This window comes from Actinokineospora sp. UTMC 2448, from assembly GCF_024760565.1.
Lineage (GTDB): Bacteria > Actinomycetota > Actinomycetes > Mycobacteriales > Pseudonocardiaceae > Actinokineospora > Actinokineospora fastidiosa.
In genome coordinates, this window is record NZ_CP031087.1 from 506,365 (window position 1) to 733,179 (window position 226,815).

Here is a 226,815-nt window from a genome sequence, read left to right on the forward strand (position 1 = left end):
ACCGTCACGTCCACGCCGACCGAGCCGAGCGCGGCCAGCACGCCGGACTCCCCGGCGCTGCCCGCCCGCCACGCCTCGGCGGTGACCCCGAGGGCGTCCCCGCCCAGCGTCCAGACCGTCTTGACGGCCGCCCACGGCACGACGCCGCACACCAGGACGCCGACCAGCAGCCGCGTCCGCGCTGAGGCGACGGACGGCGGCGGGTAGACCAAGGGGCCGGTGTGCTCGGCCGGATGCGTTGCGCCGCATCGGGGACACCGGCCGCGCAACCGCCGCCGGTACCGCGTCGCGACACCGACGAGCAGGCACACGCCCACGGTGCTCGACAGCACCTGGGTTAGTCCGGCGCCGCTCTCGACGCCGGAGAAGGACAGCAGCGTCACGACATGCGCGGGCAGGCTGAGCATCCCGGTCGCGAAGACCGCCGCAGCGGCCGCCGCCACCGCCAGCACGGCCTTGCTGCGCACGCGGGTGGTGGCCACGGCGGCGGCCCCGGCCGCGACGGCCACCGCCGCCAGCGCCAGGTGGACCGCCGGGTGGTATGCGACGTGCGGCGACCACGGCACGACCGCCCCGGTCGTGGCCCACGTGATCTGCATGACCGCGTGGCAGGCCGCCCACGCGCCCGTCGCGGCGGGCAGCCACGCCCGCGCCCCGCCTTCCCCCATGGCCGCAGGCTATTCCGGCGGCCCTGAGAGGACCTTCAAGCTCCGGGAGGGCCTAATCCAGCTTCTGCGCGCCCCTGCGGCCCGACTTGGCGGCGCGGCGCTGCCAGGCCATGATGGCCGCGCCTACGATGCCCAGGGCCGCACCGGCCAGCGCCGTCCACCGCCACACCGGGTCGAGACCCAGCGGGAAGACGGTCATGACCAGGGCGGCCACCAGCCAGATGCCGGTGCCGACGTACACGATGGGTCCCAGCTCCAGCAGCCGAGGCGGCAGCGGGGGCGGCGGGCGCAGCGATCGGTCCGGTCGCGGTTCAGGCACAGCGGGAGGCTACGGCACATGGCCAGCGGGACGGACGAGCGGCGGTCCGGCGTCGACCGGTTCTTCAAGATCACCGAGCGCGGGTCGACGGTGGGGCGCGAGGTGCGCGGCGGCGTCGTCACGTTCGTCACGATGGCCTACATCGTGGTGCTCAACCCGCTGATCATCGGCAGCTTCGCCGCCGACGACACCGCGGCGCACCGCGACCTCTTCGGCAACATCCTGCCCGTCGACCAGGTGGCCGCGGCGACAGCGCTGGTCGCGGGCGTGATCACGATCCTGTTCGGCCTGATCGCCAACTTCCCCTTCGCGCTGGCCACCGGCCTGGGCATCAACACCCTCGTCGCCGTCACGATCGCCCCGCAGATGACCTGGCCGGAGGCGATGGGCCTGGTGGTCGTCAACGGCGTCGTCGTGCTGCTGCTGGTCGTCACCGGCGTGCGCACGGCGGTCTTCAACGCCGTCCCGGCCGCGCTCAAGTCCGCGATCGCGGTCGGGATCGGACTGTTCATCGCGCTCATCGGGCTGGTGGACGCCGGGTTCGTGCGCAGGCTCCCGGACGCGGCCAACACCACCGTGCCCGTCGGGCTGGGGATCAACGGATCGATCGCCTCCTGGCCGACGCTGGTCTTCGTCGTCGGGCTGGTGGTGACCTCGATCCTGATCGCCAAGCGGGTCAAGGGCGCGATCCTCATCGGGGTGGCGGTCGGCACCGTGCTGGCCATCGTGCTGGAGGCGATCGTCAAGGCCGGGCCGTCGGCTGGCGTGAACCCCAAGGGCTGGAACCTGGGCTACCCGGCGCTGCCCGAGCAGGTCTTCGGCATCCCCGACCTCGCCCTGCTCGGCGAGGTCTCCTTCGGCGCGTGGTGGCGGGTCCCCGCGCTGACCGCGGCGCTGCTGGTGTTCACGCTCGTGCTGACGGACTTCTTCGACACCATCGGCACGATGACCGGCCTCGGCAAGGAGGCGGGCCTGGTCGACAAGGACGGCAAGCTGCCCAACACCGGCAAGGCGCTGTTCGTCGACAGCCTCGGCGCTGTCGCTGGCGGCGCGGCGTCCACCAGCTCCAACACCGTCTACATCGAATCCGCGGCGGGCATCGCCGAGGGCGCGCGCACCGGCCTGGCCAACGTCGTCACCGGCCTGCTGTTCATCGCCGCGATGTTCCTGACCCCGCTCTACCAGGTCGTGCCGATCGAGGCGGCCGCGCCCGCGCTGGTGATCGTCGGCGCGCTGATGATGGCCCAGATCCGCGACATCGACTTCAGCGACTTCACCGTGGCGCTGCCCGCGTTCCTCACCATCGTCGTGATGCCGTTCACGTACTCGATCGCCAACGGCATCGGCGCGGGCTTCGTCAGCTACGTGGTGCTGCACGTGGTGACCGGGCGTGCGCGCCGCGTGCACCCGTTGATGTGGATCGTGTCGGCGGCGTTCATCGTCTACTTCGCCATGGGGCCGATCCAGGCCCTGTGACCCACCCGACCGTGGCGGGAAGGCTGTTAGTGAGGTATGCTAACGATCGTGTCCCCGGAGCAGTCGACCCTGACCAGCAGGCTGCGGCTCGCCGTCGTGCGGCTCAACCGCCGACTCCGGGCGCAGCGCACCACGGCCACGGTCACCCTCACCCAGATCTCGGCGCTGTCCTGCCTGCACAAGTGCGGACCGCTGACCCCGGGCGAGCTGGCGGCCAAGGAGGGCGTGCAGCCCCCGTCGATGACCAGGGTGATCGCCGCGCTGGAGGACATGGGCTACGTCTCGCGCCGTCCGCACCCCAGCGACGGCAGGCAGGCGATCGTCGCCCTCACCGAGACCGGACTGGTCTACATCAAGGGCGAGATCACCGCGCGCGAGGCGTGGCTGGACGAACGGCTGAACGAACTCGACGACGAGGAACGGGCGATCCTCGCCCGCGCCGCCGAGATCATCGACAGGATGGCAGGTAAAGCGGACTAGTGCGGACACCAGCGGGCACACAGGACAGGCTCACCCCCATCCCTACCCCCGCACCGTCTCCGCCCAGCCCGTCGCGTCCGTCTACCCGGGACGGGATGTTCTCGTCCCTGCGCGTGCGCAACTACCGCCTCTTCGCGGGCGGCGCGCTGCTGTCGAACACCGGCACGTGGATGCAGCGCATCGCGCAGGACTGGCTCGTGCTCGTCCTCACCGACAACAACCCGGTCGCCCTCGGCATCGCCGCGGCGCTGCAGTTCCTGCCCACGCTGATGCTGTCGCTGTGGGCGGGCGTGCTCGCCGACCGGATGGACAAGCGCAAGCTCCTCATCGGCCTGCAGACGGGCATGGCGCTGAGCGCGGTGGTGCTGGGCGTGCTGGACGTCACCGGCGTCGTGCAGGTCTGGCACGTCTACGTTCTCTGCTTCGTGCTGGGCGCGTTCAGCGCGGTCGAGGTGCCCGTGCGGCAGTCGTTCGTGGTGGAGATCGTCGGCCGGGGGCAGCTGACCAACGCGGTCGCGCTCAACTCCACGAACTTCAACCTCGCCCGGATCGTCGGCCCGGCCATCGCGGGCGTGCTGATCACGCTCATCGGCACCGGCTGGCTGTTCCTGGCCAACGCGGTGCTGACCGGAGCCGTGGTCGCGGGCCTGCTGCTGATGCGCGTCGGCGACCTGCACCCGTCGCCCCGGGTGGCCGCCCGGCGCGGTCAGCTGATGGAGGGCCTGCGCTACGTGCGCGGACGCGCCGACATCCTGACCGTGATGGTGCTGGTGTTCTTCGTCAGCACGTTCGGCATGACCTTCTTCGTCTCGCTGGCGATCGCCGCGGCAAACGTTTTCCACCAGGACGCCAGCGGTTACGGCCTGCTCTCGACGACCCTGGCCGTCGGCACCCTCGCAGGCGCCCTGCTGGCCGCGCGCCGCAGCTCGCGCGGCAGGCCGAGGACCCGCCTGCTGCTCGGCTCGGCCCTGCTGTTCGGCGTCCTGCAGGTCGTGCTCGGCCTGCTGCCGACCTACGGCATGTTCGCCATCGGCCTGATCCCGGTCGGCCTGGCGCTGATGACGTTCATGACCGCGGCGAACTCGACCGTGCAGCTGGCCGCCGCCCCGGAGATGCGCGGCCGGGTCATGGGCCTCTACATGCTGGTCTTCGTCGGCGGCAACCCGCTCGGCGCCCCGATGACCGGCTGGCTGGCCGACCAGTTCGGCGGCCGCTCCCCGTTCATCGTCGGCGGCGCGGTGGCCGCGCTCGCCGCGATCGCCTGCGGCCTGCTCCTGCTGCGCCGCGGCGGCGTCCGGGTGTCCCCGGCCAACTGGTCCCGGCTGCGCGTGCTGCGCCGCGAGCGCCGCGCCCGGGTGCGCTGACCCGCTTTCCAACACCTCTCCAGTGGGCCAGGTCACTGCCGCACGGGGGTTGTCAGGAGAACTGAAGTAAGGCTAACCTAAGTCTTGTCCGCTTCGTGGTGGGAGCGGCAGTCAGTTCGGGAACCGAATGGCCCCCGCTTCCCAGCGTCCGGAAGCGGGGGCCATTCATTTCACGGCGGGGCCTGTCGGAGCATCCGCCGGGTCCTCTAGGCCGCGGGGGCGGGTGGGCGCAGGCCGTTGACGCCCGCGCGGGCGGCCTCGAAGCGCGCGGTGACGTCGGCCCAGTCCACGATGTTCCAGAGCTTCTCGATGTAGTCGGTCTTCACGTTGCGGTACTGCAGGTAGTACGCGTGCTCCCAGGTGTCGAACACCAGCAGCGGCGTGGTGGCGATCGACAGGTTGGAGTGGTGGTCCTTGAGCTGCTGGGTCACCAGCCGCTCGCCCACCGGGTCCCAGGCCAGCACGCCCCAGCCCGAGCCCTGGATGGTTGCGGACACGGCGTTCAGCTGGGCGCGCAGGCCGTCGAAGGAGCCGAAGTGCTCGTCGATGGCGGCGGCGAGCTCGCCGGTCGGCTTGTCGCCGCCGTCCGGGCTGAGGTTCTTCCACCACTGCGCGTGCAGGGTGTGGCCCGCGAGGTTGAACGCCAGCGTGGTCTCCAGGCCGACGATCGCGCCGAAGTCGCCCCGGTCGCGGGCCTCGGCGATCTTCTCCAGCGTGTCGTTGGTGCCCTTGACGTACGCGGCGTGGTGCTTGCCGTGGTGCAGCTCGTTGATGTCCCCGATGATCACCGGCGCCAGCGCGCCGTAGTCGTAGTCGAGGTCGGGCAGGACGTAGGGAGCCATCTCCAGATGCCAATCAGTCGTAATTGCAACCCACTGGCAACACTAGCCGAGCACGGGCCAGGTGTGCACGGGCTCGCCCGCCTCGCTCAGCTCGACGTACCGTCGCAGCATCCCGGCCAGGGCGGCCTCCCGGTCCATCCCGCGCGCCTCCAGCACGGTGACGGTGTCGCGCTGCCACGACGACCCGGTCCGCCGGGCCGTGCAGCGGGCCTCGATGATCCCGAGGTAGCGCTCGCGCGCGCTGTCGGAGACGCCGCAGTCGGCCAGGCCCTCGTGCGCCATCGGCAGCAGCTTGCGCAGCACCAGCTCGTCCGGCGGGACCCAGCCAGCGCCGGGCCAGTACAGCTGGCTGCCGAACGCGTGCCGCGCGCCCGCGTGCAGGTTCTCCTCGGCGGCCTGGAACGACATCTGGGTCCACAACGGATAGTCCTGTGTGGCCAGAGCGCGCTGGGCGCCGTAGAAGAACGCGGCGTTGGCCATCATGTCGGCGACCGTCGGGCCCGCGGGCAGCACGCGGTTCTCCACCCGCAGGTGCGGCAGGTCGTCGCTGACGTCGTACACCGGCCGGTTCCACCGCCAGATCGTGCCGTTGTGCAGGCGCAGCTCGCTCAGCCTCGGCGGACGGCCCCGGTCCAGCGCGTCCAGCGGGTCCTCGTCGTCCACTTCGGGCAGTAAACCGGGGAAATACCGGACGTTCTCCTCGAACAGGTCGAAGATCGAGGTGATCCACCGCTCGCCGAACCACACCCTCGGCCGCACGCCCTGGTTCTTCAACTCCTCCGGACGGGTGTCAGTCGCTTGGAGGAACAACGGGATCCGTGTCTCATGCCACAGCGCCTTGCGCAGCATGAACGGTGAATTGGCGCCGATGGCGACCTGCACGCCAGCGAGGCACTGCGCGGCGTTCCAGTTGGCGGCGAACTCCTCCGGCGGCACCTGCAGGTGCAGCTGCAGCGACGTGCACGCGGCCTCGGCGAGGATCGAGTCCTGCATCCGGCGCAGCTTCTCCGCCCGCCGCCCCGGCAGCGGCGTGCCTTCCATGTGCAGCACCAGTTCCTCGCCCCGGGCGGCGAAGATCTGCTCGTTCAGCCTGCGGTAGCGCGTCTTCTGCGTCAGCCAGCGCACCTCAAGGTGCTCCGGCCGCAGTGTCGGCAGCGTGCCGATGAGCACCAGCCGCGCGCCCGCGTCCAGCGCCTTGAGCGAGGCCCCGGCCAGCGACGCGGTCAGCTCGGACTCCAGCTCGATGGACTGGCTGCCGCCCAGCGGCCGGGGCCGCACGTTGAACTCCAGGTTGTGCTGGCCCAGTTCGAGCGTGTAGCAGGGATCGTCGATCTTCTCCAGGACCGTGGTGTTGAGCATCGCGGGCCCGAGCGTGTCGTCGACGAGGTTGAGCTCGATCTCCATGCCCATCTGCGGCGGCGCGGCGTTGAAGCCGCCCTCGGCCAGCATCCGCCCCAGCGCGTCCAGACACCGGCGCATTTTCGCCCGATAGCGCTGCCGGTCGAGTCCGCCTGGCTCGGTGGCTACGTTCTGGCCCATGACGCCCCTCCCGTCTGTCCGGCTCGTCAGCCGGAACGTGCGCGGGAGGCCAACGTTGGCATAGCCCTCACTTCCTTTCTAGCGCCCAAACTGGTGCCGTCCGTTATGCCGAGGTAACGCAGCGCAAGCGGCGGGGACGCCTGGGCGCGCCCGCCCCGCCGTGCGACACTGCGCGGGTGGCGCAGGTGATCGAGGTGGCGGACCCAGCGGACCCCAGGCTGGACGACTTCCGCGACCTCACGACCGCCGACCGCAGGCCGGACCGGCCCGGCGGGCGCGGCCTGGTGATCGCCGAGGGCGTGGTCGTCGTGCAGCGCCTGCTCGCCTCCCGCTACCCCGTGCGCGCCCTGCTCGGCGTCCCGCGCCGCATCGAGGCGCTGGCTCCGGACCTGGCCGACCGCGACATCCCGGCGTATGCCACGAGCGCGGAGGTGATGGCCGAGACCGTCGGCTTCCACCTGAACCGCGGCGTCCTCGCCGCCGCCGACCGGGCCGCGCCGGTCCCGCTGCCCGACCTGCTGGCCACCGCGCGCACCATCGCCGTCCTGGAGGGCGTGGGCGACCACGAGAACCTGGGCGCGCTGTTCCGCAACGCCGCCGCCCTCGGCGTCGACGCCGTCCTGCTGGGCCCGGGCTGCAGCGACCCGCTGTACCGGCGCAGCGTCCGCGTCTCCATGGGACACGTGCTCGCCGTCCCGTTCGCGCCGCTCGATGACTGGCCAGCGGGGCTGGACCGGCTGCGGGCGGCCGGTTTCCGCGTCCTGGCCCTGACCCCGCGCGCCGACGCGGTCCCGCTGTCCGAAGTCGCCGTCGGCGGCGAGCGGGTGGCGCTGCTGCTGGGCTCGGAGGGCCCCGGCCTGACCGAGGCGGCCATCGCCGCCGCCGACGCCGCCGTGCGCATCCCGATGTCGCGCGCCGTCGACTCGCTCAACGTGGCGACCGCGGGCGCGGTCGCGTTCTACGCACTCACCGAAGGAGCCCGGGGTGGAACTGCGCGCCAGGGATGAGCGGGCCGTGCTCGTCGGCGATGACCGGGAGATCGACCCGGACACCCTGCCGCTGGGCGCGGACCTCACCGCCGATCTGCGGGACTGGGCCAGGGTGGCGGGCGCGGTCGGGCGCACGGAGGCGGAGTCGGCGGCCGCCGTGGTCTCCCGGCGCGGCCGCCAGCTCGCCGCCCGCGTCGCCGAGGCGATGAACACCCAGGTCAGCTACGTCGACCCGCTCTCCGGCGAGGTCGCGGTGCTCGCCCCGCCGGTGACCCAGGAGAAGCAGCCGCCGCCGCCGGAGCCCACGCCGTGGGCCACCGGCCTGCTGGTCGCCGCCTTCGCCTTCACCCTGGTCGTGTTCGCCGTCGGGACGCTGTCGGCCACGCTCGACGAGACGTCCCCGCTGCTCGCGGTGGGCGCCAACGTCGTGGTGACCGCGGGCCTGCTCCCGTCGGTGTGGCTGACCAGGGGCGTGCCGATCTGGCGCTGGGTCGCCCTCGGCGTCGCGGGCGGCATCGGCGCGGGCTGGGTGGCCCTGCCGTTCATCGTCTTCGGCTAGACCAGCGAGTCCCGCCAGCGGGTGTGCAGGGCGGCGAAGCGGCCGGACCCGGCGATGAGGTCGGCGGGGGAGCCGTCCTCGACCACCCGGCCGTCGTCGATCACCAGGACCCGGTCGGCGATCAGCACCGTCGACAGCCGGTGGGCGATGATCAGCGCCGTCCGGTCGGCCAGCACCGACTCCAGCGCGCCCTGCACCGCCCGTTCGGTCGGGATGTCCAGGCTGGACGTGGCCTCGTCCAGCACCAGGACCGTGGGGTCGGCCAGGAACGCGCGGGCGAAGGCCACCATCTGCCGCTGGCCTGCCGAGAGCCTGCCGCCGCGCTTGCGGACGTCGGTGTCGTAGCCGTCGGGCAGGCGCGAGATGAACTCGTGCGCGCCCACCGCCCCGGCCGCCGACTCGACCTCCGCGCGGGTCGCGTCCGGCTTGCCCAGGGCGATGTTGTCGGCGACCGAGCCCGCGAACAGGAAGTTCTCCTGCGTCACCATGACGACCGCCTGGCGCAGGTCGGCGTCGGCGATGTCGGTGAGCGCCACGCCGTCGAGGCGGACCGCGCCCGCCGTGGGGTCGTAGAACCGGGCGACCAGCTTGGCCAGCGTCGACTTGCCCGCCCCGGTCGGGCCGACCAGCGCCACCGTCTGGCCGGACGGGATGGCCAGGTCGAACTCCGGCAGCACCACCGGCCCGGTCGGCGTGTAGCGGAACTCGACGCTGTCGAAGGTGATCGCGCGGCCGAGCGCCGACGGCGGCAGGGCCACCGGCGCGGCGGGCTCGCGCACGTCCGGCTCCTCCTCCAGCACGCCGGAGATCTTCTCCAGCGCCGCCGTGGCCGCCGAGTACGCGTTGGCGAACATCGCCATGTCGTCGAGCGGGTCGTAGAAGCGGCGCAGGTACAGCAGGAACGCGGTGAGCACGCCCAGCTCCAGCCCGCCGCCGACGACCCGCCACGCGCCGATCAGCAGCACCACGGCCAGGCTGATGTTGCCGACCAGCCGCACGGTCATGGTGAAGACCGCGACGACGTCGAGCGCGCGGTGGTTGGCCCTGCGGAAGCTGTCGTTGAGCCCCGCCATGATCGACTCGTTGCGGGCCTCGCGGCGGAACGCCTGCACCGCGCGCATGCCGTTCATCGTCTCCACGAACTGCACGATGATCTTGGCGATCGCGCCCCGGGTGTTGCGGTAGGCGGCGTTGGAGTTGCGGAAGAACCAGCGCGCGGCCAGCAGCAGCGGGATGAACCCGGCCAGCACGAACAGCGCCAGCGGCGCGTCCAGCACCAGCAGCAGCACCGCGATGCCGGTGACCGACAGCGCCGCGGACAGCAGCCCGTCGACGCCGTTCTCCAGCAGGTCGTCCAGGGAGTCGACGTCGCTGGTAAGCCGGGAGATGACCTTCCCGGAGGTGTAGGACTCGTGGAACGACAGGGACAGCCGCTGCGCATGCCGGAAGATCCGCTGCCGCAGGTCGAGCAGCAGGTCCTGGCCGATGCGCCCGGACAGCCGCAGGAACGCGTAGCGCAGCCCGGCCGAGCCCGTCGCCGCCGCCAGGTAGCCGCCCACGCACCAGGCCAGCGTCGTGGCGTCCCCGCCCATGGCCGACGGGATGCCGTTGTCGATGGCCGCGGCGATGAGCAGCGGACCGGCCAGCGAGGCGAGGTTCTCGGCGACGACGAGCACCAGCGCCAGCACGGTCGCGCCCAGGTGCGGGCGGATCAGCTGGCCCAGCAGGGCGCGCGAGCGCTTCTGCAGCCGCAGCGTCGCGCGCTGGGTCAGGTTCTCGGTGTCCTCGGCGGCGACGCCGCGCCACTCCTCTTCCGGCGTGCTCATACGCTCGTCCGTTCGTTGTCCAGAGTGGACAGCAGGGCCCGGTAGGCCGGGTTGGCCGCCAGCAGTTCGGTGTGCGTGCCGACCGCGGTGATGCGGCCGCCCTCCAGCAGCGCGACCCGGTCGGCCAGTTGGACCGTGCTGGGCCGGTGCGCGACGACCAGCGCCGTCACGCCCGAGAGCACGCTGCGCAGCGCGTGCTCGACCTCGGCCTCGGTCTGCACGTCCAGCGCGGACAGCGGGTCGTCGAGCACCAGCACCTTCGGCCTGCCGACGACCGCGCGGGCCAGCGCCAGCCGCTGCCGCTGGCCGCCGGACAGCGACAGGCCCTGCTCGCCGATGCGGGTGTCCAGGCCCCAGGGCAGGCCGTCGACGAACTTCTCCGCCTGCGCGATCCGCAGCGCGGTGCGCACGTCGTCGTCGGAGGCCTCGGGCGCGCCCAGCCGGACGTTCTCGGCGACGCTGGCGGAGAACAGCACCGCCTCCTCGAACGCCGTGGCCACCGCGGTGCGCAGCTCGGCCAGCGGCAGGTCGCGCACGTCCACCCCGTCGACGGTGACGCGTCCCCCGGTCACGTCGGCCAGGCGGGCGACCAGCGCGGTCAGCGTCGTCTTGCCGGAACCGGTGGGGCCGACCAGCGCGACCGTCTCGCCCGGGCGCACCTCCAGGTCCACCCCGGCCAGCACCTCGGCGCCGGAGGGGTAGGCGAAGCGCACGTCCTCGAACCGCAGCAGGCCAGCGCCGTCGGCGGGCAGGTGCTTGGGGGAGTCCGGGTCGGTGATGGTGACCTCGGCGTCGCGGACCTCCCAGTACCGCTCCGCCGCCGTCGCCGTCTGGTTGGTCTCGGCCAGCAGCCAGCCGATCGAGTCCACCGGCCAGCGCAGGAACACCGCGACGGTGATGCCCGCGACCAGCGTGCCGACCGTCATGGTCCCGTTGGCGATGCCGAGCGAGCCGACCAGCAGCTGGGCGGCGATGCCCAGCTCGGGCAGCATGATGATGGCGCCCCACAGCAGCGCGAGCACCCGGACCTTGGCCAGCTCGGTGCCGCGCAGCTCGCGGGCCTGCGCGGCGAAGCGGCGGGCCAGCTCCGGCCCCCGGCCGAACGCCTTGAGCACCCGGATGCCCAGCGCCGACTCCTCGACCGTGGTGGCCAGGTCGCCCTCCTGGTCCTGGGCGCGGCGGGAGAGCACGGAGTACTTCGACTCGAAGCGCGTGCAGATGACGATGAGCGGCAGCGCGCAGGCCAGCGTGATCGCGCCCAGCACCGGGTCGAGGAAGAACAGCACGCCAAGGCCGATGACCATGGTCAGGGTGTTGACCACCAGGAAGATGCCCGCGAACGCGATGAACCGGCGGATCGTCGACAGGTCCGACACCGCGCGCGACAGCAGCTGCCCGGACTGCCACTGGTCGTGGAAGGCGATGGGCAGCCGGTGCAGGTGGGCGTACAGGTCGGCGCGCAGGTTCGCCTCGACCCGGGTGCTCGGCCCGGCGATGAGCCTGCGGCGGGTGAAGAACAGCGCGGCCTCGGTGGCGCCGAGCGCGGCGACCGCGGCCACCAGCCAGACCAGGCCGCCGGTGTCGCCGGTGGCCACCGGCCCGTCCAGGATGCGCTGGATGACCAGCGGGATCGTCAGCCCGCAGATCATCGAGCAGAGCACGGCGACCGCCGAGCCGATGACCCGGCCGCGGACCGGGCGCAGGTAGGGGCCCAGCCGCGCGATCGAGGCCAGGCCGCCGCGTTTCGGTTCGCTCTCCATGTGGCTCCCCCCAGGCAGTCGGCCTTCGACGTTACGCCTGGTCGCGTGCGTCGTCATCCGAGTTTCCGACCTGCACCGCGCTGGAGGTCAAGTGCTCCACTGTGGACAGGGGTTACCCTTGGGGCATGACGCGACCGGAGCCGGTGCGGTTCCTGCGCACCGAACCGACCATGGCCTTCCCGCAGGGGCGCCTGCTGGCACTGCGGGCCGCCCGTCTGCACGTGCTGGCCCCCGACGGCTGGGACAGGCTCGGCAGGGGCAGGCCCGCGGGCGCCGAGTGGGTGACCCGCGAGGAGGCCGAGGACTGGCTGGAGCACGAGGGCTGGGACATCGCCCTGCTCGACGCCGTGCCGCCCGCCGAGAGCTGATCACATCGCGTTCCCAAGACGCCGGGCCCGTGCCATCGTGGATTGGTCTGGACCTTGGGAGGGATGATGCGCGGAACCACGGTGCCGCAGGGAACGCCCTGTCAGGCGCGACGCGAGGGCGTGCTGCCCATGCACCGGCTGGAGGTGTCCGGCGACCTGCCGTTCGCCATCGGCACGTTCGACTCCATCGGCCCGATGTCGCGCGCGGACTTCCCGCACCGGCACACCTTCCACGAGATCGTGCTCGTCACCAGCGGGCGGGGCGCGCACGTGGTCGACCTGGCCCGCTGGGAGCTGCGGCCGCCGCACCTGTGCGTCATCGCCCCCGGCCAGGTGCACCACTGGGACGCGCGCGGCCTCGACGGCCACGTCGTGCTGTTCACCGACGACTTCCTGCTCGACCACCCCGCCGACCGGGGCGTGCTGCGCGCCCTCAGCGGCAGGCCGTGGCTGGACGCCCCCGACGACGCCGTCCGGCTCATCGCCGAGATGCACGCCGAGTACCAGGCGGGGGCCGAGGGCTCGGACACGGTGCTGCGCTCCCTGCTGCACGTGCTGGTGGTGCGCGCCGCCCGGGCCGCCAGGGTGGCCCCGCCCGCCCGCACCGGCTCGGTCGCCGAGGAGTTCGCCCGGCTGCGCGCGGGCTCGCAGCTGTGGTCCGTGCGCGCCTACGCCGAGCGCATCGGCGTGACGCCGGGGCACCTGACGCAGGCGGTGAAGGCCGCGACCGGGCGACCGGCGTCGGAACTGGTCCGCGAGACCCGGGTCCACGAGGCGAAGCGGCTGCTCGCCCGCACCGACCTCACCGTGCGGCAGGTCGCCGCCCGGGTCGGGTTCGGCGACCCGGCGTACTTCTGCCGGTTCTTCCGCCGCGAGACCGGATGCAGCCCCGGTGACTTCCGACGTGGGAACGGCACCCACGGTTTTCACCACGACCAGCCGGGTTAGTCCATCGTCGCGCCCTGGCCGGGTTCGTAGTTTCGGGAGCAAGTCCCGAACAAGGAGTCGGAATGGAAGACCGCAATCTCAGCCGCAAGACGGTGCTGCGCGCCGCCCTGGCCGCGGGCGTCGCCGTGCCAGCGGCGTTCGTCGCGGCCCCCGCGCTGGCCCGTACCCTGCCGGACGGCGCGACCCCCGAACCCACCCCGATGTGCGACGACGGCGACGACCCGACGCCGCCGCAGATGGAGGGCCCCTACTTCAAGCCGAACTCGCCCAGGCGCAACTCGATGGTCAGCGACGGCGCGGGCACCCGGCTCACCGTCAGCGGCTACGTCTTCGGCCTGGCCTGCCAGCCGATCGCCAACGTCCTCCTGGACTTCTGGCAGGCCGACAACGCGGGCGCGTACGACAACGTCACCTACCGCTTCCGCGGCCACCAGTTCACCGACGCCAACGGCGCCTTCCACCTGACCACGATCGTGCCGGGCCTCTACCCGGGGCGCACGCGGCACATCCACGTGAAGGCGCAGGCGCCGGGCAGGCCGATCCTGACCACGCAGCTGTACTTCCCGGGCGAGCCGCGCAACAACACGGACTCGCTGTTCGACCCCCGGCTGCTGATGAACGTCCGCAACGCGGGCGGCGGGCGGGAGGCGACGTTCGACTTCGTCCTGAACGTCCAGCAGACGCCGACCACGGGCCCGACGACCAGGCCCACGACCACGACGTCGAACCCGCCCGGCGGCGGCACGTGGGCGGTGGGTACGGCGTACTCCGCAGGCGCCCGGGTCACCTACGGCGGCAGCGGCTACGTGTGCCTCCAGGCCCACACCGCCCAGCCCGGCTGGGAGCCCCCGAACGTCCCCGCCCTCTGGCGCGTGGGCTGACCTTCAGATGATCAGACCATATGACGTCATCATCCCGATGATGACGTCATATGGTCACAACATCCGGAGGATGCGAGCATCGGATGACGCGAACGGCGCGGTTGGGATGATGTCGTCATCCCAACCGCGCCGGTGTCGTCGGTGCGGTGTCGTCAGCCGCGGTTGGACCGGGTGCCGAGCAGGACGTCCTCCCACGAGGGGACGATCGGGCGGTTCTTCTTGCCCTTGGCCCGGCGCGGGGGCTCGGCCTTGCGCGCGGGCTCGTCGATCAACGCGGTCTGGTCGGCCGCCGCGGGGTCGACCGGGGCCGTCAGCTCGAAGTCCTCGACGAAGTCCTGGTGCTCGCGGGCCGCCGGGTCGATCCCGTCCGGCTCGGCCGCTGCGGGCTCGACCACGGAGGCCGCGGACTCCTGCGCTGCGGGCTCGGCCGCCTCGGGCTCGCCTGCCAGCGGCTCGGCCGGGTACGCCTCACGCGCGGCAGGGGCGCGCACCGGCGCCTCGGGCCGGACCACGGGGGCGACCGGCGGCTCGGGCCGCATCACCGGGGCGACCGGCGCCTCCGGCCGGGTCACCGGGGCGACCGGCGGCTCCGGCCGGGTCACCGGGGCCACCGGCAGGTCGCTGACCTCGATCGAGGCGGCCTCGATGGACGCCGCCTCGATCGCCGCGGGCTCCGGGCGTGGCGGCAGCAGCGCAGGGTCGATGTTCAGCGCCGCCTGGGCCAGTTCCGTCACCGGCCGCACCGTGCGCAGCGGACGGGCGGGCTGGGGGTCCAGCAGGTCGTGGGCGTGCTCGTCCAGCGGCTGGACCGTGCCGCCGTGGGCGCCGGGGTGGAACGCCCAGTGGGCGCGGTTGACCGACCGGCCCGCCTGCCAGCACAGCTGCACGATCCACTTGCCGTCCTCGCCGCGCCAGGAGTCCCACACCGCCGCCGTGTAGTCCTGGCCGCGGAGGGTGAAGGCGTGCAGGCAGATCTCACCCAGGGTCTGCAGGTCGGGCCCGTCCTCGCGGACCGGGTGGGCGCGCTGGGCCAGCTCAGCGGTGCGCGAGCGCTCCAGCAGCACGGGGTAGGCGAACCGCTCGACCTTGGCGGTGGGGATGCCCGCTGCCTCGGCGACCTGTTCGACGGACTCGCCCGCGCGGATGCGGGCCTGGATCTCGCGAGGACGCATCTGGCTCTCCAGCTCGATCTCGATCTGGCCGAGTCGGGTGACGTCCCCGCGGGCCGCCGCTCGCAGCCGCTCGTCGGCCGGGAGCGTGAAGCGCTCACCGCGCGCCGGGTCCTCGCAGATGACGGTCTTGCCGCCATCGGCGAGTCCGACGACCCGCAGCGCGCGCATCGCGACCCTCCCGTACGACGTGAGCAGACATCACTCGTCAGCGTCCCACGGTAAATCGGCGAAGTGCCCTGACGCGCTAGGCGCGCCGCGATCCCCGTGACATCCTCTTGTGATCTTGCCGTATCCGCCGCCCCGCCCGCACCCCCTAATGGGGGCACGGGCAGGGGGAATATCAAGCGACGCGCTCGACGATCCAGTCGATCGCCCGGGTGAGGGTGGTCACATCGGCGGGCTCGATGGCCGGGAACATGGCCACCCGCAGCTGGTTGCGGCCGAGCTTGCGGTAGGGCTCGACATCGACGACGCCGTTCGCCCGCAGCACCTTGGCCACGGTCGCGGCGTCCACCGAGTCGGCGAAGTCGATGGTGCCCACGACCTGCGAGCGGTGCGCGGGGTCGGCCACGTACGGCGAGGTGTACTCGGTCTTCTCGGCCCAGCCGTACAGCCGGTCGGACGAGTCCTTGGTCCGGGCGACGGTCCACTCCAGGCCGCCTTGCGCCAGCATCCAGTCGATCTGCTCGGCCAGCAGGAACAGCGTCGACACCGCGGGGGTGTTGTACGTCTGATCCTTGAGGGAGTTGTCCAGCGCGACGGGCAGCGACAGGAACTCCGGCACCCACCGGTCCGACGCGCCGATCTCGGCGACGCGCTCCAGCGCGGCCGGGCTCATCAGCGCCAGCCAAAGCCCGCCGTCGGAGGCGAAGCACTTCTGCGGGGCGAAGTAGTAGACGTCGAAGTCCTCGGCCTTCACCGGCAGCCCGCCCGCGCCCGAGGTGGCGTCGACGGCCACGAGCGCGCCGTCGGAGCCTGCGGGCCGCGACACCGGGACGGCCACGCCGGTCGAGGTCTCGTTGTGCGCCCAGCCGACCAGGTCGGCGCCCTCGGTGTGGGTGATCGCCGGGGCGCTCCCCGGGTCGGCGGAGACCACGATCGGGTCGGCCAGGAACGGCGCGCCCTTGGCGACCTTGGCGAACTTCGCGGAGAACTCGCCGTAGGTGAAGTGCTGGGACCGCTCGCGCACCAGGCCGAACGCCGCGGCGTCCCAGAACGCGGTGGTGCCGCCGTTGCCGAGGACGACCTCGTAGCCCTCCGGCAGCGAGAACAGCTCGCGCAGGCCCGCGCGCACCCGGCCGACCAGGGACTTCACCGGCTTCTGCCGGTGCGAGGTGCCCAGCAGCCGCGCGCCCTCCGAGGCCAACGCCGCCACCTGCTCGGGGCGGACCTTGGACGGTCCGCAGCCGAAGCGGCCGTCGGACGGGCGCAGCTCGGCGGGCAGCTCCAGGGTGCTCGGGTCGGCGGTCTGGGTCATCGTGGCGCCTTTCGCATGCGATGTACTGGTCACCCCGGCGACGTTGGCGGCGGCGGTGACCAGTCTCGCACCTCTAGCTGATGCCCGACCGCCAGCCCTTCTCGTCCACCCCGCCGGGGATGGCGTCCGGCGTCCCATACGGCTCCCGGGTGAAGATGAAGGTCGCCAGGTCGAAGTGCGACGGAGCGCCCTCGGCGTCGCGGTGCAGTTCCAGCGTCTCGCCCGCGTAGTAGCCGTCCAGGCCCGTCCACCTGTCGGGACCGGCCGGGCGGAACCGCGACTGGCGGCCCCGGCCGGTCACCGGCGCGAGGTTGAGCCAGCGGTCGGGGAGCAGCTTGAGCACGTACGGCGTCGGGCCCCAGTGCCAGAGGCCGGTCAGCGCCAGCAGCGCGGGGTCGTGGTCGGCCATCGGCGACCACTCGGCGGGCAGCGCGGGCTCGTGCTGCTCGATGATGTTGATCAGGTCGAGGGCCACCGTGCTGACCGCGACGCCCGAGGTGGAGTTGGCGGTGACGAACGCGCCGGTCCCGGTGCGCTCGTCGGCCAGGACCATCGCCAGGAAGCCGGGCATCGACCCGCCGTGCCCGGCCAGCCGCCGCCCGCCGACGCGCAGGACCTGCAGGCCGAGGCCGTAGCCGGCGGTCCACTCGTCGGCGTCGTCGATGTGCGCGGGCTCGCGCATCTCGGCCACGGTGTCCGGGTGCAGCACGCCGCCGCTGTCGCCCGCGATCAGGCGGGTCCACCTGGCCAGGTCGTTCGGCGTGGACCAGAGCTGGCCCGCTGGCGCCATCGCCACCGCGTCCGGGGTCGGCTCGGGCAGCAGCACGTCGGCGAACGGGTGCACGGCCCAGCCCGGCGCGGCGGGGGCCTGCGGCATCGGGGTCGTGCGGGTCATCTCCAGCGGCCGCAGGATCTCCGCCTCCAGCGCTTCCAACCAGGAGCACCCGCGCACCCGGGCCACGAGCTCGCCGAGCACGCCGTATCCCACGTTCGTGTAGTGGAACCGCGCGCCGGAGCGGTGCCGCAGCGCGTTCTCGGCCAGGCTCTGCTCCAGCGACCGCCAGTCGGCCCCCGGCGCCCGCTCCCACCACGCCCCCGGCGACTCCGAGGTCAGGCCCGCCGTGTGCGCGAGCAGCTGGGCGATGGTGACCTCGCCGAACGACGTGCCGGGCACGTGCTTGTCGAGCGGGTCGTTGAGGTCGAGCCTGCCCTCGTCGCGCAGCCGCATGACCAGCACCGCCACGAAGGTCTTGGTGATCGACCCGATCCGGTACTGCGTGTCGGCCGACGGGGCCAGCCCGTCGACCTTCCCGCGCGCGCCGAACCAGGCAAGCCCGCCGTCGCGCACGACACCGGCGGTGACGGAGGGCGCGCGGCTCTCGGCCTGCTCGACCGCGACGCGGCGCAGCAGGGCGTGTTCAGTGGTCTGCAGCATGGGAGGAATTGTCGGTCATAAAGCAATCCGATAAGACCGACGGCCTTTCTATGAAAGCGGGGTGACGGCGGCCCAGCCGTCGACCTGGTCCGGGGTGCGCGGGCCGGGGCCGACGTAGGACGCGGCCGGGCGGACGAGCCTGCCCGTGCGCTTCTGCTCCATGATGTGCGCGCACCAGCCCGCCGTGCGGGCGCAGGTGAACATCGCGGGCATCATGTGCGGCGGAACCTCGGCGAAGTCCAGGATCACCGCGGCCCAGAACTCCACATTGGTCTCGATGGCCCGGTCGGGGCGGCGCTCGCGCAGTTCGGCGAGGGCGGCCTGCTCCAGCGCGGCGGCCACCTCGTAGCGGCGCGCGCCGAGTTCCTGGCAGGTGCGGCGCAGCACGCGGGCACGCGGGTCCTCGGCCCGGTACACCCGGTGCCCGAAGCCCATCAGCCGCTCGCCGCGGTCGAGGATGCCGCGCACGACCGCGCGGGCGTCGCCGGTGCGCTCGACGGCGTCGATCATCGGCAGCACGCGCGCGGGCGCGCCGCCGTGCAGCGGGCCGGACATCGCGCCGATCGCGCCGGACAGCGACGCGGCGACGTCCGCTCCGGTCGAGGCGATCACGCGGGCGGTGAAGGTGGAGGCGTTGAGGCCGTGCTCGGCGGCGGACACCCAGTAGGCGTCGACGGCCTTCACGTGGGCGGGGTCGGGCTCGCCGCGCCATCGGGTCATGAAGCGCTCGGTGATGGTGCGGCACTGGTCGACCCGCCGCTGCGGCACCGCGGGCTGGTGGATGCCGCGCGCGGACTGCGCCACATAGGACAGGGCCATGACCGACGCGCGGGCGAGCTGGTCGCGGGCCTCGTCGTCGGTGATGTCCAGCAGCGGCTGGTAGCCCCAGATCGGGGCCAGCATGGCCAGGCCAGCCTGGACGTCCACCCGGACGTCGCCGGAGTGGACCGGGATGGGGAACGGCTCGGCGGGCGGGAGGCCGGAGCCGAAGCGGCCGTCGACCAGCAGCGCCCACACGTCACCGAACGTGACGCGGCCCGCGAGGTCCTCGATGTCCACTCCGCGGTAGCGCAGCGCGCCGCCGTCGCGGTCGGGTTCGGCGATCTCCGTGCGGAAGGCGATCACGCCCTCCAGCCCCGGACGGAAGCCGTCGTCCGCTTTGGGTTCGGTGTGCACCGCACTGTGCATGGGTCCGCCTTTCGCGCCAAGCCCCGACTGTGCTCGCGCGGTTCCCGCCCATACCAGGGTCGCCGAAGGCGGCTCCGCACGGCTGCCGAACACCTTGCTCCCCGCGCGTGAGGTTAGCAATCGTTCACGCAGGTGTCTTCGGTCACGATCCAGTGGAACGATCCAGCTCCCCCCGGTCGGGGGAGGTGGGCGGTGTCACCGTCTGGGCGGTTTCCGTTCACCTGGAATACCCGTACCGTCGGCCGCACGTGTGGTGACCCCCCACCTGGATGGAGAAGCCGATGGCGGACGGCCCTGACGTAGCGGACATCACGCTGGAACTGCCGAGCATGCGCGTCTCGTACGAGACCGGAGCGCTGAGCGAGGCCGAGCTCGCCGACACCTGGCACGAGCAGTTGCAGCTCTGGCTGGACGAGGCCAAGCGGGCCGGGCTGGCCGAGCCGAACGCGATGGTGCTCGCCACCGCGGGGGCCGATGGGATGCCGTCGTCACGGACCGTGCTCGCCAAGGGCCTCGACGCCCGGGGTCTTGTCTTCTTCACCAACTACACCTCCGCCAAGAGCCACGACCTGATGGCGGCGCGCTACGCATCGGCGACGTTCCCCTGGTACGGCCTGCACCGCCAGGCGACCGTGCGCGGGACCGTCGAGAAGGTCAGCGCCGCGGAGACCGCCGCCTACTGGGCCAAGCGCCCGCGCGGCTCGCAGCTGGGCGCTTGGGCGTCTCCGCAGTCGATCGTGGTCAGCGGCCGCCCCGCGCTGGAGGCCGCGCTGGCCAATGTGGAGCGCCGCTTCGCCGACGCCGAGACCGTGCCGGTGCCGCCGCACTGGGGCGGCTGGCGCATCCAGCCCGAGGTCGTCGAGTTCTGGCAGGGCCGCCGCGACCGCATGCACGACCGGCTGCGCTTCAAGCTGACCCGCGACGGCTGGAAGGTCGAGCGGCTCGGGCCCTAAATCACAGGCGGACAGGTCGTTAGCTGACCTAAGCTAACGACCTGTGACCCTGAAAGAGCGCCCGCGCGGTTTCCTCGGCAGGGCGCTGATTGATACGCGCCCGCTGCGCATCCGGGACTACCGCAGGCTGTGGATGTCCACCGCGATCACCGCGGTGGGCAGCCAGCTCACCGCCGTCGCGGTGCCCAAGCAGATCTACGACCTCACCGGGTCCTCGGCGTGGGTCGGGCTCACCGGCGCGGTCGGGCTCGTGCCGCTGCTGGTGTTCGGCCTCTGGGGCGGGGCCATCGCCGACGCGTTCGACCGGCGGCGGGTGCTCATCATCAGCAACACCGGCGTCGCCGTGACCTCGGGCCTGTTCTGGTTGCAGGCGTTCGTGGGCATGGACTCGGTGTGGGTCGTGCTCGCGCTGCTGGGACTGCAACAGGCGTTCGTCGCGGTCAACATGCCCACGCGCAGCGCCGCCGTGGCGCGGCTGGTCCCGCCGGAGCTGCTGCCGCCCGCGAACGCGCTGAGCTTCACCACGTTCACCTTCGGCATGGTGTTCGGCCCGCTGGCCGCTGGCGCGCTGATCCCGCTGCTCGGACTGTCCACTTTGTACTTGATCGACAGTGTCGCGCTCGTGCTGGCGCTGGTGATGGTGTGCCTGCTGCCGCCGATCGAGCCGGGCGAGGGCGCGTCGCGGCGGGCGGGGCTGCGCGACATCGCCGACGGCTTCCGCTACCTCAGCGCGCGCAAGCTGCTGCTGGTCAGCTTCCTGGTCGACGTCATCGCGATGGTCGCTGGCATGCCCCGCGCGCTGTTCCCGGAGATGGCCGAGCGGGTCTTCGGCGACCCGCCCGGCGGCGGGCTGGCGCTGGGCTGGCTGTTCGCCGCGATCCCGCTGGGCTCGGCGCTGTTCGGCCTGTTCTCCGGCTGGTTCTCCCGGCTGACCCGGCAGGGCGCGGTGATCACGGTCGCGATCATCGCGTGGGGACTGTCGGTCGCCGCGTTCGGACTGACGTCCTCGCTGTGGCTCGCCGCGGTGTTCCTGGCCCTGGGCGGCGGCGCGGACCTGATCAGCGCCGTGCACCGCAGCTCGATGCTGCAGACCGAGGCCACCGACGAGATGCGCGGGCGCATGCAGGGCGTGTTCACCGTGGTCGTCGCGGGCGGCCCGCGCATCGCCGACCTGCTGCACGGCTGGGGCGGCGCGGCCGTCGGCCCGGCGCTCGCGGCGACCGCGGGCGGCGTGCTCACCGTGGTGCTGACCGTGGTGGCGGTGGCGGCCGTGCCCTCGTTCTGGCGGTACCGGTTCGACCCGGAGAAGGTCGCCTAGTCGTCGTCGGGCAGGCCGGAGGTCTCGTGGTCGGCCCGGAACAGGGCCTCGTCGAGCAGCCTGCGCAGGTGCGAGCCGCGGGCGCGGTAGAACACCCTGCGCCCCTCCTTGCGGGTCGCGACGAGCCCGGCGAGCCGCAGCTTGGTCAGGTGCTGGCTGGCGCTGGTCGGCCCGACCCCGGCCAGGTCGGCCAGCGTCGTGACGTCCCGCTCGCCGCCGTCGCGCAGCGCCCACAGGATGCGCAGCCGGGTCGCGTCCGACAGCATCGCGAACACGCCCACCGCCGTGTCCACCTGGTCGTCGGTGGGCTCGCCGGTCCGCGCGTGGTGGTCCCTCGATGCCGAGTGCACAACACCTTCACAATCGACTAGGTATGCAGGTATCGTCCCTGCCCATGGGACATGGCCACGGGCACGGACACGGGCATGGGCACGATCGCACCGATCCGGCCCTGGAGACCAGTCGGCGCGGCATGCGGGCGCTGAAGGTCTCCTTCGCCGTGCTGCTGGCCACGGCGCTGGCGCAGGCGGCGCTGGTGGTCGTCACCGACTCGGTCGCCCTGCTCGGCGACACCCTCCACAACCTCGCCGACGCGCTGACGGCGCTGCCGCTCGCGGTCGCGTTCCTGCTGGGCAGGCGGGCCGCGACCAAGCGCTTCACCTACGGCCTCGGCCGCGCGGAGGACCTCGCCGGGCTGGTCGTGGTCGGCCTGATCGCCGCGTCCGCCGTCGCCGCGGGCTACCAGGCGGTGGCGCGCGTCCTGGACCCGCGCCCGGTCGAGCACCTGCCGCTGCTGGCCGTGGCCGGGGTCGTCGGCTTCCTCGGCAACGAGTGGGTCGCCCGCTACCGCATCCGGGTCGGGCGGGAGATCGGCTCGGCCGCGCTGGTCGCCGACGGCCTGCACGCCCGCACGGACGGGTTCACCAGCCTTGCCGTGGTCGGCGCGGCGCTCGGCGCGTGGCTGGGCATCCCGTACGCGGACCCGGTCATCGGCATGGGCATGGCCGTGCTCATCGCGATGGTGCTGCGCGAGGCCGCCCGCGAGGTGTTCGCCCGCCTCCTCGACGGCGTCGACCCGGCCATGGTGGAGCGCGCCGAGGTCGCCCTGGCCACCGCGCCGGGCGTGCGCGGCGTGGACTCCGTCCGGCTGCGGTGGGTCGGGCACCGCCAGTTCGCCGAGGCCGTGATCGTCACCGACGACGACGCCACCCTGGTGGCCGCGCACGCGATCGCCGTCACCGCCGAGCACCGCCTCCGCGACGCGCTCCCGCGCCTGGACGGGGTGACCCTGCACGTCGACCCGCTCTCCTGCGCCGGGCCGCACCGTTAACCCGAAAAGGTTGCGCTGCCTGGGAAAACCGGACGTGATCACCGTAATGTGTCGGCACATGGACGCACCCATGGGCGAGCAGCTTGTGATCACCCGCGACGACGCGCGGGCCGTCGTCACCACCCGAGGCGCGACGCTGCGGGAGTTCTCCGTCGCGGGGGTCGGCTACACCGAGACGTTCCCCGAGGACGCGACGCCGCCGCTGGGGTCGGGGTCGGTGCTGGTGCCCTGGCCCAACCGGGTCGCGGGCGCGCGGTGGCGCGGCGGTGAGCTGGAGGTCACCGAGCCCGCCCGGGGCAACGCGATCCACGGCCTGGTGCGGCACGAGGAGTGGACCGTCGTCGGGCACACGGCGTCGTCTGTGCGCCTGGAGGTGGCGGTGGGGGAGCGGCCCGGCTGGCCGTACCCGTTCCGCACGGCGATCATGTACGCGTTGGACGAGCACGGGTTGCGCGTCACGCACGACGTGGTCAACACCGGGACCGAGACCATGCCGTTCGGGGTCGGCACGCACCCGTACCCCCGGCCGGGCAAGTCCGACGCCGACACGTGCGTGCTCAAGCTCGCCGCCACCACCCACCTGCCGCTGGACCCCGAGCGCATGGTGCCGGTGACCGGCGAGGAGCCGATCGACCCCGCCCTGGCCGAGGGCGCCGAGCTGCGGACGCTGCGGCTCGACGACGCGTTCGGCGGCTGCGTGCCCGACGCGGACGGCGTCGTCCGCCACTGGCTGCGCGGCGACGACGGCGGCGTGCTGGTCTGGGCCGAGCCGGTGTTCGGCTGGGTGCAGGTGTTCACCCCGCCGGAGTTCCCCGGCGCGGACGGCCGCGCGGTGGCCGTCGAGCCGATGACCTGCCCGCCGGACGCGCTCAACTCCGGCGTGGACCTGATCGAGATCGGGCCGGGGGACACCTGGACCGGGACCTGGGGTATTTCGCCTTGCTAAGGTTCTGGGTGTGACGATCGCAGTAACTGGTGGATATGTGGTCCCCGTGGTCGGCGAGCCGATCGACGGGGGAACGGTGCTGATCGACGACGGCAAAATCGTCGCGGTCGGCGCGGACGTCGAGATCCCCGAGGGCGCGACCATCGTCGACGCGGCGGGGAAGTGGGTGCTGCCCGGCTTCGTCGAAGCGCACGGCCACCTCGGCGTGCACGAGGAGGCCGAGGGCTGGGCGGGGCAGGACACCAACGAGATGACCGACCCGGTCACCGCCAAGGTGCGCGCCCTCGACGCGGTCAACCCGGCCGACGAGGGCTTCCGGGACGCGCTCGCGGGCGGGGTGACGACCTGTGTCGTCAAGCCCGGCTCGGGCAACGTCATCGGCGGGCACACCGTGGCGCTCAAGACCTGGGGCCGCACCGTGGACGACATGCTGATCCGCGACGCGGTCAGCATGAAGAGCGCCCTCGGCGAGAACCCCAAGCGCGTCTACGGCGAGAAGAAGACCATGCCGTCGACCCGCCTCGGCGTGGCCGCGGTCATCCGCGAGCAGCTGACCAAGGCGCAGGACTACATCGCCCGGCGCGCGCACGCCGCCGAGGAGGGCAAGCCCTTCGAGCGCGACCTGACGATGGAGGCGCTGGCCGCCGTGCTGGAGGGCACCACGCCCTGGTGCCAGCACGCCCACCGCGCCGACGACATCGCCACCGCGATGCGCCTGGCCGACGAGTTCGGCTACAAGCTCGTCCTCAACCACGGCACCGAGGGCCACCTGCTGGCGGACACCATCGCCGAGCGGGGCATCCCGGTGATCATCGGCCCGCTGTTCACCACCCGGTCGAAGGTCGAGCTGCGCAACCGCCACCTGCGCAACCCCGGCATCCTCGCCCGCGCTGGCGTGAAGATCGCGATCACCACCGACGCGCCGGTCATCCCCATCGACTTCCTGGTCCACCAGGTGACGCTTGCGGTCAAGGAGGGCCTGGACCCGGCCGAGGGCCTGCGTTCCATCACGGTGAACCCGGCGGAGATCCTGGGCCTGGACGACCGGGTCGGCGCGCTGGCCCCCGGCCTGGACGCCGACGTGGTCGTGTGGTCGGGCGACCCGCTCGACGTCATGAGCCGCGCCCTGCGCGTCTTCGTCGGCGGCCGCGAGGTCTACACCTACGACGAGGCCGCCGGCCGCGGCGTCACGGTGGACCCGTACTACCGGGAGGGCTGAGCCGAGACCGCCCGCCCGGTGGCCGCACCGGGCGGGCGTCGTCGTTCCGGGCCCATCCGGCCCCCTCGCTTGTCACAATGCCGCCCATGGCCGACGAGACCGCCCCCCAGATCCCGCTGCACTCCGCGTACACGGGGGGCACGCCGCCGGAGACCGTGCGCCACTGGGAGGCGCGGATCCGCTCGGCGGAGTCCATCGAGGCCGCCCAGCTGCAGGTGGGCTACCTGCAGCTGGTGCAGCTGCGGATGATCAAGCTGATCCTGGTCTGGGCGCTCGTCGTCGTCCCGATCATCGTGGCCGCGGTGTTCCTCATCAACCACAGCCTGTCGGGGTCGTAGCTCAGGCGGACTTCAGCTCCCGGGCGATGACGACGCGCTGGATCTGGTTGGTGCCCTCGAAGATCTGCGGCACCTTCGCCTCGCGCATGTAGCGCTCCACCGGGAAGTCGCGGGTGAAGCCCGCGCCGCCGAGGACCTGGACGGCGTCGGTGGTCACCTTCATCGCCGCGTCCGTCGCCACCAGCTTGGCGATCGAGGCCTGGCGGACGAACGGCAGTCCTCGGTCGCGCCGCCGCGCGGCCTCCAGGTACGTCGCCCGCGCCGACTCCACGGCCGCGGCCATGTCGGCGAGCAGGAACTCCATGCCCTGGAAGTCGATGATCGCCCTGCCGAACTGCCTGCGCCCCTTGGCGTAGGCCACGGCCTCGTCCAGCGCGGCCTGCGCGAGGCCGACCGCGCACGCGGCGATGCCGAGCCGTCCGGAGTTGAGCGAGGTCAGGGCGATCCTGAGGCCCTCGCCCTCGGCGCCGAGCAGCCGGTCGGCAGCCACCCGGGCGCCCTCGAAGCGCATCTGGGCCGTCGTCGAGCCGGTCAGGCCCATCTTGCGCTCGGGCGGGGCCGCCGAGAGGCCGGGGGTGCCTGCGGGGACCAGCAGGCAGCTGATGCCCTTCGCGCCGGTGTCGGCCGTGCGGACCATCGTGGTGTAGAAGTCCGCCGCGCCGCCGTGGGTGATCCACGCCTTGGTGCCGTTCACGACGTAGTCGTCGCCGTCGCGGGTCGCGCGGGTGGACAGGGCCGCCGCGTCGGAGCCGGCGTGCGACTCCGACAGGGCGTAGGCGCCCAGGAGGTCGCCGCCGAGCATGTCCGGCAGGAAGCGGTCGCGCTGCTCGTCGGTGCCGTGCCCGGCCAGGGCGTAGCAGGACATCGTGTGCACCGACAGGCCCACGCCGACCGACATCCACGCGGTGGCGATCTCCTCCAGGACCTGCAGGTACACCTCGTAGGGCAGCGCCGCTCCGCCCCAGCGCTCCGGGTACGGCAGGCCCAGCAGGCCGCTGCGGCCGAGCAGGCGGAACTGCTCGCGCGGGAAGCGACCGGCCTCCTCGTGCTCCGCGGCGATCGGCGCCAGTTCGTCCCGCGCGATCTCGCGGGTCAGCTTGAGCAGGTCCTCGGCCTCGGTGGAGGGGAGCAGACGCTCGGCGGGCACGGCGGTCCTCCGATCGGGAGATACGGAAAGCAGTACGCTAGGACGCTCCAGAGTACCGTGAGACGCTGATCAGATGACCCGAGCCCGGCCCGCGCTGACCGCCCGCCAGTCCGCAGTGCTGGCGGAGCTGCTGGCGCTGTTCCTGCGGGAGGGCTTCGCCGGGTTCACCCTCGACGACCTCGCCGCCCGGCTGCACTGCTCCAAGTCGACCCTCTACGCCCTGGCCCCCAGCAAGGAACAGCTGGCCAGGCGGGTCGTCAGCCGGTTCTTCCGCGACGCGACCGAGCGGGTGGAGAAGCGCGTCGCCGAGGCCGCCGACGCCCGCGGCCGGATCTCCACCTACCTGCACGCCGCCGCCGACGAGCTCAAACCCGCCTCCGACCGGTTCGTCGCCGACGTCGCCGCGTTCGCCTCCACCCAGGCCGTCTACGAGCGCAACGCCAAGGCCGCCGCGGCCCGCATCCGCGCCTTCATCCAGGAGGGCGTCGCCGAGGGCCTGTTCCGCGACGTGCACGCCCGCCTGGTCGGCGAGATGGCCGGATGGCTCATCGAGGGCATCCAGACCGGAGTGCTCGGACGGCGCGCGGAAGTCTCCGACGCCGAGGCGTTCGCCGCGCTGTCCGACCTGCTGTTGGGCGGTCTGGAGCTCACCACTCGCCCGGACGCGCCGTGAACCCCTGTGATGCGTGTCCCAACGCTGCCGGTAGGCCGGGTTCACGGGTGTCCGGATTGGGCGCGGCGCACTAGCGTAGGGGGCTCAGGACCCCAACGGGGCGGTGCTGCGCCGCGGCGACGACCCTGCCGCGGAACGCACCGGACCAGGCCCGCACCGGCTCGGCCGCGACACCGCCCTGTCCGAGTGTGAGAGGTACTTGCATGCCCGACGGGACCGCTGTGCCCACCGGCACCGAGCCGACCGCCACCCTGCGCTACCCCGGTGGAGAGCACGAGATGAAGGTGGTCCCGGCCACCGAGGGAACCTCAGGCATCGATCTCGGCAAGCTGCTCGCCAAGACCGACCTGGTCACCCTGGACCCCGGGTTCGTCAACACCGCCAGCTGCTCATCCGCCATCTGCTACATCGACGGCGACCAGGGGATCCTCCGCTACCGCGGCTACCCGATCGAGCAGCTCGCGGAGCACTCGACGTTCCTGGAGGTCAGCTACCTGCTGATCTACGGCGAGCTGCCCACCCGCACGGAGCTGGAGGAGTTCACCCACAAGATCAGCAGGCACACCCTGCTGCACGAGGACCTGAAACGCTTCTTCGACGGCTTCCCGCGCGACGCGCACCCCATGCCGGTGCTCTCGTCCGCGGTGTCGGCGCTGTCGACCTTCTACCAGGACAGCCTCAAGCCGTTCGACTCCAACCATGTGGAGATCTCCACGATCCGGCTGCTGGCCAAGCTGCCGACCATCGCGGCGTACGCCTACAAGAAGTCCGTGGGCCAGCCGTTCCTCTACCCGGACAACTCCCTCGGCCTGGTGGAGAACTTCCTGCGGATGACCTTCGGCTTCCCGGCCGAGACCTACGAGCTCGACCCGGCCCTGGTCAAGGCGCTGGACCTGCTCTTCATCCTGCACGCCGACCACGAGCAGAACTGCTCGACCTCCACCGTCCGGCTGGTCGGCTCCTCCGAGGCCAACCTGTTCGCCTCGATCTCGGCGGGCATCAACGCCCTGTTCGGCCCGCTGCACGGCGGCGCCAACAGCGCGGTGCTGGAGATGCTGGAGGGCATCCGCAACTCCGGCGGCGACGTCGAGCGGTTCGTGGCCAAGGTCAAGAACAAGGAGGACGGCGTCAAGCTGATGGGCTTCGGCCACCGGGTCTACAAGAACTACGACCCGCGCGCCGCGATCATCAAGCGCACCGCCGACGACATCCTCGGCAAGCTCGGCGGCGACGACTCGCTGCTCGACATCGCCAAGCAGCTGGAGGAGCACGCGCTCTCCGACGACTACTTCATCGAGCGCAAGCTCTACCCGAACGTGGACTTCTACACCGGCCTGATCTACCGGGCGATGGGCTTCCCGACGAAGTTCTTCACGGTCCTGTTCGCCCTGGGCCGCCTGCCCGGCTGGATCGCCCACTGGCGGGAGATGATGAACGACCCCGCCACCAAGATCGGACGCCCGCGCCAGGTCTACACCGGGCACACCGTCCGCGACTACAAGTCCCTCTCGGAGCGCTGAGCGCCCGAGCCTTTCCGGGGCCGTCCCGCGTTGGGGCGGCCCCGCGCCGCGTCCGGCGGTAGCGTTGTCCGCCGTGCCACCGTCGATCGTCTGGTTCCGCCGCGACCTGCGGCTGAGGGACCACCCCGCGCTGCTGGCCGCCGCCGACCGCGGCCATGACGCCTTGGCCCTGTTCGTCGTCGACCCGGCACTGACCGCTCCGGCGGGGGCGGCCCGGCTGGCGTTCCTGCACGGCTGCCTGCGCGCGTTGGACGAGCAGCTCGGCGGCCGTCTCATGGTGGTCGACGGCGACCCGGCGGTGGTGGTGCCCCGGGTCGCCCGGTCGGTCGGCGCCACGTCCGTCCACGTCTCGGCGGACGCGGGACCGTACGGCCGGACGCGGGACCTCGCCGTCGAGCATGCACTGTCCGATGTGGAATTCGTGCGCACCGGATCGCCGTACGCGGTGACGCCGGGGCGGATCACCAAGGCGGACGGGACGCCCTATCGGGTGTTCACCCCGTTCAGCCGCGCGTGGGCCGAGCACGGCTGGCGGACGCCCGCGAAGACCTCGGCGTCCACTTTGCACTGGATAGAACCGGTCGACGGCGGTCTGCCCGACCCGCCCGCCTGTTCGGCGCGACTCCCCGAACCCGGCGAGCACGCCGCCATGGCCGCCTGGGAGGCGTTCCGCGACGAGCGCCTGCCCGACTACGCCGCCCGCCGCGACCGCCCCGACCTCGACGCGACCAGCCGCATGTCGCCGTACCTGCGCTGGGGCTGCGTCCACCCGCGCACCCTGCTCGCCGACCTCGGCCGCCGCGACACCGCCTACCGCACCGAACTGGCCTGGCGCGAGTTCTACGCCGACTTCCTGTGGCACCGCCCGGAGACCGCGCGCGCCAACGTGAATCCCCGCTTCGACGCCCTGCGCCACGACACCGACCGGACCCGCTTCGCCGCGTGGCGCCGCGGCGAGACCGGCTACCCCATCGTCGACGCCGGGATGCGCCAACTGCTGGCCGAGGGCTGGATGCACAACCGCGTCCGCATGATCACCGCCAGCTTCCTCACCAAGGACCTGCACCTGCCCTGGTGGTGGGGCGCCCGCCACTTCATGACCCACCTGGTCGACGCCGACCTCGCGTCCAACCAACACGGCTGGCAGTGGACCGCGGGCTCCGGCACCGACGCCGCCCCGTTCTACCGCGTCTTCAACCCCATCACCCAAGGCCGCAAGTTCGACCCCGACGGCGCCTACATCCGCCGCCACATCCCCGAACTCCGCCACCACGACGGCGACGTCCACGAGCCGAGGAACGCCCCCGGCTACCCGCCCCCGATCGTCGACCACGCCGAGGAGCGCAAGGTCGCCCTCGACCGCTACGGGGAGATCTCCGGGTAAGGCCGCGTTCAGCGTTTCCCCCGGCCGTTCGCCTCGTCGAGCGCGTGGAAGACCCGTTCGGCGGCGACGCTCGGCTCCTCGTGCTCCCAGCACCGCACCACGGTCCACCCCTGCTCTTCGAGCACCCGGGTGGTCTCCCGGTCCCGACGCACGTTGGTGGCGATCTTGTCGCGCCAGAAGGCGGAGTTCGTCGCCGACTCCTGGTAGTGGTCGGGGCATCCGTGCCAATAGCAGCCGTCGACGAACACCGCGACCCGGGCGCCCGGGAACACGATGTCCGCCGTGCGCCGGAAGTCCGGCAGCGGGCGAAACGAGACCCGGTATCGCAGACCCCGTCGGTGCAGCAGCGCCCGCAGCCTGCGTTCCGGCAAGGTGTCGCGCCCCCGGTTGGCCCGCATCGTGGCGCGCGCCGCTGGCGATGACGCCCAGGACCCGGGCGGCCGCACCTCGTCACCGACGAGACCGGCCGCCCGCGCGCGTTCCCAGCCTTCCGCCAGGTTCGCCATCCTGGTCTCGCCGTCCACCGGGCCGAGTGCCCGCACCACCGATCGGCCGTTGGAGCGCCAGCGCAGGTAGGCGCGGACAACGCCGCCCGATGCCTTGAGCAGCACGTGGCCGCGCGCGGTCTCGCCCGTCTCGACGCGCACCGCCCGCCGGTGCGCGCCGCCCGCCGCCTTGTCCTGCTCCGCCTCGACCAGGGCCCGGGTGCGCCCCGGTCGGGGCCGCCAGGCTCGCGCGGGCGGTCCGGTCACGAGCGCTCCCCGCCGCGCGACTCCCCATGCCTCACCGCTGCACCCGCACGGCGTCACGCAGGCGCATCCGGGGGCCGGTGCTCAGGGCGGCGCGGGTGTAGACGCGGGCGCCCAGCCAGGCCAGGCCCGCGACGGCGGCCAGGGTCATGGTCATCGCCAACCCGATCTGCCACAGCGGTGCGACGCCCAGCGCGATGCGGCCCGGCATCATGACCGGGGAGAGCGGGGGGACCAGGGACAGCACGGTCGTCGCCGTCCCGGACGGGGAGCGCGAGAGCAGGCCGAAGCCCAGGACGAACGCCACCACCAGCACCATCGTGATCGGCAGCAGCACCGCGGAGGTCTCCTCCTGCCGCGACACCAGCGAGCCCGCTGCGGCGAACACTGTGGCGTAGAACAGGAATCCCAGCAGGTACCAGACCAGGCCCCAGACGAGCGTGCCGATCGCGGCGGACGGGATGGCCAGCACGCCCGTCGTCAGCGCCAGCAGCAGGCCCGCGCCGCCGATCGCGGCGAACTGGGCAAGGCCGACCAGGCCGAGGCCGATGACCTTGCCCATCAGGAGCTGCCACGGCCGCACGGTCGCCAGCAGCACCTCGACGACGCGGCTGGCCTTCTCCTCCACCACGCCCTGGGCGACCATCGTCCCGTAGAACAGCAGCGCCATGTAGAGCAGGGCGATGACGATCAGCGCCACCGCCATGCGCTGGTCGCGCGCGGGGTCCGGCGTCGTCATGGTGTGCACGTCGATCGTCGCGTCGGCCACCGTCGTCAGGACGCGGTCGGGGTCGAGGTCCTCGACGGCGGCGAGTTCGGCGCGCAGGACCTGTTCGCGCACCAGGCTGGTGAGCACCTGGCGGATGTCGTTGTCCAGCGCCTCCCGCACGACCACGCGCAGGGCCGCGGGGGCGCCGCTGACCAGCACGTCCAGCTCGCCCGCGTCGACCATGGCCTCGCCGGTGGGCACGTCGGGGACGGTCGTGGTGTCGACGTCGATGCCGCGCGCCCCGGCCTGCGCTACCAGCGGGGTGGCGATCGCGGCGGCCTGGCCCGCGAGGCCGACCCGGCTGCGCTCGACGGAGGAGAACAGGGTGCTCTGCATGAGCACGAGACCGACGAGCGCCACGATGGCGGCGACCGTGCTGACCACGAACGACCTGGTGCGGAGCCGGGCGTCGATCTCGCGGCGGGCGATCAGCCACACCGTGCTCGCCGGGCCCACAGCTCCCCCCTCGCGTCGCCGTACGCGGAGCATTATCGCGCTCCTGGCCTGCCGAGGGGGGCTCGGGTGCGCCTGCAAACGAGTTGGCCGAATCACTCCCGCCGGGGAACCGCGCGGGACATGCTCCGTCCAACACGATGATCCGGGTTGGACCATGGGAGGGCCGGGGATGAAGCCGGAGCAGTGGCTGGCGCAATACGACGAGAAACTCCAGGCCGCGGCCAAGAGCGCGCAGAAGACCGAGAAGGCGCTGCTCGAGGTGGGCGGCGCCGCGAGCTCGCCCGACGGGGAGATCACGGTGCGGGTCAGCGCCAACGGCGCGACCACGGGCCTGGTGCTCCGGCCGGGCGTGCGCGACCTCGAGCCCGAGCACCTGGCCAGGGTGATCATGGAGACCACCCGGCAGGCGCAGCGCGACGCCGCGGCGAAGGTCGTCGACACCATGCGCGAGCTGGTCGGGGAGGGGCCCGCGCTGGAGGTCGTCAAGTCGCACCTGCCCGAGGGCTTCCGCGGCGACGGCGCCGACGCTCCGCTGGACCTGGAGAAGCACCGCGACACCCGGTCGGACGAGGAGTACTTCGAGAACCCGCCGGAAGTCGTCAACTAGGACAGGGGAGCGGCTCGCATGGGCACTGGATTCAGCATCAACGTGGCCGAGGTCCGCGGCCACTCCCGCACGGTGGCGGCCTGCTCGTCGCAGGTCCACAGCGCGGGCAGCATGGCGCGGATGGTCTCCGACAACGCCTACGGGCTGATCGGCGGCTTCTTCGCCTCGGCGATCCTCTCCGCGTGCGGCGACGTGCTGGAGGGCATCAACCGGGTCGCGGCCGCCGTCGACGAGGTCCGCCAGGGCCTGGAGGCCGTCGCCGACGACTACGAGGCCATCGACCGGGGCAACGCCGACACCTTCAGCGGGAGGACGAGACAGTGACCGTCAGCTTCACGCCGCAGGGCAGTGGCGAACAGGCCGCGGCGACCATCTCGAACAACGTCCGCGCCGCCCGCGCCGCCATCGACAGCGGCGACTGGCTGGACGCGGGCATGGCGGTCACCAACGTCGCCATGGACGTCATCAACATCGCGGGCGACCCGCTCGGCGCGGCGGCGAGCGCCGGGTTCGGCTGGATCATCCAGCACATCTCGTTCCTCCGCGAGCCCTTCGACGCCCTGCTCGGCGACGCGAACTCGATCATCGGCAGCGCCGAGGGCTGGAACCGCACCGGCGACCAGCTCGCCGCGACCGCCGAGCGCTACCGCCAGGCAGCGCGCGAGGAGACCTGCAACTGGCACGGCTCCGCTGGCAACGCCTACCGCTCGGCCAGCACGACGCAGGCCGAGGGCCTGGAGGCGCTGTCGCAGGTCAGCAAGGCCGTCGGCCAGGCGATCACGCAGGCGGGCCAGCTGCTCGCCGAGGTCCGCAACACCGTGCTTGAGATGATCAACCGCTGTGTGCAGCGGGTCATCCAGATCATCATCGAGGCGCTGTCGGCGTCCTGGCTGAGCTTCGGCGCCTCGATCGCCATGGGCATCGCCCAGTCGGTGGCGACGGCGGTGCAGACCGCGCAGAAGATCATCTCCAAGGTCCAGAAGTTCATCTCGTCGCTGCAGAAGATCCTGCAGACGATCCAGCGGATCGTGAACCTGGCCAAGGCCGTCAAGCAGCTGCTGGAGACCATCGGCGGCCGCGCCAACACCGCGCCGCGCGCCCGCGTCCACAACGCAACCCCGGTCGACACGCGGAGCCTCGACGAGGCGGCGGACCGCCGCTACACGACCCCGAGCAACTGGTCCGGCCCCACGCGGGCCCAGGACGCGCCGCCCGCGTACAACTACGACCCGTACCGGCCGCCGGGAACGCCGACGGGGCAGCAGGGCGGCTACGCGCCACCGCCGCCCGGGTACTCCGGCTACCAGCCGGTGCCGGGCGGATACCGCCCGCCGGGCTCCACCCAGCCCCCGCCGGGCCGCCCGTCCCCGTACGGTCCCAGCGGCCCGCCGCCGGACCCGGGCGTCCCCGCCTCCCGGGTGGACCGCGCCAGGTGGATCGGCTCCGCGGTCGAGATCCTCATCAACCACGGCGTCCCCCCGGAGCGCATCGACGCTGGCCAGATCGCCCAGATCGTCGACCGCCTCTCCGGCGGCAACCCCCACGCCATGGACATGCGCCACCCGTCCGCGGCCGAGGGCACGCCGCCGAAGGGGCTCATGCAGATCACGGACCCGCAGTTCCAGCAGCACCAGGTGGCGGGGTACCCGAACATCTGGCAGCCGGTCGACAACCTGCTGGCGGGCGTGATGTACATGCTGGCGCAGTGGGGATCGCTGATGGCGGTGCTGGAGGCGCCTGCGCAGTAGGGGTGTTGCGCTGAGGGCTGTCTCCTGGGGTGGGGGCAGCCCTCAGTGGTCGGCGGGCTCTTTCGGCTGGCCGCTTAGCGCCAACCCGTCCGGCACCTGCTTCGGGCGTGCTCTCGCTGCGTCTGCTCATCGCGATGGCGCTGCCCGGCTCTGCGTCTCGTTCCTGGGGTGGCCCGCTTTCGCTTTGGGTCTCCTGGTCTCTTGGGCCGCCTTGCTTCTGCGCTGACTATCAACCGTTGCTGGGCGCCTTGGCGGCTATCTCGTGCTACCGCGGGTCGTCGCCGGCCACCTCGGTTCGGCTGCGGCGGCTCGGTCTCTATCGGGTTCGCCTGCGGCTGCCTCGGTCCCATCCGGTTCGCCTGTGGCTGCCTCGGTCGCGGGCCCTGGTCGCCTGCGTGTGGCTTTCATTGCCTTCGCCTGCTTAGGCTGGCGCTGGCGTCCCTTCCTCTCGATCAGCCCTTTCCCGCATGCGACCGCTTTCGCATCCGCCCCTTCCGTCTAGCTCGTTTCCTTTTCTGCCGCCCTTCCCCCCTTGGCGTTGTGGGTCGGGCGGGTGGTGGGGCTGCGGTGGGTGGGTGGTTCGCGATTTGCTTTGGGGGTGTCCGATGGGGTGAACCCGCATTCGCGGGGCCCCTAAGCGAGACGGCGCGGCGCGGATTAGGGGCGGAGCGGCGAAGCCGTCCGCGCCGAGCGAGGGTAGCACCGTCTCGCTCCCCACGAATGCGAGTTCACCCCATCGGACAGTTGTCTGGGGCGTGTTGCGTTTTGTGGGTGGGGGTCTTGTCCTAATGCAAGCCCTCTAGGGCTCGTTTTACCAGGTCTGCTACTGCTGGTTCGGCTTCTGCTCTGTCTGTGGGGACTAGGCCGATTCTGGTTCGGCGGTCCAGGACGTCGTCTGGGGTCAGGGCGCCTTCTGTGCGTACTGACCAGACGACTTCTGCTGCGGTGATGGGGCTGGTGGGGGTTACTGGCTTTGCCAGGTCTGGGTCTAGTTGGGCCATCGCGTGGATTGTCGTCGCTTCTGTGCCATAGCGGGAGATCAGCCACTGAGGGGCTTCCAGTGTGGACAGATAGCGGCGGGGGGCCGCGCCAACCAGGGGGATATCTCGGGTCTGGGTTCGGCTGGGGGTCATCCCTGCTTTGCGGATCGCCATGTCGATCGCGTCTGCGGCCATCTTGCGGTACGTCGTCAGTTTGCCGCCCACCACCGTGATCACGCCGTTCTTCGCCACCAGTACCGCGTGGTGGCGGGAGAGGTCTGAGGTGTGTTCGCCGGGGTTCGACAGCAGGGGGCGTAGGCCCGCGAACGAGCCGATGACGTCCAAGCGGCTCAGGGGGCGGGACAACACGGTCCCGGCCACCTCCAGCAGGAAGTCCACATCGGACTCCGGGACCGTCGGGACGTCGGGGATGTCGTCCACGGGGACATCCGTCAGGCCCAGGTACACACGTCCGTCCGGCTGGGGCAGGAGGAGGACGAAGCTGCCGAAGCGGTCCGGGACGGGGATGGTGAGGGCCGTGCCGCCGATGCCCAGGTCCGCGCCGTCCAGCACCAGGTGGGAGCCGCGGGAGGGGCGGAGGCGGACCTCGTCCACCAGGTCGCCCGCCCACACGCCCGTCGCGTTGATGACGGCTCGGGCCCGGAGGTGGATCTCGTGGCCGGTCACCTCGTCCAGGACCTGGGCGCCGTGGCCGTCGAGCATGAGGGCGCGGACCCTGGTCAGGATGCGCGCGCCCCGGCCCGCCGCGGTGCGGGCGAGGGCGACGACCAGGCGGGCGTCGTCGATCACCTGGCCGTCGAAGGACAGCAGGCCGCCGCGGAGGCCTTGGTGGCGCAGGCCGGGGGCGAGGGCGCTGGCCTCCGGCGCCGACACCCGCCGGGGGCGGGGCAGGACGTCCGACGGGGTGCCCGCGAACCGGCGGAGGCCGTCGCCCGCGGTCAGGCCCGCGTACGTCAGCGCCGCCGCCTGCGGGGACACGCCGGGGGTCAGCGGCACCAGCTGCGGCAGCGCCCTGGTGAGGTGCGGGGCGGTCCGGGTGAGCAGGACGTGCCGCTCGGCGGCGCTCTCCCTGGCCAGGCCGACGTCGCCCCTGGCGAGGTAGCGCAGGCCGCCGTGGATCAGCTTGCTCGACCACCGTGACGTGCCGAACGCCAGGTCGCGGGCCTCGATCAGGGCCACGCTGAGCCCGCGCGCCGCCGCGTCGAGGGCCGCGCCCGCGCCGGTGATCCCGCCCCCGACGACGAGCACGTCGACGGTCTCGCCCGCGAGCGCGGCCAGGTCGTCGGCGCGCCTGCTGGCGTTCAGGGCCGTGCTCCTCATGGCGACTCCGGACGCAGGACGGCGTCGAGCAGGTGGGTCAGTTCGGTCAGCAGGTCGTCGGCGGGGACGTCCGCGGTGGCCGGGCCGAACGACAGCACGAACGACTGGACGGTCAGCAGCAGGGCGCGGGCCTGGACCGCGGTGTCGGCCCGCCGGATGGACCCGTCGGCGTGGCCCGCGGTGAGCTGGCTGACCAGGTACGCCTCGGCGATCTTCTGCGTGCTGCCCAACCGCTCGACGATGTAGGGCAGCACTAGGGCGCCGTCGCGGTCGAGGACCGTGCGCATCAGCGGGTCGGCGGTGATCGCGCGGACGCCCGCCACCGCGCCCCGCACGAGGCGGTCGCGCGCGGTCGGACCCTCGATGACCGAGGCGGCCGCGCGGGTGAGCAGGTCGCCGAACTCGCGGGTCATCAGGGCCGCGAGGAGGGAACGCACGTCGGGGTAGCGGCGATACAGGGTCATGCGGCTGACCCGGGCGCGCCGGGCGACGTCGGTCAGCGTCGTGCGGCGGACGCCTTGGGCGAGGACGCAGTCCTTCGCGGCGTCGAGCAGCACGCGGTCGTCCACCCTGGTCGCAGGCGGGGTGTGACGTTTCGCGTTCATGTGTCACACTCTAGCGCGTGACCCCCGTTGCGGACCACCTCGACCCCTACGCCCGCGCCACCTGGACGCCCGCGGGCGCCGCGGACGCGCGGCTTCCGGCGCACGCCGCGGGCTGGCTGCGCGAGCGCATCGGGCTGCGCGACGTCCGCACGCCCGTGGTCCATCCTGACGTGCCGGAGTCCGCGCTGCCCGGCGACGCGCGCGCGGCGCTGGCCGCGATCGTGGGCGACGAGCACGTCCGCACCGACGCGCGGACCCGGCTCGGCCGTTCGGGTGGACTGTCCTATCTGGACCTCGTCGCGCACAGGGGCGGACAGATCGATGTGCCGGACGCCGTCGTCGCGCCCGCCGACCCCGACGCGGTCCAGCGCGTCATCGAGTCCTGTGTGGAGCACGACATCGCCGTGGTCCCCTTCGGCGGCGGCACATCCGTCGTCGGCGGGGTCAAGGCGCTGCGCGGGGACAAGGCCGCGGTGATCGCGCTCGACCTGGCCCGCCTCGACCGGCTGGTCTCGGTCGACCCGGTCTCCCGCATCGCCGTGCTGCAGGCGGGCGTGGTCGCCCCTGACGCCGAGCGGATGCTGGCCGCGCACGGCTACACCCTCGGCCACTTCCCGCAGTCCTTCGAGCGCGCCACCGTCGGCGGGTTCGCCGCGACCCGCTCGTCCGGCCAGGCCAGCGCCGGGTACGGTCGCTTCGAGGCCATGGTCGAGGGCGTGCGCGTGGCCACCCCGCGCGGCGAGTGGCGGCTCGGCGTCGCGCCCGCGTCCGCGGCCGGGCCGGACCTCAAGCAGCTCGTGGTCGGCAGCGAGGGCGCATTCGGCGTGATCACCGAGGTCGCCCTGCGTGTGCGGCCGATCCCGGAGGTCCAGCGCTACGAGGGCCTGGTGTTCGACGGCTGGGCCGCGGGCGTCGCGGCCGTCCGCGCGCTGGCGCAGGACGGCGGCCGGTGCTCGGTGGTGCGCCTGTCCGACCCGCAGGAGACCGAGGTCGGCTTCACCCTCAAGGGCGGATGGAAGATCACCGCGCTGCGCCGCTACCTCAGGGCGCGCGGCGTCGTCGAGCCCTGCCTGCTCGTCCTCGGCTGGGAGGGCCGCGACAAAGCCGACCTCGCCGCCCGCCGCCGGGCCACCCTGCGCCTGCTCAGCGGCTATGTCTCCCTCGGGACGGCTGCTGGCGAGGCGTGGCGGCACGGCCGCTTCGCCGGGCCCCGCCAGCGCGACGCCCTGATGGACGCGGGCGTGTGCGTCGAGACCCTGGAGACCGCGACCCACTGGTCGCGCCTCGACGCCCTGCGCGCAGCGGTCCGCACCGCCCTGCTCGACTCCCTCACCACGGCCGGGCGCAGGCCGATCGTGGCCTGCCACATCTCCCACAGCTACGAGACCGGCGCGTCGCTGTACTTCACCGTCCTGGTCCCGCGCTCCGACGACCCGGTCGCCCAGTGGACCGACGCCAAGCGCGCGGCCTGCGAGGCCATCACCGGCCTGGGCACCATCAGCCACCACCACGCCGTCGGCGTCGACCACGCCCCTTACCTGGCCGAGGAGATCGGCGGGCTCGGCGTGGACGTGCTGGCCTCGGTCAAGCGGGAGCTGGACCCGACGGGGGTGCTGAACCCGGGGAAGCTGGTCGTCGGACGACGCCCAGCCCGATGATCCCCAGCAGCCCGCCGAGGAACAGCAGCGACGCCTTGGTGCCGCGCCCGTCGACGGCCTGCTCGCAGATGGCGATGTACTCGATGGTCACCACCCGCACGTCGTGGCCGAGGTCCTCGACGATCCACGCCGTCTCCACCCCGCCGACGGCGTTCCCGCAGTTCACCGATCCGGGCCTGCCGGGGTCGGGCCCGGCCACCCACACCGGGACGATGGCCAGCACCAGACCGAGCAGCAGGGCCAGGGACGCCAGGACCGCGGCGAACCGGCGGGGCGAGAGCGTGATCTGGTCCAGCGGGTCGGAGGTCATGACGCAGAGAGTGGACCATTCACCCGGTCCTTGTCATCCGATCAGCTGAGCACACGCTCGGCCCCGAGGGTCACCGCGACCGCGTGGACCACGGCCGCGATGCGCAGCGCCTCGTGCGCGGCCTCGGCGGGCACGCCCGCGGCGCGCAGCCGCTTCTCGTGCGTCTCCAGGCACGCCCCGCAGCCGCCGATCGCCGAGACCGCCAGCGCCCACAGCTCGAAGTCGAGCTTGTCGACGCCGGGGCGCGCGGTCACCCGCATGGCCAGCCGCGCGGGCATCGCCGCGTAGGCGTCGTCGCCGATGAGGTGCTTGGCGCGGTAGTAGACGTTGCTCATCGCCATGATCGACGCGGCGGCCTTGGCTGCGGTCACGGCCTCGGCCGACAGCCGCCGGGACGCCTCGTCGGCGATCTCGGCGAGCACCCGCGGGTCGCGCGCTGCCACCGCGCACGCCAGGGCGGCGCCCCACGCCTGCTGCTCGGTCAGCGGGGAGTCGCCCAGCACCGAGCGCAGGTTGCGGCGGGTGTCCTCCGCGTACTCCGGGAGCGCGGCTGCGAGCGCGTCGAGCGACATGGCGTCATCCTTCGCATGCTGGGCTTTTCCGCATCCCCGGGTGGGTGAAGCGTCCCACGTTCAGGTGATCGCGGTTGCCCACGGCGTCCGGTGGGGCGATTTTGGTCACATGAAGCCGCAGGACCTCATCGGACACGACGTCTACGACCCGGAAGGCGAACGCATCGGCCGCGTGGGCACGGTGTACGTCGATGGGGTGACCCGGGAACCCGAATGGGTCACCGTGCGGACGGGCCTGTTCGGCCACAAGGAGACCTTCGTCCCGCTGCGCGGCGCGCAGAACGACACCGAGGGCCTGCGGGTGGGCGTGCGGCTGTCGGTGGTGAAGGACGCGCCGCAGGCGCCGCTCTCCGACGCCGTCGAGCTGTTCCGCTACTACGGCTTCCCCGAGGCGCCCGCGCCGGTGCCGATCCCGCGCGGTCCCAAGCCGTCGGACATGCCGAGGAAGCGGGTCCGCTGACCTCACCGCCACGGCCCGCCGAGCAGGCGCATCCCGGAGACGGGGCGCAGCCACACGTACGTCCACGCCACCGAGCCGTCGGTCAACACGACCCGTACGCGCGCGTACTGCGGACCCTCGTACTCGTCCAGCGCGGCGAGCGCGGCGCCGGAGCGCAGCGGCACCGACCAGCCCGACACGACCGAGCCCGCGCCGCGCAGCAGCGCCGGGTAGCCGAAACCGGTGTCGTACAAGGCGCCGGAGAGCGACGCGGGCCGCGCGGGCCCGTCGGCGTGCGGGGCCATCAGGTGCCACGCGGCCGCGCCGGGCTGCAGCGTGCCGTAGACGAACAGCGAACCGGGGAAGTCGCGCGGGTCCGGCGGCCCGGACACCGGGGTCGCGGCCAGCCCGTCGTCCTCGGCGGGCGTGCCGACCAGGTGGACGGCGTCCTCCTGCGACACCGCCGAGCACGGCACCGCCGCGCCGCGCACCAGCAGCGGCCGCCGGATCTCCCGCGCGCCCGCGTAGGCCAGCACCCGGTCCCACGCTCCACCGTCCTCAGTGGACACAGTGCCGGTGGCGACGGTCGCGAGGTGGTAGCGGTCGCCCCGGCCCTCGCACTTGTCGAACGCGGCCAGCTGCTCCTCGGCGACCATGAGCAGCGCGTGATCCTCGACCGCGTCGGGCGCGGCCGCCAGCACCGCGGGGCGCTGGTCGTCCACCACGCGCAGCCCCGCGGCCCACACCGCGGACAGCCCGGACGTACGCGCGCGCAGCACGACGACCGGCCCGCCCAGCCCGTGCGCGGCGCGCAGCCAGGTCAGCTTCGACGGGCAGGCGTTGGACCCGTAGGACAGCAGCGGCACGCGGTCGGCCAGCGGCGGGCACGACCGCGCGGCCAGCCAGGCGTCCAGGTCATCGGCGCCGACCCGCCATCCGGACAGCGCCGCGGGGTCCGGCGCGAGCGGGAACCCGCGGCCGTCGGTGTGGACGAAGGAGGTCGGGGGACGGGTCCCCGGATAGGGCGCTGCGGGGTAGTCGGCGTCGGTGAACACGTCAGGATTCGGCGTCCAGTTCGGCGATGAACTCCGCCCAGAAGGCCTCGACCGTGCGCTCGAAGCGGATGCCCAGCTCCAGCGTCTTGACCTGCCAGCGGTCGGCGTGGTCGACGATCTGCTCGTGCTGGGCGAGGTAGTTGTCCGCCCGCGCCTTGTGCGACTCGTACCGGTCCTGGGCGAGCCTGCGCAGGTCCTCGGGCGTGCCGATGGTGGAGAAGAACAGCTTGAGCAGGCCGATGTCGCGGACCTCGGTCTGCTCGCGGCTCTCGGTGGCCAGCCACGCGGCCAGCGCGTCGCGGCCCGCCGGAGTGATCGAGTAGGTGCGCTTGCGCCGCCCGCCCTGCTCGACGGTCGCGGTGACCAGCCCGTCCTCGGCCAGCCGGGCGGGCTCGTCGTAGAGCTGGGAGTGGGCGAACGCCCAGAAGTTGCCGATGGTCATGCCCACCCGCTGCTTGAGCTCGTAGCTCGTGGCGGGCGCGTACGACAGCATCCCCAGCACCACATAGGACGTGGCGTTCAGCTTGCGGGCGCGTTTGCCCGATTCGGTCGGCAGCCCCGGTCACCTCCTCGCTCGCCCGGGTCAGCGCAGACCCTACCCATCGCGCCGCGGGGCCGGGGGCGGCTTCGGCGCGGCCCGCGGTCGCGGGCCGCGCCTGCGGGCCGTCAGTCCAGGTGCGTGACGTCCAGTCTGCCCTCGGCGTGCTGGGCGCGCAGGACCTTCTTGTCGAACTTGCCGACGCTGGTCTTGGGCACCTCCGGGATGAACGCCCAGTTCTCCGGGACCTGCCACTTGGCGACCTTGTCGGCCAGGAACCCGCGCAGCTCCTCGGGGGTGGCGCTGGCTCCCTCCCGCAGCACGACGGTGACCAGCGGGCGCTCGTCCCACTTCGCGTCCGGCACGCCGATCACCGCGGCCTCGGCGACCGACGGGTGCGCCATCACGTGGTTCTCCAGCTCCACCGACGAGATCCACTCGCCGCCGGACTTGATGATGTCCTTGGAGCGGTCGGTCAGCGTGAGGAAGCCGTCAGGCGTCAGCGTGCCGACGTCGCCGGTGCGCAGCCAGCCGTCGTGGAACTTCTCCGACCCGTCGCCGTCCTCGTCGAGGCGGTAGTACGACCCGGTGATCCACGGGCCCCTGACCTCCAGCTCGCCCACGCTGACGCCGTCCCACGGCACCTCGGCGCCGTCGTCGCCGACCAGCCGGGCGCGCACGCCCGCGGGCAGGCGGCCCTGGGTGTAGCGGTAGCGCCAGGTCTCCTCCTCGGAGCGGCCCACGGGCGGGCGGCACACCGAGCCCAGCGGCGAGGTCTCGGTCATGCCCCAGGCGTGGACGATGTGCACGCCGTACTTCTCCGCGAAGGTGTGCATCATCGACGGCGGGCACGCCGCGCCGCCGACCACGACCTCGCGCAGGCTGGAGATGTCGCGCGGGTTCTGCTCCAGCGCGGCCAGCACGCCCTGCCAGATGGTCGGCACGGCGGCCGAGTGCGTGGGCTTGAGCGCCTCGATCATGGCCAGCAGCGGCTCGGGCTGCAGGAACCGGTCCGGCATGACCAGCGACGCCCCGCACATGAACGCCGCGTACGGCATGCCCCAGGACATGGCGTGGAACTGCGGGACGATCACCAGCGAGGTGTCGGCGGGGGACAGTCCCAGGCCGTCGCTCATGCAGACCTGCATGGAGTGCAGCCAGATCGACCGGTGCGAGTAGACGACGCCCTTGGGGTTGCCCGTGGTGCCGGAGGTGTAGCACATCGCCGCGGCGGCGCGCTCGTCCACGTCCGGCCAGTCGAAGTCGGCGGACTGGCCCGCCAGCAGCTCGGTCCACGAGTGCACCTGGATGCCGTCGGGGGCCTGCAGCGCGTCCTTCGGGCCGTTGGCGACGATCACGTGCTCGACGGTCTGGAACGTGGGGAGGACCTTCGCCAGCAGCGGGGCCACGGTAGCGTCGACGATGACGACCTTGTCCTCGGCGTGGTTGGCGATGTAGGTCAGCTGGTCGGGGAACAGGCGCAGGTTGAGGGTGTGCAGGACCGCGCCCATCGCGGGGACGGCGAGGTAGGCGGTCTGGTGCTCGGCGTTGTTCCACATGAACGTCGCCACCCGCTGGTCCCCGGTGACGCCGAGGCCGCGCAGCGCGTTGGCCAGCCGGGCGGCGTCCGCGCCGATCTCGGCGAAGGTCGTGGTGCGCGCGCCGTCACCGGTCCACGTGCTGACCGTGCTGCCCGCGTGGACCCTCGATCCGTGCCGCAGCAGCGTTCCGATGGACAGGTTGCCGTCCTGCATGGTGCTCAACATCGTCGCTCAAGCTCCCTGGCGTTCGGTCCCCGACTTACTGGCGAGTAAGACGTGACTCTAGTGCGCGCCTGTGGCCCAGGACACCACCCGACGGCTAGTTGATCATGCTGTCACGCTCCGTCGTCACCCGTTGACGGGACGCTCCACAGGAGATTTCCGCGTGTCGGGGGTATGTTGCGACCCGAGGTGTCGTTTACTGGCCAAAGGCACCCGGGCAGGCCGGGTGGCACCGCCGACCACGGGTGGGGACGACAGCCTCCAGCGGTGACCGTGGGTAGTCGCGGTGCCGCACACCAGATGTGACCCCGCCGCCGCAACGGCGGGGTGGGAATGAAAGGACAATTACGTTGGCTCTGCCCACGTTGACCCCCGAGCAGCGCGCCGAGGCGCTCGCCAAGGCAGCCGAGGCCCGCAAGGCGCGCTCGGAACTGCTCGCGTCGATCAAAGCGGGGGAGAAGACCATCGCCGACGTGCTCGGCAAGGCCAAGGACGACAAGACCATCGGCAAGACCAAGGTCGCCGCGCTCCTCAAGGCCGTCCCCGGACTCGGTCAGGTGAAGGTCGCCGCCCTGCTTGAGCAGGCGGGCATCGACCCCGACCGCCGCGCAGCCGGCCTCGGCGAACGCCAGCGCGCCGCACTGATCGAGGCGCTCGGCTAGATCGGGACCTAGGTCCTTTTCGCAGGTGGGCACCCCCACGGGTGCCCACCTGCCGCTTTGCGTGGGCAAGGACACGCACTGCCCGTTCCGTCCCCCGACTCCCCGGTAGGCATGATGGGACCGTGGACGACGCGCTCGAACGGCCCACCCCGGCCGCCCCCGAACAGACCCTCGCGCCCGTCCACGCCTCCCCGAATCCCGGCACATGGACCCCGAGCCTGGCCGCCTCCTGGCAGGCCCTCACCCACGACCACGTTGCCCCGAACGCTCGCGGACGGACCACCAGTCCGACTGCCCCCTGGCTGGCCCTCGCACGTGATCACGTCGCCGCGAATCACGGCGGATGGACTACCAGCGCGACTGCTCGCAGGCAGGTCCTCGCGCGTGGTCACGTTCTCCCGAATCCCGGCGCTCGCACCACCAGCCCTGCCGCGCGCAGGCAGGCTCTCGCGCGCGACCATGCGCTCCCGAATCTCGGCGGACGGACCAGCGCCGCTGCCCCCAGGCAATCCCACCCGCGTCCCCACGTTCCCTCGAACGCCTGTGGACGGACCACCAGCCGAACCGCCCCGTGGCAGGCCCTCGCTCACGTTCTCGTAGATCTCGGCGGACGGACCACGAGCCCGGCGGTCCCCACGCAGGCCCTCACCCGCGCCCACATTCCCGCAAACCCCGGGGAACGCACCCCGCCCCAACCGGGGGCAAACCGCCCTCTTTTTCCAAACTACCGATCTTCCGAACTTGTCAACAGGGGCACGGTGGCTGCCTGTGGATAACTCGGGTGCGGCTTCGCTCGTGGCCGGTTACCGCCCCGGCGACTTCCTGCTCGCGGGGCCGGAGACCACGGTGCACGCGCGGGGCGGTCAGGCCGTGGTCGCCGAGACCGATGCCGATGAACTCGCCGGGCGGGTGGCCAAGTTGCTGCTCGACACCGGTGCCCCGCTCGCCGTCGGGGCGTTGCCCTTTCTGCCCGGGGCGGCTTCGCATGTGGTGATTCCCGAGTCCGCGACGCGGGCCGGGCCTGCGGTCGCGCCCGCGGGCGCCCCGCCGCGGTGGGTGCCGGTGGAGCGGCGGTCGGTGCCGTCGGGGTCGGCGTACGAGGCCGCTGTCTCGGCCGCCGTGCGTACCCTGCGTAACGGGTCGGAGCTGCGCAAAGTGGTGCTCGCCCGGACCCTGGAGCTGGACTTCGCCGCGCCGGTCGACCTCCCCGGGCTGCTCCCGGGGCTGGTGCGGGCCAATCCGCGCGGCTACACCTTCGCCGCGGAGCTGCCCGACACCACGCTGGTCGGCGCCACCCCCGAGCTGCTGCTGTCCCGCCGAGGCATGACCGTCACGGCAAACCCGCTGGCCGGGACGCTCCCGCGCGGCGCGGACCCCGCCGCGGACCGGGCCAACGCCGCCGCGCTGCTGGCCTCGGCCAAGAACCTCGACGAGCACCGCGTCGTGGTCGACGCCGTGGTCGAGACCATGCGCCCGTTCTGCACGGCCATCTCCGTGCCGGAGCGCCCCGAGCTGATCAGGACGCCGACCGTGTGGCACCTGTCGACCCGGGTGACCGGGACGCTGGCCGACCCGGACGTCTCGTCGCTGCGGCTGGCCGCCGCCCTGCACCCAACCCCGGCCATCTGCGGCACGCCCACCGCGCTGGCCCGCGACACCATCGCCGAGCTGGAGCCGTTCGACCGCGGCTTCTACAGCGGCGTCGTCGGCTGGTGCGACGCCTCCGGCGACGGCGAGTGGGTCGTGGCGATCCGCTGCGCCGAGGTCGCCGGGTCGCGCATGCGGCTGTTCGCGGGCGCGGGGATCATGCCCGCCTCCGACCCGGCCGCCGAACTGGCCGAGACGTCGGCGAAGTTCGGCACGCTGCTCGGCGCGTTCGGGATCGATCCCGTGTGACAACAATTCCGCTACCGGCCGGTACGGAATGGGCAAAAGCCGGGTTACAGTCGTGCGATGGGCGCTCCGACGGTCATGTCGCCGCTGCCTCCCGAGCTCGCCGAGGTGGCGAAAGCGCAGCTCGGACGGCTGCCGGTGCTCGCGGCCGAGCTCGCCGCGCTCCTGCGCGACAAGGAGGAGTCCTACCGGCGGGTCGACGAGACCGCTCCCGATGAGCTGCGCAAGGTGTGCGAGGTCAATCTCCGCAACGCCTTCGACGCGTTCCTCGAATGCCGCGACGTCCACATCGAGTGCGCCCGCAAGACCGCCCGCGCGCAGGCCCGCATGGGCATCCCGCTGCCCGCCGTCCTGCGGGCGTTCCGCATCGCGGGGACGTTCTCCTACCAGGCGATCGTGGAGCGGGCGATCCCGCCGGGGACGATCACCCCGGAGCAGCTGCTGCCGGTCAGCACCGCGATCTGGCGCATCGTCGACGCCTACTCCGAGACCATCGCGACGGCGTACACCGAGGTGGCCGCGGACGAGGCCCGCTGCGCCGAGAAGGCCCGCGCCGCCTGGCTCGACGGCCTCCTCGACGGCCGCGTCACCCGGCCCGCCGAGGTCGCCGACGCCGCCCGCGGCCTCGGCCTGCCCGTCGCGGGCCCCTTCGTCGTGCTGTACGCCGACGCCGCCGACCCCGCGCCGTCCACCGTGGTCGACCCGGCCCGCTGGCGCGCGGTCTGGCGGCGCACGGCCGACGCCGAGGTGGGCGTCGTGGTCGTGCCCGGCGACCTGCGCGGCCTGCGGCAGAGCCTGGACCGCCTCGCCGGGGCGGTCGGGATGAGCCCGCCCGTCACCGGCATGCACCTGCTGCCCGCCGCCCTGCGCCGCGCGCGGATCGCCCGCCGCTGCCTCGCGCCCGGCGAGCACGGCGCGGCCGCGTTCACCGACCGTCCACTCACGACACTTGTGGCGGGCGCTGGCGCGCTCGCCGGGGAACTCGCCCGCGACATCCTGGCGAACCTGCTCGCCCTCCCGGCGGCGGAGCGGGACGTCCTGCTGACGACGCTGCGCGTGTGGTTCGCCGAGCACGGCTCGGCCAAGGACGCCGCCGAGCGCCTCTTCGTCCACCCCAACACCGTGCGGTACCGCATCCGCCGGGTCCAGGAACTCACCGGGCGCGACCTCGCCGACCCGCGGGGCACGGCGGAGCTGTACCTGGCGATCGAGACGCAGCGCCTCGGCGCGGCCTGACCGTCAGCGCGGACCCTCCCGGCCGGTCAGCTCGGCGAAATCGCTGTCGCGGTACTCCTCAGCCAGCCGGACGCCCGCCGCCGCCTGCTCGCGGCCCCGCAGCTCGACCCTGCGGATCTTGCCCGAGATCGTCTTCGGCAGGTCGAAGAACTCCAGCCGCCGCACTCGCAGGTAGGGCGCCAGGTGCTCGCGCGCGTGCCGCAGGATCTCCAGCGCTGTCGCCGGGCCCGCCTCCCAGCCCGGGGCCAGCGACACGTACGCCTTGGGCACCGCCAGGCGCACCTCGTCCGGCGCGGGCACGACGGCAGCCTCCAGCACCGCGGGGTGCTCGACCAGCACGCTCTCCAGCTCGAACGGCGAGACCTTGTAGTCCGACGCCTTGAACACGTCGTCGGTGCGGCCGATGTAGGTCAGGTACCCGTCGGAATCCAGGGAGGCCACGTCGCCGGTGTGGTAGTAGCCGCCCGCCCTGACCTCGGCGTCCCTGGCCGGGTCGTCGCGGTAGCCGGTCATCAGGTTGAGCGCGGACAGCTCCAGGCACAGCTCGCCCTCCGATGACGACGGCTCGCCGGTCAGCGGGTCGACCAGGACCACGGGGACGCCGGGCAGCGGGCGGCCCATCGACCCGGGCTTCAGCGGCGCGCCCGGCGGGTTGCCGACCTGCGCGGTCGTCTCGGTCTGGCCGAAGCCGTCGCGCAGCGTCAGACCCCAAGCGGCCTCGATCTGGTCGATGACCTCGGGGTTGAGCGGCTCGCCCGCCGACACGACCTCGCGCAGCGCGCCCGGGCCGCCGGAGAGGTCGGCCTTGATCAGCATCCGCCAGACCGTCGGCGGGGCGCACATCGTCGTCACGCCCGCGCGGCGGACCTGGGCCAGCAGGGCGGCGGCGTCGAAGCGCGAGTAGTTGTAGACGAAGATCGTCGCCTCGGCGATCCACGGCACGAAGAACGAGCTCCACGCGTGCTTGGCCCAGCCCGGCGAGCTGATGTTCAGGTGCACGTCGCCGGGGCGCAGCCCGATCCAGTACAGAGTGGACAGATGGCCCACCGGGTACGACACCTGCGTGTGCTCCACCAGCTTCGGCCGGTTCGTCGTCCCGGACGTGAAGTAGAACAGCAGCGGGTCGTCCGCCGACGTCACCGAGGAGAACGTGCGCACGTCGGCCACGGAGTCGGCGGCGGAGTAGGAGTGCCACCCCGGCGCCGGATCGCCCACCACCACGCCGGTGACCCCGGTGAACTTCCCGGTGTCGGCGGCGTTGGCGATCACGAACCGCGCGCCCGCGCGCTCGATGCGGTCGGCGAGGTCGGCGGGCCCGAGCGCGGTCGTCGTGGGGATGATGACCGCGCCCAGCTTCATCAGCGCCAGCATCGACTCCCACAGCTCCACCTGGTTGCCCAGCATGAGCAGGACAGGGTCGCCGACCCCCACGCCGATGCCGCTCAGCCAGGTCGCCACCCGGTCGGACCGGCGCGCCATCTCGTCGAAGGTGTAGCGCGCCTCGGCGCCGTCCTCCTCCACGATCCACAGCGCGGTCCGGTCGTTGCCCCTGGCGATGGCGTCGAACCAGTCGACCGCCCAGTTGAACCGGCCATCGATGCGCGGCCAGCGGAATCCCGCCATCGCCGCGTCGTACTCGGTCCGGGAGCGGATCAGCAGGTCGCGGGCCTCGCGGTAGTCCTGCGTCGGCGTCATCGTGCGGCTCCTTCCCACGTCGGCGGTCAGGGTGGCCCGCGCGGGCCGCGGCGCTCTACCCCCGGAAGTGGGTAGGACGGTCGACTCCCCGTCCCCGGCGTCGTACCGTGGGCGGATCGACGCCAAGGAGCGGGCCGATGACGGACACCCGGTTGCTGCGCCCCGACGACCGCGCGGTCCTGCGCGCCGAACTGCGCGCGCTGCGCCAGTCGGGGGTGCCGGTCGCGTTCGCCGGTGAGGTCGCGGCCAACCGGCTGCGCCTGGTCGAGTTCGTCGGCACCCGCACCACCGGCCTGCACAACCTGGAGGTCCACGCGGGCACCGGGCTGGGCGGGCGGGTGTTCGTGCAGGGCCGCCCGGCCGGGGTGACCGACTACGGCGCCGCCCGCACCATCACCCACGACTACGACCGGCCCGTCCTCGCCGAGGGCCTGTCCTCCATCCTCGCCGTGCCCGTGCAGGCGAGCGGGCGCTGCCGGGCCGTCCTCTACGGCGCGCTGCGCCAGCCGCTGGCCTTCGGCGACCGGATGTGGGACCAGTTCATCGCCGCAGGCCGCCGCCTCGCCCACGAGTTCGCCGTCCGCGACGAGGTGGACTGCAGGCTGGCCATGGCCCAGTCGCTGGCCGCGGTCCGCCACCTCGAACCCGCGCAGGCAGCGACCCTGGAGGAACTGCGTTCGGTGCACTCGGAGCTGCGGGCCATCGCGGGCAGCATCGCCGACCCCGGCCTGCAGCGGCGCGTCTACGCCGCCGCCCAGCGCCTCGCCGACCTCGGCGACGGCGAGCCGACGCCGGAGCCAGCCGTCCGACTGTCCACTCGGGAGACCGACGTGCTCTCCCAGGTCGCGCTCGGCTGCACCAACGCCGAGGTCGCCGACCGGCTGGCGCTGTCGAGGGAGACGGTCAAGGCGTACCTGCAGTCCGCGATGCGCAAGCTGGACGCGCGCACGCGCCACGAGGCCGTCGTCCGGGCCCGCAAGGCGATGCTGCTCCCCTGACGGCTACCCCTTTCCGGGGGTATTCCGGCCAGCGTGGCTTCCCTCACACTCCCTGCCACGCAAGAGAGGGAGAGCCAGATGAGCACACCGATGCGCCGCGTCGCGCTCGCCAGCTGCGCGGGCACCACCATCGAGTTCTACGACTTCTTCATCTACGGGACGGCGGCAGCCCTCGTCTTCCCCAAGGTCTTCTTCCCCGCGCTCGGCGAGGCGGCGGGCACGGTGGCCTCGTTCGCCACCTTCGCCGTCGCCTTCGGCGCGCGGCCGCTCGGCGCTGTCCTGTTCGGACACTTCGGCGACCGGCTCGGCCGGAAGCGGACCCTGATCAGCACGCTGCTGCTCATGGGGATCGCCACCGTGCTCATCGGCTGCCTGCCCAGCGCGGCCAGCATCGGCGTGGCCGCGCCGATCCTGCTCGTCGCCCTGCGGATCGCGCAGGGGCTGGCGGTGGGCGGGGAGTGGGCGGGCGCGACGCTGCTGGCCGCCGAGTACGCGCCCGCGCGCAAACGCGGGCTCTACGGCGTCTTCCCGCAGCTCGGCCCCGCGCTGGCCTTCGCGCTCTCCAGCGTCACGTTCCTGATCGTCAACCTCTTCGTCGGGGAGGCCTCGCCCGCGTTCGTCGAGTGGGGCTGGCGGGTGCCGTTCCTGCTCAGCGCGCTGCTGCTCGCCGTCGGCCTCTACGTGCGGCTGGCGATCGACGAGACCCCGATGTTCCGCAAGGCGGTCGCCGACCCGGCAGCGCCGAGGGCGCGCGCCCCGATCGTCGGCGCGTTCCGGCACCAGTGGCGGGAGATCCTGCTCGCCGCGGGCGCGCTGGCGATGCTGTTCGCGTTCTTCTACATCGGCACGGCGTTCCTCACCTCGTACGGCACGGCCAAGGTGGGGCTGTCCCGCTCGGCTGTGCTCGCCATCGGCGCGGCGTCGACGATCGTCTTCGGCGCGGCGATCGCGCTGTCCGGCGTCTACTCCGACCGCGTGGGCCGCAAGCGCGTCGTGCTCGGCGCCTGCGTGGTGTCGGTGCCGTGGAGCCTGGTGATGTTCCCGCTGCTGGACACCGGGTCGGCCGTCGCGTTCGCCGTCGTCCTGATGGTCACCATGGCGGTCTTCGGCGTGGCGTACGGGCCCGCGGGCGCGCTGCTGCCGGAGATGTTCCGCACCCGCTACCGCTACAGCGGCGCGGGCATCGCCTACAACCTCGCGGGCGTGGTGGGCGGCGGCACCGCGCCCATCCTCGCCGCCGACCTCAGCGCCGCCCACGGCGGCGGCGCCGTGGGCGTGATGCTGGCGGGCTTCGGCCTGCTCTCGGTGGTCTGCACCCTCGCGCTCCCCGAGACCAGCGCTCGCGAGATGGAGGACCGTCCGGACGGCGTGCTCAGCGCCGCCTGAGACGGGACCGGGGTCGGGCCCTCGGCCCGACCCCGGTGCGCCCGCTAGCTGAACAGGCTGTCGACCTCGGCCTGGAAGTCCTTCATGATGACCCGGCGCTTGAGCTTCAGCGACGGCGTCAGGTGCCCGGTCTCCGGGGTGAACTCCGTGGCCAGGACGCGGAACCGGCGCACGGACTCCGCAGTGGACACCGCCGAGTTGCCCTCGTCGACGGCCTTCTGCACCTCGGCGAGCAGGTCCGGGTCGTCCACAAGGGACGCGATGGTCGCCTCGGCAGGCTTGCCCGCGGTGGTCTTCCAGTAGGCGAAGTACTCCGGGTCGAGCGTGATCAGCGCGGCGATGTACTTCTGGCCGTCGCCGACGACCATCGCCTGGGCCACGAGCGGGTGCGAGGCGATCCGGTCCTCGATGACCGCGGGGGCGACGTTCTTGCCGCCGGAGGTCACCAGGATCTCCTTCTTCCGCCCGGTGATCTTCAGGAACCCGTCGGCGTCGAGCTCGCCGAGGTCGCCGGTGGCGAACCAGCCGTCGGCGTCGATGGCCGCCTTGGTGGCCTCCGCGTTGTTCCAGTACCCCTGGAACACGACCTCGCCCTTGATCTGGATCTCGCCGTCCTCGGCGATGCGCACCGCGGTGCCCGGGATGGGGCGGCCGACGGTGCCGGGCTTGAATGCGTCGAGGGAGTTCACCGTGGACGCCGCCGTGGTCTCGGTGAGGCCGTAGCCCTCCAGCACGGTCAGGCCGACGCCGCGGAAGAAGTGGGTCAGCCGCAGGCCGAGCGCCGCGCCGCCGGAGATGGCGTACTTGGTCCTGCCGCCCATCGCCGCGCGCAGCTTGGCGTACACCAGCTTGTCGAACAGGGCGTGCTTGAGGCGCAGGCCGAGTCCGGGCTTGCCGTCGGCCTCGCTGTAGGCGATCGCGGTCGCCGCGGCGGCGTCGAAGATCTTGCCCTTGCCCGCCGCGTGCGCCTTCTGCCGGGCGCCGTTGTAGACCTTCTCCAGCACGTACGGCACCGACAGGATGAAGGTCGGGCGGAAGGTGGCCAGGTCGTCCATGACCTTCTTGACGTCCGGGCCGTGGCCCATGGTCGCGCGGCTGTAGACGCAGCCGATCTGCACCATGCGGCCGAACACGTGCGCCACCGGCAGGAACAGCAGCGTGCTGGGCTCCTCGGTGCCGCCGAGGCCGCGGAACAGCGGGGCCAGCGTCGTGGTGCCGTAGCCGCACTCGGCGAAGAAGTTGTCGTGCGTGAGCACGCAGCCCTTGGGCTGGCCGGTGGTGCCCGAGGTGTAGATGATCGTGGCGACGTCGCCGCCCTTGACCGCCGTGCGCCGCGCCTCGATCTCGGCGGTGTCGACCTCAGCGCCGCCCTCGACGATCTTGTCGACGTCATCGATGCGCCAGACGCTCTTGAGCGCGGGCAGGGCCGGGCGCACCTGCTCGATCCTGGCCAGGTGCTCGTCGGTCTCGGCGATGATGGCCACCGCGCCGGAGTCGGACATGATCCACTGGATCTGCTCGGCCGATGAGGTCACGTAGATCGGCACGGTGACCGCGCCAGCCGCCCAGATCGCGAAGTCCAGCAGCGTCCACTCGTACCGGGTCGCGGCCAGGATGGCCACCCGGTCGCCCGCGCCGACCCCGGCGGCGACCAGGCCCTTCGCCGCGGCGACGACCTCGTCGCGGAACTGCTCGGCGGTGACGTCGACCCAGCTCGCCCCCGAGCGCCGTCGGAACGAGACGTGGGTGGGGGCCTCGACGGCGTTGGTGAAGACCAGGTCCGCCAGACCGCCCGCCTCGGTGCGCTTCTCCACGGGGGGAACGGCGAATTCGCGCATGATCTGCTCCTCGGCGACACGACGCAGGCAGCGGCGCAAGGCGGCTACCTATCGGTAACTTTCCCGGGTATCTTGCCTGCCGATGTCGGGTTCGGCCAGAGGGTGTGCGCAAAAGATATGCGCACGGTCGTGCGGATATGCCAAAAAAGCGGCCCCGACCAGGTGGAACTCACCTGATCGGGGCCGAAGGGGCACAGCGGGTCAGAACACGAGCTTCCAGGCGTCGATGTAGCCGGTGTCGGCCCGGTAGACGTCCCGGACCTGCAGCTTCCAGGTGCCGTTGGCCGCCTCGGACGACGCGTTCACCGTGTAGGTGGCGATCACGTTGTCGGCGGAGTCGGAGCCGCTGGAGTTCTTCAGCCGGTAGGCGGTGCCGTCGGGGGCGATCAGGTCGATCACCAGGTCACCGCGGTAGGTGTGCTTGATGTCCACGCTGACCTGCAGGTCCGACGGCGCGTTGCCGGACAGGCCGGACACCGCGATGTCGCTGGTGATGGCCGAGCCCGCGTCCGGGATGGTGACGTTGTTGGTGTTCTCGAAGGTGTCACCCGGCGGGTCCGGGTCCGGGTCGGGGTTGCCGCCGAGGTCGGCAGCGGCCGCCCTGATCGCCGTGGCCAGCGCGCTGACCTCGGCGTACACGCCCGGGTAGCCCGGGCGGGCGCAGCCGCGGCCGTAGGAGACGATGCCGACCTGGATCCACCGGCCCGCGCTGTCCCTGCGGAACATCGGTCCGCCGGAGTCGCCCTGGCAGGTGTCCACGCCGCCCTGGTCGTAGCCCGCGCAGATCTCGACCGCGGTCTTCATCGACGGGTAGGACTGGCGGCACTCGGCGTCGGAGACGAACGGCACCTCGGCCTTGAGCAGGTAGCGCTGCTGCGCCCCGCCCTCGGTGGCCGCGCCCCATCCGGCGATGGTGAACGTGCCGCTGTTGTACTCGCTGGTGGTGGCGATCGGCAGCAGGGCAGCGCCGGTGATCGGCTGCGACAGCCGGATCAGCGCCCAGTCACCGCCCGCGGACGTGCTGTAGCCGGGGTTGCGGTAGACGTAGTTCGACGTGCGCCGGACCGCGCTGCTGCTCTGCAGGTCGACGACGCCGTAGGTCGCGGTGATGCTGGTGTTCGGCCCGGTGCTGTTGACGCAGTGCGCCGCGGTGAGCACCAGCGACTCGGTGTACATCGCGCCGCCGCAGCCCATGGACAGCCGCACCATCCACGGGAACTCGCCCTGGGCGGCGCGGGTGCCGCCGACGACCTGGACGCCCACGTCGCCGGGGTCCGACGACGGCGGCGCCGCGGCCGCCGTGCCGACGGCGGCGGCCATCGTGACCACCGCGCCCGCCGCGGCCAGCGCGGTTCTGATGAACCACTTGCCCTCTGTCATGGTTCGTTTCCTTTCACCGGCCACATCGCAGGGTGATGGCCGGAAAACAGGGGGGAGATGCCCCGGGCGCGCCGGTGTCGGCCGCGGCCCGGGGCATCGAGGTTTCGCTGTTGCGGGTAGGGCCGCTAGAACACGAGCTTCCAGGAGTTGATGTATCCGGTGTCAGCTCGGTAGACGTCCCGGACCTGCAGCTTCCAGGTGCCGTTGGCGACCTCGGACGACGCGTTCACCGTGTAGGTGGCGATCACGTTGTCCGCCGAGTCGCTGGAGCTGGAGTTCTTGAGCCGGTACGCGGTGCCGTCCGGGGCGATCAGGTCGACGACCAGGTCACCGCGGTAGGTGTGCCGGATGTCCACGCTGACCTGCAGGTCCGACGGCGCGTTGCCGGACAGACCGGACACCGCGATGTTGCTGGTGACCGCCGAGCCCGCGTCCGGGATCTGGACGTCGTTGGTGTTCTCGAACTCGTCGCCGCCCGGGGGCTCCTGGTTGTCGTCGCAGGTCAGGCCGATCGACCGCTTCGGGCAGTCGGCGTAGGCGATCAGGTCGAGCACGGCCTCCTTGTTGCGCGAGGTCTCCCGCGCGATGACCGAGTCGTCCGGGTAGAAGCCGCTCAGGCCGCCGCCGGAGGCCGGGTACATCTCGAAGGTGTAGCCGTAGATGCGCTGGCTGCCCCACAGCCAGTCGTCGATCGACCCGTCGGTGATGTACAGGTCGGAGGACTGCTGGGGCGTGTAGCCGTTGGACTGCGCCATCTCCCGGCCGATGGTCGAGAAGACCCGCTGGTCCTCGGTGGTCAGACCGGGGGCCGTGTCGTTGTAGGTGTAGCCGTAGGGCCAGAGCACCAGCTCGCTGTAGGTGTGGAAGTCGATCCCCACGGTGATCTGCTGCTTGCCGCCGATGTTGCGGCTGCGGACGAAGTCGGCCATCGCCTTGACCTCGGGGGTCGACTCGCCGCGGGTGCCGCGGTAGGTCTCCGAGCTCGGGGTCGACGACGAGCCGCCGCAGCAGCCCCACTGGTAGTCCCAGTTGCGGTTCATGTCCGTGCCGACGGTCCCGTTGCTGTTGGGCTGCCGGTTCTTGCGCCAGCCCTGGAAGCTGCCCGTCGAGATGTCGAACTCGCCGCCGTCGGGGTTGACGTTCGGCAGGATCCAGATCTCGCGGGTGTCCACCAGGTTCCTGATCCGCGAGTCGGTCGCGTAGTTGTCGGTGAACTGGTTCATCAGGTAGAGGGCCATCTCCACCGTCAGGATCTCGCGCGCGTGCTGGTGGTGCGTGAACAGGACCTCGGGCTCGTTCTCGTCGGTGCCCGGGTTGTCCGAGATCTTGAGCGCGAACAGGTCGCGGTTCTGGTACGACTTGCCGATCACCCGCTTGGTGATCAGGTTCGGGTGGTCGGCGACCGCCCGGTCGATGGCCGCGGTCATCTCGGCGTAGTTGTGGTAGTCCGAGTGCGACGACGGGAAGTCCATCGGGTTGACCTCGCCCTGCGCGGTCACCGCGGGCGCCTCGGCCTCGACGGTGAACCCGAGGGCCCGGATCCTGGCGACCTCGGCGTCGGTGGCCGTGATCAGGGTCCGGCTGTCCTCGACCCCGTTGATCGCCGCGCCGGTCTTGCTGATGGCGGTGCGCTGCTGGGCGTTCTTCACGCCGAGGACGTGGTACTCGGCCGAGGCCCGAGGGGCGGCCGCGGCGGTGTCGCCACCTGCCGCAGTCTGGTTGGTGGTCGCGATCAGGGCGACGGCCGCCGCCGCGCCGACCAATACGGACAGGCGTTTGCGTTTCACGCTGCCTCCTGCAGGGTGCGCCCGGACGGCGCTGGAGGTTCGGTTGTGCCGGACCCGCTGTCGAACCCGCAGGGGCGCCCTCACGACAGCGTGCACCGGCTCTGGCAGGTCGAATAGTGACGTGCGCATCCGATGCCCACAAGGCTGCGGTCGTAGGGCTTTGTTCCCGTTCGTTCCCATCTCCCGGCGGCGTCGCGCGCCTTCCGCGCAGGTCTGATCGATCAAGTCATGGGCGCGCCAATAAATAGGTAGCCCTACCTAGTGGTTCCGCGATTGTTCTTCCCCCACGCGCCGGGGGATCGTCGTCCCTGCGAAGCAAACCGCCTGAGAACCACACCCTGCCTGGCGGTTTCGTCGGATGGTTCGGAGGAGAGGCGACCGAAACGCCCTGGCCTCTCCTCCGCCCGACGGCTTGGCGAGGAACACCACATCACCCATACGGACCACCACGCGCGGGCCCTCCCTCACCGGCCCGCCCCATCGGATCGCGGAAACCCCGCGACGCGGCCGATTCGGCACCGGCCGCGTCGTCCGAGCCGAGCCGCTTGCGACGCAGGGGGCGGCTCGGCTGGTGCGATCCCTGTCGACGGGGGTGTGCCCGGCCAGCGGCGGCCCGGGCACACCCCCGTCGTGCTGACACGACCTCGGGGGCGCTGGTCTGCCAGCGCCCCCGAGTCCGGTCAGGTCAGGTCAGGTCAGGCGATCAGTCGTCGCACGGGTCGTCGTCATCGTCGTCGCAGTAGTCGTGGTCGTGGTCGTCATCGTCGTCGTGGTGATCGTGGTCGTCGTCATCGTCGTCGTCGCACGGGTCATCGCTGTGGCAGTTGCTCTGCTCGTCGTGGCTGTCGACGGACGACAGGACGGTGTTCGACCACGCCCCGTCCGGGCCCGCGGCGTTGGAGGTGCTGAAGTAGACGGCTTCGCCGCCGCCGTCCCAGCCCTCGTGGTCGTCGCGGCCGTAGTCGTCGTCGTCATCGCCAGCGGCCGCGATCGTGGTCGAGGAGTACGCGCCGTCGTGCCCTGTCGACGCGTAGTACTCGAAGAAGTGCGTATTGCCGTCATCGTCCACGCCAGCGTGCACGAGGTAGTGCTCAGTCCCCTCAGGACCGGCGTACGCGACATGCTCGGTGAAGTCGTCGGCCATGGCCGCGCCCGCCAGTCCCACGGTCAACGGCACGGCCAGCAGGCCGCCGAGGACCATTCGGGTAATGCTGCGCATATTCGATCTCCTGGTCTGAATCGGCGAATTTGCGCCGCCTCCGGTGAAGGCGGCGACTCCAGACTTGCCTGCCGGCATGCGCAGCGAAACCCCTGTCCCCCGAAGGGGCACTTTGGTGTCCGGCGTGTTTACCCGAGCATCGAGCGGACAGCCCCCAGAATGGTGGGCTCTGTGTTGGAGCTCGTGGAGTCCATGTCCACGCCCTGCAATCCCGCGATCAGGTGGTCCTTCGCGTAGTGCGAGCTGTCGGGGCGGGCCCCGCTGGACACAGAGGACACCTGCAACCCGTCGTCGGTGGTCAGCGACAGGTCGGTGTCGCGGAACTCCTCGGCGGATGCGGTGCCCGCTGCCAGCGGGACGGCGGCAAGCGCGAGGGCCCAGGCGATCGCTCTCATAACCACTCCTCGGCGTCAATGATGTGACCCGAGTATTCGACCACACCCGATTTCGGTCCTCCATCGGGTGATTGTTTATGACGGTCCGCGATCACGCGGGCGGTATTCCTCGCTCCATCGGGTTATGCGAGGTCCTCCACCTGCAATTGCGTGCGTGATCCGACGCCGAGCTTGCGCAGCACCCGCGCGGCGTGCTGTTCGACCGTCCTCGGGGACAGGAACAGCACCTCGGCGATCTCCCGGTTGGTGTGCCCGCCCGCCAGCAGCCGGGCCACCTCCAGCTCCCGGGGCGAGAGCTCGTTGCCGTAGCCGCGCCTGCCCCGCCGCGACGGCTTCCCGCCGCCGACCCCGCGCAGGTGGTGGCGGCAGCGGGCGGCGTCGCGGGTCGCGCCGAGCGCGTCGTAGGCGTCCACTTGGGCCGACAGCAGCGCGGTCGCGGCGTCGGCGTCCGTCGACAGCAGACAGAGCGCCTCGCGCTCGGCCATGCCCGCGGCCAGGTACGGGGCGGGCAGCGCGGCGTACCGGGTGCCCGCGTCGCGGTAGTGGCGCACCGCGTCGGCAGACTCGCCCGCGTGCTCGGCCAGCCTGCCCCGGCACGCGGCCAGCGCGGCCTCGGCCAGCGGCGCGTCCCGGCCGACCAGGCCGTCGGCCAGCTCGGCGACGAGCGCCTCGGCGTCGGCGACCCGGCCGACGGCCAGGTACGCGCCGACCGCGATGGGCGCGATCTCCCCGCCCCACGCCCACACGCCCTTGGTGCGCAGGATCGCCATCCCCCGGTCGGCGTCGGCGCACGCCCGCTCGGCGTCGTCCTGGGACAGGTGGTTCCACGCCAGCCCGGCGCAGCCCGCGATCGCGACCTGCGAGATCGCCTCCTCGGGGGCGAACGCGCCGGTCTCGGTGAACCAGCTGGTCGCCTCGGCCCACTCGCCCCTGGCCACCGCGAGCGAGCCCAGCACCAGGGCCAGCTCGCTGGCGACCGGGAACAGGTCGCGGTACTCCTCCAGCAGCCGGTGCGTCCGCTCGGCCAGCCCGGTCCACTTGCCGGTGAACCAGTCCAACCTGGACTGCGTGGCCCGCGCGGTGCTGACCACCCAGGTGGCGCCGCAGTCGGCGGCCAGGCGCAGCCCGGAGCGCAGCAGCTCGCTGGCCAGCCGCAGGTGGCCGGTGGCGTTGGCGCCGTCGGCGAGGTTGCACCACGCCCTGGCCAGCTGGCGCTGCTCGCCGACGGTCTCGACCACCTCGGGGAGCTGGCGCAGCCGGGAGAGCACCGTCGGGTCGCCCACGTGCAGCTTCGAGCCCAGCTCGTTGGCCAGCAGGGACAGCCGCAGCTCGCTGTCGGCGCACTCGTCGCGGTAGCGGTCGGCCCTGGCCAGCCACGGCTCCAGCTCGGCGAGCGGGGCCAGGCCGACGTAGGGCATCGCCAGCACCGCCACGCCCTTGGCGGCGAGGTCGGGGCGCTCGGTCAGGTCGCCGATGGCCCGCTCGATCTCGCTGCGCGCCTCGCCGAGCCTGCCCGCGCCGCGCAGCAGCAGCAGCCCCCGGTACAGCCGCACCTCGCCCCGGACCGAAGTGGACAGCCGGGAGTCGCCGAGCAGCCGCTCCAGCAGCTCGGTCGGGTCGCGCTGGTCGAGTCCGGTGTGCGCGATCTGGCCGAGCTTGATCGCCAGCCGGTCGACGTGCTCGGCGGGCAGCGTCGGCTCGCGCAGCAGCCGCTGGAGCATGGAGGTCGCGGTGGCGGCGTCGCCGACCTCGGCGGCCCGGTCGGCGGCGGCCTCGCCGTAGTGCAGCCACGCGGCGATCCGCCCGGCCCGCGCGCTGTGCTCGGCGAGCTGCACCAGCGGGCGCGGCTCGACCTGGTCCAGCGCGTCGATCGCGCGGTTGTGCAGGTGGGTGCGGTCCGGGCCGCCGAGGGTGTCGTAGACGGCCTGGCGGGCCAGCGAGTGCCGGAAGCCGTAGCGGCCGCCGTCCACCTCGTACAGCACGTGGCCCGCCAGCGCGTGGTTCAGCGCGGCGCGCAGCCGGGGCTCGGGCACCCCGGACACCTCGCCGAGCAGCTCGGCGGGCGCGGCGGCGCCCAGCACGGCGGCGGCCTGGGCCAGCCGGGTCGCCGCCGTCGGCAGCGCGGCCAGCCGCTCGGCCATCGCGTCGCGCAGCAGGACCGGCACCTCGACGGAGTCCAGCAGCCTGCGCGCGGTCGCGCCGTCGGCGTGGACCGCGCCTGCCGGGTTGCGCAGCGCGCGCAGGGTCTCCTCGATCACGAACGGGATGCCCGCGGTCCGCTCGTGCAGCTTGGCGGCGAACTCCGCGGACACCGAGTCCTCGCCGAGGATCGCCTCGGCCAGCCTGCGCACGTCCTCGACCTTGAGCGGCACGACCTCGAGCAGCACGCTGACCACGCCCGTCGGCGGGCGGTACGCGGTGCCCAGCGGCAGCCCGCCCGGCACGTCCTCGCGCCGGTAGGTGACGATCGCGGCCAGGGTGGACGGCGGCTCGCTCATCAGGAACCGCAGCAGCTGGCGGGTGCCGTCGTCGGCCCACTGCAGGTCTTCGACGACCAGCAGCACCGGGCCCAGGGCGCCCAGCACCTCGCGCACGCCGCGGAAGAGGCGGTGCCGCTCGGCCCTGGGGTCGCCGATCGGCGGGGGCGGCGGCGGGAGGAACTCGGCGATCTCCGGCAGCAGCGGGGCGAGCGCGCCCGCGACCGGCGACAGCGGCGGCCGGGCGGCCAGCCTGCCCCGCGCGCCGCGCAGCGCCTCCAGCACCGCACCGTAGGGGAAGGGCTCGCCGACCTGCGCGCACGCGCCGACCAGCGGCACCGCGGGGCCGAGGTCGCCCGCGAGCAGCTCGGCGATGAGCCTGCTCTTGCCGACGCCCGCCTCGCCCTCGATCAGCACGACCGCCGGGTGCAGCGCGGCCACCGACCGCAGCGAGGCGAACTGCTCGTCGCGGCCGACGAGCACCGGCGAGCTGGTGCGGATCAGAGGATCGATCGCTTTGCGCGTCATCCGTCACCCCCGGGGAGTCGTGCCGGTCTCGCAGCCTAGGCCGCTCGGGCCTCGGCGGAAACTCCGCGAAGCGGACAGGCCGGAAAGTTGATCTTAGGTGAAAGAGCCGTAGCCCTACGTACCGATACCCGGATTGTTCACGCCTTCGCCCCGCCCGATCGTGATTCCCGAGTGGCTGTCAGTGACCCAACCCTGCCCGACAGCCGCCCCTCCGGGTGGTGTTCCCCGCCCGGTGGAGTGGAATGGAGAAGCCCAATATGCGACATGATCGCAAGACCCGCCGGGTCGTGGTGGCGAGTGTGGCGGCGGGCGCCTGCGCCCTGGCCGCCGTGGTCGCCGCGAGCCCCGCGACGGCCCAGGAGGCGACCGGCGCGATCCGCGCGGCCGAGAACCCGGTCGAGGGTAGCTACATCGTCGTGTTCAAGGACCGCAACGCGAACGCGCCCACGGTGAACAACAAGGCGTTCGACCTGGCCAAGCAGTACGGCGGCCAGGTCAAGAGCACCTACACCGCGTCCATCCGCGGCTTCGCTGTGCGGATGGACGAGGCCGCGGCCAAGCGACTGGCGGCCAACCCTGCGGTCGCGTATGTCGAGCAAGACGGCTACATGAGCATCAGCGACACCCAGCAGAACCCGACCTGGGGCATCGACCGCGTCGACCAGCGCGACCTGCCGCTGAGCAACAGCTACACCTACGGGAACGACGCGTCGTCGGTCAACGCCTACATCATCGACACCGGCGTGGACGAGAGCCACCCCGACTTCGAGGGCCGCGTCACGCACGGCCGCGACTTCATCGACAACGACAGCGACTCCTCTGACTGCCAGGGCCACGGCACGCACGTGGCGGGCACCGTCGGGTCCAAGACGTACGGTGTGGCCAAGAAGGTCAAGCTCGTCGCGGTCCGGGTGCTCGGCTGCGACGGCCGGGGCCAGTGGTCGCAGATCATCGGCGGCATCGACTGGGTGGCCAACAACCACCGCAAGCCCGCCGTGGCGAACATGAGCATCGGCGGCAGCGCGGCGTCCTCGGTCAACGACGCGGTCAACCGCCTGATCAGCGCGGGCGTCACCTCGGTCGTGGCCGCGGGCAACGACAACGCCGACGCCTGCAACTACAGCCCGGCCAGCACGCCGAACGCGATCACCGTGGCGGCCACCACCCGCACCGACAGCCGCGCCCGGCCGTCGGACTGGAACAACGTCAACGGCAGCAACTACGGCCGCTGCGTGGACATCTTCGCCCCCGGCACGGCGGTCGTCTCCACCACGATGAACGGCTCCACCGGCTCCAGCAGCGGCACCTCGATGGCCAGCCCGCACGTGGCGGGCGCGGCGGCGCTGTACCTGCACGCCAACCCGAACGCGACCAACCAGCAGGTCCGCGACGCCCTGGTGAACAACGCCACCCCGAACAAGGTCACCAACCTCGGGACGGGCTCGCCGAACCTGCTGCTCTACACCGGCTTCATCGGCGACGGCGGCGACGGCGAGTGCTCCGGCGGCACCAACGGCACCGACGTGGCCATCCCGGACAGCAACACCGCGGTGGGCTCGACGATCACCGTCTCCGGCTGCACCGGCAACGGCTCGACCAACGCGCAGGTCAAGGTCACCATCCGCCACAGCTACATCGGCGACCTGGTCATCGACCTGGTCGGCCCGTCGGGCACGTCCTACAACCTGAAGAAGGCGGGCGGCGGCAAGGGCACCGGCGTCTACGACCAGACCTTCACCGTCGACCTGTCCGGCGAGGCGGCGAACGGCGCGTGGAAGCTGCAGGTCACCGACGTGTGGCGCTACGACTCCGGCACGCTCGACACCTGGTCGATCACGCCGTGACGAACCCCGGTCCGCCCGCGCGGTGCGATCGCGCGGGCGGACCGGACCCCCGCTAGTCGAAACCCTGTCGGCCGTTCCCCGGGGCGGCTGTCGACCTTCGCGGAAGGACAAGTCATGCAAGGAAAGTCCCGCTCGTTCGGGCGGGTGGCACTGGCCGCCCTTGGCGCGGCGTCGGTGACGGCCGCGTTGATCGCCACCGCAGGCACCGCGTCCGCGGAGGCGGCCTTCGTGCCCGCATCCAAGCCCTGGCCAGGCGGCGGCTTCATCGTCTCGCTCAAGGCGGGTGAGGCGACCGCGTCGGCTGCCTCCGTCAAGTCCACGTCGGCGTCCCTGGCCGCCGAGTACGGCGGCAGGCTGGACACGGTGTTCACCGCGTCCATGAGCGGCTTCCTCACCTGGGACATGACCGCGACCGAGGCCCGTCGGCTGGCCGCGGACCCGACGGTGAAGAAGGTCTACCAGGTCGGCACCGCCCGCGCGTACGACGTGCAGGAGAACGCGGTGTGGGGCATCGACCGCATCGACCAGGTCGACCTGCCGCTGGACCGCAAGTACCACTACAACGGCACCGCGTCGAACGTGACGGTCTACGTGACCGACACCGGCATCAAGACCGGGCTCGCCGACTTCGAGGGCCGGGCCAGCGTCGGCGCCGACTTCGTGACCGAGGACGGCCAGGACTGCAACGGCCACGGCACGCACGTCGCGGGCACCATCGGCTCCAAGACCTACGGCGTGGCCAAGAAGGCCAAGCTGGTCTCGGTCAAGATGCTGGGTGTCAACTGCGGCGCGACCGCGCCGGACTCGGCGGGCGTCGAGGCCATCGAGTGGGTCACCGCGAACGCGGTCAAGCCCGCCGTGGTCAACGCGTCCTGGGGCTTCGACACCGCCGACATCGGCGACGACGCGCTCGCGGGCCTCAACCGCGCGGGCATCCCGTTCGTCGCGGCCGCGGGCAACAACAACAGCGGGTCTTGCAGCTTCGGCCCGGGCAACGAGCCGTCGACGATCAACGTGGGCGGCACCAACAGCAGCGACGGCAAGTACTCGCTGTCCAACTACGGCAGCTGCGTCGACATCCTGGCCCCGGCCGACGGTGTCATCTCGCTGAGCCTGGGCGGCGGGTCCACCGGGATGTCCGGCACCTCGATGGCCTCCCCGCACGTTGCCGGTGTCGCGGCGCTCTACCTGTCGACGAACACCTCGGCGACCCCGCAGCAGGTCAACGACACGCTGCGCGCGAACGCGATCAAGGACACCATCAACAGCCCCGGAGCCGGGTCGCCGAACCTGCTGGTCAACACCATGTTCCTGGGCGACGGCAACCCGCCGCCGCCGTGCGAGGGCGGCACCAAGGGCGACGACGTCGCGATCCCGGACACCAACACCGCGGTCACCTCCGACCTGGTGTTCAGCAACTGCACGGGCAACGCGTCGGCGTCCACCTCGGTGAAGGTCGACATCAACCACACCTACACCGCCGACCTCAAGGTCGAGCTGGTCGGCCCGTCCGGCCGCGCGTTCCTGCTGCACGCCCCGGCGGGCATCGGCTCGGCGGCGGGCATCCACCAGACCTTCACGGTCGACGCCTCCGGCGAGGCCAAGAACGGCACGTGGAGGCTGCGGGTGACCGACATCTACCGGCACGACACCGGGGTGATCGACACCTGGACGCTCACCTTCTGACCTGAGCGTGGATTCGGCGCGGCCCCGGGGAACCCCCGGGGCCGCGCTCGCGTCCGAGTGTCCGCTGCGGCGAGGTCGCCCGTTCGGCGTACGCTCGCCTGCGGCGTATGACACCCTGTGCACGCCGCAGGTGCTATCGACTAGGGGGAGCCGGTGAAGACGCCCGAGGAGTGGATGCGCGAGTTCGAGGGCCGCATCGCCGACGCCAAGGCCAAGGCCGCCGCGATCCAGCAGGGGCTGGCCAACGCGGGCGGCAGCGCGTCGTCCCCGGACGGCGCGGTCACCGTGAGCGTGGCGCCCACCGGCGCGCTGACCGACCTGCGGCTCACGCCCGCGGCGATGGGGAAGTCGCCTGCGGCGCTGTCCGCCGAGATCATGGCGACCGCGCGCAAGGCGCAGCGCAGCGCGGCCAACCAGGTCGCCGAGACGTTCGCGGCCGCGGCGGGCGCCGGGTCCGAGACCTACCGGATGATCACCGAGTACCTCCCGCCGGAGGAGGAGCCCGCGCCCGAGCCCGCGCGGCCCGAGCAGGCGCGGTTCGTCCCGCAGCCGCTGGTCGACGAGACGCCGCCACCGCCGCCGCCACCGGCGCGCCCGCGTCGTCCCGCCCCGCCGCCGACGGACGACGACGACGGCGACTTCAGCGACGAATCGATCTACCGGAAGTAAGAGCGGAGTGGGGGCAGGGCTGTGACCGAGTGGTACGAGGGCGCGGGCGCGGTCGAGAGCGTCGCCGGGTTCGTCGACACGCTGACCGGTGAGGCCGAGGGCGAGGGCGTCGACGTCATCGACGTGGCGCTCGGCGGCGCGGGCATGGTCGTCGACCTGGTGTCGTCCGCGGCGAACCCGTTGGCGGCGGTGTTCTCCGCCGGGGTCGGCTGGCTGCTGGAGCACATCTCGTTCATCCGCGAGCCGCTGGACGCGCTGCTGGGCAACCCGGACGAGATCAACGCCAACACCGACCAGCTCAAGACCGCCGCCCTGGAGATGAAGATGATCGCCCAGGAGCACCGGGAGGACATCAGCGCGACGGGCGGCTCCTGGGAGGGCGAGTCCGGTGAGGCGTTCCGGGCCAACATGGAGCAGATGGCCGCGGAGTACGAGGCCCTCGGCAAGACCATGGACGGCACGGCCGCGATCTACGCCCTGTCCGGCGCGCTGGTGTGCGAGCTGCGCGGCATGGTGTTCGACTGGATCTCCGACCTCATCGGCGAGCTGATCGCGGGCGCGCTGATCGCCGCCGCGTCGGCCGTCCCGACCGCGGGCGCGTCGATCGCGACCTACGCGGGGTACGCGGGCACCCGGGCGGCGATGCTGGCGACCAAGATGGCCAACCGGCTGAGCAAGCTGCTGATGGCCATGCAGCGCATGGGCATGCGGATCGCCAAGCTCACCGAGAAGATGTCCGGCCTGATCAAGGGCCTGGAGCGGTTCTCCGAGTACGGCGACTACGCCAAGACGGCCTACGACGCGGTCAAGCCGTACGAGATGCCGCAGGCCTGATGGCGGGCAGTCGCCCGGCGCCACGATGACCACAGCCGACCTGGCCGTGGTGGGCGACCGGGTGTTCCGGTTCGAGGACGGGCCGGGTGCGGCGGCGTTCGTCGCGCCCGACGTGCCGCTGGACGGTCCTATCGTCACCTTGGCGGACGGCCGCGCCGTCCGCCAGGTCCGGCGCTCGCTGTTCGAGTCGGTGTTCCACCTGTCCATGTGGACGGACGACGGCGAGCGGGTGGACGCGGACCCGGTGGCGGGCTGCGTCGGCGATGGCGGGCTGGTGCAGCTGCGCGTCGCGCCGCCGTTGTCCGGTGCGTGGACGCCCGCCCTGCTCACCGGAGCGTCCACACCGGACCCGGACCGCGAGGTCGTCCGATGGGCCACAATGGACGCGATCGCCGCGAGCGCGCCGCACGGATGGCGGGAAGTGCGGCTGGAGTGCCGGATCACCGTGCGGCGCATGGAAGTGAGCGCGACCGTCACGGACGCGGACGGCGGGGTCGTGTCGTGGTCGCCGCCCGCGATCGTCGGGCAGTGGCTGCACCGGCTGCGGCTGCGCCACCATCGCAGTCTGCGCCCGAAGTGGTTCACCGCGCGGTTCGTCCTGCGGCCGGGGCAGCCGGTCGAGGCCGACTACGTGGTCGGCCGGCCGCCGCGGTGGCGGGTGCGGTCCGATGCCGGGTCGGCGGCGCGGCACCTGGCCGATGACTGGCGGCTGCTGCCCGTGCACCCGAGGCCCGACCTGCTGCCCGCCTGGCAGGTCGAGGCGGGGTTGGAGGTCCTGCGGCGCCAGCAGGTCGGCGACGCCGACGAACCGACGGACTGCGAGATGGCCCGGCTCTTCGACGGCCGCGACGCCGACGGGAGGCCGGTGTGGCACCGGGCGGCGGTGGACGCCCGGGAGGCGGTGGGCATCCTGCGGTACCTGGAGAACGCCCCTGTGGTGCTGTCCGCCGTCGGCACGGCCGACGACGAGTTCACCGGCGAGCCCGCCGTCCCGATGGCCTTCCACACGGACGGCCGCTGGGTCTGGTCCGCCGCCGTGGCGCATTACCTGGACAAGCACGGGGTGCCGCCGGTGATCGGCCTGGTCGACCACATCCGCAACCAGCGTTACCGCCTGCCCGAGGAGGTGCCCCGCATCGCGATGGGCCGCGCCGCCGCGCTGGCGTCCGGCAGGCCGTGGGAGGGGCCGGACGCGGAGTTCGCCGCTGCCGTCGCGCCCGTCGTCCAGCGCTTCCCGGGAGCCTGCTCGCTCGGCGAACACCGGGACGGCGTGTGGTGCCTGGTCCGCGACGGCGACTGGTACCGCGTGTACCGCGACGACCGCGGCAGGCGCTTCGGCGACGTGGAGGACGCCGTCGCCTACCTGGCGGGCAGGCTGGTGCTCAACCCGCTGCCGCCCATCACCGACGCCCTGCGCACCCCCAACGGCTGGGTCTGGCTCCCCGACCCGGATGCCGACCCCCGCCTCCTGCGGGGCATGCCCCCACACGTCTACCTCGGCGCGTACCGCGTCGGCCCGACGGGCGAGCCGACCGGGGAGACCTACGTCAACCCGGAATACCGGCCCGGCCCCACCCGGCGCGGCTTCCCCCAGCCCCACAACGACTTCGAGCGCCTGCTGGCCTACGCCGCCGCCGACTGGCTCCCCCGCGACGCGCTGGCCGCCGCCGCACTCGACACCCGCTTCCTGATCGAGACCGACGAAACGGGCGTGCCGGTCACCGCGGTCCGCGCGGACGGCAGGCGCTGCCTCGCGCTGTTCACCTCACCCGCCCACCTGCCGCCCGCCGCGCAGACCCCCGTCGACGTCACCGCCCGCGCCCTGCTCCCCCTGCTCCCGGGCGCCGTCATCCTGATCAACCCCGGCGGCCTCGCCGTCGAACTTCCCGGCGACTGGCTGACCGCCCTCGCCTGACACCCACCGAAGACCAGCGCGCTTTCCTCACCTGCCCCCAATTGGTCGTTCACCACCGCCAGCGGATGCCGACGATCGGGGCGGCCGGGTCGGTCACCAGGGTGTGCACCCCTGCGAAGGCGCCCAGGCGCAGCTGGCCGCCGCCCATCTCCGGCGCCCACGCGTCCGCCTGGGTGAAGGCGTGGCACTCCGCGGGCGGCGCCGACGGGTGGAAGCTGACCTGCGCCAGGTACGAGCGCGGGTCGCGGCGCATCGCCCGGCTGTAGCGGGTGGTCGTCGTGGTGCCGAACCAGCGCACCTCGTACTCCACCACGGCGGTCTGGCCGGTGGACAGGGTCCGGTCGAACAGGATCTCCGCGACGGTGAAGCGGCTGGCGGTCTGGGCCCGCACCCGGCCGACCACGCAGCCCGCGCCCGCCACCAGGACCGGCAGCGCGCGGTCGGCGTCCTCCGCGCGGTGCAGCACGACGCAGGAGCGCATGCCGTTCGCCTCCGCGCGCAGGACCATCCGGATGACGGTGTGGCTGTCCCTGCGGTCCTGGCCGACGTGGTGGTGGTCGTGCACCGACAGGTAGGTCAGGGTGCCCGGCACCGGGTCGTCCAAAGAGGACAGAGCAGCGGTCAGGCCGCCGGTGTCGCGCCACAGCGCCTCCGGCTCGCGGGTCGCGCCCGCGCGCGCGGCCCAGCGGCCGCGGGGCTTGCGCGGGCCGAGCAGCGAGCCCAGGTGGCCGCGGGGGAGGTCCAGCACGTCCTCCATCGCCTCCACCGCGCGCAGCGACTCCGGGCGCTCCGGGCGCGTGCGCCCGCGCCGCCAGTAGCTCAGCGTCGACAGGCTGACCCGGATGCCGCGCTGGGACAGCCGACGCTGCAGGTGTTCGAGGCTCATCCCGCTGCGCTCGATCGTGCGGTCGAGCACGGCGGGGAAGGTGTCCATGGTCATGGGAGGACTCCTCAGGCAAGCCGAAACGGCAGGCCCCGGACGCCGAGGGCGGCGGGGCCTGCCGTCACTGCCGTGTGTCGATTACCAGGCCTTGGACTCGCGGCCGTTCGAGTAGGCGAAGGACGTGACCGTCATCGTGAACGTGGTCGTGCCCGTGCTCCCGTCCGCCGCGGTCGCCTTGATCGCGATCCGGTAGGTGCCCGGCGCCGTCTGGAAGTTGGTGAAGAACCAGACGTCGCTGCTGCCGCCCTGGGCGATGGTCTGCGGGTTCCAGTAGACCTGGGTGCCCGCCGGGACGCCGGTGGCCGACAGCGTCAGGTTGCCGGTGCCGCCGCGCGCGCTGACCCGGGTCTGGATCAGCGAGCCCTGCCAGCCGCTGCCGCTGGTCGGGTTGGCCGTCACGGTGACGGAGCCGCCGCCGGGCTGGCCCTCGACCTTGAGCGTGATGGTCGTCGTGGCCGTCTTGCCCGTGCTGTCGGTGCCGGTGACGGTCACCGTGTGGGTGCCCGAGGTGACGGTGCTGCCCGCGGTGAACGACAGCTTGGCGTTGTTGCCCGTGGTGATGCTGGTGGGCTGGAGCTGCGCCGTGACACCGCTCGGCACGCCGGAGGTCGTCAGGCTGATGGTCTCGCTGCCGTCGTTGCCCGCGTTGCTCGTCACCGTGGTGGAGACGGTCTTGCCCGCGCCGACGGTCACCGAGTTCGGCGACGCGCCGAGGCTGAACTCGCCCGGCGGCTGCTGGTTGCCGTCGGTCACGGTGAGGCTGAACTTCCCGGACGCGGTCTTGCCGTCCGCGGTCGTCGCCGTCACGGTGATCTCGTGCGTGCCGTTGGCCGCGCTGGTCGACGCGTCGAAGGTCAGCTTCGCCGACTCGCCCAGCGTCACCTGGTCGTTCTGGAACACGGCCTGCACGCCGGACGGGACGCCGGAGGTGGTCAGCTTGGCGTCCGCCGAGCCCAGGTCGCCCGCCTCGGTGTCGACCTCGACCGACAGGTGGTTGCCCGCGGCCACCGAGCCGGAGGCGGGCTTGACCGTGACGCTGAACTCGGTCGGGTTGTTGACGTCGCCGATCTCCTGCTTGACCCAGTCGCCCATCGCGTTGTCGAGGCGACCGTAGATGCTGTACCAGCGGAAGTCCGACCGGCTCCAGGACGCGATGCCGACGATCTTGCCGTCGACGATGAACGGGCCGCCGGAGTCGCCCTGCAGGATCGTGGTGCGGCCGTCGGCGTAGCCCGCGCAGATCATGGTCGCGGACTTGAACCCGGCGCCGACGCCCTGGCACTGCGAGTCGCCGTTGACGATCGGCAGGGTGGCCTTGTCGAGGGTGACGTCGGCCGGGCTGTCGTTGTGGGTCTTCTTGCCGTAGCCGAAGCCCTGGCCGTTGTCGCCCACGGCCCAGATCCCGCTGTCGGCCGAGGTGGCGACCTGCGGGTAGGCCGCGCCGCCCTGCAGTTGGATGTCCCGGTCGACGGTGACGACCGCGACGTCGTAGCCCTGGTCGAAGTTGACGTAGCTGGGGTGCTGCTTGTAGTCGACGACCCGGTAGTGCTCGCCCGGGCCGGAACCGCCGTTGAAGTCGTCCAGGTTGTTGAGGCCGTAGACGTAGCTCTTCTCGCCGGAGATGTCCTTGCAGTGCGCGGCGGTGAGGATCTTGCGCGGCGCCACGACCGTGCCGGTGCAGGACTGGCCCTCGGGACGGGTGCCCCCCGCGCGGATGCCCGCGATGATCCCGGGGAACTCACTGACGGTCGCGTCCTGACCGTTGTAGAAGTACGCACCGGCGTCGCTGTCGGGGGCGGTGGAGACGGTGTCGCCCTCGTAGTTGGCCGCGGGCACGTTCGCGGAGCCGCTTTCCCCGGCCGCCAGCGCGATGGTCGTGCCGAGCGGCACCAGCACCGTCGCCGCGGCCAAGGCCAGGAGGCCCACGGACCGTGGTGTACGTTTCACGTTGGTTCCTTTCCGGATCAGGAACAGCCGCCTCTAGGCAGGGTCGACGGCCACTCGCTGCAGGTCACTTTCGAGTGACACCCGGTAGGGAACAATCAGGGTCGGTATCCGTAGGGGTACGGAACTTTATGGGGGTGGCCCTGCGCGGGCGGCCGACGGCAGCGACCTCGGTGACCAGGAGAACGCGACCCGCCACCGGGTACCGCTGAACGGCCCAGCGCTGTCGCGCCTCCGCCGGACTCGCGAACCGGCGGGGACTTCGCGGGCGGCGCGAATTCCGGGCGGGACCGGAAAGCGCCGATCCCACCCGGAATTCGGCTGGATCAGAAGACCAGTCGCCCGGAAGTGGCGACGAGCCCGGTGTTGCTGGTCGCTCTGATGAAGCAGTAGCTGAACTCGCACGCGGCCAGCGACGGGTTTCCGGAGGCGTCCTCGCCCGAATAGTCCTGGTTCAGCGTGTACGTGGTGCTGCCCGCGCCGCCGCTGAGGCTGAGGCCGCTCTGGGTGGTCGGGTCGCAGTAGTCCACGCCCGACAGGTTGTGGCACTGCTCCAGGACCGCCGACGTCGAGGTGGCGAACCCGGACAGCGACACCGTGACGGTCTGGCCGTCGGTGTAGGGGCCCGAAGGCGAGACGGAGACGGTCGGGACCGGCATCGCGGTCGCGACGCCCGCCGCGGCCAGCATGAGCGCGACCGCGGCGCCGACCGGCGCGAGCCAGGTGAATGAGCGCACAGGAATCATTCCATTCAATGGAGAGTCGATAAGAAGAATTCAGCGCATAAGCGCGGAGGCGCGCGGGTGATCGGGCCGCGCGGAAGAGTTCCCCCGGCAATCACGCTATCGACCCGGCTTCACGGCGGTCAATGCGCCATCTGATCGACAATTGTCCCGTAATTCGAGCTTTTCGAGTTTTCCCTCGGCGCGGGCACCCGGCAGGTCGTTCCGCAGGCCGAGGCGTGATATGCACCTAGTTGCACAGGGTCGCCCGCGAAGTTACCCTCCGGTACATGGCGCTGGAGCACGCGATCCTGGTCTCGCTGCGGGAGCGGGCGGGGTCCGGGTACGAGCTGACCCGACGGTTCGACAAGTCGATCGGGTTCTTCTGGCGCGCCACCCACCAGCAGATCTACCGCGTCCTCAAGCGGATGCTCGACGAGGGCTGGGTCACCGTCGAGCACGTCGCCCAGGAGGGCAGGCCGGACAAGAAGGTCTACTCCGTCAGCGCCGACGGCCGCGACGAACTCGCGCGCTGGCTGGCCGAGCCCGGCGAGCCCGTCGAACTGCGCACCGACCTCGCCGTGAAGATCCGCGGCGCGGGCTTCGGCGACCCGGCGGCCGTCGTCGCCGAGGTGCGGCGGCACCGGCGGGTCCACGCCGAGCGCCTCGCGGCCTACCGGGCCATCGAGGCGGCCGACTTCCCCGACGGTCCGGCGCACACCGGCCAGACCCTGCACCAGTACCTCGTCCTGCGCGGCGGCATCGCCGCGGAGGAGGCCTTCGTCGCCTGGTGCGGCGAAGTGCTCGACGCCATGGAGCCGTCATGAGCGAATACCCCACCCTGCTGTCCCCGCTCGACCTGGGTTTCACCACCCTGCGCAACCGGGTCGTCATGGGCTCGATGCACACCGGGCTGGAGGACCGCGCCCGCGACCTGCCCAAGCTGGCCGCCTACTTCGCCGAACGCGCCCGCGGCGGCGTCGGTCTGATCATCACCGGCGGGTACGCGCCCAACCGCACCGGCTGGCTCAAACCGTTCTCCGGCAAGCTGACCACCGCCGCGGAGGCCCGCCGCCACCGGCCGGTCACCGAGGCCGTGCACGCCGAGGGCGGCAAGATCGCCCTGCAGATCCTGCACGCGGGCCGCTACGCCTACCACCCGTTCAGCGTGTCCGCGTCGGCGATCAAGGCCCCGATCAACCCGTTCACCCCGAGGGCGCTGTCCGACCGGGGTGTCCGCGCCCAGATCGACGCCTTCGTCCGCTGCGCCGCGCTGGCCAGGGAGGCCGGGTACGACGGCGTCGAGATCATGGGCTCCGAGGGCTACCTCATCAACCAGTTCCTCGCCCCGCGCACCAACAAGCGCGCCGACCGCTGGGGCGGCTCCCCGGAGAACCGCCGCCGCATGGCCGTGGAGATCGTCCGCCGGACCCGCGCGGCGGTGGGCCCGGACTTCATCATCGTCTACCGGCTGTCGATGGCCGAACTGGTGGAGGACGGCCAGACCTGGGACGAGATCACCGCGCTCGGCGCGGAGGTCGAGGCCGCGGGCGCGACCATCATCAACACCGGCATCGGCTGGCACGAGGCCCGCGTGCCCACCATCGTCACCTCGGTGCCGCGCGCGGCGTTCACCGACGTCACCCGGGCGTTCAAGCCGCACGTCGGCATCCCGGTCGTGGCCACCAACCGGATCAACATGCCGCAGGTCGCCGAGGAGATCCTGGCCAGCGGGGGCGCGGACCTGGTGTCCATGGCCCGCCCGATGCTCGCCGACCCCGACTGGGTCCGCAAGGCGGAGCAGAACCGGGCCGACGAGATCAACACCTGCATCGCCTGCAACCAGGCGTGCCTGGACCACATCTTCGGCAACCGCCGCGCCACCTGCATGGTCAACCCGCGCGCGGCGCGGGAGACCGAACTGGTGCTCGCGCCCGCCCGCCGCGCCAAGCGGGTCGCCGTCGTCGGGGCGGGCCCGGCGGGACTGTCCGCCGCGGTCACCCTGGCAGGCCGCGGCCACCGGGTCGAGCTGTTCGAGGCCGCCGACCACATCGGCGGGCAGTTCGACATCGCCCGGCGCATCCCGGGCAAGGAGGAGTTCGCCGAGACCATCCGCTACTACGAGCGCCAGCTCGACCTCACCGGCGTCCACGTGCGACTCGGCGTCCGCGCCACGCCCGCCGACCTCACCGGCTTCGACGAGGTCGTCCTGGCCACCGGGGTCGCGCCCCGGGTGCCGGACATCCCCGGCATCGGCCACCCGAGTGTGTTGTCCTATGTGGACGTGGTCAGGCATGGGGCCCCGGTGGGCGCGCGGGTCGCGGTGATCGGCGCGGGCGGCATCGGGGTGGACGTCAGCGAGTTCCTGACCCACGCCGAGTCCCCGGCCCTCGACCTCGCCGCGTGGCGCGCGGAGTGGGGCGTCGGCCCGGACGGACTGGTGGCGCCGCGCCCTTCCGCGTCACCTCGGCACGTGTACCTGTTGCAGCGCAAGACATCCCGGATCGGCGCCGGACTCGGCAAGACGACCGGATGGGTGCACCGCGCCGCGCTGAAGAGCAAGGGTGTGGAGCAGATCACCGGCGTGAACTACGAGCGCGTCGACGACGACGGCCTGCACATCACCTTCGGCCCCAAGCGGGAGAACCCGCGCACGCTCGCCGTCGACACGATCGTCGTGTGCGCGGGCCAGGAGTCCGTGCGGGATCTCGCCGACCAGTTGGGCGAGATCCCGGTGCACCTCATCGGCGGCGCGGACGTCGCCGCCGAACTCGACGCCAAGCGCGCCATCGACCAGGGCACGCGGCTCGCCGCCGCGCTCTAGCGAGAAAGGCTCATGTGTCCTGAGTCACTACGAAGATCGCCGTCTCCCGCCATACTGTGCCGCACTTCGAGGCGGGGGAGGATCACCAGATGGAACCCGGCAGGCGGCACCCTGACCGGTTCGCCGCGGCGCTGTCCCGGGCGGTCGACGACAGCGGGCTGACCCTCGACCGCATCCGCGAGCGCCTGCGCGCCAAGGGGCTCGACGTCAGCCTCTCCACGCTGAGCTACTGGCGCCGCGGCCGCAGCCGCCCGGAGCGGCCCGCGTCCATCCGCGCGGTGCGCGAGCTGGAGGCGATGCTGAACGTGCGCCCCGGCGGCCTGGTCGCCCTGCTCGGCCCGAAGCGGCCGCGCGGGCGCTGGGCCGCCGACCGCGGCGGCGTCATCGGGTTCGACCGGTTGTGGAACGTCGATCCCGAGCGGCTTCCGGAGATCCTCGGCGACCTGGGCTGCCCGCCGCCGCGCAGGCTTTCCTACCTGTCGGTGCACGATCAACAGTTCGTCGATCGCGACGGTCTCGCCCGGCGCGTCCACACCCGCGTCGTCGTGCGCGCGGAGGTGCCCGGGGTGGACCGGCTGCACATCACCGCGGCGGGCTCGCCGAGCGACCGCGAGATCCCCCGGTTCGAGCGGGTCGTCTCCGGCTGGCTCGGCGCGGTCCGCACGCACGACGAGACCGGCCTGATGAACGCCCAGATCATGTTCGGCCGCGCGCTGCGCCCCGGCGAGACCGCGGTGGTCGACTACGTGCTGGCCACCGCGCCGAGCGAGCCGACGACCTACGTCGAGCGCCGCTTCGCCCGCAGCGCGCAGAACTACGTCCTGCAGGTCGTCTTCGACCCCGGGGTGGCCCCGTCGGCCTGCGCGGAGTACCGCGACGACGAGGAGCACGCCCTGGAGCGCACCCGCGCACCGCACATCGTCTGCGGCGACGTGCCGCCGGGGATCACCGGGATCCGCTGGTCCTGGTGAGTTTCCCACCAAACCGTAATCTGTGGAACTCTTCGAAAGGCGCGTGCACGGCGGCCCACCTGCGCCGGACAATCATCGGCGCGAGCGGGTTGTCGAACCCGTATGTGGTGCCGGGCTACAGTTCCGCCGTCCGAATCGCGTTGGGGGAGGGCCGAGGCGGAGAGACGATGTCGGTCGAACAGCAGGACTTCTCCGACGTGCTCGCCACCGGACCGTTCGAGGTGGCCCTGCGCGCGGCGATCCACCGCAGCGGGCTCAGCCTGGAGCGCATCCGCACCCGGCTGGCCAAGCACGGCTGCGCGGTCAGTGTGGCCGCACTCAGCCACTGGCAGTCCGGCCGCAGCCGCCCGGAGCGGCGGGAGTCCCTGGTCGCGCTCGGCGTGCTGGAGCAGGTGGTCGGCGTTCCCGACGGCGCGCTGGTCGGGCTGCTCGGCGCCCCGCGTCCGCGTGGCAGGCGCAGACGCGTCGACCTCTCGCCCGAGGCCGTGTGGCCCAACGACGCGACCATGTCGCTGCTGCTGCGCCGCATCGACGAGGGCCACGACCGCCACCTGACCCGGGTCAGCCAGCACGACCTGGTGCGGATCGGCCCCGACCGCGCCGAGCGGCTCGTCCGCGTCCGCCAGGTCCTGCGCGCCGAACGCGCCGGGGTGCGCGAGGTGGTCGTCGCCTTCGCCCTGGACGCCCCGCACCGCATCGGCCCGCGCCTGCGCCCGCTGCGCCACTGCACGGTCGCCCGCTCGTTCTACGACGCCGCGCACGGCCGCATGGTCGCCGCCCTGCAGTTCGACCGCGAACTGTCGCGCAGCGAGGCGATCCTCGTGGAGTACGAGCTGTACTGCCCGCCCACGGGCAAGCGCAGCGACCACTACGAGCGCAAGCTCCGCTATCCCGTGCGGGACCTGCACCTGGAGGTCGTCTTCGACCGGGCAGCCCGCCCGTCCCGCTGCCGCTGGGAGCACCGCAACGGCGGCGGCGCCGTGGCCCGCGCCGAGCCGCTGCGCCTGGACGCCTCGCTCAGCGCCCAGCTCACCACGGCGGACGCCCAGCCGGGGCGTTATCTCCTCAGGTGGGATTGGTAGCCGGTTCGGTTATCGTCGGAAGGGTGCTGACGTACGACGACGCCGGTTCCGGCCCCGCGGTCCTGCTGGTGCACGGACATCCGTTCGACCGCTCGATGTGGCGCCCGCAGCTGGCGCTGCTGCCCGAGCTGGGCTTCCGCGCGATAGCGCCGGACCTGCGCGGCTACGGCGAGAGCCCGGTGACCCCGGGCACGGTGCCGTTCGCCACCCACATCGCCGACCTGGTCGAACTCCTGGACGCGCTGGATGTGCCCTCGGTGGTCCTGTGTGGACTGTCTATGGGCGGCCAGCTGGTGATGGAGTTCCACCGCCTGCACCCCGATCGAGTCCGCGGCATGGTGCTGGCCGACACGACCCCGCACCCGGAGACCCCCGAGTCCCGCCGCAACCGCATCGCCATGGCCGACCAACTGGACCGCGAGGGCATGCGCGGCTATGCCGACGACGTCATCTGGAAGATGGTGTCGCCGAACAACCCGGAGGTGGGCGCCGTCGTCCTCCCGATGATGGCGGCCGCCCCCGCGGCGGGTGCGGCAGCGGCCCAACGCGGTCGCGCCGACCGTCCGGACTACCTGCCCAGCCTGCGCGCGGCCAAGGTCCCCGGCCTGGTCGTGGTGGGCGCGGAGGACGAGTTCACCCCGGTCCCGATCGCCAGGGAAACCGCCGACGCCCTCCCCAACGGCCACCTGGTCGTAGTGGACGGCGCCGCCCACATGCCCAACCTGGAACGCCCAGAGGTCTTCAACGCGGCCCTCACCGACTTCCTCAATGGACTCCCCGCCGCCCAGTAGACCCCACACACAAACCCGGACCACTCCGCCAGATGGTGCGGTCATCTGAACCACCCTCCAGATGACCGCACCATCTCAAATTCGCATGCCCGCATCATCTGGGCGTCCCCGCCCGCCTCAGATGCCCACAACATCCAAACGATGTCATCATCTGAAATTGAGGGCGAGGCGATCGGGCTCAACGTGCCTAGTCGGGACCCGTATGACGGCATCATCCAGATGATCAGACCATCTCGGTCGAGTGGCCAATCGACATGACTCGACCCCCTAGATGACCTCATCATCCGGATGATCTGGCCATCTGGACCGCCCGAGTTCTTCCAAATGGTGTGACCATTCGAATGGCCTGATCATCCAGATGGCGTGACCATCCAGATGATCTGATCATTCAGATGATGTCACCATTCAGATGGTCTGATCATCCGGGCGTTTAGCGCGGGAGCGTCGGGAGGAGGCGCAGGGCGGCTGTGCCGATTCGGTCGGTTCCGATGCCCAGGCCCGTCATGCCCAAGCCCGTCATGCCCAAGCCGGTCGTGCCGAGTGCCTGTACGGCGGCGGGGGCGGTGTGCTTCTCCAGGGCCTCCGGGGTGTACCGGTGGCAGCCCTCGTGCCAGTTGAGGATGCCCGCCATCCAGTTCTGCAACTCCCCGACGTAGTTCCGCAGGGTCTCGCGGGCCTCGTCACCCAGGTCGTAGTCCTCGAACAGGATCGGCAGCTCGTTCTCGGTCACATGCCGGAACTCCCGCATGCGCGCGTCGATCAAGTCCCCGACCACAGCCAGCGCTGCGGTGCGGTCGATGCCCAGGAAGTTCTCCACCACCAGCACCGCGTTGTGGATCTCGCCCTCGTACTCGATCTCCTTCTGGTAGGAGAACACGTCATTGAGCAGGGTGGCCCAGTCCATCGCGGCGTTCTCCATCGCGCGCACCGGGCGGGTGCGGTAGATCTCCGGGGGCACGCGCCTGCCGTGGCCGATGCGGCACAGGCTCATCGTCAGGTCGGACCCGAACGTCTTGCGGCGCATCTCGATGTAGTCCACCGGGTCCGGGATGCGGTTCTGCGCCTGGTTGGCCAGCTCCCACAGCCAGCTGTCGAGCATGTCCGTCACCGCCGTCCGGAACGACACCCGGTTCTCCGGGGTCATCCCGGTCGCCGTCCGGACCCACAGGTCGGCGAGGCCGCGTTCGAGCGCGATCCCGGGCCTGGGCATGTCGCCCTCCAGCGGCATGAACGTCTTCAGCCGCGCGGTCAGCGCCTTGGCAGCGCCCAGGTTCGTCGACCGGCCGAACACCACCGGGTAGTAGTCGTCGCCGTAGGTGCCCCAGGTGAGCCAGTCGGAGGTGAGGTCGAGCGCGTCGACCGTCGCGTCCGGGTGCAGCCCCGCCCCGCACAGCGGCAGGTCGTACGCGCGCAGCTTGGTCTCGTTCCACACCCCCTCCGCGAGGATCCCCATCGACTCCGACCACTCGACCACGTGGTCGCGGGAGTGATCCAGGTGCGGGCTCAGCGTCAGCGGGAACGGCATGTCGATCGGCGGCACGCCCTGCGGCCCGACCCGGGTGAACGGCACGTGGGTGAATCGGTCGAACCGCCGCGGCGACAGCAGCGACGGCACGATCCGCGCCGCGGACGTGCCCAGCCCGAGCGGCCCGGCCAGCGCGGAGGACCGGGTGTCGGCGTTCATGTACCGGCTGGAGCGCAGGTGCCACTCGTGCCCGCCGGACTGCCAGTCCTGCAGGCCCTTGATGTAGGCCAGCAGCGCCGCCCGGTCCGCTGGGCCGAGCCCGGCGTCGTCGGCCATCGCCGGGACCTCGGTGACGGCGGTGTGGTCGAACTGGTGCAGCCGGGAGGTGAGCAGGTCGTTGACCCGGTCGGCGGCCTCCTGCGTGCCGATGCCGAGGAACGTCTCGAACACGAGCACGCCGTTGGACAGCTCGCCCTCGTCCAGCACCTCGCGCTCGTAGGAGAACAGGTCGTTGCGCAGGTGGATGGCGTCGGCGAAGGTGTCGCGCAGCACCAGCATCGGCCGGGCCGCGGCCACCGCGGCGGGCACCTCGGCGTCGGCGACGTGCTCGATCAGGTTCGCCGACCACGGCGCGCCGCCGACCTTGCGGCGCATCTCGATGTACTCGATCGGGTTGGCCACCCGCCCGGCGTTGATGTTGGCCAGCTCCCACAGCGACTCGTCGAGCAGGGCGGCGGTGCTCTCGATGAACCGCGCCCGCCAGTGCTCCGACCGGTGCGGGACCGTGCGGTTCCACAGGTCCATCAGCCCGCGCTCGACGGGGTTGGTCGGCTCGGCGGTGATCTCGCCGTGGGGCGGCATGAACGCCTTCAGCCGGTCCAGGTGCGCCTTGCCGCCGTCGATGTCGCGGGTGCGCTTGAACATCTCCAGGAAGTGGTCGTCGAAGTAGAAGACCCAGACGTACCAGTCGGTGACGAGGTTGAGGGTCGGCTCGTCCGCGTCGGGGTGGGTGTAGCTGCAGAGCAGGGCGTAGTCGTGGGCCTCCAGGTCGGCCTCGTCCCAGATGTGCACGCCGTTCTGCGGGGCGTCGACCATGTCCATCGCGCGCGCCCACTCGCGCGTGTGCGCCCTGGCCGCGTCGAGGTTCGGGTTCAGCCGCGCCGGGTAGGGCACGTAGAACTCGGGCAACTGGAACGGCTGCGGCACGACCCACTCGCTTTCCCCGCCGCGCACCGGCGGATCGACCTGCGCGCCAAGGCAATCAGGACGGATCCGCCGGTGCCTAGTGGGTCAACACCATCGGGGACGGCGTTCCCTCTATCGGGTACGTCGTGATCGACTCCGGGTCAGAGCAGACCCCGTTCCGCTGCTGCTACCAGGCGGCGGGGGACCCGGATCCGCTGCCCGTCCGGGGTCCGCACCTCGACCAGGTCCGGCGCGCTGGCCTTCCACTGCGCCCGCCGGTGCCGGGTGGTGGACCGCGACTTCTTGCGCTTGGGGACGGCCATCAGCGCCCCTTCCCGTAGCGCCTGCGGAACTTCTCGACCTGGCCTGCCGCGTCCATCACGCGCTGCTGTCCCGTCCAGAACGGGTGCGAGTCCGCGGTGACGTCGACGGTGATCAGCGGGTAGGTGTTGCCGTCCGACCACTCGATCGTCGTCGACGACGTCGCCGTCGAGCGGGTCAGGAACGCCGTCCCCGTGGACAGGTCCTTGAAGACCACCGGGTGGTAGTCGGGGTGGATGCCGGGTTTCACGTCATGTCCTTTCCAGCGATGGCGAACGGGTCGGCCAGCGCCGACCAGTCGCCGTCCAGTTCCTCGTCGGTCAGCAGCGCCCGGCCCAGCACCGCGAGCAGGTGCTCCGGGTCGGCGTCGTGGGCCAGCACCGCCACTTCCTGCACCCGGTCGCCGAACCGCGGGTGCCAGTCCAGCGCCGCCTTGGCCCTGCGGTGCGCGGGCGCGCGGTCCCAGCCCCGGTCGTCCAGCGCGGCCAGCCAGGCGCCCGCGTCGCCGATCCGCAGCCCGCCGCCCGCGGACTCCAGCCACAGCGCCACGTCCGGCTGGGTGGCCACCCACAGCCGTCCCCTGGCCCGGACCACGCCCTCCAGCAGCACGTCGATCGCCTCGTGCAGCCGCTCGGGGTGGAACGGGCGCCGCTCGCGGAACAGGGTCACCGCCACCCCGCAGTCCGGGGCGAGCGGCGGCTGGCCGCGCAGCAGCGGGCCGTGGATGTCGACCGGCTCGCCCCGCTCGGCGTCCGGGCGGACGCGGGCGAGCACCGACGCGGTCACCGAGTCGAGCCGGACGCGGCGCGCGTCCGGGGCGAGCCGGTCGAGCACGGCCGCGGTGCGCGCGGACGTCCACCGGTCGGCGTCGCCGGTGAGCACCAGGACGTCGGCGCACTCGGCCTGGCCGACCGCGACCTGGGCGAGCGTGCGGTCGTCGTCGTCCGGGGCGAACGGCACCGGCTCGTCGCCGGAGGCGTCCGCCAGCCACGACCCCTCGTCGACCACGGTGATCACGGCGTGGACGTCCATGACCGCGCGCACCGCCCGGCACACCGGCTCCGGCTCGACCATCGGGTCCAGGTGCAGGACGATCGTGTCCACCTGGCGCGCCAGCCGTTCGATCGTGGGCAGGACGTCCTCGCGCAGCGTGCAGGACACGCAGGCGTGGGCGAGGTCGACGACCGTCGTGGTGTCGGTCTCCCAGCTCACCCTGAGCCTGCGCCGCACCGTCCCGGCCGCCGCCTGCCGCAGGTCGTGGTGCACCACGGCCGTCCGGGGGCCGAGCAGTCGGGTGGCCACCTGGCCCGCGGCGTCCCTGGGCAGACCGGCCACGAGCACGAGCCGGGGGTTCTCCACCGCGCCTCCTTGTTGACAATGATTTCCATCTGACCGCCCCGAACGCTACCCTGTCGGCGAGCAAGATGAAAACGAGTCCCATTATCTGATGGAGGTCGCATGTCCGCGGTCTGCCAGGTGACCGGCCGCAAGCCGGGCTTCGGCAAGCAGGTCTCGCACTCGCACCGGCGCACGAGCAGGCGCTGGAACCCCAACATCCAGCGCCGCCGGTACTACCTGCCCGCGGAGGGCCGCTGGATCACCCTGACGGTCTCGGTCAAGGGCATCCGCACGATCGACAAGCACGGCATCGAGTCCGTCGTCGCGCGGCTGCGGCGGGACGGGGTGCGGCTCTGATGGCGCGCAACGAGCTGCGGCCCATCGTCAAGCTGCGGTCCACCGCGGGGACCGGCTACACCTATGTCACGCGCAAGAACCGCCGCAACGATCCGGACCGGCTGGTCCTGCGCAAGTTCGACCCCGTCGCCCGCAGGCACGTCGACTTCAAGGAGGAGCGGTGATGGCGAAGAAGTTCGACCGGCCGGTTCGCAAGAAGGCGAACCCGCTGATCACCGAGGGCATCGAGCGGGTGGACTGGAAGAACGCCCAGCTGCTGCGCAAGTTCATCTCCGACCGGGGCAAGATCCGGGCCCGGCGGGTCACCGGCCTCACGCCGCAGCAGCAGAAACAGGTGGCCACCGCGATCAAAAACGCCCGCGAGATGGCGTTGCTGCCCTACCCTGGATCCGGACGGTCCTGACGGTCCGTGCCGAAGCGGTCGCACGCTGTCGTCTGGATTGTCCTGAATTGGCTACTCCGAACAGGTTACGCACGTCTGGCCTAGTAGCCTTTTCCCACTGTGTCTCAGACCACGGGCCACCCTGCCCGCGCGGCGGGTGGCCAGGACAAAGACCGAGGACGGTGTGGGCCAGGACGACCAACTCGCCGCCGCTGAGGCGCTCCGGGCGGACCGGGAGGTGCGGCTGCTCATCGACGCAGGCCGCGCCGACGAGGCGAACATGCTGTTCGACCAGCTGCTCGCCAAGGTCCCGCCGGGTCTGGCGCCGTGGACGCGCGCGGCCATCCTGACCCGCCGCGCCGTCTCGGCGTGGCGGTTGCGGCGCATCCCGCTGGCCCTCGAACTGGCCGCCGAGGGCTGGAGCGACATCGACGCCGAGCAGCCGCGCGGCTCCTTCGCCGCCGACACGCTGCACCGTCTGGGTTACCTTCTGGAGGGCATCGGCCATCGCCGGGCGTCGCTGGACATCACCCGCGTGGCCGTCGAAGTCGCACGCAAGGGTGACGACGTGGAGATCCTGGCGCACGCTCTGCAGAACCTGGGCGGAACGCTGAACTTCCGCGCCTGCGAGCAGGCGCCCGCCGAGGCCGAGGCCAGCTACCGGGAGGCCATCGCCGCCTTCCAGGAGGGCCTCGGCCTGGCCACCGAGGGCCGCATCCACCTGGCCCTGCTCGCCGCGTACGGGGCCTCGCTGGCGGGGCTGGGCGAGCTGGAGGAGGCCGAGCGCATCGCGCGCCAGACGCTGGAGCTGGCCGCGCCGGGCCCGGACGTGTGGGCGGAGTCGGTGGGCAACTGGGTGCTGGCCCGCATCCGCTGGCAGACCGGCGACCTCGACGAGGCGACCCAGCACGGCATCACCGCCGTCGAGTGCGCCGAGCAGATCAACGACGTCGCCCTGCTCCAGCGCTACTCCGAGGACCTGGCCAACATCTGCCGCGACAACGGCGACCACGCTGGCGAGGCCGCCGCGCTGCGCCGCACCGTCATGGCCCGCCGGACCGCGGTCGAGACCCTGCAGGAGGGCCTCAGCCAGGCCCTGGAGCAGCGCCGCCTGGCCATCCGCGCCCAGCGCCTGGCGATGGCCGCCCAGGAGGCCGCCGCCCGCGACCCGCTCACCGGCCTGGCCAACCGCCTCGGCCTGGAGCACACCGCCCCTGAGCTGCTCGAACGCGCCGTCGCCAGCGGAAGGGTGCCGTGGCTGGTGCTCATCGACGTCGACTGGTTCAAGGGCGTCAACGACGCCGCGGGCCACGCCGCGGGCGACGCGGCGCTGCGCGAGATCGCCCAGGTCCTGCGCAACGAGTGCCGCGTCGGCGACCTGATCGCGCGCTGGGCAGGCGACGAGTTCGTCGTGGTGCTCGTCGACAACCCGGCCGACCACGCCCACGACGTCCCGGTCGGCGTCTCGGTCGCCGAGCGCGTGCGCACCGCCGTCGACCAGCACGACTGGACGGCCGTGCTCGGCACCACCCAGCGGCCCACCGTCAGCATCGGCGTGGCGACGGGGCCGCACTCGCTGGAGAAGCTGTTCGCCAACGCCGACATCGCCCTCTACCGGGCCAAGCGCCGAGGGCGCAACCGGGTCGAGGTGCACGCCTCCGTCGAGGACTACGCGATCAACCCGCCGCGGTAGGCGACGAGCGCGGCCTGCACGCGGTTGCTGGCCCCGATCTTGCCCAGCACCGCGGACACGTACCCCTTGACCGTGGTCTCCGACAGGTGCAGCTCCCGGCCGATCTCGGCGTTCGACAGCCCGCGCCCGATCAGCGTCACCACCTCGCGCTCGCGGTCGGACAGCGTGGCCAGCCGCTCGCGGGCGGGCTCGGCCTCGCGTTCGCCGGTGGTCATCGCGTTGACCACGCGCGCGGCGACCGTCGGGTCGAGCACGACGCCGCCGGAGGCCAGGTCGTGCACGGCCTTGATCAGGTACGCCGGGTCGACGTCCTTGAGCAGGAACCCGGCAGCGCCGAGCCGCAGCGCGCGGCGGACGTAGTCGTCCATGTCGAAGGTGGTGAGCATGCACACCGCGGGCGGGTCGGGCAGCGCGGTGATCGCGCGCAGCGCGGTGATCCCGTCGGTGTCGCCCATGCGGATGTCGAGCAGCACGACGTGCGGGCGGTGCAGCCGGACGACCTCGGCGACCCCGTTGCCGTCGGCGCACTCGGCGACGACCTCGACGTCGGGCGCGCTCGACAAGATCGTCCGCAGGCTGGAGCGGACGAGGTCCTCGTCGTCGGCGACGATCACTTTCAGCATGCGCCCTCCCCGAAGGGTGCCCTTTTCGAAAGCTTACCGGCCAGCCCCAGCCGCCGAAGCTGAAAGCCTTTCGCGAATGCGGCACGCACCGGTAGCGTGACCGAACGTCACGTCGTGAGAGGAGCCCACGGTGCGAATCCTCATCCCCGCGGCGACGTGTGTGACGGTGCTGGCCTCCCTGCTCGCGGTCCCCGAGCCCGCAGCGGCGCAGGTCCTCCCGCCCACCGCCGCGACCGACCACTGCATCGGCCAGTGCGCCGACATCAACCCGCCCGGCCAGAACGGCAGCGCCACGCTCACCGAGATCCTGGCCCACCAGGTCCTCGGCACCCGACCCCGGCACGCGGACGACCAGCTCGGCAAGTACGACGCCCTCGCCACCGGCTATCCGGGCCTGACCACCGACACGATCTCCCGGTTCTTCAACGACTCCTCGTTCGGCGTGCCGCCCGCGCAGGTGGAGAGCACGATCCGGCCGCGCGCCGACGTCACCATCGTGCGCGACAAGGCGACCGGCACACCGCACATCACCGGCACGACCCGCTCCGGCACCATGTTCGGCGCCGGGTACGCCGCCGCGCAGGACCGGCTGTTCCTCATGGACGTCCTGCGCCGCGTCGGGCGCGGGCAGCTGACCCCGTTCGCGGGCGGCGCGGCCGCGAACCAGCAGTTGGAGCAGGGCTTCTTCGCCGACGCCCCGTACACCGAGGCCGACCTGCAGCGCCAGATCGACGAGAGCGCCGCCGCCGGGCCGCGCGGCGCGCAGGCGATGGCGGACGCGCGCGACTACGTCGAGGGCATCAACACCTACATCGGCCAGGCGCACAGCGGCCGGTACTTCCCCGGCGAGTACGTGCTGCTCGGCCACATCGACGCGGTCACCAACGCCGGGCGGATCGAGCCGTTCAAGCTCACCGACCTCGCGGTGATCGCCGCGGTCATCGGCGCGCAGTTCGGCGCGGGCGGCGGCGGGGAGGTGCAGGCCGCGGTCGCCAAGCTGGCCATCCAGGAGCGCTACGGCGTCGTGGAGGGCGAGCGCGTCTGGCGTTCGCTGCGCACCGCCGACGATCCCGAGCACATCCAGACCGTCCACAACGGACAGCGGTTCCCGTACGCGCTCCCGCCCGCCGATCCACGCGGTGCGGCGCTGCCCGATCCCGGGTCGGTCGTGCGCCAGCAGTTGGTGTTCGACCGGTCGGGCGCGCAGGCGGCCGCGGTCCAGCGCAAGGACCTGGCGTCGCCGCGGCCCGGGCCGCAGACGATCGAGGCGGCGCACGGCGTGCTGGCCGACGGCGTCCTGCCCGGGGACCTGCTGGAGAACAAGCACGGCATGTCCAACGCGCTGCTGGTCTCCGGCGCGCACACCGCCAGCGGGAACCCCATCGCCGTGTTCGGCCCGCAGACCGGGTACTTCGCGCCGCAGCTGCTGATGCTGCAGGAGTTGCAGGGACCGGGGATCAGCGCGCGAGGGGCGTCGTTCGCGGGGATCAGCTTCTACGTCCTGCTCGGTCGCGGACAGGACTACGCGTGGAGCGCGACATCGTCCTCACAGGACATCATCGACACGTACGCGGTGGAGCTGTGCTCGCCCAGCGGCGCGCCGACCCTGGAGAGCGACCACTACCTGCACCGCGGCCAGTGCGTGCCGATGGAGACCGTGGAGCGGCGCAACTCCTGGTACTGGTCGGTCGGCAGCCCGGTCGACGCGGGGTCGTACACGCTGCGCGTCTATCGGACGAAGTACGGGCCGGTGACCCATCGCGCGACCATCGGCGGCAAGCCCGTGGCGTACACCCGACTGCGGTCGACGTACCTGCACGAACTGGACTCGGTGATCGGCTTCCAGGAGTTCAACGACCCGTCGGCGATCCGGTCCGCCGCGGACTTCCAGCGCGCGGCGTCGCACATCGGGTACACGTTCAACTGGTTCTACGCCGACGCCGACGACATCGCGTACTACAACTCCGGCAACAACCCGGTCCGCCACCCGTCCGTCGACCCGGGCATGCCGGTGCGGGCGAACGCGGGGTATGACTGGGTTGACTGGAACCCGGACACCAACCGGGCGGCGTACACGTCGTACGAGTCGCATCCGCAGGTGGTGAACCAGGACTACATCATCTCCTGGAACAACAACCAGGCGCCCGGCACGGCGGCGTCCGGGCTGGAGCGCGGCGCCGTCCACCGGGGCGACCTGCTGGACTCCCGCGTGCGGGCCCTGGTCGCCGACGGAGGCGTGACGCGGGTCGGCCTGACCCAGGCGATGGCGGAGGCGGCGCTGGTCGACCTCCGGGCCGAACGCGTGCTGCCCCTGCTGCTGCGCGTCATCGGCGACTCCACCGGCGACGCGGCGGTCGACTCCGCCCTGCGTTCGCTGCGCGAGTGGCTGGCCGCGGGCGGGCTCCGCCGACCGACCGCGCAGGGCGCGCGGGCCTACCAGCACGCCACCGCGATCCGGATCATGGACGCGTGGTGGCCGTTGCTGGTCCGCGCCCAGTTCGCCCCCGGCTTGGGTGACAAGGCGTACCAGGAGCTGACGCGGGTGCTGAAGGTGGACGAGTCGCCGTCCAACGGCAACGCCCACCAGGGCTCGTCGTACCAGGCGGGCTGGTGGGGCTTCGTCCACAAGGACCTCCGCGCCGTGCTGAACGAGCCGGTGGCCGGTCCCCTGGGCGCGGAGTTCTGCGGCGCGGGCGAGCTGTCCCGCTGCCGCGCGGTGCTCGTCGACTCCCTGCGCGCCGCCGCCGCGACCCCCGCCACCACCGTCTACCCCGGCGACGGCGACTGCGCGGCGGGCGACCAGTGGTGCGCCGACGCCATCATCCACACGGCGCTGGGCGGCATCACCCAGGAGCCCATCACCACCCAGAACCGCCCGACGTACCAGCAGGTGGTGGAGTTCCCGGCCCGCCGAGGCGACGTCATCGCCAACCTCGCCCGGTCGGCGACCGCGACCAGCCACGAACGCGGCCTGTTCACCGCGTACCCGCCCGCCCTGGCCGTGGACCGGGACCCGGCGACGCGCTGGGCCAGCGACTGGACGGACGGCCAGTCCCTGACCGTCGACCTGGGCGCCGTGCGGCCGGTGTCCCGGGTGCGGCTCCAGTGGGAGGCCGCGCACGCGCTGTCCTACCGGATCGAGGTCTCCCGCGACGGGTCCACGTGGCGGCCGGTCTGGTCCACCGCCTCCGGCGACGGCGGCCTGGACACCGCGGTGTTCCCCGCCACCGAAGCCCGCTACGTGCGGATGCAGGGCGTCACCCGGGCGACCCGGTACGGGTACTCGCTCTACGAGATCGAGGTGTACGCCCACTGACACGGCAAGAGGGGGGAGCCGGGCAGGCTCCCCCCTCCTCTGCTGTGGTCACACGGGCTTGAGGGCGTCCATCAGCTTCACCCGGGCGCCGCTGCGCATCACCGCGTTGCGGTACACGCGGCCGGACAGCCACACCAGCGCCGGGATCAGGGCGATGGTGAGGACCACGGCCATGATCGCCTGCCACGCGGGCACGCCGCCCATCGCCAGGCGCATGGGCATCAGGGTGGGGGAGAAGACCGGGATCAGGGACAGCGTCTCCACCAGCTTGTTGCCCGGGTCCGCGGGCAGCACCGAGATGCCCACGACGTAGCCGAGGATGACGAACATCAGCGGCGGCGTGATCACCCCGCCGACGTCCTCCTGCCGGGACACCAGGGCGGCCAGGGCGGCGAACAGCAGGGAGTAGACGAGGAAGCCGAGCAGGAACCACACGACCAGCCACACCACCGTGCCCACGGCGGTCGACAGGCTGATCGTGAGCACGTCGAAGGCCAGGGCGGCCCCGATGCCCACGCCGCCGATCACCGCCATCTGCGCCAGCCCGATGACCCCGATGCCCAGCACCTTGCCCGCCATCAGCTGCCACGGCCGGATGGTGGCCAGCAGCAGCTCGACGACCCGGCTGGACTTCTCCTCGACCACGCCGGTCGCCACCATCTGCCCGTTGAGCAGCAGCGACATGTAGATCAGCACCCCGGCGACCATGCCGATCACCAGTTGCTGCCCGTCGTACTCCTGGGGCGGCTCGATCGGCAGCACCTCGACCCGGGCGCGCGCCACGGTCTCGTTGACCGCGCTCGGGTCGCCGCCGAGGTCGGTGATCGCGTTGTTGAACGCGAGCTGCCCGGCGAGCACGTTGAACACGTCCTCCAGCGAGCCGTCGAGATCCTGCTGGACCACCACCACGAAGGTGTCGCCCGAGGGGACGAGCAGCGCGTCCAGGTTCCCGGCCGCCAGCTCCGCGCGCCCGTCGGCCTCGTTCGCGACCGACCGGGTGTCGACGGTGTGGCCGATGGTGCTCGCCGTGGCCTTCAACGGCTGTTCCAGGGCGGTGGTCGGCCCGGTGAGCCCGACCGTGGCGTCCGACCCGCCGCTGATCAGCTTCATCAGCAGGCTGAACCCGACCAGCAGCACCAGCGTCACGCCGGTGACGGCGATGAACGCCTTCGACCGCACCTTGAGCTTGATCTCGCGGCCCGCCACCAGGCCCACGGCCTGCCAGTTGCCCAGCCGCACGTCCGGCGTGCCGGTCATGCCGCCACCTCCCCGGTCACCACGCTGCGGAACAGCTCGGTCAGCGACTGTCGGTGCCTGCTGAACTCGGTCACCGGCCCGGTCGCCAGTGCCGCGCGCAGCACGGCCTGGTCGTCGGCGCCCTCGCCGAGCTCCAACACCGTCCGCGCGCCGTCGTGCTCCCGCACGGTCACGTTCGGCAGGTGGTCGGCCCACCCGGGCTCGGCCTGCGGCGCCACCACGACCAGCCGCGTCGTGCCGCCCGCGCGCAGCGCCTCGACGGTGTCGCAGGCCACCATCTGTCCATTCCGGACGATGCCGACCCGGTCGCACAGCCGCTCCACCAGGTCCAGCTGGTGACTGGAGAACACGACCGGGACCCCGTCCCGTGCCTTGTCCTTCAACACGGTGCTCATGACGTCGACGGCGACCGGGTCCAGCCCGGAGAAGGGCTCGTCGAGCACCAGGATCAGCGGGTTGTGCACGAGCGCGGCGGCCAGCTGCACCCGCTGCTGGTTGCCCAGGCTCAGCTTCTGCACCTCGTCGTCCCACCGCTGCGCCACCCCGAGCCGCTCGGTCCACTCCCGCACCGACCGCTCGGCGGCGGCGGGGGAGAGGCCGTGCAGGCGGGCCAGGTAGACCAGCTGCTCGCCCACCTTCATCTTCGGGTACAGCCCCCGCTCCTCGGGCATGTACCCGATGTGCCGCCGCGTGGTGGGTGTGATGGGCGCCCCATCCCACCGCACCTCCCCACCATCAGCCGCCAGAACCCCCAGCGCGATCCGCATGGTGGTCGTCTTCCCGGCCCCGTTGCTCCCGACGAACCCGAACAACTCCCCAGCCCGCACGTCGAACGTCATCTCCCGTAACGCCACGACGTCCCCATACCTCTTGGAGACCCCATCGATCTCCAGACGGCGACCCATCCGCCACTCCCCTCATCGTCCTCACCAGGGCGAACACCCCCCATACTGCCCGCCCCGGGCGAACCGGACATCCGGCAGGCCCCCTAGTGGCCGCCCCGACGGCGCCCTCGGGGTAAGGTGACCCCAGGCACGCCCTCGTAGCTCAGGGGATAGAGCATCGGTTTCCTAAACCGTGTGTCGCAGGTTCGATTCCTGCCGGGGGCACTCAGAACGGCGATGGAGTGAATGACATCGGGGGCTCAGCCGTCGCGGAGCGCTGATTACTCGTTTCCCGGTTTGGTGAACTCCTCGATCAGCACCGGGTACTGCTCTCCGCCGTGGCCTGCCGAGATGGCGCGGGCGGCGAAGGTCTTGAACAGGCGGGGTAGGGCGGTGTTGATGCCCACGGCCTCGCTTTCCGCGATCAGGTGGTCCATTGCCCGGGCGTCGGTTTCCAGGGCTGAGGCTTCGGCGGGGTAGGCGTTGTTGTCGATTTGGGCGGCGTAGCCGGGCAGCCATTCGGCGACGCCTCTGGCCAGGTGTTGGGCGAAGGGGGCGTAGGTCGCGGCGTTGACGCCCGCGGTCCTGAGCAGGGCGGTGCCGTGGAGCCAGGCGTTGAGGATGCCCCACATCATGGTCAGGCCCCCGGCGTCGTAGAGGGAGGCGAGGCCGTGGTCGGGGCCTAGGTGGTTGACGGTGCCCAGGGCGGTGAGCTGATCGTCCACGGGCGCGCCGCTGAGCAGGATCAGCGCGTCCGGAGTCCCGATGTACGGCGGGGTCGCCATGATGGCGCCGTCGACGTACCTCGCGCCGCGCTGCGCCGCCCAGCGGGCGGTGTCGCGGGCCTCGGTGGAGGTGCCGGAGGTCAGGTTCACCAGCACGGCGCCGTCCAGGTCGGCGGGGGCCAGCAGGTCGTGCACGGCGTGGTAGTCGGTGAGGCAGATGATCGCCAGGCCCGCCTTCACCGCGTCGTCGATCGTCGTCGCCAGACGGGCGCCGCGTGCCACCAGGTGCTCGGCCTTGGCGGGCGTGCGGTTCCACACGGTGGTCGGGTGGCCGTTGTCGAGGAACGCGGCCGCGAGTGCCTGGCCCATCAGGCCGAGGCCGATGATCGTCACGGGCGCCTTGCTGTCGTTGGTCATGGCAGCATCGTCAACGTTGATACCGGTGTGAAGGTCAAGCGAGGTCGCGATGCGGATCGGGGAACTGAGTCGTCGCACGGGGGTGCACGCCCACCAGCTGCGCTACTACGAGGCGCAGGGGCTGTTGCCCGCGGCGCGTGGCGCGAACGGTTACCGCGAGTACGACGACGCCGCTGTCCTGCGGGTGAAGCAGATCCGCCACCTGCTCGGCGCGGGCCTGTCCAGCGAGGACATCGCCTACCTGCTGCCCTGCGCGACCGGGGAGACGCCGGAGCTGGTCGGCTGCCCCGAGCTGCTGGCCGCGATGCGGTCCCGGCTGGGACGGCTGGACGAGCGGATCGAGCGGCTCGCCCGCTCCCGCGACGCCCTCGCCGACTACATCGACGCCGCCGAGCGGTCCGGCCGCCAGAGCTACCCGCCCTTCGACGACGCCGCGTGATGTAACAGGTCGGCGCCCGATGACGAGTCCCTGACTGCGGGCCCGGCAGCCACGGGTCGAGCACCGAGGAGCGTGGGTGACCTACCAGCCTGGACCGCCGCCGAACGGCTGGCAGCGGATGGAGAGCGCGCGTTCGGTGATCCTCGTGGCGCTCATCGCCGACGGACTGCAGATCGCGACCGCGCTGACGACGGCGTTGCTCGACCCGACGAAGTGGCGGGAGTTCTTCACCTTCAGCAGCGTCGCCGCCGCGCTCGTCGTGGCCGTCATCGTGGTCGCGACGTGGCGGGCGATCCCTGCGGTCGGCCGGGCGCTCGGCATCGTCTTCGTGCTCGCCAACGTCGCCTTCGTCGTGTTCTACGCCCGGCCCGGCACCGCCCAAGGGCTCCCACCACCGCCCACCTCGGCACAGACCACCGTCTCACCGCCGACGCAGGCGCCTGCGACGACGACAACCACCACCCAGCCGCCCCCGCCGCCCACCACGGTCCCCCCGACGACCACGCCGCGCGCGCCCGCCCCGAAGACCGCCGCGCCCCGCCCCGCTGCGTCGTGGACGGTGACGCCGGACACCTCGCGCGAGTCGTCGGTGGAGCCGGGATCCGGTCTGCAGCTGCGGTTCTGGCCGTATCCCTCGGGCAGCGAGGTAGTCGGGGACCTGCGCTACGAGGACGGTTACGCGTGGGCGCCGGTCGGTTTCGGCAGCGGGTGCACGGTGCCGTACGCGACCTACGTCTTCTCCGGCATCCCCGCTGGCGAGTACGTGGTGTCCATCCGCGTCCCCGATATCGACGGGCTGACCACCAACGCCGAGTACAGCGGCCCGAGCATGTCCCTGAGCCTCGACCAGTCCGCGCACCGGGGCTCCTGGGTCGACCTCCCGACCGTCCGCACCTCCGACGTCGACGGCGACGCGATGATCGGCATCACCATGCAGCAGCGCTACGACGAGCACAGCGGCGACACCGGCTGCACCGTCCGCGATGAACGCATCGCCTTCGCCGCGATCCGGATCACCAAGGTCTAGCTGCGTCCACAACCGTGCTGCAACCGCCGTGGTCTAGCCAGGACTGGGATGGTTCCAGTGATGGGAGGCGGACGAAGTGGTGCGGACAGCGGTGTTATGCGCGCTCGTGGCGACGATGACGGTCGGCTCGTTGACGGCTTCACCCTCGGGGGTGTCGTTGACGGCGAGTTGTGCTCCCGCCGCCGTCGCGATCAGCAACTACAGCAACTACGAGGGCACCGGTCAGGGCGTCCGCAGCTTCACCTTCCTGGTCGCGGTGACCCCCGCCGCAGGGTGCACGGCGACCGGCTCCGTCCAGGTGCACACGTCCAACGGCACGGCGCAGGCGCCGGGTGACTTCCAGGCGACCACCACCACGGTGAGCTGGAACGGCGAAACCGCGCCGCGCACCGTCACCGTGCCCGTCATAGCCGACTCCACCGCTGAGAACGACGAGGGGTTCACCGTGGTTCTCACCAACCCGGTCAACCTCGTCATCACCAAGCAGACCGGGTTCGGCGCCGTGCTGGACGACGATGACCCGCCGCAGCGCACGGGTGTCGACGGGGGCAAGATCTGCTGGGCGATCGACCGGGGCACGAACTCCGAGCAGACCTGCCGGGTCGCGATCCGGACGAACCTCCCGGCCCGCGCGCCGATCACCGTGCACTTCCGGACCATCGCGCTGGACAAGCCCGTCGGCTACGAGCCGGTGCGCGACGGCCTGATCACCATCCCGGTGGGCAGCACGACCGGCGTCGCGGAGATCAAGCTGCTCCCCGGCCCGCGCCCGGCGGAGGAGCGGTTCGTGTTCGAGCTGTTCGACCCGTCGGCAGGCGTGCTCGACTCGCCGAGGACCGTGGTGACCATCCTGGCGAAGTGAGTCGACAGCCGGTGGGGGCGTCTCGGTCGAGGCGTCCCCACCGGCTCACCGGCCGGGTGCGGTGACCTCGTGGAGTTCGGCCAGCGCGGCCTGCAGCTGCGCCTGTTCGTCCTCGTCCGGCACGCCCGCGCGCAGGACGACGGCGCGTTCCAGTTCGCGGCGGGCGTCGGTGTGGCGGCCCGCGGCGAGGTAGGCGCGGCCCAGGTGGGCGATGGCGGCCGCCTCGCCGTGGCGGTCGCCCACGGCGCGGCTGGCCTGCAGGGCGCTGGCGAAGTGGTCGGCCGCCGGGCCGGGGGCGCCTCGGTCGAGGTGCACCCGCCCGGCGTCGAGCAGGCACTCCCACTCCAGCCACTGGTCGCCGAGGTCGCGGCTGATGGTGATGGCCCGCTCGACGGCGGCGAGGGCAGCGGTGTGCTCGCCGAGCTGCAGCCGCGCCTCGCCGATGGTGTCCAGGGTCGCGGCGACCAGCCGGTCGTGGCCGAGGTCGGCGAAGGTGCCGAGGGCGTCGGTCAGCGGGGCGAGGCTCAGCCCGGCCCGGCCCATGCGCACGTACGTGTGGCCGAGGTTGCGCTGCGCGAGCGCCCTGCCCAGCGCGTTGCCCGCCGCGCCGCAGGTCGCCACGGCGCGCTCGTGCGCGACGACCGCCTCGTCGAAGCGGCGCAGCTCGGCCAGGGCGTTGGCGATGTTGTTGTGGACGTGCCCCTCGCCTGCCGCGTCGCCCGCCGCCTGGGCGGCCAGCAGCGCGGCGCGGTTGGTGGCCAGGGCATCCTCGAACCGGCGGATCATGAAGTACGCGACGCCCAGGCCGCGCAGCGTCTCGGCCTCGGCGCGCGGGTCGCCCAGCGCGGCGGCGGCCTCCGCGGCCACGGCGCACACCCTGGTCCGCAGGTGCCAGTGGCCGGTCGCGTCGTGGTAGCTGGTGAGCAGGTACGTCAGCTGCCACGCGGCGTCGAGCCTGCCGTGCGCGCGGGCGAGGCGCACCACGGGCAGCACGTTGTCCCGCTCGCCGTTGAGGAACGCCAGGGCGGCGTGCCGGTCGTCCGGGAAGGGCAGGCGGTCCGGGCGGAACCCGGGGTCGGGGCGCACCGCGTCCCGGCGCGGATCGATCACCCGGTTCGCGGCCTCGGCGACGGCCAGGTACCAGTCCAGCAGCCGGTCCACCGCCGCGGCGCGGTCGGCGGCCGACACCTCGGCCGCCACCCGCTCCGCGGCGAACTCGCGCGTCAGGTCGTGCGCGCGGTACCGGTCCTGACCGACGGGGCTGAGCAGGTGCCCGCTGGCGAGCGCGGCCAGCGCGTCGGCCGCCTGCGCGGTCCCGATCCCGCACAGCGCGGCCCCGGCCCCGGCCGTCACCGTCGCGCCGGGCGCCAGCCCGACCATCCGGAACATCGCGGCGTCGGCCGGGGACAGCGGCCGGTACGCGCTGGCCAGCACGGTGCCCACCGTGCGCGAGTCGCCCTCGATGGCGAGCCCGTCCAACCGGCCCGCGCTGGCCAGGTCGGCGGCCGTGGCGGCCAGCGTGGCCGACGCCGCTGCTTGCAGCCGGGCGGCGATGATGCGCAGCGCCAGCGGCATCCCGCCGCACAGCCGCGCCAGCCGGGCGGCCGCGACCGGCTCGCGGCGGACGCGGGCGTCGCCGAGCACCCGGGCGAGCAGGGCGAGCGAGTCGGCGTGGTCGAGCGCGTCGACGGCGACCACCCGCACCGCGTGCCGCGTGCCCAGCGCCGCCAGGGTCGCGCGGCTGGTCACGGCCAGCACGCTCGCCCCGGCCCCGGGCACCAGCGGCAGCACGTCGTCCACGCCGCCCGCGTTGTCCACGAGCACCAGGCAGCGGCGGGCCTTGAGCAGCGACCGGTACAGCGCGGCCCGTTCGGCGGCGTCGGCGGGGACGCGGTCGTCGGGCACGTCCAGCGAGCGCAGGAGGTGGGCGAGCGCGTCGGCGGGGCCCTGCTCGGCCAGGTCGAGGTAGAGCTGCCCGTCGGGGAAGCGGGCGGCCACCCGGTGCGCCCACTGCACGGCCAGGGCGGTCTTGCCCATGCCCGCCGCGCCCGTGATCACCACGACCGGCCGCTCCGCGCCCGCGACGACGTCGTCCAGCGCCGACAGCTCGGCGGCGCGGCCGGTGAAGTGCCCGACCGGGGCGGGCAGCTGCGCGGGCGCGGCCAGGTAGGCGGGCTCGCCGTCGAGCGCGGGGTCGCGGCGCAGGATCGCGGTGTGCAGGGCGGCCAGGTCCGGCCCGGGGTCGGCGCCGTAGGACTCGGCGAGGTCGCGGCGGACCCGGTCGAACACCGCCAGCGCGTCGGCGTGCCTGCCGCAGCGGTGCAGCGCGAGCATCGCCAGCCCGGCCATGCGCTCGCGCAGCGGGTGGCGGGCCAGCAGGCGGGGGAGTTCGCGGGCGGCGTCGTCGTGCCCGCCCAGCCGCAGCTCGGCATCCCAGAGGTCCTCCACCGCGGATAATCGCTGCTCGGCAAGGTCGTCCACGGCGTGCTTGCCCCAGTCGGCCAGCGGGGTGTCGGCGAACGGCTCGCCCCGCCACAGCCCGACCGCCTCGCGCAGCAGCGCGGCGGCGCGGTCGGCGGCGAGCCCGCGGGCCGCCCTGACCAGCGCGGCGAAGCGGTGCGCGTCCACCGACTCCGGCGCGACGTCCAGGATGTAGCCGGGGCCTCGGGTGACCAGGACGCCGCCGAAGCCCGCCGCGGCGAGCGCGGTCCGCAGCCGGGCGACGTGACTGTGCAGGGTCTTCACGGCGGTGCGCGGCGGCTGGTCGCCCCAGAGGACGTCGACGAGCCGGGTCGCGGACAGCACCGTGCCCGCGTGCAGCGCGAGCACGCCGAGGACAGCGCGTTGACGCGCGCCGTGCAGCTCAGCCCGCCCGGTCGGACCGACGGCCTCGACCGGTCCCAGGACACCGAGCCATCCGGGTCCGGTCACCCCAGGTCGCCTCCGTGCGTCATCGCCCGACGCGAGCGTAGCCGGCCGGGCGAACGGGCAAATCGGCCAACCGGGTTGCGCCGACAACCACGGCACAACCCCGCTGCAACCGGACGGCCGGACGCTCGGGCGAACCCCGGTCCGACGGAAAGGATCCCCATGTCCCACCCCCTGCAGCGGCGGCGCGTCCCGCTACTGGCCGCGGTGGCCGTCGCCGCCGCCCTCGCCCCGGCGATGAGCGCCGCGGCCGCCCCGGCCGCGGCGAGCCCGTGCGGCCCGATGGACGTCACCATCGTGCTGGACACGACCGGCAGCATGGGCGGCGCGCTGACCAACGTGCAGTCCGGGCTCAACAGCATCCTGTCCGACGTGGTGGCGCTGTCCGGCGGTGATTACAAGTTAGGGCTGGTCAGCTTCAAGGACACCGTGTCCGTGCACGTCGACCTCGCGGCGGGCAACCAGGCCGCCGTGGCGGCCCAGCTCGGCGCGCTCACCGCGACCGGCGGCTCGGCGGAGCCGGAGGCGTCCGACGAGGCGCTCAACACCGTGGTCAACAACCTGCCCGCCGCCGGACGCCCCCAGACCGGCGACTTCGCGGGCACGTGGCGCACCAACGCCACCAAGCACACGATCATGGTCACCGACGCCCGCCCCGGAGGGTTCGACAACGCGCACACCGCCGCGGACGTCGCCAACGCCCACCAGGTCGCGCTCGACGCGCAGGCGGGCGGCATCAAGCTGACGCCGATCTACGTGCCCACGTCCACGGTCTACAGCGGCGCCATCGTGCCGATCATGCAGGACTACGCCACCACGACCGGCGGCTACTTCTACCAGACCGATCCGCTCGGCGCCGACACCGCGGCCTACATCCGCCGCGCGCTGCACAACTGCGCGCCCACCGATGTCTTCATGCGCGACAACACCTCCGACGCCGGTGTCGAGCCGCTGGTCTCCGGGTCGGCGTACACCAGCCCGGACATCCGGGTCTGCACCACGCCGTCGTCCTGCCCGGGCGCCAACCCGATCGCGGGGGCGACGAACTACGTGTTCGTGGATCTGCGCAACCCGGGCCCGGGGGGCAGCGGCACCGGGGTCGGCACGCTCCGGCTGTACTACACCGCCCAGGGCGGGGGCGCGCAGTGGCCGACGCACTGGACCGAGTTCGGCTCCGAGTCCGGGGTCACCGTGCCCCCGGGCGGGACGACGGTGATGGTCGAGTGGCCGAACGTGCCCGGCCCCGGCCACTTCTGCCTGCTCGCCCGCTGGGAGTCGGCGACCGACCCGATGACGTTCGCCGAGACCCCGGCCACGCACACGAACGCGCGCAACAACAACAACATCGCCTGGCGCAACATCAACTCGGTCCGCGCGCTGCCGGGCACCAAGCCGATCACCCGCCCGTTCACCGTCGGCAACCCGTTCCCCGAGCCGCTGGTCACCGACCTGGTGCTGGCGGGCGGTGAGCGGGCGTTCGGCGGCAGGCTGGTGCTCGACCTCGGCCCCGACCTCACCCGCCGCTGGCTCGCCGCGGGCGGCAAGGCCGAGGGCGTGCGCCGGGTCGGCGAGACCCGGGTCGAGATCGCCGACCCGCGCCGCGCCGTGCTGCACGACCTGGAGCTCAAGCCCGGTGAGCGCCTGCAGACCACGCTCACGTTCGCCGCGGGCGACACCGCCGCCCCCGGCCAGACCGTCCGGATGTTCCAGACCGACCAGCGCGGCGAGGACCTGGGCGGCGTGGAGTTCGTGATCAGCGAAAGGGAGTAGCCGTCCGGCCGGCGCCCGATCGTCCATAGTGGATGATCGGGCGCCGGTCGCTCTGGCAGACTGGGCGCATGGAGATCCCGCGGTCCGTGCTCGATGTCGTCGGCGGCGATGCGGTGTGGAGCGCCGACCACGAGGGGCTCAGCGGTGGCGTGCGGAGGACCACCGGCGCGGCGGGGACGTTCTTCGTCAAGCGGGGCCCGGACGCCGTCCGGGAGCACGAGCGCCTGCGCTGGCTGGAGGGGCGCGTCGCCGTCCCCGCCGTCGCGGCGTTCGCGGACGACTGGCTCGTCCTGGCCGACGTCGGCGCGCCGTCGCTGGCGGGCGTCGCGCCGGAGGCGGCGGGCGCGGCGATGGGCCGCCTGCTGCGCGCCCTCCACGCCCTCCCCGTCGAGGAGTGCCCCTTCGACGCGGGCTCGGACTCGGCCGTGGCCGTGGCGACCGCCATGGTGGAGACCGGCCGGGTCGACCCGGACGACTTCGACGACGACCACGCTGGCTGCTCGCCCGCCGACCTCCTCGACCGGCTGGTCAAGCTCAAGCCAGCCGATGCGGACCCGGTCGTCGCCCACGGCGACTTCACGCCCGCCAACGTCCTCCTCCGCCCGGACGGGACCTGCGTGCTGATCGACGTCTCCCGCCTCGGCCGCGCCGACCGCCACCGCGACCTCGCCATCGCCGAGCGGGAACTGCCCGGTCCCGCCTTCGCCGCCTTCCTCGCCGAATACGGCCCGACGAGCATCGATGGGGACAGGCTGTACTGGTACCGCCTGCTCGACGAGTTGCTCTGAAACCGCGCTGAAACCGCCCTGATCCGGCGCCGCCGCAGGCTGTGCCCATGACCAACGCGATCAGCGTCGTGGGGCTCCGCAAGGCCTACGGCGACCACACCGTCCTCGACGGCATCGACATCCAAGTCCCGGTCGGCACGATCTTCTCGCTGCTCGGCCCCAACGGCGCGGGCAAGACGACCACCGTCAATATCCTCACCACCCTCATCCGCGCCGACGCGGGCGACGTCGCGATCATGGGCCAGCGGGAGCCCGACGCGATCCGCGCCGCCATCGGGGTGACCGGGCAGTTCTCCGCGGTGGACAACCTGCTCACCGCCGAGGAGAACCTCATCCTCATGGCCGACCTGCACCACCTCGGCCGCCGCGCGGGCCGCCGGGTCGCCGCCGACCTGCTGGAGCGCTTCGACCTGGTGGCCGCGGCCAGGAAGACCGCGGCCACCTTCTCCGGCGGCATGCGGCGCAGGCTCGACCTGGCCATGACGCTGGTCGGCGGCCCCCGGCTGATCTTCCTCGACGAGCCGACCACCGGCCTCGACCCGCGCAGCCGCCGCGGCATGTGGGAGATCATCCGCGACCTGGTCCGCCAGGGCACCACGGTCTTCCTGACCACCCAGTACCTGGAGGAGGCCGACCAGCTCGCCGACCGCATCGCCGTGCTCAACGGCGGCAGGCTGGTCGCTGAGGGCACCGCCGACGAGCTGAAGCGGATGATCCCCGGCGGCCACGTCCGGCTGCGCTTCGCCGACGCCCGCGGCCTGGAGTCCGCCGCCTACGCCCTGGGCGCCGCCCAGCGCGACGACCTCGCCCTGCACGTGCCCAGCGACGGCAGCCTGCGCTCGGTGAAGGCCCTGCTCGACCGCCTCGACGACGAGTCCATCGAGGTCGAGCAGCTGTCCATCCACACCCCCGACCTCGACGACGTCTTCCTCGCCCTGACCGACAAGGAGCCCGCGCGATGAACCACGCCCTGGCCGACTCGGCCACCATGCTGCGCCGCAACCTCCGGCACCTGCTGCGCTACCCGTCGGTGACGATCATGCTGGCGGGCTTCCCGATCCTGTTCCTGCTGCTGTTCGTCTACGTCTTCGGCGGCACCCTCGGCGCCGGGCTCGGCGGGTCCGGGGGACGCGCGGACTACATCGAGTACGTCGTCCCCGGCATCCTGCTGATGTCCATCGCCAGCGCCGCGCAGGGCACGGCGATCTCGGTGGCCACCGACATGACCGAGGGCATCATCGCCCGCTTCCGCACCATGAACATCGCCAGGGTGTCCGTCCTCACCGGACACGTCGTCGGCAGCATGGTCCAGACGATGGTCGGCATCGTGCTGGTGCTCGGCGTCGGCCTGCTCATCGGCTTCCGGCCCAGCGCGAACGCCGTGGAGTGGCTGGGCGTGCTCGGGTTCATCGCCCTGGTCACCCTCGCGATCGTCTGGCTGGCGGTCGCGCTCGGGCTGGTGTCCAAGACCGTCGAGGGCGCGAGCAACCTGCCCATGCCGCTGATGTTCCTGCCGTTCCTCAGCAGCGGGTTCGTCCCCACCGATTCGATGCCCGCCGGGCTGCGCGCCTTCGCTGAGCACCAGCCGTTCACCCCGATCATCGAGACTATCCGCGGTCTGCTGACCGACGCCCCGGTCACCAAGGGGTGGCTCGCGGTGGGCTGGTGCGCGGTCATCGCGCTCGGCGGCTACCTGTGGTCGCGCAAGCTGTTCAACCGCGACCGCTGAGCGCCGCCAGGGCGGCCAGCCGCAGTTCCTCCCGGCCCAGCCCGGCGTACTCCGACACCGCGTCGGCGTACGCCGGGCCGTCGGCGTCCTCGGCGGCCGCGCGGGCGGCGGCGACGGACATGGTGGGCTGGAAGTTGCGCAGGTACCCGAACGCCTCGGCCAGCGCGACCAGCCGCACGCCCCCGGTGTCGCCGCTGGCGAGGTCCGCCATGCCCACCGCGAGCAGCTGTGCGCCCAACAGCGGGAGCAGCACCAGGTAGGGCGGGGGGTTGTCGATCGGGTTGGCCAGCAGGGACGTCAGCTGCTCGGTCAGCCGCCGCAGGTCGTCGCGGACCAGGTCGAGCGCGCCATGGCGGGCGTGCGCGATCACGGCGACGCTGCGCGCCTCCACGACCCAGAGGTCATAGCCTGGCGGATCGCCGTGGACGAGGTCGTCGCCCGCGGATCTGACCTCGTCGAGCACGCGTCGCCAGAGCGCGAGCCCCGCGTCGGTCTCCCCGCGCGTGAACAGGACCTCGGCCCGCACGGCGAGGTGGTAGGCGGTGGTGCCGTTCCCCGCCTCCCCGTGCGAGATCAGCTCCAGCCAGCGCTCCGCCTCGTCCAGCGCGCCGATGCGCAGGTTGGCCAGCACCAGCCACCACCGCAGCCCGGCGACGTCGGCCGCGGCGCCGAGCCGGTCCAGCACCGGCAGCGCCGCGAGCAGGTGGTCGCGGCTGCGCACGCCGTCGTCCGCGCGCAGGGTGAGTTCGGCCAGCCTGCTGTGCGCCATCGCCCACTGCCACGGCGCTTCCCGCTGGTCTGTGGCCGCCAACGCCTTGTCCGCCTCGGCGATCGCGGCGTCGATGTCACCGTCGTGCTCGTGCTTGTAGGTTTCCAGCGCGCCTGCGGCGGCGACGACTGCCTGCTGGTCGTCCGCGCGGAACCCGGGGTCGACCAGAAGGTGCGCGTACGCCCGGACCATGGTGTCCGGCGGCGTGGTGAGGACTCGCCGCAGCGCGCTCAGCGTCCGCTCGGGGCGCGGGCCGTTCAACATCATCTTGTACAGGGTGGACAGTGTGAGCGCGGTGACGGCCGGGTCGGACGGCTCCGCGCGGATGAGCACCGGGTCGACCTCGGCGGCGACCGCGGCGAGCCGGGTGTAGTTGGACTCGATGATCCACAGGCTCATCAGCACGGCGGCGATCGCCGGATGCGGGGACAGGCGCAGGGCGTGCAGGAGGTTGTCCTCCTCGGCCCGCAGCAGCGCCGCCACCGCGAAGGCGTCCGGACCGAACACCGCGTCGTGGTAGCGGGTGCCGAAGTCGACCGCCCAGGCGAGGAAGCGCTCGTCCGGCGGGCCTTGGGCGAACTCGCGCACGGTCTCCAGCATCCGGAAGCGGGTGCCCGTCGGGGTGTCCTCGACCTTGAGCAGGGACTGGTCGACCAGGGCCTCGATGGTGTCCAGCACGTCGCCGTCGATCAGCCAGCCTGCGGATTCCTCGGTGAACCCGCCGGGGAAGACCGCGAGCGCGGTCATGGCGGCCTGGGCGTCGGGGTCCAGCAGGTTCCACGACCAGTCGACGACCGCGCGGAGGGTCCGGTGGCGGGCGGGTGCGTCGCGCGGCCCGCCGCGCAGCAGGGTGAACCGGTCGGCGAGGCGCGCGGCGATCTCGGGGACCGACAGCACGCGCACGCGGGCGGCGGCCAGCTCCACGGCCAGCGGCAGGCCGTCGAGGCGTTCGCACAGCTCGGCGACGACGTCCCTCGGCAGCTCGACGCCGGGCCGGGCGGCTCGCGCGCGGTGCTCGAACAGGGCCACGGACGTGGCCAGGTCCAGCTCGGGCAGCGGGTACACCGACTCGGACGACAGGCCCAGCGGCGCGCGGCTGGTGGTGAGGACGCGCAGGTCCTTCGTCGTCGACACCAGCGTCCGCACGAGATCGGCCGCGCCGCGCAGGACGTGCTCGCAGTTGTCCAGGATGAGCAGGGCGCCGGGCCCGAGCGCGTCGGCGATCCGGCCCTCGCCCGCGCCGACGACCGAGGCGACCTCGCCCGCCACGTCGTCGTCGGAGCCGACGCCCGCGAGGGCGACCAGGTGCACGACCCGCTGCTCGGCCTGGTGGCCGACGGCCTGCGCCAGCCGGGTCTTGCCCAAGCCGCCGGGACCGACGATCGACGTCACCCGGGACGTCCTGACCAGTCCGGTGACCGCGGCGAGGTCGGCGTCGCGGCCCAGCAGGGGGTTCGGCTCGTGGGCGACGTTGTGCCGCACGGGCTCGCCCTGGAGCAGCCGCTGGTGCAGCGCCTGGACGGCGGCCCCGGGGTCGCTGCCGAGCTCGTCGCGCAGGAAGCGGCGGTAGGTCTCGTACCGGGCGAGGGCGGCGGCGGGCCCGGCGGTGGCGGCCTCGGAGCGCAGCAGCTCCAGCAGGACCTCCTCGTCGTGCGGGCGTTCCCCGGCCAGCGCGGTCAGCGCGTCCAGCGCCTCGGCGTGGCGGTTCAGCCGGGACAGCGCCAGCGCCCGCGCGCGCTCCAGCGACCCGAGCGCGGCCATCCGGTCCGCGCGCAGGGCCGACAGCGGGCCGTCGCCGTCGACGCCGCTGCCGTCCCAGAGCGCCAGACCGGCCTCGGCGTGCTCCAGCGCGCTCGCGTGGTCGCCCGCGCGCGAGCACTGCGCGCTCGCCGCCGCGCGGGCGACCAGCGCGGAACTGTCCACCTGGTCCGCTTCCAGCCCGAGCCGGTACCCCGTCGGCGTGCGGACGACGAGGTCGGGGCCGAGCTGCGAGCGCGTCCGGGAGACCAGGATCTGCAGCGCCTTGGCCGGGTTCTCCGGCCGCTCGTCCGGCCACAGCTCGTCGATGAGCCGCTGCGTGCCGCACCCGCCGCGCAGGTCGGCGGCCAGCAGCGCGACGAGGTCCCGGAGCCGGGCCGCGGTGATCTCCCGGTCCCGGTAGGACACCCGCGACAGCAGGATCAGGTCGGGGCTCACCGGGGCAGGATAGATGCTCCGCGCCGCCGCCCGAGCCGGAAAGCCGTGGTCACCCGGCCATGGTGAGGGCGGCGAGGATCTCGTCGCGCCGCTCGATGAACCTGTGGCCCGGGTAGGGCAGCTCGAAGGAGTACAGGACCTCCCGCAGGGCCTCCTTCTCCTCGGCCGTGACCGGGATCCGGCGGTTGACCAGGCCCGCGGCGAGGTTGTCCGCCAGCTCGCCCCACTCGCCGACGAACGCGAACTGCCGGTACCGGGCCAGGCGGTCCGGCGGGAGGCGGTCGGCCAGGCTCTCGACCAGCGCGGTGGCCTTGGCGCGCATCTCGGGTGTCTGCACGGTCATTCCCTTCAGAGGTTCCAGAACGAGGACGCGTCGCGGTCGGCGTCGTGCGCGCGGTCGGCCCGTTCGCGGTGCTGGTCGGCGACCATGCGCGAGGTGTCGGCCTCGTCGCGCAGGGACTGGGCGGCGGCGCTGTGCTCGGACGCGGCCTCGTGGTCGCCCGCCTCAGCGGCCTCCTCGGCGGCCTCCTCGTGCTCGTCCGCGCGGTGTTCGGCCTCCTCGGCGTGGTCGTCGGCCTCCTGCGCGTCGTCGAGCTCCTCGTCGATGTCGACGCTGCTGCGGCCGCCGTTCTCCTCGGGGGAGAGCGGCTGCGGGTCGCCTTCCTCGTCGTTGCGGCAGACGCCCCTGCCGTACTCGGGATAGGCGGTCACCACGTCGCCGTCGTCATCGACGATCACCACGACGCGCACGCCGTCACGGGTGCCCTCGGCGATCCAGTTGCCGTTGTCCTGCCGCTGCGGGGCCTGGTCCGGATCGCGGGCGACGTCGTCCACCGTGTCCATGATCTTGTCGTCGTCCCAGTCCTCCGGGAACACCGTCTTGCCCGGAACCCCGCTGTCGTGGTGGTGGCCGCCGCCGCGGTGGTCGCCCCACAGGATGTGGGTGCGCCTGCCCTCGGCGTTGATCGTGCTCGGGTCGGGGTGATCGCCGACCACGTCGTCCCACTTGCTGCCCGACGCGCCCGGCTGGGCGAGGGTCCGGGGGGCCTGGGCGTCGGCGGCGCGCACCGCGAGCACGGCGTCGTCGCCTGCGGTCGCGACCTGGGTCCGGATGCGCTCGTGGTCGTCCTCCGGCGCGGTCTCGGCCTCCCGCTGCGCCCACTCCAGCGTGTCCGCGTACGCCGCGACGGCCCGGCCCGCGGCGTGGCAGGCGTCCACGGCGGCCAGCCAGCCCGGCGCCGTGCGCTCCTGGTACGCCGCGAACGCCAGCGCCGCCTCGCCCTCCCACTCCGGGGCCAGCGCGGCCACCCCGCGCTGCGCGACCTCCAGCGCCTCGCCGAAGCGCCGCCAGCGCTCGGCGTCGGCCCGGATCGCGGCGACGTCGCCCGGGATGGTCAGCTCAGCCACGCGGTGAACACCCCCGCCGCTTCGCCGTCGGTGTCGGTGTAGGCCGCCGCCGAGGCGGTGAGCCGCTCGCCGATGGAGTCCACCTCGTCGGTGAACCCGTCCGCCAGGGCGCGCAGGCGCTCGGCGAAGGCGCGCATCTCCTGGGCCAGCCCCGCGTGCCCGGGGTCGCCGATGTCCGCGGTGAGCAGGCCCCCCGCCCGCGCGCGCAACTCCTCGCCCAGCGCGCCCGCCGCCGACGCGGCCTCGCGCAGGCTGTCGACCCCTGCGGTGAATCCGCCCACCCCGACCTCCACATCCGATGATCCACTGAATGCGACGACGGGCGGCGGCGGGTTGTTCCCCGGGGTCGCGCAGATCACCCCAGGTCACATGCGGGTCGGCGCCTCGATCCCGAGGAGGCTCAGGCCGCGGGTCAGCACGGTGGAGGTCAGGACGGCCAGGGCGAGCCGGGAGCGGCGGACCGGCTCCGGGGTGGTCGCGGCGAGGATCGGGCAGCTGTCGTAGAAGGAGGTGAACGCCGTCGCCGTCTCGAACAGGTACAGGCACAGCTTGTGCGGGGCGTACCCCTCGACCGCGGCGGCGATCGCCGTCGGGAACTGGGCCAGCTTGAGGGCCAGCGCGCGCTCGGCGGGCTCGGTGATGACGATCTCGCCCGGCGCGGACTCCCCGGCCTTGCGCAGGATCGAGTGGATGCGGGCGTTGGCGTACTGCAGGTACACCGACGTGTTGCCCTCGGTCGCCAGCATCCGCTCCCAGGTGAAGGTGTAGTCCTTCTCCCGGTCGCCGGACAGGTCCGCGTACTTCACCGCGCCGATGCCGACCGCGCGGGCGACCTCGGCCTGCTCGTCGGCGTCCAGCGACGACCGCTCCTTCACCAGGGCGGCGGCGTGCTGCACGGCCTCGTCGAGCAGGTCGACCAGCTTCAGCGTCCCGCCCGCGCGGGTGCGGATGGTCTTGCCGTCCTCGCCCAGGATGGTGCCGAATCCGATGTGGACGGCGGTGTTCCCCGGGCCGAGGTAGCCCGCCATGCGCGAGGCCGCGAACACCATCTGGAAGTGCTGGGCCTGCGGCGTGCCCACCACGTACAGCAGGTCGGTCATGCCGCGGTCGCGGATCCAGTACCGGACCGTGGCCAGATCGGTGACGGGGTAGCCGTAGCCGCCGTCGCGCTTGCGCAGGATCAGCGGCAGCGGGTCGCCGTCGCGGTTGGCGAAGCCCGGCGGGAACACGCACACCGCGCCGTCGCTGACCGCCGTGATGCCCTGGGCCTCCATCTCGGTGATGACCTCGGCCAGGTACGGGTTGTAGAAGCTCTCCCCGTAGATGTCCGACGGCGTGAGCGAGATGTCCAGCAGCTCGTACACCTTGGCGAAGTGCCGGGTGGACTCCTCCACCAGGTCCCGCCACAGCGCCAGCGTCGGCTCGTCGCCGCTCTGCAGGGCGACCACGCGCAGCCGGGCGCGGTCGGCGAAGTCCGGGTCGGCGTCGAACTTCTTGCGGGCCTCCTGGTAGAAGCCGTTCAGGTCGCCGATGGTGTGGTCGCCGGACCAGCCCAGCTCCGACAGGTGCTCGATGAGCATGCCGAACGGGGTGCCCCAGTCGCCGAGGTGGTTGTGCGGGACGACCTCGTGCCCGGCGAAGCGCAGCAGCCGCAGCAGGGACTCGCCGATGATCGTCGAGCGCAGGTGCCCGACGTGCATCTCCTTGGCCACGTTCGGGCTGGAGTAGTCCAGGGCGAACCGGCGCGGCTCGGCGGCGGGCACCACGCCGACGCGGTCGTCGAGCGAGGACAGCCGCGCGGCGAGCCAGTCGGTGCGCAGGGCGAGGTTGATGAACCCCGGCCCGGCCACCTCCGGCGCCTCGACCTCGGGGGCGGCCATGCCGTCGACGATGGCCTGCGCCAGCTCGCGCGGCGGCCTGCCCAGTTTCTTGCCCAGGCTCATCGCCACGTTGCACTGGTAGTCCGCGCCCGGGCGGGTCGACGGCCTGATCAGCGCCTCATCCGGCGTGATCTCCACGCCGAGCGGGGCCAGCGCGTCGGCCACCCGCTGGCCGAGCAGGACCGTGATGTCGCCGCTCATGCCGTCCACGTCCCCGGGTCCGCCTCGGTCTGCGCGCCGGAGGCCATGTCCTTCACCTCGTGCGGCCTGCCGTCCTCGAACGGCGGGAACCACACGAACGGGATGCCCTTCTGCGAGGCGTACTTGAGCTGCTTCTTCAGCTTGTCCGCCTGGTGGTAGATCTCGGTGTTGTACCCGCGTTCGCGCAGCCGCGCGGCCACGGCCAGCGCGTCGGCGCGGCGCTCGTCGGACGGGACGACGACCAGCACCTGGCTGGGCGTCATCGGCCCGGTCCGCAGCAGGCCCTCGGCGACGAGCTTGGCGAAGATCCGGGTCAGGCCGATCGACAGCCCGATGCCGGGCAGGTCGCGGCGGATGAACGAGCCCGCCAGGTTGGCGTAGCGCCCGCCGGAGCAGATGCTGCCGTAGTTCGGCCAGTCGAGGAACTTCCCCTCGTAGACCGTGCCGGTGTAGTAGTCGAGGCCGCGGGCGATCGACAGGTCGGCGACCACGCTGCCGTCGGGCAGGTCGGCCAGCGACTCCAGCACGAAGCCCAGCTCGTCCAGGCCCTCGGCGAGCAGGTCGGACTTGACGCCGAGGCGGGTGATCTCGTCGACGACGGAGGCGTCCGAGCCCTTGATCTGCGCCAGGTCGAGGCAGGCGGTGACCTGCTCTGGCGACAGGCCCGCGCCTGCCAGCAGGTCGGACACGCCGGCCACGCCGATCTTGTCGAGCTTGTCGGCGATCCGGATCACCGCGAGCGGGTCGCCGATGCCCAGGCCCTCGTAGAAGCCCTGCAGGATCTTCCGGTTGTTGATGTTGAGCGACCACGGCGGCAGGCCGAGCCCGGTCAGCACCTCGTGGATGATCCTGGGCAGCTCGGCGTCGAAGTGCAGCGGGACGCTGTCGACGTTGATCACGTCGATGTCGCACTGGGTGAACTCGCGGAAGCGGCCCTCCTGCGGCCGCTCGCCCCGCCACACCCGCTGCATCTGGTACCGCTTGAACGGGAAGACCAGGTCGTTGAAGTGCTGGGCGACGTAGCGGGCGAACGGCACGGTGAGGTCGAAGTGCAGCCCGAGCTTGGCGTCGCTGGTGTCGCGCGGGTCGGCCTGCAGCCGCCGCAGCGTGTAGACCTCCTGCGAGGTCTCGCCCTTGGCGGTCAGCACGTCCAGCGACTCGACCGACGGGGTCTCGATCGAGGCGAACCCGTAGCGCTCGAAGGTGGCCCGGATGCGGTCCAGCCAATGCAGCTCGACCAGGCGCACCTCGGGCAGCCACTCGCTGAAGCCGCTGATCGGGGCGGGTCGGACCACGGGCTGGTCGCTCATCGGCTGACTCTCCAAAGTAGGGGGATGCCCCTGAATGGTATTAGAGCCGCGCGACCCCATTAGAGCTGACTGGAGCCGTCCGGGGAGGTCCGCCACTGCTCGAACGGACGGTCGAGGTGCCAGCGGCCGCCCGCGTAGGTGAGGATCCGGTGCTCGCAGTGCGTCGGGTTGGACAGCGACTCGAACAGGTCGATGCTCCAGGAGAACATCCGCCTGCACAGCAGCCGGGTGGTGAGCCCGTGCGAGACGACCAGGGCGGTCTTCGGGTGTGACGTGTCGTACTCCACGCGCTGTTCGAGCTCGTTGAGGAAGCTCGCCACCCGGTCGTCGACGTCGGCCCCGGACTCCCCGTGCGCGAGCCGGTAGAAGAAGTGGCCGAACTCGTGCCGCTTGCGCTTCTGCACCTCCTGCTCGACCGGGTCCTGCAGGTTGCCCCAGTCCTGTTCGCGCAGCCGGGGCTCCTCGACCCGGCGCACCACCCGCTCCCCGAGGCCGAGCAGGGCCAGGGTGCGCACGGCCCGCACGTACGGGCTGACGTAGACGGCGATCTTCTCGTCGCCGAGCAGCGCCCGCAGTTCCGCGCCCGCCGCCTCCGCCTGCGCCTCGCCGCGTTCGGTCAGCGGCAGCGCGTGGTCGGGGACGCGGCAGTACGCGAGCTCGTCGACGTTGCCGATGCTCTCAGCGTGCCGAAGGAGGATGATCCGCACGCTTCCATGGTGCCGGTTGTCAGCATCCTGTGGCAGGTACATAGGCTGGATGCACCGCCAAAGACTAAAGGAGCGTCACTGTGAGCGTCCCGGGAACCGTTGTCGTGGTGGGTGGGGGAACCATGGGCGCCGGAATCGCGCACGTGTTCCTGGTCGCGGGGTCACGCGTTGTGTTGGCCGAGGCCGACGCCGCTCGCGCGCAAGCGGGCGCTGACGCCGTCGCCGCTTCCCTGGCCAAGGCCCAGGACCGCGGCAAGATCGCCGACGCGGCCGCCGCGCTGGCCGGACTGTCCACTGTGGACTCGCTGGCGGAGCTGCCCGCCGACGCCGGTCTGGTCGTGGAGGCCGTCCCCGAGGACCTGGCGCTCAAGCAGACCGTGCTCTCCCAGGTGGCCGCCGTCTGCCCGGACGCGGTGCTGGCGTCCAACACCTCGTCGCTGTCGATCTCGGCGCTCGCCGACGGCCTGCCGGGCGAGCGCGTGCTGGGCATGCACTTCTTCAACCCCGTGCCGGTCCAGGCGCTCGTCGAGTTGGTCCACCACGAAGGGCTCGGCGCCGACGTGCTCGCGCGCGTGCGCGGCTGGGCGGAGGCGCTGGGCAAGACGGTCATCGAGGTCCGCGACTCGCCCGGGTTCGCCACCTCGCGGCTGGGCGTGGCCGTGGGCCTCGAGGCGATCCGGATGCTGGCCGAGGGCGTGGCCTCCGCCGAGGACATCGACACCGGCATGCGGCTGGGCTACGCCTGGCCCATGGGCCCGCTGCGGCTGACCGACCTCGTCGGCCTGGACGTGCGGCTGTCCATCGCCGAGCACCTGGCACGCGAGCTGGGGCCGCGGTTCGAGCCGCCCGCCCTGCTGCGCGAGAAGGTCGCCCGGGGCGAACTCGGCCGCAAGAGCGGCCAGGGGTTCTTCACATGGTGACCGTCCGGCCGTTCGAGCCCGGCGACACCGACGCCGTGCAGCGGATGCGGCGGCTCGCCTTCGGCGGCGGCGGTCCGCTCGGCGAGGGGTGGTCCGGGCTGGTCGCCGAGGACCCGACCGGTCCGGTCGGCGCGGCCCGGGTGTGGCGCTACGGGCAGTTCTTCGGCGGGCGCGCGGTGCCGTGCGGGGGAGTGGCCAGCGTCGTCGTCCTCCCGCACGTCGGCGGGCGCGGCGTCGCCGGGGAACTCCTGCGCGGCCTGCTCGGCATGATGCGGGTCGCGGGGCAGCCGATCGCGGCGCTGTACCCCAGCGCTGCCGACGTCTACCGGCGGTACGGCTGGGAGCTGGCGGGAACCACCGAGCGCCTGCGCGTCCCGACGCACGCGCTGGCGCGCCTGCGGCCCACGCGGCCGGTCCGTCCGGCCGTCGAGGCCGACCTGCCCGCGCTGCACGCCGCCTACCTGCGCACCGCCGCCCGCGTGGACGGCATGCTCGACCGCTCCGCCCCCGCCTTCACCCTCGCCGACGTGCTGAAACTCGACATCGTCCACGTGGTCGACGGCCAGGACGGCCTGAGCGGCTACCTCACCGCCGACCGCCGCGATGACGGGCTCGTGGTGCACGACCTGGTCGCCGACGACGCCGAGACCGCGACCACCCTGCTCGCCGGGCTGACCGCGTGGTCGACGGTGGTCGCCGAGGTCGGCCTCCGCCTGATCGACCCGGCCGTGGACCTGCTCGTCCCGCGCGCCGAGGGCCCGGTCGACGTCCACCCGTGGATGCTGCGCGTGGTCGACCTCCCCGCCGCGGTCGACGCCCGCGGCTGGCCCGCCGCGGCGCACGCCCGGCCGTTCACCGTCGACATCGAGGTCGACGACGCCGACGCGCCCTGGAACTCCGGCCGCCACCGGCTGGTCTGGGACGGCACGGCCGTGCGCTACGAGCCCGGCGGAGCGGGAGCGGTCCACATCACCGCGCGCGGTCTGTCCGCCTGGTACACCGGGGCGGCCGACAGCGCGACCCTGCGCCGCGCCGGGCTGCTGACCGGCGGTGACGCCTCCGGACTCGACCGGCTGATCGGCGCCGCGCGTCCGGCCCGCATGGCCGACGAGTTCTGAGGCCCTCTCTCAGGCGCGTCTCAGCAGCAAGAGGAACACTGGCGACATGCGCATTCTCGTGGTCGATGACGATCGGGCCGTGCGCGACTCGTTGCGTCGGTCGCTGCAGTTCAACGGCTACCAGGTCGACCTCGCCGGTGACGGCCAGGCCGCCCTGGAGCTGGTCATGGACTCCGGCAGCAGGCCGGACGCGATGGTGCTCGACGTCATGATGCCCAGGCTCGACGGCCTGGAGGTGTGCAGGCGGCTGCGCGGCGTCGGCGACGACCTGCCGATCCTCGTGCTCACCGCGCGCGACCTCGTCTCCGACCGGGTCGCCGGGCTCGACGCGGGCGCCGACGACTACCTGCCCAAGCCGTTCGCCCTGGAGGAGCTGCTGGCCCGGCTGCGCGCGCTGCTGCGCCGCGCCACCCCCGACCAGGCCAAGCAGTCCGAGGGCGGGCTGTCCTTCGCCGACCTGCGCATGGACCCCGGCACCCGCGAGGTCGTGCGCGGCGAGCGGGCGATCAGCCTCACCCGCACCGAGTTCGCGCTGCTCGAACTGCTGCTCAGCCACCCGAAGCAGGTGCTCACCCGCAGCCGCATCCTGGAGGAGGTCTGGGGCTACGACTTCCCCACCTCCGGCAACGCGCTGGAGGTCTACATCGGCTACCTGCGCCGCAAGACCGAGGCCGACGGCGAGCCCCGGCTGATCCACACCGTGCGCGGCGTCGGCTACGTGCTGCGGGAGACCCCGCCCTGATGACCGCACCGACCGGCGCCCGCCAGCGCGTCACCATGCGCTCCCGGATCAGCCTGCTGGCGGCGCTGTGCGTGGGCGGCGCGGTCGCGCTGGTCTCCCTCGGCGCCTACATCACCGTCTACCAGGGGATGCACCAGCAGGTCGACGAGAACCTGATCGAGCGGGCCAACGCGCTGCTGGACAACACCCGGGTGATCACCGAGGGCCGCACCGAGATCCCGGTGTTCTTCCTGGAGCTCTCCGACGTCAAGTTCGACGTCATCGACGCGTCCGGGGAGTCGGCGATCTCCATCGACCGGCCGGTCGCGCGGCCGCCGATCCGCGATGAGGAGCTCAAGGTCGCCCGCGGCCTGCTGCAGAGCAACGTCCGCACCGACCAGGGCACCGACTCGCGCGTGTACGCGGTCAAGTACACATTCCTCGACAACACCGCGCTCGTGCTCTCCCAGTCGCTGGAGTCCACCAAGGCGACGCTGGCCAAGCTGGCCGTCGTCCTCGTGGTGATCGGCGGCGGGGGGATCATCGTCGCCGCCCTGGCCGGTCTCGCGGTCGCGGGCGGCAGCCTGAGACCCATCCAGCGCCTCACCGCGGCCACCGAGCACGTCACCTATACGGGTGATCTCCGGCCGATTCCCGTGGCCGGGGACGACGAGCTCGCCCGCCTCACGCACAGCTTCAACACGATGCTGGGCGCGGTCGCCGAGGCCCAGGAGCGGCAGCGCAGGCTGGTCGCCGACGCCGGGCACGAGCTGCGCACCCCGCTGACCTCGCTGCGCACCAACCTGGAGCTGCTGCTGGCCTCGGAACGGCCCGGCGCGCCGACGCTGTCGCCCACGGACAAGGCCGAGATCCAGGACGACCTGCGCGCCCAGCTCGACGAGCTGACCCAGCTCATCGGCGACCTGGTCGAGCTGGCCCGCACCGACGCGGGCGCCGACGTGCACGAGCACGTCGAGCTGACCGAGGTGGTCGAACAGGCCCTCGACCGGGCCCGCCGCCGGGCAGGCGACGTGCGGTTCGAGGTGAACCTGCGGCCGTGGCACCTCATCGGCCACGCCGCGACGCTGGAGCGCGCGGTGCTCAACCTGCTCGACAACGCGGTCAAGTTCAGCCCGCCGGGCGGCACGGTGCGGGTGACCCTGGACGACGCGGGCACCGGCTACGCGTTCCTCCAGGTCGCCGACCAGGGCCCGGGGATCAGCGACGCCGACCTGCCGCACGTGTTCGAGCGGTTCTACCGCTCGGAGGAGGCCCGCACGCTGCCCGGGTCGGGCTTGGGGCTGGCGATCGTCAAGCAGGCCGCGCAGCGCCACGGCGGCTCGGTCTACGCGGGCCGCTCGGTGGACGGCGGCGCGCTCATGGCGATGCGACTGCCCGGTCACCCCGGGTGACAACAACAAAATCGACCGTTCGAGTGTGTACGATTGTGTTGTGCTTGCCCGTCAGCGCCAGGAGGTGATCCTGGACGAGGTCCGCCGCAGCGGGGCCGTCCAGGTGCACGCGCTCGTCACCAGGCTGGGTGTGTCCGACATGACCATCCGGCGCGACCTCGACGTGCTCGCCAAGCGCGGCCTCGTCGAGAAGGTCTACGGCGGCGCGACCTCGGTCGTCGGGCGCAGCACCGACGAGCCCGGGTTCGAGGCCAAGTCCGTGCGCGCGCTGGCCGAGAAGGACGCGATCTCCGCGCGGGCGGCCTCGCTCATCCGCCCGGGGACCGCCATCGGCATCTCCGCGGGCACCACGACGTGGACCTTCGCCCGCCACCTCGACGACGTCCCGGACATCACGGTCGTGACGAACTCGATCAGGGTGGCCGACGTGCTGCGCACCGACCGTCCGGACAGGACAGTCGTGCTCACCGGCGGCGTGCGCACGCCGTCGGACGCGCTGGTCGGGCCGGTCGCCGTGCAGTCGTTGCGCTCCCTGCACCTGGACATGGTGTTCCTCGGCGTGCACGGCATGGCCGACGGACCGGGCTTCACCACGCCGAACCTCAACGAGAGCGAGACCGACCGGGCGCTCGTCGAGGCGGGCGGCAGGCTCGTCGTGCTGGCAGACCACACCAAGTGGGGCATGGTCGGCATCTCCACCATCGCCGACCTGAGCGAGGCCGACGTGCTCGTCACCGACGAGGGCATCGCCGACGACGCCAGGGAGGTCCTGGCCGCCCGCGTCGGCGAGCTCATCGTCGCCGACGTGCCGGAGTCCGCGCGGGTCGCGGAATGAGGCACACGGTCCGGCTGCTGGCCGACGGCCGGGAGATCCACTACTACGACGCCGACGGGGCGCCGGAGCGCACCGCCGTCGACACCCGCGACCTGCCGCCGCGCGGCGCTGCCTCGGAGATCCGCCGCGACCCGCTCACCGGCGAGTGCGTCGCGCTGGCCGCGCACCGGCAGAGCCGCACGTACAAGCCGCCCGCCGGGCTGTGTCCACTGTGTCCTTCCGCGCCGGGCCGCCCGACGGAGGTGCCGGAAGCGGACTACGACGTGGTGGTGTTCGAGAACCGCTTCCCGTCCTTCTCCGGCGACCTGGGGCGCTGCGAGGTCATGTGCTTCACCGCCGACCACACGACGTCCTTCGGTGAGCTGTCGCTGGAACGCGTGGGCATGGTCGTCGACGTGTGGGCCGACCGCACGGCCGCGCTGAGCGCTATGCCCGGGGTGGCGCAGGTGTACCCGTTCGAGAACCGCGGCGACGAGATCGGCGTCACGCTCGCCCATCCGCACGGGCAGATCTACGCGTACCCCTTTGTCACCCCGCGCACAGAACGGATGCTGGCGACGGCGTCGGCTTATCTAGCTGAGCACGGCCGCCCGCTGATGGGCGATGTGTTGGCGGCCGAACGCGCGGGCCCCCGGGTCATCGCGGAGTCGGCGCACTGGACCGCGTTCGTCCCCGAGGCGGCGCGGTGGCCGGTCGAGGTCCACCTGGTTCCGCACCGCCAGGTGCCTGACCTGCCCGCGCTGACGGCGGCGGAACGCGCGGACTTCGCGGAGCTGTACCTGCGGGTGCTCGGCAGGCTGGACGGCTTGTACGACCGGGAACTGCCCTACATCGCCGCATGGCACCAGGCTCCGGTGACCGAGGGCCGCGAGCTGGCGTGGCTGCACCTGCAGGTGTTCTCGATCCTGCGCACAGCGGACAAACTGAAGTACCTGGCGGGCTCGGAGTCCGGCATGGCGGTCTGGATCAACGACGTGAAACCCGAAGACCTCGCCGCCCGCCTCCGCGCGGCCCCGCCCCGATACGGGTTCTAGGCGGCCCCACAGGCCCTCCTCAGCTCCTTCTCAGTCACGACGCGCATGGTGGTGTCATGACGGGTTTTGACCGCCAGCACCCGGGGAACACCCCGAATATGAGCCACGGTTCGTCCGGGGAGCAGGGCCCCGGACAACCGACATCCGGCGACCGGGTGGTCGGGGAGCAGGGCCCCGACCACCCGGAAGCCGTGCCCGTCACCACGCCCCCAGGGGGAACCCCGATGTCCGACCCCGGCTCCGACGCCCCCGGCCCCCGCCGGGAAGCCGCCACTGGCGCCGCCGCCGGTCCCACCGACGCCGCTTCCGCCGACGCTGGTGCCCGTCCCGCCGAGGCCGCTTCTGCCGACGCTGGCGCTGGCACCGGTCCCGCCGAGGCCGCCTCCGCCGCCGACTCCGACTCTGGCACTGGCGCCGCCGCTGGCTCCGCCGCCGACTCCGACTCTGGCGCTGGCTCCGCCGCCGACTCCGACTCTGGCGCTGGCGCCGCCGCTGGCGCTGGCGCCGCCGCTGGCTCTGGTACTGGCGCCTCCGCTGGCTCTGGCTTTGGCGCTGATTCCGGCACCGCTGCTGGTTCGGCCGCCGACGGTGGCTCCGCCCCCCAGTCACCGCCCAGCCGCACCGACGGCCACCCCGCCGACGCCCCGTCGAGCGCTCCCACCGACCAACGCTCCGCCGACCATGGCCTGACCGAGCAGCGCCCCGCCGACCAAGGTCCGGCGGACCAAGGCTCCACCGACCAACGCCCGGCCGCCTTGGGCCGCACCGTCAACCATGGTCTCTCCGACCAGAATCCTGCGGCCCACGGCCAGGCCGACCAGCCCGGCAACCATGGTCTCTCCGACCAGAATCCTGCGGCCCACGGCCAGGCCGACCAGCCCGGCAACCGTGGCCTTTCCGACCACAGTCCTGTCGACCACGGCCTGGCTGGTCATCCCGCCGACCGCAGCCCCTCCGCGCAGCGTCCTGCCGATCACGGCTCTGCGGACCGCCAGCCGGTCGGGCACGGCCACGCTGGCTATCCCGGGAGCCACGGCCCGGCCGACCAGCGCTCCACCGAGCACCGGTCCGAGGCCACCGGCTGGGAGCGGCCCCACGACACCAAGTCCTGGCAGCACAGCGAGTGGGCCCGTCCCACCCACACGGCGCCGTCCGGGCAGCAGGTTCTGTTCGGCGGTTCCGCCCCCGGGCACCACGCCCACCACCCCTCGACCGGTGGTTTCCAGCAGCCGCAGAAGAAGCGGTCCGGCGCCCTGATCGCGGGCGTGACCGCGCTGGCGTTGCTCGTCGGCGGTGGGGCGGGCGCCGCGGGCGGCTACCTCGTCGCCGAGAGCCAGGCGGGCTCGTCGAGCGCCAACGCGTTGAACGTGCCGCCGCCCGCCAAGCAGGCCAACACGCCCGCGCCCTCGGGGTCCATCGAGGCGGTGGCGGCGAAGGTGCTGCCCAGCGTCGTCCAGTTGCAGGTGCGCGGACGGAACGCTGCCGGTGAGGGGTCCGGCTTCGTGATCAGCGAGGACGGCCTGATCGTCACCAACAACCACGTCATCGAGGCCGCCGCCGAGGGTGGGCGGATCACCGCGGTGTTCCAGGACGGCCGCTCCGCGCGGGCCACCGTCGTCGGGCGCGACCCGACATCCGACGTCGCCGTGGTCAAGGCGCAGGACATCGGCGACCTCGTCGTCGCCGAGCTGGGGCGCTCGGATGACCTGCGGGTCGGCCAGAGCGTGGTCGCCGTGGGGTCGCCGTTCGAGCTGGCGGGCACCGTCACCTCCGGCATCATCAGCGCCCTGCAGCGCCCGACTCGCGCAGGCGGCGAGGACGGCAGCCAGGCCACCGTCCTGGACGCCATCCAGACCGACGCCGCGATCAACCCCGGCAACTCCGGCGGCCCGCTGGTCAACATGCAGGGCCAGGTCATCGGCATCAACTCCGCGATCTACAGCCCCGGCGCGGGCTCCGGCGAGGCGGGCTCGGTCGGCATCGGCTTCGCGATCCCGATCAACCAGGCCCGCCGCACAGCCGACCAGATCATCGACACCGGCCAAGCCACCCAGACCGTCCTGGGCGTCACCGTCCGAGACGACCCCGACGGCCTGGGCGCACTGGTCAACGAGGTGGTCCCCGACAGCGGCGGCGCCAAGGCGGGCCTCGCCCCCGGCGACGTCATCACCCGCCTCAACGACCGCCGGATCGACGGCGCCGACGCCCTGGTGGCCGCCGTCCGAGCCCACGCCCCCGGCGACAAGGTGACCCTGGTGATCGGCGACGGCGAGCGAACCGTCGAAGCCACCCTCGGCGGCCAACCGGTCGAGGTCAACTGAACGCCCGGCTCGTATTGCCCCCGAGCCGGCGGCTCCCAGCCGAGGAGCCCTCCGCGGACGGCCGCGGCGCGGCGGATCCCCTCCCGCCCGCCGCGGCCGCCGCTCAGAGTGCGTCCGCCGGGCGCAGGGTCAGCGACGGGCACGGAGCAGCAGCGCGGCCTCGGCGAACCGCGTCCCGGGAGCGGCCTCGGCAACTAGATCGACATCCGCCAGCGTGTCCACATCGGACAAGCGCGGTAGGCTGCCGACCCGATGGCCTGCCTCGATGAGCGCGCGCCGGATCCGAATGCCCGTGTCGGCCCTCGATACCGGAATCGTCCGCAGGACACCTGCCGACCGGGGATCGCGGAGTGCCAATGCCCACCAACCACCGTCGAGAGCCAGGCCCAACACGGCATCGACGGAGTCCAGCCCGCTCGCAGCCGCGGCCAACAGAGGCGGAGTGACCTGCGGGGTGTCCATCCCGATCTGCACGACCGCTTCCCCCGGATAGCGGACGGCCACGTCCGCATAGGCGTTGGCCAGACAATCCGCCCGGCCACGCCCGCGCTGTCCGATGACAACGCATCCCGACAAGGCCTCAGCCACCTGCTCGCCCCGCTCGGCCGCGCGGACGTCGCCTGCCAAGGCGACCACCGGCTGCACACCCGGCGTCGCTCGGGCGGCCGCCAGCGTGTCGAGGAGCCCCGCAGCCGCCAGATCCGCGGCCTCAGCAGGCGACGCGGGCGGAATCAACCCCGTCTTCACCAACCCGGCCACCGGCGCCTCGGCGATCACGAGTAGTACGGTCATCGCAGCACTCCCGCCCTATCATCGCGCCACGGATCAGCAGTTCAACCGAGTACCCGGGCACCCGGCCATACACACCCCCGACGAAGTCGAGACGGCGCCGGTTCATGGATTGACGGTAATCGGCGCTCATCACCACGTCCTTACCGATCGGTGACGTCGTAGCTTGGACCGGCTGGTGCTGAGCTAGCTGGATTAGCGTCGGCGGTGTGCCGCAGGACCGGGAGCAGGGACGGCGCGCTCAGGCTGCTCGGGGCAGGGGCGCTCGTCGCTCGGGGAATGGGCCCGCCGTCCCGGGCCGTCAGGTTGCAACCGCAGGACGAAAACGTTTGCGGGGTACTTCGGCGGCACAGGTCGGGGCGAGCGGTTTCGGGGCCGGTCGTTGGTCCAGAGGCGGGCGCGTTCTGGTCGAACGACTATCCCGTGGGGCGGTGCGCGGGGATTGCGGCGTTGCCGTGGGGCGGTGGTTTGTGCCGGGTGTTGGCGGAGGACGTGGGCTGGGTGCGCTTCGTGGGCTGGGTGGTTGTTGTGGCGGGCGTATCTTCCGGGGTGGAAAGGTCGAGGCGGCGTTGTCATCCCGGGCGCAGCAGTTCTTCTGGGCAGCTGAGAGGTGGAGTTGATGGGGCGCGTGCTCGTGGTGGACGACGACATGACCGTGTCCGACGTGGTGCGGCGGTATCTCGAACGGGCTGGGCATGAGGTCGTGTTGGCGGCTACCGGCGAGGAGGGGGTGGCCTGGGCTGCCGAGCATCGGCCGGACCTGGTCGTGCTTGACCTCATGCTTCCCGGCATCGACGGGCTGGAGGTGTGCAGGCGGCTGCGGGAGCGCAGTGCTGTCCCGGTCGTCATGTTGACCGCGCTCGGCGAGGAGGAGGACCGCATCGCGGGGCTGAGTCTGGGAGCGGATGACTACGTCACCAAGCCGTTCAGCCCGCGGGAGTTGGCGCTGCGGGTCGACTCGGTGTTGCGGCGGGCCAACGCCGCTCCGCCCGTGGCGGCCGTGTTGGTCGACGGTGGGCTGCGGGTGGACCCGGCCGCCCGCCAGGCGAGCATGGACGGGCTGGAGCTGGCCCTCACCACGCGCGAGTTCGATCTGCTGGCCTTCCTGATGGCCCACCCCGGGGAGGCGTTCACCCGCGAGCGGCTGCTGCATGAGGTCTGGGGCTGGGAGTTCGGCGACCGGTCCACAGTCACCGTCCATGTGCGACGGTTGCGGGAGAAGATCGAGCGCGCGCCCGCCAAACCCACCCGCATCAGCACGGTCTGGGGTGTCGGCTACCGCTACGACAGGAGCACGTGATGGTCGAGGACGACGAGACCATGCGGCAGATGATCGGGCACGTCGTGGAGATCCTGCCGTACGCGTTGCTGTTGGTCCTCCCGGTCGTCGCCGTCGGCGCGCTCGTGCTGCATCTGTTGCGTGATCGCGCGCTGTCGACCTCGATGACGGTGCTCGTGCTGGTTCCGCTGGCCGCGATGGTGACGGGCGTGCTCGGCATCTGCGGGTTCATGTTCAACACGACGCTGACGACGATGTTGCTGGTGTGCCTGCTGGTCACCGTCGTCACCGTCCCGGTCGCGGTGTTCCTCGGCCGCCGCACCGCCGCCCGGACGGTCTGGGAGCGCGAGGCCCGCGAACGCGAGCGCGGCGCCGAGGCCTCCCGCCGCGAACTGGTCGCCTGGATCAGCCACGACCTGCGCACCCCGCTGGCGGGCATCCGCGCCATGGCCGAGGCCCTCGCCGACGGCGTCGTGTCCGCCCCCGACGAGGTCTGCCGCTACGCCGACCGCATCGGCGACGAGGCCACCCGCCTCTCCGGCATGGTCGACGACCTCTTCGAGCTCTCCCGCATCACCGCGGGCGCGCTCCGCCTGACGTTGTCCGAGGTCCCGCTGCGCGACGTCGTCAGCGACGCGCTCGCCGCGCAGACCCCCGTGGCCAGCCGCAAGGGCGTCACCATCCACGCCCACGCCGACGCCTGGCCGGTGGTCCTCGGCAGCGACCCCGAGCTGGCCCGCGTGGTGCGCAACCTGGTCTCCAACGCCATCCGCCACACGCCCCCGGACGGCACCGTCGCCATCCAGGTCGGCGTCGAGGGCGAGGACGCCGTGCTGGCCGTCGCCGACGCCTGCGGCGGCATCCCCGAAGCCGACCTGCCCCGCGTCTTCGACGTCGCCTTCCGCGGCAGCCCCGCCCGCACCCCACCCACCCCGAACCCCGACCCGGCGGGCGGCGGCCTGGGCCTGGCCATCGCCAAGGGCCTGGTGGAGGCCCACCACGGCCGCATCGCCGCCCGCAACCACGGCCCCGGCTGCCGCTTCGAGGTCCGCCTCCCCCTGGCGAGCGCCTGACCCAGGACCACCCGACGGCGGCGCCAGACCACGACGAAGTCACGCCGTCACCGCCCGAGCACGCCTCACCGTCGGTGGGCGAGCGGCCGTCACGATTTCGTCAGGAACACGACCCGCACGACACGGATCACTCGCAGCGGCCCGTCGCCGGGCGGACGACTACGGTTGGCGGCATGGAACGCAGCGCGCAGCAGCTGGGCAGGGCTCTTATCGTCATCGTGGATGACCGGTTGGCGCACGGGGAGGAGGACGACTCCGTCGGACCGCTGGTGACCGAGCTGCTGGAGGAAGCAGGCTTCATCGTCGACGGCGTCGTCCCCGTCGAGGGCGAGACCGTCGCCATCCGCAACGCCCTCAACACCGCCGTGATCGGCGGCGCCGACCTCGTCATCACCGTCGGCGGCACCGGGGTGTCCCCCCGCGACGTCACCCCGGACGCCACGCAGGGCGTGCTCGACCGGCCCATCCCGGGCATCGCCGAGGCCCTGCGCTCCTCCGGCCTGGCCGCGGGCGCGGTCGACGCGGGCATCTCGCGCGGCCTCGTCGGCATCTCCGGCAGCACCCTGGTGGTCAACCTGGCCGGGTCGCGCAGCGCCGTGCGCGACGGCATGGCCACGCTGTCCACCCTGGTGCCGTACGTGATCGGCGAGCTGTCGGACATCTACGCGAGCTGATCAGCCCTCGTGGTGCGGGGGACGATTGCGCTGGTACCAGTCGTCCCCGCGCCGCTCGTCCTCGCCGTCGCCGCGCTCGTCCCGGGTGGTCTCCGGCAGCACCTCGCCGAAGATCCGGTCGAGTTCGGCGCGCCGGACCGCCGCTGCCCGCTCGGCCGGGCTCGGGTTGTCGGACTCCGTCATACCCCCAATCGTGTCACTTGCCCGCGTGGTTCTGCTGGCGCAGCAGGTCGCGGATCTCGATGAGCAGCTCGACGTCGGTGGGCCGGGCCGGGCCGGCCTCCTCCCCGCGCTTGCGCCGCTCCTGGATGGTCTTCACCGGCAGGACGATCACGAAGTAGATGACCGCCGCGACGATCAGGAAGTTGATCGCGGCGTTGATCACCGATCCGAAGTCGAGGAACGTCGCCGGGTTCTCGCTCAGGATGCGCACCCCGAGGCCCTGCGCCGCGTCGCTGCCGCCGATCGCGCTCAGCAACGGCTTGATGAGGCCGTTGGTGAACGCGGTGACGATGGTCGTGAACGCCGCGCCGATGATGACGGCGACCGCGAGGTCGACGACGTTGCCGCGCATCAGGAAGTCCTTGAAGCCCTTGAACACGGGTTGCTCCGTTCGCAGGGGACGGCGGGGGAACCGTCCGGGGTGGGGTGTGTCGGCATGGGCGGTCTAGGGCCCGCCGAAAGCAGGCCTGACCAGCGGGACGGACCGCCTCGGCGATCAACCGCTAGCGCAGGGTAACGCCCACCGGCCGCTCCAAAGCTACGGCGGCCACCCGTGTCGCCGAATCCCCCGGAAGGGCGAGCAGCACCACCGGCCCGTCCCGCGCCGAGTCGCCGCCGTGCACGGCGAGCACCACCCCGTCGCGCGCCACCACCGCGTGCGGCTCGGCGGCCACGACGTCCACGCGCGCACCGGCCCGCAGCAGCCGCGCCACCCCGGGATCGGCCAGGCGCAGCGGAACCGCGTCCTGGCCGGGGCCGGCGGCCAGGCGGACGTGCTCCGGCCCGAGCAGCCGGGTCCGGGTGAGCGGCTCGCCAGCGCTCGCGGCGGCCACCAGCACCGCCGACTCCACTTCGGACGCCTCGGCCAGCGCGGCGCCGGGCACGAGGTCCGGCGGCATCCGGACGGACCGCACGTCGGCGGCCGACAGCACGGCCCCGGCGGGCAGGTCGCGGGCGGCGACGAGCACGGGCGCCGTCCCGTCCCGCGCCGACGGCGTGAACGCGAGTACGGCGGCGAGCAGCACAAGCACGCCAGCGGCGGCGCGGCGCAGGCTGAGCGGACGGGTCAGGCGGTCGAGAACGGCACGAGGCACCACGGGCTCCCCAGGTCGGTCGGAATCTGTCCCTTCCGACGGTAGGAGCGGGGCAGCACTCGCTGCCAGGGTTACCCCGGCGCCTGTGGACAACCGGGAAACCGCAGGTCAGGACGCCTTGGCGGTGGTGGTGGTCGTCGTCGAGGAGGACGAGGTGGAGGACGCCGTGGACGACTCCGCCTTCGCCGCGGGCTTCGACTCCGTGGTGGAGGACGACGAGTCGCTGGACGTCGTGCTCTTGGTCCCCGAGCGGCTGTCGTTGCGGTAGAAGCCGCTGCCCTTGAACACCACACCGACCGAGCCGTAGAGCTTGCGCAGCCTGCCGGTGCACTCCGGGCACTCGGTAAGCGAAGCGTCGGTGAACTTCTGGACCGCCTCGAAACGGTGGTCGCAGGCCGTACAGGCGTACTGATACGTGGGCACGACCGCGGTTCCTCTCCGTCAGTTCTGGCACTCGACCAGCCAGAGTGCCAAACAATTCTGCGTCACCACCCACCGTGAGCGCAAACACCAGCGCAAGCGGCCGGAAGTGACCTCCGTCATGCCCCCAGCGGACGCAGCCCCTTCTCCGGCGTCAGCACCGCCGTCATCCGGATGTCGTGCGGCTCGGCGGGCAGGTGGTCGAACACCTCCTGGTCGCGCACCACGGCGATCAGCGGCGTGCCCGGCGCGGCCAGCGCCAGCGAGCGGTCGTAGTGCCCGGCCCCGCGCCCCAGCCGCACCCCGGCCCGGTCGACGGCCAGCGCGGGCACCAGCACGGCGTCGGCGATGCGCAGCGCGGCGGGCCCCAGCCGCTCGCCGATCGGCTGCAGCAGTCCGAACGGCCCCGGCCGCAGCGACTCCCTGCCGTCGTACCAGGCCCAGTCCAGCGGCTCCCTGCCCACCACGATCGGCAGCAGGATCCGCACGCCCCGGTCGGCCACCTCGTCGAGCATCTGCCACGACCCCGGCTCCGACCCGATCGGCACGTACCCGCACAGCGTGTCCCCGCGACGCACAACGCGGCCCTCGGTGAGCCTGCCCGTCAGCTTGATCGCCTCGGCGAACCGGGCGCTCGCCGGGACCCGTCGGCGTTCGCTGAGCAGCGCCCTGCGCCACTGGTCCTTCGTCCACGCCCGCGTCGCGTCGAGATCACGTCCAGAGCCGGCCACCCCACGAGGTTAGGCTGACTGTCCATGAACGCGTCGAGCGCATTCACCACCGCCATCGTGCCCGCAGCGGGTCTGGGCACCCGGTTCCTCCCCACCACGAAGTCGGTTCCCAAGGAACTGCTGCCGGTCGTGGACACCCCCGGCATCGAGTACGTCGCCCGCGAAGCGGCAGAGGCGGGCGCGAAACGCCTGGTCATCGTGACCTCGCCCGGCAAGGAGGCGGTCGTCGACTACTTCCGCCCGCGCCCGGAACTGGAGAGCACGCTGGAAGAACGCGGCAAGACCGACCTGCTGGACAAGGTCCGCCGCGCCCCCGCGCTCCTGGAAGTCGAGACGGCGCTGCAGGAACAGGCGCTCGGCCTGGGCCACGCCGTCGGCTGCGCCGAGCCCAACCTGCGCGGCGACGACGACGCGGTGGCCGTCCTGCTGCCCGACGACCTCGTGCTGCCCACCGGCGTCCTCGCCCGCATGGCCGACGTGCGCACCCGCAAGGGCGGCACGGTCCTCTGCGCCTTCGACATCCCGAAGGACCAGATCAGCGCCTACGGCGTGTTCGACGTGGAGCCCACCGCCGACACCGACGTGCTCAAGGTCAACGGGATGGTGGAGAAGCCGCCCGCCGACCAGGCCCCGTCGACCTTCGCCGCCGCGGGCCGCTACCTGCTCGACCGCGCGGTCTTCGACGCGCTCAAGCGGATCACCCCCGGCGCGGGCGGGGAACTGCAGCTCACCGACGCCATCGCGCTGCTGATCGCCGAGGGCCACCCCGTGCACGTCGTCGTGCACCGCGGCGGGCGACATGACCTGGGAAATCCGGGCGGGTTCCTGCGCGCCGCCGTGGACTTTGCACTCGACCATCCGGAGTATGGGGACGACCTGCGCGCGTGGCTGACGCAACGGCTGGCGTGACCAGGGGGTTCAGGGAGTGCGGATGAGGTCTGTCGACGAGCAAGTCGAGCGTGCGCTGGCCGCGGCGGTGCGGCCCGCGCCCGTCCGGGTGGCCATCTCCGAGGCGCAGGGGCTGCTCTGCGCCGAGGAGGTCGTCGCCGAGCGCGCGCTGCCCGGCTTCGACCAGGCCGCCGTGGACGGCTACGCGGTGCGCAGCGTCGACACCCAGTCCGCCGCGGACGAGCCGGTGGTGCTGCCGGTCGTCGGCGAGATCGCGGCGGGCTCGCGCCAGCCGCGCAGGCTGCAGCCGGGGCAGGCGGTGCGCATCGCGACCGGCGCGCCGCTGCCCACCCTCGCCGACGCCGTGCTGCCCACCGGCTACACCGACGGCCACCACGCGCGGGTCACCGTGCACCAGCCGGTGCCGTCGGCCGGCTTCGTCCGCCGCACCGGGGAGGACGTGCAGACCGGCGACGTCGCCGTGCGGCGCGGCACCGTGATCGGCAGCGCCCAGGTCGGCCTGCTCGCCGCGGTCGGCAGGGCCAAGGTGCTGGTCTACCCGCGTCCCCGGGTCTCGATCATCTCCGTCGGCGACGAACTCGTCGACATCGACCGCGCCCCCGGCGAGGGCCAGGTCTACGACGTCAACTCCTACGCCCTGGCCGCCGCCGCGCGCGACGCGGGCGCCGAGGTCGTGCGCGTGGGCATCGTGCCCGCCGAGCCGCGCAAGCTGCGCGAGGCCGTGGAGAGCAGGCTGCTGCTCTCCGAGATCGTGGTGATCGCGGGCGGCGTCGGCGGCGACCTGGCCGACGAGGTGCGCGCCGCGCTGGTCGACCTCGGCGAGATCGACATGACCCGGGTCGCGATGCACCCCGGCTCGGTGCAGGGCTTCGGCAGGCTCGGCCCGGACGCGGTGCCGACGTTCCTGCTGCCCGGCAACCCGATGAGCGCGCTGGTCGTCTTCGAGGTCATGGTGCGCCCGCTCATCCGCGCCGCCCAGGGCAAGCGCAACCCGCACCGCCGGGTGGTCACCGCGGCCCTGCTGTCCCCGATCACGTCCACAAAGGCCCGCCGCGGCTTCCTGCGCGGCCAGCTGCTGCGCGACGAGTCGACCGGCGACTACCTGGTCCACCCGCTCGGCCTGTCCGGCTCGCACCTGCTGGCGTCGCTGGCCGAGGCCAACTGCCTGATCCTGGTGGACGAGGACACCACGGAGGTCGCGGCCGGTGAGCGGGTCCAGGTCAGCTTCCTCGCCCAGCGTGGCTGACCCGGCAGGGCGCCACCCCGGATGGCCCGTGCGGCTCGGTCCGCTGCGGGTGCCCGCGGGCGTCGTGGAGCTGCGGCCGCCGCGGCTGAGCGACGGCGGCACGTGGAGCCGGGTGCGGCTGCGCGACCGCCGGTACCTGGAGGAGTGGGAGCCGGTCGCGCCGGGCACGTGGGAGGACCGCAACTCGCCGCTGGCCTGGCTTGCCCAATGGGGCACTCTTCGCGGCCTCGCTCGCCGGGGCGTCTCCATCCCGCTGGTGATCGTCCTCGACGGGCGGCCAGCGGGTCAGATCACCGTCGGTGGCATCGTCCGAGGGGCGCTCTGCTCCGGATGGGTGGGCTACTGGGTCGGCACCCATGCCGCGGGTGGCGGTGTCGCCACGGCGGCCGTCGCGATGGTGGTGGACCACTGCTTCGCGAGCGCGGGCCTGCACCGCGTCGAGGCGACCGTCCGGCCGGAGAACGTCCCCAGCCTGCGGGTGCTGGCCAAACTGGGGTTCCGCGAGGAAGGCCTCTTCCGCCGCTACCTCGACGTCGCGGGCGACTGGCGCGACCACCGGTGCCTCGCGCTGACCACAGAGGACATCCCCGGCGGCCTGGTCGCGAGGCTGCTCGCCGAGGGCAGGGCGGCCCCAGCGGAAAAAGTTTGATCAAGACCGTTACGGGGGAAAGTCCCTGCGCGACCACCCGGACGGGCGATAACGTGCGGCGCGCCTCCGCCACACGTGTGACTGTTGTGACTAACGTGGCGAAGGCAGGGAGCATCGTGGGAGAACGGACAGGGGGAGGTACCGGGGCATGCCCAGCTCGTTGATCGTGGTCGCGCTCGTCGTGGCCTGGCTCGTCGTTCTCGTCCCGATGGTCGTGCGCAAGCGCCAGGAGATCGCCCGGACCACCGAATCCACCCTCGCCGGTCGCGTCGTCCGCGCTGCTGACGAACCAAGCGACGATGACGACGCCCACGTCCGGGAGGAGTTCCCCATGGACGACGAGCAGCTCGCCGACGACGACATCGAACCCCGCCGCTACCGCCCCGGCCGCGGCGGCTTCGACCCCGACGCCGCCGCCCGCGCCGCGCGCGCCAAGTACCGGTTCCGCCAGCGGGTGGTCGTCCTGATGCTGCTGGCCGCCGTCGCCACCGCCGTGGTCGCCGGGGTGGCCACGCCGTGGCTGTGGTGGGCCCACGGCGGCATCGACGTCCTGCTGGTCGGGTACCTGACGTACCTGCGCAGGCAGGTCCGCATCGAGGACGAGATCCGCCGCAGGCGCCTCGCCCGCATGCAGGCCGCCCGCCGCCACCACGCCCGCCCGGTCGAGGACTACGCCCCCCGCCCGGCCACCCGCCCCACCCACCCGGGCGCCGTCGCCGTCGACATCGACGACGAGGACCCCTGGTTCGACGACCTCGGCGACCCCCGAGAGCTGTCGTACCGCCGAGCGGTGGGCGAGTAGGACCCCCTGTCCGAGGGTGCGCGGAGACCCTTGCTATGCTCTCCGCGCACCACTTACGGGGCTGTAGCGCAGTTGGTAGCGCGTCTCGTTCGCATCGAGAAGGTCAGGGGTTCGATTCCCCTCAGCTCCACCCCAGAGGGCCTACTAGCAGGACTGTTCCAGTTCCGCTGGTAGGCCCTCTACGGTTTTCATGGCAAGAAAGCCGCCTCCCAGGTCGGAGCGGCTTACGCTGCTCCCCGTCACATCGCATGTACGCGGCGTAGGCGTCCTCCAGCATCCGGAGTGCTACTCGGATGAGGGCAGCTGTCGCGTTCTTCGACGCGGGACTCGACACCGCCGAGGACATCGCCCACGACCTGGCGTCGCGGGCCGGGGCGACCTGGCGCTGCATGCCACCTACGCCGCCGCCGCGCAGATCGGCTGGCGCCCGGCACAACTCGACCGAGCGGTGTGGAGGCACCAGGTAGCGCGCGGGCGTCGACGGACCTGACTGGCCGCATCGGCAGGACAACGGGTTGCTCTTCCGCTTGGGCGTCGAGCACCCCGTTGCTTGCCATTACTTCTTTCGTCTGCTTCGCATGGCGATGAGAATGGCCGCAATGCCGAGGAGTGTCCCGATGGCGCCGAACACGATTGGCAGTAGTTGGTCATGCGCACGCTTCTCCTGGTGGGGTCGCTGTTGTTGATCGGGTCGGATTGGGCGTAGGCGTAGGGGCTGCGTTCCTGGTTGGTGGGTCGGGTTGGGTGAAGCGGCCCCAGGTGGGGTTGTAGTAGCGGTAGCTGAGTACCAGCAGGCCGTCGGTCACCGACTGGACGCTGCTGTTGGCCGTCCACGTTTGCGAGCGGGCGTGTCCGAGCGGGTCGACGGCCTTGTGCCCGTTGGGGTCGGTCACGGTGGTTTGGGTGGTGCTGTCGTAGGCGAATAGGGTTTCCGCTGCACCCGCCTGACGCGAGGTGCCGACCTTGGTCGTGCGGTCGTACTCGTCGTAGGTGAAGGACCAGACCCGACCGAGCGGATCGGTCAGCGACAGCGGCTGGTACCTCTCCCCGTCGGTGTCGAACCTTCCACTGGAACGTCGTACCGTGGCCGATGACCGAGCGACGAAAGCCGTCCCGGTCGACCACCGTGAGGCCGGGCCGTGGTTGGTAAGACTGCTTGACCTGCTGCCCGAGGTACGCGCCGTGCTCCTCCTCGGCCGGATCGCCCAAGAAGGGTGGCAGAGGGCGAGCGAACTGCTGCCTGCTCGTGTTCCAAACGCTTCCACTGATCACGAGGCCGCATCCGGGCAACCTCGGAACGAAAGTCGTGCGAGGTGCAGTTGCGTTGCATCGTCGTGATGCCGTCAGGAGTTGGGTCAAGAGCCGGGGTTGTTCGCTCGCTTGGTCCTGACGAGGTCTGCGATGCCGTCGGCGAGAAACCCGCCGATGAGGCATCCGACGATCACCAGAGCCCAGCTCGCTTCATCGATGAAGATGAATCCGAGGACGGCTGCGATCGTGAGGATAGTGCCTGTGATGAGGTAGTAGCGGGGGCTATGACGGGATGGTGAGGGATTCGTCATCAGAAGAGTTTCGCAATCTGACCGGGAAGCCTGCTGACACCTTCGAGCGTGCCGCCTGCAACGCCGAGGAGTCCGTCGATGGAGGTGTCCTGGTGGGTTCCGCCCCCGATGCTGGAGCCGAGCGCTGCTCCGGCTCCACCACCGAGGCCTCCCAGGACGGCGACGGCTCCAGCGCAACCGAGTCCGGCCGTGGCGGGGCAGGCGGCAGCGAGACCGACGCCGACCGCGGCGCCGACGGCCCCGACAGACGAACTCGTGCTACCGCCGGTGGGAGGTGAGTTGTTGATCGGGTCGGATTGGGCGTAGGGGTTGCGTTCCTGGTTTGTGTGGTCGGGTTGGGTGAAGCGGCCTCAGGTGGGGTTGTAGTAGCGGTAGCCGACTATCAGCAGGCCGTTGTTGGGGGGTGTAGCCGCCGATGTGGCGGAACGGGGTGGTGGCTGCGGCTGAGCCGTTGGTGTGAGCATGGCCAGGGCTCCTCAGCGGGCGGGCCAGCCGCCCCGGCGAACTCGTGGTCGTCTGTGTCGGTCTGGTCGACGGGAAGACGGACTCCGCGGGACCTGACAGCTTCAGGACACTTTCTCCACAAACGGGCCGACGGCGTGATCACACTCCTATGTTTGCCGCACACGTGCCGCGACCGTTTGGAGCGTTGTGACCCCGTTGGGAAGTCCCGAGATCGCCGTCGATCGTGCGCGGCTGGGGGAGATCGGGAAGCTTCTCGGGCGTGGTGGCGAGGCCTCGGTGTACGAGTTGCCCAAGTGGTCCATACCGGACCGGCCGGGGCCCTTGGTGTTCAAGGAGTACCGCAGGCAGCACGGGGAGCCTGCGCGCCTGCGCACCATCGTCGCCGTGCGCGGGGCGTTGGATCTGCAGCGGCGGGATCGGTTGGACAGCCTGGCCGCGTGGCCGTGTCGGGTGGTCGAGGACGGCGGCGAGGTCGTCGGGATCGTCATGCCGCGCATCCCCGCGCGGTACACCGCGGAGATCTCGCTGCCCGGCAGCAACACCGTCGCCCGGCACGCGCGGGAAGTGCAGAACCTGTTCATCGATCCCGGCCGCATGGCGCGCCTCGGGCACGAGGTGCCGTCGATGCGCGCCCGGATCGCGCTGTGCCGGGACATGGCCGCCGCGCTCGCGTTCTTCCACGACGAGCTGGAAGTCGTCTTCGGCGACATCAACCACGCCAACGAGCTCTACCGCCTGGAGCCCACCGGGGTCTTCTTCATCGACTGCGACGGCGTCCGCCCGCGCGGGGTCGTCGCGCGGCACTCGCAGCTCAACTCCCCGGACTGGATCCCGCCGGAGCCGGGGCCGCTGACCAGGGCGACCGACCTCTACAAGTACGGCCTGTTCGTCCTGCGCTGCCTGCTGCCCGGCGCCGACGCGTCCAACAACACCGACCCAGCGCCCGCAGCGGCCGTGCTCGACGCCGTGGGCATGGACCTGCTGACCAGGGCGCTGCACGCGAACCCCGCGGTCCGGCCGAGCGCCCGGGACTGGCGCCGCCACCTCAACGCGCTGCTCGGCGAGCCCGAGGAGCCGCCGGTGATCACCGCGGCGAGCCTGGGCCGCGACCACGTCCTGCGCGGGCAGCCGGTCGAGGTGGCCTGGGCCGCGGAGCACGCCATGACCGTCGAGGTGCGCTCGGGCGGGTTCGCCGTGCGCGTGGACGGCAAGGCGGGCAGGGGGACCGTGCTGGCCGACGTCGAGCGCAGCGGGTTCGTCCAGGTCCACGCGCACAACGAGCTCGGCGTCGACGTGAAGGTGATCGGGCCGGTGGCGGTGGTGCAGCCGCCGGAGACGGCGTGGCTGCCCGCGCCGCTGCCGTCGCTGGTGTTCCCGCACGTCGGCCTGCCCGTGCCGCCGATGTTCGTGCCGGTGCCGCCCGCGCCGGTCCCGGCGCCCGCGCTCGCCGCGGACGTCGCGCGGGCCGCCGGTCCGCTGCGGCTCACCGTCCCGCTGGCCGCGCCGATGACCCCCGAGGACGTCATCGGGGCGGGCCCGGTCCTCACCTTCGACACGGAAGGAGCGGCATGAGGCAGCTGCTCGCCCGGCTCGCGGGCGCCCGCCCCGACGTGCTCGCCCGCGCGCCCGGCGACCTGGGCAAGCAGGCGGCCATGGGCGGCGTCCTGCTGACCACGGCCGGGCTGGCGGGCGTGTCGGCGTTCTTCGCGCTGCACTCCGCGCTCGGGCTCGGGCCGGTCGCCGCCGTCGCCGCCGCGCTGGTCTGGTTCGTGGTCATCCTCAACCTCGACCGGATGCTGGTGATCAGCATGGGGTCGGTGTCCGGGTTCTGGCACAAGGCCGCGGTGGCCGTGCCCCGGCTCGCCCTGGCGTTCGTCATCGGCGCGGTGGTGTCCACGCCGCTGGTGCTGCGGATCTTCCAGCCGGAGATCGAGGCCGAGCTGACGTCCATGCGGGCCGAGGCGTACCAGCGCAGCCAGGTCGAGCTCGACGCCGCCTTCCAGCAGATCGAGGACCTCACCGCCGAGGAGCGGCGGCTGCTGACGGTCATCGAGGGCCGCGACGGGCCGTCCGTGGCAGGCGACCCCGACGTCGTCGCCGCCAAGGAGGCCTACGAGCGGGCGGACGAGATCTACCGCGAGGCCGAGCGCATCGCGCAGTGCGAACTGGACGGCACCTGCGGCAGCGGCGTGCCCGGCGTCGGCGAGTCGCAGCGCCAGAAGCGCGCCGCCGCCGACCGGGCCAGGGCCGACCGCGACGCGGCCAAGCGCAAGCTCGACGAGGTCACCGCCGCGGCCACGGACCGGATGGACGAGGGCGCGGCCGCCGCCGTGGCCGCCGCGCGCGCGAAGCTGCCGGAGGTGCAGAGCGACCTGTCTGTCGCCCAGGAGCGCAAACGGGCCGCCGAGGCCGACGCGCACGAGGCGCAGAACGGCAACAGCGGCATGCTCGCCCGGCTGACCGCGCTCGACCGGATCGGCGACGAGCACTCGGGCGCGGCGACCGCCCGGCTGATGCTGTTCCTGCTGTTCCTGTTCGTGGAGATCCTGCCGATCCTGGTCAAGGTCCTCATGAGCGTCGGGTCGGACTCGCTCTACGACCGCATCGCCGCGCGGTCCGACGACGCCGCCGACGCCGACGACGAACTGCGCGTCGCCAACGACCGCAAGCTGCGCCAGGCCGAGGAGGACGCCCGCGTCGCGGTGGCCCAGCAGCGCGTCGACGCCCAGATCGAGGTGGGCAGGCGGGCCACGGAGAAGCTGGTGGAGCGGCAGAGCGCCATCGCGCTGCGCTCGGTCGAGGTGTGGGCCGAGGTGGCGATGGCGCGCACCGACGAGGAACTCGACCGCTGGTACCGCGCCCACGTCCGCCCGCACGACTTCGGTCCGACCGGCTCGGCCCCGCATGGCCAAACCCCGTACGGGCAGGCGCCATACGGGCAAACCCCGTACGGGCAGGCGGCGTACGGCTCGCCGGAGGACACGGTGCGGCTGCGCCCGGTGCACACCAACGGACACCACTACTAGGAGGAGACCAATGCGCGGAAAGCTGCTCCCGTTCTACCTGGTGATCGACGTGTCGTACTCGATGTCCGGGGCCAAGCTGGACGCGGCGGCGCGGATCATGCCCGCGGTGGTCGACGCGCTGGCCAAGGCGCCGATCCTGTCCGACAAGGTCCGCTTCGGCGTGCTCGACTTCTCCGACGACGCCCAGGTCCGGCTGCCGCTGTGCGACGTGCTCGACGAGAACGTCGTGCTGCCCCAGCTGTCCGTGCGCGGCGGGACGTCCTACATGGCCGCCTTCCGCCTGCTGCGCACCGAGATCGAGGCGAACGTCAAGCAGCTCAAGGCCGACGGGTACGCCGTGCACCGGCCCGCGGTGTTCTTCCTCAGCGACGGCGCGCCCACCGACCGCGAGAACGACTGGGTGTCCGCCTTCAGCGACCTGACCGCGTTCGACAAGGAGACCGGCCGGGGCTTCCCGATGTTCCCCAACGTCGTGCCGTGCGGGGTCGAGGGCGCGGACCCGGCGATCCTGCAGCGGCTGATCCACCCGGCGCGCGGCGGCAAGCCGATGCGGATGTTCCTGGCCGACGACGGCGAGGACGCGGCCAAGGCGATCACGATGATGGCCGAGATCCTGATCTCCAGCATCCTGGCGTCGGGGCAGAGCCTGGCCGCTGGCGACTCCGGCATCCTGCTGCCGCCCGAGGAGGAGCTGCCCGGCGGGGTCAAGTCCTACGGCGCCGACGACGACTTCGTCTGATGGGCGCCTACGTCATCGGCGAGCCGGGCCGCGCGTTCGGCAGCGTGGTGCCCGCCCCCGACCCGGCGCACTGGCACCGCCCGGACACGGTCATCGACGGCTACGCCGTCCACTACGGCGGACGCACGGCTCATGTGCGCGCCGCGAGCGTGCGGGGCCTGTCCCACCGCCACTACGGCAAGGTCCGCCAGGACGAGTACCTGGTCCGCACCACCGACGACGGCCGCTATGTGATCGCGGCCGTCGCCGACGGGGTGTCGGCGGGCCCGCTCTCGCATCGGGCCGCCTGCTGGGCCGTCCGCCAGGGCGGCGACCACCTGTGCGACATCTTGTCCACAATGGACGCGCCGAGCATCCCGTGGGAGAAGCTGTTCGAGGTGATCGCAGCCGACATCGCCGACTTCGGCGCCGACCTCCTCGGCGACCGCGGGCTGACCGCGCGCGAGGTCGCCGAGCGGATGGCCACGACGGCGTCGTTCGCCGTGCTCGACCTGGCCACCGGCGGCCTGTACGGCGCGAGCGTGGGCGACACGTCGATCTGGCTGCTCCGCGGCGGCTGGTTCCCCTTGCAGCCGGTCAAGAACGACGGCGCCGACATCCACACCTCCGCGGTCCGGGCGCTCCCGCTGCCCGCCACGCCGGTGCTCGCGCGCGCCGACGTCCAGCCCGGTGACGTGCTCGTCGTGCTCTCCGACGGCGTCGGGGACCCGCTCGGCGACGGCGCGGGGGAGGTGGGCGCCGCGCTGGCGGAGCTGTGGCGCACGCCGCCGCCGGAGCTGGAGTTCGCCGCGCAGGTCGGCTTCGCCCGCAAGACCTACGACGACGACCGCACCGCCGTCGCGGTCTGGGTCTAGGGCTTCCCAAGATCCCGCGCGCCACCTAAGGTGAGGAATTGGGAGCGCTCCCAACCAGTTGGTGATTCCTCAACGCGGAGGGCGATGTGGCGCTCGTGAGAACAGGCAGAAGGCTGGCCGTGCTGCTGGCCGCGGTCGGGCTGCTGGTGTCGGGGCTGTTCACCGGCACGGCGGCGGCGCACGGCTCGGCGACGGACCCGGCGTCGCGCAATTACGGGTGTTGGCAGCGGTGGGGCCACGACTTCCAGAACCCGCAGATGGCGACGCAGGACCCGATGTGCTGGCAGGCGTGGCGGGACAACCCGAACGCGATGTGGAACTGGAACGGGCTGTTCCGGGAGAACGTGCGGGGCAACCACCAGGCCGCGATCCCCGACGGGCAGCTGTGCAGCGCGGGCCTGACCGAGGGCGGCCGGTACCGGTCGCTGGACGCCGTCGGGCCCTGGCACGCGGCGGTGAAGCCGAGGCAGTTCCGGCTGACCGTCACCGACCAGGCCCGGCACGGGGCGGACTACCTGCGGATCTACATCACCCGGCAGGGCTTCGACCCCACGACCCAACCGCTGCGGTGGAGCGACCTGCAGCTGGTGACCTCGACCGGCCGGTACGCGCCCGGCAACGGGATCTACCAGGTCGACGTCAACGCGGGCAGCCGGACGGGCCGCCACATCGTCTACACGATCTGGCAGGCCAGCCACCTCGACCAGTCGTACTACTTCTGCAGTGATGTGATCTTCCAGTAGCGGAAAGCGGCTCCCGGCCCCCGCACGGGGGGCCGGGACCCTCCGGCGGTGGCAGAGTTGACGTCGTCGAGAGGAGAAGCCGGTGCGGGTGGACATCGCGGTGGTCGGGCTGGGCCCGGGCGGGGAGCAGGTGGCGACGAGGCTCGCGGGCGCTGGCCTGCGGGTCGCGGCGATCGAGGCGCGGCTCGTCGGCGGGGAGTGCCCGTACTACGCCTGCGTCCCCACGAAGATGATGATCCGCGCCGCGCACGCCCTGGCCGAGGCGCGCCGGGTGGGGGAGCTGGCCGGGACGGCGGAGGTGCACACCGACTGGTCCATGGTCTCCGCCCGCATCCGCGACGAGGCCACCGACGACTGGGACGACGCCGTGGCCGTCGAGCGGCTGACCAAGGCGGGCGTGGAGTTCGTGCGCGGCAGGGCGCGCATCACCGGGCCCGGCGAGCTGGTCGTCGGCGACACCACGATCCACGCCGAGCGCGGGATCGTGCTCAACCCGGGCACCGAGCCCGCCGTGCCGCCCATCGACGGGCTGGCCGGGACCCCGTTCTGGACCAATCGGGAGGCCGTGCGGGCCAAGGCCGTGCCCGGGGAGGTCGTCGTGGTCGGCGGCGGGCCGGTGGGCTGCGAGTTCGCCCAGGTGTTCGGCCGCTTCGGCGCGCGGGTCACGGTCGTGCAGTCCGCCGACCGGCTGCTGCCCAGGGACGAGCCGGAGGCGGGCGAGCTGATCGCCGAGCAGTTCGCCGCCGAGGGCATCGACGTGCGCGTCGGCGCGAAGGTGACGTCGGTGAGCCACGACGGCGGCGCGTTCTCGGTGACCGTCGACGGCGACACGGTGAAGGCCGGGCAGCTGCTGATCGCCACCGGCCGCAGGACCGACCTCAAGGCGCTCGGCGTCGGGGCGTACGGCCTGGACGAGTCCGCCAAGGGCATCGAGGTCGACCGGCGCATGCGCGCCGCGGACGGGCTGTGGGCCATCGGCGACGTGACCGGCGAGGGCGCGTTCACCCACATGTCGATGTACCAGGCGGGGATCGCCGTGGCCGACATCCTGGGCGAGCCCGCGTCCGCCGACTACCGCGCCGTGCCCAGGGTGACGTTCACCGACCCCGAGGTGGGCGCGGTCGGGCTGACCGAGGCGCAGGCGCGGGAGCGCGGCGTCGACGTCCGGGTCGGCAGCACGCTGATCCCGTCGTCGTCGCGCGGCTGGATCCACAAGGTGGGCAACGACGGCTTCATCAAGCTGGTCGCGGACGCCGGACGGGGTGTGCTCGTCGGCGCGACGTCGGTCGGACCGGCGGGCGGCGAGGTGCTCGGCGCGCTCGCCGTCGCGGTGCACGCCGAGGTCCCGGTGGACTCGCTGCGCGGGATGATCTTCGCCTACCCCACCTTCCACCGCGCCATTTCCGCTGCTCTGGATGATCTGGCGTAATCATTCGATCGAGCGTGGTGGGTTGTGGTCAGCTCGTAGTAGTCGTGCGGTACCTTTCCGCCCAAGACGATCGTTGTCGCCCACATGGCCCATGTTCGATCAAAGGTGGAGAAAGTGGTCACTCTGCGACGCGTCGGCGCGGCTGCCCTGCTGGCTGGCCTGCTGACCTGCCTCCCGTCCGTGGCGATGGCCCAGACGCCTGAAGAAGACCCCCGAGCGACCCAGCACGACGGCAACGCCGTGGCGAAGGACTGCCCGCAGCTGTGGCCGGGCAGCACCGCGGTCCAGCTGACCGACAGCGACCCGAGCAAGCAGTACATCGACATCACGTCCGTCCCCGACGGCGTCGAGGTCGTGGGCGTGGTCGTCAAGGGCGGCGACGGCTACAACACCTACGACGCCCCCGACCTGGGCGCCCTGCCCTGGCTGGACCTGTACTCGCCGCTCAACAACGGCGGCAACATCCCCGACGTCAGCCACTGGTTCGCCTGCGGGGTCAAGGACACGACCACCACGACCACGACGACCACCTCCAGCGGGACCACCACGACCACGGCGCCCGGTGAGACCACCACCGACGTGACGCCGACGACGGACGTGCCCACCTCGCCCGAGGTCACCACGACCACCGCCCCCGGCGCGCCCGGGGAGGACGACGACCTGGCCGACACCGGCGCCAACCCCGGCTGGCTGCTGCTGACCGGCCTGCTCCTGCTGGCAGGTGGCGGTCTGGCCCTGTTCAGCCCGAAGGTCCGCGCGGCTTTCGCCCGCCGCTGACCCCGTAAGGTCGGTGCGTGCTCGCCGACGTCCTGCCGTTCCTGGTCTGCCCGCATTGCGGTGAGGGCCTGGCGGCGGACGTCGGCGTGCTGCGTTGTCCGCGCAGGCACAGCTTCGACGTCGCCAAGCAGGGATACGTGACCCTCCTGCGCGGCGCGCCCGCCGCGGGCGACACCGCGGAGATGGTCGCCGCCCGGGCCGGGTTCCTGGCCGCGGGCCACTACGACCCGCTTGTGCGCGCTCTGGCCGACTGGCGCGCGCCTGGGCTCGTGGTCGACGCGGGCGCGGGCACCGGCTTCTACCTCTCCGCGCTGCTCGACGACGGCCCGGGCATCGCCCTCGATTCGTCCAAACCGGCCCTGCGCCGCGCCGCCAGGGCCCACCCGCGCATCGGCGCCGTGGCCTGCGACCTCTGGCAGCCGCTACCGGTGCGCACCGCGGCCGCGAGCCTGGTCCTCAACGTCTTCGCCCCGCGCAACCCGCCCGAACTCCGCCGCGTCCTGCGCGACGGCGGCACGCTGCTGGTGGCGGCCCCGACCAGCGGCCACCTCGCCGAACTGGTGTCCGAACTGGACCTGCTCACCGTGGACGAGGACAAGCAGGACCGCATCGACGCCCGCCTCGCGCCGTTCTTCACCGTGCGCGACCAGCGGCTCTGCGAATTCACCCTCACCCTCGACCGCGACGATGTGCGCGCTCTCATCGGTATGGGCCCGAACGCTTTCCATGCCCGTCAGGACCGCGACGAGCGCATAGCGGCGATGCCGACGCCGGTCCAGGTGACGGCGTCGGTGGTGGTGACCGCTTACCGAGCGTGTTAGTCGGCCCCTTCGGGATTGCCGGGCGGGGTCACCGGGGAATTCCCCCATGACCCGGATCGTTAACCTGGGGACAGCCGAATCCAGGGAGGCCATGTGGCAACCGTCGAGCTGACCACCGAAAACTTCGACGAGGTCGTGGGCGGTGGCGACACCGTTCTCGTCGACTTCTGGGCGAGCTGGTGCGGTCCGTGCCGCCAGTTCGCCCCGGTGTTCGACGCGGCGTCGGAGAAGCACACCGACGTCGTGTTCGGCAAGGTCGACACCGAGGCCCAGCAGGCCCTCGCCCAAGCCTTCGGCGTCTCGTCCATCCCCACCGTGATGGCAGTCCGCGAGGGCGTCGTCCTCTACGCCCAGCCGGGCGCGCTGCCCGCCGCGGCGCTGGAGGACCTGATCAGCCAGGTCAAGGCCGTGGACATGGGCGAGGTGCGGGCCAAGATCGCCGAGGCCCAGTCCCAGCAGGACCAGCAGTAGCGCGACCGGGGCCCGCTCTCCGCGAGCGGGCCCCGCTCCGCGTCAGGTGGCCTCGCCGGGCAGCAGGACCGGGCGCAGCGCCGCCAGCACGGCCGGGTCCTCGATCGTCGAGGGGACCGGCTCGTCGCGCCCGTCGGCGATGCCGCGCATCGTCTTCCGCAGGATCTTGCCGCTGCGCGTCTTCGGCAGTCCGTCCACAATGGCCACATCGCGGAACGCGGCCACCGGGCCGATCTCCCGCCGCACGGCCGCGACCAGCTCCGACCGCAACGTCTCCGGGTCGATCGACGCGCCAGCCTTGAGCACGACGAAACCCCGGGGCAGCTGGCCCTTCAGCGCGTCCCGGACCCCGATGACGGCGCACTCGGCGACGGCGGGATGCGCGGCCAGCACGGCCTCCATCGCGCCGGTGGACAGCCGGTGTCCGGCCACGTTGATCACATCGTCGACGCGGCCCATCACGTACAGGTAGCCGTCGGAGTCGAAATAGCCGCCGTCGCCGGTCAGGTAGTAGCCGGGGTACTGGCTCAGGTACGACTCGATGTAGCGCTGATCGTCTCCCCACAGCGTGGGCAGCGTGCCCGGGGGCAGCGGCAGGCGGATCGCGATCGCGCCCTCGACGCCGACGGGCGCCTCGGCGCCGCCCTCGTCCAGGACCCGCACGTCGAACCCCGGCACGGGCACGCTCGGGCTGCCGGGCTTCACCGGCATCGGCTCCAGGCCGCGGGGGTTGGCGCAGACCGGCCAGCCCGTCTCCGTCTGCCACCAGTGGTCGATCACCGGGACGCCCAGCTTCCCGGCCGCCCAGTGGTAGGTCTGCGGGTCCAGCCGCTCCCCGGCCAGGAACAGCGTCTCGAACCGGGACAGGTCGTACTTGGCCATTTCGGCGCCGTCAGGGTCGGCGCGCTTGATGGCCCGGAACGCCGTCGGCGCGGTGAACAGGGCCTTCGCGCCCGTCTCGGCGATGACGCGCCAGAACGCGCCCGCGTCCGGGGTGCCGACCGGCTTGCCCTCGTACAGCACGGTCGTCGCGCCCACCAGCAGCGGCGCGTACACGATGTAGGAGTGGCCGACGACCCAGCCCACGTCGGAGGCCGCCCAGAACACCTCGCCGGGGTGGATGTCGTAGATGTTCGGCATCGACCAGGCCAGCGCCACCGCGTGCCCGCCGTTGTCGCGCACCACGCCCTTGGGCCGCCCGGTGGTGCCGGAGGTGTAGAGCACGTACAGCGGGTCGGTCGCCGCCACCGGGACGCACCCCACCGGCTCGGCCGCCGCCATCGCGGCGTCCCAGTCCACGTCGCCGTCGACCGGCTCGGCGGGGACCTCGGGACGCTGGACCACGACCACGTGGTCGGGCCGGTGGGCGCTCATCCGCAGCGCCTCGGCGATGATCGGCCGGTACGGCACGACCCGGCTCGGCTCGATGCCGCCGGAGGCCGCCACGATGGCCTTCGGCCGCGCGTCGTCGATGCGCGAGGCCAGCTCGCGCGGGGCGAAGCCGCCGAAGACGACCGAGTGCACCGCGCCGAGCCGGGCGCAGGCCAGCATCGCGACCACGGCCTGCGGGATCATCGGCAGGTAGACGATCACCCGGTCGCCCCGGCCGACGCCGAGGCCCGCGAGCACGCCTGCGAACCGGGCGACCAGGTCGGTCAGCTCGGCGTAGGTGTAGGTGGCCTTGACGCCGGTGACGGGCGAGTCGTAGATCAGCGCGGGCTGGTCGGCGCGGTCGGGCAGGTGCCGGTCGAGGGCGTTGTGGCAGGTGTTGAGCACGCCGTCGGGGAACCACCGGTACAGCGGGGCGGCGCTGTCGTCCAGGGCCCGGCTCGGCGCCCGGGTCCAGTCGACCGCGGCGGCCGCCTCCAGCCAGAAGCCCTCGGGGTCGGCGATGCTGCGGCGGTGCGCGTCGGCGTGGGAGCCCATGGCCCCACCTTGCCATCCGACCGCAACCCCCGAGGGTCTCCGGACGTCCCTGTGGATGAGCCCCGAGGCGGCGATCGGCGTCGGCATTAGGCTGGTCGACAACAGCCGGTGGATCAGAGAGGAGCAGTGGACGCAGTGCTCGAGCTGGCCGCTTCGCTGCTGTCGTTCGCGCACAGCATCTTCGGGCCCGGGTTCTGCCCGGGCGACTGGGTGTGGGCGACCAGCACGGCCGGAGCCCTGATCGCGCTCCTGCCGACCCTCGGCGCCCTGGTCATCGCCCTGGTGCGCAAGTTCACCGGCAACCTCTACAACACCGCCACGATCAGCGTGTTCGCCGTGGTCGGGGGCGTGTTCGGGCTGCTGCTGCCGTGGCTGCTGTTCAACGGCGTCGGCACGGTCTACAACCGGGTGTTCGCGGGCCAGCCGGTGCCGCTGTCCAAGGCCGAGCTGGCCTCCTTCGGCGACCGGCACTGCTGGGTCGACAGCCAGGCCGAGTACCTCGGCGGGCGGGCCAACGCCTACGAGGTGCTGTTCCACCCCTTCGAGAGCACCCCGATGTACCTGCTGCGGCTGCTGATGCTGGTCATCGTGCCCGCGCTGTGCCTGCTGTTCGTGCTGCTGCAGGGCAGGCTGGCGCTGCGCCGCGGCCCGAAGTGGCCGGGCAGGCTGCTGTGGGGCCCGTTCGCGCTGATGGTGCTGCTCACGCTGCCGGTCGAGGCCAACACCGCCGCCCACCTGTGGGCGGGCTTCCTGCTGTTCTCGGTGCTCGGGCTCATCCCGGTGCTGGTGGTCGGGCCGCCGAGCTGGGCGGTCATCGAGCGCAACTACCAGCGTCCCGAGCCCGCCCGACCGGACCAGGGTCCGCGCCCGGAGACCGCGGCCCGCCCGGTGCCGCCGCCCCCGCCCGCCCGCCCGGTCGGCCCGCCGCAGCCGACTCGCGTGGACAGCGCCCTGGCCGTGCAGAACGCCAAGGTCGTCCCGCCCACCCACGGCCCGCCGACGGCGCAGCAGGGGCAGCCGCTGTCCGGCCCGCTTCCCGGGCAGGGCCAGCCGCTGTCCGGCCCGCTCTCCGGGCAGGGCCAGCCGCTGATGTCCGGCCAGCAGCCGCCGTTGCTGTCGGGGCAGCAGCCGCCGCCGTACCAGCCGCCCCCGCCGCTGCCGCCGTACCAGCCGGAGGGCGCCTACCCGGCGCACCCGCCGACGCTGCGCGGCGAGCCCGAGGGCGCCGCGCTGGCCGCCGACCCCGGCCCGCTGCCGTTCACCCCGCGCGGCGCTGCCGCCCCGCCGCCGTCCATCCGCCCGACCGGCAGCCGCTTCCGCAAGGTCCGCGCCCTGGGCCGGGGCGGCTTCGGCACGGTGTGGCTGGCCGTCGACACCCAGCTCGACCGCACGGTCGCGGTGAAGATGGCCCACGCGCCCGACGCCGAGACCGAGGAGCGCATGCTGCGCGAGGCCCGCGCGCTGGCCGCCGTGCACCACCCCAACTGCGTGCGGGTGTACGACATCGTCTCCGAGCCCGAGGGCCTCGGCCTGGTCATGGAGTACATCGAGGGCCAGCCCCTCGCCGACCGCGTCACCGACGGCGGCCCGCTCGACGACGTGGCCGCCGCCCGGCTGTGGATCACCATGGCGGGCGCCCTCGCCGCCGCCCACGCCAAGGGCGTCCTCCACCGCGACGTGAAGCCCTCCAACATCATCATCGACCCCGACGGCAACGCCCACCTGATCGACTTCGGCATCGCCCGCTCCAAGGGTGACTCCACCCTCACGGCCACCGGAATGATGGTCGGCACCCCCGACTTCCTCGCCTCGGAGACCGCCGCGGGCGCCAACGCCACCCCCGCCTCCGACGCCTGGCAGTTGGCCGCCACCGTGAGCTACGCCCTCACCGGCAAGCCCCCACGCGGCAACCGCGAGAACGCCATGGCCGCCCTGATGGCCGCCGCGAAGTCCGAGCCCTTGACCGAGATCCCCAAGCAGAGCGCCCACCTACGCCTGCTGACCGCCGCCCTGGACAACGAACCCCGCCGCCGCCCCACCCTCCAAGCAGTGGCCCGCGAACTGAGCGACTGGCTGGCAAGGGAGGGCCACACCGAAACCGGCCCAGTAACCCAAATCGTGCGCCGAGAGGACATAGAGGACCGAACGCGCCCGATGCGGTAACCACACAAGCAAGGGCTGACCGCCCTCCCCACCGCACCTCAACCTGCTGGCCCCCAGTCGACCGCTCTTCCCCCTTGCCCCCTCGTCCTGGCCGTCTTTAACCCTGGGATGGCGGTGTCAAGGGCAGGCGAAGCCTGTCGCGCAGCGACGCCGAAGGCGCCCTTTACTCCGCCATCCCAGGGTTAAACAATTGAGGCCGAGGGGAGCACACCCAGGCCCGCGGCAGAACCCGTGAACGCGCCAGCTCAGGTGATCGGCCGCTGAGTCCCCACCACAGGATCAACCGCCGCGTGAAAGACCGTGTCGTAGAGGCTCCGGGCCTGCACACCGAAGGCAGCCGCCAGCGCGTACCCGATCGCCGCGTCCTGGGGCGACGACCCTGGCAGCCACACCGCAGGCAGGTTCTGCTCCGGAAAGAACCCCCGCTCCACCCCGTCCGCCAACAGAGTGCTCCCGTCAGCTTCCGGCTTGAGTAGATAGTGGACATCCCCTACCCAGGCGTCCACGCGGTAAGAGCGTCTGCTGTAACGGCCGTTGCCGGGCGCAAGCCGGGCAGGGGAGCCGTTGACCACCAGGGTCAAGCAGTCCGCATCGCGGGTGCCGATAGGGACGTCGGGGCGGGTTTCGTCGCCGCTGCGGGTGATCTCGGCCGCGGTGGTGGCGACGGCGGCCAGGACGCGGGTCTCGGTGGTGGTGACCACCACCGTTCCGTGGGTTTCGTCGGTGATCCGGGGCACGGGAAGCAGTCTGGCAGGGATCAGGCCGAACGACCCGCGAACGTGCGGCGGTAGTCGGCCGGTGCGACGCCGACGAGCTTCTGGAAGTGGTGCCTGAGCAGGGCTCCGGTGGAGAAGCCGCAGCGGCGGGCGACCTCGTCGACGGTCATCGATGTCTCCTCCAGCAGCGTCCGCGCGTGCAGGACGCGCTGGGTGGAGAGCCAGCGGTGCGGGGTCGTGCCGGTCTCGGCGGCGAAGCGGCGGGCGAAGGTGCGCTCGGACATCGCCGCGCGGCGGGCCAGGGCGGCCACCGTGTGCTCCTCGGCAAGGTTCTCCAGCATCCAGGTCAGCACCGGGGTGAGGCTGTCGCCGGTGCACGCGGGCACCGGCAGGTCGACGAACTGGCGCTGCCCGCCGTCGCGCTGCGGGGGCACGACCATCCGCCGCGCGATCGCCGTGGCCACGGCCGAGCCGAGTTCGCGGCGGACCAGGTGCAGCGCGGCGTCGATGCCCGCGGCCGTCCCGGCGCTGGTGACGATCGAGCCGTCGTCGACGAACAGCACGTCCGGGTCGAGGTGGATGTCCGGGAAGCGCTCGGTGAAGCGGTCGACGTGGTGCCAGTGCGTGGTGCACGCCCTGCCGTCGAGCAGGCCCGCCGCGGCCAGCACGAACGCGCCGCTGCACACCGACATCAGCGTCGCGCCGCGGTCGTGGGCGGCGCGCAGGGCGTCGAGGACCGCGGCCGGGTACTCGTCGCGGATGGTCGCGGCGGGCACCGCGACCAGGTCCGCGCCCACCAGGCCCTCCAGGCCGTACTCGGGGATGACCTGCATGCCCACGGTGGTCGGCAGGGGTTCCCCCGCCTTCTCCCCGCACACCCGGAACTCGAAGGCGGGCACGCCGTCCTCGGTGCGGTCGATGCCGAAGATCTCGGCAACCACGCCGAACTCGAACGGGGCCACGTAGTCGATGAGCAGCGCGGCGACGGTCTTCAGCATGCGGGCCACGGTAGCTGGCAGGATTTTGTCGCACAAGGGCACGTCTGCCACTCGTGGCAGGAATTAGCGCAGCACAGAATTACTGCCATGCTGATTCTCCTCGCACTCGCCGTGATCGCCCTGGTCCTCCTCGACCGCAACCACCAGCCCGGACACCGCATGGCGGGCTCGACCGACATCGACGACCGCGACCGGGCGCGCGTCCGCGCCGAGCTGGCCTACGCCCGGCCGGTCACCCGCCACCAGGTCAGCGCCAGGAGGGCAGCCACAGTTCGGCTTGCCACCGGGCCTCGGTGATCGAGTCGCCGTTGAGGATGGGCCACAGCCAGACGAAGTTGGCCACCACCAGTCCGACGTACAGCGCGACGGCGAGCAGGCCGGTGCCCCGGCGCTCGGGGCCCTCCCTGCTCGACCCGAGCACGTGCCCCAGCGCCAGCACCAGGCCCAGCACCAGGAACGGCGCCATCGGGGCGGCGTAGAAGAAGTACATCTGGCGGTCGATGTTGATGAACCAGGGCAGCAGACCCGCCATGTACCCGACCATGACGGCCGCGTAGCGCCAGTCCAGGCGGGCGAACACCCGCCAGAGGCTCCAGGCGATCATCGGCAGCGCCAGCCACCACAGCGCGGGCGTGCCGATGAGCATCGTGGCCGAGACGCAGGTGACCTCGCCGCAGCCGGTCGTGGAGCCCTCGTAGTAGTAGAGCATCGGACGCAGGCCCATGGGCCACGTCCAGGGCTTGGACTCCCACGGGTGTTCCTCGCCCGGCTTGGTCACCAGCTCGGTGTGGAAGGTCAGGACCTTCTCGCTGTTCTGCAGCAGCGAGCCGACCGCGCCCTTGATGACCGACCACGGGTCGGTGCCCTCGGTGGCCACCAGGTGCCGGTCGATCGAGGTCTCGCCGCCGAACCAGCCCCACCAGGTGGCCAGGTAGGCCAGCAGGCCGACGCCGACGATCGCCCACAGCCCGGGCAGGACGTCGCGCACGAGCGCGCCGACCCAGGGCCTGCGCACCCCGGCCGCGCGCCGCGCCGTGGCATCGAACAGCACGATGAGCAGGCCGAACGCGGCCACGTAGTACAGGCCCGACCACTTCACCGCGCAGGCGAGGCCGAGCATGACGCCCGCGCCGAAGCGCCACCACCGCACCCCGAGCCTCGGCCCGAACGGCGACTCGGCCGCCCACCCCTCGGCGACCGCCGTGGCCAGCCGCGCGCGGGTCTGGTCGCGGTCGACGAGCACGCAGCCGAACGCGGCGACCACGAAGAACACCAGGAAGGCGTCGAGCATGCCCATGCGCGACTGCAGGTGCGAGACGCCGTCGGCGATGATCAGCAGCCCGGCGATCGCGCCGAGCAGGGTCGAGCGGGTCAGCCTGCGGGCGATCCGGACGACCATGATGATCACCAGCGTGCCCGCGAGGGCGGCGGTGAACCGCCAGCCCCACCCGTTGTAGCCGAACAGCCACTCGCCGACCGCGATCAGCGACTTGCCCAGCGGCGGGTGCACCGTGAGCGAGTAGCCGGGGTTGTCCTCGAAGCCGCCGTTGCGCAGCATCTGCCACGCCTGGGGCACGTAGTGCTTCTCGTCGAAGACCGGCGTGCCCTTGTCGGTCGGGTACCCCAGGTTCTGGAACCGGACGATCCCGCCGATCAGCCCGATGACGGCCGTGACCAGCCACGCCCGCGCCCGATCCGACGGCATGGGCCGTCCGGTCACCCGCAGCCGGGCCCGCTCCACCGCGTCGGACACCCGCGGCCCGGGGACCGCCGCCCGCTCAGCCGAGTCATCGGCAACCAGGACGCTCACGAGGGGAGATCGTAGGCCGCCCGATGTGCGATCCGCGTCGGGCTTCGCGCGTACGCTGACCGATCGTGGCGACTACCTACCGTCCGACCCCGGCGTACACCGCCGTCTACGCCGTGACCACGGGGATCGCCGCGGCCGCCGCGGTGCTGGTCGTGCACCTCGCCGTCGACGCGGTCAGCGGCCGCTGGGACATGGGCGTGGCGCTGATCGCCGCCGGGGCCGTCGGCGTGCTCATGGCCGGGCTCACCGCGGGCGCGGTGCGCAACCGGTCCCTGACCCTGGTGCACGACGGCGTGGTGGTGGTCCGCGACCACGTCCGTACGGTCCTGCGCTGGCGGGACTTCGAGCAGGTCCGCACGATCGGCCTGTTCAAGCGGGACGAGCTGGTGTTCCGCGCCGCCGAGACCACGGCGGTCGACCCGGACAAGCCCGCCCCCCGGAAGGCGGTGGAGCGGATGCGCAGGAACGGCTCCGACCGGACGGTGATCGTCAGCGACTTCGTGCCGGACTGGAAGTCCACCGACCTCCACACCGCCGTCCGCAGGCACTCGCGTGGCTGAGGGCAGGCTGATCCTGGCGGGCACGCCGCTGGGCAACGCCGCCGACGCCTCGCCGCGGCTGCGGGACGCCCTGGAGTCCGCCGACGTCATCGCCGCGGAGGACACCCGGCGCACGAAGACGCTCGCCGCCGCGCTGGCCGCCCAGCCGCGCGGTCGGTTCGTCAGCTTCTACGACGCCGTCGAGGCGCAGAAGACCGAGGGCCTGGTCGACGCCGTTCGCGAGGGGCAGACCGTCCTGCTGGTCACCGACGCGGGCATGCCCAGCGTCTCCGACCCCGGGTACCGGCTGGTCGTCGCCTGCGCCGCGGCGGACCTGCCGATCACCTGCCTGCCCGGGCCGTCCGCGGTGACCACCGCGCTGGCGCTGTCCGGGCTGCCGTGCGACCGCTTCTGCTTCGAGGGGTTCGCCCCGCGCAAGCCGGGGGAGCGCACGCGCTGGCTGGAGCAGCTCAGGGCCGAGCCGCGCACGGCCGTCCTCTTCGAGTCGCCCCACCGCCTGCACAGCCTCCTGGTCGACGCCGCCGCCGTGCTCGGCGCGGGCAGGCGGGCCGCGGTGTGCCGGGAGCTGACCAAGACGTACGAGGAGGTCAAGCGCGGCACGCTGGCCGAGCTGGCCGACTGGGCCGAGGCCGGGGTCAAGGGCGAGATCACCGTCGTCCTCGCCGGGGCCGAGCCCGAGGCGCCCGACCTGGACACCCTGGTCGCCCGGGTCAAGGCGATGGCGGCCGACGGCGCCCGCCTCAAGGACGCCGCCGCCGCCGTCGCCGCCGAGACCGGCGTCAGCAAGAAGGCCCTGTACGACGCGGCCGTCCGCTAGGCGTTCTCCCGCTGGAACGTGCGCACGCCCCAGAACAGGGCGAGCGCGGTCATCGCGAACAGCACCAGCGAGCCGGTGAGCAGCGCGTCGGTGGTGAAGTCCCCGCGGAAGGACGCCCGCTCGATGTCGACCACGTGCGTGAACGGGTTCCACCGCGACAGCTCGTACAGCCAGGCCGGGGCCAGCCCCTGGGTGATCGGGATGAAGATCCCCGACAGCAGCAGCACCGGCATCAGCACGGTGTTGAGGATGGCCGGGAACGCCTCCTCGTTCTTCAGCCGCAGCGCCAGCGCGTAGGAGCAGGACGCCAGCGTCACCGACATCAGCCCGACGATCACCAGCGTCAGCGCGATCGCGCCCGCCGAGGCCCGCAGGTCGAAGATGGTGAACGCCATCACCAGGATGATCACCGCCTGGGCGATCGTCTGCAGCGCGTCGCGCATGACCCGGCCCAGCAGCAGGGCCAGCCTGCTCGCCGGGGTCACCCGCAGCCGCTCGACCACGCCGGTGCGCAGGTCGGCCAGCAGCCCGAAGCCGACGAACGAGCTGCCGAACAGCGCGATCTGGATGATCAGCGCCGGGGTGAGGATCTGCCACGCCGTGCCCGGCGGGAACCCCGGCGTGCTCTCGGTGATGCGCTCCAGCAGCGGCCCGAAGAAGAAGAGGTACAGCACCGGCTGCATCAGCCCGATCGCGATCCACGCCGGGTTGCGCAGCGACAGGATCATGTCCCGCCGGAAGATCAGCCAGGTGTCACGCAGGAACATGCTCGGCCTCCGTCTGCTCCGCGTCGCGCAGCGACCGCCCCGTCAGGGTCAGGAACACGTCGTCCAGGGTGGGGCTGTGCACCTGGAGGGACGTCGTGGCGATGCCCGCCGCGTCCAGGCCGCGCAGCAGCTCGGCCAGGGCCTGGTCGCCGCGCGGCACCCGGAACCGCACGGCGTCGCCGTCGGTCGACACCTCGGTCGCCTGGGGCACCCGCCGGGCGATCTCGGCGGCGCGCGGCACGTCGTCGGCGGCGACCGAGACCGCCACCAGGTCGCCGGACACCTGCGCCTTCAGCGCCGCGGGCGTGCCCTCGGCGACGATCCGGCCGTGGTCGATCACCAGGATGCGGTCGCACAGCGCGTCGGCCTCGTCCAGGTAGTGCGTGGTCAGGAAGACCGTCGTGCCGTGGGTGTCGCGCAACGCGCGGATGTGCTCCCACAGGTTGGCGCGGCTCTGCGGGTCGAGCGCGGCTGTGGGCTCGTCGAGGAAGACGAGCTTGGGGTCGTGCACCAGCCCGAGCGCGATGTCCAGCCGCCTGCGCTGGCCGCCGGACAGCGTCTTGACCAGCCGGTCGGAGAGCCCGGACAGGTCCAGCCGCTCGCCCAGCTCGACGCCGCGCCTGCGCGCCTCCGCCTTGCCCAGCCCGTACAGCCTGCCCTGCAGCTCCATCTCCTCGCCGACCTTGGCGTTCGGCGTGGCACCCGCGCCCTGGGCCACGTAGCCGATGCCGCGGCGCACGCCCAGCGGGTCGCCAGCCAGGTCGTGCCCCGCCACGGTCGCCGTGCCCGCCGTCGGCCTGATCAGCGTGGTGAGCATCCGCAGTGTCGTCGTCTTCCCGGCGCCGTTGGGCCCGAGGAACCCGACGAGCTCCCCGGCCGCGACGTCCAGGTCGACACCCCGGACCGCCTCCACGGACCGGCCGCGCGCGGTGAACGTCCGCGCCAACCCCCGTGCTGTGATCACCCGTCCCCCTCTAATCAAGTTTGACTATCGCGGCTCAGCCTACGCTGGCTAGTCAAGTTTGAATTGTCAGTCGTCGGCCATCCGGTACGCGCCGTCGAGCAACCGCCGCCGCAGCCCGGACGACCAGTCGATGTCCGCCCTGACCTGAGCCAGCCACAGCCGGACCTGCTCGATGACGTGCTCCGGGCTCTCATACGGCGTCCGGTCGCCCCAGGACTCCAGCTCGGCGACCGCGGTCCGCAGCTCGGCCAGCCGCTCGTCGAGCGCGGCCACGGCCTCGGCGCGCTCCAGCACCGGCAGCATCGCCACGGCGGCGTTGAGCATGAACGGGTCGCGGGTGACCCGCAGCCCGGCGCGCACCAGTTCGCGCAGTTCGCGCTCGCCCGCCTCGGTCACCGCGTACCGCATCCGGTCCGGGCCTGCCTCGCGCGCGTCGTCGGGCGCCTCGACCAGCAGCCCGTCGGCGGCGGCCTTGCGGATGGCGTGGTAGATCGACCCGGGGTTGATCCGGGCCCACTCCTGGGCGTTCCAGCCCATCAGCTCGGCGCGGACCTTGTAACCGTGCGCGGGGCCCGCTCCCCGGATGATCCCGAGGACCAGCATCCGCGTGGCCGACATCGCAGTCCTCCCTGACGGGGTCGCTCTTGACGTCCGTAGGCTAGGCCGCCATGAGCACCCCAGTGCTGACCGCGGTCGCCTGGCCCTACGCCAACGGGCCCCGCCACATCGGTCACGTCTCCGGTTTCGGTGTCCCTTCGGACGTCTTCTCCCGCTACATGCGCATGGCGGGCCACCGGGTGCTCATGGTCAGCGGCACCGACGAGCACGGCACGCCGATCTCGGTGCAGGCCGACAAGGAGAACCTGACCGCCCGCGAGCTGGCCGACAAGTACAACCGCGTCATCGCCGAGGACCTGCAGGGCCTGGGCCTGTCCTACGACCTGTTCACCCGCACCACCACGGGCAACCACTACAAGGTCGTGCAGGACCTGTTCATGGCGCTGTGGCGCAACGGCTACATCGTGCCCAAGACGCAGATGGGCGCGATCAGCCCGTCGACCGGCCGCACGCTGCCCGACCGCTACATCGAGGGCACCTGCCCCATCTGCGGCTACGACGGCGCCCGCGGCGACCAGTGCGACAACTGCGGCAACCAGCTCGACCCCGCCGACCTGATCAACCCCAAGTCGCGGATCAACGGCGAGACGCCGAAGTTCGTCGAGACCGAGCACCTGTTCCTCGACTTGCCCGCGTTCACCGAGACGTTGGGCTCCTGGCTGTCCACGCGCACCGAGTGGCGGCCGAACGTGCTCAAGTTCAGCCAGAACCTGCTCGACGACCTGCGCCCCCGGGCGATGACCCGCGACCTCGACTGGGGCGTCCCCGTCCCGCTGGACGGCTGGCGCGACGCCCCGATGAAGCGGTTCTACGTCTGGTTCGACGCGGTGATCGGCTACCTGAGCGCCTCCGTCGAGTGGGCCCGCCGCACCGGCGACGCCGACGCGTGGAAGGAGTTCTGGACCCCCGACGCCCAGGGCTACTACTTCATGGGCAAGGACAACATCGTCTTCCACTCGCTGATCTGGCCCGCGCTGCTGCTCGGCCAGAACGGCGCGGGCGACAAGGGCGGCGAGCCGGGCGCGTTCGGCACGCTCAACCTGCCGACCGAGGTCGTCTCCAGCGAGTTCCTGACGATGAGCGGGTCGAAGTTCTCCACCTCCCGCGGCACCGTGATCTACGTGCGCGACTTCCTGCGCGACTTCGGCCCGGACACGCTGCGGTACTTCATCTCCGTGGCGGGCCCTGAGAACCAGGACACGGACTTCACCTGGGAGGAGTTCGTCCGGCGGACGAACTTCGAGCTGGCCAACGAGTGGGGCAACCTGGTCAACCGCTCGGTCTCCATGGCGCACAAGAACGTCGGCGCGATCCCCAAGCCGACCGCGCTGACCGGCGAGGACATCGCCCTGCGCGAGCAGGCCCGCGCCGCGTTCGGGGTCGTGGGCGACAACCTGCGCCGCTCGCGGTTCAAGGCCGCGGCCTCCGAGGCCATGCGCGTGGTGTCGGCGGCGAACAAGTACCTGTCGGACCAGGAGCCGTGGAAGCGCAAGGACGACCCCGAGCGCCGCGACACGATCCTCCACACGGCCCTGCAGGTCGTCTCCGACGCCAACACGCTGCTGACGCCCTTCCTCCCGCACGCGGCGCAGAAGGTGCACGAGGCGCTGGGCGGCACGGGCGTGTGGTCGGCGCAGCCGCGCATCGACGAGGTCACCGACCTCGACGTGCCCGAGCGCGCCTACCCGATCCTGACCGGTGACTACGCCGCGGAGCAGGCCAAGTGGGAGTCGGTGGACATCGAGGTCGGCAGGCCGCTGGCCAAGCCGTCCCCGCTGTTCGCCAAGCTGGACGCCGAACTGGGCGACACCGGGCCCGAGTGGGCCCCGATCGCCCCGTGACGCCCCGCCGCGGCGAGCGTCCGCCGATCCCGGAGCCGCTCCCGGCCCCGGTGGTCGACGCGCACACGCATCTCGACGCGTGCGCGGCGGGCCGGGGGGTCGAGGCCGACGCCGCCGCGGTGTCCGAAATGGTGGATCGCGCGGCGGCGGCCGGGGTCGGCCGGGTGATCACCGTGGCCGACGACCTCGCCGCCGCCCGCTGGGCGGCCGAGGCGGCGACCTGGGACGACCGCGTCTTCGCCGCCTGCGCCGTGCACCCCACCCGGACCGCTGATTTCTCCGATGAGGACAAAGCCGCGATCGAGGCGCTCGTCCGGCAGCCGCGCGTGGTCGCGGTGGGGGAGACGGGCCTGGACTACTACTGGGACTACTCGCCGCCCGACGCGCAGAAGGACGCCTTCGCCTGGCACATCGACCTGGCCAAACGCGTCGGCAAGCCGCTGATGATCCACGACCGCGACGCCCACGCCGACATCCTCGCCGTGCTCGACGCCGAAGGATCACCCGAAGACGTGGTGTTCCACTGTTTCTCGGGTGATCTCGATTTCGCCCGCGCCTGCGTCGATCGCGGCTACGTGCTCAGCTTCGCAGGCCCGGTGACGTTCACCAACGCCCGCCCGCTGCGCGAGGCCGCCGCGTTCGTCCCGGCAGACCGGATCCTGGTCGAGACGGATGCGCCCTATCTCACACCGCATCCGTTCCGCGGCAGGCCGAACGAGCCCTACTGCGCCGCCTACACCGCACGGGCGATCGCCGATCTCCGCGGCGTCGACGTGGCCGAGTTCGCGCAGGTGGTCTCGACAACGGCGGAGCGCCTGTTTTCGTTGCCCAGCGTGACATCCCACGATTCCGAACGTCAGGGATTGCGCTGAACGGGGGAACGTGTTGATCACGCGCTGGTGTGATGGGACTCACGAGATTGCCGGATGTGTTTGCGCAACCCCCTTGCCCTCGTTACTGTCCCGTGACCGTACCTCCCGGGGCAGCGGTGCCCAGGGAAGCCCGGAGCGAGCCAAGTACACCGTCGGGGTGGCCAGGCTGCGGGTCGACACGAGAAGACGAAGAGGTGTGAGCGGCGTGCGGGATTGCGGCTCCGCCTTGGAGGACACGACCCAGTGAGCGGTAAACAGAACGGCGGTTTCGACCGCCTCGAGCACGGCGCATTCGCGGACACCGACTGGTTCACGCCGGTCGAGAAGCCTTCCGCCGACGGGCACGAGGACGACTTCCGCGCCTGGCGCTCCCAGTTCCCCGAGTACGACTACGACACGGGGTACTCCGACTCCCTCACGATCACCCCGCAGGACGTCCGCCACGCACTCGGCCCGCAGGCCGAGGAGATCATGGCGACCGCGGGCGTGGACGTCGACGAGCTGATCCGGCTGGTCAACGCCGAGACGACCGTGCTGCCGGTCATCCCGGACGAGATCGCCGCCGAGCCGCAGCCCAAGGCGGCCCCGGGCCTGATCACCGCGGTCAAGCGGTGGAAGGCCACGTTCCTCAAGGCCACCATCGCCGCCGTGCTGACCTCGCTGATCGGCGGGGGCGCCGCGGCGATCGCCATGAACAACCAGGTCACCGTCGAGGTCGACGGCCAGGCCATGGAGGTCAACACCTACGCCGACACCGTCGGCGAGGTGCTCCAGGAGGAGGGCCTGTCGGTCGGCCAGCACGACCTGGTCAGCCCGTCCCCGGCCGCCGAGATCAACGACGACGGCCGCATCGTGCTGCAGCGCGGCCGCCCGCTGACGATGACCGTCGACGGCGAGCGCACCGAGGTCTGGGTCCGCGCGACCAACCTCGGCGAGGCGCTGCGCCAGGCCAACGCCCCGCTGGCGGGCTCGTGGGTGTCGGCCCCGGCCGACGCGCCCGTGCCGCTGGAGGGCATGGCGGTCGAGATCAAGACCGCCAAGGGGATCACCCTCTTCGACGGCGGCAAGAAGCCCGCGCCGCTGACCACGACCGCGGTGACCGTCGGCGAGCTGCTGCAGGAGCTCGGCCTCACCGTCGGCAAGGACGACGCCCTCACCCCGAAGGCCGAGACCAAGCTCAGCGACGGCGCCGAGGTCCGCATCAGCCGGACCGGCGTGACGGTGATCAACCAGAAGATGAAGATCGAGCCCCCGGTCGTCGAGGTCGAGGACCCCGAGCTCGACAAGGGCAAGACCGTGGTCGTCGAGGAAGGCGTCCCCGGCGAGCGCATCGCCACCCTCCGCATCACCTCCAAGAACGGCAAAGAGGTCAAGCGCGAGGAGATCGGCTCGAAGGTCGTCAAGGAAGCCAAGCCGAAGAAGATCAGGGTCGGCACCAAGCAGCCCCCCGTCCCGGTCATCCCGGACGGCCAGGTGTGGGACCGCCTCGCCCAGTGCGAGTCCACCGGTAACTGGGCCATCAACACCGGCAACGGCTACTACGGCGGCCTCCAGTTCAACAAGGGCACCTGGGACGCCTACGGCGGCCAGCAGTACGCCGAGTACCCCCACCAGGCCACCCGGGAGCAGCAGATCGCCATCGCCACCAAACTCCGCGACGACCGCGGCGGCTACGGCGCCTGGCCCCACTGCTCGCGCCAGCTCGGCCTCCCGACCTGACACCCAGCCTGACCGAAGCCCCGGTGCCCCGCCCCGCCACGCGGGCCACCGGGGCTTCGCCCTTTCCGGGGCAGGCGACGCGCCCCACCACGCGATTGCCTAGGTGCCAACGCGTTCCCACGCAACGCGTCCGACGAGCGCTTCTGATGGGTGGACCGGCTCGGGTCGGCCGTGACGGGCAAGACCCGTTCGGTGCGTCGGGAGGCAACATCGCCGATCGGCACGATGTCGGCTGCCATGGACTCAGCGTCGGCAGTCGCCCGCGCGCAGTGACGCCCCGGAGCAGGCCCGCCCGGTGGACGTGGAACCGCCAGCGGACGTCTCACGGCCTATTGTCCGCCTCGCGGCCGTGGCCACAGGGGCAGCGCCCCGGTCAAGATCACTGAGCGCGGGCGGCTTGGGCATCGAACAGCGCGCGAACGACTGGGGAGATCGTGGCCGCACGTCATGCCTCGGGTGAAGCGCAACGCCTCCCGGAGCACCGGGTGTGGATCGACGCCAGTGCCTGGCCCGTGAAGATGACCCACCCGGACCACCTGACGAGTGGCTGTAGCCGCCACTCCAGGCGCAGCCTGCGCCCCTGGCCCTGCCGGCCCGAGCCGACGGTCCTGGCCGTGAGCGTGCATCCAAAGCTCTGCCATGGACGATCTATCCGCCCGGACCGGCTCACGAACGTCTACGCGCGGGCGCTGCTCGATCGGCAGCGCGGCAGCAAGACCGACCAGACGTGGGCGGTGACCATGAACGTCAGCATCCACACCCCGCCCCAACCGGGGGTGCGACCGCCCTGTTCTTCCAGGTTACCGGCGTCGCACCCTTGTCAATAGGGCTACCTCGCGGGCCTGTGGATAACTCGAAGCGCACCCCCACGGGCCTGCCGTCCCGCAGGCGCGTAAGCTATCCGGGTTGCCTCGGCGAGGCGGGTCAAGCGCCGGCGTGATCGACGTGGCGGCTGCATGACAGTCGCACGCGTTCACGCTCTCCGCGTCCCCTCCGCCGCAGGCGCTCCCAGCCCCGAGCAGCACCCCTGCCGCGTTTGAGCAAGCAAGGAGAGCAGCACCGTGTCCGAGGTACGTCTGGCCGCCGAGCAGCGCACGGAGTTTGGCAAAGGCGCCGCGCGCCGCACTCGTCGCGCGGGGCGCATCCCCGCCGTGCTTTACGGCCACGGTTCCGAGCCCAAGCACCTGTCCCTCCCGGCCCTCGAGTTCGCCCGCGTCGTCCGCGAGCACGGCAACAACGCCGTGCTGACCCTGGACCTCGGCGCGGAGACGGAGTTGGCGCTGACCAAGACGGTCACCACCCACCCGCTGAAGAACTACATCGAGCACGTCGACCTGCTGCTGGTCAAGCGCGGCGAGAAGGTCACCGTCGACGTGCCGGTGCACGTGGTCGGCGACGCCGCCAGCGGCACCCTGGTCAACCAGGAGCTGACCACCGTGCAGCTGGAGGTCGAGGCCCTGCACATCCCCGAGGGCGTCGAGGTCAGCGTGCAGGACGCGGCCGTGGGCACCCAGATCCACGCTGGCGACATCACCCTCCCGCGTGGCTCGGTCCTGGTGACCGACGCCGAGGCCCTGGTCGTGGCGGTCAACGCCGCGCCGACGGCCGAGCAGATGGAGGGCGAGCTCGACACCGAGGGCGCGGGCGTGGTCGAGGAGCCCAAGTCCGACACCGAGGAGTGAGTCGGTCCTGACGTGTGCCCCGGGCTCCCGCGAGCCCGGGGCATTGTCATGCTTGAGGGGTGGACATGGACACCGCACCGGCGGTCGTGGTCGGCCTGGGCAACCCGGGCCCTCGGTATGAAGGCAACCGCCACAACATCGGTTTCCTGGTGCTCGATGAGCTCGCGGCCCGCGTGGGCGGCAGGTTCAAGGCCCACAAGTCCGGCGCGGACGTGCTGGAGGGCAGGCTCGCGGGCAGGCGCGTGGTGCTGGCCAAGCCGCGCTCGTTCATGAACGTCTCCGGCGGCCCGGTGTCGTCGGTGGCGAAGTTCTACAAGGTGGCCGTCGCCGACCTGGCGGTCGTGCACGACGAGCTGGACCTCCCGTTCGGCACCGTGCGGCTGAAGCTGGGCGGCGGCGAGAACGGCCACAACGGCCTGCGCTCGATCACCAAGTCGCTGGGGACGCGGGAGTACACCAGGGTGCGGTTCGGCATCGGCCGCCCGCCCGGCCGGATGGACCCGGCCGACTTCGTGCTCAAGGACTTCTCCGCCACCGAGCGTAAGGACCTGGCCCTGGAGATCGACCGCTGCGCCGACGCCGTGGAGGCGCTGGTGGGCCAGGGTCTCATCGCGGCCCAGAACACCTTCCACGCGTGAAGGCGCCGCTGACCCCCCACACGGTGCGCGCCGTCACCTTCGACCGCGCGCCCCTGGGCAGGCGCGGCTACCACGAGGAGCAGGTCGACGCGTTCCTCGACCGCGTCGAGGCAGCCCTGTCCGGCGGGGCCCCGCTGACGCCGGACGACGTCCGCGCCGCCGTCTTCGACCAGGCATCCCGGATCCGCCGCGGCTACGACGAGGACCAGGTCGACGCCTTCCTCGACGCCGTCGTGGTCACCCTGTCCGAGGGCGCGGCGAACAGGACTGTCGTGATCCAGCGCGTGGTCACCCCGCCGGACGTGGTCGAGGTCCCGTTCCTGCCCCTGCCGCCCGCGCCCCCGAACGTCCGCGGCTACCGCCCCGACGACGTCGACCGCCTGTCCCGCCTGCTGACCGCGGCCGCGAAGGACCCGGCCAACGCCCCCACGGCGGCCCAGCTGGCCCAGCTGCGCCTGACCCTCACCCCCCTCGTCGGCCAGGGCTACGACCCCCGCACGGTCGACGCCCTCGTGGACGCCTGGACGCTGGACCTGCGCCGCCGCGAAGCCTGACCCGCGAGCGCCGAGAACGGTGGCCGCGGCTGGCCGCTTCGGGAAGCGGCCAGCCACGGGCCGCGGTCACGATTCCGCTGCTGAGATCCCGCCCGCGAGCTGCTGCCCGGCAGCCGCGCGGCGGAGCTTGCCGGACGGGGTCTTCGGGAGCGTGCCGGGCGGCAGGACCAGGACCGCGCTCGGCCGCGCGTTGACCGACTCGAACACCCGCGCCCCGACCTCGCGCTTGATGCGCTTCTCCTCGGCATCGTCGCCCGCCGAGCGGGACTCCACGACGACGGCGAAGCGCTCGCGCCGCGAGCCCGCGTCCAGGCGCACCGCGACGGCGTTGCCCGCGCGCACCCCCTCGACGGCGACCGCGGCGCGCTCGATGTCGGTCGGGTAGATGTTGCGGCCCGCGAGGATGATGACGTCCTTCTGCCGCCCGCAGATCACGATCTGGCCGTCCACTGTGTACCCGATGTCGCCGGTCGCCAGCCAGCCGTCGGCGTCCTGGGTCGGGACGGGGCCGTCGACGGTCAGGTATCCGGGCGTGACGGCCTCGCCGCGCAACTGGATCTCGCCGACCTCGCGCTCGCCCAGCACCTCGCCGGACTCGGACACGATCCGCGCCTCCAGGCCGGGCAACGGCTTGCCCAGCACCGCGAACGCGCGCGAGCCCTCCGGCGACGGCACCGCCTTGTTCTCCGCCTCCAGCAGTTCGGCGTCGATGTGGTCCAGCGTCAGCCCGGTGCCCAGCGGCGCGAACGACACCGCCAGCGTCGTCTCGGCCATGCCGTACGCCGGGAACACGCACCGCGGGTCCAGGCCGAACCGCGCGCCCTGCGTGACGAACGCCGACACCGCGGCCTCGTCGATCGGCTCGGCGCCGTTCAACGCGATCCGCAGGGAGGACAGGTCGTACGCGTTGTCGTCGTCCACGTTGGAGAGACGGCGGCCGAGCAGCGCGTACGCGAAGTTCGGCGCGGCGGTGATCGTGCCGCGGTAGCGGGAGATGAGGTCCGCCCACAGCAGCGGGCCGGTCAGGAACTCGACCGGCGTGACCTTGACCAGTTCCAGCCCGACCGTCATCGGGACGGTCAGGAAGCCGACCATCCCCATGTCGTGGAACAGGGGGAGCCACGACACCATGATGTCGTTCTCGACGTCCAGTTCGGACGTCTGCGCCATCGCGGTCAGGTTGCTGTAGAGGTTGCCGTGGGTGATCCGCACGGCCTTCGGCTCGGCGGTGGACCCGCTGGTCAGCTGCAGCAGCGCGGGGGAGTCCTCGTCGACATCGACGGGCTCGGCCAGCGGCTCGCCGGACTCCAGGTCGGCCAGCATCCGGTAGGCGACGCCGTGCTGGTCCAACACCGGAGCCACCGCCTCGAAGGGCGCGCCGAGCAGCACCAGCTTGGAATCGATCATGGCGAGGACCCGCACGGTGTCCGCTGCCCACTCGGCGAGGTCGGTCCTCGGGGTCGGCTGGTGCAGCATGGTCACGCTGCCGCCCGCCAACCACACCGCCTGCACGGCGGGCGCGATCGCCACCGGCTCAGCGGCCAACACGGCGACCGCGCCGTTGCGGGCCAGCCCGCCCGCCACCAGCGCCCCCGCCATCCGCGCGGCCCGCTCGTGCACCTGCCCCCACGTGTGCCGAACCGGCGCCTTGGGCTCCCCCGTGGTGATGCCCCGCGCCGACCCCCGGGTGCGGGCCGACTCCAGCATCATGTCAACGAACCGACTCATGCGGTGGAGCCTAGTCGGCCGACCCGCCCCATCTGGATCGACAGCGCTTGTGCGGGGCAACGGGAGTGCCTGCCCGCGCCCATCCGCGCTCGGCGAGCAGGATCAACTCGGGGCACTCACCGCCTGTGCACCCACCTCGGCTGGTGACCGTTGCCTGCTGGTTGGTGGCCGCTGTCCTCGCTCTCCACCAGTACGCCCGTCTCGCCCGCCCGCACCGGCGCATGACAACGCCAGGCGGTCCTGTCCACGGCCGCCTGCCCCCAGCTGGGTTCCCCGCTCCCGCAAGGCGTTCTGTCGTCCCTGTCGGGCGCGGCCACACCACCCGCCCTCCCGAACCAGCGCTCCAGTTGCCTCCGCCGGGTGGGCGCCCCGGCCGCCTCGTGGGATTGGGCGCTCCACCCGCTTCGCCAGATCAGTGCTCCGGTTGCCTCCGCCGGGTGAGTGCACCGGCCGCCTCGCGGGATTGGGCGCTCCACCCGCTTCGCCAGATCAGCGCTCCGGTTGCCTCCGCCGGGTGGGCGCCCCGGCCGTCCCGTGGGATTGGGGCGCTCGACCCGTTCCGCCGAATCAGTGCTCCGGTTGCCTCTGCCAGGTGCACGCCCCGGCCGCCCGGCGGGATTGGGCGCTCCACCCGCTCCGCCGAACCAGCGCTTCGATTGCCCTCGCCGGATGACGCACCCCAGCCGTCCGCCGAGGGTCGTGCGGCCGACGCGGCCACTCCCGCCGTCCCCTTCGGCGACGGGCGTCCTAGCAGAGGTCGCACCAGCCCGGCCCGTCGCTACTCCAGTGCGTCGGCCAGTTCCAGCCAGCGGGTCTCGACGTCGGCCTTCTCCTCGACCACCTGGCGGAGTTCGGCGTCGAGCTTCGCCAGGCGCTCGAGGTCCGTGCCCGCTTCGGCGACGTCGTGGTTCAGGCGGGTCTCGCGTTCGGTCAGCGTCTCCAGGCGGCGTTCGAGGCGGGCCAGTTCCTTCTGCGCCGCGCGATGTTCAGCCGATCCGGCACGCATTCCGTCGTTACCGGAGTGTCGCTTCCGATTTTGTCGGTCCTCCCCGGTAGGCTGAAGACCAAGGGGGTCAGCCCCCTGGGTGGGAGGGGTCTGTCCAGGTGGGGTGGCTCGGCGGGACAGGTATTCGTCGATGCCGCCGACCAGGTGGGTGACCTTTCCGTCGCCTAGGACGGCGTGGACGGAGTCGCAGACTCGTTCTACCAGGTAGCGGTCGTGGGAGACGACGACGAGGGTGCCTGGCCAGGAGTCGAGGAGGTCCTCCAGTTGTTGGAGGGTGTCGATGTCCAGGTCGTTGGTGGGTTCGTCGAGGAGGAGGACGTTGGGTTCGGCCATGAGGAGCCGGGCCAGTTGCAGGCGCCTGCGTTCGCCGCCGCTGAGGTCGGAGACGGGGGTCCACTGGCGGGCGGCGGGGAAGCCGAAGCGCTCGGCCAGCTGCGACGCCGACATCTCCTGCTTGCCGAGCACGACCCGCCGGGCGATCTCCTCGACGGCCTCCAGGACGCGCAGGGTCGGGGGGAGGTCGTGCAGTTCCTGGCTCAGGTGCGCCAGCCGCACCGTCTGGCCCTGGATGCGTTTGCCCGCCGACGGCTCGCGGTCGCCCGCCAGCAGCTTGAGGACCGTGGACTTGCCCGACCCGTTGACCCCGACCAGCCCGACCCGGTCGCCCGGCCCGATCCGCCACGTGACGTCCCGCAGGATCGGCTTGGGGCCCGCGTCGATCGAGACGTCCTCCAGCTCCAGCACCGTGCGGCCGAGGCGGCGCTTGGCGAAGGCCAGCAGCTCGACGGAGTCGCGGGGCGCGGGCACGTCGGAGATCAGCGCCTCCGCCGCCTCGATGCGGTAGCGCGGCTTGGAGGTGCGCGCGGGCGCGCCGCGCCGCAGCCAGGCCAGCTCCTTGCGGGCCAGGTTGCGCCGCTTCTCCTCCAGCGTGTCGGCCAGCCGGGCGCGCTCGGCGCGGGCGTAGACCCAGTCCGCGTAGCCGCCCTCGTACTGCTCGACCCGGCCGCCGACGACCTCCCACGTCTTGGTGCACACCGTGTCGAGGAACCAGCGGTCGTGGGTGACGACGACCAGCGCCGTGCCCCGGGCCAGCAGGTGATCGGCGAGCCACTGCACGCCCTCGATGTCGAGGTGGTTGGTCGGCTCGTCGAGCACGACCAGGTCCAGCTCGCGCACCAGCGCCGCGGCCAGCGCGACCCGCCGCCGCTCGCCGCCGGACATGGTGTCGACGGGGCTGTCCATGCCCAACGCGGTCAGGCCGAGGCCGTCGAGGATGGAGCGGATGCGCGCGTCGGCCGCCCACTCGTGCTCGGCGTCGAACGCGCTCAGCACCGCCTCGCGCACCGTCGACCCGGCGGGCAGGTCGGTGCGCTGGGTGACGACCGCCATCCGCAGGTCCCTGGCCCGGCTGACCCGGCCGCCGTCGGGCGGCTCCAGCCCGGCCAGCACCTCCAGCAGCGTCGTCTTGCCGCCGCCGTTGAGGCCCACCACCCCGATGCGGTCGCCGCTGGACACGCCGAGGGAGACCTCGTCGAGCAGCGGACGGACACCGAAGCTCTTGTTAACCTTCTCCAGGTTGACCAGGTTGGTCATTCACGCACCTTCGACCGGCACTGCACAGACCGGACCAGCCTACCCAGTGTCGCCCGTCACCCGGTTTTCACAGTTAATGGACCAGCGGGCGATGGGATCAATACCCTGTGTTCACCATTTTGACATCGGAACAATTTCCGACTACCTACGACGTAGGGTTTGTCTTGGAGGTGGAATGTTCCGCGTCATCGGTGCGGTTGTGCTCCTGGTCATCGCCGGATGCGGCACCGCCCCGGCGGGGGAGGGCGTGGTGCCCGCGCAGCTGGGCCGGGAGATCCAGATCAGGGCCACCGGCAGTCCCACGCTGGCGACCATGTGGCTGGACAGCGTCAAGCCGGTGACCTGCACCGAGCCGGGCAGCCTCCCGCCCAACCGCGGCCACTACCTCGCCGCGACGATCGTGCTGCAGACCACCGAGGATTACGAGCCCGACTGGGGCTGGTGGATGAGCGCGAGCGACTTCTCCACGATCGACTCGAACGGGCAGGAGAACGGGCGAGGAATCATCACGTCCTGCCTTCCGGACAGCCACTACCTCGTCGACGACTTCTACCTCTCCGACTCCGGCTACTACGGCGTCGTCCTCCTCGATTCCGCTGCCGAGCACGGCACCCTCGTCTACAGCCCGCACAACCTGGCGGGCGACACCGAGGGCTGGAGTTGGGAGTTCTAGCCCGCATCCCGTTCGGGTGGCTACCGGTGCGGGCACTGCCCGCGGCCGGGTAGACAGGAAACGGTCCCCCTCCCCGCCTGGTGACCACGACAGGACAGGAGGAGAGGCGTGTCCCACCGCAATCGCATTCTCGCCGCCGCGTGCGCACTCGCCGCGGTGCTGGCCATCCCGGTCTTCGGCGCGGCTTCGGCCCCCGGGCAGGCGCAGGCCGAGCAGGTGATCACGGTCTTCGGCACCCGGGGGCAGTTCACGCTGCCGGGCGCGCCCACCGTGGGCGCGACGTTCCTCGCGGGCGGCGAGCTGGCCGACGCGCGCAAGGCCCCGGTCGGACGGGCGGTGTCGTCGTGCACCCTCGCCGAGATCAGCACCGCCGTGCCGCCGGTCCTGACCGCGCACTGCTCGACCGTCTTCCGACTCGACGGCGGCGACATCCACATGTCCAGCCTGCGCGAGTACGCGAACGGGACCTTCAAGAACACGACCTTCGCCGTCACCGGCGGAACCGGCGAGTACAGCGCGGCGCGCGGCCAGACCCGGGCCGTGCTGGCGGACTCGAAGGCGGTCGTCTACCGGTTCGACGTCACCCTGACCGACTGACCAGCAGATCACCGCGGATGGGCGCGTCCGGGGCGCCGGTGTTGGCGACGACGACGAGGTCGCCGCCCTGCCACTGGCCCCCGGCCAGCGCGACCGCGGCCACGCCCGGCGCGGGGCCGCCCGGCCAGTCGATCGGGCCCGCGATCGTGGGGACCCGGGCGCGCCCGATCGCCTCGGCCAGCGCGGCGGGGTCGGTGGGGTCGGCCGCGTGCGCGAAGGCGTGCAGGGCGACCTCGAACAGGGCGTGCGCCAGGCCGAGCGGCTGCGCCCACGGCCTGCCGGTCGACTCCGTGTAGGCACTGGCCAGTTCCGCGGCGGTCGTGCCGTCCACACTGGACACATAAGGGTGGTCCGGGGTCCAGTAGACGATGGTGGCGACGCGGTCCAGGTTGTGCCGCCGCACGCCGAACGGGTAGGTCAACCACCGGGAGCAGGTGACCAGCCGCGGCGGGGCCGCCTGCGCGAGGAACGCGGCCAGGTCGGCGGCGGTCGCCGCGCTGGTGACGACGTCGACGTCGGCGAACGCGGCGATCTGGGGCGCGAAGTCCGGCGTCCCCTCGGTGTAGGCGGGCTCGTGCACCATCACCCGGTCGCGGCAGGCGGGCAGGAAGCCCCGGCGCAGCGCGGCGCCCTGCATGCCGTCGTTCCACAGGCACCCCACCGTGGCCCGCTCCGCGACCCGGTCCCACAGCTCGGCGAAGGCGCGCGCGATGTCGTCCAGGCCCCACGCGAAGTGGAAACCGGACGACCGGTACAGCTGCCAGGGCAGCGTCGTGGACAGACACGGCACGCCGAGCCGGTCGCACGCGTCGGCGGCGGCCGGGAGGACCGTGCTGCCCGCCATGGTCAGCACGATGGGCACCCGGTGCTCGACCACCAAACGCTCAACCGCCCGCCGCGCGCCCTCGGGCGTCGAGCGACTGTCGGCGGTGAAGATCCGCGCCCTGCCCGCGAACCGCGCGGCGACGAAGTCGAGCGGCTCCCCCAACGCCGAGAGCCTGCCCGTCCTGGGCACGACGACCCCGATCCGCAGCGACATGGGACAGGGCTACCAGCGCGCCCGACACCCCTCAACCGCAGTCACCCGACCGGTTACCGGTCCCGGCACGACCCGGATGATCAGGCGTGCACTTCCGGCGGCACCGGCCGGGGCGCGTCCTCGCCGCCGATCACCCGGGCGCCGGGCACCGGGCCGTGGGCCACGCGGACGGTGCGGCAGACGCCCGCGCCCGCCAGCTCGGCGGCCACGCGCAGCGCCGCCTGCTCGTCGGCGCACAGGAACGCGCAGGTGGGGCCGGAGCCGGACACCGTGCCCGCCAGCGCGCCCGCGTTCACCCCGGCGCGCAGCGTGCGGCGCAGGCCGGGCCGCAGGGACACCGCGGCGGCCTGGAGATCGTTCCCCAGCAGCAGGGCCAGCTGCCGGGGGTCGCCGGTCGCCAGCGCCTCCAGCACCGGCTCGACCGCGCCCGCCCGGGGCGGGGCGCCCTCCGCGCGCAGGCGGTCGAGCTCGCCGAACACCTTCGGGGTGGACAGGCCGCGGCGGTCGAAGGCCAGGACCCAGTGGTAGGTGTGCCGGGAGAGCACCGGCACCAGCTGCTCGCCGCGCCCGGTCCCCAACGCCGTCCCGCCGTACAGGGTGAACGGGACGTCGCTGCCGATGCGCGCGGCCAGCCGGGCCAGGTCGTCGCGGGTGACCTCCAGCCGCCAGAGCGCGGACAGGCCCACCAGCGTCGCCGCGGCGTCGGCGCTGCCGCCCGCCATCCCCCCGGCGACCGGGATGCCCTTGCGGATCACCACGCGCACGCGCGGCTCCTCCGGGTCGCGCCCGGAGAACCGCGCCAGCTCCTGCACCGCGCGCCACGCCAGGTTGGACGGGCCGGTCGGCACGGCGTCGGCGTTCTCGCCGACGACCTCCACGCCCGGCTCGTCCGCGACGGCCACGGTGACCTCGTCGGTCAGCGACAGCGCCTGGAAGACCGTCGTCAGGTCGTGGTACCCGTCCGGCCGCACGTCGCCCACCGCGAGGTGCAGGTTCACCTTGGACGGCACGCGAACGGTGACGGGATGCGGTACGACGGCGAGCACCCGACCAGCCTACGGGTCAGGCGGCGATGCCCTCCGGCCCCCGCACCGGACGCTTGACCACGCCGCCGCGCTCGCTGATCCAGGACAGCGTCGATTCCGCCTGCGGGCCGGACACCCCGAGCAGGAAGCGCGCGACCGGGGTTTCACCCACCCGGGTCAGCCCGCCGCCGATCACCGAGACGTCCGTGCCGAAGCGGCCGCTGGCCTCCGGCAGCAGCGCGCCGACCGCGGCGAAGCCGATCAGCACGACCTCGGCCGTGCGGTCGTGCGCGGCGCGCACGGACTCCGGGGTGTCGATCGCGGGCAGCAGCGCGTCGGCGATCGGGCTGCCCGGGTTCTGGATCAGCGACAGCAGCGAGCCGTTCGCCGCGACCCGGCCGCCGTCGAGCAGGGCGACGTCGTCGGCGATGCGCCGGGCGACACCGCCGTCGGAGGTCGTGACCAGCACGGTCGTGCCCAGCTCGCTGCGCGCGCGGTCCAGCACGGCCAGCACGCCAGCGGCGCCGTCGGCGTCGAGGCCCGCGGTCGGGTCGTCGGCCAGCAGCAGGCCGGGGTCGCCGATCAGGGCGCGGGCGATCTCGACCCGGGCGCGCTGGCCGGGGGTCAGGTCGGCGGGGGTGGCGCCCGCCCGCGCGGTCAGGCCGATCAGGTCCAGCAGCCTGCCGACGCGCTCGCGGCGCTGCGGGCCGTCGATGCCCGCCTGCTCCAGCGGCATCGCGATGTTGCCCGCCGCGGTGCGCTGCGGCAGCAGCTCGCCGTGGCCGACCACGCCGATGCGCCGGCGCGCGGCGCGCAGGCGGCGCTGGTCGAGCGCGGCGGTGTTGTAGCCCTCGACGCGGACGACGCCGCTGTCGGGCCGGTCCTGCAGGGAGACGAGCCGGGCGAGCGTCGACTTGCCCGACCCGGCGGCGCCCACGACCCCGGTGATGGCGCCGGGGGCGAGGTCGAGTGTGACGTCGTCGATGGCGACGACCTGGCCGGTGCCGGTCCAGAAGGTCTTGGTGGCGTTCTCAACGGTGATCATGACAGGGCTCCAGGCGCGCCCACGCGCCCCCAGGCGCGCGGGAAGAAGGGGTGTCCGAAGTGGATGAAGGCGACGGGCTACAGCTGGATCAGCTGGATACGCGCATTCGCCGACAGCCGGTCACGGTGCGCCTGCACTCGTCGATGACCCGCCTGCGGGTGAGAATCCCCATGTGGTTCCTCCATCGGTCCTGGCGGTAGCACCTGCCCGCGGTGGGTGGTTGCTGCGGCGTCACAGAGCCAGGTCTCTCGGCCGCTCCTGATGGATAGCTGACCCGAGTACACCCGATCGCCTGGTCGCCGCGCAACCCGCTTATGGCAGGTTCGGCCGTACCGTTCGCAACGTCACACTCTCGGAGTGCGGACCAGGACCCCGAACGGTCTACTACCGGCGGGTATGCGCGTGTTGAGCAATCCGCACGAAGTCGCCGACGGCCAGTTGCTCACCGCGCGCCCCGGGATCGACACCGGCGGCGACCAACGCCGCCTCGGCCCCGGCCGCCGACCCGGCCCAGCCCGCCAGCGCCGCCCGCAGCGTCTTGCGCCGCTGCGCGAAGGCCGCGTCGATCACCGCGAACACCGCGTCGCGGTCGGCGTCCGGCTGCTCGCGCCGCTCCAGCAGCACCAGCGCCGAGTCGACGTTGGGCACCGGCCAGAACACCGCCCTCGGCACGGTCGCCACCCGCCGGGCCGAGGCGTACCAGGCGATCTTCACGCTCGGCACCCCGTACACCCGCCCGCCCGGCCCGGCCGCCATCCGGTCGGCCACCTCGGCCTGCACCATGACGAGGACCCGCCGCAGCGTCGGCACGACGGCCAGCAGGTGCAGCACCACCGGGACGGCGACGTTGTACGGCAGGTTCGCCACCAAAGCCGTGGGCGCCAACGGAAGCGTGGACACCTTCATGGCGTCGTCGCACACCACGGTCAGCCGGTCGGCCAACTCCGGCGCGCGGTCCTCGACGGTCGCGGGCAGCCGCGCCGCCAGCACCGGGTCGATCTCCACCGCGACGACGGCGGCGCACGCGGGCAGCAGGGCCAGCGTCAGCGACCCGAGGCCCGGCCCGACCTCCAGCACGACGTCGTCGGGGGCGAGGTCGGCGGTGGCCACGATCCGCCGCACGGTGTTCGGGTCGTGGACGAAGTTCTGCCCCAGCTTCTTGGTCGGCCGCACGCCCAGCGACTCGGCCAGCGCCCGGATCTCCACCGGCCCCAGCAGGCTCACGACTTCTCCCGCAGTCCAGGCTTGCCCTCCAGGTTGGACAGCCCGTTCCAGGACAGGTTGACCAGGTGCGCGGTCACCTCGTCCTTCTTCGGCTTGCGCGCCTCCAGCCACCACTGGCCGGTCAGCGCCACCATGCCCACGAGCGCCTGCGAGTAGAGCGCGGCGAGCTTCGCGTCGTAGCCGCGCTTGCTGAACTGCACCCCGAGGATGTGCTCGACCTGGCTGGCGATGTCGTTCAACAGGCTGGAGAACGTCCCGGTGGACGTGGCCACCGGCGAGTCGCGGACGAGGATCCGGAAGCCGTCGGTGGAGCCCTCGATGTAGTCGAGCAGCGCCCTGGCCGCCCGCTCCAGCAGCAGCCGGGGGTGCGCGTCCTCCGACAGCGCCCGCGTCATGCCCGCCAGCAGCGACTGCATCTCCCGGTCCACCACGACGGCGTAGATCCCCTCTTTGCCGCCGAAGTGCTCGTACACGACGGGCTTGCTGACGTTGGCCCGGTGCGCGATCTCCTCGACCGACGCCGCCTCGAAGCCCTTCTCGGCGAACAGGGCGCGGGCCACGTCCAGCAGCTGCTCCCGACGTTCCCTGCCGCTCATGCGCACGCGAGCCACCGCGGACACCTCCGTTCCGGCGCCCGCGGCGCTGCGTCGCCGCCTCCCCGCCACCCGGGGGAGCCTAGTGCTCTCCCGGGTGGCGGGCCGCCGCTACTTCGCCGAGATCTTCTCCAGCCGCTGCGGGGTGGGCCAGCGCACGTCGGTGGCCCAGCCGAACTTCTCGAACAGCCAGATGAGCCGCGCCGAGGTGTCGATCTGGCCCTTGAGCACGCCGTGCCGGGCGCAGGTGGGGTCGGCGTGGTGCAGGTTGTGCCAGGACTCGCCGAAGCTCAGGATCGCCAGCGGCCAGAAGTTGGCGGCCTTGTCGCGGCTGGCGAAGGGCCGCTCGCCGATCATGTGGCAGATCGAGTTCGTCGACCAGGTGACGTGGTGCAGGATCGCGACGCGGACCAGGCCCGCCCAGAAGAACGCGGTGAACGCGCCCCACCACGACCAGGTCAGCAGGCCGCCGATGAGCGCGGGCAGGATCAGCGTCAGGCCGGTGAGCAGCGGGAACAGCTTGTTGATCCGGACGATGTCGCGGTCGGCCAGCAGGTCGGGCGCGAAGCGCTGCTTGTTGGTCACGCTGTGCTCGAACAGCCAGCCCATGTGGGCGTGCCAGAAGCCCTTGGCCAGGGCCACCGGCGAGGTGCCGAACAGCCAGGGCGAGTGCGGGTCGCCGTCGCGGTCGGAGAAGGCGTGGTGGCGGCGGTGGTCGGCCACCCAGGTGATGGGCGGGCTCTGCACGGCCATGCTGCCCATGACGGCCAGGACGATCTTCAGCGGCCGGTTGGCCTTGAACGAGCCGTGCGTGAACAGCCGGTGGTAGCCGACGGTGACGCCGAGTCCGGAGAAGTAGAAGAAGAACACCGCCAAGGCGACGTCCAGCCAGGTGAGGCCCCAGCCCCAGGCCAGTGGCACCGCCGCGATCAACGCCGCGAACGGCAGCAGGACGAACACGTACACCCCGATGCGGGTGGCCAGGTTCCGCTGCCCCTCGATCAACGGCTTCGGCCCCGCGCTGACGGTTGCTGTCATGGGTTCCCTCTCTTGCCGATCCACCTGCTAAGGGCAGGCTCACCTACGCCTCCGTAACCTTCGTTAGCGTAAGCGGAACGCCCTTTGCCCGACATATGGCATTCGGTGGTACCCGCCACCCGGACGACGCCAACCTCGCGGCCCGTCGGGACGCTCCGCGATCACCCGAACCGCCTGCGTGCACAGGGCCCACGATCATGTGACGCCGATAACACCCGATCGGACGCGAGAGTAGGCCAATCGCCCGGGTACTGGTGCTCCCCGATGGCGAACCATGCCACGATGGGGCCCGCGTACGAGCCCCGGTTCGTTCGATCCGCCGTGGTGTAATGGCAGCACCTTGGATTTTGGTTCCAATGGTTCAGGTTCGAATCCTGGCGGCGGAGCACGTTCAACCCCACCGACTCGCCAAGGGGTGCAGCGACGCACGTGGACGCCGAGCAGCGGGACGACGCAGACCTGCCCGCGTTGGAGGAGCGCTCCGACGCCTGGCTGGTGGGCCGTGCCCGGGAGCTGCTCGCGATCATCCAGACCTCCCCGGCCGCCGAGCGCCGCAGGCACACCGCCGAGGTCGACCGCCTGCTCGCCGAGGCCCAGCACCGGGGCGAGCCTCGCATGGTCGCGCAGCTGCTGCGCTCCGCCGTCGCGGTCCGGGTGGTCAACGCCGAGTTGGCCGACTCAGCCGAGCCGCTGCTCGACGAGATGCTCGCCCACACCCGCCGCCACGGCCTGGTCGTGCTGCAGGCCGACGCGCACGCGCTGCGCGGGCGCAGGCTGCTCATCGCCGGGGCCGAGGACGCCGCGCTCACCGAGGCCGCGGTCGCGCTGGCCATGCTGGACGAGGACATCACCCCCGACGTCATGCTCGGCGGCCGCACCTGGGACATGATCATGGCCTCGACGCTGCTGGACATCGGCAGCGTGCTCACCCAGCTGGGCGTCTACGAGGTCGCCGACCAGGTGATGACCCGCGCGCACAAGTGCATCCGCGCCTCCGCGGGCCCGCACCTGATCTCGGTCCACCTCATCAACCGCTGCCGCCTGCTCATCGGCTGGGGCCTGCGGCTGGAGCGCATCGGCGAGGACGAGCGCGCCGCCGAGCGGTTCGCCACCGCGGCCGCGATCGCCGTCGCCGTCGAGGCCCCGTTCCGCGAGTCGCTGTTCCCGCGCGACCCGAGCAGGCCCGCCGCCGACCAGAACCCGATCATCGGCTCGGCGCTGGCCCTGGCCCACCCCTCGGGCGTGCACGTCGAGCGGCTGACTGAGCTGATGGACTCCGTGCGCTACCCGCGCGAGCTGGTCATCGTGGCCATCGCGCTGGCCAGGTGCCTGGAGTACGAGGGCCACGAGGAGCGCGCCCTGGCCATCCTCGACGACGCCCGCTCGGCGATGTACCACGACGCCTCCGAGCCGACCCTGCGGCTGTGCCTGATCCGCGAGTACGCGCGCCTGTCCGGCCCGGACGGCGGCGAGCGCACGACCAGCGCCCTGGAGCACTACGCCTCCGAGCTGGAGGCCCAGCTCTGGGAGATGCGCGAGTCCCGGATCGCGACGCTGAACACCCGCCGCGAGCACGAGCGGCTGTCCCGCATGCACGGCGCGATCGCCCGGCAGGCCCTGCAGGACCCGCTGACCGGGCTGCCCAACCGCCGCGCGCTCGACGAGCGGCTGGAGGCGCTGGCGGGCAGCCCGAGCAACCACCCGCTGGCCATCGCCCTGGTCGACCTCGACGGGTTCAAGGGCGTCAACGACCGGCTGTCCCACGCCGAGGGCGACGACGTCCTGCGCGTGGTCGCGGCCACGATGCGCGACGCGCTGCGCGGCAGCGACATGGTCGCCCGCTACGGCGGCGACGAGTTCATCGTGCTGCTGCCCGGGGCGCCGCTGTCGGCGGCCGAGGCCGCGCTGCGCCGCGCGCTGACCGCCGTCGCCGAGCTGCCCCAGGAGCTGTCACACGGTGTGACGCTGTCCATAGGGGTGGTGGCGCTGCGCCCGCAGGAGACCGCGGTGCGCGCCCTCGCGCGCGCTGATGCCGCGATGTACCAGGCGAAGCGGCGCGGCGGCAACGACATCGTGGCCATCGTGGCCGGTGAGCCGGAGAGCGTCGTCGGGGACGCCGCGGGTGACACCGCGGGTGAACCGGCGGACGACCGGGCGTGGGCGCTGCCGGAGACCACGTAGGATCGTGTCCCGGCCGGAGTCGCGCCGGAGAACCGCTGACCCCGCGCCGTAGCCCCGCTCACGACGCTAGGGAGTGCGATGTCCGCAACCGCCCCGCTGACCGCTGTGGTGCTCGCCGCGGGGGAGGGCACAAGGATGCGCTCGGCGACCCCGAAGGTGCTGCATCCGGTCGGCGGACGGCCGCTGGTCGAGCACGCCGTCCGGGCCGCGGCCGGACTGGCGCCCGCGCACCTGGTCGTCGTCCTCGGCCACGGCCGCGACGCGGTCGCGGCGCATTTGTCCGCTTTCGACGGCGTGGACACCGCCGTGCAGGAGACCCAGGACGGCACGGGCCACGCGGTCGCCTGCGGCCTGGCCGTGCTGCCCTCGGGGCTGACCGGCACGGTGCTGGTGACCTATGGCGACGTCCCCCTGCTCGACACCGACACGCTCGCGGCGCTGCTGGCCGTACACTCCGAGCAGGGCAACGCCGTCACTGTCCTCACGGCGTCCGTCGAGGACCCGACCGGCTACGGCCGCATCGTCCGCTCATCGGATGGGTCGGTGCGCGCGATCGTCGAGCACAAGGACGCCACCGACGAGCAGAAGGCGATCACGGAGATCAACTCCGGGGTGTACGCCTTCGACGCGAAGGTCCTCGTCGACGGCCTCTCCCGGCTCTCGACGGACAACTCGCAGGGCGAGATGTACCTGACCGACGTGCTCGGCATCGCCAGCGGCGACGGCCGCCGGGTCGGCGCGGTCGTGTGCGGCGACCCGTGGCTGGTCGAGGGCGTGAACGACCGCGTGCAGCTCGCGCGGCTGGGCGCGGAGCTGAACCGGCGCACGGTCGAGCGGTGGATGCGCGCGGGCGTGACGGTCATCGACCCGAACACGACGTGGATCGACCAGGACGTCGAGCTGGCCCGCGACGTGGTGATCGAGCCCAACGTGCAGCTGCGCGGCGCGACGACCGTCGGCGAGGGCGCGCTCATCGGCCCGGACACGACGCTGACGGACGTGGTCGTCGGCGCGGGCGCGGAGGTCTGCCGCTGCCACGGGTCCAGGTCGGAGATCGGTCCTAACGCGAGCGTCGGCCCGTTCGCCTTCCTGCGCCCGGGCACGAAGCTGGGCGCGGACGGCAAGATCGGCACGTTCGTCGAGGTGAAGAACTCCGAGATCGGCACCGGGTCGAAGGTCCCGCATCTGTCCTATGTGGGCGACGCGACGATCGGTGAGCACTCCAACATCGGCGCGGCGAGCGTGTTCGTGAACTACGACGGGGTGAAGAAGCACCGCACCGTCGTCGGATCGCACGTGCGCATGGGGTCGGACAACATGTACGTCGCGCCGGTCACCATCGGCGACGGCGCGTACAGCGGTGCGGGCACGGTCCTGCGGCGGAACGTGCCGCCGGGCGCGCTGGCCGTCAGCGGGGGCCCGCAGCGCAATATCGATAACTGGGTCCTGCGCATGAGGCCCGGGACGGCCGCCGCCGAGGCGGCCGAGCGGGCGCAGGCCGGGCGGCAGGACGAGAGCGAGGGACAGTCATGAACGCGAAGTCGGGGACTCCCAAGAAGAGCCTGATGCTGTTCTCCGGGCGCGCGCACCCGGAGCTCGCGGAGGAGGTGGCCAAGCACCTCAATGTGACGATCACCCCGCAGTCGGCCTACGACTTCGCCAGCGGCGAGGTGTTCGTCCGGTTCGAGGAGTCCGTCCGGGGCTGCGACGCCTTCGTGATGCAGAGCCACACGGCCCCGATCAACAAGTGGGTCATGGAGCAGCTGCTCATGGTCGACGCGCTGAAGCGCGCGTCGGCGAAGCGCATCACGGTGATCATGCCGTTCTATCCCTATGCCCGGCAGGACAAGAAGCACAAGGGCCGCGAGCCGATCTCCGCGCGGCTCATCGCCGACCTGTTCAAGACAGCGGGCGCGGACCGGATCATGACGGTGGATCTGCACACCGCGCAGATCCAGGGCTTCTTCGACGGCCCGGTGGACCACCTGTTCGCCCAGACGCTGCTGGCCAGGTACATGCGGGAGAACTACCCGGCCGACAACATCACGGTGGTCTCGCCGGACGCGGGCCGCACGAAGCTGGCGGAGAAGTGGGCCAACGAGCTGGGCGGCACGCCCATCGCGTTCATCCACAAGACCCGCGACCCGCTGCGCCCCAACGAGGTCGTGGCGAACCGCGTGGTGGGCGAGGTCAAGGGCAGGCTGTGCGTGGTGATCGACGACATGGTCGACACCGGCGGCACCATCGCCAAGGCGGTCACGCAGTTGCTCGACGAGGGCGCGGCCGACGTGGTGATGGCCGCGACCCACGGCATCCTGTCGGGCCCGGCCCGCGAGCGCCTGTCGGAGTGCGGGGCGCGGGAGGTCATCTTCACGAACACGCTGCCGATCCCGGAGGAGAAGCGCTTCCCCGGGATGACGGTGCTGTCGATCGCGCCGCTGCTGGCCAGGGCCATCCAGCAGGTCTTCGAGGACGGCTCGGTGACGTCACTGTTCGACGGCGACGCCTGAGTCCGGCGGCAGTTCCGCGATCGCCCGCCCGGCCACCTCGGCCAGGCGGGCGATCGCCGTCGCGGGCATGATCAGCTCGATGCCGTCGGTGAGATCGCCGATGAGCAGGGCGACGTCGAGTTCGCCGTTGATGTGGTAGCTGATGGCGCAGTCCTCGGCGACCGCCGCCCAGACCGTCATGTTCACTGCGTCGCGCATCGATTCCCTCACTCTGCGTTGGTAGTGTGAGGTTCTGGCATCCCGTCCCCGCAGGCCATCCAGATGATCTAGAGACAACAGGTGGGCCATGGCCAAGACCCCCAAGGCGGTCGCGCTCGGCAGCGCGCTGCGCCAAGCGCGGCAGGACAAGGGACTGAAGCTGCGCGACTTCGCCCTGCACATCAGCCGCGATCCGGCGATGTTGTCGCGCTGGGAGAACGGCGAGCGTTCACCCAAGCCGGAACAGGCTGCACGCATCCTCGCACTGCTGGGCGTAACCGGCCAGCGGTACGACGAGGTGATGAGTCTCGTCTACGGCACCTCCGAACCCCATTGGGTCGCCACCACTCTTCCCGAACGCCGCCAACAGATGGCCGCGTACATGGACTATGAGCAGAAGGCCACCTCCATCGTCGAGGTCGCCCCGCTCCTGATCCCCGGCCTGTTGCAGACCCCTGACTACATTCGGTCGATCATGTCCGTCGGCGGGACGGTTCCCGAAGCCGAGATCCCCTCTCGGGTCGCCGACCGCCTCGCCCGCCAGGCCGCGCTCACCCGCAATCGACCCGCCCAACTCCTCGCCCTCATCGGCCAAGCCGCTCTCAGCCAGCCGCTCGGCGGACCGGCGGTGATGGCCCACCAACTTCGCCACCTGCTTGAGATGGCTCAGCTCCCCAACGTCGATCTGCGGGTCGTGCCCTTCGGCACGGTGTGGAATCCCTCGATCGAAGGTGCCTTCGCGCTCATGGAGTCCGACCATTCCGCCTCGTCGGTCTTCATCGAGACCCGAAAGACCATGCTGTGGCTGCACCAGCATGAGGACGTCAAGGAATACAAGCGAGCTGTCAACCTCGTGGTCGGTGCGGCAATGAGCCGAGCCGAATCCATGGTGCACATTGCCAAGCTGGTGAAGAGGATGGAGCAGGTCGATGCCCCAGACAAGATGGCGTAGGTCCAGCCGCAGTCAGAACGGTGCCAACTGTGTCGAGGTGTCCCCCGGCGCCATCCGGGACTCCAAGAACCCCGGCCCCACCCTTACCGCCGACATCCCCGCCCTCATCGCCGCCGTCAAGCGTTTCCAACCCTGAAACACCCCGCCCGCGCTGACGATCACCAGCACATGGCGAACCGGCGCGGGGTCATCGAGATCGCGGTGCGGGAGCGGTTCCTGTGGGTCGGCGAGGAGGCTTACCCGCTGCACAACATCGCACGGGTCTGGTCGACGCCCGTCAGACCCGACGTGCGGCGGGCGCTCGGGCGCTTCCTCGCGACCTGCGCGTTCGGCGTGCTCGTGGGGATGGCGGGCGCGTACCTCAGCGGCATGTCCGCGATGGGCGGGGCGCTGTTCCTCATCGTGGCCTTCGTCGGGCTCCTCGTCCTGATCATCACGCTGGCCCGCCGCACCCGGTACGGGCTGATCGTGGAGACCACGGGCCCGCCGTACGCGCTCATCGTCAGCCGGGACGAGGCCCAGGTCGGCGGCCTGGTCAAACAGATCGCGCACGCGATCAACAACCCGCAGGCCGAGTTCCACTACGTCATCGAGAACCTGCACTTCGGCGACAACATCACCCAGATCGGGGACCGCAACTCCGTCCACAAGAGGTGACCGCGTGACCATGCACTTCGGCGACAACATCAACCAGATCGGCGACCACAACTCCGTCATCAAGCACCAGGGCGGCGGCGACCTGCTCACCGTGATGGAGGCGTTCCGCGCCCGGGTCCCGGCCGCCGACCGCGAGTCCGTCGACAGCTCCCTCGCCGTGCTGCGTGAGCACGGCCTCGCCGACGAACCCGCCCGCCAGGCGCTGCGCACGATCGCCGGGGTCGCCGCGATGCTCGGGGACACCCCCGTCATCGACGCCATCCGCTCGGCGACGGAGACGCTGGGCAGGCTTCGGGACGGTTAGAACCTCGGCTGCCGCTTCTCCAGGAACGCCGCCACGCCCTCGGCGTAGTCCGCGCTGGTGACCGAGCCCTCGTACAGAGCGTGCACGGCCTCGTCCTCCGTCGTCTGGCCGTCGATGATCCGGCCGACGATCGTCTTCGCGCCGCGGATGGTCACCTGCGAACGCGACGCCATCAGCTCGGCGAGGTCGCGGGCGCGCTTCGCGAGGGCGTCGGCCGGGTGCAGCTCGTTGACCAGGCCGATGCGCAGCGCGGTGGGGGCGTCGATGATCTCGCCGGTGTAGAGGATCTGCTTGGCCCACGACGGGCCCACCACGTCGACCAACTGCTTCGTCGACGGCAGGCTGAACACGATCCCCAGCTTCGACGGGGTGATCCCGAACCGCGCGTCGTCGGCGGACAGGCGCAGGTCGCAGGCCAGGGCCAGTTCGCAGCCGCCGCCGATGCAGAAGCCGGTGATCGCGGCGATGGTCGGCTTCGGCAGCTCGGCCAGCGCCGTCGTCGCCGCGTGGATGGCGACCTGGTAGCGGCGCGCGCCCTCGGCGTCGCGGCGCAGGTCCTGGAACTCGCCGATGTCCGCGCCAGCGGAGAAGTTCTCGCCGCCGCGGATGACCAGCGCGCGCACCGCGGGGTCCGCGGCCACCTCGGCGGCGAACGACGGGATCGCCGACCACATCTCGTAGTTCAACGCGTTGCGCTTGGCCGGGCGGTCGATGGTCAGCGTCGCCACTGGGCCGTCGGTGGAGAGGACGAGGTGCACGCCGGTCACCGTAACCGCGATTCACACCCGGCGGCGCGAGACGGCGGCCACACAGCGGGCTGGCCATACTGGCCGCATGCGCGCCTTTATTGCGGTGTCCGCCCTGGTCGCGACGGCCTGCACGTCGGCGGCCGAGACCGGCAGGGTGCCGTCTGGGGCGACCGCGGTCGTCCCGACGCAGGCGCCCGCGCCCCGGCTGGTGGTCGAGGAGGTCGCGGGCGGGCTCACCCACGGCTGGGACATCGGCTTCCTGCCGGACGGCAAGGTGCTGGTGACCCAGCGGACGGGCGAGATCGCGCTGCTGTCGTCCGCGCAGGCGGGCGCGACCGTGACCCGGCTCAAGGCCGACACCACCTCCGTCATGGTGCGCGGCGAGGGCGGGCTCATGGGCATGGTCGTGCACCCGGACTTCGCCGAGACGCGCGAGTTCACCACCTGCCAGACGCACACCGAGAACGGCGAGCCGCACGACATCCGGCTGGTCACGTGGCGGCTCACCGAGGACGAGACCACCGCGACCCGCGTGCGCGAGCTGGTCACCGGCCTGCCGATCGCCGCGTCGGGCCGCCACTCCGGCTGCCGTCCGACGATCGCCGCCGACGGCGCGCTGCTCGTCGGCACCGGCGACACCGCGCGCGGCGAGGTCCCGCAGGACCTGAACAGCCTCGGCGGCAAGGTCCTGCGCGTCGACCTCAGGACCGGTGAGCCGCTGCCGGACAACCCGATCGCCGGGTCGCGGGTCTACACCTACGGCCACCGCAACGTCCAGGGCGTCGCCGTGCGGCCGGGCAGCGGGCAGGTGTTCACCGCCGAGCACGGGCCGGACAAGAACGACGAGATCAACCTGCTGGTCGCGGGCGCGAACTACGGCTGGGACCCGTCGCAGGGCGGCACCGTCCCCGGCTACGACGAGGACGTCCCGATGACCGACCTGGAGCGCTTCCCCGACGCGGTCCCGGCGAAGTGGGAGTCCGGCGAGACCACCGAGGCCATCTGCGCGGTCGCCTTCCTCGACGGCGACCAGTGGGGCGACCTCGACGGCGCCCTGGTCGCCACCGCCCTGCGCGGCGCCAAGCTGATGATCTTCACCCTCGACGTCGACGGCGCGGTCACCTCGGTGGCCATCCCCGACGAGTTCCACGACACCTTCGGCCGCCTCCGCGCCGCCCGCACCGGCCCCGACGGCGCGCTCTACGTGACGACGTCCAACGGGGAGAACGACAAGCTGCTGCGGATCACGCCCGGAAGTGCCAGATGAGCAGCGCGCCTGCCCCGGCGTTGGCGGCTCGGGCGGCCTCGGGCACGAGGTCGGCCAGGCACCACGGCCACACCTCCCACGGCCCCAGCTCGCTCGCCTTCGCGCGCTCGCTCGCGGGCACGACCACCTCCTCGCACCGCAACGGCCGCAACCCGACCGCCAGCGCCGCGCGCAGGTAGGCCCCCACGGAGTGGCGGTAGGTGGCCAACCGCGCGGGCTGGCCGTCCGGGCCGCGCAGGGAGGGAATCGATCCGCGCGCGATCGCGTCGGGGTGCATGTCGGCGATCACCACGTTCCCGCCCGGCCGCAGGACCCTGGCGAACTCGGCGAACACCGGCCCCAGGTCCGGCGCGTGCGCGAGCGCGAGCCCGCTGACGACGAGATCCGTGCTCGCGTCCCCGACCGGCAGCTCCCGCAGGTCCCCGACCAGGAACTCCGCGCCCGGCACCCGCTCGCGCGCCTTGTCCAGCATCTCCGGCGAACTGTCGACGCCGACGACCCGGTGCCCCCGCTCGACCAACAGCCGCGCATACCGCCCGGTCCCGCACGCGGCGTCCAACGCGTCGCCGGCGGGCAGCCCGTCCAGGATCTCCTTGACGACCGGCTCATCGAGGTCGAAGGCGCCGTTGCCTGGCTGGTCGTAGGTGGCCGACCAGAGCCGATACCCGTCGACCGTGCTGATCCGCTCGACCTCAACGCCCGCCTCGGCGAGCGATCTGTCGTCCAGCAACCTGCGCACCTCGGCGATCCGCGCCTCGACGAAGTCCCGGTCGTGCTCACCGATGAAGGCCCGCATCAAGGCGGCCCCCTCAAGGCCGAGAAGGTAGGCCAACGGGTGCTCGTAGATCACTGGGCCGAGGCTAGCGACGATCGTCGGGGGCAGTCACCCGGTTTTCTGGCAGCACTGTCCTCAGTGGAGCAATGCAGATCGTCGCGAGCAGGGCGCCCGCGCCCGCGATCCACAGCGTCGGCCGGTAGCCGAGCATGGCCACGCACACGCCGCCCGCGAGGCTGCCGATCGGGGCGGGGCCCCAGAACAGGACGGTCATGGTGGCGTTCACGCGGCCGAGGAGGTTCGGTGGTGTGCGGGCCTGTTGCAGGGTCGACTGCACCACGGTCACCACGACCACGCTGAAGCTCGCCAGCAGACCGCCCGCCACCTGGAAGCCGAGGCGCCACCCCGGGTCCGTCAGCGGAAAGAGCAGGTAGGCCAGGCCCTCCACGATCACGCCCGCGACAAGCAGTCGCCGGTAGCCCAGCCTGGCCGCCAGTCGGGGCACGGCGAACGAGCCCGCCACCGCCCCCACCAGTCCGACGCTGCCGAGCAACCCGATCAACCCCGGTGACAGGCCGAGCCCGTCGGCCAGGAACACGATCATCACGGCGAGGTTCATGTTCAGGAACAGCGACAGCACCGCCGAGTGCAGCCCGATCGCGCGCAGGACCGGGTCGGCCCACACCGCCCGCGCGCCCTCGGCGACCTCCCGCCGCAGTCTGCGCCGCCGGGACGGCCTCACCGGCTCGACTGTCCGGATCGACCGCAGCCACAGTGCCGACCACAGGTAGGTCAGCGCGTCCGCCAAGACCGCGACCGGCGCTCCCACCCGCTGCACGACGAGCCCGCCGAGACCGGGCGCGACCAGCGCGGCCACCGACTGGTTGCGCTTCAACGCCGCGTTGCCGCGCACCAGGTCGTCGGTCACCCGGGGCAGGTAGGTCGCCGCGGCCACGTCGAAGAAGACCGTCAGCAGCCCTGCGACGAAGACCGCGGTGAGCACGTGCGCCAGCGTCAGCACGTCCAACGCCGCCGCCAACGGAATCGATGCGTAGACCGCGAACCTGCCGAGATCGGCCACGACCATCACCGGCCTGCACCGCAACCGGTCGACCCACACGCCCACCTGCAGCCCGAACAGCAGATACGCCATCGTCTGCGCCGTCTTGACCAGCGTCGCCTCGAACGGTGTCGCCCCTATGGCCAGGATCACCAGCAACGGCACCGCGAGGTGCCCGATCCGGCTCCCCACCTGGCTCACCGCGTCCGCCGCCCAGAGTCGCCGGAAGTCCCCAGCCATGATCGGACTGTACCTGAGTCTGCAAGGCTCAACTTTCTGGCGCGAAACCAGCGCAGGCGGGCTCGACACGCCGAAAACCCGCGCGAGGGCGTCGGGCCCGGACGCGTAGGCTGGAATGAGAACCCCTTCCGGTGGCTTCAGGTCCCGGGCAGGGGTCTGTCCGCGTTCGTGCACATCGCGTCGAAAAGGGACCAAGCGTGGCGAAGGCTCCGTTGAACGGGCTGCTCGAGACTGTTCTCCAAGACCCCTCCCTCACCGCCGTCGTGGAGGCGGCCGGGGCGGGGAGCCTGGCGCTGGACGGGCCGGTGGCCGCGCGGCCGCTCGTCGTCGCGGCGCTGGCCGGGGCGGGGAAGGCCGTGCTCGCCGTCACCGCGACCGGGCGGGAGGCCGACGACCTCACCGCCGTCCTCGGCGACCTGATCGGGCGCGAGAAGGTCGCCAACCTCCCCTCGTGGGAGACGCTGCCGCACGAGCGGCTGTCCCCGCGCGCGGACACCGTCGGCGGGCGGTTGGCGATCCTGCGCAGGCTCGCCCACCCCGAGGAGCACCCCGACGGCCCGCTGCTGGTCGTCGTGGCGACCGTGCGCAGCCTGATCCAGCCGATGGCGCCCGGCCTGGGCGAGCTGCGGCCGGTGATCCTCACCGTCAACGCCGAGTCCGACTTCGAGCAGACCATCGCCCGCCTCGCCGACCTCGCCTACGCCCGCGTCGACATGGTCGAGAAGCGCGGCGAGTTCGCCGTGCGCGGCGGCATCGTCGACCTGTTCCCGCCGACCGCCGAGCATCCCGTGCGGGTCGAGTTCTGGGGTGACGAGGTCACCGAGATCCGGCCGTTCTCCGTGGCCGACCAGCGGTCGCTGCCCGGCGAGCTGGCCAGCGTCACCGCGCCGCCCTGCCGCGAGCTGCTGCTCACCGACGCCGTCCGGTCGCGCGCCGCCGAGCTGGCCAAGCACCACGAGGCCGACGCGCACCTGCACGAGATGCTGACCAAGCTCGCCGAGGGCATCCCCACCGAGGGCATGGAGGCGCTGATCCCCGCGCTGCTCCCCGGCGAGATGCAGCTGCTCACCGACGTCCTGCCCGACGGCGCGCACGTCCTGCTCAACGACCCGGAGAAGATCCGCACCCGGGCCCACGACCTCGTCCGCACCGGCCAGGAGTTCCTGGAGGCCTCCTGGATGGCCGCCGCGGGCGGCGGCAAGGCCCCGATCGACCTCGGCGCGTCGGCCTACCGCGACCTCAACGACATCGCCGCGCACGCCCGCGACACCGGCCACCCGTGGTGGACGCTCAGCCAGCTGACCGGCGGCGACGCCCACCACATCGACATCCGGCCGGTCGACTCCTACCGAGGCGACGTCACCCGCGCCTTCGCCGACCTGCGCGCGCACACCGCCGCGGGCGGGGCCGCGGTGCTGGTCGTGCCCGGACACGGCACCGCCCAGCGCGCCGTCGAGCAGCTCGCCGAGGCCGAGGTGCCCGCCACCTTCGCCGAGGACGGCCTGACCGAGGAGCCAGCGAAGGGCCTGGTCACCGTCGTGCAGGGCTGCCTCGACGACGGCTTCATCGCCGCCGGTCGGGCGCTGGCCGTGCTCACCGAGGCCGACGTCACCGGCGGCAGGCACGGCACGTCCACCCGGGACATGTCGGTCAAGATGCCGTCGCGGCGGCGCAACGCCGTCGACCCGCTGGCGCTCAAGCCGGGCGACTACGTCGTGCACGAGCAGCACGGCATCGGCCGCTACGTCGAGATGGTGCAGCGCGCGGTCAAGGACGCCGCCGGGGGTTCGGTCACCCGCGAGTACCTGGTCCTGGAGTACGCCAGCGCCAAGCGCGGCCAGCCCGGCGACCGGCTGTTCGTCCCCACCGACCAGCTCGACGAGGTCTCCCGCTACGTCGGCGGCGAGCTGCCCACGCTGAACAAGCTCGGCGGGTCGGACTGGAAGAACACCAAGGCCAAGGCGCGCAAGGCGGTCAAGCAGATCGCCGCCGAACTGGTCCAGCTCTACGCCGCGCGCCAGGCCGCGCCCGGGCACGCCTTCGGCGCGGACACGCCGTGGCAGCGCGAGCTGGAGGACGCCTTCCCGTTCACCGAGACCATCGACCAGATGGCCGCGATCGACGAGGTCAAGGCCGACATGATGCGCCCGGTGCCGATGGACAGGGTGATCTGCGGCGACGTCGGCTACGGCAAGACCGAGATCGCGGTGCGCGCGGCGTTCAAGGCCGTGCAGGACGGCAAGCAGGTCGCGGTGCTCGTGCCCACGACGCTGCTCGCCCAGCAGCACCTGAACACCTTCGCCGGGCGCATGCACTCGTTCCCGGTGACGGTCAAGGGCCTGTCCCGCTTCACCGACCCGATGGAGTCCGAGGCGACGGTCGCCGGATTGGCCGACGGCTCGGTCGACATCGTCATCGGCACGCACCGGCTCCTGCAGACCGGACTGCGGTACAAGGACCTGGGTCTGGTCATCGTCGACGAGGAGCAGCGCTTCGGCGTCGAGCACAAGGAGCACATCAAGGCGCTGCGCACGCACGTCGACGTGCTGACGATGTCGGCGACGCCGATCCCGCGCACGCTGGAGATGTCGCTGGCGGGCATCCGGGAGATGTCGACCATCCTCACCCCGCCGGAGGACCGCCACCCGATCCTGACCTACGTCGGCGCGTACGACGACAAGCAGGTGGCCGCCGCCATCCGGCGCGAGCTGCTGCGCGACGGCCAGGTGTTCTACGTGCACAACCGGGTGTCGTCGATCGAGAAGGCCGCGCGCAGGCTGCGCGAGCTGGTCCCGGAGGCGCGGATCGTCACCGCGCACGGCCAGATGAACGAGGACCGGCTGGAGAAGATCATCCAGGGGTTCTGGGAGCGCGAGCACGACGTGCTCGTGTGCACGACGATCGTCGAGACCGGGTTGGACATCTCCAACGCGAACACGCTGATCGTCGAGCGCGGGGACATGCTGGGCCTGGCCCAGCTGCACCAGCTGCGCGGCCGGGTCGGGCGCGGGCGCGAGCGCGGGTACGCGTACTTCCTGTACCCGCCGGAGGCGCCGCTGACCGAGACCGCGCACGACCGGCTGGCCACCATCGCCCAGAACACCGAGCTGGGCGCGGGCATGGCGGTGGCCATGAAGGACCTGGAGATCCGCGGCGCTGGCAACATCCTGGGCGCCGAGCAGTCCGGCCACATCGCGGGCGTCGGCTTCGACCTGTACGTGCGCCTGGTCGGCGAGGCGGTCGAGGCGTTCCGCAAGCACGCGGGCGCACCGGGAGCCGAGGACGAGGACGAGCTGGCCGAGGTCCGCGTCGACCTGCCGATCGACGCTCATCTGCCACACGACTACGTCCCCGGCGAACGCCTGCGGCTGGAGGCCTACCGCAAGATCGCCGCGGCCGTGGACGAGGACGGCCTGGCCGCGGTCCGCGAGGAACTGGTGGACCGCTACGGCGAGCCGCCGGTCCCGGTGGACAACCTGCTGGCCGTCGCCCGCTTCCGCCAGCTGTGCCGCAAGCACGGCGTCACCGAGGTCGTCACCCAGGGCAACACCATCCGCTTCGCCCCGATGCCCCTGCGCGACTCCCAGATGATCCGCCTCAAGCGCCTGTACCCGAAGGCCGTCCACAAGGCCGTCACCGACACGGTCTCGGTGCCCCGCCCGACCGAAGGCGCCGCAGGCGGTCGCCTGGGCGCCCCCGTCCTCCGCGACCGCGACCTGCTCGACTGGTGCGCCAGGTTCCTGGAGTCCCTGGCCGCCACCCCGGCCCCGGTGGGGTGATGGCGGTGGACCTGCCGAGGGCGGAGGAACTGCTGCGCGGACTGATCGGGGCCGAGATCTAGACCGCGATCGGGCGGCCGAACAAAATCCTGGCGGTGGAGGGCGACGTCGTGCTGGTCGGCACCGGCGCTCGCCGCGGGGGCAGCCGGTGCCCGTCGCCTGGGTGCAGAACGGTCTCGACCTGCTCGCTGAGTCAGGGTCGGTCGCGGTCACGGTCGACCTCCTCGGCCACCGGAGCGCCTTCGTGGCGCGGTGCTCGCGACGCTGCCCGGCGCACGGTTCTTCGGCCCGCCCTACGAGGTGACCCTGGCCCCTGCGTGAGTCAGCGGCGGTGGAGGAGGACGTAGCCGTCGGCTTCGCGGACCCGGGTGTACGCGGTCCATTCGAGGGTGGCCAGTTCGCGGGCCTGGTCGTCGGCGGGGGAGGGCCATTCGCCGAAGTCGGTGTCGACGAGGAGCCATTCGGCGTCCACCGGGTTGCCCTGGTAGGTGGGGAACAGCTGGACGGTGTGGGTGGCGGTCAGTTGGGGCGCGAGGTGGTTGGACGCGGCCACCGTCGTCCCCTCCGGGATCAGCGCGATCAGGGCGCGGGCGGTGTGGACGCGGTCGTCGGCGCGCCAGTGGCGGTCGTCGAGGATGGTGGTGACGCTGAAGGCGGCCATCACGACCGCCGCGGCCACGACAAGCCTGCGCAGGCCGGTGTGCCAGCAGACGCGGTCCCGGAGCGGTGGGCGGGGCGTGGTGGGCAGGTGGTCGGCGCGGGAATGCGCCTGGAGGGCGTGGATGAGCGCGGCGAACACGATCGGCATCAGGACCGCGTCGTAGTGGAAGCCGGTGGCGGCGTGGAACGGGTTGGCCGAGGTGAAGCGCCACAGCAGGGTGGGGGCGGCCAGCAGCGCGATGGGCGAGAACGCCGCCAGCAGCGCGGTCGGGGCCAGCAGCGCGAGCAGGGTCAGCAGGTTCACCGGGGACGCCAGCCGGTCCAGCACCAGCAGGCAGGCGTCGAGCGGGCCGACGCCGGACAGCCCCAGATTGTGCCCCTGGCCGTACGACCCGTCCGGCGCGAACGCCGGGATCACCACCCCCACGATCAGCGCGAACGCCCCCAGCCCCACCCCAACCACAGCCAGGCCCATCCGACGCTGACCCTGCAGGAACAGGTATCCGCCCACAGCCGCCACGGTGAGGCACAGGTCCTCCTTGACGAACACCAGCGGCAGCGCCCACGCCACCGCGTGCCCCCACCGCCGCTCGACCAGCGCCACCGCGGCGAACGCCAGCAGCGGCACGGCCAGGCTCACCTCGTGGAAGTCGAAGTCGACCGCCGACAGCAGCCCCCACGACAGCCCGTACCCGAACCCGACCACGTACCCGAACGGCGCGCCCAGCCTGCGCACCGCCAAGCGGGTCAGCGGGACGGCCGACACCGCCAGCAGCGCCGACTGCGCCACCAGCAGCGTGACCGCGTCGGGAAAGAGCCGGTAGACCGGCGCGAGCACGGCCAGCGCGGGATGGAAGTGGTCGCCGAGCAAGGAGAACCCGGGCCCGCGCAGCGGCGACACCGGCGCCCGCCCCTCGGCGTACGCGCGCACTGCCTGCTCGAAGATGCCCAGGTCGTACCCGGTCGTCTGCATCATCAGGTGCCGGTTGACCGACATGGCGCCGTAGAAGGCGAACAGCAGCACCGCCAGCCAGCGCTCGGGCCACCGGCTGACCCGCGCGCGCACTTGCAGGACCGTCGTCACGTGTGCGCCCCCTCGCGTCGTCCGGACGGACGGTAGCGAGCCGCGCCGTCCACCGGATCAGGACGCCCGCACCTGCGGAACTCGCCCGAACGGGTGCCCGTCGAGCTGAGGAACCCTTATGAGAGGCTTCAGCACTGTGACCACTGTCATTCGCCGCCGTCGCGGGCTTGCGTTGCTGTCGGTTGTGGTCGGGCTGGTGCTGAGCGCCTGCTCGTCAGGGCCGAGCCAGGTCAACGCCGCGGCCATCGTGGGTGGGAAGACCATCCCGGTGGACCGGGTGCAGGAACTGGTCGACCGGGCCGTCGAGATCGAGCCCGCCGCCCAGGTGCTGGCCGACCAGCGCAAGCTGGACCTGCTGTCCCGGGCGATCCTGCGCCAGCTCGTGCTCACCGAGCTGACCGACGCCTACGCGCGCAAGCACTCGGTCACCGTCGACCCCGGCCAGGTGAACCAGCTGGCTGCGCAGGTGACCCAGACGCTGAAGCCGCTGCCCACCGACGGCAGCGCGACCGCGGACGTCATCGTCGAGCAGGCCGTCAACCGGGTGTTCGACCCGGCGGAGCTGGCCCGCGGCTACCTGATCCGGCTCAAGCTCGGCCAGCAGGCCGCGCCGACGCTGGCGGTCACCTTCGACTACGTCCTGGTCAGCCCCGGCGGACCGGACGAGCCCGCCGGGTCGCTGCGCGGCAAGGCCGAGGACATGGCCCGCAGGCTCGCCGTGAGCCCCGAAGAGGCAGCACGGGTCGTCCGCGCCGAGATCGCCGCGGGCAGCCAGGCAGGCGAGGGCGAGGTCTTCACCGCGACCGGCGTCGGCGAGCTGGCGGGCACCGTGCTGTTCGGCACGCCGCCGGGCAACGTCGTGGGCTTCCAGCCCAGCCCGGAGAACCCCGCGTGGGTGGTCGCGGTGATCCGCGAGCGCAGCACCGACGCGCAGCCCGACCCGGCGGCCACCGACGACCCGCGCCTGGCCACCGCGCTCGGCCCGCGCATCCTGCAGCCGATGGTGGACGAGATCGGCGTCAAGATCAGCCCCCGCTACGGCGTGTGGGACACCGCGGCGATGGGCGTGGCCGCCAGCGAGCAGGAGACCACCGGGTTCGTGATGCCGATGGGGACCGCGAAGCCGTGACCGACTCCGCGGTCGTGCTCGTGCGCGGCCGGACCGTCCCGGACTCCGCGGTGCCGCTGCTGCGCACCGCGGCCCGGGTGGAGGTCGTGGGCGGCGTCGACCCCGCGCTGGCCGCGCCCGGCCCCGCCGACGGCTCGGTCGTGCTGCTCACCGACGACCTCACCCACCCGGCCGCCGCCGCGCTGCTGGCCGAGGGCGTCCCGCTGCACGCGGCCCCGGGCACCGGCCTGGTCGCCGCGGCCGAGGTCATGGACCGGCTGCGCTCCCCGGGCGGCTGCCCGTGGGACGCCGAGCAGAGCCACGAGTCCCTGCGCCAGTACCTGGTCGAGGAGTGCTACGAGCTGCTGGAGGCCATCGACGACGGCGACCGCGCCGCGCTGCGCGAGGAACTCGGCGACGTCCTGCTGCAGGTCCTCTTCCACGCCCGGGTCGCCGAGGAGCACCCGACCGACCCGTTCACCGTCGACGACGTCGCCGCCGACCTGGTCGCCAAGCTGGTCGGCAGGCACCCGCACGTCTTCGGCGACGGCGACCCCGCCGTGCGCGACGCCCGCACCCAGGAGCACCGCTGGGAGGAGCTCAAGCAGCGGGAGAAGCGCCGCGCATCCTGTGTGGACGGGGTCGCCCTCGGCCAGCCCGCGCTGGCGCTGGCCGCCAAGCTCGTCCAGCGCACGGCCCGCGCGGGCCTGCCCGCCGACCTGCTGCCCTCCGGCGGCACCCCCGGCGCCCGGCTGTTCGACACCGCCGCGCTGGCCAGGCTCGCTGGCCAGGACCCCGAGGGCGAGCTGCGGGCCGTCGCCCGCGCCTTCGCCGCCGACGTCCGCGCCGCCGAGACCGCCGCCCGCGCGGCGGGCGTCGACACCCTCACCGAGGATGACTGGCGCGCGTACTGGCCCCGATAACTGTGATGAACATCGCAGCTGTTTGATGTTTAAAATCGGGCGACGCTGGTACAGCGCGCATTGTTCGCTCAGCGGGACAACGCAGGGCCCTGAACTGGGCCGTTTGGCAGATTCTTTTCCGGAAACGCCAGCGCACCATGGACGTACCGCTCGTCCATAGGAGTTCCCCGTGCGTCGTTTGTTTGTCTTCGCCTGCTGTGCCGCACTCACCGTGATCAGCGGTGCGCACGCCTCCGCTCAGGTCCTGCCCCCGCCGTACGCCTCGAACACCGATTCCGCCGCGGTCGCCGTCGTGGACGTGTGGGCCGGGCTCAAGAGCGTCCTCTAGCCGCCTCCACCCGCAAATCGTCGTCGCGCTGTGCCGAGGGTGACTACGTTGGCAGGGTGACCGACGCCTACCTGAGATTCCCCCATGTGCGCCACGACCTGATCACGTTCGTCGCCGAGGACGACGTGTGGCTGGCGCCCGTCGCGGGCGGCCGTGCCTGGCGGGTGTCCGCCGACCAGGTCCCGGTGGCCAATCCGCGGTTGTCCCGCGACGGAACGGCCATCGCATGGCGCAGTGAGCGCGACGTCGAGCCCGAAGTGCACCTCGCCCCGGTCGACGGCGGTCCGAGCACCCGCCTGACCTACTGGGGCGACCTGCGCACGTCCGTGCGCGGCTGGACGCCGGACGGGCACGTGCTGGCCACCTCGTCGGTCGGCCAGGCGTCGCGGTCGCGGTCGTGGGCCTACGCCGTGCCGACCGACGGGTCCCCCGCGACCCGGCTGCCCTTCGGCCACGTCAGCGAGGTCGACATCGCCGACGACGGCGGCGTGGTGGTCGGCAGCGTCTACTTCCGCGAGCCCGCGCACTGGAAGCGCTATCGCGGCGGCACCGCGGGCAAGGTGTGGGTCGACGCCGACGGCAGCGGCGGGTTCACCCGCATCCTGTCCGAAGTGGACGGCAACATCCAGTCGCCGATGTGGGTCGGCGGCCGGGTGGCGTTCCTGTCCGACCACGAGGGCGTCGGCAACCTCTACTCGTGCCTGCCCGACGGCTCCGACCTGCGCAAACACTCCAGCCACGAGCAGTTCTACGCGCGCAACGCCAGCACCGACGGCGAGCGGGTCGTCTACCACCGCGCTGGCCGGATCTGGCTGCACGACAGCCTCGACGCCGAGCCGCGCCCGGTCGACATCCGCCTCGGCGGACCCCGGGTGTCGCGCCAGCCCCGGCAGATCTCGCCCGCGCCGCACCTGGGCGACGTCGGCCCGGACAAGACCGGCCGCGCCAGCGTGGTCGAGGTGCGCGGCACCATCCACTGGCTGACCCACCGCGACGGCCCGGTGCGCGCGCTCGGCGTCGCCGACGGCGTGCGGGGCAGGCTGCCCCGCGTGCTCGGCGACACCGGCCGCGTCGTCTGGGTCACCGACGTCGACGGCGAGGACGCCCTGGAGTTCGCCCCGGTCTCGGGCGTCGACCCGGGCGACACCCCGCGCCGGGTGGGCGGCGGGCAGCTGGGCCGGGTGCTGGAGCTGGCGACCTCCCCGGACGGCAAGCGCGTCGGCCTGGCCACCCACGACGGGCGGCTGCTGCTCGTCGACGCCGAGGACGGCGACATCCGCGAGGTCGTGCGGGCCACCGAGTCCGACCCGACCGGGCTGGTGTTCTCCCCGGACTCGGCCTGGCTGGCCTGGTCGCACCCGGGCCCCGACCCGCTGCGCCACATCCGCATGGTCAACACCGCCGACCTGTCCATCGTGGACGTGACGCCGCTGCGGTTCGTCGACTGGGAGCCCGCGTTCACCGCGGACGGCAAGCACATCGCGTTCCTGTCCGCGCGCAGCTTCGACCCGATCTACGACGTGCACGTGTTCGACCTGTCCTTCGCCAACGGGACCCGGCCCTACCTGGTGCCGCTGGCCGCCACCACGCCGTCGCCGTTCGCCCCGCTGCGCGACGGCAGGCCGTTCGGCGAGGACAAGGACGACAAGGGCAAGGACGACGACAAGGACGACGACGACAAGACGCCGCGCACCAGCGTCGACGTCGAGGGCATCGAGGACAGGGTGGTCGCCTTCCCGGTGCCCGCGGCCCGCTTCTCCGGGCTGTGGGCGGTCAAGGGCGGCGTGCTGTGGCGGCGCGACCCGCTCACCGGCTCCCTCGGCGACGACCTCGACGTGCTCGGCGAGGCCGAGCCGCGCTCGGTGCTCGAGCGCTTCGACCTGGCCAAGCTGAAGATCGACACCCTGGTCGACGGCTTCGACCGGGTCTGGCCGAGCGGCGACGGGCAGCGACTCGTCGTCAAGGACGGCAACTCCCTGCGCGTCGTCCCCGCCGACCGCAAGTCCGACTCCGACGACCGCTCCGAGGACAACATCGGCGTCGACCTCAGCCGCATCCGCGTGCGGGTGGACCCGGCGGCCGAGTGGCGGCAGATGTTCGACGAGAACGGCCGCCTCATGCGCGACCACTTCTGGCGCGCGGACCTCGGCGGCGTCGACTGGGCGGGCGTGCTCGACCGGTACCGCCCGCTGGTGGACACCGTCGGCTCGCACGACGACCTCGTCGACCTGCTGTGGGAGGTCCAGGGCGAGCTGGACACCTCGCACGCCTACGTCATGCCGCCGGGCACGGGCGCCGACGACAAGCGCAGGCTCGGCCTGCTCGGCGCCGACCTCGAACGTGACGCCGACGGCCGGTGGCGGATCACCCGCGTCGTGCCGGGGGAGAGCTCCGACCCGCGGGCCCGCTCGCCGCTGCGCGCGCCGGGCGTCGCGGTGCGCGCGGGCGACGCGATCACCGCCGTCGACGGCCGTCCCGTCGACCCGGACCGCGGGCCCGCCCCGCTGCTGGTGGGCACCGCGGGCAAGCCGGTCGAGCTGACGGTCCTGCCCAAGGACGGCGGGTCGGTGCGCCGCGTCGTCGTCGAGCCGCTGCTGGACGACGAGCCGCTGCGCTACCAGGCGTGGGTGGCCGACCGGCGCGCCCACGTGCACGCCGCGTCCGACGGGCGCGTCGGCTACCTGCACGTGCCGGACATGATCGCCAGCGGCTGGGCGCAGTTCCACCGCGACCTGCGGATGGAGATGCGCCGCGAGGGCATCGTGGTCGACCTGCGGGAGAACCGAGGCGGCCACCTCTCCCAGCTGATCATCGAGAAGCTGGCCCGGCGCATCGTCGGCTGGGGCCGCGCCCGCGACGGCTACTACCTGGAGACCTACCCGGCCGACGCGCCGCGCGGCCCGGTGGTGGCGGTCGCCGACGAGTTCTCCGGCTCCGACGGCGACATCGTCAACGCCGCGATCAAGGCGCTGGGCATCGGCCCGATCGTGGGCACCCGCACCTGGGGCGGCGTCGTCGGCATCGACATGCGGTACCGGCTGGTCGACGGGACCATGGTCACCCAGCCGCGCTACGCCACGTGGATGCAGGGCTACGAGTGGGGCGTGGAGAACCACGGCGTCGACCCCGACGTCGAGGTGCCGATCACGCCGCAGGACCACGCCGCCGGCCGCGACCCGCAGCTGGACACCGCGGTGCGCATCGCGCTGGAGACCCTGGCCGAGCGCCCGGCGCTGACCCCGCCGGACATCCCGCCGCTGTAGCCGATCACCGTGCCGGGGGTGGCTTTCCCCGCCGCCCCCGGCAAGATCGGCGGCATGGACTTCTCCGCGATGATCCGCGCCAACGAGGCCAACTGGGACGCGCGCGTCCCCATCCACGTGGCGAGCCGGTTCTACGCCGAGGAACCGTCGGCGTGGTTCGCCCCGCACGAGTGGGACGACCTCGGCGATCTCGCGGGCCGCGACGTCGTGCACCTGCAGTGCCACATCGGCAGCGAGACCCGCGCCCTGGCCGAGCGCGGCGCCCGCGTCACCGGGCTGGACCTGTCGGCCGCGTCGCTGGAGGCCGCGCGGGCGGTCCCCGGGATCACCTACGTGCACGGCGACGTGCTGGCCGCCGTCGACGCCCTGGGCCCTGAGCGCTTCGACGTCGTCTACACCGGCAAGGGCTCGCTCGTCTTCGTCCCCGACCTGCCGCTGTGGGCCGAGCAGGTGGCCGGGCTGCTGCGCCCGGGCGGGTTCCTCTACCTCGTGGAGTTCCACCCGGTGCTCTACACCCTCGGCCTGATCCCGACCGAGGACGAGTCCCTGACCCTGCGCGACGACTACCTCGGCGACCGCGGCCCGATCCGGGTCGACGGCACCTATACCTACACCGACGGCCCGCCGCTGTCGGAGGCCACGGAGTACTACGAGTGGCGGCACGGCCTGGGCGAGGTGATCACCGCCCTGCTCGGCGCGGGCCTGCGCCTCGACCTGCTGCGCGAGACGCCGGAGATCCCGTGGAAGCGCTGGGACGGCATGGTCAACACCGTCGGACCATGGCACCGCCTGCCCGACGACGCGCCCCGCATCCCGCTGATGTACGCCCTGCGGGCAGTTAAGCCCTGATCAGCCCGGGGGCGGACGGTCCGGGGGCGCGGGCACGTAGCCTGGGTGGCGTGGCCGACATGCTGACCGCGGATCCGCCCCGCCCGCCCGGGGCCCGCCGACCGCTGCGCAGACTGGCCTTGGCGGCCGTGCTGGTGTTGCTCGCGGGCACCGGGATCTTCGTGCTTGAGGTGATCGACCGCCCGGCGGCCGCGCCCCGGCAGCCCGCGTTCGTGGTGCCGCAGCTGGACGTCGACCCCGGCGCCGCCGCGCCGCAGGGCCGTCCCGCCCCGGTCCAGCCGGACCTGGCCGGGTGGGCCGAGCGGTTCGCCGCGGCCACCGACATCCCCGCGCGGACGCTGGTGGCCTACGTCAACGCCGAGTCGCGCATCCGGGGCACGGCCCCCGGCTGCAACCTGACCTGGACCACCCTGGCGGGCATCGGCCGCGTGGAGTCCCACCACGGCCGCTACAACGGCACCCGGATCAACCCCGACGGCAGCCTGTCCAAGCCGATCATCGGCATCCCGCTCGACGGTTCCCCCGGCGTGAAGGCCATCCCGGACACCGACGGCGGCCGCCTCGACGGCGACACCCGCTGGGACCGCGCCGTCGGGCCGATGCAGTTCCTGCCCTCGACCTGGGCCCGCTGGTCGCTGCGCGCGAACGCCGACGGCGCACCGGCCGACCCGCAGAACGTCGACGACGCCACCCTCACCGCCGCGCACTACCTCTGCGCCAGCGGCGGCGATCTCGCCACCGGCGAGGGCTGGTGGAAGGCCGTGCTGACCTACAACCGCTCCGAGCGCTACGGCCGCGACGTGTTCAGCGGCGCCGACGCCTACGCCCGCAAGGCCGCCGAGATCAAGTAGGCGAAGCGGGGAGACCCGGCCTACCGGTCGCGCTCCACCGCCAGCCGGGCCGAGATCTCGCCGAAGGCCTCCTGGTACTCCGGGGCCGGGTTCATGGCGACCGCGATGCGCAGCTGGGTCTGCGCCTCCTCCAACCGGCTCTGCCGCTGCAGGGTCCGCCCCAGGGCGAAGCGGGCGTAGTGGTCGGTCGGGTCCAGCTCCAGCACCCGCAGGAACGCCGCCTCGGCCCGGCGCAGCTGGGCCGAGCCCAGGTAGGCCCGGCCCGCCAGCAGGTGCACCGACGGGGCGTTCGGCTCGGCCTCCAGGACAGGGGCCAGCGCCGCGAGGGCGTCCAGCGGGCGGCGCTGGGCCACCAGCCGTTCCGCCTGGCGGAAAGCCGCGAAGGTGCGGTCGGCGTCCTGGGTCATGGTCCACTCACAGTACGCGCACGCAGCGCTTTTTCGATAGGCGCGACAGGCGTGCCACGGAACTGACCGGACAGCCGTCCCGCTAGGCTCGGAACCGACACGAAGGACGCTTTGTGAGGAGCTGGACGTGGCTGTCATCGAGCAGGTCGGCGCGCGCGAGATCCTGGATTCCCGCGGCAACCCCACCGTCGAGGTGGAGGTGGCGCTCGACGACGGAACGCTGGCCCGCGCCGCCGTCCCCTCCGGCGCGTCGACCGGTGAGCACGAGGCGGTCGAGCTGCGCGACGGCGACCCCAAGCGGTACCTGGGCAAGGGCGTGGAGAAGGCCGTCACGGCCGTGCTCGACGAGATCGGCCCCGAGCTGAGCGGGATCGACGCCGTCGACCAGCGCATCGTCGACCAGAAGCTGGTCGACCTCGACGGCACGCCGGACAAGTCGCGCCTGGGCGCCAACGCCATCCTCGGCGTCTCGCTGGCCGTGGCCAAGGCGGCGGCGGAGTCCAGCGGCCTCGAGCTGTTCCGCTACCTCGGCGGCCCCAACGCCCACGTGCTGCCGGTGCCGATGCTGAACATCCTCAACGGCGGCTCGCACGCCGACACCAACGTCGACATCCAGGAGTTCATGATCGCGCCGATCGGCGCCGACTCCTTCCGCGAGGCGCTGCGCTGGGGCGCGGAGGTCTACCACTCGCTCAAGTCCGTCCTCAAGAGCAAGGGCCTGGCCACCGGCCTCGGCGACGAGGGCGGCTTCGCGCCGAACCTGGGCACCAACCGCGAGGCGCTCGACCTGATCATCACCGCGATCGAGAAGGCGGGCTACGCCGTCGGCCGCGACATCGCGCTCGCGCTGGACGTGGCCGCCACCGAGTTCTTCTCCGACGGCGCCTACACCTTCGAGGGCGCCCGCAAGTCCGCCGAGGAGATGTCGGCCTACTACGCCGGGCTGGTCGACGCCTACCCGCTGGTCTCGATCGAGGACCCGCTGTCGGAGGACGACTGGGACGGCTGGGTGCGCCTGACCGCCGACCTCGGCGAGCGCGTCCAGCTCGTCGGCGACGACCTGTTCGTCACCAACCCCGACCGGCTGGAGGAGGGCATCGCCCGCCGCGCCGCCAACGCGCTGCTGGTCAAGGTCAACCAGATCGGCACGCTGTCGGAGACGCTGGACGCGGTCACCCTGGCCACCTCCTACGGCTACCGCAGCATGATGAGCCACCGCTCCGGCGAGACCGAGGACACCACCATCGCCGACCTGGCCGTGGCCACCGGCGTCGGCCAGATCAAGACCGGCGCCCCGGCCCGCAGTGAGCGGGTGGCGAAGTACAACCAGCTGCTGCGCATCGAGGAGACCCTCGGCGACGCCGCCCGGTACGCGGGCGACCTCGCCTTCCCCCGGTTCTCCGCGGAGGCGTGATGGCGGGCCCGGACCGGACCCGCGGGCGGCGGACGGCCGCGCGCGGGCCGGTCCGCGGCCTGTCCCGGCGCATCGCCGCGCTGAGCCTGCCCTTCGGGGTCACCACCACCCGGCGGGCGGCCATCCTGGCGACCGTGGTCTGCGCGCTCGCGCTGAGCGTCGCCGTGCCGCTGCGCACCTACCTGTCGCAGCGTTCCGAGGTGGAGATCCAGGAGCAGCGCCAGGCCGAGCTGCGCGCGCAGGTCGACCAGCTGGAGCGCAGGCGCGCGGAGCTGGCCGACCCGGAGCAGATCAAGGCCGAGGCCCGCGCCCGGCTGCGGTTCGTGATGCCGGGGGAGACCCCGTACATGGTGGAACTGCCCAGCGAGGGGCAGCCGGACCAGGAGCGCACGCCGCTCCCCGACCAGGCGTGGTACCAGGAGCTGTGGGAGTCGATGGCGGGATGATCGCCGAAGCCGATATCGCCGTCGTCGCCGAGCAGCTGGGCCGGACTCCGCGCGGGGTGCGGGCCGTCGCCGCCCGCTGCCCGAGCGGGCACCCCAACGTCATCCAGACCAGCCCGCGGCTGCCCGACGGCACCCCGTTCCCCACGCTGTACTACCTCACGTGCCCCCGGCTGAACTCCCTGGTCAGCACGCTGGAGACGACCGGGCTCATGCGGGAGATGACCGAGCGGCTGGCCGCCGACGCCGCGCTGGCCGCCGCCTACCGGGCCGCCCACGAGTCCTACCTGGCCGAACGCGACGCGATCGAGCCGCTGGGCACCGACGTGACGGCGGGCGGCATGCCCACCCGGGTCAAGTGCCTGCACGTGCACGTCGCCCACGCCCTGGCCAAGGGGCCGGGGGTCAACCCGTTCGGCGACGAGGCCATCGCCTGGCTCGCGGGCGAGTGGCCCGCCGGTGACTGCGTGGCTACCGCCGGTTCCGACGAATCGGCGACAACTGCGCATTAGGTGACAAGGAACCGTCCAGAAGGGCAACTGGGAACAGACCTTTGGGCGTGCTCCCTGAGATTTTCCCCAGATTCGGTGACTCTCGGCCACGGATGAGGCATGGTAGGTGGCCGGACACGTTGGGTCACCCGAGGGCGATCGGCCTCACGGGTGGCGTTCGACACGAGGGGCGGGTCAACCATCGTGAGTGGGAAGCAGGGCGGACGGCACCGCAGGGGTCGCGAGCGGGGCAGGCGCCGCAGCGCCGTCGCCGCCGCGGGCGCGATGCTGCTGGTCCCCGTCGCGGTGGCGGGTGAGCCCGCCCCGTGGCTGGAGCCCGGCGACGACGTCGCGCTCGCGGGTAACCCGGGCGGAGCGCTCGGCGGCGGCCTCGACGACCCCGGCACCCTCGGCGCCGACGGCTCCAAGCCGGAGAACGACCGGATCGGCCCGAAGATCCTGGAGCTGGCCGACAAGCCGGACCTGCTGGCGCTGACCGGCGGCCCGACGGCGGGCTACCCGAGCGGCCCGCTGGGCATCCCCGGCAACATGCTCAGCGCGTACATGCGCGCCGCGCAGACCCTCGCCGCGACCACGCCGAACTGCAACCTCAAGTGGCCGCTGCTGGCCAGCATCGGCCGCATCGAGTCCGGCCACGCCCGCGGCGGGCGCGCCGACGCCAAGGGCGACACCATCGGCCGCATCCTCGGCCCCGAGCTCAACGGCGCGGGCCCGGTCGCGGCCATCGCCGACACCGACGGCGGCCGCTACGACGGCAACACCGTCTGGGACCACGCGGTCGGCCCGATGCAGTTCATCCCGTCGACCTGGGCGGGCTACGCCTCCGACGGCAACGGCGACGGCGTGTCCGACCCGAACAACATCTACGACGCCACCCTCGGCGCGGGCAAGTACCTGTGCTCGGGCGGGATGGACCTGTCGGACCCGAAGCAGCTGGCCACGGCCATCTTCCGCTACAACCACTCCGACAGCTACGTCCGCACGGTGATCCTCTGGTCGAACGCGTACGGCAAGGGCGTCACGCCGCTGGCCCCGGTCCCCGTGCGGGACATCCCGCAGCCGACGAACCCGCCGTCGAACTCCGACTCCGGCCAGGTCCCGCCGCCCACGACGGGCAGCCCGACGACCAGGCCCACCACGACGCCGCCCACGACGACGACCGTGCCGCCCAGCCGGGAGACCCGCCCGCCCGTCAACCCCAGCCGCCCGACCAGGACCACGTCGCCGACCACCACCACGACGACCACCACGTCGCCGACGACGACCACGACGACGACCACGAGCCCCTCGTGCGAGACGCCGACCCCGACGACCACCGCCCCGACGACGCCGACCACGACCACGACGCCCGTCGAGGACCCGTGCGCGCCGGAGGGGACGGACGAGGCCCAGAGCACCACCACGACGTCCCCGACGCCGACCTCGGCCACCTCGTCCACGCCGCTGTAAGCGCGGAAGCCACGCCCCGGACGCCGACCACGCGTCCGGGGCGTTTTCTTCTAAGCTGCCGCCATGACCCGTGTGGCGGCGATCGACTGCGGAACGAACTCCATCAGGCTGCTGGTGGCCGACGCCACCGACCGCGGCGACGGCACGCACTGGCTGCGCGACGTGCACCGGGAGATGCGGATCGTGCGGCTCGGCCAGGGCGTGGACGCCACCGGCGTGCTGGCCCCGGAGGCCCTGGCCCGCACCCGCGCCGCCCTCGCCGACTACGCCGCCATCCTGCGCCGCAAGGGCGCCGAGAAGGTCCGCATGGTCGCCACCTCGGCCACCCGCGACGCCGCCAACCGCGACGAGTTCTTCGGCATGACCGCCGAGCTGCTGGGCGCGCCCGCCGAGGTCATCAGCGGCGACGAGGAGGCAGCGCTCTCGTTCACCGGCGCGGTGGCGGGCCTGGAGCCCGATGACGGCCCGTTCCTGGTCGTCGACATCGGCGGCGGCTCTACCGAACTGGTCCTGGGCGGCTGGGACGGCGTGCGCGCCGAGGTCGAGGCCGCCCGCTCGGTCGACATCGGCTGCGTGCGCATCACCGAGCGCGCCCTGCGCTCGGACCCGCCGACCGCCGCCGAGGTCGCCGCCGCCGACGCGCTGGCCGAGGAGATCCTGGCCCCCGCCTTCGCCGCCGTGCCCGTCGGCCGCGCGCGCACGTGGGTCGGTGTCGCGGGCACGGTGACCACGCTCGGCGCCATCGCGCTCAAACTGGACGAGTACGACTCCGACGCCGTCCACCTGTCGCGGCTGTCCGCCGCCCAGATCGCCGAGCTCACCGAGTCGCTGCTGACCGCGACGCACGACGAACGCGCCGCCGACCCGGTCATCCACCCCGGCCGGGTGGACGTGATCGGCGGCGGCGCGGTCGTCCTGCGTGCGCTGGCGCGGCGGCTGTTCGCCGAGACCCCGGTCGCGGACCTGGTGGTGTCCGAACACGACATCCTCGACGGGATCGCGCTGTCCCTGCTCTAGGAGGCGGACTTCACGAACGCGGCGAGGTCCTTGGACTGCTGCACCCGCGACGGCTCGTGGACGTACATCATGTGGCCTGCCGGGTAGTACTTCACCTCGATGTTGCCGCGCAGTTCGTCCGGAATGGACAGATGCGCGATGGTGTGCTCGGTGGCGAAGTACGGGGTGGCGCCATCGGTGTAGCCCGACGCGACGTGCACCTTCAGGTGCGGGTTGCCGCGCATCGCCTTCGACAGGCGGTCGGTGACGGTCACGTGCGAGTTCTCGAAGTCCTTGTAGGACCACGCCTTGTGCGCGTCGACGCTGAGCACCTCGTACGCGAGATCGTTGGTGTAGCCCAGTTCCGCGCGCAGGTAGTGGTTGATCGCCGCGGTGTACGCGCCGGTGATCGCGGTCGCGGACGGGTCGTCGACGCTCAGCTCGCGGCCGTAGTCGGACTCCCAGCCGGTGAAGCGGCCGTCGAGCCGCCCGACCGTGCGCCGCGACGGGCGCAGCAGCTCCGCGAAGAACCGCATGTGCTCGATCCGCAGGTCCACGCGGTCGATGTAGTCGGCGGACAGGCCCGTCAGCCTCGCCACCCGCTCGACGGCGGACGCGCGCTCGGCCGAGGAGAGCCTGCTGCCCTGGGCCAGCGCCCACGGGTAGTCCTTGGCCGCGAACTCCTCCGCCTCGGCGAGGACGTCCTTGAGCGGGCGCTTGCCGTGCAGGCCGTGGTAGTGCGCGATCGCCGCGTATGTCGGCAGGAACAGCGCGTAGGGCAGGTCGTTGCCCTCCTTGAAGTTCAGCGTGCCGAAGTCCAGCACCGACGAGATCAGCATCAGCCCGTTTAGGTACATCCCGTGGCGCTGCTGCAGGTGCAGCGCCAGGCCGCCCGCGCGGGTCGTGCCGTAGGACTCGCCTGCGAGGAACTTGGGCGAGAGCCAGCGCCCGTTGCGGGTCGTCCAGAGCCGGATGACCTCGCCGACGCACTCCAGGTCCCCGGTGAAGCCCAGGTGGTCCTGCGCGCCCTCGCCGTCGACCGGGCGGGTGTAGCCGGTCGACATCGGGTCGATGAACACCAGGTCGCTGTGCGCCAGCAGGGACTCGGGGTTGTCGGCCAGCGCGTACGGCGGGGCGGCCAGCGCGCCCGCGTCGCCGGAGACCACCCGGCGGGGGCCGAGCACGCCCAGGTGCAGCCAGGTGCTGGACGAGCCGGGGCCGCCGTTGAACGCGAAGGTCACCGGGCGGGTCGCGGGCTCGGCGTCGTCGAGGGTGTAGGCGGTCAGGAACACCGACGCCTTCGGGACGTGGCCGGTGAACTTGCCGTCGGTCGTCACCTCCTGCCGGAGCACGATCCGCCCGGTGGTGGCGGTGTACTTCAGCTTCCGGCGCCCGGCGGCCAGCACGTGCTGGGTGGTCACCAGGTCGTCGGCGGGCTCCGGCGCGGTGGCGTCGGGCTTGGTCGGCGTGACGGTTTCGTCGTGGGTGTCACTGGATGGCATGCCGCCGACATTACGTGCTCTTCCGGGAGGTAGCGTCGAAACATGTCCATGGCGGATCTCGACCGGCAGGTCGTCGACTGCCGGGCCTGCCCCCGGCTGGTCGCCTGGCGCGAGGAGGTAGCGCGGGTCAAGCGCGCGGCGTTCCGGGACGAGACCTACTGGGGCCGCCCGGTTCCCGGGTTCGGGCCTGCGGACGCCAAGCTGGCCGTCGTCGGCCTGGCGCCCGCCGCGCACGGCGCGAACCGCACCGGTCGCATGTTCACCGGCGACCGCTCCGGTGACGTGCTGTACGCCGCGATGCACGCCGTCGGCCTGGCGTCGCAGCCGACGGCCACGCACATCGACGACGGCCTGACCCTGATCGGCACCCGCATCACCGCGCCGGTCAAGTGCGCGCCGCCCGCCAACAAGCCGACGCCGGAGGAGCGCGACACCTGCGGCGCGTGGCTGAAGCAGGAGCTGGCCCTGCTGCGGCCGACCCTGCGCGCGGTCGTGGTCCTCGGAGCGTTCGGCTGGCAGGCGCTGCTGCCGCTGCTCACGGTGGCCTGGCACGTCCCGGTGCCGCGCCCGAGGTTCGGCCACGGCGTCCAGTACACCCTCGACGCCCGCGACGGCGGGCCGCCGCTGAAGGTGTTCGGCTGCTTCCACGTCAGCCAGCAGAACACCTTCACCGGCAAACTGACTCCCGCGATGGTCGAGGCGGTGCTGGCCGGCGCGCGGGACGCCGCCGGTATCTGAGATTTAGTCAAATAATTGCCGAAACCAACCGCCCGGTTGTGGGAATGGTGCGCACTGGACCTGTCCGTCGAACTTGTGGGACGATCGGCAATGTGACGCGTGCGCGAGCCGGAATGGCATTGGGGCTCGCCGTGGTCGGCGTCTGGAGCGCAATTGCCGCCGTTCTGTCGGCATTGGCGGTGCACCGGCTTGGCGGTTTCGGATGGTTGCCGTCCATGCTGGTGGGCCTCGGCGCCGCGATGGGCGTCGGCGCCGCCGCCGAACCCCTGCTCGGCGCCCGCGCCCCCCGTGCTGCCTGCGTGCGCAGGCGGGCGGCCCCCCGGCGGACCAGGCCCGCGGCGCGCGCGCCGCGGGCCATGCCGCGTTCCCGGCCCTGATCAGCGCGCGCGGGTCCAGCGGGGGCCGATGGGCTTGGCCACCAGGTGCGCGATGCGGTCCTCAAGGAAGTCCTTGGTCTGGCTCGCGCTGAGCGCGACCTCCGCGGTGGCCGACAGCCGCTCCGCGAACTCATCGATGCGCGGCGAGCCGTCCCGGACGATGTAGTCCGCGCCCGCGTTCTCCACGTAGACGATCACCGAGCCGCCGTCCAGCAGCATGGTCACGAACGGGCCCCATAGCCCCCGGTGGACGCCGGCGTCATAGGGGATCACGCGGATGTCGATGTTGCGCTTGTCCGACAGGTGCCGCAGGTGGCGCAGCTGCTCGCGCATGACCTGCGGCCCGCCGACCATCCGGTGCAGCGCGCCCTCGTCGATCAGGAAGGACAGCTCCGGGCCGGGGTCCTCGTGCAGGATGGCCTGCCGGTCGACCCGGGCGGCGATCAGCGCGTCGAGCTTCTCGCCCTCATGCGCCGCGCCGAGCAGGGCGCGGGCGTAGCCGGGGGTCTGCAGCAGGCCGGGGACCAGGTACGGGTGCACGTGCCGGATGGCGATCGCGGAATCCTCGTAGGACAGCAGCGTCTGGTATTCCGGACTGAGCACCTTGCGGTATTTGGCGTACCAGGACGGCCTGCGGGACTCCCTGGCCATGACGAGCAGCTGTTCGGCCACGTCGTCGGCGGTGCCGTAGACGGCGAGCAATGCCTTGGTGTCCGAGGTGGAGATGCCGACGGACGCGTTTTCGATGCGCAGCAGCTTGGAGAGCGACCAGTCGACCGCGCGCGCGGCCTCCGCCTGGGTGAGGCCGACGCGCTCGCGTTCGACACGGAGCGTGTCGCCGAGGCGTCGGCGCTGGACCTTGGGATCGGGCTGCCTTCCACGGGCCATAGTGACCTCCGCTGAGTGGGGAGCGGATCTCAGCCTAACTGGTGATCATCCGTGCGGCTGAATGATTGACGGCGAGTAGCCATGTGGCGGTTCGCAACACGGCAGGTGGGAACCTAGCACGTGCGCCGCCGGGGTTTCACCTGGTTGGCTCGGTGTCGGGTCCGGATCGGTGCTCGTCGTGGCCGAAGCTGACGCAGAGTGACCACTGCTCGCATCCGACATACGGCCGATCATCCGCACCCGGGCAGCGGATTCTGCCTTTCCTGCGCACCCGGAATAATCGGCGCGGTTATGGCTAGATCTCACCTCGATAGGGGGAGCGGTGTCCGCTGTCAGAAGCGAATGGCGTCGGAGCAGGCGGAGTGTGAATAACGACTGCGTCGAACTGCGCGCCGCCGCGGGCCGGGTCCGCATACGCGACTCGAAGAATCCCGGCCAAATTCTGGACATTTCCCCAGCCGTCGGCGCGTGCTTCGTCGCCTACGTGAAGGCAGCCGCCGTGTCCTGAGCACCACCCGCGCACCACCCCGCGCGTGGCATGCTGCGTGCCATGTCGGGTCCCGCATCCAGGGAAGGCCGCACGACGGCGTGGACGCCCCACGCCCGCGTCGCGCTCGCCGTGGCCGCGTTGTTCGCGGTCGCCCTGGTCGCCGCCCGCGGCGGCTCGGCCATCCCGGTCGAGCCGGGCGCGGTGCGGGTCGTCGAGCCCCCGGAACGGCCGGTCCCCACCGAGTCGGGGCCTGCCGGGGAAGTCGACTCCGCCATCGATCTGATCGGCGGGGTGGGGGTCGGCCTGCTGCTCGCCGTGATCGGTGTCCTGGTGCTGATCGGCGCGGTGGGCGTGCTGGCCTCCTTCGGCATGCGCGGATCCCGCAGGCGCCGCCGCGCCTCCACGCCCGTGCGGGCGGCCCAGCCGACGGTCGACGAGCAGGCGCAGGCGCTGCGCACGGCTGTCCGCGCGGGGATGGCGGACGTGGCCGCGCGCACGGGCGGCCCGCCCGGCGACGCGGTGATCGCGGCGTGGCTCGTCCTGGAGGACGCCGCCGCGGCCTGCGGCACCCGCCGTGAGCCCGCGGAGACCCCGTCGGAGTTCACCGCGCGGGTGCTCGCCGGTCATTCCGTCGACCCCGCGGCCCTCGCCGACCTGCGCTCGCGCTACCACCGGGCGCGCTTCGCGGGCGAGGCCACGGCGGAGGACGCGACCGCGGCCCGCGTGGCGTTGGCGCGCGTCGAGGAAACGCTGGCATGAGCACGGTCCGCGTTGTGCTGTCGTCGGTCATGGCCGGGGTCGCCGTGGTCGTGGTGGCGGCGTGGCCCGGCGGCGTGCCGGTGTTCTGGGCGGTGGCGCTGGCGCTCCCCGCCGCGGCGCTGACCGCGCTCGGCGCGCGGCTGTCCGGCCCGCTTGAGCCACTGTGGACACCCGTGCCGGACGCCCCGTCGGCGCCCGCCGAGTTGCAGGCGGCCACCCTCGCCGCCCGCCTCGCCGAGGCCGCCGCCGACCGCGACCGGTTCCTCAGCCGCGTGCAGCCGAGGCTGCGCAGGCTCGTCCTCACCCGGCTGCGCGAGCGCTGGCCGGACGTGTCCGATGTAGACGACCCGAGGGTGCGATCCCTGCTGGGCCCCGAGCACACCCTGCTCGTGACCGACGCGCCGCCGACCCCACAACGGTTGTCGGCGCTGCTCGACCGACTGGAGGAAGCGTGACGTCGTCCATTGTGGACATCGCGGATGCTGGGGCGCGGGTCCGCGCCGCCGTCGGGACCGCGGTGGTGGGCCGCGAGCGCACGGTGCGGCTGGCGCTGGCCGCGGTGCTCGCGGGCGGCCACGTGCTGCTGGAGGACGTCCCCGGGCTCGGCAAGACGCTGCTGGCCCGCGGTCTGGCCGCCGCTCTCGGCCTGGACTTCGCGCGCGTGCAGTGCACGCCCGACCAGCAGCCCGCCGACCTGACGGGCTCGTTCCTGTTCGACCCGGTCGAGCGCGAGTTCACCTTCCGCGCGGGCCCGGTGTTCACCGGCCTCCTGCTCGCCGACGAGATCAACCGCACGCCGCCGAAGACCCAGTCGGCGCTGCTGGAGGCCATGCAGGAGCGGCAGGTCACCGTCGAGGGCCGCACGTTCCCGCTGCCCCGCCCGTTCCACGTCCTGGCCACCGCGAACCCCGTCGAGTACGAGGGCACCTATCCCCTGCCCGAGGCCCAGCTCGACCGGTTCCTGCTGCGGCTGGACATCGGCTACCCGCCTGCCGATGAGGAGGTCGAGGTCCTCCGCAGGCGCCTGTCCCGCCAGTCCGAGGACGCGGTCGTCGAGCGCGTGGTCGACACCGAGGCCCTGCTGAACCTCCAGAAGGGCATCGAGCAGGTCCCCGTCGACGACGACGTCCTCCGCTACTGCGTCGACCTGGCCCGGGCCACCCGCACCCACCCGGCGGTCGAGGTGGGCGCGTCCCCGCGCGGGTCGCAGGCGCTGCTGCTGGTGGCCCGCGCCTTGGCGGTGCTGGACGGCCGCGGGTACGTCCTGCCGGAGGACGTCAAGGAGTGCGCGGTCCCGGCCCTGGCCCACCGCCTGACGCTGAGCGCGGAGACGTGGAGCACCGGCACGACCGCCACCCAGGTCGTCACCGACCTCCTCGCCACCGTCCCCGGTCCCCCCAGCTCCCGGTGACCACCCCCCGCGCGGCCCCCGCCAGGCGGAAACGGCCGACGAACCACCCCGCCTCGCACGGCTTGACGTGCCGCAGCCCCCGGATGGGCAGCGCCGCCAGAACGAAACCCACCCCCACCTCGCCGGGTCCCCACCGCCCGCTCCGCGACCACCGGCACCCCGGCCCACCACACGACCACAAGCCTGCCCACCACCGCCCCGGCCCTTCAGCGACCGCGCACCCCGCCTCAGACGCTCGCCTTGCCCACCTACGTCCGGTCCGCCGACCACCCGCTGCCCGGATTCGGTTGGCGTGGTCGGTGCTGGGTCGCCCCCTGGTTTCGGAGTGGGAAGGTCAGGTGGTCGGTCGGCGCTGGCACCCGACGCCCGCGCACCCCGCCTCAGGCGGTCGCTTTGCTTGCCCAAATCCGGTCCGCCGATCGGCTGGTGGCCGGGTTCGGCTGGTGCGGTCAGTGAGGGGTCGCGCCTTGGTTTCGGGGTGGGCGGGTCAGGTGGTCGGCGGGCGCTGGCATGCGACGCCTGCGCATCCCGGCTCGGGCGGTCGTCCTGCTTGCCTAAATCCGGTGCGTCGATCGGCTGGTGGTCGGGTTCGGCTGGTGCGGGGTTACGTCCTGGGTTCGGGGCGGCTGGGTCAGGTGGCTGGCGGGCGCTGGCGCCCGGGGCTCGTGTCGTCGCTGATCTGCTTGCCGTTGTCCTTGGTCCACCGGTCATCCGGTGATCGGGGTGGCGGGTGGTGGTCGGTAGGGGAGTGGGGCCTAGAACCGGGGCATGCGGGTCAGGTGGTCGGCGAGTGGTTGTGCGCCGGCCCACCACGCCACCGCCGCCCTGCTTGCCGCCGTCCTGGGCCTGTCCAGCACTCGGTGACCGCGCGCCCCGGTCGCGGTGGCTGCCGAGCTGCTTGCCTACCCCAAGTCCACCGATCACCCCGGGTTCGGCTGGTGAGGGTTGGGGCGGGCGTGCAGGGCGGGCGATCCATGTGCGCCAGCACCTCCGTCGGCGACCTGCTGCGTACCCGGCCTGCCCACCGGTCGGGGGTGGTGGGCGGTGAGTAACCGGGTCCTTGACTGGGTGCGTGCTCGGCAGGCGGTTCGGGGGGTGGGGTGGCGGGGGACCGACGCCCTGTTCCGTGGGGCCGTCGGTGGGGTCGGGCTGGTCACCGCGGGGGTCGTCCTGCATCGGGTCGATCTGGTGTTGGTCGGGGCTCCGTTGCTCATAGGAACCGTGGTGGCGCTTGTCGTGCCCGTGGGGCGGGTGCCGACCGTGCGGGCGGGGCGGGTGCCGCGGACCGTTGACTCCGGGGGGAGTGCGAGCCTCGCCGTCGAGGTCGACGCTGGGCCTGGGGTCGAGTTCATCGCCGTGCGGTTGCCGGGGCCGGACGCGCCGGGGCCTGGGCCGGTGCACCTGCTGCCGCGTGCCGCCCACTACGCCTCCCGCCTGCGGTGGGACGCCTGGGGCGAGGGGGTCGACCTGCGGCCCGACCACCTGGCCGCAGGCCGGGACGCGCTGCTCATCAGCGGGCCCGTCACCGGGCCCGAGGGGCGGCGGACCGTGTTGCCCGTCGCCGAGCCGGTGCCGCCGGGGCCGTTGCCGCCGCGCGTCGCCGGGCTGGTCGGGGTGCACCGCGCGCCCCGGCCGGGGGACGGGACCGAGTTGCGGGCCGTGCGCCCGTTCCAGCTCGGCGACCGGGTCCGCCGGATCGACTGGCGGGTCACGCTGCGGGCGGGCGCGGCCACCGGCCTGCCCCTCGGCACGCTGCACGTCCGCGAGCGGCACGCCGAGGCCGACGCCGACCTGGTGCTCGCGCTCGACTCGCGCGTGGACGTCGGCGCCGAGCTGGCCGACTGGTCCATCGGCCCGGAGGGCGTGCGACCGGGCGGCAGCCTGGACACCGCCGTGCGCGCCATCGTCGGGCTCGCCGCGGGCTACCTGCGCCAGGGCGACCGCGTCGGGCTCGTCGACCTCGGCAGGCCCCAGCTCGGCCTGCCCCCGGGCGTCGGCCACCGGCACCTGCTGCGCATCCGCCACCAGCTCGTCGCGTGCGCGCGGTCGGCGGGGTGGGCGCCGCGCCCGGTCCTGCGGGCCGTCCCCGCAGGCGCCGTCGTGGTGGTCCTGACCCCGCTGCTGGACGACGCCATCGTCGACTGCGTCATCGGCGCGGCCCGGCACGGCGCCGCGATCGTCGTCCTCGACGTCCTGCCGAAGGACCTGCGCCCGGACCCGGAGACCGAGTGGGGCGACGTCGTCCGGCGCGTCGTGCTCACCGAGCACCGCGCCCGCCGGGCCGCGCTGCTCGCCCACGGCGTCCCGGTGGCCGACGAGGTCACCGCGGCCCTGCGCCGGATCGGGAGGCGCAGGTGAGCGACGCCCTCGACGTCGGCCGCGGCGTCTCCGCGCTGTGGGTGCGCGCCGCCGTGGGCGCGGCCGCGGCGGGCATCGTCGTCGACCTGGTCCTGGCCGACGTCGCCGGTCTCGTCGGCTGGACCGCCGCCGTCCTCGCCGTGCTCTGCGTGCTGCTGCCCGCGTCGCCGGTGGCGCTGCTGTTGATCGTGCTGGCCGCCGTCGCCGTGGCCGTCGGCGCGCCCGCCCCGTTCTCGCCCGCGCTGCTCGCGCTGATCCCGCTGACCCACGCCCTGCACCTGTCCTCCGGCATCGCCGCTGTGCTGCCGCGCGGGGCCCGGGTGCACGGCTCCGCGCTGGTCGCGCCGCTGCGCAGAGCGGCCGCGATCCAACTCGCGGTGGGTCTCATTGTGATAGTCGCGACTTTTCTCCCGACCGGCCCGACGCCGCCCGCCGTCGAATTGGTCGCATTACTCTCCAGCGCGGCGATGGCACTGGCGGTAATACTTCTTGAACGATCCCGCAGGTGACGGCGATCCCCGTCACACCTGCGGAAACGTCCCGCGCGACTCCCGTCACACCAACGTGGGGGCGCCTCGCGGGCGCCCTAAACCAGTGCCACCATTGCAGGTATGGCGCGAACAAAGTCGGAGCCGACCCGAATCCTCATCCTGGGTGGCGGTTATGTCGGGCTTTACACGGCCCTGGGGCTCCAGCGCAAGCTGCGCTCCGGCGAGGCTTCGGTCACCGTGGTCGACCCGCAGCCGCACATGACCTACCAGCCGTTCCTGCCCGAGGCCGCCGCTGGCGCCATCGAGCCCAGGCACGTCGTCGTCCCGCTGCGCCGCACCCTGAAGCGCTGCCACGTCATCACCGCCCGCGCCAGCAAGATCGAGCACGCCCGCAAGGTCGTCACCATGGAGGCGCCCGACGGCCACCTCGAGGAGCTGGGCTACGACATCCTCGTCGTCGCCCTGGGCTCGGTGGCCCGGCTGCTGCCCATCCCCGGCCTGGCCGAGTGCGGCGTGGCGTTCAAGACCATCGGCGAGGCCATCTACCTGCGCAACCACGTGCTGACCAAACTGGATCAGGCCGACAGCACGCTCGACCCCGACCTGCGCCGCAAGCTGCTGACCTTCACCTTCGTCGGCGGCGGGTTCGCGGGCATCGAGGCCCTGGGCGAGCTGGAGGACATGGCCCGCTTCGCGACCCAGTACTACAAGAACATCTCGCCGGACGACCTGCGCTTCGTGCTCGTCGAGGCGGCCGGGCGCGTGCTGCCCGAGGTGCGCGAGAGCCTGGGCGTCTACACCGTCATGCAGCTGGAGAAGCGCGGCATCGAGGTGTACCTGTCCACTCTCGCCAAGTCGTTCGAGAACGGGCACGTGGTGCTCTCCGACGGCACCGAGTTCGACAGCGACACCATCGTGTGGACCGCGGGCGTCAAGTCCAACCCGGTCCTGGCCGCGTCCGACCTCCCGCTGACCAAGCAGGGCAGGCTCAGGGCGAGCGCGTCGATGCGCGTCGAGGGCCTGACCGACGCCTGGACCGCCGGTGACTGCGCCGCCGTGCCGGACCTGTCCCGCACGCCCGACGACCCGACCGCGATCTGCGCGCCCAACGCCCAGAACGCCGTCCGGCAGGCCCGCCTGCTGGCCAAGAACATCGTCAAGGCCATGCGCGGCGGCGAGCCCAAGGACTACTTCCACAAGAACCTCGGCTCCGTCGCCAGCCTCGGCCTGCACAAGGGCGTCGGCGACATCATGAACTTCAAGGCCAAGGGCTTCATCGCCTGGTCGATGCACCGCGCGTACCATGTGAAGGCCATGCCGACGTTCAACCGCAAGGTCCGGATCACCCTGGACTGGTTAACGGGCGGCCTTTTCCGGCGCGAGGTGATCTCCATGGGGCAGATCAACGACCCCAAGGCGGAGTTCGCTCGGGTGTCCAAGGGCTGACGGCAAACGGCTCAAAGCGACTGGGCCAGCCGGAGGGAAACCGCGGAAACCCATCCCGAGCTGCGCTATCGCGCCTTAGGCTGCGGCTGCCCCCGTAGCCCAACAGGCAGAGGCAGCCCCCTTAAAAGGGGTTGAGTGCCGGTTCGAATCCGGTCGGGGGCACCATGCACGGGCAGTGATCCGGCGGCTACAGAAGGGTTTCGCGCGCCGTCGGGTCGTCCGGTCCGCTGTGGAGGTGGCGCGGCGGACCGGCGCATACCACGGAAACCGGGCCGCGGTCAGCGTCCTTTCGGCGCGCCGCGCCGAGTCCGATCGGCGCAATGATCGCGGTCGGACCCCGTTAGCGGCAGCGGTTTTCACCACCGGAAACGGGATCGCGAGCATGCGCCGCAGAACAGACCTGTTGGTCCTTTTCGGAACTTGACGCACGAGTAGGCGATTGCCCACAAGAGTCCACTGTGGATATCCAACCGGCAATCGGACCGGCACTCTAAGCTGCCGTGGTGGCGGAATACCGGATCGACGACCTGGCCCGGGCGGCGGGCACCTCGGTGCGCAATGTGCGCGTGTACCAGGACCGGGAGCTGCTGCCGCCGCCCGTGCGCCGCGGCCGCACCGCGATCTACAGCGACGCCCACCTCGCCCGGCTGCGGCTGATCCTGGCCATGCTCGAACGCGGCTACGCCTTCGCCCAGATCAAGGAGATGCTGGACGCCTGGCAGGCCGGGCACTCGCTGGCCGACGTCCTGGGGCTGGAGGAGGCCACCGGCGCGGCCTGGTCGCACGAGCAGCCCGCCATCGTGCGCATGGCCGACCTCGTGCGCATGTTCGGCGCCCAGATCACCCCCGCCGCCATCCGCAGGGCGCTTGAGCTGCACGTGCTGGAGCGCCACGGCGCCCACTTCGTCGCCCCGAGCCCCAAGCTGCTGGAGGCGGGCCGCGAGCTGGTCACCCTGGGCGTCCCGCTGGCCGAGGCCCTCCGCCTGGCCGCGGAGTTGCAGACCGAGACCGATCGCATCACCGCCCTGCTGGTCGGCATGGTCCGCCAGTACGTGCTCGACCCCAAGGGTCCCGACTGGCTCCCCAGCGGCGACGAGTTGCCGCACTACGCCGACGTGATCTCCCGACTGCACCCGCTGGTCATGTCCGCGCTCTCCGCCGCCGTCGACCGCTCGGCCCAGCGCGTGATCCCGCAGATGATGGGCGACCGCCTCATCGCGATGGTGGAGAAGGCAAGGCGGCGCGACGGGGCCGAGCCTGACGCTTGAACCGTGACAACGGCCGTTGTAACGTTCGCTACTGACGCGTAACAACGACTTCACCGCGGGCGGTGACCCGACGCCGAGGAGACGCCGATGGCCACCGAACCGCTCCGGTTCCCGCACCGCCACCTGGTGGTCCGGCAGCGGACCGTGCGCTCCGGCGAGGTCGACCTCGCCGTGTTCGAGCAGGGGGACGCCGCCGCGCCGACCGTGGTGCTCGTGCACGGGTACCCCGACACCCACCGCATGTGGGACGGGGTGGCCGAGCGGCTGGCCGAGGACTTCCACGTCGTGCGGTACGACGTGCGCGGCGCGGGCGCCTCCGACGCGCCCCGCAGGCGCGCGGACTACCGGACCGAGCGGCTGGCCGAGGACCTGTTCGCCGTGCTCGACGCCGTCGCCGACGGCCCGGCCCACGTGGTCGCGCACGACTGGGGCTCGATCCAGAGCTGGGAGGCCGTCACCGACCCGACGGCCCCCGCGCGGATCGCGTCGTTCACCTCCATCTCCGGGCCGTGCCTCGACCACGCCGCCCACTGGATGCGGCGCAGGCTCGCGCGACCCACCCCGGCGAACCTGCGCGCCGTCCTCAACCAGCTCACCAACTCCTGGTACATCTACCTCTTCCACGTGCCCGTGCTGCCCGGCCTGGCCTGGCGGACGCTGATCGGCCCGCGCTGGGGCGCGCTGCTGGCCAAGGCCGAGGGCGTGCCGCGCACGCCGGGCCACCCGGCGCCGACGATCGCCGCCGACGGCGCGCGCGGCGTGCGGCTGTACCGGGCGAACATGCTGACCCGCATGCGCAGGCCGCGCCCGCGCCCGGCCGACGTCCCGGTGCAGGTGATCATCCCGACCCGCGACCGGTTCGTCTCCGCCGCGCTGGCCGAGGACCTGGAGCGCTGGGTCGCCAGGCTGTGGCGGCGGCGGATCGTGGCCGGGCACTGGGCCCCGGTCTCGCACCCGGACGCGGTCGCGCGGATGGTGGCCGAGTTCGTCGACCACGTCGGCGGCCAGCCGTCCACGCGCGGGCTCCAGCGCGCCCGGGCGGGCACGACGGGGTTCACCGGCAGGCTCGTCGTGGTGACCGGCGCGGGCAGCGGGATCGGGAAGGCGACCGCGCAAGCGTTTGCCGCGCTCGGCGCCGAGGTCGTCGTTGCCGACATCGACGCGACCGCGGCCAAGCGCGCCGCCGCCGAGATCGGGCCCGCCGCCTACCCGCACGTCGTGGACGTCGCCGACGCCGACGCCATGACCCGCTTCGCCGATGAGGTGGCCGCCGAGCACGGCGCGCCCGACATCGTGGTCAACAACGCGGGCATCGGCGTGGCGGGCAGCTTCCTCGACACCACGCCCGAGGACTGGCGCCGCGTGCTGGACGTGAACCTGATGGGCGTCGTGCACGGCTGCCGGGCGTTCGGGGCGCTGATGGCCGAGTCCGGCGAGGGCGGGCACATCGTCAACATCGCCTCCGCCGCCGCGTACACCCCGAGCCGGGCCCTGTCGGCGTACGCGTCGAGCAAGGCCGCGGTGCTGATGCTGTCGGACTGCCTGCGCGCGGAACTGGCCGACCGCGGGGTCGAGGTGACGGCTGTGTGCCCGGGCATCGTCGCCACCGACATCACCAACACGACGACGTTCGTGGGCGCGGCCGACCAGGAGGGCATGCGCCGCAGGGCCACCGCCGCGTACGCCCGCCGCGGCTTCGGCCCGGAGAAGGTCGCCGCCGAGATCGTGCGGGCCGTGCGGGAGGGGATCCCCGTGCTGCCGGTGACCCCGGAGGCCCGCGCGGCGCGGCTGGCCGCCCGGTTCGCCCCCGGCCTGCTGCGCAGGCTCGCCCGCGTCGACGTCTCCGGCGGCCGCCGATGACCGACGACCTCGCGCTGCACCCCCGCGACGTCCGGTTCGACTGGAGTGACGTCCCGCTGCACTGGGTGCCCGGCGACCCGCTCACCACGCACGCGCTGAACACCCTGCACCTGGTGCTGCCCGAGGGCGAGCGGTGGTTCGTCCAGGTCTTCGGCCAGGCGCTGCCGCACATCCGCGACCCGAGGCTCAGGGAGCAGGTGCTCGGCTTCATCGGCCAGGAGGCCATGCACGCCAAGGCCCACGACGGGGCCGCCGCGCACCTGGCCGCGCTGGGCATCGACCCGGCGCCGTTCGTCGCGCAGATCGAGTGGCTGTTCCGCACCCTGCTCGGCGACCGGCAGGGCAGCGCGGCGGTCCGGCACCAGTGGCTGCTGGAGCGCCTGTCGGTGATCGCCGCGATCGAGCACTTCACCGCCGTGCTGGGCCAGTGGGTCCTCGACGCGGACGCGCTGGAGGGCGCCGACCCGACGATGCTGGACCTCCTGCGCTGGCACGGCGCGGAGGAGGTCGAGCACCGCAGCGTCGCCTACGACCTCTACATGCACCTCGACGGCCGCCGGTTCCGCCGCATCCGCACCATGGTCGTCGTCGCCCCGGTCCTGGCCTGGCTGTTCGTCCGCTCCACGCGCTGGCTCGTGGCCAACGACCCCTCCCGCCCGGGCGCACCCCGCTGGCGCGACTACCTGCGGGCCGCCCGCGCGGGCCGCCTGCCCCGGCCCGGCCAGCTCCTGCCCGCCGTCTGGCGCTACCTGCCGCGCGGCTACCACCCGAGCCAGGAGGGCGACACCGCCCAGGCCGTGGCCTACCTCGCGGCCTCCCCGGCGGCGAAGGCGGCGCTGTGAGCCGCCCGCCCGCGGACCTCTACGGACGGGCGCGGGCCGACCGGATGTTCCGCGCGCTCGTGCCCGTCGTCGGGGCGTTCCGCCGCGCGTCCGAGCGCGGCGCGCGGCGGCAGCCCCCGGTGCGCGCGGTGGACCGGGACCTGCGAGTCGTCGTGCGGTCGTCCTCGGTGGAGGCCGACGGCGTGGTGGCCGTGACGCTCGCCGACCCGGGCGGCGCACCGCTGCCGGGCTGGCGGCCCGGGTGCCACCTCGACGTCGTGCTGCCGTCCGGGCTCGTGCGCCAGTACTCCCTGTGCGGCGACCCGGCCGACCGGCACACGTACCGGATCGCGGTCCGCTCGGTGGGGGCGGGATCGGCGGAGGCGCACGCGCTGACCGCGGGCACGCCGCTGGTGGTGCGCGGGCCGCGCAACGCGTTCCCGTTCGTCGGGCCGGGGCCGTACCTGTTCATCGCGGGCGGGATCGGGATCACGCCGATCCTGCCGATGGTCCACGCGGCGCGCGGCTCCGACTGGCGGTTGGTCTACACCGGACGCGACCGGCGGTCCCTGCCGTTCCTGGCGGAACTGCCGACCGAGCGGGTCCGGGTCCGCACCGACGACGAGCACGGCGTGCCCACCGCGGCGGACCTCTTGCGGGACGCGCCCCCGGGCGCCGCGGTCTACTGCTGCGGACCGGCCCCGCTGATCGATCTGGTGAAAGCGGCGTGGCCGGGCCGGTTCCACGCCGAGCGGTTCGCCCCGCCGCCGGTCGTCGGCGGACGGCCGTTCGAGCTGCAACTGGGTGCCTGCGGCCCGGTGGTGCCGGTCGCCGCCGACGAGACCGCGCTCACGGCGCTGCGCCGGGTTCGCCCGGACGTCGCCTACTCGTGCAGGCAAGGGTTCTGCGGGACCTGCCGGGTCCGGGTGCTGTCGGGTGGACCGTCCGAAGAGGACGGGATGTTGGTGTGCGTCGCGCGAGCCGACGGCGGTCGCGTCGTCCTGGATGTGTGAGAGGGAACCATGACCAAGATCGAGGTCAGCTACGAGCGCCGCGGCGGCGGTGAGCCCCTGGTGCTGCTGCACGGGATCGGCCACCGGTGGCAGGCGTGGGAGCCGGTCATGGACCGCCTCGCCGAGCGGCACGACGTCATCGCCCTGGACCTGTTCGGCTTCGGCGCGTCGCCGATGCTGCCCGAGGGCCGCGCGTACACCGTTCCCGGCGCGGTCGCCGCGCTGGCCGAGGTGTTCGACGACCTCGGCGTCACCCGCCCGCACATCGCGGGCAACTCCCTGGGCGGCATGCTCGCGCTGGAACTGGCCGCGCGCGACCTGGTCCGCTCGGCGACCGTGCTGTCCCCGGCCGGGTTCTGGACCGCCCGGGACCGAGCGTGGGCGATCCGGGTGCTCAGCGGCATCCGGCTCACGGCGCGGCTCAAGCCCTCGTTGCAGCGGGTCCTGTTCGCCAGCAAGCTCGCCCGGTTCGCGGGCGGCAGCCTGCTGTTCGGCAGGCCGTCCTGGCTGACCGCCGAGGTCATGCTGGCCGACATGGCCGCGATGGCCGCAGCGCCCGGCTTCGACGCGGTGATCGCCGCGGGCGGGCGGGACTACTTCTACCTGAGCCCGGCCCCCGAGGTCCCGGTGACGGTCGCGTGGGGCACCCGCGACCGCATCCTCTGGCCGCGCCAGGCCCGCCGCTGCGCCGAGATCCTCCCCGACGCCCGCCACGTGTCCCTGCCCGGCTGCGGCCACGTCCCCATGGGCGACGACCCGGACCGCGTCGCCGACCTCATCATGGCCACCTGCCGGGAGGCGGCGCTCACCCCTTGATGGTCGCGGCCACCATGACGAGCAGCGTGCCGAACACGCTGTTCCAGTAACCGACCTGCAGGCCGTCGACGCCGCCGTACTGCACAGTCCACACCAGAACGGTCAGCAGCAGGAGCGCCGCACCCGCCCGCAACACGATGCCGGACACCAGCAATCCCGCGGCGGCGATCGCGGCGCCCAGCAGGGTGAGCACGGCGATGGAGGTGACCAGCCCGGCCCGCTCGTCGTGGACGCCGGTGAACAGGTCGGCGATCGGCACGGACGTCCCGGCGATCCCGTCGTGCCACGGAGTGAACGCGCCGTAGCCGACGGCGACCACGCCCGCGAGTCCCAGCAGCCAGGCCAGCAGTGTCCGCACGCCACCGGAGTGTAATCGCCGGGGGTGGCGGCGGACCGTCAGAACAGCTCCGGCAGGCGGCGGGCGACCTCGTCCGGGGACGGCATGCTGGCGATCTCCTCGGCGACACCCCGTGCGGAGTCGCGGTACGCGGGATCGGACAGCAGCTTCGCCGCGTGGTCGGCGATCGCGTCCGTGCTCGCGTCCTGGGGGAGCAGCCGCACGCCGACGCCTGCGGTGTGCAGGGCATCGGCGTTGGCGAACTGGTCGGCGCCCTGGGGCAGGAGCAGCTGCGGGACGCCCGCGGCGAGCGCGCTCATCATGGTGCCGCTGCCGCCGTGGTGGACGGCCAGGGTGGCGTGCGGCAGCAGGTCCGCCTGCGCGACCCACGGGTACGCGCTCACGGTGTCCGGCAGGGGACCGAGGTCGCTCGGGGACACCCGGCCGGTGGCGACCACGACGGGCACGCCCAGGCCCGCGAGCGCGGTGATGGCCGTGCGCAGGAGTTCGGGAGTGCCGAACGCGGTGCCGAGCGTCAGGTAGACCAGCGGCCCGGCCCAGGACCGCGGGCCCGGCTCGGAGTAGGGGACCGGCCGCAGCTCGATCCGGTCGGTCGCCGCCAGGAACGCCCGGTCCTGCAGGGACGGCGGGCAGATGTCCAGGTGCGGCAGCCCGGGCACGACGTCATCGGGCAGCTCGAGGCCGATCCCCGCCGGGAACATCCGGCCGAACCCGTGCCACGCCCCCGCGATCCCGGCGCCCGCGGCGGCGGTCGCGGCCCCCGGCACGCCCCAGCCGTGGACGACCAGGTCGGGCCGCCACCGGGCCAGCTCGGGGGCCAGGTCCTCGGCGTAGATCTCGTAGAACGCATCGGCAGGGCGGAACGGCAGCAACCCGTTGGCCGCCAGCGGTTCATGGACGTTCTCGCCCGCCGCGAACCGCACCTCGTGCCCCGCGGCCCGCGCCGCGACGGCGAGCGGGATCAGCGGGTAGGTGTGCCCGACGGACGCAAGGCTGGCGAACAGCACGCGCATACCGGGCAACCTACCCGCCGACCGCGTCAGCTCAGCCGCTCGAGCACCATCGCCATGCCCTGGCCGCCGCCGACGCACATCGTCTCGAGGCCGAACTGCTTGTCGTGCCACTGCAGCGAGTTGATGAGCGTGGCGGTGATCCGCGCGCCGGTCATGCCGAACGGGTGGCCGACGGCGATGGCGCCGCCGTTGACGTTCAGCTTGTCCTCGGGGACGCCCAGGTCGCGCGCGGACGGGATGACCTGCGCGGCGAACGCCTCGTTGATCTCCACGAGGTCGATGTCGTCGATGGTCAGCCCCGCCTTGGCCAGCGCCCGCCGGGACGCCTCGACCGGGCCGAGGCCCATGATCTCCGGCGACAGGCCGGACACGCCGGTGGACACGATCCGCGCCAGCGGCGTCAGGCCCAGCTCGCGCGCCTTGGTGTCGGACATGATCACCAGGGCGGCCGCGCCGTCGTTGAGCGGGCAGCAGTTGCCCGCGGTGACCCGGCCGTCGGGGCGGAACACCGGCTGCAGGGTCGCGGTCTTCTCGTACGTCACGCCGGGCCGGGGGCCGTCGTCGGTGTCCACGACCGAGCCGTCCGGGCGGGTGACCGGGGTGATCTCGCGGGCCCAGAAGCCCGCCTTGATCGCGGCCTCGGCCAGGTTCTGCGAGCGCACGCCGAAGTGGTCCATGTCCTCGCGCGTCACGCCCTTGAGCAGGGCGAGGTTCTCCGCGGTCTGGCCCATGGCGATGTAGGCGTCGGGGACGACGCCGCTCTCGCGCGGGTCCTGCCAGGAGTCCGCGCCCTTCTCCGCGACGGCGGCCGTGCGGGCCATGGCGTCGGCGAACAGCGGGTTGCGGGTGTCCGGCCAGGTGTCGGAGCTGCCCTTCGCCGCACGCGACACCGTCTCCACGCCCGCGGAGATGAACACGTCGCCCTCACCGGCCTTGATGGCGTGCATCGCCATCCGGGTCGTCTGCAGGGAGGAGGCGCAGTAGCGGGTGATGGTGCAGCCGGGCAGGTGGTCGTAGCCGAGCAGCACGGCCACGATGCGGCCCATGTTGAAGCCCGCCTCGCCGCCGGGCATGCCGCAGCCCAGGATCAGGTCGTCGATGTCCCTGGGGTCCAGCGCGGGGACCTTGTCCAGTGCGGCCCTGACCATCTGGGCGGTCAGGTCGTCGGGGCGCATGTCCACGAGCGAGCCCTTGCCCGCGCGGCCGATGGGGGAGCGGACTGCGGAGACGATCACGGCCTCTGGCATGGCGTTACTCCTCAAGCGCGGCGATTACTAAGCGGTAGCTTAGGTCGGTCGGCCAGGCGCGACAAGGTGTGCCGCGCTCAGCTGCGCCGACCCTCCCACAGCCCGGCCGCGGCGCACAGCGGAGCCAGCAGCATGTCCGCCGCCAGGCCGTATCCCGCCCCGTTCGGGTGGAACCGGTCCGGGCTGAACAACTCCGCGTGCCGGTCCACGAAATGCCTGGTCAGCAAGGCCGCCATCGGCACGACGACGGCGCCGGACCCGGTCAGCGCGCGGGCCTGCGCCCTGGCCAGCGCCAGGCTGTAGCGGCGGGCCACCTCGCGCAGCGGCTGCGGGATCGGCCGGATGGCGCCCAGGTCGGGGCAGGTCCCCACGACCACGGCCACGCCAGCGGCCAGCAGCCGGTCCACCTGCCGGGCCAGCAGCGCGGCAGACTCGGCGATCCCGAGCCGCGCGGTCACGTCGTTGCCGCCGACGAGCACCAGCGCCACCGCGGGCGGGTCGGTCAGCGCGGCGTCCACCTGCGCGGCCAGATGCGTCGTGCGCGATCCGACGACGGCGTGGGTGACCAGCCGCACGGGCTCGCCCAGCTCCTCGGCCAGGCCGCGGGCCAGCCGCACCCCGGGCAGCCGGTCCGCGCTCTCCGCGCCGAGGCCCGCCGCGCTGGAGTCGCCGAACACCGCGAACGGCAGCGCCGCCCCGCGCGCCACCGGCCCGGTCCCGTCCGGCAGGTACACCCCGTCGGCGAGGAACGGCCGGTCCTTGGGGACCCCGATCACCGTCCGCGCCCGCTTCGACTGCGTGTTCAACAGGCCGTACGCGCCCGCGGACAGCCCGCCCAGCGACCCCACCGCCACCGCCAGCATCCGCAGCCCCGGCAGCACCCTCTCCACCATCGCCATACCCCCTTTCCTCACCAGGGATATCGCTCTCCCCCCACCATCCGTTGTACCCAAAGGCGCTGACAGCAGCCTCGGAGACGGTCAGCGGATAGGGTGAGGGCCAGTTCCAGGAAGTGAGATGGAGGACCCCGGTGGACTACGTCGAGCACGTCATCGACCTCGTCGGCGACACCCCGCTGGTCAAGCTGAACGCGCTCGCCGAGGGCCTGGAGCCGCTGGTCCTGGCGAAGGTCGAGTACCTGAACCCGGGCGGCAGCGTGAAGGACCGGATCGCGGTCCGGATGGTCGAGGCCGCCGAGCGCTCCGGCGAGCTGCGCCCCGGCGGCACCATCGTCGAGCCGACCTCGGGCAACACCGGTGTCGGCCTGGCCATGGTCGCCCAGCGCAAGGGCTACAAGTGCGTCTTCGTCTGCCCCGACAAGGTCAGCGAGGACAAGCGCAACGTGCTGCGCGCGTACGGCGCCGAGGTCGTCGTCTGCCCCACGGCCGTGGCCCCCGAGCACCCGGACTCCTACTACAACGTCTCCGACCGGCTGGTGCGCGAGATCGAGGGCGCCTGGAAGCCCAACCAGTACGCCAACCCGGAGAACCCGGCCAGCCACTACCACTCGACCGGCCCCGAGCTGTGGCGGCAGACCGAGGGGCGGATCACGCACTTCGTCGCGGGCGTGGGCACCGGCGGCACCATCTCCGGCACCGGCCGCTACCTCAAGGAGGTCTCCGACGGCCGGGTCAAGATCATCGGCGCCGACCCGGAGGGCTCGGTGTACTCCGGCGGCACCGGCAGGCCGTACCTGGTCGAGGGCGTCGGCGAGGACTTCTGGCCGGACACCTACGACCGCGGCGTCGCCGACGAGATCATCGCCGTATCCGACGCGGAGTCCTTCGAGATCACCCGCAGGCTCGCCCGCGAGGAGGGCCTGCTGGTCGGCGGCTCGTGCGGCATGGCGGCCGCGGCCGCGCTGCGCCTGGCCAAGCGCCTCGGCCCCGACGACGTGGTGGTCGTGCTGCTGCCCGACGGCGGCCGCGGCTACCTGTCCAAGGTCTTCAACGACTCCTGGATGTCCCAGTACGGCTTCCTGCCCGCCGACCACTCCGGCGCGACGGTGGGTGACGTGCTGCGCCGCAAGACCACCGGCGGGGCGCTGCCGGAGTTCATCCACGCCCACCCGACCGAGACCGTCGCCGACGCGGTGGCGATCCTGCGCGAGTTCGGCGTCAGCCAGATGCCGGTCGTCAGCGCCGAGCCGCCGGTGATGGCCGCCGAGGTCGTGGGCGCGGTCAACGAGCGCGACCTGCTCGACGCCCTGTTCGCGGGCAAGGCAGCCCTGGCCGACCGGCTCGACCTGCACATGTCCCCGGCGCTGCCGACGATCGGCGCGGGCGAGCAGGTCACCGCCGCGATGGCCGCGCTCGCCTCGGCCGACGCCGCGCTCGTGCTGCTCGACGGCAAGCCCGCTGGCGTGGTCACCAGGCAGGACCTGCTGGGATTCCTCGCCGGGAAATGATCGCCCAATCCCGGCGCGGATAAACCCGATCCGATAGCGTTGCCGTCGTTAGGCAACAAACCAGGTCAATAAGGGGTGGGAAACCCGATGAGTGCTCCCCAGCCGCCGAACCAGCCGTGGCAGCCCGGCAGTCAACCAGGCGGCCCGGGGCCGGACGCGGGTTCGACGCCTGCACCGTCCACCGACACCGGCGCCGACGGCGTCGAGCGCACCCAGGCGATCCAGCCTGGCCAGCCGCTGCCCGGCGCCTCCGGCGCCGACGACGACAACGCCGACCGCACCCAGGTGGTGCGGGGCGCGGGCGCGACCCCGGCGCCCGGCGGCGACCACACCCAGATGGTGCCGCCCGGCTCGGTCCCGCAGACCCCGCCGTACGCCCAGCCCGGCGACCACGGCCAGTACCCCGGCCAGCACGGCCAGCAGCCCCCCGGCCCGTACGGCCAGCCGGGCGGGTTCCCCGGCCAGCCGCCGCAGCCGGGCTACGGCCCGCCGCCCGGCTACCCGCAGCAGCACGGCTACGGCCCGGCGGCCGGGGGCCAGGGCGGGACCGCGATGGTGCCGATGATCGTGCAGGGCGTCGTCGCCCTGCTCGGCCTCATCGGGCTGATCCTGACGCTCACGCTGATCTTCGAGGCCATGGACTTCGCCGAGTTCCTGCCGGGGCAGATCTGGGCGTACCTGATCCTCGCCGTGCTGGGCTCGGCCCTGGCGATCGCGGGCGCCGCGCTGCTGTTCATGAAGAAGAACGGCCTGGCATCGCTGGTGGTCGCAGGCGGCGGCTTGCTCCTGCTCGGCGCGATCCTGATGATGACCGAGGGCATGGGCGCCTCGTCCCGCGTGGTCTTCCTGCTGATCTTCGGCATCCTGATCACCGCGGCGGGCGCGCTGGCGTTCATCCCCGGCGCGAAGCAGTTCCTGGTCTCCGGCGCCGCGGCGGGCGGCCCGGCGGGCTACGGCGGCCCGAACCACTTCGGGCAGCCCGCGGGCTACCCGGGTCAGCCGCAGCAGCAGAACCCCTACGGCCACCAGCCGCCGCAGCAGCAGCCCTACGGCCAGCAGCCCGGCGGGTTCCCCGGCCAGCAGCCGCAGTACGGCCAGCCGCAGCAGCCCTACGGCCAGCCCCAGCAGCAGCCCGGCTACGGCCAGCAGCCGCAGCCCGGCGGCTACCCGGGCCAGCAGAACCCGTACGGCCAGCAGCAGCAGCCGCCGCAGCAGTGGTGACCTGACGTGAAAGCGGGCCCCGGAGCGATCCGGGGCCCGCTTCGCGTTTCCGGCTCAGCCCAGCGCGGCCAGCAGGTCGGCGACCAGGTCGGCCGCTGACTCGATGCCCACCGACAGCCGGAGCAGGTCGGACGGCACCTCCAGCAGCGAGCCCGCCGTGCTGGCGTGCGTCATCCGCCCGGGGTGCTCGATCAGCGACTCGATGCCGCCCAGGGACTCCCCGAGGGTGAACAGCCTGGTCCGCGCCGCGACGTCCAGCGCTGCCTGCTCGCCGCCCGCCACCTGGAACGACACCATGCCGCCGGGCCGCCGCATCTGCTTGGCCGCGATGTCGTGGCCGGGGTGCGTCTCCAGGCCCGGGTAGTACACCTTGGTCACCTTCGGGTGGCCCGCCAGCGCCGCCACGATCCGCTCGGCGTTGTCGCAGTGCCGCTCCATCCGCACCGCCAGGGTCTTCGCGCCGCGCAGCACCAGCCACGAGTCGAACGGGCCGGGCACCGCGCCCGCGGAGTTGCGCAGGAACGCGAACCCCTCGTTCAGCTCGGTGTCGTCGGTGATCAGCGCGCCGCCGACCACGTCGGAGTGCCCGCCCAGGTACTTGGTGGTCGAGTGCAGGACGACGTCGGCGCCCAGCGCCAGCGGGGTCTGCAGGTACGGCGTGGCGAAGGTGTTGTCGATGACCAGCCGCGCCCCGGCCTCGGCGGCCACCGCGGCGAGCGCGGTGATGTCGACAATCCCGAGCAGCGGGTTGGACGGCGTCTCCGACCAGATCACCTTGGTGTTCGGCCGCACGGCGGCGCGGGTGGCGGCCGGATCGCTCAGGTCGACGGCGGTGTGCTCCACGCCCCAGTGCGCGAGGACCTTGTCGAGCAGCCGGAAGGTGCCGCCGTAGGCGTCGTTGCCGAGGATGACGTGGTCGCCGGGGCGGCACATCGTCCGCAGCGCCACGTCGGTGGCCGCCATGCCGCTGGCGAAGGCCAGGCAGTGCCGCCCGCCCTCCAGCGCCGCCAGCGCCTCCTCCATGACCGTCCGGGTCGGGTTGGCGGTGCGGGAGTACTCGTAGCCCTCGCGGAGCCCACCCACGCCGTCCTGGGCGAACGTCGAGGTCTGGTAGATCGGCACGATCACCGCCCCGGTTCGCGGGTCCGGATCCTGCCCAGCGTGAATCGCCCTGGTCTCAAACCCCCAGCGCGCGGTGTCCTCAGCCATACGGCCTAGCGTACGGCCGCGGAAGACGAGGACGCCCGCCCCCGGGCGGGGGCGGGCGTCCTCGGGTGGTACGGGATGATCAGTCGCTGCTCTGCAGCATGTAGAGCAGTCGCAGGATCTCCAGGTACAGCCAGACCAGCGTGGTCATCAGGCCGAACGCGACGTACCAGGCCCACTTCGACGGGGTGCCCGACCGGATCATCGTGTCGGCCATGTCGAAGTCGAGCAGGAAGTTGAACGCCGCGATGCCGATGAACAGCAGGCTGATGCCGATGCCGAGCGGGCCCGCGTCGCGGATGCCGAGGTCGACGCCGACGAACGACAGCAGCAGGTTGATCAGCATCAGACCGGCGGCGCCGATGGTGGCGCCGATGATCCACTTGGTCAGGCGCGGGGTGACCTTGACCGCGCCCGTGCGGTAGACCACGAGCATGGTGATGAACACCAGCGCGGTGCCGAGGATCGCCTGCAGGGCGATGCCCGGGACGAACGCCTCGAACACGCCGGTGATCGCACCGAGGAACACGCCCTCCGCGGCCGAGTAGGCCAGCACCAGGGCGGGGTTCGGGGTCTTCTTGAAGATGATGACGAGCGACAGCACGAGGCCGACGATCAGACCGCCGATCATCGGCGGCCACGGCTGGATGGCCCCGCCGAGCACCGCGATCGCGGTGATGACGCCGGTGACCAGGGCCGTGCCCAGGGTCGCCGCCGTCTTCGTGACGACGTCGTCCACGGTCATCGGACGGTCGCCGGTGGTGGGCGGCGCCGGGTAGCCGCCGTAGCCCGGCTGGCCGGGCTGCTGGTAGCCCTGGGCCTGGGGCTGGAAGCCCGCGTAGCCCCCGCCCACCGGCAGGTTGCGGAACGCGGGGTTGCTGGTAGAACGCACCTGATCCTCCTGGGCCTTTAATGGCGCCTTCACGGGATTCAACGCTCGGGCAAGCCCGTTGGTTCCCGCTGGGTAAAAGCCACTTTACCCACTTGGCGGCGGTTCCTGTCGTCGGGATTACCCCGCCCGCAGCCTAGCCGCGCCCACTCGGCCGTGCGCAAAGTCGCCCCGGCTGGCGGATTGCGCTGATCACGTTCAGAAACCAGGCTCGCACACGGCGTATCCCCACGGTGATTAGGAGCCGCTCCCGCCATGGCCCGAACCCCGCTCGCCGCCCGGATGGCCGCGGGCCTGACCAGCGCCGCCGTCGTCGCCTGCCTGACCACGGTCGCCACCGCCCCCACGGCCGCCGCGGCCGTCGACGAGGGGCTCGGCCACAGGACCACCCCCGCCCAGCCGTACCGGGACAACCCGGACTCCTACGACTGGCTCGGCTCCTACATGGTCGACGGCAAGCAGGTGTGGTGCGTGCAATACGCCCACAAGGCCCCGGACACCAACGAGCAGTACAAACCAGGCGAGCCGCTGAAGACCAAGTGGGGCACCGCGCTGCCCGCCGACGTCGCCGCGGACATCTCCTACCTGCTGCTGCGCTACACCAAGACCACGAACGCCGACGAGGCCGCCGCGCTGGCCCACCTCCTGCACTGGTGGACAGCGGGTCCGCAGAACCCCCGGCAGCTCGACCCGTCCAACGACTACCGCACGATCGCCTACGACGCCCCCTTCCACCTGGCCAAGCTGCCCCAGGGCGCGCGGGCGGCGGTGAACCGGCTCAAGGCCGACGCCACCGCGAACCGCGGCCCGTGGAAGGCCACGATCACCGCCCCGACCGACGGGCAGGTGATCGGCACGCCGGACGAGTGGACGATCGACGTCCGCAACGCCCGCGACGCGGGGGTGGCCGATGTCGACATCACGCTGACCCTGACCGACGCCACCGTGGGCGGGAAGAGCACCCTGACCGTCTCGACCGGAGCGGACGGCACGCCCGCCTCGGTCAAGGTCACCCCGACCGGGCCCGACCCGAAGGTCGCGATCTCGCTGCTCAGCCCGGCCGACCGGCCGGTCGTGCGCAAGGCGGTCCAGGTCGACACCCAGCGCGTGGTGAGCACGGGCGGGGAGAAGGAGCTGACCGCGGCCAAGGCGGTGAAGGCCGTGACCGCGCCCGGCTCGGTGGCCGTGGCCAAGGTCGACGCCAAGACCGGCAAGGCCGTCGCCGACGTCTCGCTGCGGGTCACCGGCGCGGACAAGGAGTCCCCCGCCGTCGGCCAGGACGGCAAGCCGCTGGTCGGCGCGGACGGCGCGCCGGTCGTCGTGGTCACCGGCGACGACGGGACCGCGAAGCTGGCGAACCTGCGCACCCCGCAGGAGATCTGCCTGGTCGAGGTCGCCGCGCCCCCGGGCTACGACGACGCCTTCGACCCGAACGCCCCGCCGAGCGTCTGCGGCACCGTGAAGCCGGGGGACACGCTGGCGTTGAAGCTGGAGAACGTCCCCGACAAGCCGACGGTGCCGCGCACGATCCCGGCCGGTGACGAGCCCGCCGCGGCCGCGATGTCCGCGGGCGGGGACGGCCCGTCGACCGGGCTGCTGGTCGGCATCGGCGCGCTGGCCGCCATCGTGGTCGCCGCCGTCGGGCTGCTGCTGGCCCAGTCGCGGCGCAGGCGCGAGGTCGTCGGCCGGGCCATGCGCGAGGACTGGGGCTACTGACCGCCGTGGTCGGCCGTCCGCTGGTCGCGGGCGCGGCGGGGATCGCCGCGCTCGCGCTGGTCGCCGCGCTCGTCGGCGGCGAGGTGACGACGCCCGGCGCCGCAGTGGCCGCCCCGGCCCCGCCCGCGCCCGCCGCGGGCGTCATCGGCGCGGCGCTGCCCGTGCCGCCGCCCGACCGGTCGACGAGCGCGGCCCCGACCACCACCCCGTCGCCGCCCGCCGCGCCGCCGACCGCCCAGCCGAAGCCGCAGCCGCGCGCGCAGTCGCCGGGGACGGTCCGGCTGCGCGGCGGCGGCGAGGCCCGGCTCGTGCGCGCCGAACTCGGCCCGGACGCCACGCTGCCCGTGCCGGAGAACCTGCGCGAGGCCACCTGGTGGGGCGCGGACCTGGCCGCGGCCGAGGGCGCGACCGTGCTGGCCGGACACGTCAACTGGCAGGGCCGCACCGGCCCGTTCGCCGAACTGTGGGACGCCCGCGCGGGTGATCCGGTCTCCGTGGTCGCCCCGGACGGGCGGGTCTGGGAGTACCGGGTCAGCGAGGTCGTGACGCTGCCCAAGGACGATCTCCCGGCCCGTGCCGAGGAGCTGTTCGGCCAGACCGGCCCGCACCGGCTGGTGCTGGTGACCTGCGGCGGGCGCTGGGTCGGCGGCGCGGACGGCTACGAGTCCAACCGCATCGTCGTCGCCGTGCCCGCCTGACCGGCCCGCGCGGTCCGCCGCTTCGCGCTATCGCTCGATCCGGTGATTCCGGACGAGTGGCGATCACCGCATGAGCGTTCCTCTCGTTTTACCGTGGGGGGCAACTGACGCGGATCGCACACGTCTTCACAGGCAAGTCGGGGAGGACGGATCGGAAGGGGCGCCCATGAGCCGCAGGCGTTGGGACAAGATCGGGTTCGGGGTCGCGCTGATCCTGACCTTCGTCGTCCTGCTGGTGCTGGGGACCGTCCGACCGGAGGTCGCGGGCACGCCGGTGGCCGGGCCGCCGGTGCCGCAGGCCGCCGACGAGCCGGAATCGGTCCCGGCGCCGTGGATGCGCAGGCTGGAGCCGGGGGAGAGGCCGCCGCAGTTCGTGCTGTTCTCCTTCGACGGCGGCGGGTCGCACGAGCACTGGCAGCGGTTCATGGCCATCGCCGAGGAGTCCGGCGGGCGGTTCTCCGGCTTCCTGTCCGGCATCTACCTGCTGCCCGACTCCCGGCGCGGCGAGTACACCGGGCCGGGCCACCGGCCGGGGCGGGCGTCCATCGGCTTCGGCGGCTCGGAGGCCGACGTCGCCACGCTCATCGCCGACCTGAACACCGCGGTCGAGCGCGGCCACGAGATCGGCACCCACTACAACGGACACTTCTGCCAGGGCTCCGCGCTGGGCGTCGGCGAGTGGAACACCGCGCAGTGGAACTCCGAACTGGACCAGTTCTTCGCCTTCGTCGAGCAGGCCCGCGCCGACGGGCTCAAGGTGGACCCCGCGTCCATCCAAGGTGGACGGACGCCGTGCCTGGAGGGCGACCGCTCGATCCTCGGCCCGGTGCTGGCCGAGCGCGGCATGAGCTACGACACCAGCGCGGTCTCCGACGGCATCGCCTGGCCGTACCGCGAGCACGGGATCTGGCAGTTCCCCATGCCGAGCGTGCGCGTGCCGGGTGTCGGCCACAAGAAGACGATCATGATGGACTACAACCTCTGGTACGTGCAGAACAAGGCGCGCAACGAGCCGCAGCGCGCCGAGGAGTTCGCCGAGGTGACGCTGGAGACCTATGAGGCCGCCTACGCGGCCGCGTTCGACGGCAACCGCGCGCCGCTGGTCGTCGGCAACCACTTCAACGAGTGGTCCGGCGGCGGCTTCACCCGGGCGACCGAGCGCTTCATGGCGGGCGTCTGCGCTCGCCCGGAGACGGTCTGCGCGACATACTCGGAGGTCATCGACTGGATGGCGCTGCAGGACCCGGCGGTGCTGGAGGCCTTCCGCGCGATGCCGCACGCGCAGGTGCCGCTGCCGTAACCCGATCGTGGGGCTTGCCGGGGATAATGAAAACCGCTATCACTACGGGGGTCATCCGTCCCCGCACGAGAGTTGCCCGTAGTGAAGATCGCGTTCGTCGGCAAGGGGGGCAGCGGGAAGACCACCCTCGCCTCGCTGTTCCTGCGCCACCTGGCCGCCGAGTCCCCCGCCCCCGCCCTGCTGGCGCTGGACGCCGACATCAACCAGCACCTGGCCGCCGCGCTCGGCGCGCCGGACGGCCTGCCGCTCCCGACCCTGGGCGCCCACCTGGCGCTGATAAAGGACTACCTGCGCGGCGACAACCCGCGCGTGCTGTCCGCGGCCGACATGGTCAAGACCACCCCGCCGGGTCGCGGGTCGCGGCTGGTCCGCGTCGATGAGGACAACCCGGTCTACGACGCGTGCGTGCGCGTCGTCGAGGGCGTCCGGCTCGCGGTGACCGGCCCGTTCGCCGAGTCCGACCTGGGCGTGGCCTGCTACCACTCCAAGGTCGGCGCGGTCGAGCTGCTGCTCAACCACATGGTCGACGGGCCGGGGGAGTACTGCGTGGTCGACATGACCGCGGGCGCGGACTCCTTCGCGTCGGGCCTGTTCACCCGGTTCGACGTCACCTTCCTGGTGTGCGAGCCGACCGTGCGCAGCGTCGGCGTCTACCGGCAGTACCTCGACTACGCCCGCGACTTCGGCGTGCGGGTCGCGGTGGTCGGCAACAAGATCAGCGACGACGAGGACCTGGCCTTCCTGCGCGAGCGCGTCGGCGACGACCTGCTCACCTGGGTCGGCCGCTCCGCCCACGTGCGCGCGACCGAACGCGGCG

At 72.5% G+C, this 226,815-nt stretch carries 210 protein-coding genes, 4 tRNA genes, 2 pseudogenes and 1 riboswitch (2 of these 217 cut by a window edge); of the genes and pseudogenes, 130 read left to right on the forward strand and 86 right to left on the reverse strand.

Annotated features, from left to right (window positions below):
• Together Actkin_RS02530 and Actkin_RS02535 are read right to left on the reverse strand one after the other, a co-directional pair.
• Positions 1–668, reverse strand: partial view of a hypothetical protein gene (locus Actkin_RS02530; RefSeq protein WP_258905712.1) — the 5' portion only. 367 nt of this gene lie to the left of the window's left edge; only the first 668 of its 1,035 coding nucleotides appear in the window; its start codon is at positions 666–668; its stop codon lies beyond the left edge, outside the window.
• Between the two features lie 52 nt (positions 669–720).
• Entirely contained in the window at positions 721–987 is a 267-nt protein-coding gene (locus tag Actkin_RS02535; protein WP_258905713.1) for a DUF2530 domain-containing protein, read from the reverse strand.
• 18 nt (positions 988–1,005) lie between these two features.
• Between Actkin_RS02535 and Actkin_RS02540 the strand changes: the two genes are divergently transcribed.
• The 3 genes from Actkin_RS02540 (at position 1,006) to Actkin_RS02550 (ending at position 4,307) form a co-directional block, all read left to right on the forward strand.
• A complete protein-coding gene (locus tag Actkin_RS02540; protein WP_258905714.1) occupies positions 1,006–2,463 on the forward strand; it encodes an NCS2 family permease in 1,458 nt (485 codons plus the stop codon).
• 48 nt (positions 2,464–2,511) lie between these two features.
• Positions 2,512–2,943, forward strand: coding sequence for a MarR family winged helix-turn-helix transcriptional regulator (locus Actkin_RS02545; RefSeq protein WP_229786486.1), 432 nt, complete (start codon positions 2,512–2,514; stop codon positions 2,941–2,943).
• A gap of 95 nt (positions 2,944–3,038) precedes the next feature.
• Complete coding sequence (locus tag Actkin_RS02550) at positions 3,039–4,307, forward strand: MFS transporter (protein WP_189208605.1); 1,269 nt, start codon at positions 3,039–3,041, stop codon at positions 4,305–4,307.
• Between the two features lie 206 nt (positions 4,308–4,513).
• Here Actkin_RS02550 and Actkin_RS02555 read toward each other — a convergent pair whose 3' ends face one another.
• Positions 4,514–5,149: a superoxide dismutase gene (locus Actkin_RS02555; RefSeq protein ID WP_189208604.1), complete on the reverse strand. Its 636-nt coding sequence runs from the start codon at positions 5,147–5,149 to the stop codon at positions 4,514–4,516.
• A 42-nt stretch (positions 5,150–5,191) separates the two neighbouring features.
• Complete coding sequence (locus tag Actkin_RS02560) at positions 5,192–6,688, reverse strand: glutamate-cysteine ligase family protein (protein WP_189208603.1); 1,497 nt, start codon at positions 6,686–6,688, stop codon at positions 5,192–5,194.
• A gap of 176 nt (positions 6,689–6,864) precedes the next feature.
• On the opposite strand from Actkin_RS02560, the gene Actkin_RS02565 reads away from it, so the two are divergent.
• Together Actkin_RS02565 and Actkin_RS02570 are read left to right on the forward strand one after the other, a co-directional pair.
• The gene (locus tag Actkin_RS02565; RefSeq protein WP_258905716.1) at positions 6,865–7,695 is read left to right on the forward strand and encodes a TrmH family RNA methyltransferase; all 831 of its coding nucleotides are present in this window, start codon (positions 6,865–6,867) and stop codon (positions 7,693–7,695) included.
• On the forward strand, positions 7,673–8,236 hold the full coding sequence (locus tag Actkin_RS02570; RefSeq protein WP_258905717.1) for a DUF2537 domain-containing protein: 564 nt from the start codon (positions 7,673–7,675) through the stop codon (positions 8,234–8,236). Before Actkin_RS02565 ends, Actkin_RS02570 begins: the two co-directional genes overlap by 23 nt.
• Here Actkin_RS02570 and Actkin_RS02575 read toward each other — a convergent pair.
• Together Actkin_RS02575 and Actkin_RS02580 are read right to left on the reverse strand one after the other, a co-directional pair.
• The gene (locus Actkin_RS02575) at positions 8,233–10,062 is read right to left on the reverse strand and encodes an ABC transporter ATP-binding protein (protein ID WP_258905718.1); all 1,830 of its coding nucleotides are present in this window, start codon (positions 10,060–10,062) and stop codon (positions 8,233–8,235) included. The two genes, Actkin_RS02570 and Actkin_RS02575, sit on opposite strands and share 4 nt — an antisense overlap.
• Complete coding sequence (locus tag Actkin_RS02580) at positions 10,059–11,822, reverse strand: ABC transporter ATP-binding protein (protein WP_189208599.1); 1,764 nt, start codon at positions 11,820–11,822, stop codon at positions 10,059–10,061. The genes Actkin_RS02575 and Actkin_RS02580 overlap by 4 nt, the downstream gene beginning before the upstream one ends.
• Positions 11,823–11,947: 125 nt before the next feature.
• Between Actkin_RS02580 and Actkin_RS02585 the strand changes: the two genes are divergently transcribed.
• The 3 genes from Actkin_RS02585 to Actkin_RS02595 all read left to right on the forward strand — a co-directional run bounded on the left by Actkin_RS02585 (position 11,948) and on the right by Actkin_RS02595 (position 14,019).
• Complete coding sequence (locus tag Actkin_RS02585) at positions 11,948–12,190, forward strand: hypothetical protein (RefSeq protein WP_229786485.1); 243 nt, start codon at positions 11,948–11,950, stop codon at positions 12,188–12,190.
• Between the two features lie 66 nt (positions 12,191–12,256).
• Positions 12,257–13,138 carry a helix-turn-helix transcriptional regulator gene (locus Actkin_RS02590; RefSeq protein ID WP_189208598.1) on the forward strand — a complete coding sequence of 294 codons (882 nt, stop codon included), beginning with the start codon at positions 12,257–12,259 and terminating at the stop codon, positions 13,136–13,138.
• Positions 13,139–13,200: 62 nt separating this feature from the next.
• A complete protein-coding gene (locus tag Actkin_RS02595) occupies positions 13,201–14,019 on the forward strand; it encodes a dioxygenase family protein (protein ID WP_189208597.1) in 819 nt (272 codons plus the stop codon).
• 152 nt (positions 14,020–14,171) lie between these two features.
• Here the strand turns inward: Actkin_RS02595 and sepH are convergent, their stop codons facing one another.
• The 4 genes from sepH to Actkin_RS02615 all read right to left on the reverse strand — a co-directional run bounded on the left by sepH (position 14,172) and on the right by Actkin_RS02615 (position 19,291).
• Complete coding sequence (sepH, locus tag Actkin_RS02600; protein ID WP_258905720.1) at positions 14,172–15,359, reverse strand: septation protein SepH; 1,188 nt, start codon at positions 15,357–15,359, stop codon at positions 14,172–14,174.
• Positions 15,360–15,531: 172 nt separating this feature from the next.
• On the reverse strand, positions 15,532–16,668 hold the full coding sequence (gene serC, locus Actkin_RS02605) for a phosphoserine transaminase (protein WP_258905721.1): 1,137 nt from the start codon (positions 16,666–16,668) through the stop codon (positions 15,532–15,534).
• 73 nt (positions 16,669–16,741) lie between these two features.
• Positions 16,742–18,103 carry a serine hydrolase domain-containing protein gene (locus Actkin_RS02610; protein ID WP_258905722.1) on the reverse strand — a complete coding sequence of 454 codons (1,362 nt, stop codon included), beginning with the start codon at positions 18,101–18,103 and terminating at the stop codon, positions 16,742–16,744.
• A 48-nt stretch (positions 18,104–18,151) separates the two neighbouring features.
• Positions 18,152–19,291, reverse strand: coding sequence for a citrate synthase 2 (locus tag Actkin_RS02615; RefSeq protein WP_189208593.1), 1,140 nt, complete (start codon positions 19,289–19,291; stop codon positions 18,152–18,154).
• Between the two features lie 281 nt (positions 19,292–19,572).
• On the opposite strand from Actkin_RS02615, the gene pdxH reads away from it, so the two are divergent.
• Positions 19,573–20,244 (forward strand): pyridoxamine 5'-phosphate oxidase, encoded by a 672-nt coding sequence (pdxH, locus tag Actkin_RS02620; RefSeq protein ID WP_189208592.1) that lies wholly within the window; start codon positions 19,573–19,575, stop codon positions 20,242–20,244.
• Between the two features lie 43 nt (positions 20,245–20,287).
• On the forward strand, positions 20,288–21,562 hold the full coding sequence (locus Actkin_RS02625) for an MFS transporter (RefSeq protein ID WP_258905724.1): 1,275 nt from the start codon (positions 20,288–20,290) through the stop codon (positions 21,560–21,562).
• Here Actkin_RS02625 and Actkin_RS02630 read toward each other — a convergent pair.
• Positions 21,559–21,912 carry an ArsR/SmtB family transcription factor gene (locus tag Actkin_RS02630; RefSeq protein ID WP_229786484.1) on the reverse strand — a complete coding sequence of 118 codons (354 nt, stop codon included), beginning with the start codon at positions 21,910–21,912 and terminating at the stop codon, positions 21,559–21,561. The two genes, Actkin_RS02625 and Actkin_RS02630, sit on opposite strands and share 4 nt — an antisense overlap.
• A 44-nt stretch (positions 21,913–21,956) precedes the next feature.
• On the opposite strand from Actkin_RS02630, the gene Actkin_RS02635 reads away from it, so the two are divergent.
• The 4 genes from Actkin_RS02635 (at position 21,957) to Actkin_RS02650 (ending at position 25,395) form a co-directional block, all read left to right on the forward strand.
• Complete coding sequence (locus tag Actkin_RS02635; RefSeq protein ID WP_258905726.1) at positions 21,957–22,892, forward strand: cation diffusion facilitator family transporter; 936 nt, start codon at positions 21,957–21,959, stop codon at positions 22,890–22,892.
• A 70-nt stretch (positions 22,893–22,962) separates the two neighbouring features.
• Positions 22,963–23,838 carry an aldose 1-epimerase family protein gene (locus tag Actkin_RS02640; protein ID WP_258905727.1) on the forward strand — a complete coding sequence of 292 codons (876 nt, stop codon included), beginning with the start codon at positions 22,963–22,965 and terminating at the stop codon, positions 23,836–23,838.
• Positions 23,839–23,848: 10 nt separating this feature from the next.
• Positions 23,849–25,057 carry an amidohydrolase gene (locus Actkin_RS02645; RefSeq protein WP_189208589.1) on the forward strand — a complete coding sequence of 403 codons (1,209 nt, stop codon included), beginning with the start codon at positions 23,849–23,851 and terminating at the stop codon, positions 25,055–25,057.
• Positions 25,058–25,143: 86 nt separating this feature from the next.
• A complete protein-coding gene (locus tag Actkin_RS02650) occupies positions 25,144–25,395 on the forward strand; it encodes a hypothetical protein (RefSeq protein WP_258905728.1) in 252 nt (83 codons plus the stop codon).
• A 1-nt stretch (position 25,396) separates the two neighbouring features.
• Here the strand turns inward: Actkin_RS02650 and Actkin_RS02655 are convergent, their stop codons facing one another.
• Complete coding sequence (locus Actkin_RS02655) at positions 25,397–26,542, reverse strand: acyl-CoA dehydrogenase family protein (protein ID WP_258905731.1); 1,146 nt, start codon at positions 26,540–26,542, stop codon at positions 25,397–25,399.
• Positions 26,543–26,615: 73 nt separating this feature from the next.
• Here Actkin_RS02655 and Actkin_RS02660 point away from each other — a divergent pair, with 73 nt between their 5' ends.
• From Actkin_RS02660 to Actkin_RS02670, 3 genes are all read left to right on the forward strand, one after another.
• Positions 26,616–27,215: a TetR/AcrR family transcriptional regulator gene (locus Actkin_RS02660; RefSeq protein ID WP_189208586.1), complete on the forward strand. Its 600-nt coding sequence runs from the start codon at positions 26,616–26,618 to the stop codon at positions 27,213–27,215.
• A 203-nt stretch (positions 27,216–27,418) separates the two neighbouring features.
• The gene (locus Actkin_RS02665; RefSeq protein WP_189208585.1) at positions 27,419–28,735 is read left to right on the forward strand and encodes a citrate synthase; all 1,317 of its coding nucleotides are present in this window, start codon (positions 27,419–27,421) and stop codon (positions 28,733–28,735) included.
• Between the two features lie 64 nt (positions 28,736–28,799).
• Positions 28,800–30,119, forward strand: coding sequence for a cryptochrome/photolyase family protein (locus Actkin_RS02670; protein ID WP_258905732.1), 1,320 nt, complete (start codon positions 28,800–28,802; stop codon positions 30,117–30,119).
• 8 nt (positions 30,120–30,127) lie between these two features.
• On the opposite strand, the gene Actkin_RS02675 is transcribed toward Actkin_RS02670, so the two are convergent.
• Complete coding sequence (locus Actkin_RS02675) at positions 30,128–30,871, reverse strand: very short patch repair endonuclease (RefSeq protein WP_309569105.1); 744 nt, start codon at positions 30,869–30,871, stop codon at positions 30,128–30,130.
• A 31-nt stretch (positions 30,872–30,902) separates the two neighbouring features.
• Entirely contained in the window at positions 30,903–32,093 is a 1,191-nt protein-coding gene (locus Actkin_RS02680) for an ABC transporter permease (RefSeq protein WP_258905733.1), read from the reverse strand.
• A gap of 169 nt (positions 32,094–32,262) precedes the next feature.
• Between Actkin_RS02680 and Actkin_RS02685 the strand changes: the two genes are divergently transcribed.
• The 3 genes from Actkin_RS02685 to Actkin_RS02695 are packed head-to-tail and all read left to right on the forward strand — an operon-like array spanning position 32,263 to position 34,448.
• Positions 32,263–32,700 carry a YbaB/EbfC family nucleoid-associated protein gene (locus tag Actkin_RS02685; protein WP_258905734.1) on the forward strand — a complete coding sequence of 146 codons (438 nt, stop codon included), beginning with the start codon at positions 32,263–32,265 and terminating at the stop codon, positions 32,698–32,700.
• Between the two features lie 18 nt (positions 32,701–32,718).
• Positions 32,719–33,024, forward strand: a complete 306-nt coding sequence (locus Actkin_RS02690) for a type VII secretion target (RefSeq protein ID WP_189208581.1) — start codon at positions 32,719–32,721, stop codon at positions 33,022–33,024.
• On the forward strand, positions 33,021–34,448 hold the full coding sequence (locus Actkin_RS02695; RefSeq protein ID WP_189208580.1) for a WXG100-like domain-containing protein: 1,428 nt from the start codon (positions 33,021–33,023) through the stop codon (positions 34,446–34,448). The genes Actkin_RS02690 and Actkin_RS02695 overlap by 4 nt, the downstream gene beginning before the upstream one ends.
• 785 nt (positions 34,449–35,233) lie before the next feature.
• On the opposite strand, the gene Actkin_RS02700 is transcribed toward Actkin_RS02695, so the two are convergent.
• Positions 35,234–36,769, reverse strand: a complete 1,536-nt coding sequence (locus Actkin_RS02700) for a glycerol-3-phosphate dehydrogenase/oxidase (RefSeq protein ID WP_258905737.1) — start codon at positions 36,767–36,769, stop codon at positions 35,234–35,236.
• On the reverse strand, positions 36,766–37,374 hold the full coding sequence (locus tag Actkin_RS02705) for a TetR/AcrR family transcriptional regulator (RefSeq protein WP_189208578.1): 609 nt from the start codon (positions 37,372–37,374) through the stop codon (positions 36,766–36,768). Before Actkin_RS02705 ends, Actkin_RS02700 begins: the two co-directional genes overlap by 4 nt.
• Positions 37,375–37,391: 17 nt before the next feature.
• On the opposite strand from Actkin_RS02705, the gene Actkin_RS02710 reads away from it, so the two are divergent.
• Complete coding sequence (locus Actkin_RS02710) at positions 37,392–39,032, forward strand: FAD-binding oxidoreductase (protein ID WP_258905738.1); 1,641 nt, start codon at positions 37,392–37,394, stop codon at positions 39,030–39,032.
• Here Actkin_RS02710 and Actkin_RS02715 read toward each other — a convergent pair.
• On the reverse strand, positions 38,959–39,342 hold the full coding sequence (locus tag Actkin_RS02715; protein ID WP_189208576.1) for a hypothetical protein: 384 nt from the start codon (positions 39,340–39,342) through the stop codon (positions 38,959–38,961). The two genes, Actkin_RS02710 and Actkin_RS02715, sit on opposite strands and share 74 nt — an antisense overlap.
• Positions 39,343–39,383: 41 nt before the next feature.
• Positions 39,384–39,914 (reverse strand): alkylhydroperoxidase, AhpD family, encoded by a 531-nt coding sequence (locus tag Actkin_RS02720; RefSeq protein ID WP_258905739.1) that lies wholly within the window; start codon positions 39,912–39,914, stop codon positions 39,384–39,386.
• A 109-nt stretch (positions 39,915–40,023) separates the two neighbouring features.
• Between Actkin_RS02720 and Actkin_RS02725 the strand changes: the two genes are divergently transcribed.
• Positions 40,024–40,374 carry a PRC-barrel domain-containing protein gene (locus Actkin_RS02725; RefSeq protein WP_189208574.1) on the forward strand — a complete coding sequence of 117 codons (351 nt, stop codon included), beginning with the start codon at positions 40,024–40,026 and terminating at the stop codon, positions 40,372–40,374.
• Between the two features lie 2 nt (positions 40,375–40,376).
• On the opposite strand, the gene Actkin_RS02730 is transcribed toward Actkin_RS02725, so the two are convergent.
• The 3 genes from Actkin_RS02730 to Actkin_RS02740 all read right to left on the reverse strand — a co-directional run bounded on the left by Actkin_RS02730 (position 40,377) and on the right by Actkin_RS02740 (position 43,712).
• Complete coding sequence (locus Actkin_RS02730; RefSeq protein ID WP_258905740.1) at positions 40,377–41,408, reverse strand: gamma-glutamylcyclotransferase family protein; 1,032 nt, start codon at positions 41,406–41,408, stop codon at positions 40,377–40,379.
• Between the two features lies 1 nt (position 41,409).
• A complete protein-coding gene (locus tag Actkin_RS02735) occupies positions 41,410–41,901 on the reverse strand; it encodes a PadR family transcriptional regulator (RefSeq protein ID WP_189208572.1) in 492 nt (163 codons plus the stop codon).
• Positions 41,902–42,074: 173 nt separating this feature from the next.
• Positions 42,075–43,712, reverse strand: a complete 1,638-nt coding sequence (locus Actkin_RS02740) for a long-chain fatty acid--CoA ligase (protein WP_258905741.1) — start codon at positions 43,710–43,712, stop codon at positions 42,075–42,077.
• 347 nt (positions 43,713–44,059) lie between these two features.
• On the opposite strand from Actkin_RS02740, the gene mihF reads away from it, so the two are divergent.
• The 3 genes from mihF to Actkin_RS02755 all read left to right on the forward strand — a co-directional run bounded on the left by mihF (position 44,060) and on the right by Actkin_RS02755 (position 47,500).
• Positions 44,060–44,371 carry an integration host factor, actinobacterial type gene (mihF, locus tag Actkin_RS02745; protein WP_189208570.1) on the forward strand — a complete coding sequence of 104 codons (312 nt, stop codon included), beginning with the start codon at positions 44,060–44,062 and terminating at the stop codon, positions 44,369–44,371.
• Positions 44,372–45,166: 795 nt separating this feature from the next.
• Positions 45,167–46,267 carry an isochorismate synthase gene (locus Actkin_RS02750; protein WP_258905742.1) on the forward strand — a complete coding sequence of 367 codons (1,101 nt, stop codon included), beginning with the start codon at positions 45,167–45,169 and terminating at the stop codon, positions 46,265–46,267.
• Positions 46,268–46,324: 57 nt separating this feature from the next.
• Positions 46,325–47,500, forward strand: coding sequence for a PucR family transcriptional regulator (locus Actkin_RS02755; protein ID WP_258905743.1), 1,176 nt, complete (start codon positions 46,325–46,327; stop codon positions 47,498–47,500).
• Positions 47,501–47,503: 3 nt separating this feature from the next.
• On the opposite strand, the gene Actkin_RS02760 is transcribed toward Actkin_RS02755, so the two are convergent.
• Complete coding sequence (locus Actkin_RS02760; RefSeq protein ID WP_189208569.1) at positions 47,504–49,195, reverse strand: AMP-binding protein; 1,692 nt, start codon at positions 49,193–49,195, stop codon at positions 47,504–47,506.
• 137 nt (positions 49,196–49,332) lie between these two features.
• On the opposite strand from Actkin_RS02760, the gene Actkin_RS02765 reads away from it, so the two are divergent.
• Both Actkin_RS02765 and Actkin_RS02770 read left to right on the forward strand, forming a co-directional pair.
• On the forward strand, positions 49,333–50,193 hold the full coding sequence (locus tag Actkin_RS02765; protein ID WP_258905745.1) for a helix-turn-helix transcriptional regulator: 861 nt from the start codon (positions 49,333–49,335) through the stop codon (positions 50,191–50,193).
• Positions 50,194–50,271: 78 nt separating this feature from the next.
• On the forward strand, positions 50,272–51,579 hold the full coding sequence (locus Actkin_RS02770; RefSeq protein WP_258905746.1) for an MFS transporter: 1,308 nt from the start codon (positions 50,272–50,274) through the stop codon (positions 51,577–51,579).
• Positions 51,580–51,623: 44 nt separating this feature from the next.
• Here Actkin_RS02770 and Actkin_RS02775 read toward each other — a convergent pair whose 3' ends face one another.
• From Actkin_RS02775 to Actkin_RS02800, 7 genes and pseudogenes are all read right to left on the reverse strand, one after another.
• Entirely contained in the window at positions 51,624–53,417 is a 1,794-nt protein-coding gene (locus Actkin_RS02775; RefSeq protein ID WP_258905747.1) for an AMP-dependent synthetase/ligase, read from the reverse strand.
• A gap of 201 nt (positions 53,418–53,618) precedes the next feature.
• Complete coding sequence (locus tag Actkin_RS32540) at positions 53,619–53,894, reverse strand: proprotein convertase P-domain-containing protein (RefSeq protein WP_309569140.1); 276 nt, start codon at positions 53,892–53,894, stop codon at positions 53,619–53,621.
• 105 nt (positions 53,895–53,999) lie between these two features.
• Positions 54,000–54,797 (reverse strand): annotated as a pseudogene (locus Actkin_RS02780) (S1 family peptidase); the annotation flags it as partial.
• A 125-nt stretch (positions 54,798–54,922) separates the two neighbouring features.
• Positions 54,923–56,584, reverse strand: a complete 1,662-nt coding sequence (locus tag Actkin_RS02785) for a M14 family metallopeptidase (RefSeq protein WP_229786473.1) — start codon at positions 56,582–56,584, stop codon at positions 54,923–54,925.
• 703 nt (positions 56,585–57,287) lie between these two features.
• Entirely contained in the window at positions 57,288–57,803 is a 516-nt protein-coding gene (locus Actkin_RS02790; RefSeq protein ID WP_189208563.1) for a hypothetical protein, read from the reverse strand.
• A gap of 128 nt (positions 57,804–57,931) precedes the next feature.
• Positions 57,932–58,198: a hypothetical protein gene (locus Actkin_RS02795; RefSeq protein WP_189208562.1), complete on the reverse strand. Its 267-nt coding sequence runs from the start codon at positions 58,196–58,198 to the stop codon at positions 57,932–57,934.
• Between the two features lie 122 nt (positions 58,199–58,320).
• Positions 58,321–61,203, reverse strand: a complete 2,883-nt coding sequence (locus Actkin_RS02800; RefSeq protein ID WP_258905750.1) for an ATP-binding protein — start codon at positions 61,201–61,203, stop codon at positions 58,321–58,323.
• Positions 61,204–61,460: 257 nt separating this feature from the next.
• Here Actkin_RS02800 and Actkin_RS02805 point away from each other — a divergent pair, with 257 nt between their 5' ends.
• The 5 genes from Actkin_RS02805 to Actkin_RS02825 all read left to right on the forward strand — a co-directional run bounded on the left by Actkin_RS02805 (position 61,461) and on the right by Actkin_RS02825 (position 68,151).
• Positions 61,461–63,047, forward strand: a complete 1,587-nt coding sequence (locus Actkin_RS02805) for a S8 family peptidase (RefSeq protein WP_258905752.1) — start codon at positions 61,461–61,463, stop codon at positions 63,045–63,047.
• 114 nt (positions 63,048–63,161) lie between these two features.
• Positions 63,162–64,733 carry a S8 family serine peptidase gene (locus Actkin_RS02810; RefSeq protein WP_189208559.1) on the forward strand — a complete coding sequence of 524 codons (1,572 nt, stop codon included), beginning with the start codon at positions 63,162–63,164 and terminating at the stop codon, positions 64,731–64,733.
• Between the two features lie 153 nt (positions 64,734–64,886).
• Positions 64,887–65,402, forward strand: coding sequence for a YbaB/EbfC family nucleoid-associated protein (locus Actkin_RS02815; protein WP_189208558.1), 516 nt, complete (start codon positions 64,887–64,889; stop codon positions 65,400–65,402).
• A gap of 21 nt (positions 65,403–65,423) precedes the next feature.
• A complete protein-coding gene (locus tag Actkin_RS02820; RefSeq protein WP_189208557.1) occupies positions 65,424–66,236 on the forward strand; it encodes a WXG100 family type VII secretion target in 813 nt (270 codons plus the stop codon).
• Between the two features lie 25 nt (positions 66,237–66,261).
• Positions 66,262–68,151, forward strand: coding sequence for an SseB family protein (locus Actkin_RS02825; RefSeq protein WP_258905754.1), 1,890 nt, complete (start codon positions 66,262–66,264; stop codon positions 68,149–68,151).
• A gap of 49 nt (positions 68,152–68,200) precedes the next feature.
• Here Actkin_RS02825 and Actkin_RS02830 read toward each other — a convergent pair whose 3' ends face one another.
• From Actkin_RS02830 to Actkin_RS02840, 3 genes are all read right to left on the reverse strand, one after another.
• Positions 68,201–69,091 carry a helix-turn-helix domain-containing protein gene (locus Actkin_RS02830; RefSeq protein WP_258905755.1) on the reverse strand — a complete coding sequence of 297 codons (891 nt, stop codon included), beginning with the start codon at positions 69,089–69,091 and terminating at the stop codon, positions 68,201–68,203.
• An 81-nt stretch (positions 69,092–69,172) separates the two neighbouring features.
• Positions 69,173–71,020: a trypsin-like serine protease gene (locus tag Actkin_RS02835; RefSeq protein WP_258905758.1), complete on the reverse strand. Its 1,848-nt coding sequence runs from the start codon at positions 71,018–71,020 to the stop codon at positions 69,173–69,175.
• Between the two features lie 344 nt (positions 71,021–71,364).
• Positions 71,365–71,775, reverse strand: coding sequence for a neocarzinostatin apoprotein domain-containing protein (locus tag Actkin_RS02840; RefSeq protein ID WP_258905759.1), 411 nt, complete (start codon positions 71,773–71,775; stop codon positions 71,365–71,367).
• A 275-nt stretch (positions 71,776–72,050) separates the two neighbouring features.
• Between Actkin_RS02840 and Actkin_RS02845 the strand changes: the two genes are divergently transcribed.
• From Actkin_RS02845 to Actkin_RS02865, 5 genes are all read left to right on the forward strand, one after another.
• Positions 72,051–72,587 (forward strand): PadR family transcriptional regulator, encoded by a 537-nt coding sequence (locus Actkin_RS02845; protein WP_258905760.1) that lies wholly within the window; start codon positions 72,051–72,053, stop codon positions 72,585–72,587.
• A complete protein-coding gene (locus Actkin_RS02850) occupies positions 72,584–74,584 on the forward strand; it encodes an NADPH-dependent 2,4-dienoyl-CoA reductase (RefSeq protein ID WP_258905761.1) in 2,001 nt (666 codons plus the stop codon). The genes Actkin_RS02845 and Actkin_RS02850 overlap by 4 nt, the downstream gene beginning before the upstream one ends.
• Before the next feature lie 89 nt (positions 74,585–74,673).
• Entirely contained in the window at positions 74,674–75,555 is an 882-nt protein-coding gene (locus tag Actkin_RS02855; protein WP_189208551.1) for a helix-turn-helix transcriptional regulator, read from the forward strand.
• Positions 75,556–75,722: 167 nt separating this feature from the next.
• Positions 75,723–76,637, forward strand: coding sequence for an XRE family transcriptional regulator (locus Actkin_RS02860; RefSeq protein ID WP_189208550.1), 915 nt, complete (start codon positions 75,723–75,725; stop codon positions 76,635–76,637).
• A gap of 23 nt (positions 76,638–76,660) precedes the next feature.
• Positions 76,661–77,428, forward strand: a complete 768-nt coding sequence (locus Actkin_RS02865) for an alpha/beta fold hydrolase (protein WP_229786468.1) — start codon at positions 76,661–76,663, stop codon at positions 77,426–77,428.
• 430 nt (positions 77,429–77,858) lie between these two features.
• Here Actkin_RS02865 and Actkin_RS02870 read toward each other — a convergent pair whose 3' ends face one another.
• From Actkin_RS02870 to mrf, 4 genes are all read right to left on the reverse strand, one after another.
• Positions 77,859–80,099 carry a terpene synthase family protein gene (locus Actkin_RS02870; protein WP_258905762.1) on the reverse strand — a complete coding sequence of 747 codons (2,241 nt, stop codon included), beginning with the start codon at positions 80,097–80,099 and terminating at the stop codon, positions 77,859–77,861.
• Positions 80,100–80,239: 140 nt separating this feature from the next.
• Positions 80,240–80,401, reverse strand: coding sequence for a 50S ribosomal protein L32 (gene rpmF / locus Actkin_RS02875; protein ID WP_189208548.1), 162 nt, complete (start codon positions 80,399–80,401; stop codon positions 80,240–80,242).
• Positions 80,401–80,649 carry a type B 50S ribosomal protein L31 gene (locus Actkin_RS02880; protein ID WP_258905765.1) on the reverse strand — a complete coding sequence of 83 codons (249 nt, stop codon included), beginning with the start codon at positions 80,647–80,649 and terminating at the stop codon, positions 80,401–80,403. Before Actkin_RS02880 ends, rpmF begins: the two co-directional genes overlap by 1 nt.
• Entirely contained in the window at positions 80,646–81,758 is a 1,113-nt protein-coding gene (mrf, locus tag Actkin_RS02885; RefSeq protein ID WP_258905766.1) for a ribosome hibernation factor-recruiting GTPase MRF, read from the reverse strand. Before mrf ends, Actkin_RS02880 begins: the two co-directional genes overlap by 4 nt.
• A gap of 99 nt (positions 81,759–81,857) precedes the next feature.
• Here mrf and rpmB point away from each other — a divergent pair, with 99 nt between their 5' ends.
• The 4 genes from rpmB (at position 81,858) to Actkin_RS32545 (ending at position 84,169) form a co-directional block, all read left to right on the forward strand.
• A complete protein-coding gene (gene rpmB / locus Actkin_RS02890) occupies positions 81,858–82,094 on the forward strand; it encodes a 50S ribosomal protein L28 (RefSeq protein WP_189208545.1) in 237 nt (78 codons plus the stop codon).
• Positions 82,094–82,258: a 50S ribosomal protein L33 gene (gene rpmG, locus Actkin_RS02895; RefSeq protein WP_189208544.1), complete on the forward strand. Its 165-nt coding sequence runs from the start codon at positions 82,094–82,096 to the stop codon at positions 82,256–82,258. The genes rpmB and rpmG overlap by 1 nt, the downstream gene beginning before the upstream one ends.
• On the forward strand, positions 82,258–82,497 hold the full coding sequence (gene rpsR / locus Actkin_RS02900; RefSeq protein ID WP_189208543.1) for a 30S ribosomal protein S18: 240 nt from the start codon (positions 82,258–82,260) through the stop codon (positions 82,495–82,497). Before rpmG ends, rpsR begins: the two co-directional genes overlap by 1 nt.
• A gap of 136 nt (positions 82,498–82,633) precedes the next feature.
• Positions 82,634–84,169, forward strand: a complete 1,536-nt coding sequence (locus Actkin_RS32545; RefSeq protein ID WP_229786463.1) for a GGDEF domain-containing protein — start codon at positions 82,634–82,636, stop codon at positions 84,167–84,169.
• On the opposite strand, the gene Actkin_RS02910 is transcribed toward Actkin_RS32545, so the two are convergent.
• Complete coding sequence (locus Actkin_RS02910) at positions 84,145–84,792, reverse strand: response regulator (RefSeq protein ID WP_189208542.1); 648 nt, start codon at positions 84,790–84,792, stop codon at positions 84,145–84,147. The genes Actkin_RS32545 and Actkin_RS02910 overlap by 25 nt on opposite strands.
• Before the next feature lie 130 nt (positions 84,793–84,922).
• On the opposite strand from Actkin_RS02910, the gene Actkin_RS02915 reads away from it, so the two are divergent.
• Entirely contained in the window at positions 84,923–88,108 is a 3,186-nt protein-coding gene (locus tag Actkin_RS02915; RefSeq protein WP_396122932.1) for a penicillin acylase family protein, read from the forward strand.
• A 48-nt stretch (positions 88,109–88,156) separates the two neighbouring features.
• Here the strand turns inward: Actkin_RS02915 and Actkin_RS02920 are convergent, their stop codons facing one another.
• Positions 88,157–89,365, reverse strand: coding sequence for an ABC transporter permease (locus Actkin_RS02920; RefSeq protein ID WP_258905768.1), 1,209 nt, complete (start codon positions 89,363–89,365; stop codon positions 88,157–88,159).
• Entirely contained in the window at positions 89,362–90,270 is a 909-nt protein-coding gene (locus Actkin_RS02925) for an ABC transporter ATP-binding protein (RefSeq protein ID WP_258905770.1), read from the reverse strand. Before Actkin_RS02925 ends, Actkin_RS02920 begins: the two co-directional genes overlap by 4 nt.
• Before the next feature lie 131 nt (positions 90,271–90,401).
• Here Actkin_RS02925 and Actkin_RS02930 point away from each other — a divergent pair.
• Positions 90,402–90,474, forward strand: a tRNA-Arg gene (locus Actkin_RS02930).
• Positions 90,475–90,530: 56 nt separating this feature from the next.
• Here the strand turns inward: Actkin_RS02930 and Actkin_RS02935 are convergent.
• Positions 90,531–91,391 (reverse strand): NAD(P)-dependent oxidoreductase, encoded by an 861-nt coding sequence (locus Actkin_RS02935; RefSeq protein ID WP_258905772.1) that lies wholly within the window; start codon positions 91,389–91,391, stop codon positions 90,531–90,533.
• A 49-nt stretch (positions 91,392–91,440) separates the two neighbouring features.
• Between Actkin_RS02935 and Actkin_RS02940 the strand changes: the two genes are divergently transcribed.
• From Actkin_RS02940 to Actkin_RS02950, 3 genes are all read left to right on the forward strand, one after another.
• The gene (locus Actkin_RS02940; protein ID WP_258905774.1) at positions 91,441–91,830 is read left to right on the forward strand and encodes a MerR family transcriptional regulator; all 390 of its coding nucleotides are present in this window, start codon (positions 91,441–91,443) and stop codon (positions 91,828–91,830) included.
• 76 nt (positions 91,831–91,906) lie between these two features.
• Positions 91,907–92,857: a hypothetical protein gene (locus tag Actkin_RS02945; RefSeq protein ID WP_258905776.1), complete on the forward strand. Its 951-nt coding sequence runs from the start codon at positions 91,907–91,909 to the stop codon at positions 92,855–92,857.
• Between the two features lie 130 nt (positions 92,858–92,987).
• Positions 92,988–93,719 (forward strand): Calx-beta domain-containing protein, encoded by a 732-nt coding sequence (locus Actkin_RS02950; RefSeq protein WP_258905778.1) that lies wholly within the window; start codon positions 92,988–92,990, stop codon positions 93,717–93,719.
• Between the two features lie 45 nt (positions 93,720–93,764).
• Here the strand turns inward: Actkin_RS02950 and Actkin_RS02955 are convergent, their stop codons facing one another.
• Positions 93,765–96,650 (reverse strand): AfsR/SARP family transcriptional regulator, encoded by a 2,886-nt coding sequence (locus Actkin_RS02955; protein WP_189208534.1) that lies wholly within the window; start codon positions 96,648–96,650, stop codon positions 93,765–93,767.
• Between the two features lie 159 nt (positions 96,651–96,809).
• Between Actkin_RS02955 and Actkin_RS02960 the strand changes: the two genes are divergently transcribed.
• The 4 genes from Actkin_RS02960 (at position 96,810) to Actkin_RS02975 (ending at position 100,934) form a co-directional block, all read left to right on the forward strand.
• A complete protein-coding gene (locus Actkin_RS02960; protein ID WP_258905782.1) occupies positions 96,810–98,417 on the forward strand; it encodes a vWA domain-containing protein in 1,608 nt (535 codons plus the stop codon).
• 68 nt (positions 98,418–98,485) lie between these two features.
• Complete coding sequence (locus Actkin_RS02965; RefSeq protein WP_258905783.1) at positions 98,486–99,205, forward strand: aminoglycoside 3'-phosphotransferase; 720 nt, start codon at positions 98,486–98,488, stop codon at positions 99,203–99,205.
• Between the two features lie 47 nt (positions 99,206–99,252).
• Positions 99,253–100,167, forward strand: a complete 915-nt coding sequence (locus Actkin_RS02970; RefSeq protein ID WP_258905786.1) for an ATP-binding cassette domain-containing protein — start codon at positions 99,253–99,255, stop codon at positions 100,165–100,167.
• On the forward strand, positions 100,164–100,934 hold the full coding sequence (locus Actkin_RS02975) for an ABC transporter permease (RefSeq protein ID WP_258905788.1): 771 nt from the start codon (positions 100,164–100,166) through the stop codon (positions 100,932–100,934). Before Actkin_RS02970 ends, Actkin_RS02975 begins: the two co-directional genes overlap by 4 nt.
• Here Actkin_RS02975 and Actkin_RS02980 read toward each other — a convergent pair.
• The 7 genes from Actkin_RS02980 to Actkin_RS03010 all read right to left on the reverse strand — a co-directional run bounded on the left by Actkin_RS02980 (position 100,918) and on the right by Actkin_RS03010 (position 109,404).
• The gene (locus Actkin_RS02980; RefSeq protein ID WP_258905789.1) at positions 100,918–103,899 is read right to left on the reverse strand and encodes an ATP-binding protein; all 2,982 of its coding nucleotides are present in this window, start codon (positions 103,897–103,899) and stop codon (positions 100,918–100,920) included. The genes Actkin_RS02975 and Actkin_RS02980 overlap by 17 nt on opposite strands.
• A gap of 49 nt (positions 103,900–103,948) precedes the next feature.
• Entirely contained in the window at positions 103,949–104,236 is a 288-nt protein-coding gene (locus tag Actkin_RS02985; protein WP_258905790.1) for a hypothetical protein, read from the reverse strand.
• Between the two features lie 11 nt (positions 104,237–104,247).
• A complete protein-coding gene (locus Actkin_RS02990) occupies positions 104,248–105,306 on the reverse strand; it encodes a putative T7SS-secreted protein (protein WP_258905792.1) in 1,059 nt (352 codons plus the stop codon).
• Positions 105,294–105,587 carry a DUF6317 family protein gene (locus Actkin_RS02995; RefSeq protein ID WP_258905793.1) on the reverse strand — a complete coding sequence of 98 codons (294 nt, stop codon included), beginning with the start codon at positions 105,585–105,587 and terminating at the stop codon, positions 105,294–105,296. The genes Actkin_RS02990 and Actkin_RS02995 overlap by 13 nt, the downstream gene beginning before the upstream one ends.
• Before the next feature lie 84 nt (positions 105,588–105,671).
• Entirely contained in the window at positions 105,672–107,387 is a 1,716-nt protein-coding gene (gene argS / locus Actkin_RS03000; RefSeq protein ID WP_258905794.1) for an arginine--tRNA ligase, read from the reverse strand.
• On the reverse strand, positions 107,384–108,697 hold the full coding sequence (hisS, locus tag Actkin_RS03005) for a histidine--tRNA ligase (protein ID WP_258905799.1): 1,314 nt from the start codon (positions 108,695–108,697) through the stop codon (positions 107,384–107,386). The genes argS and hisS overlap by 4 nt, the downstream gene beginning before the upstream one ends.
• Positions 108,698–108,756: 59 nt before the next feature.
• A complete protein-coding gene (locus tag Actkin_RS03010; protein WP_189208523.1) occupies positions 108,757–109,404 on the reverse strand; it encodes a histidine phosphatase family protein in 648 nt (215 codons plus the stop codon).
• Between the two features lie 80 nt (positions 109,405–109,484).
• Between Actkin_RS03010 and Actkin_RS03015 the strand changes: the two genes are divergently transcribed.
• Genes Actkin_RS03015 through galT form a run of 6 tightly spaced genes read left to right on the forward strand, consistent with a single transcriptional unit; the run spans position 109,485 to position 115,444 of the window.
• Positions 109,485–110,324, forward strand: a complete 840-nt coding sequence (locus tag Actkin_RS03015) for a 3-hydroxyacyl-CoA dehydrogenase family protein (RefSeq protein ID WP_189208522.1) — start codon at positions 109,485–109,487, stop codon at positions 110,322–110,324.
• On the forward strand, positions 110,318–111,442 hold the full coding sequence (eis, locus tag Actkin_RS03020; protein WP_258905800.1) for a GNAT family N-acetyltransferase: 1,125 nt from the start codon (positions 110,318–110,320) through the stop codon (positions 111,440–111,442). Before Actkin_RS03015 ends, eis begins: the two co-directional genes overlap by 7 nt.
• Positions 111,443–111,488: 46 nt before the next feature.
• The gene (locus tag Actkin_RS03025; RefSeq protein WP_189208521.1) at positions 111,489–112,184 is read left to right on the forward strand and encodes a response regulator transcription factor; all 696 of its coding nucleotides are present in this window, start codon (positions 111,489–111,491) and stop codon (positions 112,182–112,184) included.
• On the forward strand, positions 112,184–113,575 hold the full coding sequence (locus tag Actkin_RS03030; protein WP_189208520.1) for a sensor histidine kinase: 1,392 nt from the start codon (positions 112,184–112,186) through the stop codon (positions 113,573–113,575). The genes Actkin_RS03025 and Actkin_RS03030 overlap by 1 nt, the downstream gene beginning before the upstream one ends.
• A gap of 40 nt (positions 113,576–113,615) precedes the next feature.
• Positions 113,616–114,410: a DeoR/GlpR family DNA-binding transcription regulator gene (locus tag Actkin_RS03035; protein WP_258905801.1), complete on the forward strand. Its 795-nt coding sequence runs from the start codon at positions 113,616–113,618 to the stop codon at positions 114,408–114,410.
• Positions 114,407–115,444, forward strand: coding sequence for a galactose-1-phosphate uridylyltransferase (gene galT / locus Actkin_RS03040; protein ID WP_258905802.1), 1,038 nt, complete (start codon positions 114,407–114,409; stop codon positions 115,442–115,444). Before Actkin_RS03035 ends, galT begins: the two co-directional genes overlap by 4 nt.
• A 605-nt stretch (positions 115,445–116,049) precedes the next feature.
• On the opposite strand, the gene Actkin_RS03050 is transcribed toward galT, so the two are convergent.
• Complete coding sequence (locus Actkin_RS03050; protein ID WP_258908099.1) at positions 116,050–116,457, reverse strand: hypothetical protein; 408 nt, start codon at positions 116,455–116,457, stop codon at positions 116,050–116,052.
• Positions 116,458–116,709: 252 nt separating this feature from the next.
• On the opposite strand from Actkin_RS03050, the gene Actkin_RS03055 reads away from it, so the two are divergent.
• Complete coding sequence (locus tag Actkin_RS03055) at positions 116,710–117,765, forward strand: S1C family serine protease (protein WP_396122933.1); 1,056 nt, start codon at positions 116,710–116,712, stop codon at positions 117,763–117,765.
• Positions 117,766–117,894: 129 nt separating this feature from the next.
• Here Actkin_RS03055 and Actkin_RS03060 read toward each other — a convergent pair whose 3' ends face one another.
• Positions 117,895–118,557 (reverse strand): TIGR04282 family arsenosugar biosynthesis glycosyltransferase, encoded by a 663-nt coding sequence (locus Actkin_RS03060; protein WP_258905803.1) that lies wholly within the window; start codon positions 118,555–118,557, stop codon positions 117,895–117,897.
• A 616-nt stretch (positions 118,558–119,173) separates the two neighbouring features.
• On the opposite strand from Actkin_RS03060, the gene Actkin_RS03065 reads away from it, so the two are divergent.
• The 3 genes from Actkin_RS03065 (at position 119,174) to Actkin_RS03075 (ending at position 121,580) form a co-directional block, all read left to right on the forward strand.
• Entirely contained in the window at positions 119,174–119,854 is a 681-nt protein-coding gene (locus tag Actkin_RS03065; RefSeq protein WP_309569106.1) for a response regulator transcription factor, read from the forward strand.
• Positions 119,854–120,906: a sensor histidine kinase gene (locus Actkin_RS03070; RefSeq protein ID WP_258905804.1), complete on the forward strand. Its 1,053-nt coding sequence runs from the start codon at positions 119,854–119,856 to the stop codon at positions 120,904–120,906. Before Actkin_RS03065 ends, Actkin_RS03070 begins: the two co-directional genes overlap by 1 nt.
• Before the next feature lie 173 nt (positions 120,907–121,079).
• The gene (locus Actkin_RS03075; protein WP_189208514.1) at positions 121,080–121,580 is read left to right on the forward strand and encodes a MogA/MoaB family molybdenum cofactor biosynthesis protein; all 501 of its coding nucleotides are present in this window, start codon (positions 121,080–121,082) and stop codon (positions 121,578–121,580) included.
• Here Actkin_RS03075 and Actkin_RS03080 read toward each other — a convergent pair whose 3' ends face one another.
• The 3 genes from Actkin_RS03080 to Actkin_RS03090 all read right to left on the reverse strand — a co-directional run bounded on the left by Actkin_RS03080 (position 121,581) and on the right by Actkin_RS03090 (position 122,896).
• Positions 121,581–121,763 carry a hypothetical protein gene (locus tag Actkin_RS03080; protein WP_189208513.1) on the reverse strand — a complete coding sequence of 61 codons (183 nt, stop codon included), beginning with the start codon at positions 121,761–121,763 and terminating at the stop codon, positions 121,581–121,583.
• Between the two features lie 13 nt (positions 121,764–121,776).
• Complete coding sequence (mscL, locus tag Actkin_RS03085; RefSeq protein WP_258905805.1) at positions 121,777–122,181, reverse strand: large-conductance mechanosensitive channel protein MscL; 405 nt, start codon at positions 122,179–122,181, stop codon at positions 121,777–121,779.
• Positions 122,182–122,305: 124 nt separating this feature from the next.
• The gene (locus Actkin_RS03090; RefSeq protein WP_258905806.1) at positions 122,306–122,896 is read right to left on the reverse strand and encodes an SAF domain-containing protein; all 591 of its coding nucleotides are present in this window, start codon (positions 122,894–122,896) and stop codon (positions 122,306–122,308) included.
• An 85-nt stretch (positions 122,897–122,981) separates the two neighbouring features.
• Between Actkin_RS03090 and Actkin_RS32680 the strand changes: the two genes are divergently transcribed.
• A complete protein-coding gene (locus Actkin_RS32680) occupies positions 122,982–123,164 on the forward strand; it encodes a hypothetical protein (RefSeq protein ID WP_396123016.1) in 183 nt (60 codons plus the stop codon).
• Positions 123,165–123,178: 14 nt separating this feature from the next.
• Here Actkin_RS32680 and Actkin_RS32685 read toward each other — a convergent pair.
• Positions 123,179–123,319 (reverse strand): annotated as a pseudogene (locus Actkin_RS32685) (FmdB family zinc ribbon protein); the annotation flags it as partial.
• Positions 123,320–123,435: 116 nt separating this feature from the next.
• The gene (locus Actkin_RS03100) at positions 123,436–124,047 is read right to left on the reverse strand and encodes a 5-formyltetrahydrofolate cyclo-ligase (protein WP_189208509.1); all 612 of its coding nucleotides are present in this window, start codon (positions 124,045–124,047) and stop codon (positions 123,436–123,438) included.
• A 24-nt stretch (positions 124,048–124,071) separates the two neighbouring features.
• Here Actkin_RS03100 and Actkin_RS03105 point away from each other — a divergent pair, with 24 nt between their 5' ends.
• The 6 genes from Actkin_RS03105 (at position 124,072) to Actkin_RS03130 (ending at position 128,120) form a co-directional block, all read left to right on the forward strand.
• Complete coding sequence (locus Actkin_RS03105) at positions 124,072–124,956, forward strand: UTP--glucose-1-phosphate uridylyltransferase (RefSeq protein WP_189208508.1); 885 nt, start codon at positions 124,072–124,074, stop codon at positions 124,954–124,956.
• A gap of 22 nt (positions 124,957–124,978) precedes the next feature.
• The gene (gene glp / locus Actkin_RS03110) at positions 124,979–126,202 is read left to right on the forward strand and encodes a molybdotransferase-like divisome protein Glp (RefSeq protein WP_258905808.1); all 1,224 of its coding nucleotides are present in this window, start codon (positions 124,979–124,981) and stop codon (positions 126,200–126,202) included.
• A gap of 28 nt (positions 126,203–126,230) precedes the next feature.
• On the forward strand, positions 126,231–126,851 hold the full coding sequence (locus tag Actkin_RS03115; RefSeq protein ID WP_229786454.1) for a GNAT family N-acetyltransferase: 621 nt from the start codon (positions 126,231–126,233) through the stop codon (positions 126,849–126,851).
• Between the two features lie 148 nt (positions 126,852–126,999).
• Positions 127,000–127,653 carry a divisome protein SepX/GlpR gene (gene glpR, locus Actkin_RS03120; protein ID WP_189208505.1) on the forward strand — a complete coding sequence of 218 codons (654 nt, stop codon included), beginning with the start codon at positions 127,000–127,002 and terminating at the stop codon, positions 127,651–127,653.
• A gap of 57 nt (positions 127,654–127,710) precedes the next feature.
• Positions 127,711–127,783: transfer RNA gene (locus tag Actkin_RS03125), tRNA-Ala, on the forward strand.
• A 163-nt stretch (positions 127,784–127,946) separates the two neighbouring features.
• Positions 127,947–128,120 carry a hypothetical protein gene (locus Actkin_RS03130; RefSeq protein WP_258905809.1) on the forward strand — a complete coding sequence of 58 codons (174 nt, stop codon included), beginning with the start codon at positions 127,947–127,949 and terminating at the stop codon, positions 128,118–128,120.
• Positions 128,121–128,300: 180 nt separating this feature from the next.
• Here the strand turns inward: Actkin_RS03130 and Actkin_RS32690 are convergent, their stop codons facing one another.
• Positions 128,301–128,918, reverse strand: a complete 618-nt coding sequence (locus tag Actkin_RS32690; RefSeq protein WP_396122934.1) for an RHS repeat-associated core domain-containing protein — start codon at positions 128,916–128,918, stop codon at positions 128,301–128,303.
• A 90-nt stretch (positions 128,919–129,008) separates the two neighbouring features.
• A complete protein-coding gene (locus tag Actkin_RS03135) occupies positions 129,009–129,215 on the reverse strand; it encodes a hypothetical protein (protein ID WP_258905810.1) in 207 nt (68 codons plus the stop codon).
• A 741-nt stretch (positions 129,216–129,956) separates the two neighbouring features.
• Here Actkin_RS03135 and Actkin_RS03140 point away from each other — a divergent pair.
• The 9 genes from Actkin_RS03140 (at position 129,957) to trxA (ending at position 138,540) form a co-directional block, all read left to right on the forward strand.
• The gene (locus Actkin_RS03140) at positions 129,957–131,252 is read left to right on the forward strand and encodes a protein kinase family protein (protein ID WP_258905811.1); all 1,296 of its coding nucleotides are present in this window, start codon (positions 129,957–129,959) and stop codon (positions 131,250–131,252) included.
• Positions 131,249–132,706, forward strand: a complete 1,458-nt coding sequence (locus Actkin_RS03145) for a DUF4407 domain-containing protein (RefSeq protein ID WP_258905812.1) — start codon at positions 131,249–131,251, stop codon at positions 132,704–132,706. Before Actkin_RS03140 ends, Actkin_RS03145 begins: the two co-directional genes overlap by 4 nt.
• Before the next feature lie 10 nt (positions 132,707–132,716).
• Positions 132,717–133,445, forward strand: a complete 729-nt coding sequence (locus Actkin_RS03150) for a vWA domain-containing protein (RefSeq protein WP_258905813.1) — start codon at positions 132,717–132,719, stop codon at positions 133,443–133,445.
• Positions 133,445–134,299: a protein phosphatase 2C domain-containing protein gene (locus Actkin_RS03155; RefSeq protein ID WP_258905814.1), complete on the forward strand. Its 855-nt coding sequence runs from the start codon at positions 133,445–133,447 to the stop codon at positions 134,297–134,299. Before Actkin_RS03150 ends, Actkin_RS03155 begins: the two co-directional genes overlap by 1 nt.
• Positions 134,300–134,394: 95 nt before the next feature.
• Entirely contained in the window at positions 134,395–135,042 is a 648-nt protein-coding gene (locus Actkin_RS03160; protein WP_396122935.1) for a lytic polysaccharide monooxygenase auxiliary activity family 9 protein, read from the forward strand.
• 82 nt (positions 135,043–135,124) lie between these two features.
• On the forward strand, positions 135,125–136,471 hold the full coding sequence (locus Actkin_RS03165; RefSeq protein ID WP_229786453.1) for a dihydrolipoyl dehydrogenase family protein: 1,347 nt from the start codon (positions 135,125–135,127) through the stop codon (positions 136,469–136,471).
• Positions 136,472–136,585: 114 nt separating this feature from the next.
• The gene (locus Actkin_RS03170; protein ID WP_258905821.1) at positions 136,586–137,248 is read left to right on the forward strand and encodes a hypothetical protein; all 663 of its coding nucleotides are present in this window, start codon (positions 136,586–136,588) and stop codon (positions 137,246–137,248) included.
• Between the two features lie 17 nt (positions 137,249–137,265).
• Positions 137,266–138,069, forward strand: a complete 804-nt coding sequence (locus Actkin_RS03175) for a putative RNA methyltransferase (RefSeq protein ID WP_258905823.1) — start codon at positions 137,266–137,268, stop codon at positions 138,067–138,069.
• Between the two features lie 93 nt (positions 138,070–138,162).
• Positions 138,163–138,540: a thioredoxin gene (gene trxA, locus Actkin_RS03180; RefSeq protein WP_189208496.1), complete on the forward strand. Its 378-nt coding sequence runs from the start codon at positions 138,163–138,165 to the stop codon at positions 138,538–138,540.
• Between the two features lie 42 nt (positions 138,541–138,582).
• Here trxA and Actkin_RS03185 read toward each other — a convergent pair whose 3' ends face one another.
• Entirely contained in the window at positions 138,583–140,466 is a 1,884-nt protein-coding gene (locus Actkin_RS03185) for a propionyl-CoA synthetase (protein ID WP_258905827.1), read from the reverse strand.
• A 126-nt stretch (positions 140,467–140,592) separates the two neighbouring features.
• On the opposite strand from Actkin_RS03185, the gene Actkin_RS03190 reads away from it, so the two are divergent.
• Positions 140,593–142,629, forward strand: a complete 2,037-nt coding sequence (locus tag Actkin_RS03190; RefSeq protein WP_258905833.1) for a serine/threonine-protein kinase — start codon at positions 140,593–140,595, stop codon at positions 142,627–142,629.
• Between the two features lie 245 nt (positions 142,630–142,874).
• Here Actkin_RS03190 and Actkin_RS03195 read toward each other — a convergent pair whose 3' ends face one another.
• Positions 142,875–143,366: a hypothetical protein gene (locus tag Actkin_RS03195; RefSeq protein WP_189208493.1), complete on the reverse strand. Its 492-nt coding sequence runs from the start codon at positions 143,364–143,366 to the stop codon at positions 142,875–142,877.
• Positions 143,367–143,386: 20 nt separating this feature from the next.
• Positions 143,387–144,343: a helix-turn-helix domain-containing protein gene (locus Actkin_RS03200; RefSeq protein WP_189208492.1), complete on the reverse strand. Its 957-nt coding sequence runs from the start codon at positions 144,341–144,343 to the stop codon at positions 143,387–143,389.
• Between the two features lie 87 nt (positions 144,344–144,430).
• On the opposite strand from Actkin_RS03200, the gene Actkin_RS03205 reads away from it, so the two are divergent.
• Positions 144,431–144,640 carry a hypothetical protein gene (locus tag Actkin_RS03205; protein ID WP_189208491.1) on the forward strand — a complete coding sequence of 70 codons (210 nt, stop codon included), beginning with the start codon at positions 144,431–144,433 and terminating at the stop codon, positions 144,638–144,640.
• On the opposite strand, the gene Actkin_RS03210 is transcribed toward Actkin_RS03205, so the two are convergent.
• The gene (locus Actkin_RS03210; protein ID WP_229786728.1) at positions 144,591–146,096 is read right to left on the reverse strand and encodes a dolichyl-phosphate-mannose--protein mannosyltransferase; all 1,506 of its coding nucleotides are present in this window, start codon (positions 146,094–146,096) and stop codon (positions 144,591–144,593) included. The genes Actkin_RS03205 and Actkin_RS03210 overlap by 50 nt on opposite strands.
• Before the next feature lie 122 nt (positions 146,097–146,218).
• Here Actkin_RS03210 and Actkin_RS03215 point away from each other — a divergent pair, with 122 nt between their 5' ends.
• Together Actkin_RS03215 and rsmI are read left to right on the forward strand one after the other, a co-directional pair.
• Complete coding sequence (locus Actkin_RS03215) at positions 146,219–146,713, forward strand: hypothetical protein (protein WP_258905835.1); 495 nt, start codon at positions 146,219–146,221, stop codon at positions 146,711–146,713.
• Positions 146,706–147,530 (forward strand): 16S rRNA (cytidine(1402)-2'-O)-methyltransferase, encoded by an 825-nt coding sequence (gene rsmI, locus Actkin_RS03220; RefSeq protein ID WP_189208489.1) that lies wholly within the window; start codon positions 146,706–146,708, stop codon positions 147,528–147,530. The genes Actkin_RS03215 and rsmI overlap by 8 nt, the downstream gene beginning before the upstream one ends.
• Here the strand turns inward: rsmI and Actkin_RS03225 are convergent.
• From Actkin_RS03225 to Actkin_RS03235, 3 genes are all read right to left on the reverse strand, one after another.
• Positions 147,527–148,297: an ABC transporter permease gene (locus tag Actkin_RS03225; protein WP_258905838.1), complete on the reverse strand. Its 771-nt coding sequence runs from the start codon at positions 148,295–148,297 to the stop codon at positions 147,527–147,529. The two genes, rsmI and Actkin_RS03225, sit on opposite strands and share 4 nt — an antisense overlap.
• Entirely contained in the window at positions 148,284–149,261 is a 978-nt protein-coding gene (locus tag Actkin_RS03230; protein ID WP_258905839.1) for an efflux ABC transporter ATPase subunit, DrrA-related, read from the reverse strand. Before Actkin_RS03230 ends, Actkin_RS03225 begins: the two co-directional genes overlap by 14 nt.
• Before the next feature lie 66 nt (positions 149,262–149,327).
• Positions 149,328–149,879 (reverse strand): PadR family transcriptional regulator, encoded by a 552-nt coding sequence (locus Actkin_RS03235; RefSeq protein ID WP_258905840.1) that lies wholly within the window; start codon positions 149,877–149,879, stop codon positions 149,328–149,330.
• A 50-nt stretch (positions 149,880–149,929) separates the two neighbouring features.
• Between Actkin_RS03235 and metG the strand changes: the two genes are divergently transcribed.
• The 6 genes from metG to Actkin_RS03265 all read left to right on the forward strand — a co-directional run bounded on the left by metG (position 149,930) and on the right by Actkin_RS03265 (position 157,185).
• Entirely contained in the window at positions 149,930–151,720 is a 1,791-nt protein-coding gene (metG, locus tag Actkin_RS03240) for a methionine--tRNA ligase (protein ID WP_258905842.1), read from the forward strand.
• Positions 151,717–152,592, forward strand: a complete 876-nt coding sequence (locus Actkin_RS03245) for a TatD family hydrolase (protein ID WP_189208484.1) — start codon at positions 151,717–151,719, stop codon at positions 152,590–152,592. The genes metG and Actkin_RS03245 overlap by 4 nt, the downstream gene beginning before the upstream one ends.
• A gap of 243 nt (positions 152,593–152,835) precedes the next feature.
• Positions 152,836–154,311 (forward strand): resuscitation-promoting factor, encoded by a 1,476-nt coding sequence (locus tag Actkin_RS03250; protein ID WP_229786452.1) that lies wholly within the window; start codon positions 152,836–152,838, stop codon positions 154,309–154,311.
• Between the two features lie 1,061 nt (positions 154,312–155,372).
• Positions 155,373–155,993 (forward strand): 50S ribosomal protein L25/general stress protein Ctc, encoded by a 621-nt coding sequence (locus Actkin_RS03255; protein ID WP_189208483.1) that lies wholly within the window; start codon positions 155,373–155,375, stop codon positions 155,991–155,993.
• Positions 155,994–156,058: 65 nt separating this feature from the next.
• Positions 156,059–156,631, forward strand: a complete 573-nt coding sequence (gene pth / locus Actkin_RS03260) for an aminoacyl-tRNA hydrolase (protein WP_189208482.1) — start codon at positions 156,059–156,061, stop codon at positions 156,629–156,631.
• Entirely contained in the window at positions 156,628–157,185 is a 558-nt protein-coding gene (locus Actkin_RS03265) for a DivIVA domain-containing protein (protein ID WP_258905844.1), read from the forward strand. Before pth ends, Actkin_RS03265 begins: the two co-directional genes overlap by 4 nt.
• 66 nt (positions 157,186–157,251) lie before the next feature.
• Here the strand turns inward: Actkin_RS03265 and Actkin_RS03270 are convergent, their stop codons facing one another.
• Both Actkin_RS03270 and Actkin_RS03275 read right to left on the reverse strand, forming a co-directional pair.
• A complete protein-coding gene (locus Actkin_RS03270) occupies positions 157,252–158,913 on the reverse strand; it encodes a fatty acyl-AMP ligase (RefSeq protein WP_258905845.1) in 1,662 nt (553 codons plus the stop codon).
• A 778-nt stretch (positions 158,914–159,691) separates the two neighbouring features.
• Entirely contained in the window at positions 159,692–161,512 is a 1,821-nt protein-coding gene (locus Actkin_RS03275; protein ID WP_189208480.1) for an ABC-F family ATP-binding cassette domain-containing protein, read from the reverse strand.
• A 175-nt stretch (positions 161,513–161,687) separates the two neighbouring features.
• Here Actkin_RS03275 and Actkin_RS03280 point away from each other — a divergent pair, with 175 nt between their 5' ends.
• Both Actkin_RS03280 and Actkin_RS03285 read left to right on the forward strand, forming a co-directional pair.
• Entirely contained in the window at positions 161,688–162,185 is a 498-nt protein-coding gene (locus tag Actkin_RS03280) for a hypothetical protein (RefSeq protein ID WP_189208479.1), read from the forward strand.
• A gap of 108 nt (positions 162,186–162,293) precedes the next feature.
• Positions 162,294–162,782, forward strand: a complete 489-nt coding sequence (locus Actkin_RS03285; RefSeq protein WP_258905846.1) for a hypothetical protein — start codon at positions 162,294–162,296, stop codon at positions 162,780–162,782.
• On the opposite strand, the gene Actkin_RS03290 is transcribed toward Actkin_RS03285, so the two are convergent.
• From Actkin_RS03290 to Actkin_RS03315, 6 genes are all read right to left on the reverse strand, one after another.
• A complete protein-coding gene (locus Actkin_RS03290) occupies positions 162,766–163,821 on the reverse strand; it encodes an ABC transporter substrate-binding protein (protein WP_258905847.1) in 1,056 nt (351 codons plus the stop codon). The genes Actkin_RS03285 and Actkin_RS03290 overlap by 17 nt on opposite strands.
• Positions 163,822–163,901: 80 nt before the next feature.
• A complete protein-coding gene (locus Actkin_RS03295; RefSeq protein ID WP_189208476.1) occupies positions 163,902–164,867 on the reverse strand; it encodes a 4-(cytidine 5'-diphospho)-2-C-methyl-D-erythritol kinase in 966 nt (321 codons plus the stop codon).
• Between the two features lie 16 nt (positions 164,868–164,883).
• Positions 164,884–165,891 carry a methionine ABC transporter ATP-binding protein gene (locus Actkin_RS03300; protein ID WP_189208475.1) on the reverse strand — a complete coding sequence of 336 codons (1,008 nt, stop codon included), beginning with the start codon at positions 165,889–165,891 and terminating at the stop codon, positions 164,884–164,886.
• Between the two features lie 178 nt (positions 165,892–166,069).
• A riboswitch (SAM riboswitch) is annotated at positions 166,070–166,159 on the reverse strand.
• 116 nt (positions 166,160–166,275) lie between these two features.
• Positions 166,276–167,106, reverse strand: a complete 831-nt coding sequence (rsmA, locus tag Actkin_RS03305) for a 16S rRNA (adenine(1518)-N(6)/adenine(1519)-N(6))-dimethyltransferase RsmA (protein WP_258907843.1) — start codon at positions 167,104–167,106, stop codon at positions 166,276–166,278.
• A 5-nt stretch (positions 167,107–167,111) separates the two neighbouring features.
• Positions 167,112–167,711: a TetR/AcrR family transcriptional regulator gene (locus Actkin_RS03310; RefSeq protein ID WP_189209973.1), complete on the reverse strand. Its 600-nt coding sequence runs from the start codon at positions 167,709–167,711 to the stop codon at positions 167,112–167,114.
• A gap of 108 nt (positions 167,712–167,819) precedes the next feature.
• Entirely contained in the window at positions 167,820–168,746 is a 927-nt protein-coding gene (locus Actkin_RS03315) for an acyl-CoA desaturase (protein WP_189208474.1), read from the reverse strand.
• Between the two features lie 315 nt (positions 168,747–169,061).
• Between Actkin_RS03315 and Actkin_RS03320 the strand changes: the two genes are divergently transcribed.
• The 4 genes from Actkin_RS03320 (at position 169,062) to Actkin_RS03335 (ending at position 173,437) form a co-directional block, all read left to right on the forward strand.
• Positions 169,062–169,132, forward strand: a tRNA-Gln gene (locus Actkin_RS03320).
• A 43-nt stretch (positions 169,133–169,175) separates the two neighbouring features.
• Complete coding sequence (locus tag Actkin_RS03325) at positions 169,176–170,927, forward strand: GGDEF domain-containing protein (protein WP_189208473.1); 1,752 nt, start codon at positions 169,176–169,178, stop codon at positions 170,925–170,927.
• A 78-nt stretch (positions 170,928–171,005) separates the two neighbouring features.
• A complete protein-coding gene (glmU, locus tag Actkin_RS03330; RefSeq protein ID WP_258905851.1) occupies positions 171,006–172,460 on the forward strand; it encodes a bifunctional UDP-N-acetylglucosamine diphosphorylase/glucosamine-1-phosphate N-acetyltransferase GlmU in 1,455 nt (484 codons plus the stop codon).
• Positions 172,457–173,437, forward strand: a complete 981-nt coding sequence (locus tag Actkin_RS03335; RefSeq protein ID WP_189208471.1) for a ribose-phosphate diphosphokinase — start codon at positions 172,457–172,459, stop codon at positions 173,435–173,437. Before glmU ends, Actkin_RS03335 begins: the two co-directional genes overlap by 4 nt.
• On the opposite strand, the gene Actkin_RS03340 is transcribed toward Actkin_RS03335, so the two are convergent.
• Entirely contained in the window at positions 173,414–173,635 is a 222-nt protein-coding gene (locus Actkin_RS03340; protein ID WP_189208470.1) for a hypothetical protein, read from the reverse strand. The genes Actkin_RS03335 and Actkin_RS03340 overlap by 24 nt on opposite strands.
• 88 nt (positions 173,636–173,723) lie before the next feature.
• Here Actkin_RS03340 and Actkin_RS03345 point away from each other — a divergent pair, with 88 nt between their 5' ends.
• The 4 genes from Actkin_RS03345 to Actkin_RS03360 are packed head-to-tail and all read left to right on the forward strand — an operon-like array spanning position 173,724 to position 175,548.
• Positions 173,724–174,587, forward strand: coding sequence for a helix-turn-helix domain-containing protein (locus tag Actkin_RS03345; protein ID WP_258905854.1), 864 nt, complete (start codon positions 173,724–173,726; stop codon positions 174,585–174,587).
• Complete coding sequence (locus Actkin_RS03350) at positions 174,565–174,723, forward strand: DUF397 domain-containing protein (RefSeq protein ID WP_258905855.1); 159 nt, start codon at positions 174,565–174,567, stop codon at positions 174,721–174,723. Before Actkin_RS03345 ends, Actkin_RS03350 begins: the two co-directional genes overlap by 23 nt.
• Positions 174,724–174,755: 32 nt before the next feature.
• Positions 174,756–175,244 carry a DUF6232 family protein gene (locus tag Actkin_RS03355; RefSeq protein ID WP_258905856.1) on the forward strand — a complete coding sequence of 163 codons (489 nt, stop codon included), beginning with the start codon at positions 174,756–174,758 and terminating at the stop codon, positions 175,242–175,244.
• Between the two features lie 4 nt (positions 175,245–175,248).
• Positions 175,249–175,548 carry a hypothetical protein gene (locus Actkin_RS03360; protein WP_258905858.1) on the forward strand — a complete coding sequence of 100 codons (300 nt, stop codon included), beginning with the start codon at positions 175,249–175,251 and terminating at the stop codon, positions 175,546–175,548.
• Here the strand turns inward: Actkin_RS03360 and Actkin_RS03365 are convergent.
• Positions 175,545–176,306: an enoyl-CoA hydratase/isomerase family protein gene (locus Actkin_RS03365; RefSeq protein ID WP_258905859.1), complete on the reverse strand. Its 762-nt coding sequence runs from the start codon at positions 176,304–176,306 to the stop codon at positions 175,545–175,547. The two genes, Actkin_RS03360 and Actkin_RS03365, sit on opposite strands and share 4 nt — an antisense overlap.
• Before the next feature lie 76 nt (positions 176,307–176,382).
• Here Actkin_RS03365 and Actkin_RS03370 point away from each other — a divergent pair, with 76 nt between their 5' ends.
• On the forward strand, positions 176,383–177,564 hold the full coding sequence (locus Actkin_RS03370) for a PQQ-dependent sugar dehydrogenase (RefSeq protein WP_258905861.1): 1,182 nt from the start codon (positions 176,383–176,385) through the stop codon (positions 177,562–177,564).
• Here Actkin_RS03370 and Actkin_RS03375 read toward each other — a convergent pair.
• Entirely contained in the window at positions 177,542–178,414 is an 873-nt protein-coding gene (locus Actkin_RS03375; RefSeq protein ID WP_258905862.1) for a class I SAM-dependent methyltransferase, read from the reverse strand. The two genes, Actkin_RS03370 and Actkin_RS03375, sit on opposite strands and share 23 nt — an antisense overlap.
• A gap of 10 nt (positions 178,415–178,424) precedes the next feature.
• Positions 178,425–179,639, reverse strand: a complete 1,215-nt coding sequence (locus Actkin_RS03380; RefSeq protein WP_258905864.1) for an MFS transporter — start codon at positions 179,637–179,639, stop codon at positions 178,425–178,427.
• Between the two features lie 197 nt (positions 179,640–179,836).
• Here Actkin_RS03380 and mfd point away from each other — a divergent pair, with 197 nt between their 5' ends.
• Positions 179,837–183,418, forward strand: coding sequence for a transcription-repair coupling factor (mfd, locus tag Actkin_RS03385; protein WP_258905865.1), 3,582 nt, complete (start codon positions 179,837–179,839; stop codon positions 183,416–183,418).
• A gap of 322 nt (positions 183,419–183,740) precedes the next feature.
• On the opposite strand, the gene Actkin_RS03390 is transcribed toward mfd, so the two are convergent.
• A complete protein-coding gene (locus Actkin_RS03390; RefSeq protein ID WP_258905866.1) occupies positions 183,741–185,162 on the reverse strand; it encodes a DUF2079 domain-containing protein in 1,422 nt (473 codons plus the stop codon).
• A gap of 136 nt (positions 185,163–185,298) precedes the next feature.
• On the opposite strand from Actkin_RS03390, the gene Actkin_RS03395 reads away from it, so the two are divergent.
• The 6 genes from Actkin_RS03395 to Actkin_RS03420 all read left to right on the forward strand — a co-directional run bounded on the left by Actkin_RS03395 (position 185,299) and on the right by Actkin_RS03420 (position 192,484).
• Positions 185,299–186,291, forward strand: a complete 993-nt coding sequence (locus tag Actkin_RS03395; protein ID WP_189208457.1) for a SurA N-terminal domain-containing protein — start codon at positions 185,299–185,301, stop codon at positions 186,289–186,291.
• A complete protein-coding gene (locus Actkin_RS03400; RefSeq protein WP_189208456.1) occupies positions 186,288–187,193 on the forward strand; it encodes a nucleoside triphosphate pyrophosphohydrolase in 906 nt (301 codons plus the stop codon). The genes Actkin_RS03395 and Actkin_RS03400 overlap by 4 nt, the downstream gene beginning before the upstream one ends.
• 169 nt (positions 187,194–187,362) lie before the next feature.
• Positions 187,363–187,521: a hypothetical protein gene (locus tag Actkin_RS03405; RefSeq protein ID WP_189208455.1), complete on the forward strand. Its 159-nt coding sequence runs from the start codon at positions 187,363–187,365 to the stop codon at positions 187,519–187,521.
• Between the two features lie 56 nt (positions 187,522–187,577).
• Positions 187,578–190,784, forward strand: a complete 3,207-nt coding sequence (locus Actkin_RS03410) for a S41 family peptidase (RefSeq protein WP_258905868.1) — start codon at positions 187,578–187,580, stop codon at positions 190,782–190,784.
• 18 nt (positions 190,785–190,802) lie between these two features.
• Positions 190,803–191,633, forward strand: coding sequence for a class I SAM-dependent methyltransferase (locus Actkin_RS03415; protein WP_258905869.1), 831 nt, complete (start codon positions 190,803–190,805; stop codon positions 191,631–191,633).
• Positions 191,634–191,692: 59 nt separating this feature from the next.
• The gene (locus Actkin_RS03420; RefSeq protein ID WP_229786727.1) at positions 191,693–192,484 is read left to right on the forward strand and encodes a lytic transglycosylase domain-containing protein; all 792 of its coding nucleotides are present in this window, start codon (positions 191,693–191,695) and stop codon (positions 192,482–192,484) included.
• 20 nt (positions 192,485–192,504) lie between these two features.
• On the opposite strand, the gene Actkin_RS03425 is transcribed toward Actkin_RS03420, so the two are convergent.
• Positions 192,505–192,891 (reverse strand): tetratricopeptide repeat protein, encoded by a 387-nt coding sequence (locus tag Actkin_RS03425; RefSeq protein ID WP_189208452.1) that lies wholly within the window; start codon positions 192,889–192,891, stop codon positions 192,505–192,507.
• A 127-nt stretch (positions 192,892–193,018) separates the two neighbouring features.
• Between Actkin_RS03425 and eno the strand changes: the two genes are divergently transcribed.
• The 5 genes from eno (at position 193,019) to Actkin_RS03450 (ending at position 197,726) form a co-directional block, all read left to right on the forward strand.
• Positions 193,019–194,305, forward strand: coding sequence for a phosphopyruvate hydratase (eno, locus tag Actkin_RS03430; RefSeq protein WP_189208451.1), 1,287 nt, complete (start codon positions 193,019–193,021; stop codon positions 194,303–194,305).
• Positions 194,305–194,751 carry an FtsB family cell division protein gene (locus Actkin_RS03435; RefSeq protein ID WP_189208450.1) on the forward strand — a complete coding sequence of 149 codons (447 nt, stop codon included), beginning with the start codon at positions 194,305–194,307 and terminating at the stop codon, positions 194,749–194,751. The genes eno and Actkin_RS03435 overlap by 1 nt, the downstream gene beginning before the upstream one ends.
• Complete coding sequence (locus tag Actkin_RS03440; RefSeq protein ID WP_258905870.1) at positions 194,748–195,260, forward strand: DUF501 domain-containing protein; 513 nt, start codon at positions 194,748–194,750, stop codon at positions 195,258–195,260. The genes Actkin_RS03435 and Actkin_RS03440 overlap by 4 nt, the downstream gene beginning before the upstream one ends.
• Positions 195,261–195,443: 183 nt before the next feature.
• The gene (locus Actkin_RS03445; protein ID WP_258905871.1) at positions 195,444–196,709 is read left to right on the forward strand and encodes a lytic transglycosylase domain-containing protein; all 1,266 of its coding nucleotides are present in this window, start codon (positions 195,444–195,446) and stop codon (positions 196,707–196,709) included.
• A gap of 63 nt (positions 196,710–196,772) precedes the next feature.
• Entirely contained in the window at positions 196,773–197,726 is a 954-nt protein-coding gene (locus tag Actkin_RS03450) for a Ppx/GppA phosphatase family protein (RefSeq protein WP_258905873.1), read from the forward strand.
• On the opposite strand, the gene Actkin_RS03455 is transcribed toward Actkin_RS03450, so the two are convergent.
• Positions 197,723–199,207 carry a S10 family peptidase gene (locus Actkin_RS03455; protein ID WP_258905875.1) on the reverse strand — a complete coding sequence of 495 codons (1,485 nt, stop codon included), beginning with the start codon at positions 199,205–199,207 and terminating at the stop codon, positions 197,723–197,725. The two genes, Actkin_RS03450 and Actkin_RS03455, sit on opposite strands and share 4 nt — an antisense overlap.
• 42 nt (positions 199,208–199,249) lie before the next feature.
• On the opposite strand from Actkin_RS03455, the gene Actkin_RS03460 reads away from it, so the two are divergent.
• Both Actkin_RS03460 and Actkin_RS03465 read left to right on the forward strand, forming a co-directional pair.
• The gene (locus Actkin_RS03460) at positions 199,250–199,945 is read left to right on the forward strand and encodes a uracil-DNA glycosylase (RefSeq protein ID WP_189208446.1); all 696 of its coding nucleotides are present in this window, start codon (positions 199,250–199,252) and stop codon (positions 199,943–199,945) included.
• A gap of 215 nt (positions 199,946–200,160) precedes the next feature.
• Positions 200,161–200,322 carry a hypothetical protein gene (locus Actkin_RS03465; protein ID WP_189208445.1) on the forward strand — a complete coding sequence of 54 codons (162 nt, stop codon included), beginning with the start codon at positions 200,161–200,163 and terminating at the stop codon, positions 200,320–200,322.
• Here the strand turns inward: Actkin_RS03465 and Actkin_RS03470 are convergent, their stop codons facing one another.
• Positions 200,323–201,210 carry a helix-turn-helix domain-containing protein gene (locus Actkin_RS03470; RefSeq protein WP_258905876.1) on the reverse strand — a complete coding sequence of 296 codons (888 nt, stop codon included), beginning with the start codon at positions 201,208–201,210 and terminating at the stop codon, positions 200,323–200,325.
• Positions 201,211–201,532: 322 nt separating this feature from the next.
• Here Actkin_RS03470 and Actkin_RS03475 point away from each other — a divergent pair, with 322 nt between their 5' ends.
• The 13 genes from Actkin_RS03475 to Actkin_RS03535 all read left to right on the forward strand — a co-directional run bounded on the left by Actkin_RS03475 (position 201,533) and on the right by Actkin_RS03535 (position 213,943).
• The gene (locus Actkin_RS03475; protein ID WP_258905877.1) at positions 201,533–201,718 is read left to right on the forward strand and encodes a DUF397 domain-containing protein; all 186 of its coding nucleotides are present in this window, start codon (positions 201,533–201,535) and stop codon (positions 201,716–201,718) included.
• A gap of 42 nt (positions 201,719–201,760) precedes the next feature.
• Complete coding sequence (locus Actkin_RS03480) at positions 201,761–202,459, forward strand: DUF4129 domain-containing protein (protein WP_258905878.1); 699 nt, start codon at positions 201,761–201,763, stop codon at positions 202,457–202,459.
• Entirely contained in the window at positions 202,456–202,914 is a 459-nt protein-coding gene (locus Actkin_RS03485; RefSeq protein WP_258905879.1) for a hypothetical protein, read from the forward strand. Before Actkin_RS03480 ends, Actkin_RS03485 begins: the two co-directional genes overlap by 4 nt.
• Positions 202,911–203,870, forward strand: coding sequence for an AAA family ATPase (locus tag Actkin_RS03490; protein WP_189208440.1), 960 nt, complete (start codon positions 202,911–202,913; stop codon positions 203,868–203,870). The genes Actkin_RS03485 and Actkin_RS03490 overlap by 4 nt, the downstream gene beginning before the upstream one ends.
• Before the next feature lie 1,224 nt (positions 203,871–205,094).
• A complete protein-coding gene (locus Actkin_RS03495; RefSeq protein WP_258905882.1) occupies positions 205,095–206,228 on the forward strand; it encodes a DUF58 domain-containing protein in 1,134 nt (377 codons plus the stop codon).
• A complete protein-coding gene (locus Actkin_RS03500; RefSeq protein WP_258905883.1) occupies positions 206,225–206,737 on the forward strand; it encodes a hypothetical protein in 513 nt (170 codons plus the stop codon). The genes Actkin_RS03495 and Actkin_RS03500 overlap by 4 nt, the downstream gene beginning before the upstream one ends.
• 102 nt (positions 206,738–206,839) lie before the next feature.
• A complete protein-coding gene (locus Actkin_RS03505; protein ID WP_258905884.1) occupies positions 206,840–208,165 on the forward strand; it encodes an NAD(P)/FAD-dependent oxidoreductase in 1,326 nt (441 codons plus the stop codon).
• Positions 208,166–208,253: 88 nt separating this feature from the next.
• Positions 208,254–208,330: transfer RNA gene (locus Actkin_RS03510), tRNA-Leu, on the forward strand.
• Positions 208,331–208,668: 338 nt separating this feature from the next.
• On the forward strand, positions 208,669–209,433 hold the full coding sequence (locus tag Actkin_RS03515) for a MerR family transcriptional regulator (RefSeq protein ID WP_258905885.1): 765 nt from the start codon (positions 208,669–208,671) through the stop codon (positions 209,431–209,433).
• A gap of 87 nt (positions 209,434–209,520) precedes the next feature.
• Positions 209,521–211,293, forward strand: coding sequence for an SDR family oxidoreductase (locus Actkin_RS03520; RefSeq protein WP_258905886.1), 1,773 nt, complete (start codon positions 209,521–209,523; stop codon positions 211,291–211,293).
• Positions 211,290–212,135, forward strand: a complete 846-nt coding sequence (locus Actkin_RS03525; protein WP_258905887.1) for a metal-dependent hydrolase — start codon at positions 211,290–211,292, stop codon at positions 212,133–212,135. Before Actkin_RS03520 ends, Actkin_RS03525 begins: the two co-directional genes overlap by 4 nt.
• Entirely contained in the window at positions 212,132–213,127 is a 996-nt protein-coding gene (locus Actkin_RS03530) for a PDR/VanB family oxidoreductase (RefSeq protein ID WP_258905888.1), read from the forward strand. Before Actkin_RS03525 ends, Actkin_RS03530 begins: the two co-directional genes overlap by 4 nt.
• A 9-nt stretch (positions 213,128–213,136) precedes the next feature.
• Complete coding sequence (locus Actkin_RS03535; protein WP_258905889.1) at positions 213,137–213,943, forward strand: alpha/beta fold hydrolase; 807 nt, start codon at positions 213,137–213,139, stop codon at positions 213,941–213,943.
• Here Actkin_RS03535 and Actkin_RS03540 read toward each other — a convergent pair.
• The 4 genes from Actkin_RS03540 to Actkin_RS03555 form a co-directional block, all read right to left on the reverse strand.
• Positions 213,933–214,301 (reverse strand): hypothetical protein, encoded by a 369-nt coding sequence (locus Actkin_RS03540; RefSeq protein WP_258905890.1) that lies wholly within the window; start codon positions 214,299–214,301, stop codon positions 213,933–213,935. The two genes, Actkin_RS03535 and Actkin_RS03540, sit on opposite strands and share 11 nt — an antisense overlap.
• Positions 214,302–214,339: 38 nt before the next feature.
• Positions 214,340–215,314, reverse strand: a complete 975-nt coding sequence (locus tag Actkin_RS03545; protein WP_258905891.1) for a glycosyltransferase — start codon at positions 215,312–215,314, stop codon at positions 214,340–214,342.
• A gap of 26 nt (positions 215,315–215,340) precedes the next feature.
• Positions 215,341–216,561: an acetyl-CoA C-acetyltransferase gene (locus Actkin_RS03550; RefSeq protein ID WP_258905893.1), complete on the reverse strand. Its 1,221-nt coding sequence runs from the start codon at positions 216,559–216,561 to the stop codon at positions 215,341–215,343.
• 77 nt (positions 216,562–216,638) lie between these two features.
• Complete coding sequence (locus Actkin_RS03555) at positions 216,639–217,460, reverse strand: SGNH/GDSL hydrolase family protein (RefSeq protein WP_258905894.1); 822 nt, start codon at positions 217,458–217,460, stop codon at positions 216,639–216,641.
• Positions 217,461–217,591: 131 nt separating this feature from the next.
• On the opposite strand from Actkin_RS03555, the gene Actkin_RS03560 reads away from it, so the two are divergent.
• Both Actkin_RS03560 and Actkin_RS03565 read left to right on the forward strand, forming a co-directional pair.
• Entirely contained in the window at positions 217,592–218,968 is a 1,377-nt protein-coding gene (locus Actkin_RS03560; protein ID WP_189208429.1) for a cystathionine beta-synthase, read from the forward strand.
• 87 nt (positions 218,969–219,055) lie between these two features.
• The gene (locus tag Actkin_RS03565) at positions 219,056–220,189 is read left to right on the forward strand and encodes a hypothetical protein (RefSeq protein WP_258905895.1); all 1,134 of its coding nucleotides are present in this window, start codon (positions 219,056–219,058) and stop codon (positions 220,187–220,189) included.
• Between the two features lie 54 nt (positions 220,190–220,243).
• Here the strand turns inward: Actkin_RS03565 and Actkin_RS03570 are convergent, their stop codons facing one another.
• Both Actkin_RS03570 and Actkin_RS03575 read right to left on the reverse strand, forming a co-directional pair.
• Positions 220,244–221,398 (reverse strand): cystathionine gamma-synthase, encoded by a 1,155-nt coding sequence (locus Actkin_RS03570; RefSeq protein ID WP_258905896.1) that lies wholly within the window; start codon positions 221,396–221,398, stop codon positions 220,244–220,246.
• A 79-nt stretch (positions 221,399–221,477) separates the two neighbouring features.
• Positions 221,478–222,287, reverse strand: coding sequence for a Bax inhibitor-1/YccA family protein (locus Actkin_RS03575; RefSeq protein WP_189208426.1), 810 nt, complete (start codon positions 222,285–222,287; stop codon positions 221,478–221,480).
• Between the two features lie 252 nt (positions 222,288–222,539).
• Between Actkin_RS03575 and Actkin_RS03580 the strand changes: the two genes are divergently transcribed.
• The 4 genes from Actkin_RS03580 to Actkin_RS03595 all read left to right on the forward strand — a co-directional run.
• Positions 222,540–224,000, forward strand: coding sequence for an MSCRAMM family protein (locus Actkin_RS03580; RefSeq protein ID WP_258905897.1), 1,461 nt, complete (start codon positions 222,540–222,542; stop codon positions 223,998–224,000).
• Positions 224,001–224,005: 5 nt separating this feature from the next.
• Positions 224,006–224,698: a class F sortase gene (locus Actkin_RS03585; protein ID WP_258905898.1), complete on the forward strand. Its 693-nt coding sequence runs from the start codon at positions 224,006–224,008 to the stop codon at positions 224,696–224,698.
• Between the two features lie 166 nt (positions 224,699–224,864).
• Positions 224,865–225,998, forward strand: coding sequence for a polysaccharide deacetylase family protein (locus Actkin_RS03590; RefSeq protein WP_258905899.1), 1,134 nt, complete (start codon positions 224,865–224,867; stop codon positions 225,996–225,998).
• Positions 225,999–226,079: 81 nt separating this feature from the next.
• A protein-coding gene (locus Actkin_RS03595) for an ATP-binding protein (protein ID WP_258905900.1) crosses the window boundary here: on the forward strand, positions 226,080–226,815 show its 5' portion. Its footprint extends 221 nt past the window's final position; 736 of the gene's 957 nt are visible here — the first part of the coding sequence; the start codon lies at positions 226,080–226,082; the stop codon falls past the right edge of the window.

Bases quoted from the DNA above. Each gene is read 5' to 3' on its own strand.
- Actkin_RS03505 (WP_258905884.1), top strand. From the start codon at position 206,840: ATGGCGCGAACAAAGTCGGAGCCGACCCGAATCCTCATCCTGGGTGGC.
- Actkin_RS03555 (WP_258905894.1), bottom strand. From the start codon at position 217,460: ATGGCGATGGTGGAGAGGGTGCTGCCGGGGCTGCGGATGCTGGCGGTG.
- Actkin_RS03570 (WP_258905896.1), bottom strand. From the start codon at position 221,398: ATGGCTGAGGACACCGCGCGCTGGGGGTTTGAGACCAGGGCGATTCAC.
- Actkin_RS03450 (WP_258905873.1), top strand. From the start codon at position 196,773: ATGACCCGTGTGGCGGCGATCGACTGCGGAACGAACTCCATCAGGCTG.
- glpR (WP_189208505.1), top strand. From the start codon at position 127,000: ATGCCCAGCTCGTTGATCGTGGTCGCGCTCGTCGTGGCCTGGCTCGTC.
- Actkin_RS03455 (WP_258905875.1), bottom strand. From the start codon at position 199,207: ATGCCATCCAGTGACACCCACGACGAAACCGTCACGCCGACCAAGCCC.
- Actkin_RS02755 (WP_258905743.1), top strand. From the start codon at position 46,325: ATGGGCGCTCCGACGGTCATGTCGCCGCTGCCTCCCGAGCTCGCCGAG.
- Actkin_RS03105 (WP_189208508.1), top strand. From the start codon at position 124,072: ATGAACGCGTCGAGCGCATTCACCACCGCCATCGTGCCCGCAGCGGGT.
- Actkin_RS02740 (WP_258905741.1), bottom strand. From the start codon at position 43,712: ATGTTGAGCACCATGCAGGACGGCAACCTGTCCATCGGAACGCTGCTG.
- Actkin_RS02830 (WP_258905755.1), bottom strand. From the start codon at position 69,091: ATGACCATGGACACCTTCCCCGCCGTGCTCGACCGCACGATCGAGCGC.
- pdxH (WP_189208592.1), top strand. From the start codon at position 19,573: ATGGCGGACGGCCCTGACGTAGCGGACATCACGCTGGAACTGCCGAGC.
- Actkin_RS02850 (WP_258905761.1), top strand. From the start codon at position 72,584: ATGAGCGAATACCCCACCCTGCTGTCCCCGCTCGACCTGGGTTTCACC.
- Actkin_RS02940 (WP_258905774.1), top strand. From the start codon at position 91,441: ATGCGGATCGGGGAACTGAGTCGTCGCACGGGGGTGCACGCCCACCAG.
- Actkin_RS02635 (WP_258905726.1), top strand. From the start codon at position 21,957: ATGGGACATGGCCACGGGCACGGACACGGGCATGGGCACGATCGCACC.
- Actkin_RS02810 (WP_189208559.1), top strand. From the start codon at position 63,162: ATGCAAGGAAAGTCCCGCTCGTTCGGGCGGGTGGCACTGGCCGCCCTT.
- Actkin_RS02855 (WP_189208551.1), top strand. From the start codon at position 74,674: ATGGAACCCGGCAGGCGGCACCCTGACCGGTTCGCCGCGGCGCTGTCC.
- Actkin_RS03460 (WP_189208446.1), top strand. From the start codon at position 199,250: ATGTCCATGGCGGATCTCGACCGGCAGGTCGTCGACTGCCGGGCCTGC.
- Actkin_RS03200 (WP_189208492.1), bottom strand. From the start codon at position 144,343: ATGCTGAAGACCGTCGCCGCGCTGCTCATCGACTACGTGGCCCCGTTC.
- Actkin_RS03300 (WP_189208475.1), bottom strand. From the start codon at position 165,891: ATGATCACCGTTGAGAACGCCACCAAGACCTTCTGGACCGGCACCGGC.
- Actkin_RS03025 (WP_189208521.1), top strand. From the start codon at position 111,489: ATGCGCATTCTCGTGGTCGATGACGATCGGGCCGTGCGCGACTCGTTG.
- Actkin_RS02970 (WP_258905786.1), top strand. From the start codon at position 99,253: ATGACCAACGCGATCAGCGTCGTGGGGCTCCGCAAGGCCTACGGCGAC.
- Actkin_RS02640 (WP_258905727.1), top strand. From the start codon at position 22,963: ATGGGCGAGCAGCTTGTGATCACCCGCGACGACGCGCGGGCCGTCGTC.
- Actkin_RS02770 (WP_258905746.1), top strand. From the start codon at position 50,272: ATGAGCACACCGATGCGCCGCGTCGCGCTCGCCAGCTGCGCGGGCACC.
- Actkin_RS03185 (WP_258905827.1), bottom strand. From the start codon at position 140,466: ATGGGCTCCCACGCCGACGCGCACCGCCGCAGCATCGCCGACCCCGAG.
- glp (WP_258905808.1), top strand. From the start codon at position 124,979: ATGAGGTCTGTCGACGAGCAAGTCGAGCGTGCGCTGGCCGCGGCGGTG.
- Actkin_RS03275 (WP_189208480.1), bottom strand. From the start codon at position 161,512: ATGACCAACCTGGTCAACCTGGAGAAGGTTAACAAGAGCTTCGGTGTC.
- serC (WP_258905721.1), bottom strand. From the start codon at position 16,668: ATGACCCAGACCGCCGACCCGAGCACCCTGGAGCTGCCCGCCGAGCTG.
- Actkin_RS03420 (WP_229786727.1), top strand. From the start codon at position 191,693: ATGCTGACCGCGGATCCGCCCCGCCCGCCCGGGGCCCGCCGACCGCTG.
- Actkin_RS03485 (WP_258905879.1), top strand. From the start codon at position 202,456: ATGAGCACGGTCCGCGTTGTGCTGTCGTCGGTCATGGCCGGGGTCGCC.
- galT (WP_258905802.1), top strand. From the start codon at position 114,407: ATGAGGCACACGGTCCGGCTGCTGGCCGACGGCCGGGAGATCCACTAC.
- metG (WP_258905842.1), top strand. From the start codon at position 149,930: ATGAGCACCCCAGTGCTGACCGCGGTCGCCTGGCCCTACGCCAACGGG.
- Actkin_RS03155 (WP_258905814.1), top strand. From the start codon at position 133,445: ATGGGCGCCTACGTCATCGGCGAGCCGGGCCGCGCGTTCGGCAGCGTG.
- Actkin_RS03225 (WP_258905838.1), bottom strand. From the start codon at position 148,297: ATGTTCCTGCGTGACACCTGGCTGATCTTCCGGCGGGACATGATCCTG.
- Actkin_RS03425 (WP_189208452.1), bottom strand. From the start codon at position 192,891: ATGACCCAGGACGCCGACCGCACCTTCGCGGCTTTCCGCCAGGCGGAA.
- Actkin_RS03535 (WP_258905889.1), top strand. From the start codon at position 213,137: ATGACCAAGATCGAGGTCAGCTACGAGCGCCGCGGCGGCGGTGAGCCC.
- Actkin_RS02555 (WP_189208604.1), bottom strand. From the start codon at position 5,149: ATGGCTCCCTACGTCCTGCCCGACCTCGACTACGACTACGGCGCGCTG.
- Actkin_RS03060 (WP_258905803.1), bottom strand. From the start codon at position 118,557: ATGACCGTACTACTCGTGATCGCCGAGGCGCCGGTGGCCGGGTTGGTG.
- Actkin_RS02700 (WP_258905737.1), bottom strand. From the start codon at position 36,769: ATGAGGAGCACGGCCCTGAACGCCAGCAGGCGCGCCGACGACCTGGCC.
- Actkin_RS02925 (WP_258905770.1), bottom strand. From the start codon at position 90,270: ATGGGTCGCCGTCTGGAGATCGATGGGGTCTCCAAGAGGTATGGGGAC.
- Actkin_RS03525 (WP_258905887.1), top strand. From the start codon at position 211,290: ATGACCGACGACCTCGCGCTGCACCCCCGCGACGTCCGGTTCGACTGG.
- Actkin_RS02735 (WP_189208572.1), bottom strand. From the start codon at position 41,901: ATGCTGTCGTACGCGCCCGCCACGAGCTACGAGCTCAAGCAGCGGGTG.
- Actkin_RS03590 (WP_258905899.1), top strand. From the start codon at position 224,865: ATGAGCCGCAGGCGTTGGGACAAGATCGGGTTCGGGGTCGCGCTGATC.
- Actkin_RS02550 (WP_189208605.1), top strand. From the start codon at position 3,039: ATGTTCTCGTCCCTGCGCGTGCGCAACTACCGCCTCTTCGCGGGCGGC.
- Actkin_RS03150 (WP_258905813.1), top strand. From the start codon at position 132,717: ATGCGCGGAAAGCTGCTCCCGTTCTACCTGGTGATCGACGTGTCGTAC.
- Actkin_RS02795 (WP_189208562.1), bottom strand. From the start codon at position 58,198: ATGAGAGCGATCGCCTGGGCCCTCGCGCTTGCCGCCGTCCCGCTGGCA.
- Actkin_RS02760 (WP_189208569.1), bottom strand. From the start codon at position 49,195: ATGACGCCGACGCAGGACTACCGCGAGGCCCGCGACCTGCTGATCCGC.
- Actkin_RS03380 (WP_258905864.1), bottom strand. From the start codon at position 179,639: ATGGCTGGGGACTTCCGGCGACTCTGGGCGGCGGACGCGGTGAGCCAG.
- Actkin_RS02540 (WP_258905714.1), top strand. From the start codon at position 1,006: ATGGCCAGCGGGACGGACGAGCGGCGGTCCGGCGTCGACCGGTTCTTC.
- rpmB (WP_189208545.1), top strand. From the start codon at position 81,858: ATGTCCGCGGTCTGCCAGGTGACCGGCCGCAAGCCGGGCTTCGGCAAG.
- Actkin_RS02860 (WP_189208550.1), top strand. From the start codon at position 75,723: ATGTCGGTCGAACAGCAGGACTTCTCCGACGTGCTCGCCACCGGACCG.
- Actkin_RS03480 (WP_258905878.1), top strand. From the start codon at position 201,761: ATGTCGGGTCCCGCATCCAGGGAAGGCCGCACGACGGCGTGGACGCCC.
- Actkin_RS03315 (WP_189208474.1), bottom strand. From the start codon at position 168,746: ATGACAGCAACCGTCAGCGCGGGGCCGAAGCCGTTGATCGAGGGGCAG.
- Actkin_RS03065 (WP_309569106.1), top strand. From the start codon at position 119,174: ATGGGGCGCGTGCTCGTGGTGGACGACGACATGACCGTGTCCGACGTG.
- Actkin_RS02790 (WP_189208563.1), bottom strand. From the start codon at position 57,803: ATGCGCAGCATTACCCGAATGGTCCTCGGCGGCCTGCTGGCCGTGCCG.
- Actkin_RS02705 (WP_189208578.1), bottom strand. From the start codon at position 37,374: ATGAACGCGAAACGTCACACCCCGCCTGCGACCAGGGTGGACGACCGC.
- Actkin_RS02685 (WP_258905734.1), top strand. From the start codon at position 32,263: ATGAAGCCGGAGCAGTGGCTGGCGCAATACGACGAGAAACTCCAGGCC.
- Actkin_RS03030 (WP_189208520.1), top strand. From the start codon at position 112,184: ATGACCGCACCGACCGGCGCCCGCCAGCGCGTCACCATGCGCTCCCGG.
- Actkin_RS02615 (WP_189208593.1), bottom strand. From the start codon at position 19,291: ATGCACAGTGCGGTGCACACCGAACCCAAAGCGGACGACGGCTTCCGT.
- Actkin_RS03545 (WP_258905891.1), bottom strand. From the start codon at position 215,314: ATGCGCGTGCTGTTCGCCAGCCTTGCGTCCGTCGGGCACACCTACCCG.
- Actkin_RS03270 (WP_258905845.1), bottom strand. From the start codon at position 158,913: ATGAGTCGGTTCGTTGACATGATGCTGGAGTCGGCCCGCACCCGGGGG.
- Actkin_RS02690 (WP_189208581.1), top strand. From the start codon at position 32,719: ATGGGCACTGGATTCAGCATCAACGTGGCCGAGGTCCGCGGCCACTCC.
- Actkin_RS02590 (WP_189208598.1), top strand. From the start codon at position 12,257: ATGCGCGGAACCACGGTGCCGCAGGGAACGCCCTGTCAGGCGCGACGC.
- rpmG (WP_189208544.1), top strand. From the start codon at position 82,094: ATGGCGCGCAACGAGCTGCGGCCCATCGTCAAGCTGCGGTCCACCGCG.
- Actkin_RS03370 (WP_258905861.1), top strand. From the start codon at position 176,383: ATGCGCGCCTTTATTGCGGTGTCCGCCCTGGTCGCGACGGCCTGCACG.
- Actkin_RS02910 (WP_189208542.1), bottom strand. From the start codon at position 84,792: ATGCTGAAAGTGATCGTCGCCGACGACGAGGACCTCGTCCGCTCCAGC.
- Actkin_RS03205 (WP_189208491.1), top strand. From the start codon at position 144,431: ATGCTGATTCTCCTCGCACTCGCCGTGATCGCCCTGGTCCTCCTCGAC.
- Actkin_RS02800 (WP_258905750.1), bottom strand. From the start codon at position 61,203: ATGACGCGCAAAGCGATCGATCCTCTGATCCGCACCAGCTCGCCGGTG.
- Actkin_RS02935 (WP_258905772.1), bottom strand. From the start codon at position 91,391: ATGACCAACGACAGCAAGGCGCCCGTGACGATCATCGGCCTCGGCCTG.
- Actkin_RS02725 (WP_189208574.1), top strand. From the start codon at position 40,024: ATGAAGCCGCAGGACCTCATCGGACACGACGTCTACGACCCGGAAGGC.
- Actkin_RS03145 (WP_258905812.1), top strand. From the start codon at position 131,249: ATGAGGCAGCTGCTCGCCCGGCTCGCGGGCGCCCGCCCCGACGTGCTC.
- Actkin_RS03070 (WP_258905804.1), top strand. From the start codon at position 119,854: ATGGTCGAGGACGACGAGACCATGCGGCAGATGATCGGGCACGTCGTG.
- Actkin_RS03335 (WP_189208471.1), top strand. From the start codon at position 172,457: ATGAACGCGAAGTCGGGGACTCCCAAGAAGAGCCTGATGCTGTTCTCC.
- Actkin_RS02825 (WP_258905754.1), top strand. From the start codon at position 66,262: ATGACCACAGCCGACCTGGCCGTGGTGGGCGACCGGGTGTTCCGGTTC.
- Actkin_RS03440 (WP_258905870.1), top strand. From the start codon at position 194,748: ATGATCGCCGAAGCCGATATCGCCGTCGTCGCCGAGCAGCTGGGCCGG.
- Actkin_RS02920 (WP_258905768.1), bottom strand. From the start codon at position 89,365: ATGACCGGCACGCCGGACGTGCGGCTGGGCAACTGGCAGGCCGTGGGC.
- Actkin_RS02765 (WP_258905745.1), top strand. From the start codon at position 49,333: ATGACGGACACCCGGTTGCTGCGCCCCGACGACCGCGCGGTCCTGCGC.
- Actkin_RS03520 (WP_258905886.1), top strand. From the start codon at position 209,521: ATGGCCACCGAACCGCTCCGGTTCCCGCACCGCCACCTGGTGGTCCGG.
- Actkin_RS03470 (WP_258905876.1), bottom strand. From the start codon at position 201,210: ATGGCCCGTGGAAGGCAGCCCGATCCCAAGGTCCAGCGCCGACGCCTC.
- Actkin_RS03135 (WP_258905810.1), bottom strand. From the start codon at position 129,215: ATGACGAATCCCTCACCATCCCGTCATAGCCCCCGCTACTACCTCATC.
- Actkin_RS02575 (WP_258905718.1), bottom strand. From the start codon at position 10,062: ATGAGCACGCCGGAAGAGGAGTGGCGCGGCGTCGCCGCCGAGGACACC.
- Actkin_RS03235 (WP_258905840.1), bottom strand. From the start codon at position 149,879: ATGTCGGCCACGCGGATGCTGGTCCTCGGGATCATCCGGGGAGCGGGC.
- Actkin_RS02595 (WP_189208597.1), top strand. From the start codon at position 13,201: ATGGAAGACCGCAATCTCAGCCGCAAGACGGTGCTGCGCGCCGCCCTG.
- sepH (WP_258905720.1), bottom strand. From the start codon at position 15,359: ATGCGCGCGCTGCGGGTCGTCGGACTCGCCGATGGCGGCAAGACCGTC.
- Actkin_RS02965 (WP_258905783.1), top strand. From the start codon at position 98,486: ATGGAGATCCCGCGGTCCGTGCTCGATGTCGTCGGCGGCGATGCGGTG.
- Actkin_RS02720 (WP_258905739.1), bottom strand. From the start codon at position 39,914: ATGTCGCTCGACGCGCTCGCAGCCGCGCTCCCGGAGTACGCGGAGGAC.
- Actkin_RS02715 (WP_189208576.1), bottom strand. From the start codon at position 39,342: ATGACCTCCGACCCGCTGGACCAGATCACGCTCTCGCCCCGCCGGTTC.
- Actkin_RS02665 (WP_189208585.1), top strand. From the start codon at position 27,419: ATGCCCGACGGGACCGCTGTGCCCACCGGCACCGAGCCGACCGCCACC.
- hisS (WP_258905799.1), bottom strand. From the start codon at position 108,697: ATGAGCGACCAGCCCGTGGTCCGACCCGCCCCGATCAGCGGCTTCAGC.
- Actkin_RS03580 (WP_258905897.1), top strand. From the start codon at position 222,540: ATGGCCCGAACCCCGCTCGCCGCCCGGATGGCCGCGGGCCTGACCAGC.
- Actkin_RS03290 (WP_258905847.1), bottom strand. From the start codon at position 163,821: ATGTCGCTGCGGATCGGGGTCGTCGTGCCCAGGACGGGCAGGCTCTCG.
- Actkin_RS02585 (WP_229786485.1), top strand. From the start codon at position 11,948: ATGACGCGACCGGAGCCGGTGCGGTTCCTGCGCACCGAACCGACCATG.
- Actkin_RS02775 (WP_258905747.1), bottom strand. From the start codon at position 53,417: ATGCGCGAATTCGCCGTTCCCCCCGTGGAGAAGCGCACCGAGGCGGGC.
- Actkin_RS03080 (WP_189208513.1), bottom strand. From the start codon at position 121,763: ATGACGGAGTCCGACAACCCGAGCCCGGCCGAGCGGGCAGCGGCGGTC.
- eis (WP_258905800.1), top strand. From the start codon at position 110,318: ATGGTGACCGTCCGGCCGTTCGAGCCCGGCGACACCGACGCCGTGCAG.
- pth (WP_189208482.1), top strand. From the start codon at position 156,059: ATGGACACCGCACCGGCGGTCGTGGTCGGCCTGGGCAACCCGGGCCCT.
- Actkin_RS02580 (WP_189208599.1), bottom strand. From the start codon at position 11,822: ATGGAGAGCGAACCGAAACGCGGCGGCCTGGCCTCGATCGCGCGGCTG.
- Actkin_RS03435 (WP_189208450.1), top strand. From the start codon at position 194,305: ATGGCGGGCCCGGACCGGACCCGCGGGCGGCGGACGGCCGCGCGCGGG.
- argS (WP_258905794.1), bottom strand. From the start codon at position 107,387: ATGAGCGGCGACATCACGGTCCTGCTCGGCCAGCGGGTGGCCGACGCG.
- rpmF (WP_189208548.1), bottom strand. From the start codon at position 80,401: ATGGCCGTCCCCAAGCGCAAGAAGTCGCGGTCCACCACCCGGCACCGG.
- Actkin_RS02610 (WP_258905722.1), bottom strand. From the start codon at position 18,103: ATGCTGCAGACCACTGAACACGCCCTGCTGCGCCGCGTCGCGGTCGAG.
- rpsR (WP_189208543.1), top strand. From the start codon at position 82,258: ATGGCGAAGAAGTTCGACCGGCCGGTTCGCAAGAAGGCGAACCCGCTG.
- Actkin_RS03340 (WP_189208470.1), bottom strand. From the start codon at position 173,635: ATGCGCGACGCAGTGAACATGACGGTCTGGGCGGCGGTCGCCGAGGAC.
- Actkin_RS02660 (WP_189208586.1), top strand. From the start codon at position 26,616: ATGACCCGAGCCCGGCCCGCGCTGACCGCCCGCCAGTCCGCAGTGCTG.
- Actkin_RS03355 (WP_258905856.1), top strand. From the start codon at position 174,756: ATGGCGAACCGGCGCGGGGTCATCGAGATCGCGGTGCGGGAGCGGTTC.
- Actkin_RS03550 (WP_258905893.1), bottom strand. From the start codon at position 216,561: ATGCCAGAGGCCGTGATCGTCTCCGCAGTCCGCTCCCCCATCGGCCGC.
- Actkin_RS02805 (WP_258905752.1), top strand. From the start codon at position 61,461: ATGCGACATGATCGCAAGACCCGCCGGGTCGTGGTGGCGAGTGTGGCG.
- Actkin_RS03310 (WP_189209973.1), bottom strand. From the start codon at position 167,711: ATGAGCGGCAGGGAACGTCGGGAGCAGCTGCTGGACGTGGCCCGCGCC.
- Actkin_RS03280 (WP_189208479.1), top strand. From the start codon at position 161,688: ATGTTCCGCGTCATCGGTGCGGTTGTGCTCCTGGTCATCGCCGGATGC.
- Actkin_RS03075 (WP_189208514.1), top strand. From the start codon at position 121,080: ATGGAACGCAGCGCGCAGCAGCTGGGCAGGGCTCTTATCGTCATCGTG.
- Actkin_RS02650 (WP_258905728.1), top strand. From the start codon at position 25,144: ATGGCCGACGAGACCGCCCCCCAGATCCCGCTGCACTCCGCGTACACG.
- Actkin_RS03465 (WP_189208445.1), top strand. From the start codon at position 200,161: ATGCTGGTGGGCCTCGGCGCCGCGATGGGCGTCGGCGCCGCCGCCGAA.
- Actkin_RS02560 (WP_189208603.1), bottom strand. From the start codon at position 6,688: ATGGGCCAGAACGTAGCCACCGAGCCAGGCGGACTCGACCGGCAGCGC.
- Actkin_RS02960 (WP_258905782.1), top strand. From the start codon at position 96,810: ATGTCCCACCCCCTGCAGCGGCGGCGCGTCCCGCTACTGGCCGCGGTG.
- Actkin_RS03565 (WP_258905895.1), top strand. From the start codon at position 219,056: ATGAGTGCTCCCCAGCCGCCGAACCAGCCGTGGCAGCCCGGCAGTCAA.
- Actkin_RS03345 (WP_258905854.1), top strand. From the start codon at position 173,724: ATGGCCAAGACCCCCAAGGCGGTCGCGCTCGGCAGCGCGCTGCGCCAA.
- Actkin_RS03350 (WP_258905855.1), top strand. From the start codon at position 174,565: ATGCCCCAGACAAGATGGCGTAGGTCCAGCCGCAGTCAGAACGGTGCC.
- Actkin_RS03130 (WP_258905809.1), top strand. From the start codon at position 127,947: ATGAGGGCAGCTGTCGCGTTCTTCGACGCGGGACTCGACACCGCCGAG.
- Actkin_RS02975 (WP_258905788.1), top strand. From the start codon at position 100,164: ATGAACCACGCCCTGGCCGACTCGGCCACCATGCTGCGCCGCAACCTC.
- glmU (WP_258905851.1), top strand. From the start codon at position 171,006: ATGTCCGCAACCGCCCCGCTGACCGCTGTGGTGCTCGCCGCGGGGGAG.
- Actkin_RS02845 (WP_258905760.1), top strand. From the start codon at position 72,051: ATGGCGCTGGAGCACGCGATCCTGGTCTCGCTGCGGGAGCGGGCGGGG.